Below are 225,018 nucleotides of genomic sequence, written 5' to 3' on the forward strand. Positions count from 1 at the left end.
GCCGGTCACGGTTTCCTTCACGCCGACCCTCGCGCCCATGCCCCGCGGCATCCTCGCCACGTGCAGCGCGAAGGCGAAGCCGGGCGTGACCGCCGAGTCCGTGCGTACCGCCTATGACAAGGCCTTCGCGGACGAGCCGTTCGTCGACCTCCTTCCCGAGGGACAGTGGCCCGCCACCGCGTCCGTGTACGGCTCCAACGCCGTGCAGATCCAGGTCGCGTACGACGAGGCAGCCGGCCGGATCGTCGTCATCAGCGCCATCGACAACCTTGCCAAGGGCACCGCGGGCGGCGCCCTGCAGAGCATGAACATCGCCCTCGGACTTTCCGAGGACACAGGTCTTTCCACGATCGGAGTGGCACCGTGAGCGTCACGGCAGCACAGGGGTTCTCGGCGGCGGGTATCGCCGCGGGAATCAAGGAGAGCGGTAACCCGGACCTGGCCCTCGTGGTCAACAACGGCCCGCGTCGCGCCGCCGCGGGAGTCTTCACCTCCAACCGCGTCAAGGCCGCCCCCGTCCTCTGGTCGGAGCAGGTCCTCAAGGGCGGCGAGGTCACCGCCGTCGTCCTCAACTCCGGTGGCGCCAACGCCTGTACGGGCCCGCAGGGCTTCCAGGACACGCACGCCACCGCCGAGAAGGCCGCCGAGGTCCTCATCGGTCACAGCGCCGGTGAGATCGCCGTCGCCTCGACCGGGCTGATCGGCACGCTGCTCCCGATGGACAAGCTGCTGCCCGGCATCGAGACTGCCGCCGCGGCGCTCAGCGAGCACGGCGGCGAGAAGGCCGCCATCGCGATCAAGACCACGGACACGGTCCACAAGACCGCAGTCGCGGGCGGCGAGGGCTGGACCGTCGGCGGCATGGCCAAGGGCGCGGGCATGCTCGCACCGGGGCTCGCCACGATGCTGGTCGTCCTCACCACGGACGCCGACGTCGACGCCGCCGGTCTCGACTCCGCGCTGCGCGCCGCGACCCGCACCACCTTCGACCGGGTCGACTCCGACGGCTGCATGTCGACGAACGACACCGTGCTGCTGCTGGCCTCCGGGGCCAGCGGGATCACCCCGGAGCAGGGCGAGTTCGCGGAGGCCGTACGGGTCGTCTGCGCCGACCTGGCCCGGCAGCTGATCGGCGACGCCGAGGGTGCCTCCAAGGACATCCGGATCGAGGTCATCAATGCGGCGACCGAGGACGACGCCGTCGAGGTGGGCCGTTCCATCGCGCGCAACAACCTCCTCAAGTGCGCCATCCACGGCGAGGACCCCAACTGGGGCCGGGTCCTCTCGGCGATCGGCACGACGAAGGCCGCCTTCGAGCCCGACCAGCTCAATGTCGCCATCAACGGCGTCTGGGTCTGCAAGAACGGCGGGGTCGGCGAGGACCGCGACCTCGTCGACATGCGGTACCGCGAGGTGAAGATCACCGCCGACCTCGCCGCAGGCACCGAGTCGGCCGTCATCTGGGCCAACGACCTCACCGCGGACTACGTCCACGAGAACAGCGCGTACAGCTCATGAGCGCCGCGAGGAAGCACACCGCACTGCCGAAGGCGCAGATCCTCATCGAGGCGCTGCCCTGGCTGACCCGGCACAACGGCAAGACCGTCGTCATCAAGTTCGGCGGCAACGCCATGATCGACGAGGAGCTGAAGGCGGCCTTCGCGCAGGACGTCGTCTTCCTGCGGCAGGCCGGCCTCAAGCCCGTCGTCGTGCACGGCGGCGGCCCGCAGATCAGCGCCCAGCTCGACAAGCAGGGCCTGGTCAGCGAGTTCAAGGCCGGGCTGCGTGTCACCACACCCGAGGCGATGGACGTCGTACGGATGGTGCTGGCCGGACAGGTCCAGCGCGAGCTCGTCGGCCTGCTCAACCAGCACGGCCCGCTCGCCGTCGGCATGACCGGTGAGGACGCGCACACCATCACCGCCACCCAGCACCGGCCCACCATCGAGGGCGAGCTCGTCGACATCGGCCGGGTCGGCGAGATCACCGCCATCGACACCGGGGCCATCCAGGCGCTGCTGGACGACGGCCGGATCCCGGTCATCTCCTCCATCGCCCGCTCCGCCGACGACAACCACGTCTACAACGTCAACGCCGACACCGCGGCCGCCGCACTCGCCGCCGCGCTGAACGCCGAGACGCTGATGGTCCTCACCGACGTCGAGGGTCTCTACGAGGACTGGCCCAACAGCGACGACGTGATCAGCCGGCTCACCGCCGGCGAGCTGGAGAAGCTGCTGCCGGAGCTGTCCAGCGGCATGGTCCCGAAGATGCAGGGCTGTCTGCACGCCGTGCGCAACGGCGTCGAGACCGCCCGTGTCATCGACGGCCGGGTCCAGCACTCGATCCTGCTGGAGATCTTCACCGACGAAGGAATCGGCACGATGGTCGTGCCCGACGCACAGCCAGGAACAGTCGCACAGCCAGGGACAGAGGGGGAAGCATGACCAACGCCGAGCTTTCACAGCGGTGGCAGGGCTCGCTCATGGACAACTACGGCACCCCGCAGCTCTCCCTGGTCCGCGGCGAAGGCGCCCGCGTGTGGGACGCCGACGGCGCCGAGTACCTCGACTTCGTCGGCGGTATCGCGGTGAACGCGCTGGGCCACGCCCACCCCGCCGTCGTCGGGGCCGTCTCCGCCCAGATCGCCTCCCTCGGCCATGTCTCCAACCTCTTCATCGCCGAACCCCCCGTCGCCCTTGCCGAACGGCTCCTGCACCTTTTCGGACGGACCGGCCGGGTCTACTTCTCCAACTCGGGCGCCGAGGCCAACGAGGCCGCCTTCAAGATCGGCCGGCTGACCGGGCGGACCCATATGGTCGCCACCGACGGCGGCTTCCACGGACGGACCATGGGGGCCCTCGCCCTCACCGGCCAGCCCGGGAAGCGCGAGCCGTTCCTCCCGCTGCCCGGCGACGTCACGCATGTTCCGTACGGGGACGCGGAAGCCCTCCGCGCCGCAGTGACCACCGAGACCGCGCTGGTGATCATCGAACCCGTCCAGGGCGAGAACGGTGTGGTCGTCCCGCCCAAGGGTTACCTGGAGGCCGCCCGGGAGATCACCCGGGCCACCGGCACCCTGCTCGTTCTCGATGAGGTGCAGACCGGTATCGGCCGGTGCGGCCACTGGTTCGAGCACCAGGCCCACCAGAGCATCGAGCCCGACATCGTCACCCTCGCCAAGGGCCTGGGCGGCGGGCTGCCGATCGGCGCCACCGTCGCCTTCGGTGCCACGGCCGACCTGCTGAAGCCCGGTCAGCACGGCACGACGTTCGGCGGCAACCCGATCGCCTGCGCTGCCGGTCTCGCCGTGCTGGACACCCTCGCCGCCGATGGCGCCCTGGATCGGGTGAAGCGGCTCGGCGAGCGGATCCGGGAGGGTGTCGAGGGGCTGGGGCACCCATTGGTCTCCCACGTCCGCGGCTCCGGACTGCTCCTGGGTATCGTGCTCACCGAGCCCCTCGCACCCCAGGTGCAGCAGGCGGCTCAGGGAGCCGGACTTCTGGTGAACGCGCCCGCCCCCGATGTCGTGCGGCTGATGCCGCCGCTGATCATCGGTGACGCAGAGGTGGACGCGTTCCTCGAGGCACTGCCCGGCGCTCTCGACGCGGCACACGGGGACGGACCATCAGGAGAGAAGCGCTCCGGAGAATGAGGCGACGACGATGACCGAGGCGCAGGAATCCGAGTACGGCGGGCAGTCCGTGCCGCAGACCCGCACGGCACGCCACCGCCGGATCGTGGACATCCTGAACCGGCTGCCGGTGCGCTCGCAGAGCCAGCTGGCCAAGCTCCTCGCCGACGACGGGCTGAGCGTCACCCAGGCGACGCTCTCCCGCGACCTGGACGAGCTGGGCGCGGTGAAGATCCGTAACACCGGCGGCGAGCTGATCTACGCGGTGCCGAGCGAGGGCGGTTTCCGCACCCCGCAGGTGCCGCTCGGCGAGTCGGCCAAGGAGGAGCGGATGCGGCGCCTCTCCGCCGAACTGCTCATTTCGGCGGAGGCGTCGGCCAACCTCGTGGTGCTGCGTACGCCTCCGGGCGCGGCCCAGTTCCTGGCCTCGGCCATCGACCAGGCCGAGCTGCAGGACATCCTCGGCACGATCGCGGGCGACGACACGTTGATGCTGATCAGCCGTGACCCGGCGGGCGGTCAGGCACTCGCCGACCATCTGCTGCGGCTGGCGCAGAACGGCCGCTGAGCCCGCGCGGGCTCTTCTTTCCGGACCGGGACGGCCCCTGAGCGTCCGGACCGACCCGGGAGAGGGGTCCTGGGCGCCCGGATCAGTAGCGGGCGATCGCGGTCGGGCCCGAACGGGTCCCGATCGCGATGTGCGGCCGGCGGTCCGGGTCGGCCCAGGCGAGGATCCGGTCCATCGCGGCCGCCGGTACGGAGACGCAGCCGGCGGTCGCCCCGTCCCCGTTCACATGCAGAAATATGCCCGCACCCCGCCCGCGTACCGGCCGGTCGTAGTTGAATCCGACCACCAGTGCGCGGGCGTACTGCGTCCCGTACGCGATCAGGTGCTCGGCCTCGCCCGCCCGGCAGTCAGCGGGCAGCGGCTCCACCCAGCGGTTGTAGCGGGACGCCTCGTTGTCCTGGCACCACCACGACCGGTCGCTGACCCGGCGGTACGGGTAGGCGGTCCCGGCCGGGGCCGCCTTGATCCCGAAGGCGTACGGCAGGTCGTACAGACCCGTGGGCGTGGTGTTCGTGCCCTGGACCCGCTGCTTCCCCTCGGTCAGCCCCTTCGCCCCGAACCGGGCCGACGCCGACCCCATCCGTACCCACTGCCCGGACCGCAGGTTCCACCAGCTCACCGTCCCCGTGGTGGATCCGGTGCCGGGGGCCTCGGCGGTGATCAGCTGCGTGCCGCCGCCCGTGTCGGCCATCCGCTCCGGTAGCGGCGGCGTGGCGGCGGGCCGCGCCGCCACCGAACCCGTGAGGGCGAGCAGAACCGAACCGGTCACCAGTGATATGCGCATGTCCCGGACCGTAGGCGCGACGCCCGCCGGTCCGCCCCCGGGCCTGCTCCGTACGGACCAATGCCCGGCGGCTCATTCCGCGGCGGGCATGCCCGGCAGTGGGAGCGGCAGCCCCGGGAGGCCGTCGATGCTGGTGGCGACGTGCTCCTTCTTCTCGAAGTACTCGCTGAGCGAGGCGTCGTCCTCGCGTGCGAAGCGCTGGGCGTGGAGCGGCCGGTCCTCGTCGTAGGACATGAAAGGCACGGCGTATCCGCAGGTGTCCCGGATCAGCTCGGCCGTCACCACGATGATCGCGCGCAGCCCGTGCGGTGTGGGGTCGACGCCGGGGAAGTGGGCGAGCAGGCCGGTGAATCGCGCGTCGTCGCGGAAGACGGGCTCGCCGCGGCCGTGCACCCGCACGATGTTGGGCGGTCCCTGGAAGGCACACCACATGAGGGTGATGCGGCCGTTCTCGCGGAGATGCGCCACGGTCTCCGCGTTGCTCCCGGCGAAGTCCAGATAGGCCACGGTCCGCTCGTCGACGACCGCGAAGGATCCGCTGACGCCTTTGGGGGAGAGGTTGACCGTGCCGTTCCCGTCGAGGGGCGCGGTCGCCGTGAAGAAGATGTGCTGCTCTTCGATGAAGGTCCTGAGCCGTCCGTCGATACGTTCGTACGTCTTTCCCATGAGGCGATTATCGGCGCCAATGTGGCGCCCGGCAGGGGCATTTCAGCCGGTGGGACGCCGCTGGCGGACCGTCGCGCGGAGGTGGGCTTGCAACAACCGCTCGGCCGCCACGCGCAGCGCACGCGGTCGGTCCGCCCCGGTCCTGACGAGCAGCCACTTGTGCGGTATCCGGTCGGCGTCCGGCAGCAGAGCCCGCGTCACCGCCCGGACGACGGCGGGTGACGGGTCGTCGAGGAGGGGCCGCAGCTGCTCGTACCGCACCGCGTCGAGCGCGCGCAGGCCGGTGACGGCGTGGACGCGGACTGCGGGCGCAGGGTGTGTCACCAGTGACCACAGTGCCGGGGCGTCCTCCTTGGTGCCGCACTCGCCGAGCCCGGCGGGGGCCGCGGGGCGGGCGGCCGGGTCGGCGCACATCGACCGGTAGAGGGGGAGCGGATCGATGCCGCCCTGCCGCAGTACATAGCGGGCACAGGCACGTACGACCCCGGACCGGTCGGCGAGGAACACCGCCGCCTCGCCCTGCCGCCCGGCCCGCCGCAGAGCGGTGACACCGGCGGAACGTACCTGGGGCGACCGCGCGGACAGCAGAGGGCCCAGCACCTCGTCGTACGCCCCGTCCCGCATCCCCGCGATCGCGGCCTCCGCACACAGCGTCTGGATACGTACATCGTCCGAGGCGGCGGCTGCGGTGCGGGCCAGTGCTGCCGGGGCGAGGAGACCACGATCGACCGCGATGCGGTACGCGAACCGGCGTGTGGCCCGGTCCTCGCTCGTGAGCAGCGCCACGACGTCCTCGGCGGGCCCTTCGCGCAATACACGGTCCAGCCGTTCGCGGGCGAACTCGCCCTGATCGCGCCTGGACAGCAGCAGCACCAGCGCGGTCAGCGGCGGCAGTTGCCGGCCGGGAATCTCCGAGAAGAGTGCCCGAGCCCGGTCGCGCACCGGGCCGGCCCAGTCCGCGCAGCGCACGGCCAGGAGCGGCCGCAGAGCCGGGGAGCGGGCGGCCCACTCGAGTGCCGCCTCCCGGATCCGGCCGTCCGGATGGCACATCGCGACAGCGAGCAACGGCTCGTCCGGGGGCGTGCTGGACCAATTCACCGCAGGCGGCGGAGCATCCCGGCTCCAGCGCTGTCTGCGACCGCCGGCCCAGTCGTGCGACGGGAGCAGCCCCGGCGTCGTCCACGCCAGGATCCGTACCCCGAGATCGAGGGCCGTCCAGGCCTCGGCCGACGAGGTGTCCAGCGCCTCCCGGAGCGGTATGCCCCGGGCCAGCAGTTCAGCGGCCTCGTAGTCGCTGCTCATCACGTGCCTCCACCAGGTATGCGGAGGCCGATCGTAGAGGGCCGCACGGTGTCCGGGCCCGGCATTGAGCTCCTCTTAGGGTCCGGGATCGAACGTTCGGGTGAGCCGTTCACCAGCAGCTTTGACAAACCATACAGAGGACTGCATAGTTATACCCATAGAGATTGCGCCGTATCGAAGATCGCCGCGCAGCGCGATCCGCAGGCGTAACCTGACACCGGCCTGGCCCGACGCCCACCCGTTTACGTCACCGCCTCCCCGTTTCCTCCACGGCGGGGAGGCGGTCGCACATCCATCCCCTGGCATTTCCGAGGAGCACGCAGTGAGCAACGGCACCGGCAAGAGCGACGTACGCCTCTGGGGCGGCCGTTTCGCCGACGGCCCGGCCGAGGCGCTGGCCAAGCTGTCCGCCTCCGTCCACTTCGACTGGCGGCTCGCGCCGTACGACATCGCCGGCTCCCGCGCCCACGCGCGTGTCCTCCACAAGGCGGGCCTGCTCACCGCGGACGAACTGACCCGCATGATCGCCGGTCTCGACCAGCTCGAAGCCGATGTCGCCGACGGCTCCTTCACCGGCACCATCGCCGACGAGGACGTCCACTCCGCGCTGGAGCGCGGTCTCATTGAGCGCGTCGGCCCGGACCTCGGCGGCAAGCTGCGCGCCGGCCGGTCCCGCAACGACCAGGTCGCCACGCTCTTCCGGATGTATCTGCGCGACCACGCCCGGATCATCGGCGGTCTGATCGCCGAGTTCCAGGACGCCCTGGTCGGTCTCGCCGAGGCGCATGCAGACGTCGCCATGCCGGGCCGTACGCATCTGCAGCACGCCCAGCCCGTCCTCTTCGCCCACCACGTCCTGGCCCATGTGCAGTCGCTGTCCCGGGACGCCGAGCGGCTGCGGCAGTGGGACGAGCGTACGGCCGTCTCCCCGTACGGCTCCGGCGCGCTCGCCGGTTCGTCGCTCGGTCTCGACCCGGAGGCGGTCGCCGCGGACCTCGGCTTCGAGCACGGTTCCGTCGCCAACTCCATCGACGGCACGGCCTCCCGCGACTTCGTCGCCGAGTTCGTGTTCATCACCGCGATGATCGGCGTGAACCTCTCCCGGATCGCGGAGGAGGTCATCATCTGGAACACGAAGGAGTTCTCCTTCGTCACCCTCCACGACGCCTTCTCCACCGGCTCGTCGATCATGCCGCAGAAGAAGAACCCGGACATCGCCGAGCTGGCCCGCGGCAAGTCCGGGCGTCTGATCGGTAACCTGACCGGCCTGATGGCCACGCTGAAGGCTCTCCCGCTCGCGTACAACCGCGACCTCCAGGAGGACAAGGAGCCCGTCTTCGACTCCTGCGACCAGCTCGAGGTCCTGCTGCCCGCCTTCACCGGCATGATGGCCACGCTCACCGTCAACCGGGAACGGATGGAGGAGCTCGCACCGGCCGGCTTCTCGCTCGCCACCGACATCGCCGAATGGCTGGTCAAGCAGGGCGTCCCGTTCCGTGTCGCGCATGAGGTCGCCGGCGAATGCGTCAAGGAGTGCGAGCAGCAGGGCATCGAGCTCGACGAGCTCACCGACGCCCAGTTCGCGAAGATCTCCGGGCACCTCACCCCCGAGGTCCGCACGGTCCTCAACGTGCCGGGCGCGCTGGCCTCCCGCAACGGACGCGGCGGCACGGCCCCGTCGGCCGTCGCCGTACAGCTCACCGAGGTCAAGGCCGACCTCGCCGTCCAGCACGCATGGGCGACCGCGAAGAGCTGACAGCAGCCCGGACGCAGGCGACGAGGCGGGGAGCGGTCGTGCGCTCCCCGCCTCGTCGCGTCCGTACGGACGGGCGACCGAACGGCGACGAGGGCGTCCGGGGTGCGGCCGACCACCACGTCACCGCTGTGACGGTGAGGACGCCGACACCCGCACTCGCCGGGCCGATGACCATCGGTCTGCTCCCGCCGGTGCTCATCCGCCTGAAACTCCCGGACGGCATGGAAGCCGACCTGCCGGCCGGCCTCGACCAGGTCTGCGCAGGTCCGAGGGGTGAGGTCCTGGCCGGCCCGTCCCACTCCCGGCCGGCGAGGCCCGATCGGCCGAATCCCGCGGCTGGACGCACGGGAATCCGGCTGCGTTACGTTGGCGGGGAGCACCCCATCGACGAGGAGCCCGCGATGCCCTTCGGACGCCTGGCCTCGGCCACGACCCCGACCGCCCATATCGGGCTCGGCCTGGCCGCGGTCGGCCGGCCCGGCTACATCAATCTCCACCGCGACCGGGACCTGCCCGAGGACCGGAGTGTCGACGCCCTGCGCGAGCGCACCCATGAACTGCTCGACGCCGCCTACGCCCAGGGCGTCCGCTACTTCGACGCGGCCCGCTCCTACGGCCGCTCCGAGGAGTTCCTCGGCGCCTGGCTGGCCGCCCGTCCCGAGGTACGTGATGTCGTCATCGGCAGCAAGTGGGGCTACACCTACACCGCAGACTGGAGCGTCGACGCCGAGGCGCACGAGGTCAAGGACCACAGCCTCGCCACGTTCGAGCGGCAGCGCGCCGAGACCGAGGCGCTGCTCGGTGACCGGCTCGACCTCTACCAGATCCACTCCGTGACCGCCGACAGCCCGGCGCTCACCGACAAGGAACTCCATGCGCGGCTCGCCGAACTCGCGGCGGACGGGGTCAGCGTCGGACTCTCCACCAGCGGCCCCGCCCAGGCGGACGCCATCCGTGCCGCGCTCACCGTCCGGGTCGACGGCGAACCCCTCTTCCGTACCGTCCAGGCCACCTTCAACGCCCTGGAGACCTCGGCCGGTTCTGCGCTCGCCGAGGCGCACGAGGCCGGGCTGACCGTGATCGTCAAGGAAGCCATGGCCAACGGACGCCTCGCCGGAACGGATGCCCCGGCGATCGTCCAGGAGATCGCGGCCGAGGCGGGCCTCGGGAGCGACGCGGTCGCGCTCGCGCTGGTACTGCACCAGCCGTGGGCCGGCGTCGTGCTCTCCGGCGCGGCGACGGTCACCCAGCTGGCCGGCAACCTGCACGCCCCGCTTCTCGGCCTCGACGAGGAGCGGCGGTCCCAGCTCGACGCGCTGGTCGAGGAGCCCGAGGCGTACTGGCGCCACCGCGCCGCGCTGCCCTGGAGCTGATCGGCGGCGCACCTGTCGATTCCTTGATCATCGGCCGTTCTGTCACATCGGCGCCGTTCCAAGCGTCAATGCTGTGACGGCACGCGACGGAGGAATGGGTCTGTGGACGAGAACGAGTTTCTGGCAGCACGCTTCGAGGAGAGCCGAACCCATCTGAAGGCCGTGGCCTACCGGATGCTCGGCTCGCTGAGCGAGGCGGAGGACGCCGTCCAGGAAGCATGGATCCGGCTCAGCCGCTCCGACGACCGGCAGATCGACAATCTGGGCGGCTGGCTGACCACGGTCGTCGGCCGGGTCTGCCTGGACATGCTGCGCTCCCGCCGGTCCCGGCGCGAGGAGCCGCTGGAGGCACAGACACCGGACGGACACACGCCCGATCCGGTCCTCGGCCCGCAGCCCGGCAGTGACCCCGAGCAGCAGGCGCTGATCGCCGACTCGGTCGGGCTCGCACTGCTCGTGGTGCTGGAGACGCTGGACCCCGCCGAGCGGCTGGCGTTCGTGCTGCACGACATGTTCGCGGTGCCGTTCGACGAGATCGGGCGCATGGTGGACCGCACCCCGGCCGCGGCCCGCCAGCTCGCCAGCAGGGCGCGGCGCCGGGTCCAGGGCGTGGATCCGGCGCCCGACCCCGATCTCGTCCGCAGGCGCGAGGTCGTCGAGGCGTTCCTTGCCGCCGCCCGGGGCGGCGACTTCGACGCACTCGTCGCCGTGCTCGACCCGGAGGTGGTGGCACGGTCCGACGGCGGCGCGGGTGCCCCGTCGCTGGTGCGCGGAGCCGCGTCGGTGGCCCGCCAGGCGATGATGTTCGCGCCGTTCGCCCGGTCCTCCCAGATGGCGCTCGTCGACGGGGCCCTCGCGGTCATCTCGACCCGCGAGGGACATCGGTTCTCGGTCATGCGGTTCACGATCGAGCGAGGCAGGGTCACCGAGCTGTACGTGATCAACGACCCGGCCCGGCTTCCGGAGCTGGATCTGATCGTGCTCAACGACTGAGCAGGGCCGGGGGCGGGCCGGGGCTCAGTTCTCGTCCCGGTCCGCCGCCCACTCGGCGAGCGCGTCGAAGTCGGCGCGCTCCAGCCCGATCCGCGGATCGATCCGGAGCAGCAGCGACCGGCCCGGTCCCTGTCGGGCGATCCACGCCCGGTCCCGCTCGGTTATCTCGTCGTCGACCCACGCGAACGGCCGCCCGGCCGCGTACTCCACGACGTACTGCGTCTTCCAGAGTGTCCCGTCCGGCGCGCTGCCGTGCATCGCCGGCCAGTCGATGTACGGCAGCGGCGGCAGTCCGAGATGCGGGCCGATCCACTCGTTGGCCTCGTTCTCCCAGGTTGTCGCCCAGACCAGGGCGTACCGGTCCGTGAGCGCCAGCAGCTCCGCCCCGTGCGCCGGGTTGAGCAGGACGGGCAGTGCGGGCCCCTCGGTCCACCCCGTCGGCCGCATCCGGTGTCTCGTATATCCGTCGGGGACGTGACGGCGTGACAGTGCCGCGTACGGATTGAGCGGACCGTCGATGTCGATCAGCAGCAGCGGCTTCATGGCGCCATGGTCCCGCCTCCTGGGAGGGAGGGGCGACGCATTATTCAATGAGACATTCATGTCTCATATGGGTTAGTGTCGTCTCATGACTCTTGACCGTGAGCAGGTGCTGCGCAGCGCCGCCGCTCTGCTGACCCGTAAATCGACCGCCACCATGGACGAGGTCGCCCGGGCGGCGGGCATCGGGCGCGCCACCCTGCATCGGCACTTCGCCGGACGGGACGCCCTGGTCAGAGCATTGGAGAACCTGGGGATCCAGGAGTTCGAAGCGGCCTTGGACGCCGCTGAGCTCGACAAGGGAACCTCGGAGGAGGCGCTGCGGCGGCTGATCGCGGCCGTTGAACCGAGCGCCGGACTGCTGTCCTTCCTCGTCACGGAGAACCAGCTCTTCGAGGGCGAGGAGGTGAACGAGGGCTGGAGCCGGACGGACGCACGGGTCTCCGCCTTCTTCCGGCGCGGCCAGGAGCGCGGCGAGTTCAGGATCGACCTGACCCCGGCATGGCTGACCGAGGCCCTCTACGGACTCGTCTCCACCGGTGCCTGGGCTGTCCAGGTGGGCCGGGTTGCCGGACAGGACTTCCAGTACATGATCGTCGAGTTGCTGCTCGGCGGAGCACGCCGGAGCGTGGAGCAATGACCAGCATCGACCCGCACACGGAGACGTCGGACGAGCTGCGCCGACCCGGGCGGTGGATCGCGCTGGCCGTCCTCGTCCTCGCCGTGCTGCTGGTGGCCGTCGACGCCACGGTCCTCGGTCTGGCGACACCGTTCCTCACCGAGGATCTCCAGCCGACCGGCACCCAGCTCCTCTGGATCGGCGATGTCTACTCGTTCGTCATCGCCGGACTCCTGGTCTCCATGGGCAGCCTCGGTGACCGCATCGGCCGCAAGAAGCTGCTGCTGAGCGGCGCCACCGCGTTCGGTGCGGTCTCCGTGCTGAACGCGTACGCGAGCAGCCCCGAGATGATGATCCTGGCGCGGGCGCTGCTCGGGGTCGCCGGCGCCACCCTGATGCCATCCACCCTCGCCCTGATCCGCAACCTCTTCAACGACCCGCGCGAGCGCAGCTTCGCCATCGGTATCTGGGGGGCCATGGCGTCGGCGGGCGCGGCCGTGGGTCCCGTCGTCGGAGGATTCCTGCTCCAGCACTTCTGGTGGGGTTCGGTCTTCCTGATCAATCTGCCGGTGATGGTGGTCCTCGTGGTCGTCGGCATCCGCATGCTTCCGGAGTCGAAGAACCCGGCGCCCGGCCCCTGGGACCTGGTCAGTGTCGCGCTCTCCCTGATCGGCATGATCGGTGTCGTGTACGCGATCAAGGAGCTGGCCGCGCACGGGGCGAGCTGGGAGGTCGCGGTCTCCGGTATCGGCGGTGCGGGCGCACTGTACTGGTTCGTCCGCAGGCAGCTGAAGCTCCCTGATCCGCTGCTGGACATGCGGCTCTTCCACCACCGGGGCTTCTCGGGCGCGGTCCTCGCCGACCTGCTCACCATCCTCGGCCTGTCCGGGCTCGTCTTCTTCCTCTCCCAGTTCCTGCAACTGGTCCAGGGACGCGGACCGCTGGAGGCCGGGCTCGCCGAACTGCCCGCGGCCGTCGGCGCGGTTGCCTGCGGTCTGGTCGCGGGCATGACCGCCCGCCGCTTCTCGGTCCGGTCCGTGGTCTCCGCCGGACTGGCGGCGGTCGGCGTCGCACTCGCCGCCGTCACCTTCGTCCACCAGGAGACCGGCTATCCGCTGATCGGTCTGCTGCTGCTGGTCGTCGGCATCGGCGCGGGCTTCGCCTTCACCGTGACCTCGGACGTGATCCTCTCCAGCGTCCCGAAGGAGCACGCGGGCTCCGCGTCCGCGGTCTCCGAGACGGCGTACGAGCTCGGCGCGGCCCTGGGTATCGCTCTGCTCGGCTCCATCGTCACCGGCGTCTACCAGGACTTCGTCACCCCGAACGGCGTCCCGGCCGAGACCGCAGCGGCCGCCCACGAGTCACTGGGCGGCGCGGTCGAAGCGGCCCACGGCCTGCCGGAGGCGCAGGGGAACGCCCTGGTCTCCGCGGCGCAGGCCTCGTTCGTCGACGGGCTGCACATCGCCGCGGGCCTCGGTGCTGTGGTCCTGCTGGCGACGGCCGTCGCCTCCTGGTTCCTGCTGCGCGGCCAGGCGCTGGAGGAGGAGATCGAACACCCTTAGCGACATCCTGGCCCCGTCCTTCTGCGGCCATTCGGGTTGTCCCGACATACGGAAGGGCCCGTACCGCCGAACGGGGTACGGGCCCTTCCACAAGTCCGATCAGGCGGCCTTCGCCTTCGTTGCGTACATGTCGACGTACTCCTGGCCCGACAGCCGCATCACCTCGGCCATCACGGAGTCCGTCACCGCCCGCAGGACATAGCGGTCGCGGTCCATGCCCTCGTACCGGGAGAACTCCATCTGCTCGCCGAAGCGGACCGTCACCTTGCCGGGACGGGGGAGACCGGCACCACCGGGCTGCAGCTTGTCCGTTCCGATCATCGCGAACGGCACCACCGGCGCGCCCGTCATCAGCGTCAGCCGGGCGATGCCCGTACGACCGCGGTAGAGGCGGCCGTCGGGGGAGCGGGTGCCCTCCGGGTAGATGGCGAACGCCTTGCCCTCCTCCAGCACCCGACGGCCCGTCATCAGCGCCGCGACACCGCCGCGTCCACCGTCCCGGTCCACCGGGATCATGCCGCAGCCGGTGAAGAACCAGGCCATCAGCCGGCCCTTGAGGCCCTTGCCCGTCACGTACTCGTCCTTGCCGATGTAGAACACCGGCCGGTCGCAGCAGATCGGCATGATCATCGAGTCGATGAACGTCAGATGGTTGCCCGCGAGGATCACCGGACCGTCGCCCGGAATGTTCTCCACGCCCTCCACCTGGGGGCGGAACATCAGGCGCAAGATCGGTCCGAGCACTGCCTTGATGAGTGCGTGTCGGGACAACGGTTCCTCCGGTGTAGTGGCCGGCCGAGGCGCGGGATCGTGACGGTCCATGCAGGTGAGGACGATACTCGCGGGTACTCGCTGATCGCACATCGGGTTCATCGAGTCGACACGCAGTGTTGACGTGTGTTTCCGCCATGTTCGTCCATGAGCTGCCGTCCGGACGGTGTGGCTGCCTACGATCGGGCCTCGCTCGACGGTGCCACACATCACATGCGAGGGAGCATTCATGACAGAGCGTGCGCAGGCGAACCCCGGTCGTCGGACCGTCCTGGGAGCGGGAGCGGCCGTACTCGGCACGGCCGCGCTCGGACTTCCCGGCACGGCGGACGCCGCCGAGCGGACCGGTGGCCACGGCGGCGACCACGGCAGCCGGCTGGACCTTCCCGTGCCGACCGTCATCGGTCACCGCGGCACGAGTGGCTACCGACCGGAGCACACCCTCGGCTCGTACCAGCTGGCCCTCGACATGGGCGCGCACATCATCGAGCAGGACCTGGTCCCCACCAAGGACGGCCATCTCGTCTGCCGTCACGAGAACGACATCACCGCCACGACCGATGTATCGGCCCACCCCGAGTTCGCCGGCCGCAGGACCACCAAGAAGGTCGACGGGGTCTCCCTGACCGGCTGGTTCACCGAGGACTTCACCCTCGCCGAGCTGAAGACGCTGCGCGCCAAGGAGCGCATCCCGGGCAACCGCCAGAAGAACACCCTCTACGACGGCCGCTGGGAGGTCCCCACCTTCGAAGAGGTGCTCCAGTGGGCCGACCGCGAGGGCCGCAGGCGCGGCAAGCAGATCTGGCTGTACGTCGAGACCAAGCACCCCACCTACTTCCGAGGCCTCGGGCTCGGCCTGGAGGAGCCCCTCGCCAAGCTGCTGCGCCGCTACAACCGCCACCGCGCGCAGTCGCCGCTGATTCTCCAGTCCTTCGAACCCAGCAGCATCCAGCGGCTGTCGAAGCTCGTCGCCTCCCCGCGCGTCGTCCTGCTCTCCGGCGCCGGATCGCGGCCCTGGGACTTCGTCGCGACCGGAGACCCACGCACGGTCGACGACCTCGTGACCCCCGCGGGGCTGAAGTGGATGTCGTCCTTCGCACAGGGCATAGGCCCCACGCTGGACCTGATCATTCCCAAGGACGCGTCGGGCCGGCTCACCACGCCGACCTCCCTCGTGCAGGACGCGCACGAGCAGGGCCTGATCCTGCACCCGTACACGATGCGCAACGAGAACTCCTTCCTGCCCGCCGACTTCCGTCGCGGCACCGACCCCAACGCGTACGGCGACGCCTTCGGCGCGTTCCGGACGTACTTCGCGACCGGCATCGACGGGATCTTCTCCGACAACCCGGACACCGCCCTGCTCGCCGCCGAGGACTTCACGAAGAACTGACATATCGCCCCGCGTCAGCGCCCGGCCGGTCATGCCCCGGTCGGGTGATGCGCCCCGCGGACGGCAACCGCCCGTCCGCGGTGGCACGTCGGGTGAGGCATGACGACGCTTCCCGCAGACGCCCCCGCCGCCGTCGTGCGCGCCCTGTACCCCCTCGTCAGCGCCGAGGCGACGGCCGAGGCCGGCTGCGCGGCAGTGGGCGCGGCCGTCGAACCCGCCGATCTCGAACAGACCGTCTGGCTGCGGCTGCTGGAACTGCTCGCGGACCGGACACCGCCGGCCGACCCGGCCCGCTGGGTTCGCGACACCGTACGGGAGGAGGCGCGCCGCGCCCGCCGTACCGCGCGGCGCGAACGTCCGTACGCCGATGGGACCATCCCGGATCCGGCCGACTGCCCCGAGCGGTCCGCGGTCGGCGCCGACGAACGCCGTGCGCTGCACGCCGCGGTGGAGCGGCTGCCCGGACGGTGCGCGAGCCTGCTGGCGGCGATGCTCGCCCCGACCGATTCCACGTATAAGGAAATCGCAGGGAAGTTGGGTATGTCACAAGGTAGTTTGGGGCCGATCCGTTCCCGATGCCTTGGATGTCTGCGCAGAATGCTCGCGGCGGAGGTTGTCGTTCCTGAACTGCGGGGATAGGAGCAGGGGACAACCGGTGGACCAGGTGAGCGGGAGGCATGCACACATGGGCATGAGTGTGATCATCTCGGCGGCGACCGCGGAGGACGCCGAACAGATACTGAAGCTCCAGTACCTCTGTTTTCAGGGCGAGGCGGAGCTCTACGGGAATTACCGCATCGACCCGCTGGTGCAGACCCTCGACTCGGTCCGTGACGAAGTGACCGCGAACCTGGTGTTCGTGGCACGGCTCGGTGACGAAGTCGTCGGTTCGGTACGCGGATCCACCGATCCGGACGGGACCGGAGAGATAGGCAAGCTCTGTGTGCACCCCCGGCTCCAGGGGCACGGGCTCGGCGCCCGGCTGCTGAACGCCGCGGAGTCCGCACTCGCCGACCAGCGGTCGGCCACCCGGTTCCGGCTGCACACCGGGCACCGCAGCGAGACCAATCTGCGGCTCTACCGGCGAGCGGGTTACGCCCCTGTGGGCAGCGCCACCGGTCAGGACGGTGTCCGGCTGATCCTTCTGGAGAAGGACGTCGCCGAGCGGGCCTACGTCGCCAGCGCCTAGTGCCGCGACCGGCATTGCTTGCCCCGTGACGAGCGTCGTCCGGTGCGTGCGATCGCAAGGCGGCCGGACGTCCTGGGATGGGGTCTCCCCTGCTCGAACGGAGTTGAGAGCTTGGGGAAGGAGCCACCAGGGCTTTTGGCCAACGCGGAAGGGGGTCCCCCCTGGCCCTTAAGGCCTTGGGGGAGGGCCTGCCGGTGAGCCAGGACTCACTCCTGCCCACTGCCCAGGAACGGTGCGGGCGTTACGCGTTCTTCGCGCGACGCAGCCAGATCATCCCGGTGACCGGCAGGATCACCGGGATGAACAGGTAGTCCCTGCCGAGGTACGACCAGACGGTGGCGTCCGCGAAGGCGGACGGCTCGACCAGCGTCCACGTACCGACGATCAGCACGCCCGCGAGCTCGGCGGCGCAGCACACCAGCGCCGTCCTGCGCGCCTTTTCGCCGCCGCGCACCAGCGAGTACGTGATGAAGCCGTACACCAGCGCGGCGACGGCCGACAGCACATAGGCGAGCGGAGCCCTGCCGAAGTCCAGGATCATCTGGACGATCGCGCGGGAGGCGGCGGCCACGGTGAACACCCCGTAGAACCAGACCAGTACGCGGCCCGGTCCGGTGCTCAGCTGGAAGCCGGTCTTCTCGCCGGCGGAGCGGCGATCGGTGTCGGTCACGTCAGCTTCCCCAGATGTCGTAGAGCCGTACTTCCAGGACGGCCAGTACGACCGCGCCCGCCGCCACCGTCACCGATCCCCACCGGGTCCGCTCGGTCAGCGACAGGAAACCCGCTGCGGGCACGGCCGCGAAGGCGCCGATCAGATAACAGATGAAGATCGTCATGCCCTGCTCCGGCCGCTCGCCCCGGGCCAGCAGCACGATCCCCACCACCAACTGGGCCAGCGCCAGCAGCGACACCACGGCCATTCCGATGAAGTGCCAGTCCTTGGTCGGCTGGTCCCGGTAGGCGGCGAAACCGCACCAGGCGGCGAGGGCGAGCGCGGCCACGGCGACCGCGACCGTCAGGGCGACAAGCATGAAGCGAGGGTATTACGGACCGGACGGCGTCCCGCGTGCGCCCCCGGGGCCCGGGCCGGCCGGTGAGGACGCGCGTGCAGATCCGCGCCCGGGCGCTGCTTCCGGCGCAGGGATCAGGGCCGTGGCCTTGGCCACAACCCACGACCGGTCCGGGCCGCCCGCAGATGCGGCCGCACCGTTCCGCCGCCGTATCGGTGCAGGTCACGGAGGGTTTCACCGGGATCACGGCTGCCCGGTGCGCAGGTCCACGGACTGACCAGAACTGTCCGCTATTCGGACAGGCGGGCTCGGTGGAACGGGACGTCTGTTTTACTTGCCGCATGACCACGACGAGCAGCCGCATCCTTGCGACCGAGGCGATCACTACGCCCGGTGCCCGTTGTATGTGTCGAATGCGCGCCTTCTGAGGGCCCCCGCCTGAGCCTCGCGCCCCGAAGCGAGACCGAGCCTGCCGTCCGCACCCAGCGGAACGAGCCTGCCCCCGCATGCGCTGCCCCCCGGTCACCCGCCGCCCGCAGCCTGCCGAGACCCACCGGCCCGAACATCCGAGTCCGAACAGTCTCATCAGACGAACGCCCCGTGCCCGGCGGACACCGCGCCGTGCACTCGACAGTGACGGAAACCCTGTGATCACCACTACAGGCCTCACGAAGGTCTACCAGTCGCGCGGCCGTGAGGTCACCGCCCTGGACGGCGTCGACCTGCACGTCCGCGAGGGCGAGGTGTACGGCGTCATCGGACAGAGCGGCGCCGGCAAATCCTCCCTGATCCGCTGCATCAACCTGCTCGAACGCCCCACCTCCGGCACCGTGACCGTGGCCGGCCAGGACCTCACCGCCCTCGCGGGCCGGGGCCGCCGGGCCGGTAAGGAGCTGCGCGAGGCGCGCAGCCGCATCGGCATGGTCTTCCAGCACTTCAACCTGCTGGCCTCGCGCAACGTCCAGGACAACATCGAGCTGCCGCTCGAAATCCTCGGTGTCCAGGGCCGGGAGCGCACCCGCAAGGCCCTCGAACTGCTCGACCTGGTCGGCCTCGCCGACAAGGCGAAGGCGTACCCCGGCCAGCTCTCCGGCGGTCAGAAGCAGCGCGTCGGCATCGCCCGCGCCCTCGCCGGGGATCCCAAGGTGCTGCTCTCCGACGAGGCGACCTCCGCCCTCGACCCCGAGACCACCCGCTCCATCCTGCAGCTGCTGCGCGACCTCAACCAGCAGCTCGGCCTGACCGTCCTGCTGATCACGCACGAGATGGACGTCGTCAAGACGATCTGCGACTCGGCCGCGCTCATGCAGAAGGGACGCATCGTCGAGTCCGGCACCGTCGGTGGACTGCTCGCCACCCCCGGCTCCGAACTGGCCCACGAGCTGTTCCCGGTCGGCGGTACGGCCTCCGGCCCCGACCGCACGGTCGTCGACGTCACCTTCCACGGCGAGGCGGCGTCCCAGCCGGTGATCTCCCAGCTCTCCCGTACGTACAACATCGACATCTCGATCCTGGGCGCCGCGATGGACACCGTCGGCGGGAAGCAGATCGGCCGGATGCGGATCGAGCTGCCCGGTCGCTTCGAGGAGAACGTCGTACCCATCGGCTTCCTGCGCGAGCAGGGCCTGCAGGCCGAGGTCGTGGACACGGCCGCCGCCGGCATCCCCGTACAGACTCCCGCCCCGCTCACCCAGACCCCGCTCGCCAAGGAGGTGGCCAAGTGACCTGGTCCGAAATGCAGCCGCTGCTGTCCCAGGGAACCGTCGACACCCTCTACATGGTGCTGTGGTCCGCGCTCGTCACCGTCCTCGTCGGACTGCCCCTCGGCGTGCTGCTGGTCCTCACCGACAAGGGCGGACTGCTCCGGAGCACCGTGGTGAACAAGGTCATCGGCGTGATCGTGAACATCGGCCGCTCGCTGCCGTTCATCATCCTGCTGATCGCCCTGATCCCCTTCACCACCTGGGTCGTCGGCACCTTCATCGGCCCGACCGCGATGATCGTGCCGCTCGCCGTCGGCGCCATCCCGTTCTTCGCCCGGCTCGTCGAGACATCGATCCGCGAGGTCGACCACGGGCTCGTCGAAGCCGTCCAGTCGATGGGCGGATCCATCCCGACGATCGTCCGCAAGGTCCTGCTGCCGCAGGCCCTGCCGTCGCTCGTCTCCGGGATCACCACCACCGTCATCGTGCTCATCGGGTACTCCGCGATGGCCGGCGCGGTCGGCGGCGAAGGACTCGGCTCCAAGGCCGTCACCTACGGATTCCAGCGCTTCGACAACCGGTTCATGCTCATCACCGTCGCGCTGCTCGTCGTCATCGTGACCGCGGTCCAGCTGATCGGCGACATCGCCGTACGCCTGCTGGCCCGGCGGGGCCGCACCGCCTCCTGAGACTTTCTCTCCGCTCACAAGCCCGAACTCCTTGTCCGGGCGCACCACCCTCACCACCAGAAAGAGGCACTTTTCGTGCGTAAGAACATCAAGATCACCGCAGCTGCCGCCGCCACCGCCGCCCTCGCCTTCGGCCTCACCGCCTGCGGTACGTCGTCCGACCCGGCCTCCAAGAGCGAGACCGGCGCGAAGGCCGATACCTCCAAGGCGCTCGTGGTCGCGGCGTCCCCGACGCCGCACGCCGACATCCTGAACTTCGTCAAGAAGAACCTGGCGGCCAAGGCGGGCCTCAAGCTCGAGGTCAAGGAGTTCACGGACTACGTCCTGCCGAACACCGCCACCGAGAACGGCCAGGTCGACGCCAACTTCTTCCAGCACCAGCCGTACCTCGACGACTTCAACAAGAAGAACAACACCCACATCGTCGCGGTCGCCAACGTGCACCTGGAGCCGCTCGGCCTCTACTCCAACAAGGTCAAGGACCTGAAGGACATCAAGGCCGGCCAGACCATCGCCGTACCGAACGACACCACCAACGAGGGCCGCGCCCTCCAGCTCCTCGCCGCGAACGGCCTGATCACCGTCAAGGACGGCGTCGGCACCAACGCCAAGATCAGCGACATCACGGACAAGAAGGGCCTGGAGTTCAAGGAGCTGGAGGCCGCAACCGTTCCCCGCGCCCTGAACGATGTCGACGCCGCCGTCATCAACGGCAACTACGCCATCGAGGCCAAGCTCAAGCCCGCCAAGGACGCCCTCGTGCTGGAGAAGGCGGACGGCAACCCGTACGCCAACATCCTCGCCGTGAAGCAGGGCAACGAGAAGGACGCCCGCGTCCAGAAGCTCGTGAAGCTCCTCCACTCCGACGAGGTCAAGAAGTTCATCGAGGACACCTACCAGGGCTCGGTCATTCCCGCCTTCGGTGCCCTCGGCAACTCCTGACACCCGTACCGCACCTGCGTGGCCGAGCCCCGCGCACCCCACCGGGGTGCGCGGGGCTCCGCCGTGCGGACCCGGCCATGCGCAAGGTCCGTCCCATGCTGCATGCTGTGCCTTTACACGGTCTTCGGCATGGAGCTGCGCATGACTTCCACCTTTCCGTCCATCTCCATCAGCACGGATCGGTTGGTGCTGCGCCCCTTCGACATGGCCGACGTTCCCGCGTACGTCGAGATGATGAACGACGAACTCGTCACCGCCTGGACCGAGGCGCCCCACCCCTACACCCAGGTCGACGCCGAACGCTGGGTCCGCAGGATCGCTCCTGCACAGCGAACGGGCGGCGACGGCATCGTCTTCGCCGTCACCGAATTCCTCACCCAGCGTCTCGTCGGCTCGGTCCGGCTGCGGAACACCGACTGGCGCACCCTCGCCACCGAGGCCGCCTACATCACGGCCCCCTGGGCCCGCGGCGAGGGATACGCCACCGAGTCGGTCCTCGCCGTCGCCCAGTGGCTCTTCCGCGACCAGGGCTTCGAACGCATCGAACTGCGCACCGCCGCCGACAACACCGCCTCCCAGCAGGTCGCCCAGAAGCTCGGCTGCATCAGCGAGGGCGTCCTGCGCAACGCCCGGATAGCGCGCACTCAGACCGAGGACGGCGGCTGGACCGACATCAGGACCGACCTGATCGTCTGGGGCCTGCTTCCCGAGGACCTCGACGGAGTCGCCGAGCAGCTGGCCGACGCCGGCGGCTACGGCACCTACAGCGACTGGAACTGACGCAGGGGACCGCACCGGTACGGACCGGTCGGGGACCGGATAGTCTCACCCTGCCCGCCCTCTCGCGGGCAGCCCACCTGCGACAACTCCAGGAGACTGACGACAGATGGCCGACCGGGTCACGGTGATCGGCTGGGACGGCTCGCCACTGACCGCAGTGGCCACGGCCGCGCTCTCGGCCGCCACCCTCGTTGCGGGCGCCGCCCACCACCTCGCTCTCCCCGAAGTTCCGGCAGCAGCCGAACGGATCCGCCTCGGCTCCATCGACCTGGCCGCCCGCAGGATCGCCGGCCATCGCGGCACCGCCGTGGTCCTCGCCGACGGCGACCCCGGCTTCTTCGGGGTCGTACGCAACCTCCGCGCACCCGAACACGGCCTGGAAGTCGAAGTCGTGCCTGCCGTGTCGGCCGTGGCCACCGCGTTCGCCCGCGCCGGAATGCCCTGGGAGGACGCCCAGATCGTCGTCGCCCACCCCCGCACCCTGCGCCGCGCCGTCAACGTCTGCCGCGCCCACCACAAGGTCGCCGTCCTCACCTCGCCCGGCGCGGGACCCGCCGAACTCGCCCTGCTCCTCGACGGCGTCCACCGCACCTTCGTCATCTGTGAGGAACTCGGCACCGCACGCGAACAGGTCACGGTCCTGACCTCCGACAAGGCCGCCGACCACGTCTGGCGCGACCCGAACGTGGTGATCGTCATCGGCGGCGGACCCGAACAGCAGGCCACCGGTGCCTGGATCTCGGGCCGCCACCCCCACGGCGTACGGGGCTGGGCGCTGCCCTCCGACGCCTACCCGGACAGCGCCACCGACCCCGAGGGCGAATCCCCGGGGCTGCGCGCCGCCCAACTCGCCCGCCTCGGCCCGCGTACCGGCGACCTCGTCTGGGACATCGGCTCCGGCAGTGGCGCCCTCTCCGTGGAGGCGGCGCGGTTCGGTGCGGCGGTCCTGGCGGTCGACAGCGACCCGGACGCCTGCGCCCGAACGGCCGCCGCTGCCCGCGCCTTCGGTGTACAGCTCCAGGTCGTCCAGGGCCGCGCACCCCATGTGCTGGAGCGGCTGCCCGAGCCGGATGTCGTACGGATCGGGGGCGGCGGCGTCCCCGTCGTCACCGCCGTCGCCGACCGCCGGCCCGAACGGATCGTCACCCACGCCTCGACCCGCGACGAGGCCGAAGCGCTCGGCGCCGCACTCACCGGGAACGGTTACACGGTCGAGTGCGCACTCCTCCAGTCCGTCGAACTCGACACGTCCGCATGGGCGGAGCGCGAACGCTCGGTCGTGTTTCTGCTCTCGGCCGTGCGATCGGACCTCGCCCCGTGACCCGGTCGGCGTACTGCGCGAGGTAGGCTGGCCGATCGTTGCACCGCACCTGGACGTTCGTCGGTTCGTTCGTCAATGTCCGGAAAAGGGGACCGTTTTGGGCCTCGTTGTGGTACGGCAAACCCCGGGGGACGCGCAACGTGGCGCAGCCCACAACGAGCCGTGGCAGAACTGCCTGCCGCGGCGGCGAACGGCCGCGAGAATGATGTACGTCCGCGTCCGATTCGTGCCGCGCGGCGAGCCCGCTCGTTCTTCATGACGAGCACCGGCGTGCCGTGTTCGGGCGTCCCGGGCGAAGGGCCGAAGGAGCACTGACGATGGGCGAGGGGTACGCATGAGTGACACCGGCCAGATCCCGGGCGAGGGACTGCCGGAGAACGCAGGCATGGTGGAGCAACCGGGCATCCCCGCCCCGGGTGCGTACACCTTCCTCGACCCCTCCGAGCATGCGCCCGAGGACGACGACCTTCTGCTGATGCCGAGCCCGCAGGGCGCCTGGAGCGACCAGCAGGTGGCCCCGGCCCCCGGTCAGTCGACGGACGGCGGAGCCGTGCAGGCACCGGCACCCATGGCCGAGCAGGCCGCCTACCAGGCGCAGCCGCAGGGCCGGCCCACCATGCAGGCCGTACAGGCCCAGGGACCCGTGCAGGTCCAGGCGCCGGACCCGGCGGTGTACGCCGTGCAGCAGGCGGTGGCCGGAGCGATGACCGAGACCGGGCAGGGCACGCACGAGTCCGGCGGCCGCGACTCGGGTGCCGTCGACCTCAATGGCGTACGTATGCCGGCCCAGGCCCCCGCTCCCGCACAGGCTGCGGTGGCGCAGGCCGCCGCCCCCGTACGCCGACCGCTGCACCGCGGCCCGGCCTCGGGTGAGTCGACCCCGTCGTACGGCGGGACGCCGACCGGCGGAGTGGTCCGTTCGCTCGCCGACCGAGGGCCCGCGGGCGCGCCGCAGACCCCGATGCCCGCACGGCACTCGGGACCGCCCACCACCGGTCCCGAGTACTTCGACCAGCCGGGCACCGAAGCGGCTGTGCTGCCGGGCCCGCAGCTCGGCGAGATCCCGCCGCAGGGCGGGAGCCCGTGGGCGGCCCATGTACCGGAGCAGGTCGCGGCGCCCGTGGCCGCGGAATTTGTCGCAGAAACGGTCGTTCCGGAGTCCGTCGAGCCCGCCCCGGTGGCCGAACCGGCTGCAGAGCCGGTCGCCGTGCCGGCCGCGGCCGAGGTTCCGTTCGAGCCGTCCGCGGAGGCCCCCGCTCCGGTGGAGACGCCGGTGGAAGCAGCGTCCGCAGGCCGGTTCGTGCCCGTGGAGGGGTCGGTGCCGACCACCCCGCATCTGGCCCCGATGCCGGCGGCGGAGCCGGTCGCGGCATTCGAGCCCGCGCCCGAACCCGAGCGTGTGGCGATCGCCGTCGAGCCCGCACCCGCCCCGGTCATCGAGACCGCCGGGACCGTCCATCCGGTCGAAGCGGTCGAAGCACCGGCCCCCGCGCCGGTCGCCGTCCAGGAGCCGGTCCTGGCCCCCGAGCCGGTCGTGGCCCCCGAGCCGGTCGTCGCCCCCGAGCCGGTCATCGCTCCGGAGGAGCCCGCCCCCGCACCCGTCCTCGTGGCCGAGGCTGCGCCCGAGACGGTGACGGCCCCCGAACCGGAGCCCGAAACCGGCCCCGAGGTCATCGAGACCCCGGACCTCACGGCCCCCGTGGCCGACGCGCCCGCCGCAGTTGCCGCCGAGCCCGCAGAGGTCTCCGGGCACACGGAGCCGGCCGACACGGAGCCCGTTGCGGACCAGCAGCCCGTCGAAGCGGTCCAGGCCGCCGCCGCGGCAGAGCCCGAGGCCGCGGAGGCCGCCGCCCAGACCCCGGCTCCCGCTTCCGCACCCGCCCCCGGCTACGACGACGCCGAGCGCGAAGCCGTGCTCCGGGTGATGCGCGAACGTCGCGACATCCGCAACGGCTTCCGCAGCGACCCCATCCCGCACGAGGTCCTGCTCCGCGTCCTCGAAGCCGCGCACACGGCGCCCAGCGTCGGCCACTCGCAGCCCTGGGACTTCGTCGTCATCCGCTCGGCGGAGACCCGCCGCTCCATGCACGAACTGGCGCAGCGTCAGCGCGACGCCTACGCCAAGTCGCTGCCCAAGGGCCGGGCCAAGCAGTTCAAGGAACTGAAGATCGAGGCGATCCTTGACACCCCGGTCAACATCGTCGTCACCGCCGACCCCACCCGCGGCGGCCGCCACACGCTCGGCCGGCACACCCAGCCGCAGATGGCCCCGTACTCCTCGGCGCTCGCCGTCGAGAACCTGTGGCTCGCCGCTCGCGCGGAGGGCCTCGGCGTCGGCTGGGTCAGCTTCTTCGACGAGCGCGAGATGGTCCGCGCCCTGGGCCTGCCCGAGCACCTCGAAGTCGTCGCGTACCTCTGTGTCGGTTACGTCGACGAGTTCCCCGAGGAGCCCGAACTGATGCAGGCGGGCTGGTCCAAGCGCCGCCCGCTGTCCTGGGTCGTCCACGAGGAGACGTACGGCCGCCGCGCCCTCCCCGGCGAGGAACCGCACGACCTGCTGCAGGAGACCATCTCCAACATCCGCCCGCTGGATGCCAAGGCGCTCGGCGAGGCCTGGGAACGCCAGAAGCGGATGACCAAGCCGGCCGGTGCGCTCGGCATGCTGGAGATCATCTCCGCACAGCTCTCCGGCCTCTCCCGGATGTGCCCGCCGCCCATCCCGGAGCCCGCGGCCGTCGCGATCTTCGCCGGGGACCACGGGGTGCACGCCCAGGGCGTGACCGCGTGGCCGCAGGAGGTCACCGGCCAGATGGTCGCCAACTTCCTCGGCGGCGGCGCGGTCTGCAACGCGTTCGCGTCCCAGGTCGGCGCCGAAGTGTGTGTGGTCGACGTCGGCGTCGCCACGGAGCTGCCCGCGACACCCGGCCTGCTGCCCCGCAAGGTGCGCGCCGGCACGGCCGACTTCACCACCGGCCCCGCCCTCACCCGTGAGGAGGTCCTCTCGGCCATCGAGGTCGGCATCGAGACGGCCCGCGACCTGGTCGCTGCGGGCAACAAGGGCCTGCTCACCGGTGAGATGGGCATCGCCAACACCACCGCGTCCGCCGCACTGATCTGCGTGTACACCGGCATGGACCCGGCCGAGGTGACCGGTCGCGGCACCGGCATCAACGACGAGATGCACGCCCGCAAGGTCGACGTGGTCCGCCGAGCCCTCGAACTGCACCAGCCCGACCCGGCCGACCCGATCGGTGTACTCGCCGCGGTCGGCGGCCTGGAGCACGCCGCGATGGCAGGCTTCCTGCTCGGCGGCGCCTCGCTCCGTACGCCCGTCATCCTGGACGGCGTCAGCGCGGGCGCCGCGGCCCTGGTCGCCCGGGCGATCGCCCCCGAGGCCCTCGCCGCATGCATCGCCGGCCACCGCAGCGCCGAGCCCGGCCACGTAGCCGCGCTCAACAAGCTGGGTCTGCGCCCGCTGGTCGACCTCGACCTCCGCCTCGGCGAAGGAACGGGCGCGCTGCTGGCGCTCCCGATCGTGCAGAGCGCGGCGCGGGCGATGCACGAGGTGGCGACGTTCGACTCGGCAGGCGTCACCGAGAAGTAGCGCCTGCCGTGCTCGGCCCGGCCGGCGCCTGAGGCGCGGGTCCGGGGCGGAGCCACGGTTTCGGACAGGGGCGGGCAGGGGACAGCTCCGCGCAGGGCCCCCACCCGCCCCACCGTCCCTGCCCACGCCCCGGCGCACCCCGTATCGTGGACCCACGCCCCATAAAACCGCATGTCACAGCCGCTCCACCGCCGCAGCGGCCCGCACCCCGCATTGCACGAGGAGCCCGCACCGCCATGGCCGAGCACGCCGATCACCCCGCGTACCCCGTCGGACTGCGCCTGAGCGGGCGCCGCGTCGTCGTCGTCGGCGGCGGCCAGGTCGCGCAGCGCCGCCTCCCCGCGCTCATCGCGGCGGGTGCCGACATCACCCTCGTATCGCCGTCCGCGACTCCGTCCGTCGAGGCGATGGCCGACGCCGGTGAGATCCGCTGGGAGCGCCGCCGGTACGAGGACGGGGACCTGACCGACACCTGGTACGCGCTCATCGCCTCCGACGACGCCGCCGCGAACGATGCCGCGTCCGCCGAGGCCGAGCGCACCCGAACCTGGTGCGTGCGCAGCGACAACGCCGACGTGGCCACCGCCTGGACCCCGGCCACCGGTCGCAGCGAGGGCGTCACCGTCGCTGTCCTCTCCACCGACGCCCAGGGCCGCGACCCGCGCCATTCCGCCGCTGTCCGCGACGCCATCGTCGAGGGCCTGCGCGACGGCACGCTCGCCGCCCCGCACCACCGCACCCGCCCCACCCCCGGTGTCTCCCTGGTCGGCGGCGGCCCCGGCGACCCCGACCTGATCACCGTGCGCGGCCGTCGCCTCCTTGCCGAGGCCGATGTCGTCATCGCCGACCGGCTCGGCCCGCGCGACCTGCTCGACGAACTGCCGCCGCACGTCGAGGTGATCGACGCGGCGAAGATCCCGTACGGCCGTTTCATGGCGCAGGAGGCGATCAACCAGGCGCTCATCGAGCACGCCAAGGCGGGCAAGGCCGTCGTCCGGCTCAAGGGCGGCGACCCGTTCGTCTTCGGCCGGGGCATGGAGGAGGCGCAGGCGCTCGCCGCCGAGGGCATCCCGTGCACCGTCGTCCCCGGCATCTCCAGCTCGATCTCCGTGCCCGGCGCAGCCGGAATCCCCGTCACCCACCGCGGGGTCGCCCACGAGTTCACCGTTGTCAGCGGTCATGTCGCCCCCGACGACGAGCGCTCGCTGGTCGACTGGGCGGCGCTCGCGCAGCTCCGCGGCACCCTCGTGCTGCTGATGGCCGTCGACAAGATCGGCGCCATCGCAAAGGCCCTCATCGCCCATGGCAAGTCCCCGGACACCCTGGTCGCCCTGGTCCAGGAGGGCACGACGGCATCCCAGCGCCGCGTCGACGCGACCCTCGCGACCGTCGGCGAACGGGCCGTCGCCGAAGAGGTGCGGCCCCCGGCCGTGATCGTCATCGGCGATGTCGTCGCGGTCGGTACGGACACCGCCCCGCACCCCGCCGAGTAACCAGCGGTAACGGATCTTTTTCCAAGCCGTTGGCACCACACACCGGACAAGGCAGTATCAACCTGTGGCAGATCTCATCACCGTCGACGACCCCGACGACCCTCGCCTGCGCGACTACACGGGCCTGACCGACGTCGAACTCCGGCGCAGGCGGGAGCCGGCCGAAGGACTCTTCATCGCCGAGGGCGAGAAGGTGATCAGACGCGCCCGGCACGCCGGGTACGAGATGCGGTCCATGCTGCTCTCGGCGAAGTGGGTCGATGTGATGCGCGACGTCATCGACGAGGTCCCGGCCCCGGTGTACGCGGTCAGCCCGGAGCTCGCCGAACGTGTCACCGGCTACCACGTGCATCGCGGCGCGCTGGCCTCCATGCAGCGCAAGCCGCTGCCGACGGCCGAGGAGCTGCTGGCGACGACCCGCCGCGTCGTCGTCATGGAGGCGGTCAACGACCACACCAACATCGGAGCCATCTTCCGCAGCGCCGCCGCCCTCGGGATGGACGCGGTGCTGCTCTCCCCGGACTGTGCGGACCCGCTCTACCGACGCTCCGTCAAGGTCTCCATGGGCGCCGTGTTCTCCGTTCCGTACGCCCGCCTCGACACCTGGCCCAAGGCCCTGGAGACCGTACGGGAAGCGGGGTTCAAGCTTCTCGCCCTCACCCCCGACGACAAGGCCAGCAGCATCGAGGAGGCGGCGCCGCACCGGATGGACAAGGTGGCGCTGATGCTCGGTGCCGAGGGCGACGGACTGTCCACGCAGGCCCTGGTCGCCGCCGACGAATGGGTACGGATCCCGATGGCGCACGGCGTCGACTCGCTGAACGTGGGCGCGGCCGCCGCGGTCGCGTTCTACGCGGTGGCGACGGGCCGCCCGCAGGACTGACCGCCTGCCGTTTCCTGACACGGACCGTCGGGTCGCAGCGACTGGTGCTGCCCGTGCCGACCGGGGGTGTCCATGACGCCCAGCCCGCGGGCCGGCCCCTGGCAGCCCTGCGCCGCCGCGATGCCCAGCGCCACGAGCAGCGTCACCACGACGAAGACGACGAGCCGCTGCCGCAGCAGCCGCGGATTGGCGGGACGCCGGCCCGTCGAGGTCGTGCGGGTGCCGGGCCGCGTGCCCGGCCGGCCGTTCGTCCCGTTCGTGCCCTGCGGGCGCTTGCCGGAGCGTGTCGTATTGCGCGGCACTTGCTGCTGAGGGCGTGAACCACCGGTGCGGGACGACGCACCACGCGGAGGCGCCGACGCCTGCCGGTTCTGCGGACGGGGCGGCGGCGAGCCCGCCGCGCGCCGGGTCTGCTGTTCGGTGTACGGGCCGTCGAGCCGGCCGGTCGGCCGGTCCAGCTCCTGCGCCGAGCGCTGGGCGGGCGGCCGGCTCTCGTGCAGGCCGTGTGCCTCACGGGCTGCGATTTCCTTGAGCCGCATGGAGAGTTGAAGCGTGCTCGGCCGCTCCTCCGGATCCTTCGCGAGACAGGCGCTCACCAGTGGCGCCAGCGCGTCGTGCACGTCGTACAACTGCGGTTCCTCGTGCACCACGCGGTAGAGCATCACCTCGGAACTGCCGTGCCCGAAAGGCGAGTCGGCCATCGCCGCGTACGCCAGCGTGGCACCGAGCGAGAAGACGTCCGTCGCGGGCGTCACCGCCGCGCCCCGCACCTGCTCGGGCGCGAGGAATCCCGGCGAGCCCACCGCCGTACCGACATGCGTGAGTGTGCTCGCCCCGGTCGCCCAGGCGATCCCGAAGTCGATGATCCGAGGGCCCTTGGGGGAGAGGAGGATGTTCGACGGCTTCAGGTCGCGATGGACGACACCCGCCTCGTGCACCGCCACGAGCCCCTCGGAGAGCGCCGCTCCGATCGACGCCACCTCGGCCGCCGACAGCGGACCTTCCTCGGCCACCTTGTCGTGCAGCGAGGGCCCGGGGACGTACTGTGTCGCGAACCACGGGCGGTCCGCCTCCAGATCGGCGGCCACCAGACGTGCCGTACAGCCGCCGCGGATTCGCCGTGCCGCCGACACCTCGCGCGCGAAACGCGAACGGAACTCCTGGTCCTCGGCGAGATCCGGGCGGATCACCTTGAGCGCCACCCGCTGGCCGCGCCGGTCCGAACCGAGATAGACGACACCCATGCCGCCCGCCCCGAGTCGCCGGTGCAGCCTGAACGAGCCGACGACACGCGGGTCCTCGCGCCGGAGCCGCATCATCGCCATCGTCTGCCCATCCCCGCTGCCTGGTCCGCCTGACGTGGCACAGCTTACGTACCCGTGGCCCGGCGCGCTCAGAGGCCGCGCCCTCGCCCGCCGATCGATTGTCAGTGCCGGGTGGGAAACTTGAGGAGTGGTCAGGGAGCCGCGGATCCAGGCTCCCGGGCCCGTGCGAGATCTCAAAGGTCCGTCGCAGAAGGGGGATTGGATCAGTGAAGGGCGATCGTGTGGAGATAGTCGTGGACGCGGGAGACACGACGCGTACGTACGAGGTGGTGGCCACCAGAGCGGGCCGCCGGGTGGAGACAGCTGTCCGCCGAGGGGTGGTCGAAGTGAGTGAAGTCACTCGCAGCGGCACCGTCGTCCGTACCGCCCGTTTCATGGCGACCAGGGTGCTCGCCCTGGTCGAACAACCGGTCCCGAGGCAGGACGCATCCGAGCGTGACCTCCGGGATGACCCCAAGGCGTAGCGCAGGATCTCCACCCAGGGGAGTACACCGACCACCCACGGCTCATCCTCCGGGAGGCCCGGCATTCGGTACGCGGGCATGACGACCCTCCCTCTCCGCGTCCCTATTGTTGAACTCAAGCGGCGGGCGTTGCACTCGTCCCCCGAGGTCACACGCCCGCCGCTCCAACAATCAGGTCGGGAGAGGAACCATGGCGGACACGGCGACGCGGACGATGATCCGCACGCAGGGACGCAGGGCTCATGCCGCGTTCGGCAGCCGCCGGTCGTCCGGTACGCGCCACCCCCTGGTGGCGACGGCCATGGTTCTTCCTCTGGCGGCCCTGCTCGTAGTCGTCTTCGGCGGCTGGGACGCGGTGGTCACACAGGCGTCGTCCGTGGGCGTGATGCTGGGGCGCTGAGCGGCGCCCCGGGTCCGGAAGAGCGGTCCGGACCGGGACATCCGGCCAACAACCCCGTGGGGACGGGGGTGCGGCGGACGGCAGCGTTTGTCCGGTCAGCTGGGGAGCTGACCGGACATCGCGCTGTCCGGGGGGCAATACGCGCCGGACCACACCGTCGTCACGCGGTCGCCACGGCTTGCGCGGCAGCGCGTACGCTCGTCGCGTGCCCGGGGCGGACCGGGCCGTATCTGTTGCCACCGGGGGAGACCGTGACCACCGCAGTTGTCCGCGCGCTGGGCGCCCTCGCCCATGACACGGCCCACCCGCACGGGCGCACCGAGGCCCCCTGTCCTTCCTGCCCGGCACCGGCGGTGCTCGCGGACCGCGCCGACGGTACGGTCGTCCGCTCCGGCCCCGTGGTCGCGAAGGCCCACGCCCCGGACACCGACACCGCCGCCCTGGCCGCCCGCACGGCCCTGGCCTCGGCCCCCGCCCTCAGCGGCATCCTCCTGCCACCCGTACCCCAGCCTGCTGTCCCCGAGGTCGACGGCCGTCCCGTGACCCTCTGGCCCCACGGTGAACCGGTCGACCCCGCGGACCCCGACGCCGCGCCCTGGGAAGAGTCCGCCGTCCTCCTGGCCCGGCTCCACCGCACCGCGCCCCCGCCCGCCCTTCCTCCCATGCGCGGACCCGCAAAAGCCGCTCTCGCCGTGGCCCGGATGTGCGCCGCCCGGCCCGGTGACCCGGCCACCGCCCCCGTACGCGAAGCATGGCGGCGCCTGCCCGCCTGGGCCCGTGACGAAGCCCCCGCACCCCCGCACCGCTCGCACTTCATCTGCCACGGCGATCTCCACCTCGGCCAGCTCGTCCGCCACCCCGCGACACATGGCCGATGGCTGCTGATCGACGTCGACGACGTGGGGCTCGGTGACCCCGCCTGGGACCTCGCCCGCCCGGCCGCCTGGTACGCGGCAGGACTGCTGCCCGCCGAGGTCTGGCTGCGCTTCCTGGACGCCTACCGGGCAGCGGGCGGGCCCGCCGTACGGGCCGACGGCGATCCCTGGCCAGAACTTGACGTCCCGGCCCGCGCCCTGACGGTTCAGGCCGCGGCACTGGCCTTGGCCAAGTCCGCGGCGGAGGGGCGAAATCCGGATGAGGTGGAACAGACGATGATCGACGCCTGTGCCCGAATTGCGTCCCTCCCGGTCGAGTTGACGAGCGAGCACGCGTCGTAGGGTGAACCGATCGTCTCCGGGCATGTATTCCGGCGACGGCGAACCGACGGCGAGGAGCTGAGCCGACCATGCAGTGTCCCAAGTGCCACGCGCAGATGCAGACCTACAACCGCAATGGCATCCAGATCGAGCAGTGCAGCGGCTGCCGGGGGATATTCCTCGACTACGGCGAGCTGGAGAGCCTGACCCGCATCGAGGCGCAGTGGACCCAGCAGGCCCCGCCCGCGCCGCCGGCCCCCCAGGCCTACCCCGCCGCACCGGCCCCCGCCTGGGGCGCCCCGCAGCACCACGGCGGCCACCACGGCGGGCACTACCGGCACAAGAGCTTCGGCCACATGCTCTTCTCGTCCTGACCCGGCCGACACCGCGCCGCGGGCCCGGACGCACTGCGTCCGGGCCCGCGGCGTGTCCGATGCGCGAGCTCTGCACGGTCCGGGACCGCACGATGCACACACCCCCGCGGAATGCATACCGTCGACAACTTCTGTCAGGCATCTAGGCAGCGGCATGGTTGATCCTTAAAGTTCCGGCCCATGACCTTCCTCGACAGGTCCCGGACCGTCGCCCCACCCGGCTGGAGCCGCTGGCTGGTCCCGCCCGCCGCGCTCGCAGTGCATCTCTCGATCGGGCAGGCCTATGCCTGGAGCGTGTTCAAGCCCCCGCTGGAATCGGCTCTCGACCTCTCCGGTACCGCCAGTGCCCTTCCCTTCCAACTCGCCATCGTCATGCTCGGCCTCTCCGCGGCCTTCGGCGGCACCCTCGTCGAACGCAACGGACCGCGCTGGGCGATGTTCGTCTCCCTCGTCTGCTTCTCCTCGGGCTTTCTCGTCGCAGCTCTCGGCGTCGCCACCGGCCACTTCTGGTTGGTCGTCCTCGGCTACGGCTTCATCGGCGGTATCGGACTCGGCATCGGCTACATCTCGCCGGTCTCCACGCTCATCAAGTGGTTTCCCGACCGCCCCGGCATGGCCACCGGCATCGCCATCATGGGCTTCGGCGGCGGCGCGCTGATCGCTTCGCCGTGGTCGACCGGGATGCTCGAGGCCTTCGGCACCGACAGCGCGGGAATCGCGACCGCCTTCCTGGTCCACGGCCTCGCCTACGCCGGTTTCATGGCGCTCGGGGTCCTCCTCGTCCGGGTCCCCCCGGACGGCTGGCTCCCGGCCGGCTTCCAGCCGAAGGCGGAAACCCGCCGGCTCGTGACCACCGCCCAGGTATCCGCCCGCAACGCGCTGCGGACACCGCAGTTCTGGTGTCTGTGGGTGGTGCTCTGCATGAACGTCACGGCAGGCATCGGCATTCTGGAGAAGGCCGCCCCGATGATCACGGACTTCTTCACGGGTACCTCCACTCCGGTCACGGTCCCGGCCGCGGCGGGCTTCGTCGCCCTGCTGTCCCTGGCCAACATGACCGGCCGCCTCCTCTGGTCCTCGACCTCGGACCTGGTCGGCCGCAAGAACATGTACCGCGTCTATCTCGGTGTCGGCGCTCTGATGTATCTCACGATCGTCGAGTTCGGCAGTGCCAAGCCGCTCTTCATCTGCTGCGCACTGGTGATCCTCTCCTTCTACGGAGGCGGATTCGCCACGGCGCCGGCCTATCTGCAGGACCTCTTCGGTACCTACCAGGTGGGCGCCATCCACGGCCGGCTGCTGACCGCCTGGTCCACCGCGGGCATTCTCGGCCCACTGATCGTCAACTGGGTGGCGGACGCGGGGGAGCGGGCGGGCCACAGCGGGTCCGGGCTCTACACGACGTCGCTGACGATCATGATCGGGCTGCTGATCATCGGCTTCGTCGCCAACGAGTTCATACGCCCCGTACACCCTCGCTTCCACGAGGCAGCGGAAAGGAAGGCCCGTGCGCACCAGCAGTCGTAGGACACTCACCGCCGTGGTCTGGCTCTGGGTCGCCGTGCCGTTCGCCTACGGACTGTACGAACTGATCCGCAAGGCCACGCAGCTCTTCACCGGCTGACCCGGGCGGACTCGACCCGCACCGCAGCCACGACAAAGCCCCGGTCGTCGAGACGACCGGGGCTTGCTGGTGCGCGATACTGGGATTGAACCAGTGACCTCTTCCGTGTCAGGGAAGCGCTCTCCCGCTGAGCTAATCGCGCAGGGTGACCCTGCGTGTACTGCGTGCGCGATACTGGGATTGAACCAGTGACCTCTTCCGTGTCAGGGAAGCGCTCTCCCGCTGAGCTAATCGCGCGGGGGATCCTTGCGGACCAGTGGACGATACTGGGATTGAACCAGTGACCTCTTCCGTGTCAGGGAAGCGCTCTCCCGCTGAGCTAATCGTCCTTGGAGGTGGAGACGGGATTTGAACCCGTGTAGACGGCTTTGCAGGCCGTTGCCTCGCCTCTCGGCCACTCCACCAGGAGTGCAGGGGTTCGGGAAAAGATCCCCCACTTCGAGCGGACGACGAGATTCGAACTCGCGACCCTCACCTTGGCAAGGTGATGCTCTACCAACTGAGCCACGTCCGCTTGTCGTTTCCGTTTCACTTGCGTGTCCCGGCGACGTGTTGAACTCTAGCGGATTCCTGGGCCAGTACAAAAACGCGTTTGTGCAGCGTGCTGAGGTGCACTCGCCCCGGCGCAGGTCACCGCGCACCGTCCTAGACTCACCCACGTGCACGACCTTGCTCCAATGGCCCGCTTCGGCGGCCTCGTCGCGTCCGAACTGCGGGACGTGACCAGTGATCCCTCAGCCCTCGACTCGTCCGGCTTCTGGGCGGTATGCGCTGATTTCGAGGGCCGCCTCGTCTGCGCCCGCTTCGGGACCGTACGGACCGAACCGGTGCCCGCACCCGTCCCCGGAGCCTGGCGCGGGCCCGGAGCCGGCGACTGGGTCTCGTCCCTGGACCGTGCCGCGTACACCGCGGGCGTACGCCGGATCCGCGAGCACATCGCGGCGGGCGAGGTCTACCAGGCCAACCTCTGCCGGGTGATGACCGCGGAGCTGCCGGACCCGGCCGCCGCCGACGTCGACGCCCTCACCGCGCTGCTCGCGCGCGGCAACCCCGCCCCGTACGCAGGAACAATCCGCCTGCCCGCGCACGGCGTGGAGATCGCCACCGCGTCCCCCGAACTCTTCCTGAGCCGGGACGGACGGACCGTCGAGTCCGGACCGATCAAGGGCACGGGTCGCACCGAGGCGGATCTGCTCGAGAAGGACCATGCGGAGAACGTGATGATCGTCGACCTGGTCCGCAACGACCTGGGCCGGGTCTGCGCCACCGGATCGGTCACCGTCCCCGACCTCTGCGTGGTGGAGAAGCACCCCGGGCTCGTCCATCTCGTCTCCACCGTGCGCGGCTGCCTCGCCGACGGCGCCGGCTGGCCCGAACTGCTCGCCGCCGCATTCCCGCCCGGCTCCGTCACCGGTGCACCCAAATCCAGCGCGCTCCGCATCATCGAGTCCCTGGAGACCGCACCCCGGGGTCCGTACTGCGGCGGCATCGGCTGGGTCGACGCCGACCGGGCCACCGCCGGTCTCGCCGTCGGCATACGGACCTTCTGGATCGACCGGACCGCAGGGGCCCCGGTCCTCAGGTTCGGCACCGGCGCCGGGATCACCTGGGGCTCCGATCCGGAGCGCGAATGGGACGAGACCGAGCTCAAGGCCGCCCGGCTGCTCGCTGTAGCGTCGGGCGCCCACCAAGAAACAGGAAGGACCGCATGATGTGGATGTGGGTCAACGGCGAACTGCGTGACGCCGCCGACGCCCGGGTGTCCGTGCTCGACCACGGACTGACCGTGGGGGACGGGATCTTCGAGACCGTCAGGACCACCGGGGGCCGCCCCTTCGCCCTCACCCGGCACCTCGACCGGCTGACCCGCTCGGCCCGCGGTCTCGGGTTGCCCGACCCCGACCTCGACGAGGTGCGCCGGGCCTGCGCCGCCGTCATCGAGGCCAACCCGGTGGAACTCGGCCGGCTCCGCATCACGTACACCGGCGGCCTCTCCCCGCTCGGCTCCGACCGTGGCAACGACGGACCGAGCCTGGTCGTCGCACTCGGGGAGGCCACGCGCCGCCCCGACACCACCGCCGTGATCACGGTCCCGTGGACCCGCAACGAACGCGGCGCACTGGCCGGGCTCAAGACCACCTCGTACGCGGAGAACGTCGTCGCCCTCGCCCGCGCCCATGCGCAGGGCGCATCCGAGGCGCTCTTCGCCAACACCGTCGGACAGCTCTGCGAAGGCACCGGGTCGAACGTCTTCGTCGTCCTCGACGGACAGCTCCACACCCCGCCGGTCGCCTCCGGCTGCCTCGCCGGGATCACCCGCGCACTGGCCGTCGAATGGTGCGGGGCGCTGGAGACCGAGCTGCACCTGGACGTCCTGGAGCACGCCGAGGAGATCTTCCTGACCTCCACCCTCCGCGACGTCCAGGCCGTCCACCGGGTCGACGGCCGCGAGCTTCCCGGCGGACCCGGGCCGGTGACGGCCAAGGCCATGCGGGTCTTCGAGGAGCGTGCCGGGAACGACCTCGACCCGTGAGCCGGGCCCATGACCCGGCCCGGGTCGCACCATGGTCCCGAGCCGCGGACACCGTTTCGGGCCGTACAACGGAACCGGTCCGCAAAACCGGGTGACGGGCCGCGGCGCAGCGGATAGAACACCGGTGATGACCACGACCCTCCGGCCGACCGGGCCGATTCAGCAAGGCGCCGACGGCGCGAGGAAGCGCGCGTACGACGTGTGCGACAACGGGCGACCCGTCGGGGCCGTCGAGATCGGCACCGAACCCGGGTCGGGCGGGACGACAGGGACCATCCGCGGCCTGCGGATCGACGAACCGAACCGCAGGCGCGGCCGCGGCACCATCGCCGGGCTCGCTGTCGAGGAAGTGCTGCGCGGCTGGGGCTGCTCCCGGCTGACCGTGGAGGTCGAGCCGGAGAACACAGCCGGACTGCGGCTGGCTGCTGCGCTCGGTTATACCGAGCGCAGCAGGAACATGGTCAAGGACCTGCCGCGGACCCCGCCCGTCCTGCCGGACGGGGTCACGGGGCGTCCGATGACCGAGGACGAGTTCGCGCAGTGGGAGAGCACCGCTGTCGCCGGCTACGCGGAAACCTTTGTCGCGCGAGGCGTCCCGGCGGACGAGGCTCTGCGCAGAGCCGAGACCTCCCACCGGACACATCTGCCGCACGGTCTCGCCACGGAGGGCACGTACATTCATGTCCTCGTCGACGACGGCGGCCGGACCGTGGGGCATGTCTGGGTGGCGCGGTTCGAAATGCACCCGGGGATGGTGGTCGGGTACGTCTTCGACGTCGAGGTGCTCGAAGAGTTCCGCGGCCGGGGGTACGGTCGCGCGCTGATGCTGGAGGCCGAACGCACCGCCCTGGCCGCCGGCGACGAACGGATGGGGCTGCACGTCCTCTCGGACAACACCCCGGCGGTCCGGCTGTACGAGTCGCTCGGCTACGAAACGACGCGTCACAACCTCGTCAAGCCGTTGTGACGGGTGGAAGGACGAGCCGGGTACGTCGCTGTCAGCCCTGCTCGGCGAGGAGCCGGTCGGCAATCTCCTCGATCCGCTCGCGCAGCCCGTCCTGACTCCTGCCGCCGTCCAGCCGCTCGCCGCCGATCACATAGGTGGGGGTGCCGGTCACACCGATGGCCTTCCCCTCCGCCTGGTCGGCGTCGACGATCAGCATGTGCCGGCCGTCGATCAGAGCGGTGTCGAACTCCTCGGCGTCCAGCCCGAGTTCACGCGCCACCTCGATCAGTAGCGGCTCACCGGTACGGCCGAGCTCGGCGGTCCTGGCGAGCACGGCTTCGATGTAAGGCCAGTCCTTGCCCTGCTCCGCAGCCTCCTCGGCGGCCTGGGCCGCTGCGTACGCGTGCTTGTGCTTCTCCAGCGGGAAATGCCGCAGGCGCACGTCGAGCCGGTCGCCGTAACGGGCCCGCAGGGCGTGCACATCGGTGAGGGCTCGGTGGCAGTCGGGGCACTGGAGCTCGCACCAGACGTCGAGGACGACCGGGGCTGCAGGGGTGGATTCGTTCATGGAACCAGTCTCCCAGGGCCCACGCGCGCATCCCAACCGGCACCGGCGCGGGACCCGCTCACCGCAGGCCCGGTTCGGGTCGGCATCTTGCGGATCGGCACCTGGGGAGGACCCCGGCCCTGAAATGTCCCTGATGTGGTCCGGGATCATGGCCGCCGCCCCGGTGGGCGGTGCAGGATGGAAGGGACGTTTCCCCGTTGCGCCTGGAGGCCCCGATGCTTGCCGAGACCATTTGCTCAGCGGTGTCCGCGGCGGGCTTGGGCATTGCCGCCGTGACCGCGTACCGGAAGCGTTTCCTCACTGCGACCCGGATCGCCGCCTACTCGCTGGTCCCCATCGGGCTGGTGCTGACCGGTGTCGTCGAGTGGGTCTCCAATATCGCCTTCAAGCCGAGCGTCTGGCTCGGCTTCGGGGTGCTCGGGGTGGCCTGGCTGCTCTTCATGATCACGCGCGCGGTCGAACGCCGCGGCGTCGGTACCCGCAAGGAACGCAGGGCCGCCGCGCGGGCGGCCCAGTCCGATGCCGTCGCGCCGGCGGCGTCGGCGCCCTCTCTGGGAGCCGGCGCACCGGCGGTTCAGCCACGGGCGAAGGCGAAGCCCAAGCAGCAGACCGCTGCCCCGGGCGAGGACTTCAGTGACATCGAGGCCATCCTGAAGAAGCACGGAATCTGAAACCGGACCGCAGGCAATCATCGTTGGTGAATCGATTCATTACTGATTCTTGACGCTGCACTGGAATGACGGTTAGCGTCAGAGCGGACTGAAACAATTCAGTCCACGGTGGGTGATCCGTGGCGGGCCACCCGCACCGCGGCCCGGCGCACGAGGCTGTCCGGGTCGGGACCACGGAGTGCCTCGCAACGCCGTCCGTACGATGGGGCAACAGCCGCGGACCAGTGCGGCCAAGGGCGCCAGTGGGGCAGACCAAGTGGCACGTGTGGCAGGGATCAAGGATGTGGCCCGGCAGGCCGGAGTCTCCGTGGGCACCGTGTCCAATGTGATCAACCGGCCCGAAGCGGTGCTGCCGGAGACCCGTTCCCGGGTCCTGGCCGCCATCGAGGAGCTCGGGTACGTACGAAGCGAGTCCGCGCGCCAGCTCAGGGCGGGACGCAGCCGGATCATGGCGCTGCTGGTCCTCGACATGGGCAACCCCTTCTTCGTCGACGTGGCCCGTGGTGCCGAGCGCGCCGCCCGTGAGGCGGGCCTCGGGGTGATGGTCTGCAACAGCGGTCAGAGCCCGGCGGAGGAGGCCGAATATCTGGGACTCTTCGCCGAACAGCGGGTGTGCGGCGTACTGGTCACCCCGGCCGACGCGACCGGCCGGAACCTGGAGGCGTTCAGCCGCCACCACATCCCCTTCGTGCTGGTGGACCGGGTGGCGTCCTCGCCGGGGCACTGCGCGGTCTCCGTCGACGACGTCCGCGGTGGCTCCCTTGCCGTCGGCCACCTCCTGACGGCCGGGCACCGCTCGGTCGCCTACGTCAGCGGCACCGGCGACCTCCACCAGATCAGGGACCGCCGTGAAGGCGCCCTGTCGGCACTCGACCGGGCCGGACTGGGACCCGAGGCGCTCGTCGAGATCCCCTCCGACCGGCTGGACGTGGCCGCGGGCCGCGACGCCGGGGCCCGGCTGCTCGGACTCGTGCCGCGGCCGACCGCCGTGTTCTGCGCCAACGATCTGCTCGCCCTCGGCGTGCTGCAGTCGCTGTACGCGGCGGGAGTCCGGGTGCCGCAGGACATCGCCATCGTCGGTTACGACGACATCGAATTCGCCGCCGCCGCTGCCGTACCGCTCACCTCGGTCCGCCAGCCGGCCGTCGTCATGGGCCGGATGGCCGCGGAACTCCTGCTGCAGGAGGCGGACGACGAGGACGGCACGCACGAGCACCGCAGTGTGGTGCTTCAGCCGGAGCTCGTCGTGCGTGCCTCCAGCACGACGCCGCACTGAGCCACCCGGCGCTGCTCCGTCACTCACTTCCTTCCGCCCCCTCCCTGCCGCATGTCCGAAACGGAGACACTGTGACCCTGTTCGATCTGCCGCTGCACCAACTTCGCGACTACCGCCCGGAGTCCGGTGAACCCGACGACTTCGATGCCTTCTGGAAGCGCACCCTCGACGAGTCGGCCGCATACCCGCTCGACCCCGAATTCCAGTCGTACGACGCCGCGTTGAGCGCCGTCGAGGTACACGACGTGACCTTCTCCGGCTGGGGCGGACACCGCATACGTGCCTGGCTGAACGTTCCTTCGGGTGCCGAGGGCCCCCTTCCGTGCGTCGTCCATTACCTCGGTTACGGCGGTGGCCGAGGGCTGCCGCACGACCATCTCGTCTGGCCCGCGGCCGGCTGGGCCACCCTGCTCGTCGACACCCGCGGCCAGGGTGCCGTCAACAGCCACTCGGCGGGTTCCACCCCCGACCCCCACGGTGGCGCCAACCCGCAGTCGCCCGGCTTCATGACCCGCGGCATCCTCGACCCCGACGAGTACTACTACCGCCGGGTCTTCACCGACGCGGTCCGCGCCGTCGATGTGGCCCGCGCCCACCCTTCCGTCGACCCCGACCGGATCGTCGTGCACGGCGGCAGCCAGGGCGGCGGCATCGCGCAGGCGGTGGCGGGGCTCAGTCCGTATGTGAAGGCGGCGCTGATCGACGTACCGTTCCTGACTCACTTCCGGCGGGCCGTCGAGATCACCGACAAGGACCCCTACCAGGAGATCGTCCGCTTCCTCTCCACCCAACACGGCGTCGCCGACCGGGTGTTCCGTACGCTCTCGTACTTCGACGGGATCAGCTTCGCCGCCCGGGCCGCCGTACCGGCGCTCTACTCGGTGGCGCTGATGGACTTGGTCTGCCCGCCGTCCACGGTCTTCGCCGCGTACAACCACTGGGCGGGACCGAAGGAGATCGAGGTCTACCCCTGGAACGGTCACGAGGGCGGCTCTTCGGTCCACCGGGCCGCCCAGCTGAGGATGTTGCGCGATCTCGGCTGATCCGGCCGGGGTGCGGGAGGCGCGGGAGAACCGGCCGTGAACCCGAATATGTGACAGCGGACCGGACGCCGGAGCGAATCCTTCCGGCCCCGACGGGAGTGAACTCCCGTCACAAAGAGGCGTGTTGATCGCCAACGGGGTCCGGTCTGCGTCATGATCGTCCCGAGATGGTGGACACCTCCCCGGGCGATGCCCCCGCACCCCCTGCCGAAGAGCCGCGTGGCTGCCTCTTCGCGCTGTCCCAGCCCCCTTTGATGATCTTCCTCACGGTGGTCGGCGGCCTGCTGCTGATGGCCGCGTTGCACGATCTCTTCCTGTTGTGAGCGGGCTATGAAACGGGCGGCGAGCGGTCAGCCGGCCGCTTCTCTGCGGCGTGCCCGGTACGCGGCGACATGCAGCCGATTACCGCAGGTGCGGCTGGAGCAGTACCTGCGGGAGCGGTTGCGGGACAGGTCCACGAACGCGTCCCGGCAGTCCGGTGCCTCGCAGCGCCGCAGTCGTTCCTGTTCGCCCGCCACCACGATGAAGGCGAGCGCCATGCCGCAGTCGGCCGCGAGGTGATCGGCGATCGATGCGTCCGGCGCGAAGTAGTGCACATGCCACTCGTAGCCGTCGTGGTTGCTCAGCTGCGGCGTGGTGCCCGCTGAGGCCACGAGGCCGTTGACGAGACCGGCGGCGGTCTCGGCGTCCGGCGCCGCGAAGATCTCGGCGAACCGGCTCCGTACGTCGTGTACGGCCCGAAGATCCTTCTCGCCGAGTTCGGCCACGCCGCTGATGCGGTGGCGCCGGGCGAATCGGTAAAGCGCTTCGATGCCGGCGAGACCGTCGCTCGGTCCGCCCTCCGCCTGATCGGTCTCCGGTGCGGTGTTCACCAGCTCGACCACGATGTCGAGCGCGATCCGGGTGTCGTGGGGGATCAGCACGCTTTCGCTCCCTGGCCTCCGGCGGGCGGGCGCCCGCCGATGCCGGCTGACTCTACTGGCTCGGCGAGGACGCACAGCGGCCCGAGAGGGGCTCTGGCGCCGGCGAGGAACTTATCCGGCCGACCCAGGGGCCAGTGGGGGCGCTCGGGGGCGCTGAGGGCGCACAGGGCCCGCCCAGCGCGTACGGGAGGGCCGGGGCGTGCACCCGTCATGCCCCCGGTGGAACGCGCGCCGACGCCGTCACCACAGTGGATTCCGTGATGACGGCGCTGGTGTCTGCCCTATGAGGTTGTCCGCGCGGCACCGTCGCCCCGAGTCGGACGGCGCCGTGCAGCTCTCGACCTGGCTCAGCTCTCGGCCAGGATGTGTGAGAGCTCCGTATCGAGGTCGAAGTGACGATGCTCGGTGCCGGGTGGAACCGCGGCGTCGGTCCGCTTCAGGAACGACTCCAGGGCCCTGGCCGGGGCCTCGAGCAGGGCTTCGCCCTCTGGGGAGCTCAGCGCGATGCAGACGACGCCCTGGCCGTGACTACGGGATGGCCAGACGCGAACGTCTCCGGTGCCGGTGGGCCTGTGCAGCCCCTCGGCAAGGAGGTCGCGGGCGAATACCCATTCGACCGTTTCCTCCGCTCCGGTGTGGAAGGTGGCGTGCACGGCATACGGATCGGCCGTGTCATACCGCAGGCCCGCGGGTACAGGCAGTGAGGACTCGCTCGACACAACGAGGCGCAGGTGCAGCTCGCAGCTGACCGTGGTGTTCATAAGCGCCAGGGCCTTTCGCTCAGTGTGCGCTCGGGGATTCGCACGTCGGCGAAATCGACATGCCACCTACGGTGGCGTTGTAAACCCCTCTGACCCTTTTGTGGTTCTTCGGGTCGCTCGTGCGGCGGTGCGTAACTTTGGGTTATGCGGCCATTCCGGTGACAAAGGCCGTTCCGGTAGGTTGGGGCCATGAATGCGGAGAGTGACGCGCGGGACGGGGTCGCCGGAGCGGCGACCCCGTCGCCCGCCGCGGGGGAAGTGACGGGGGGCGTGGCGCCGGACGTCACCGAGGGTGTGGTCAAGGAGGAGCGGGCGCTCGGCTCCCGGGCGCCGGGGTTCGTCAAGGCGTCCAGGGCCCTGCATCTGAGCTGGCAGGTCGGCGTCTTCGTGGTCGGCCTCGCCGTGGTTGTGGCGGGCATCATCATGCTGCCGCTGCCCGGGCCCGGCTGGCTGGTGATCTTCGGTGGCATGGCGATCTGGGCGACCGAGTTCGTCTGGGCGCAGCTGGTGCTCCGCTGGACGCGCCGAAAGGTCACCGAGGCCGCCCAGAAGGCGCTCGACCCGAAGGTCCGGCGGCGGAACATCATCCTCACCGTGATCGGACTCGTGATCGTCGTCGTGCTGGTCGGGATCTATGTCTGGAAGTTCGGAATCGTGATGCCGTGGAAGATCCACGAGTGACCCGGGGGTGGTCGGGGAGCACCGCTGACATGGGGTAATGTTTGCAGTGCGCCGGGGCGATTAGCTCAGTGGGAGAGCGCTTCGTTCACACCGAAGAGGTCACTGGTTCGAAACCAGTATCGCCCACCCGGACAGAGGGCCCGTGAGACTGCAGAGTCTCACGGGCCCTCTGCGTTTCCCGCGGCGATCGGGCGCCCTCCCGCCTGTTTCCGCGGCGGTACGAGCCCCCGTCGGAACACCCCGCGGACCCCGCGCCGTGCGGCGTGAGGTTGAAGCGCTTCGACCGATTCCGTCTCAACCGTTGACGTTGCCCCTTCGGTGCCCGGCTTGCCCCGGCAAGCGCTTTCTCGGGCGATTCAATCGACCGTGGCAGCGGGTGCTGTCTGCCCGGGAGGGGTGTGTCATGAGGGCTTGGCGGAGTGGCCAGGGCTGCGTGCGGCCGGCGTCGGTGTGGCGGTTTCGGGGCTGATCGCCTCCGGTTGCGGCGGGGGAGCGGGAGCTGACGGAAAGATCGAGATCCGCTACTCGTGGTGGGGTGGTCAGGGGCGGGCCACGCTGATCAACAAGGCGATCGCGCTGTTTGAGAAGAAGCATCCGAACATCAAGGTCAAGACGGACTTTCACGACTACGGGAATATCTGGAAGAAGTTCAATACCCAGGCCTCCGCGGGAAATGCGCCCGATGTCTTCCAGAACTCCGTCGCATTCCTGCGCAAGTACGGCGACAAGCGGGTTCTGCTCGATCTCAATTCCCAGGTGAAGGCCGGAAATCTCGGCATGGAGAACTTCCGGGCCGGACTGGACAAGGCGGGCGGACCCGTCACCACCGTCGCCGGCAGCGAGGCCGACTGGGTCTACACCAGCGACGCCGCGCTGTACGGACTCGCCGCCATCGAGAACCTCGCACTCGTCGGCGACCGGATGCCGGCCTGAGAGCCTGTCGGGTGACCTCTGATCGGGCGGCCACGCCCTGGCACGCACGCTTCAGACCGCGTCCGCTATCCGATCGAAGGTCACCCGACAGGCTCTGAGGCGGTGAAGCAACGGGCCGGCCCACCGATCACGTGTTCCCTCAGCGCATCCGGCCCAGGGCGTCCTTCAGTCGTCGCGCATCCCGCAGCCGCTGCTCGTACGTCGCCCCGACGACCAGCAGCAGCACACCCGCGAGCGCAGGCGGCAGCCAGCGCGGCAGCGCACCGACCACCTGAACCACATAGGGCGCCAGTTCGTGCAGGGCGTCCAACGCCAGCACCGCGCCGCCGAGCAGCAGCAGCGCCTGCAGCCGCAGCCGGGCCCCGGCGAGCGTGAGCACCAGCGCCACCACGCCGAGCAGCAGCGGCCGTACCCACGACGGGTCGGTCCAGGCCGCGACGAGACTCGGCACCAGCGTCGCCGCAAGACCCGCCCCGTACGCCGTCCACGAGGATGCCGCCGGATCGCGGCGCCGCCGCACCACACCGACCACCAGCGCGGGCACCGTCACCGGCAGCGTGTACGCCTCCGGAGTCGACACCCCGGAAGCCGACAACCGCACCCACGTCGCCAGGACGAAGAGGACCACCGCCACATACCCGGCCGCCGGCCGCCGTTCCGCACGCACCGCCGTACCCGCGGCCAGCACCCCGCACAGCGCGAGCATCAGCGCCAGGTACGGCCTGTCCGGCGCGGCCATCCCGACCGCCACCGCACCCGCCACGGCGCCGGTCAGCTCGACCGGCAGCGCCGACGGGCCGCCCCGCAGCCGCGCCCCGAGCAGCACCGTCAGCGCGGGGACGACCAGCATGATCGGTGCGGCCCGGTACGTCTCGAGCTCCAGCGACACTCCGACGGCCCCGGCGAGCACCATCGCGCCCACCACAGACGCACACGCCAGAGCACCCTGCACCACCCGGGCCGTCGGTGACCCCTCGGCACGCGTCCCCGCCGCGGCCGCTGCGAACAGCACCAGCAGGACCCCGAACACCGCATAGGTCGCCGGCTCCGCAGCCAGTGACAGCGCCCCCGCGCTCACCGCCCCGACCGCACCGCACACCAGCGCCGCCGGCGCCACCGGGCCCGCCCCACGACGCAACACCCGTACCGCCCCGGCGAGTAGCGCCGCGATCAGCAGCAACTGCACCACCACCGCGGCCGCGTACGGAGCGTCCAGTGCAACCGGCACCACCAGCAGCCCCGCCCACCCGATCACCAGCGCACCGGCCCCCGCCGCACCCCGCCACGATTCGCCCGGGGAGATCACCGCACCGGCCACCCGCACCCACTGGGGCCACCAGTGGTGCGCCGCCCCCAGCAGACCGGCCACCACCAGCAGAATCACCGGCGCCGTGTACAACTGCGACCACTGCGTACCCTCCAGCCCCAGCGCACCGCGCGCACTGCCGTCCGGAGCACCCGACCACACCGGGGCCCGCCGCGACACCGGACCCGCCAGCGTCATGGCGGCCGCCGGCGCAGCCGCCAGCACCGCGCCCGAGACCACCGCAGCCGACGCCCACAGCACGCCCTGCCCGGCCGGACGCGGCAGCGGAGCCCGTACCGCCGCACACAGCATCAGACCGCACAGCAGATACACCGGAACCGACCAGTCCTCGGCGACCCCCGCGCGCAGCACACCGCCCACAGCCGCGACCACCGCCAGCCCGGCCACCACTCCGCCGGCCACCGCGATCTCCTTCGGCGCCCGCCACACCGCGAACAGCGCGACCGCCGCTCCCACCAGCAACAGTGCCCCCGGGGCAACGGCGGAGAGGGGCGAACCAGCCGTCACCGACTGCACCAACGCCACCAGCGCCCCGGAGAGCCCCGTCACGCATCCGCAGACGGACGCGGTCACCCGGACCCCAACGCCCTTGCCCCACCGGGCGATCGCAGAGTCCAGCAGCGCCGTCAGCACCAGCGCCCAACCGAAGACCGAGGCCGACGCACCCGCCGACCACGCCCACAGCACCAACGTGAACTGCACACCCACCACGGCCACCGGCAGCGGCAGACGAAGCTTGCCGAGTGCCAGGCCGTACGCCGTCCACAGCACGGCGAGCACCGCCGACGCGGCCGCGGTGAACCCGAGACCGTCCGTGTCCGGCGCCGCCACCGCGTGCAGCGCGTACGCGTCCAGCACCATCAGCACCAGAGCCAGTGCGCCGAGCGACTCGGCCGTCGACGACAGACCGCGGCGCAGCAGCAGCGCGGGCGCGGCCGACGCCGCGACCGTCACCAGGGCGAGCACTGCCGAGCGGCCGCCTATCCCCAGATGACCCCAGCTGACCAGGGTGAACGCGATCGCCGCGATCGTCAGCAGCAGTCCGCCGAGACTCAGCAGCACATTCTGGGCGTTGCGCGGCGCGACCGGCGCACCGGGAGAGCCGAAGGGGGCCGCAGGCCACTGTGGATACGGCTGCGCCGGTCCGGAAGGCGCGGCGGACGCCGGTCCCGCAGACGCGGCCGGCGGCTGCAGCACACTCACCAGCCAGGCACGACGGGTCAGCAGCTGCATCCGGCGGGCGTCCAGCCGGACCAGTTCGCGGTCGAGGAGAGCCAATTCCTCGGCGGGCGGCGGCACATGTTCCATATCCGGGAGTGTGGCGCGGCCCACAGATGCGGACATGCGCTCGGATACTCAGGTACGGGACTGAGTACGCGCAGACTGGGACCCATGGACTGGAGCCACTACCGCTTTGTGAGCATCTGGGACGTAACCGCCCCGCCCGATGCCGTGTACGGAATCCTGGAACGCGCCGCGGAGTACCCGCAGTGGTGGCCGCAGGTTCGCGAGGTCACCTCGGTCGACGACACCACCGGAACGATACGCATCCGCTCCGCCCTCCCGTACGACCTGGTCATGACCATTCGCGCGAGCCGCCGCGACCCGGCTGCCGGGATCCTCGAAGTGACCCTCGGCGGCGACCTCGACGGCTGGGCCCGCTGGACCGTCACCGCGCACGGCACCGGCAGCCGTGCCACGTACGAGCAGGAGGTCGAGGTGCGGCGGCGGATCATGCGGCTGCTCGCCGTGCCCGGACGGGCGGTGTTCCGGGTGAACCACGCGCTCATGATGCGGGCGGGACGCCGCGGACTGGCAGCCCGACTCGAAGGAGTTTGAACCACACCCACCGAGACCTGTATGGTTCAGTCCGTTCCCGGGCGATTAGCTCAGTGGGAGAGCGCTTCGTTCACACCGAAGAGGTCACTGGTTCGAAACCAGTATCGCCCACCCCGGAAGAGGCCGGTCCGTCAGCAGCACCGACGGACCGGCCTCTGCATGTCCGGAACCACCCCCGGGCGTCCGGGATCACGCAGCGGCGGGCAGCTCAGGACGCAGCGGCCAGGCCGGATCCACTGCCTCCGGCGTCCCGCTCTTCGCGAACCACGCCTGCAGACCGCGCGCCTGCGCCGCATGCCACACCGCCTGCAGCGCGTGCAGCTCCGCCGGGGACAGCCGCTCCAGCCGCGACGAGAAGCGCCGCCCCACCGCCCGTACCAGCTCCAGCGACGCCGCCGCGTCGGCCGCCGCGTCATGAGCGCCGTCCAGCACCACCTCGTACAGCGCACAGAGATCCGTGAGCGTGCGCCGCCCCTTGCGATAGCGGTCCAGGTGCTTGTCCAGAACCCGGGGATCCAGCACGCACAGCGGTGTGTTCCCCAGATAGCCGGCCAGTGACGACGCCCGGTGCCGCTTCAGCTCCCGGTCGAGGAGCGTCAGATCGAACGGCGCGTTCATCACGACGAGCGGGCGTCCCGCCGCGCACTGCTCGGCCAGTGCCCGGGCTATCTCCTCCACCACGGGCGCGGGCCACCGGCCGTTGCGCTGCAGATGGTCATCGGTCAGACCGTGGATCTCGGTCGCCCCCACGGGCACCGGAACCCCCGGATTCACCAGCCAGCGGGTGACGCGCATGCGCCCGCCCGCCGCGTCCTGGACGACCAGGGCGGCCGAAACGATCCGGTCCTCCTCGACGTCCACTCCCGTTGTCTCGGTGTCAAAAGCGGCCAGCGGCCCCTCGTACCAGTGACTCATCCCCGAACTCCTCGTGCCTGACCGGCAGATGGCGTGATTCCCCTGCCCGATTCGGTGATACCCGCGCCCTTTGCCTGATACGCCGTTTGCGGACCGCTCGCTGCGGTGACAACACAGAGGACAGGCAAGGAAGTTGCCTGAGGACGCACCGACCGAACCAACCGATCGGCACAGCCCGGAAGGCATACGGAGCCATGGCGCTCGCGCAGCCCGACCCGAGCGGGCTGTTGCCCCAGCGGATCGCTCCGCTGCGCGGCACACTCGCCACCACCGCCTGCATGGAGACCCTTCAGGTGGGCTACCTGCACGCGGTCGCGGCCGCGGCGGGATGCTCCCTGTCGCAGCCCTTTCCCGACAACGGCATCGACTGGCATGTCAGCCACGGCGCCCCCGGCCACACCGTCGACGACGAGGTGACCATCAAGGTGCAGCTCAAATGCACCTACCAGATACCGCCGCACCCACCCGGACCGACGTTCGCCTTCACGCTGGACAACGCCCACCTCGTGAAGCTCGCCCGGACGCCCGTGTCGGTGCACAAGATCCTGGTCGTGATGCTCGTACCGCGCAGCCAGGACGACTGGCTGCGCGCCGGGCACGAACGGCTCGACCTGCGGCACTGCTGCTACTGGACCAATCTGGCCGGCCACGCGGTGACAGGCCGGCACAGGACCACTGTGCGGATCCCGACCACGCGCATATTCGACGACCGCGCGCTCTGCGAGATCATGACGCGGGTCGGGGCGGGAGGGAGACCCTGATGCACCGGCCGATGGACGAGCCCGCCGACAGCACGATCCCGTCGGGCACGCGACCACACCCCAGCGAGACCGTGACCCACTGGCCCACCGCCCTGCCACCCCTCGGGGACATCCCGGACCCCGCCCGCGTCGACCCCGCGGTCCTCGGTGCCCTGCTCGACCGGCACGGCTGGCACCGCCGCGGCGGTGCGGCCGGACGCTACAGCCGATGGACCCCACCGGGGGCCGCGGCACCCTCCGGCGGCACGAGCCTCCTCGTACCCGACACCACCGCCTTCCCCGACAGCGAGGACCTGCTCGGCGAAGCACTCACGGCGCTCGCCCGCAGCGCCGCCCCCTCCGCCCGCGACGTGCTGGTCTCCCTCGCTGTGCCCAGCGACGAGATCCGCTGGTGGCGCGATGTCCCCGACGGCGCCGCCGGTCCCGCGGGCGCCGCCGGAGCGGCCGGCTGGACCGCCGCGGAGCAGTTGCGCGCCGCGGCCCGGCAGATCCTGCTCGCCGGAGCGCTCGCCGTACGGGCCCGTACCGGGTTCCACGGCGCGCGCCACCGCCGAAGGGCCCTCGCCGCTCTCGAAGGCATCCTCGTCGGACCCGCACCTGGCGGCCGCGACCTCACTGCCTGTCTCCCCGTCGAAACCGGCCGGGCCGTCGCCGTACGGCTCTGCCACGCCCTGCACGCCACCCGCGAAGCCATCGACTTCCAGCGCGCCACCGGAGGAATGGAAGCCTTCGACAGCGCCGTCGAGGCAGGCGTCAGCCGTGAGCTGACCGAGGCCGTCATCGCGCTGGTCCGCGGCTCGGAGGGAACCAGGATCTCTCTCGCCTGGGCACCGGCCGCAGGAACCCCCGAAGGCTGCCCCGCCCGGCCCGAACCGGTGGAGTTCTCGCCGGGCGACCTGCCCGCCCTGCGCCGGGCGGGAGCCCGCTACCAGCAGGACGAACCCGCCGTCGCGGTCCGGATCACCGGTGCGGTCGTCCGGCTGCGCCGCTCGGGACCGCGCGGCGCAGGAATCGTGCGGCTGAGGGTGCTGGCGGGGGCCGAGGTGCCACACGTACGGTTGGAGCTGGACGAGGAGGCGTACCGGATCGCGGGCCACGCCCACCTCGTCGGACTGCCGATCCGGGTGGAGGGGCGACTGGAGAGCCGGGGCGGCTTCCGGCGGCTGACCCGGGCCTCGCAGGTGGTGCCCGTACAGGTCGACGAGGCGGAACGGGACCGGCTGATGAAATCGCTCCAGGAGAACGTCGACTACTTCGAGGAGGCCTGCACGGGCGAATAGCCGGAATGAGGGGTCCGGCACGGTGCCCGCCGACTGCCGGAACGAACCCTTTCGCGAAGGGGGGCGTCGGCTCGGTACGATTCCTCTTGCGTGCGCAGTGGAATATGGCGCGCACCCCCCTTCAGTCAGGAGAGACCGGTGTCAGACGTCCGTGTGATCATCCAACGCGATTCCGAGCGGGAAGAGCGCGTGGTGACGACGGGCACTACGGCTGCCGAGCTCTTCCCCGGCGAGCGCACCGTCGTCGCCGCCCGGGTCGCCGGTGAGCTGAAGGACCTCGCATACGTCGTCGCCGACGGCGAGGTCGTCGAGCCCGTCGAGATCTCCTCCGAGGACGGCCTGAACATCCTCCGGCACTCCACCGCGCACGTCATGGCGCAGGCCGTGCAGGAGCTCTTCCCCGAGGCCAAGCTCGGCATCGGCCCGCCGGTCAAGGACGGCTTCTACTACGACTTCGACGTCGAGAAGCCGTTCACGCCCGAGGACCTCAAGGCCATCGAGAAGAAGATGCAGGAGATCCAGAAGCGGGGACAGCGGTTCTCCCGCCGGGTCGTCACCGACGAGGCCGCCCGTGAGGAGCTGGCCGACGAGCCGTACAAGCTGGAGCTCATCGGCATCAAGGGTGCCGCCTCCACCGACGACGGCGCGGATGTCGAGGTGGGCGGCGGCGAGCTGACCATCTACGACAACCTGGACGCCAAGACCGGTGACCTGTGCTGGAAGGACCTCTGCCGCGGTCCGCACCTGCCGACCACCCGGAACATCCCGGCGTTCAAGCTGATGCGGAACGCCGCGGCGTACTGGCGGGGCAGCGAGAAGAACCCGATGCTCCAGCGCATCTACGGCACCGCCTGGCCCACGAAGGACGAGCTCAAGGCGCACCTGGAGTTCCTGGAGGAGGCCGCCAAGCGCGATCACCGCAAGCTCGGCAACGAGCTGGACCTCTTCTCCTTCCCCGACGAGATCGGCCCCGGCCTCGCCGTCTTCCACCCCAAGGGCGGCATCATCCGCCGGGCCATGGAGGACTACTCGCGCAAGCGGCACGAGGAGGAGGGCTACGAGTTCGTCTACTCGCCGCACGCCACCAAGGGCAAGCTCTTCGAGAAGTCCGGCCACCTGGACTGGTACGCCGAAGGCATGTACCCGCCCATGCAGCTCGACGACGGGGTGGACTACTACCTCAAGCCGATGAACTGCCCCATGCACAACCTGATCTTCGACGCGCGCGGCCGTTCCTACCGTGAACTGCCGCTGCGGCTCTTCGAGTTCGGCACGGTGTACCGCTACGAGAAGTCGGGCGTGGTGCACGGCCTGACCCGTTCGCGCGGCTTCACGCAGGACGACGCGCACATCTACTGCACCAAGGAGCAGATGGCGGAGGAGCTCGACAAGACGCTCACCTTCGTCCTGAACCTGCTGCGCGACTACGGTCTGACCGACTTCTACCTGGAGCTGTCCACCAAGGACCCGGAGAAGTTCGTCGGCTCGGACGAGGTCTGGGAAGAGGCCACCGAGACGCTGCGCCAGGTTGCCGAGAAGCAGGGCCTGCCCCTGGTTCCGGACCCGGGCGGCGCCGCGTTCTACGGCCCGAAGATCTCGGTCCAGTGCAAGGACGCCATCGGCCGCACCTGGCAGATGTCGACCGTGCAGCTCGACTTCAACCTGCCGGAGCGCTTCGACCTGGAGTACACCGGCCCCGACGGGACCAAGCAGCGCCCGGTCATGATCCACCGCGCCCTGTTCGGCTCCATCGAGCGGTTCTTCGCCGTGCTGCTGGAGCACTACGCGGGTGCGTTCCCGGTCTGGCTGGCCCCGGTCCAGGCGGTCGGCATCCCGATCGGCGACGCGCACATCCCGTACCTCCAGGAGTTCGCTGCGCAGGCCAGGAAGAAGGGCCTGCGGGTCGAGGTGGACGCCTCCTCGGACCGGATGCAGAAGAAGATCCGCAACCAGCAGAAGGCCAAGGTGCCCTTCATGATCATCGCGGGTGATGAGGACATGGCCAACGGCGCCGTCTCCTTCCGCTACCGCGACGGATCGCAGGAGAACGGCATCCCGGTCGAGGACGCCATCGCCAAGATCCAGAAGGCCGTCGAGGACCGCGTCCAGGTCTGACCCGACGGACAGGGAGGCCCCCGGAGCGCTAACCGCGCTCCGGGGGCCTCTTCTCGTCCTCCCGGGTGAACACCTGCACCAGCCACGACGAGAACGAACCCGTCACTGCCCCCAGCAGCGCCAGACCACCGATCATCAGCCCCACCGCGATGGTCCTGCCGCTCGGCGTGACCGGCGCGACGTCCCCGTATCCGACCGTGGTGAGCGTCGCGCACGCCCACCACACCGCGTCGCCGAACGTCCGGATCGTGGCGCCCGGAGCCATGTGTTCCTGGTTGTACACGGCGAGCGCGCCCGAGAATCCGAGCAGCAGGGCGGTCATACCGGCGTAGCTGATCACGCGGGCGTACAGGCTCAGCCGCGGCCGCTCCCGCTGCCGCTGGATCGCTGTGTAGACCTGGATCAGACGCAACGGCCTCAGCAGCGGGAGCACCAGCACGACCGTGTCCAGCCAGTGGGTTCGCAGGAAGCGGAGACCCTGGCCGCTGAGCCGGATCCGTACGACATAGTCCGCCGCGAAGAGGAGCCAGGTGGTGACGACCAGGGTCAGGGCGAGGTCACGCCACGGCTGGGTGTGCTCGGGAACAAGGACACGGACCGCGTACCCGAGGAGGAAGAACAGCGACGCGGCGAAGAGCGGCACCTCCGTGCGCTGCTCCCAGCGCCTGAACCGGAGAGGGGTGGAGGAGTCCGCGGGCTGGTCGCTCATGGCCTCAGGATCGTCGTCCGGCGACGGGGGCGGGCCCCGGCGACACGCTCTGCAGGAGTGAAGCAATATGCTGATCTGCATGACGACTGAGCCGGAGCAGCAGATCGGAGTGGGAACGCCCGACGCGTTCCAGCGCCTGTGGACGCCTCACCGGATGGCGTACATCCAGGGTGAGAACAAGCCGACCGGCCCGGAGGCCGGCGACGGCTGTCCGTTCTGTGCGATCCCGGCGAAGTCGGACGAGGACGGACTCATCGTGGCGCGCGGCGAGAAGGTCTATGCCGTGCTGAACCTGTATCCGTACAACGGCGGACATCTGATGGTGGTGCCGTACCGGCATGTCGCCGACTACACGGAGCTGGACGGTCCGGAGACGCTGGAGCTGGCCGACTTCACCAAGCGGGCGATGACGGCGCTGCGGGCGGCCTCGGGGGCGCACGGTTTCAATATCGGGATGAATCAGGGAACGGTGGCGGGCGCCGGCATTGCCGCGCATCTCCATCAGCACCTGGTGCCGCGCTGGGGCGGTGACACCAACTTCATGCCGGTCGTCGGTCACACGAAGGTGCTGCCGCAGCTGCTCGCCGATACCCGGAAGATGCTGGCCGACGCCTGGCCCGCGGTCTGAGAGCCTGTCGGCACCCGACAGGCTCTGAGCCGAGCGGTACGAGCACGAGGCGCCCGGGAGGTCCCGGGCGCCTCTTCCGTCTGCCCTACGCGTCGTACAGGTCGGCCTTCTTGGGGATCGGGTCCTGCACCAGTCCGCTGAGGATCATGGACCGGTTGTCGAAGCGCTCCGTGTCGACGCCGTTCTCGTCCAGGACGCGCATGGCCGCGTTGTGCACGGCACGCAGGACGGGGGTGGCGGCGCGCATCGCGTCGTCCGCCATGAAGCGGTGACGCCACGGCTTCTCGGCCCAGGCGTGGCGCAGGCCGAAGGGCTCCGGGAGGGTGATCTTGCCGCCCAGGTAGTCGAGGAGCGGCGGGTACCAGGTGAAGGGGGCGCGCAGGGCGAGACGGACGACCTCCTTGGATTCCACCAGCGGGAGAGTGATCTTGCGGGTCTCCCAGAATCTGACGGTCTTGTTGACCGTCTTCGTCTTGGCCTCGGGCTTGCTCGTGAAGAGCGAGTGGACGGGGCCGAGGGCGTGCCCGGTGACCTCGATCCGGAGCGTCTCGTGGAGCACCGTGACGGTGATCATCATGGTGATGACCAGCTGACCGTCCCAGAGGGTGAACTGGACTCCCAGATAGTGGCGGTCGCCGCTGCCGAACTGCTGGTGGTTGCAGATGCGCTGTATCTCGTGCGGCTTGACCTGGAAGGTGGCGACGTCCTCGCCCTCCGGACGGGAGACCGAGTCGGCGTTCTCACCGACGGGCGAGACGATCCAGTGGGTGACCGAGGGCGTGGTGAATCCGCCGGTGTGAAGCGGTCCGCGTTCCAACTGCTTGAGCTGGTCGTGGATGACGCGAATCAGGTCCCAGCTGCGGAACTGGTGGAACTCCTTGCCGGGTTCCTTGGAGACGAGTTCCTCGGCGAGCTGCCAGCTGCCCCAGCGGGTGCCCATGCCGAGGATGCCCTTGGGGCCGGCATAGAAGACGCAGTTGGACTGCTGTTCGGCCGACAGCTTCTCCAGGCCCTGGCGCAGCGCCTCGCGGGCGGTCTCGCTGGGATTCTTCGGAACGGCCTCGGGGATCCTGGCGATGACCCCTCCGCCGGAGAGCAGCCCCTCCCAACGGGCGCGCATGTCCTTGGCGGAGGTCTCGGCGATTCGCTTGGCGATCAGCCAGCCGATGACGGGGGCGACGATCATCGCGCGCAGGTACAGCGCGAGGAGACCGTCGACCGGCAGTTTGATCAGGAAGATCAGGGCCACGATGCCGATGACGGGGAGCAGGGCCATGCCGAGGGCGCTGAGGGCCTTGTCCTTGGTGGAGCCCAGGCCGTCGCGGAGGCGGAACGCGAGGACCCACAGGAGCAGTCCGGGCAGGAAGAGGAAGCCGAAGAGAACGGTGACCAGGGTCAGTTTGGTGTCCCGGGCCTTGCGGAGGCGGGTCGCGGACAGGCAGTGCTCGACGACGGTCTGCGGGTCGGTGCCGAAGGACTGGATGAGGGCCTTGCGGGCGCCGCCCAGCATCCGTTCCTGGACGGCGCGGGAGAAGGCCTCGCCGAGGTTGGGGGTGAAGTATTTGCTCTTGAAGAGCTTGGACCGGCCCTCCTCGATCTTGGACTTGTGCCACTCGCTGTCGGCCTTGAGGATGTCTGCCACTGGGCTGTCACGGTACGCGGCGGAGGCGAGGGCGTTCGTCGCCACCGCCTGTCCGGCCGCCCCCTGGAGCGGGATCTGCGCTCCGGGAGAGAAATCGAATCCGTCGTTGGCCACTGTCGCCCCCACTTGCCGCCAAGGAACCGCTCCTGCGGCTGTTTCCCAACTGCCGTGCCCGGCACACCTTCTGAGCTGGGACCACAGCGTATCGTCCGGAGCGGAGCCCCGCCCGACCCTGTGGACAAGGGCGGGCAGGGCCGCCGACTAGGCGCCGTTTGTGGTGTTTTGCTGCTGTTCGCGGAGGCGATCGGCGAGCTGTGGTGGCATCGGTTCGTGCCGGGCGTACGACCGGTCGAATCGGCCGGTGCCGTGCGACAGGGAGCGCAGGTCGATCGCGTACCGGCCGATCTCCAGCTCGGGCACCTCGGCCCGCACGAGCGTGCGCCCCGCCCCTGACTGCTCGGTGCCGACCACCCGGCCGCGGCGCCCCGACAGATCGCTCATGACCGGCCCCACGTAGTCGTCGGGGACGAGAACCTGGACCTCGGAGACGGGTTCGAGGAGCTGGATCCGGGTCTCCGCAGCCGCTTCACGAAGGGCCAGTGCGCCCGCCGCCTGGAACGCCGCGTCGGACGAGTCCACGGAGTGGGCCTTTCCGTCCCGCAGGGTGATCCTCACGTCGACGAGGGGGTGGCCGGCCGCCACTCCGCGGGCGGCCTGGGCGCGTATCCCCTTCTCCACGGACGGGATGAACTGGCGGGGTACGGCTCCGCCGACCACCTTGTCGACGAATTCGATGCCCGAACCGGGTGGCAGCGGCTCCACCTCGATCTCGCAGATGGCGTACTGGCCATGGCCGCCGGACTGTTTGACGTGCCGTCCGCGGCCGCTCGACGGGCCGGCGAACGTCTCGCGCAGGGACACCTTGTGGGAGACGGCGTCGACCTGTACCCCGTACCGGGTACGCAGCCGGTCCAGTGCCACGTCCTGATGGGCCTCGCCGAGGCACCACAGAACCACCTGATGGGTGTCCTGGTTCTGTTCGAGGCGCATGGTCGGGTCCTCGGCGACGAGCCGTGCGAGCCCCTGGGAGAGCTTGTCCTCGTCCGCCTTGCTGTGGGCCTCGATGGCCAGTGGCAGCAGCGGGTCGGGCATGGACCAGGGCTCCATCAGCAGCGGATCCTCCGGAGCCGAGAGGGTGTCCCCGGTCTCGGCGCCGCCCAGTTTGGCGACGCAGGCCAGGTCCCCGGCGATGCAGCTGGTCAGGGCGCGCTGCTGCTTGCCGAACGGGGCGGACAGCGCGCCGACGCGGACCTCTGCCTCGTGGACGGGACGGGGTTCGCGGCCGGGGTCGGTGAGTCCGTGGCCGAGGACGTGGATCGTTTCGTCGGGGCGCAGCGTGCCGGAGAAGACGCGGACCAGGGAGACGCGGCCGACGTACGGGTCGGAGGCCGTCTTGACGACTTCGGCGACCAGAGGTCCGTCGGGGTCGCAGGACGGGGCGGGGCGGAGGGCGCCGCTCGGCGTGGTGACAGCGGGCAGCGGGCGCTCCAGCGGGGTCGGGAAGCCCCCGGTGATCAGATCCAGGAGTTCGACCGTGCCGATGCCCTGCACCCCGTCCTCGCCGGCGGGCGCCGCCGTGAGGACGGGGTGGAAGGCGTCGCGCGCGACGGCGCGCTCCAGATCGTCGATCAGAGTCTTGATGTCGATGTCCTCGCCGCCGAGGTACCGGTCCATCAGGGTCTCGTCCTCGCTCTCGGCGATGATCCCTTCGATCAGCCGGTTGCGGGCGTCCTGGAGCGGTGCGTGCTGGTCGTCGGCGGGCGGGGTCTCTTTCCGTTCGCCGGAGGAGTAGTCGAAGATACGCTGCGTGAGCAGTCCGGTGAGTCCGGTCAGCGGGGCGTGCCCGTCCGGGCCCTCGCGGCCGAGCACGGGCAGATAGAGCGGCAGTACGGCGTCGGGGTCGTCGCCCCCGAAGATCTCGCCGCAGACGCGGGTCATCTCGTCGAAGGACGTGCGGGCGGTGTCGAGGTGGGTGACGACGATGGCGCGCGGCATGCCGACGGCGGCGCACTCCTCCCACACGGCGCGGGTGGTGCCCGCCACGGCGTCGGCCTCCTGGGCCGCCGAGACAACGAAAAGGGCCGCGTCCGCTGCCCGCAGACCGGCCCTGAGTTCCCCGACGAAGTCGGCGTATCCGGGGGTGTCCAGCAGATTGATCTTGTACCCGCCCCATTCCACGGGGACCAGGGAGAGTTGTACGGAGCGTTGCTGGCGGTGTTCGATCTCGTCGTAGTCGGAGACCGTGCCGCCGTCCTCGACCCGGCCGGCCCGGTTGACCGCTCCAGCGGTCTGCGCGAGGGCTTCGACGAGGGTGGTCTTGCCCGATCCGCTGTGGCCGACCAGCACCACGTTCCGTATGGAGGAGGGCCGATCGGCCGTTGCTGCTCTGCCGGCGGCCCCGGTGTGTGCATGTGCCTTGTCGCCCATGATGTGCCTCCCGGTGGGGTGCGCTGTGCGGGGAGATTGCCTGGCGCGGTGAGGGGAGAAGGAGGGCGCGGGCACGAGGAGCCGCCGCGGCGGCTACGACGACGCCCGCGGTAATTCGAGCTTTCCACTCCGGTCAGGTTGCGTCCATACGTCGGACGCCGACGCACGAGGACGGATGCCCGGACAGTGGACCCGTCCTACTGGTGACTACGATGGGCCAGCCGGTGGCCGAAGGGGCCGCACGGCCCACCGACCCCTCGGGAAGGCCATGCTGAACAAGTACGCGCGTGCATTTTTTACGCGTGTCCTCACACCGTTCGCCGCGCTGCTGCTCCGTCTCGGCGTGAGCCCTGACGCGGTCACGCTCATCGGTACGGCCGGAGTGATGGCAGGTGCGCTGGTCTTCTTTCCCATGGGGGAGTTCTTCTGGGGCACGATCGTCATCACGATCTTCGTCTTCTCCGACCTCGTCGACGGCAACATGGCCCGACAGGCCGGCATCTCCAGCCGCTGGGGCGCCTTCCTGGACTCGACCCTGGACCGGGTCGCCGACGGCGCGATCTTCGGCGGGTTCGCACTCTGGTACGCGGGCAACGGCGACGACAACGTGATGTGTGCGGTGGCGATCTTCTGCCTGGCCAGCGGCCAGGTGGTCTCCTACACGAAGGCGCGGGGCGAGTCGATCGGTCTTCCGGTCGCGGTCAACGGTCTGGTGGAGCGGGCCGAGCGGCTGGTCATCTCGCTGGTGGCGGCCGGGCTCGCCGGGCTCCACACGTTCGGTGTGCCGGGGATCGACATCCTGCTGCCGATCGCGCTGTGGATCGTCGCCGTGGGCAGCCTGGTGACGCTCGTGCAGCGTGTCGTGACCGTGCGCCGCGAGTCCGCGGAGGCCGACGCGGCAGCCGCGGCGGACCGGGGGAGCGAGGCGGCGAAGTGAGCGGCGCCGAGGGGGATCCGAGGACCAGGCTGAAGGACCGGCTGACCGACGGGCTGTACGGGCTCGGCTGGGGCGCGGTCAAGAAGCTGCCGGAGCCGGCCGCCCGGGCGCTCTTCCGTACCCTCGCCGACCAGGTCTGGAAGCGGCGCGGCAAGAGCGTGCTGCGGCTGGAGTCGAACCTGGCCAGGGTGGTGCCGGACGCGAGCCCGGCCCGGCTCGCCGCACTCTCCAAGGCCGGGATGCGCTCGTACATGCGCTACTGGATGGAGTCGTTCCGGCTGCCGACCTGGAGCCCGGAGCGGATCAGGGCCGGCATAGACGTGGCGGACGTCCACCGGCTGACCGAGGGCCTGGAGGCCGGACGCGGTGTGATCCTCGCGCTGCCGCACCTCGGGAACTGGGACCTGGCGGGAGCCTGGGTCACCACCGATCTGAAGGTGCCGTTCACCACGGTCGCCGAGCGGCTGAAGCCCGAGTCGCTGTACGACCGGTTCGTCGCCTACCGTGAGGGGCTCGGCATGGAGGTCCTGCCGCACACCGGCGGGTCGGCCTTCGGCACCCTGGCGCGGCGGCTGCGCGACGGCGGACTGGTCTGCCTGGTCGCCGACCGCGACCTCTCCGCCTCCGGCGTCGAGGTGCAGTTCTTCGGTGACACGGCACGGATGCCCGCCGGACCCGCGCTGCTGGCCCAGCAGACCGGCGCGCTGCTGCTGCCCGTGACGCTCCGGTACGACGCGACCCCCGTGATGAAGGCCCGGATCCACCCGGCCATCGAGGTGCCCGAGTCAGGTACGCGCACCGAGAAGACGTCTGTGATGACACAGGCGCTGGCCGATGCCTTCGCCACCGGAATCGCCGAGCACCCGGAGGACTGGCACATGCTGCAGCGGCTCTGGCTCGCCGACCTCGAACCCCGTGGAGAGCAGTCGTGAAGATCGGCATCGTCTGCCCGTACTCCTGGGACGTACCGGGCGGCGTCCAGTTCCACATCCGCGACCTGGCCGAACACCTGATCGGCCTGGGCCACCAGGTATCGGTGCTGGCCCCCGCCGACGACGAGACGCCGCTGCCCCCGTACGTGGTGTCGGCGGGCCGTGCCGTGCCCGTCCCGTACAACGGCTCCGTCGCCCGGCTGAATTTCGGTTTCCTGTCCGCGGCGCGGGTGCGCCGCTGGCTGCACGACGGCACCTTCGACGTGATCCACATCCATGAGCCGACCTCGCCGTCTCTCGGCCTGCTCACCTGCTGGGCCGCGCAGGGACCGATCGTCGCCACGTTCCACACCTCGAATCCGCGGTCCCGCGCGATGATCGCCGCGTACCCGATCCTGCAGCCCGCGCTGGAGAAGATCAGTGCGCGTATCGCGGTGAGCGAGTATGCGCGCCGGACCCTGGTCGAGCACCTCGGCGGTGACGCGGTCGTCATCCCGAACGGGGTCGATGTCGGCTTCTTCGACAAGGCCGAGCCCAAGGTCGAGTGGCAGGGCGGGACGATCGGCTTCATCGGTCGTATCGACGAGCCCCGCAAGGGCCTGCCCGTCCTGATGCGGGCGCTGCCCGCCATCCTCGCCGCCCGCCCGGAGACCAGGCTGCTGGTGGCAGGGCGCGGCGACGAGGAGGAGGCGGTCGCCTCACTGCCCGAGGCGATGCGCGAGCGCGTCGAATTCCTCGGCATGGTGAGCGACGAGGACAAGGCGCGGTTGCTGCGCAGTGTCGATGTGTACGTCGCGCCGAATACGGGCGGCGAGAGCTTCGGGATCATCCTGGTCGAGGCGATGTCGGCGGGTGCGCCGGTCCTCGCCAGCGATCTGGACGCGTTCGCGCAGGTACTGGACCTGGGTGCGGCGGGCGAACTGTTCGCCAACGAGGACGCGGAGGCGCTGGCGTCGGCGGCGATCCGGTTGCTCGGCGACCCGGAGCGGCGCGCGGAGCTCAGCGACCGTGGCCGCGCTCATGTGCGACGGTTCGACTGGTCGACGGTGGGGGCGGACATCCTCGCGGTCTACGAGACGGTGACGGACGGGGCCGCGTCGGTGGCGACGGACGAACGTACGGGGCTGCGCGCCCGGTTCGGGCTGGCCAGGGACTGAGTCGGGCCTCGGCGGTCCTCCCCCGGGGGGACGCGATGGCCGGGTCGGAACCCCGCCGTCCCCGGTCCCGGACCGAGCGGAAGAACGCTGTTGCGCGGCGCCGGTGCGCCCGGCCGTCGGCGGTGGCCCGTCCGGCCGCCGGGACCACGCCCGCGGTGTCTTCGGCCCGTTCGCGGATTCCTGATCACCGGTACCAGGCAGGACCGTCCCGATGACGGGCCGCTCGGCGGGATCGGAGGGGGACGCGCGTCGGCACCCCGCTCCCCGAGGCGGGCGGCACCATCGGCAACGCCGGGCCCCGGCTCCCGGCCCGGTGCCCGCGCTGCGGCGGGCCGGAGGGCAGGGCGGGTTGCCCTCGACGGTAGCCTTGCGGCCCGTGACCGAAACCCTCATCTGGATCGCCGTCGCGCTCGTCGCGATCGGCCTGTACCTCAGCTGGACCGCCGGGCGGCTGGACCGGCTGCACACGCGGATCGACGCTGCCCGCGCCGCCCTCGACGCCCAACTGCTGCGCCGCGCCTCGGTCACCCAGGAACTGGCCACATCCGGTGTCCTCGACCCGGCCGCGTCCATCGTGCTGTACGAGGCCGCGCACGCCGCCCGGCAGTCCGAGGAGGAACACCGTGAGGTGGCGGAGAGCGAGCTCAGCACCGCGCTGCGGGCGGTGTTCGGTGAGACGGCGCAGGTGGAGGCAGTGAAGGAGATTCCCGGCGGTGAGGAGGCGGCGTCCGAACTGGCCGCGGCCGTGCGCCGGGTGCCGATGGCGCGGCGGTTCCACAACGACGCGGTGCGCGCGGCGCGGGCGCTGCGCCGCCACCGCACGGTGCGCTGGTTCCGGCTGGCCGGGCACGCACCGTTCCCGCTGGCCTTCGAGATGGACGACGAGCCGCCGGTGGCCCTGGCCGACCGCCCGGTCAGCTGACCCGGACGCGGCCGCCCCCCGCCCCGTACGGGGTCGTACGAGGCGGTACGCGTCCGTACACAGCCAAAACGATCCACCGGCCTCTTATTGGCCCTTGTCGTGGACTGGTCCCGGAGAGTTTGCTCTGCAGTGCATCACCCAGCACTTTCAGCATCTTTTTCTCCGAGTGAGGTCGATCCGTGTCCACGCTTCCCAGCACCCCGCAGTCCGCCGACTCCCCGGCCACCGGCACCGCCCGCGTGAAGCGCGGCATGGCCGAGCAGCTCAAGGGCGGCGTGATCATGGACGTCGTCAACGCCGAGCAGGCGAAGATCGCCGAGGACGCGGGCGCCGTGGCCGTCATGGCCCTGGAGCGGGTGCCCGCCGACATTCGCAAGGACGGCGGCGTGGCCCGGATGTCCGACCCGAACATGATCGAAGAGATCATCGAGGCCGTCTCCATCCCGGTGATGGCGAAGTCCCGCATCGGCCACTTCGTCGAGGCGCAGGTCCTGCAGTCCCTCGGTGTCGACTACATCGACGAGTCCGAGGTCCTGACCCCGGCCGACGAGGTCAACCACAGCGACAAGTTCGCCTTCACCACGCCGTTCGTCTGTGGCGCCACCAACCTGGGCGAGGCGCTGCGCCGCATCGCCGAAGGCGCGGCCATGATCCGCTCCAAGGGCGAGGCCGGCACCGGCAACGTCGTCGAGGCGGTCCGCCACCTGCGCCAGATCAAGAACGAGATCGCCCGGCTGCGCGGCTACGACAACAACGAGCTGTACGCCGCCGCCAAGGAGCTCCGCGCCCCGTACGAGCTGGTCAAGGAGGTCGCCGAGCTCGGCAAGCTGCCCGTCGTGCTGTTCTCCGCCGGTGGCGTCGCCACCCCGGCCGACGCCGCGCTGATGCGCCAGCTCGGCGCCGAGGGCGTCTTCGTCGGCTCCGGCATCTTCAAGTCCGGCGACCCGGCCAAGCGCGCCGCCGCCATCGTGAAGGCCACCACCTTCTACGACGACCCGAAGATCATCGCGGACGCCTCCCGCAACCTGGGCGAGGCCATGGTCGGCATCAACTGCGACACCCTGCCCGAGGCCGAGCGCTACGCCAACCGCGGCTGGTAGTCACAGATGAGCGACACCCCTGTGATCGGAGTCCTGGCTCTCCAGGGCGACGTACGGGAGCACCTGATCGCCCTGGCCTCGGCAGACGCCCTGGCCAGGCCGGTCCGGCGCCCCGAAGAGCTCGCCGAGGTCGACGGTCTCGTCATACCCGGCGGTGAATCCACCACGATGTCCAAGCTCGCCACCCTGTTCGGCATGCTGGAACCACTGCGCGAGCGGGTCCGCGCCGGCATGCCGGTCTACGGCACCTGCGCCGGAATGATCCTGCTGGCCGACAAGATCCTCGACCCGCGTTCGGGCCAGGAGACCATCGGCGGCATCGACATGATCGTGCGTCGTAACGCCTTCGGGCGGCAGAACGAGTCCTTCGAGGCCGCCGTCGAGGTGGCCGGGATCGAGGGCGGCCCGGTCGAGGGCGTCTTCATCCGCGCCCCCTGGGTGGAGTCGGTCGGCGCCCGGGCCGAGGTGATCGCCGAGCACGGCGGCCATATTGTCGCCGTACGTCAGGGAAACGCCCTGGCGACGTCATTCCACCCGGAACTGACCGGTGACCACCGGGTTCACGCACTCTTCGTCGACATGGTGCGCGCCAAGGGGTGAACGGATCCCGGTAGGATCTCCGTTGTTCATTTCTACTGGCGACGCGTTGTAAGGAGCTGGCGATGTCCGGCCACTCTAAGTGGGCTACCACCAAGCACAAGAAGGCCGTGATTGATGCCAAGCGCGGCAAGCTCTTCGCCAAGCTGATCAAGAACATCGAGGTCGCGGCCCGCACCGGCGGTGTGGACCCCGAGGGCAACCCGACCCTCGTCGATGCGATCCAGAAGGCGAAGAAGAGCTCCGTCCCGAACAAGAACATCGACTCCGCGGTCAAGCGCGGTGGCGGTCTCGAAGCGGGCGGCGTCGACTACCAGACGATCATGTACGAGGGTTACGGCCCGAACGGTGTCGCGGTGCTCATCGAGTGCCTCACCGACAACCGCAACCGTGCCGCCTCCGACGTGCGTGTGGCGATGACCCGCAACGGCGGTTCGATGGCCGACCCGGGTTCGGTCTCGTACCTCTTCAACCGCAAGGGCGTCGTCATCGTCCCCAAGGGCGAGCTCACCGAGGACGACGTCCTCGGTGCGGTGCTCGACGCGGGCGCCGAGGAGGTCAATGACCTCGGTGAGTCCTACGAGGTCGTCAGCGAGGCCACCGACATGGTCGCGGTCCGTACCGCGCTCCAGCAGGCGGGCATCGACTACGACTCGGCCGAGGCCAACTTCCTGCCCACCATGCAGGTCGAGCTGGACGAGGAAGGCGCGCGCAAGATCTTCAAGCTGATCGACGCGCTGGAGGACAGCGACGACGTGCAGAACGTCTTCGCCAACTTCGACGTCTCGGACGAGGTCATGGAGAAGGTCGACGCCTGAGACGGCGGACGACGCCTCCCCGCGTGAGCGGGGACGACCCGGAGACGGGCAGCGTCCGGCCGCTGTACAGGGGCACTCTCCGCGCGGGCGGAGCCGACGGGCCGACGGGGACACACCCCGTCGGCCCGTCGCATTGTCAGTGCGAGCCGATAGCCTGCGGGAACAGTTGACCGATCGGCAGAGGGGGCGCTTCATGCGGGTACTGGGCGTGGACCCGGGACTGACCCGGTGCGGCGTCGGCGTCGTCGAAGGAGTGGCGGGCCGCCCCCTGACGATGCTCGGGGTCGGCGTCGTCCGCACCCCCGCCGATGCCGAGCTCGGCCATCGGCTGGTCGCGATCGAGCGCGGCATCGAGGAGTGGCTCGACGAGCACCGCCCCGAATTCGTCGCCGTGGAGCGGGTGTTCAGCCAGCACAATGTCCGTACGGTGATGGGCACTGCCCAGGCCAGTGCGGTCGCCATGCTCTGCGCGTCCCGCCGCGGCATCCCCGTCGCCCTGCACACCCCCAGCGAGGTCAAGGCCGCCGTCACCGGCAGCGGCCGCGCCGAAAAGGCACAGGTCGGAGCGATGGTCACCCGGCTGCTTCGGCTCGACGCACCGCCGAAACCCGCCGACGCCGCCGACGCCCTGGCCCTCGCCATCTGCCACATCTGGCGGGCCCCGGCCGTCAACCGCCTCCAGCAGGCGCACGCGGCGGCCGCCGCCCGTGGCCACCGCGTTTCCCGTACACCCGCAGTTCCCGTCCGGAAGGTCCCCCGATGATCGCCTTCGTCAGCGGCCCCGTCGCCGCACTCGCCCCGACCACGGCCGTGATCGAGGTCGGCGGCATCGGCATGGCCGTCCAGTGCAGCCCCCACACCCTCGCCGACCTGCGGATCGGCCAGGAGGCCCGGCTGGCCACCTCCCTCGTCGTACGGGAGGACTCGCTCACCCTCTACGGCTTCGCCGACGACGACCAGCGGCAGGTCTTCGAGCTGCTCCAGACCGCCAGCGGCGTCGGCCCCCGGCTCGCCCAGGCGATGCTCGCCGTGCACAGCCCGGACGCCCTGCGCCTCGCCGTCTCCACCGGCGACGAGAAGGCCCTCACCGCCGTCCCCGGCATCGGCAAGAAGGGCGCGCAGAAACTCCTCCTCGAACTCAAGGACAGACTGGGCGAGCCCGTCGGGGCCCACATCGGCCACCAGGGCATCGGCACCGCCGTCACCTCCTCGTGGCGCGACCAGCTGCAGGCCGCCCTGATCGGCCTCGGATACGCGACCCGTGAGGCCGACGAGGCGGTCACCGCTGTCGCCCCGCAGGCCGAGGCCGCGCTCGCGAAGGGCGCCCAGCCGCCCGTACCGCAGCTGCTGCGGGCCGCTCTGCAGACCCTCAACCGCGCACGCTGACCGCACGCCGGACCGACGCGACACCCCCGACGCCCGGGCACCGCACGGCCCGGCACCGAAACACCCGAGGCGGGACTGACCGAATGAACTGGGACGACACCGGACCCGACACCGACGAGCGGCTCGACGAGCGCCTCGTCGACGCCGGCGCGGACGGCGAGGACACGGCGGTCGAAGCTGCCCTGCGGCCGAAGGACCTCGACGAATTCGTCGGCCAGGAGAAGGTGCGCGAACAGCTCGACCTGGTCCTGAAGGCCGCCCTCGCCCGCGGCGCCACCGCCGACCACGTCCTGCTCTCCGGCGCCCCCGGCCTCGGCAAGACCACCCTCTCCATGATCATCGCTGCCGAGATGGGCGCCCCGATCCGGATCACCTCGGGCCCCGCCATCCAGCACGCGGGCGACCTCGCCGCGATCCTCTCCTCCCTCCAGGAGGGCGAGGTCCTCTTCCTCGACGAGATCCACCGCATGTCACGGCCCGCCGAAGAGATGCTCTACATGGCGATGGAGGACTTCCGCGTCGACGTCATCGTCGGCAAGGGCCCCGGCGCCACCGCCATTCCGTTGGAACTTCCACCCTTCACCCTCGTCGGCGCCACCACCCGGGCCGGACTCCTGCCGCCTCCGCTGCGCGACCGCTTCGGCTTCACCGGCCACATGGAGTTCTACGCCCCCGCCGAACTGGAACGCGTCATCCACCGCTCGGCCCGCCTCCTCGACGTCGCGATAGACGCCGAAGGGGCGGCCGAGATCGCCGGGCGCTCCCGCGGCACACCCCGTATCGCCAACCGGCTGCTGCGCCGCGTCCGCGACTACGCCCAGGTCAAGGCGGACGGCCGGATCGACCGGGGTGTCGCCTCCGCCGCCCTCGGGGTGTACGAGGTCGACGGCCGGGGTCTCGACCGGCTGGACCGGGCGGTGCTCGGTGCGCTCCTGAAGCTCTTCGGCGGCGGACCGGTCGGTCTGTCCACCCTCGCGGTCGCCGTGGGGGAGGAGCGCGAGACGGTCGAGGAGGTCGCGGAGCCCTTCCTGGTACGGGAAGGACTGCTGGCCAGGACGCCGCGGGGGCGGGTCGCCACCCCTGCGGCCTGGGCTCATCTGGGTCTCGTCCCCCCTCAGCACGGCGGAAAGGGACAACAGGGTCTGTTCGGGGCGTGATGCGTCACAGGTTCGCCCGGACAGGAACCCGGGTGCGATGCTGGGCGTTGTTCCATCGATGCGGACTCGCTTAGACTCCGCCGATGCCGCCCGCACAGGGCGGCGTACCCACCCCCGTAGATCAGGCCGCATTCCAGCGCGGTCGTGCGAAGGAAAATCGTCCCGTGAATCCCGTGACTCTCCTCCCCTTCATCGTGCTCATCGGGGCCATGTTCCTGATGACCCGGTCCGCCAAGAAGAAGCAGGCTGCCGCCGCGCAGATGCGCAACGAGATGCAGCCCGGCACCGGCGTTCGGACGATCGGGGGCATGTACGCCACCGTCAAGGAGCTTCACGACGACACGGTTCTCCTCGAGGTCGCGCCCGGCGTCCACGCCATCTACGCCAAGAACGCCATCGGTGCCGTCCTCGACGACGCGGAGTACAACCGCATCGTCCACGGTGACGACGACGGGATCGACGGCGCGGTCGTGCCGGACGACGCGTCCTCGCTGACCGAGCACGTCGAGGCCGACACGGACGTCGACACCGACGTGGACGACGCGGACGATGCCAAAATCGACCTGGGCAAGAAGGCCGAGGCCGGCGACGTCGAGCCGAAGGACGCCAAGGCCGACGAGAAGTCCGAGGGCAAGGCCGACGGCGAGGCCGACTCGAAGTAATTCACGACCCGGGGATGCCGTGAGCCCACCGGCGTCCGGCATCCCCGGGACCGTGCGATCTTCTGCGGGGGCAGGTCCCCACAACACTTCGTGGCCGCTCGGGCGCACACCCGGCGCGGGGCGGTTGGACAGGGAGAAACGAGAAGGTGGCAGCACCGAAGAAGGGCCGAGGGCCGTCCGGCGGTCAGGGCAGGCCGGGGCGCGCCCTGGCTCTGATCCTGATCGCCATGGTCGCGCTCACCGGCGGGATGTTCTTGTCCGGTCACACCACGCCACGGCTGGGTATCGACCTGGCGGGCGGCACGTCGATCACGCTCAAGGCGAAGAGTCAGCCCGGTAAGCCGGACGCGATCAACCAGACCAACATGGACACCGCGGTCAGCATCATCGAACGCCGTGTCAATGGTCTGGGTGTCTCCGAGGCCGAGGTCCAGACCCAGGGCCGGGACAACATCATCGTCAACATCCCCAAGGGAACGAACTCGAAGCAGGCCCGGGAACAGGTCGGTACCACCGCCCAGCTCTACTTCCGGCCCGTGCTCGCCGTCACCGAGGGCAAGGCGACGCCCACCGGCACCGCCAGCCCCTCGGCCTCCGGCTCGCCGAAGCCGAGCGCGTCGCCCAGCAGCAAGGAGACGGCCTCCGGATCCAAGGCCACTCCCTCGGCGAGCGCGACCACCCAGGGCCGTGCGGTCACCGGCGCGCTGACGAAGGACACGTCGCCCAGCCCCAGCGCCTCCGGCACGCCGAAGGCGTCCGCGAGCCCGTCGGCCTCGGTCGACCCGGCCACCGCCGAGCTGCAGAAGAAGTTCGCGGAGCTGGACTGCTCCACCAAGGCCGGCCGCGCGAAGGCCGGTGCCAACGTGAAGCCCACCGACACCACGGTCGCGTGCAGCTCCGAGGGCGACGCCAAGTACGTCCTCGGCCCGGCCGAGGTCTCCGGTACGGACGTGGGCAGCGCCAAGGCCGCGGTCGACCAGCAGCGCGGCATGTGGATCGTGCAGATGGACTTCACCGACAAGGGCTCGAAGAAGTTCCAGAAGATCACCTCGAAGCTGTCCACGCAGCAGTCGCCGATGAACCAGTTCGCCATCGCGCTCGACGGCGAGGTCGTCTCCGCGCCCCAGGTGAACGAGACGCTCAGCGGCAGCGCCGAGATCTCCGGCAGCTTCACCCAGCAGTCCGCCCAGGACCTGGCGAACGTGCTGTCCTACGGTGCGCTCCCGCTGTCCTTCCGCGAGGACACGGTCACCACCGTCACCGCGGCGCTCGGCGGTGAGCAGCTCCAGGCGGGTCTGATCGCCGGTGCGATCGGTCTGGCCCTGGTCGTCATCTACCTGGTGGCCTACTACCGCGGTCTGGCGCTCATCGCGCTCCTGAGCCTCGCTGCCTCCGGCATACTGACCTACACACTCATGTCGCTGCTCGGCCCGGCCATCGGCTTCGCGCTGAACCTCCCCGCGGTCTGTGGCGCCATCGTGGCGATCGGTATCACCGCGGACTCGTTCATCGTGTACTTCGAACGCATCCGGGACGAGATCCGCGAGGGCCGCACCCTGCGTCCGGCCGTCGAGCGTGCCTGGCCGCGTGCCCGTCGCACCATCCTGGTCTCCGACTTCGTGTCGTTCCTCGCCGCGGCGGTGCTCTTCATCGTCACCGTCGGCAAGGTCCAGGGCTTCGCCTTCACGCTGGGTCTCACCACCCTGCTCGACGTGGTCGTGGTGTTCCTCTTCACCAAGCCCGTCATGACGCTGATGGCCCGTACGAAGTTCTTCTCCAGCGGTCACCCGTGGTCCGGCCTGGACCCGAAGCGGCTCGGCGCCAAGCCGCCGCTGCGCCGCTCGCGCCGTGTCAACGCCCCCACCGACCCGAAGGAGGCGTGAGATGTCGCGACTCGGCAGCCTCGGCGCCCGGCTCTACCGCGGCGAGGTCGGTTACGACTTCATCGGAAGCCGCAAGATCTGGTACGGCATCTCGATCCTGATCACCATCACGGCTGTCGTCGCCCTGGCGGTCGGCGGACTCAACATGGGGATCGAGTTCAAGGGCGGCGCGGTCTTCACCACGCCGTCGACCAGTGCCACGGTCGCCCAGGCGGAGGAATCCGCGACCTCCGCCTCCGGCCACCAGGCGATCGTCCAGAAGCTCGGCAACGGCACGCTGCGTATTCAGATCACCGAAGTCGACCTGTCGAAGTCCGACGCGATCAAGGCGGAGCTCTCCAAGGACCTCAAGGTCCCCGAGGAGAAGATCAACGCCGACCTGGTCGGCCCCAGCTGGGGTGAGCAGATCGCCAACAAGGCCTGGACCGGCCTCGGCGTCTTCATGATCCTCGTGGTGATCTACCTGGCCATCGCGTTCGAGTGGCGCATGGCCATCGCGGCCCTGGTCGCACTGATCCACGACATCACGATCACGGTCGGGATCTATGCCCTGGTCGGCTTCGAGGTCACCCCGGGCACCGTGATCGGTCTGCTGACCATCCTCGGTTACTCCCTGTACGACACGGTCGTCGTCTTCGACAGCCTCAAGGAGGGCACGAAGGGGATCACCAAGCAGACCCGCTGGACGTACAGCGAGATCGCCAACCGCTCGATCAACGGCACGCTGGTCCGCTCCATCAACACCACCGTCGTGGCGCTGCTGCCGGTCGCCGGCCTGCTGTTCATCGGCGGCGGTGTCCTCGGCGCCGGCATGCTGAACGACATCTCGCTGTCGCTGTTCGTCGGCCTCGCCGCCGGCGCGTACTCCTCGATCTTCATCGCCACCCCGCTGGTCGCCGACCTCAAGGAACGCGAGCCGCAGATGAAGGCCCTGAAGAAGCGGATCCTCGCCAAGCGTGCGGCAGCAGCCGCCAAGGGCGAGTCGGCCGAGGACGAGCAGTCGTACGAGGACGACGTCATCGAGGAACCCGCGCCCGCCGCTGCGGTCGTCGGTCAGCGCCAGCAGCCCCCCAGGGGCCACGGCCGGACCCCGGGGAAGCGTCGATGACCAGCACCACCGAGAGCACCAGGGAACTGCTGCTCAGCCGTATCCGTGACGTGGCGGACTATCCGAAGCCGGGCGTGATGTTCAAGGACATCACCCCGCTGCTCGCGGACCCGGTCGCGTTCACGGCCCTCACCGACGCCCTCGCGGAGCTGTGCGTACGGCACGGCGCCACGAAGGTCGTCGGTCTGGAGGCGCGCGGCTTCATCCTGGCGGCGCCGGTTGCGGTCCGGGCCGGGCTCGGCTTCGTACCCGTCCGCAAGGCGGGGAAGCTGCCCGGCGCCACGCTCAGCCAGGCGTACGAGCTGGAGTACGGCACCGCGGAGATCGAGATACACGCGGAGGACCTCACGGCCGAGGACCAGATCATGGTCATCGACGACGTCCTTGCCACCGGCGGCACCGCTGAGGCATCGCTGCAGCTGATCCGCCGGGCCGGTGCCCGGGTCGCGGGCGTCGCGGTCCTCATGGAGCTCGGCTTCCTCGACGGCAGGGCGCGTCTGGAGTCCGGTCTGGCCGGTGCTCCGCTGGAGGCGCTCATCCGCGTCTGAGACTGTCACGCATGCATCGGGTGCCCGGAACAATTTTCGGGCACCCGATGGTGCGTCTGCGGTATTCGCACCCACGTTCGGAGGGGTCGGGTCGGGCCCCACCTCATGCATCACGCCGCCGCTCAGCCCCTGCCGCACTTGGGGCAGCGGCACACCGGCACACACAGGACGGGCACCGGGAACACCCTGGGGCCCGTCCCGCGTTGTGAGGGTCCCACGGTCCCCGGGGGAGGTCCGGCCGCAGGGTCGATACGATGGCCTTTCCGGGAGTCCGGATCCGCATGAGGAGCGCTCTTGCCAGACGAGGCCCAGCCAGTCGCCGCCCCGCAGCCCGACAAGCCCGCGGCGGTCCCAGCCACGCCCGGGAAGAAGCAGCCCGCGGCGAAGGAGAAGCCGAAGCCCCCGGCTCCCGAACCGGCGAGCAGCGCCACGCAGACTCCCCCCAGGGCGAACGGGGCCGCGCCGGCGTCCCCTGCCCAGCCGGCCCCCGTCTCCCCGCCTCCGGCCGCCCCGAACCCCCCGGCCAAGCCCGCCGCCAAGCCCGTGGCCCCGGTCGGTCCGGCCCGCTCCAGCGGCTCCTCCAACCGGGTACGGGCCAGGCTCGCCCGGCTCGGCGTGCAGCGCTCCAGCCCGTACAACCCGGTCCTCGAACCGCTCCTGCGCGCGGTCCGCAGCAACGACCCCAAGATCGAGACGTCCACGCTGCGCCAGATCGAGCGCGCCTACCAGGTCGCCGAGCGCTGGCACCGCGGTCAGAAGCGCAAGAGCGGCGACCCGTACATCACGCATCCGCTCGCCGTCACGACGATCCTCGCCGAGCTCGGCATGGATCCGGCGACGCTGATGGCCGGTCTGCTCCACGACACGGTCGAGGACACCGAGTACGGCCTGGACACCCTGCGCCGGGACTTCGGCGACCAGGTCGCGCTGCTGGTCGACGGCGTGACCAAGCTGGACAAGGTGAAGTTCGGCGAGGCGGCGCAGGCCGAGACCGTACGCAAGATGGTCGTCGCCATGGCCAAGGACCCCAGGGTCCTCGTCATCAAGCTCGCCGACCGGCTGCACAACATGCGCACCATGCGCTACCTCAAGCGGGAGAAGCAGGAGAAGAAGGCCCGCGAGACGCTTGAGATCTACGCGCCCCTGGCCCACCGCCTGGGCATGAACACCATCAAGTGGGAGCTCGAGGACCTCGCGTTCGCGATCCTCTACCCCAAGATGTACGACGAGATCGTCCGTCTCGTCGCCGAGCGGGCACCCAAGCGCGACGAATACCTCGCCATAGTGACCGACGAGGTCCAGGCCGACCTGCGCGCCGCCCGGATCAAGGCCACCGTCACCGGACGGCCGAAGCACTACTACAGCGTCTACCAGAAGATGATCGTGCGAGGCCGGGACTTCGCCGAGATCTACGACCTGGTGGGCATCCGCGTCCTCGTCGACACCGTCCGTGACTGTTACGCGGCGCTCGGCACCGTGCACGCGCGATGGAATCCGGTCCCCGGCCGGTTCAAGGACTACATCGCGATGCCCAAGTTCAACATGTACCAGTCACTGCACACCACGGTGATCGGTCCCAGCGGCAAGCCCGTCGAGCTGCAGATCCGTACGTTCGACATGCACCGCCGCGCCGAGTACGGCATCGCCGCGCACTGGAAGTACAAGCAGGAGGCCGTCGCCGGCGCCTCCAAGGTCCGCACCGACGTACCCAAGCACACCGGCCGCGGCCAGGACACCGTCAATGACATGGCGTGGCTGCGCCAGCTCCTCGACTGGCAGAAGGAGACCGAGGACCCCAGCGAGTTCCTGGAGTCCCTGCGCTTCGACCTCTCCCGCAACGAGGTCTTCGTCTTCACGCCCAAGGGCGACGTCATAGCGCTGCCCGCGGGCGCGACCCCGGTCGACTTCGCGTACGCCGTGCATACGGAGGTCGGCCACCGGACCATAGGGGCACGGGTCAACGGGCGGCTCGTGCCGCTCGAATCCACCCTCGACAACGGCGACCTCGTGGAGGTCTTCACCTCCAAGGCGGCCGGCGCCGGACCGTCCCGGGACTGGCTGGGCTTCGTCAAGTCGCCGCGCGCCCGGAACAAGATCCGCGCCTGGTTCTCCAAGGAACGCCGCGACGAGGCGATCGAGCAGGGCAAGGACGCCATCGCGCGCGCCATGCGCAAGCAGAACCTGCCGATCCAGCGGATCCTGACCGGCGACTCGCTCGTCACCCTGGCCCACGAGATGCGCTACCCGGACATCTCGTCCCTGTACGCGGCGATCGGCGAGGGCCATGTCGCGGCCGCGGGTGTCGTGCAGAAGCTGGTCCAGGCGCTCGGCGGCGAGGACGCGGCCAATGAGGACCTGGCGGAGAGCGCGCCGCCCTCGCGCAGCCGCGGCAAGCGCCGCTCCAACGCCGACCCGGGTGTGGTCGTCAAGGGCGTCGAGGACGTCTGGGTCAAACTGGCCCGCTGCTGCACGCCCGTCCCCGGCGACCCGATCATCGGCTTCGTCACCCGTGGCAGCGGCGTCTCCGTGCACCGGGCCGACTGCGTCAACGTGGACTCGCTGTCGCAGCAGCCCGAGCGGATCCTGGAGGTCGAATGGGCGCCGACCCAGTCCTCGGTCTTCCTCGTCGCCATCCAGGTCGAGGCCCTCGACCGGTCGCGGCTGCTCTCGGACGTCACTCGCGTCCTGTCCGACCAGCACGTGAACATCCTGTCGGCGGCCGTACAGACCTCACGGGACCGGGTGGCCACCTCGCGGTTCACTTTCGAGATGGGTGACCCGAAGCACCTCGGACACGTGCTGAAGGCCGTACGGGGCGTGGAGGGCGTTTACGACGTCTACCGCGTGACCTCGGCCCGCAGGCCCTGACCCCGACCGCCCCCGATGCCGGCAGGCCCTCCACCGAAACGCCGAAGGGCCCTCCGTCACCGACGGAGGGCCCTTCGGGCTGTCTGAACAGCTGTCAGCCGCCGAACTCCTCCAGGCCCTTCAGCGCCTGGTCCAGCAGGGCCTGACGGCCCTCCAGCTCACGGGCCAGCTTGTCGGCGCGGGCGTTGTTGCCCGCGGCGCGCGCCGTGTCGATCTGCGAACGCAGCTTGTCGACGGCCGCCTGAAGCTGCCCGGTCAGACCCGCGGCGCGCGCACGCGCCTCCGGGTTCGTCCGGCGCCACTCCGACTCCTCGGCCTCCTGGAGCGCCCGCTCCACCGCCTGCATCCGCCCCTCGACCTTCGGACGCGCGTCGCGCGGCACGTGGCCGATGGCCTCCCAGCGCTCGTTGAGGGCACGGAACGCGGCCCTGGCCGCCTTCAGGTCCTTCACCGGCACCAGCTTTTCGGCCTCGACCGCGAGCTCCTCCTTCAGCTTGAGGTTCTCGCCCTGCTCCGCGTCCCGCTCGGCGAAGACCTCGCCACGGGCGGCGAAGAAGACGTCCTGCGCACCGCGGAAACGGTTCCACAGATCGTCTTCGGCCTCGCGCTGGGCGCGGCCCGCCGCCTTCCACTCCGTCATCAGATCGCGGTAACGCGCGGCCGTCGTTCCCCAGTCCGTGGAACCGGAGAGGGCCTCGGCCTCGACGACCAGCTTCTCCTTGGCCTTGCGGGCCTCCTCGCGCTGGGCGTCCAGCGACGCGAAGTGCGCCTTGCGGCGCTTGGAGAACGCCGAGCGCGCGTGCGAGAAGCGGTGCCACAGCTCGTCGTCCGACTTGCGGTCGAGCCGCGGCAGGCCCTTCCACGTGTCGACGAGTGCCCGCAGCCGCTCGCCCGCGGAGCGCCACTGCTCGCTCTGCGCCAGCTCCTCGGCCTCGGCGACCAGCGCCTCCTTGGCGTGCTTCGCCTCGTCGGTCTGCTTCGCCTTCTGGGCCTTGCGCTCCTCGCGACGGGAGTCGACCGTCGCGACCAGCGCGTCGAGCCGCCTCCGGAGCGCGTCGAGGTCGCCGACGGCGTGATGCTCGTCGACCTGCTGACGCAGATGCTCGATGGCGGTCGTCGCGTCCTTCGCCGACAGGTCGGTGGTCTTCACCCGCCGTTCGAGGAGGCCGATCTCGACCACGATGCCCTCGTACTTGCGCTCGAAGTAAGCCAGAGCCTCCTCGGGAGAACCGGCCTGCCACGATCCGACAACCTGCTCGCCATCGGCTGTACGCACGTACACGGTGCCCGTCTCGTCGACACGGCCCCACGGGTCGCTGCTCACAGCGCCTCCTCCACCTGATGCCTGTGAGAGGGTTCACCCCCCTGGCATCGTCCACAGTTTCCTGGGGCGGGCCGCGCCCGCCCTGCACAACGCCAATCTAGGCGACCGGCCGCCCGGCTGTCCGCACTCAGCGCGGCCGAAATTCTTCGGCCCGCACGCCGAGGGCCGGGCCGGCACCGCCGGTCGGGCCCTCGGCGTCGGATCAGACCTTGTCGACGGCCGCCTTGGAGATGGTGACGGCCTTCTTCGGAGCACCGTCGGCAGCACCGCCCGTGACACCTGCGGTCCCGACCTTCTGCACGGCCTTCAGCGAGGCGGCGTCCATCGTGCCGAACGGCGTGTAGGTCGGAGGCAGCTTGCTGTCCTTGTACACCAGGAAGAACTGGCTGCCGCCGGTGTGTGCCTGTCCGGTGTTGGCCATCGCCACCGTGCCCGCCGGGAACGTCACCGTGCCGTCCTTGCCGGCCTTGCCCAGCGCGGTCAGGTTCTCGTCCGGGATCGTGTAGCCGGGGCCGCCCGTGCCGTCGCCCTTCGGGTCACCGCACTGCAGGACGAAGATGCCCTGCGTGGTCAGCCGGTGACACTTCGTACCGTCGAAGAAGCCCTTGTCGGCGAGGGACTTGAACGAGTTCGTCGTGTGCGGGGTCTTCGCCGCGTCCATCGTGAACGCGATGTCGCCCTGACTCGTCTTCAGCGAGAACGTGTACTTCGCCTTCTTGTCGATCTTCATCGCAGGCTCGGGCGCACTGCTCTCGCTCGCCGAGGGCGACGCGGACGGGCTCGCGCTCGCGGCCGCGTCGCTCTTCTTGTCCTTGTCGTCGCCGCCGACGGAGACGTACGCGGCAACCCCGACGACCGCCACCACGGCCAGCGCCGATGAGATGACGGCAGTGAGTCGCCTCGTCCTCCGGCGGGCCTCCTCCCGGCGCTGCTGCTGCCGCTCGAACTTCTCCCTGGCGAGCTGCCGCCGCCGCTGATCGCTGCTGACCACCGGGTGATCTCCTTGTACGTCGTCTGATCGGGCCTGGGTTGCCCCGTACCGTATATGGGTTAGCTGTGGAATGAGGAGCGCCGGTAGGCTCTGAACTGCCGCGACCTCCTCGGTCGCGGTCACCGCAGCCCTCCGTCGGACGACCATTAAGGACGATCGTGCTCATTGCCGGGTTCCCCGCCGGGGCCTGGGGGACCAATTGCTACCTGGTCGCCCCCGCCGCAGGCGAGGAGTGCGTGATCATCGACCCGGGCCACCAGGCCACGCAAGGAGTCGAGGAGACGCTGAAGAAGCATCGGCTGAAGCCCGTCGCCGTCGTGCTCACCCATGGCCACATCGACCATGTCGCCTCCGTCGTCCCGGTGTGCGGCGCGCATGACGTCCCTGCCTGGATCCACCCCCAGGACCGGTACATGATGAGCGACCCGGAGAAGGCCCTCGGCCGTTCCATCGGGATGCCGCTCATGGGCGAGCTGACGGTGGGGGAGCCGGACGACGTCAAGGAGCTGAGCGACGGCGCCCTCCTGAAGCTGGCCGGTCTGGAGTTCGGTGTCGCGCATGCGCCCGGCCATACCAAGGGGTCGGTGACGTTCAGGATGCCCGAGGCCGCGGATGTTCCGCAGGTGCTCTTCTCGGGCGACCTGCTCTTCGCCGGCTCCGTCGGACGCACCGACCTGCCCGGCGGCGACCACGCCGAGCTGCTCGAGTCGCTGGCCCGTGTGTGCCTGCCGCTCGACGACTCGACCGTGGTGCTGTCCGGCCACGGCCCCCAGACGACCATCGGCCGCGAGCGCGCAACGAACCCGTATCTGCACGGTATGGACGCGCCCCGACGAGGAATGTGACGAGAGACAGACTGTGAGCACGTTCAAAGCCCCCAAGGGCACGTACGACCTGACCCCGCCCGACTCCGCGAAGTACCTCGCGGTGCGCGAGGCGATCTCCGCACCCCTGAAGAACTCCGGCTACGGCTACATCGAGACGCCCGGCTTCGAGGACGTCGCGCTCTTCTCGCGCGGTGTCGGTGAGTCCACCGACATCGTGTCCAAGGAGATGTATACCCTCACCACCAAGGGCGGCTCCGAGCTCGCGCTGCGCCCCGAGGGCACCGCGTCCGTGCTGCGCGCCGCGCTGGAGGCCAACCTCCACAAGCTCGGCAACCTGCCGGTCAAGCTCTGGTACTCCGGCTCGTACTACCGCTACGAGCGCCCGCAGAAGGGCCGCTACAGGCACTTTTCGCAGGTCGGCGCCGAGGCGATCGGTGCGGAGGACCCGGCACTGGACGCCGAACTGATCATCCTGGCCGACCAGGCCTACCGCTCCCTGGGCCTGCAGAACTTCCGGATCCTGCTGAACTCGCTGGGCGACAAGGAATGTCGCCCCGTCTACCGGGACGCCCTTCAGGGCTTCCTGCGCGAGCTCGAGCTGGACGACGATACCCGCCGTCGCATCGAACTCAACCCGCTGCGGGTCCTCGACGACAAGCGCCCCGAGGTGCAGAAGCAGCTGGTCGGCGCCCCGGTGCTGCGCGACTACCTGTGCGACGCGTGCAAGGCGTACCACGAGGAGGTCCGCGACCTGCTGACCGCCGCCGGTGTCGCGTACGAGGACGACGAGAAGCTCGTCCGTGGCCTCGACTACTACACCCGCACCACCTTCGAGTTCGTCCACGACGGACTCGGCTCGCAGTCCGCGGTGGGCGGCGGCGGCCGCTACGACGGTCTGTCCGAGATGATCGGCGGCCCGGCGCTCCCGTCGGTCGGCTGGGCGCTCGGGGTGGACCGCACGGTGCTCGCACTGGAGGCGGAGGGCATCGAGCTCGAACTGCCCGCGTCCACCAGCGTCTTCGCGGTGCCGCTCGGTGAGGAGGCCCGCAGGGTGCTGTTCGCCAAGGTGACGGAGCTTCGCAAGCTGGGCGTGGCCGCCGACTTCGCGTTCGGCAGCCGCGGTCTCAAGGGGGCGATGAAGAGCGCCAACCGGTCCGGTGCGCGCCTGACCGTCGTCGCCGGTGAGCGCGATCTCGCCGACGGCGTGGTTCAGCTCAAGGACATGGAGTCGGGCGAGCAGCAGCCGGTCGCGGTGGACGTGCTGGTCGCCGAGATCCAGCAGAAGCTGGCCTGATCCACGCTTTCCCTGTGCCCGCCCGGTCCGCCGGGCGGGCACAGTGCGTTGGTGCCGGATCAGCTCCCGGAACCGTCGGCGGGCCGGCGGATCGAAACCGGTGGTGGGCTCGTCGACCACCACGAGTTCGGGGGAACCGGTCACACCGGGTGCCACGTCGAGGCGGCGCCGCCGACCGCAGGAGAACGCTGTGATCCGGGTGTCCGCGTACTGCTCCGGACCCACCATCGCGATGACGTCCGTGGTGTCGCGCGGCCGCGGGCAGGAGCGGACGAAGTGCGCCACTGTCTCCCGTACCGTCAATGCGGCGGGTGCCGATTCATCCTGCCGGACGACTTCGGCCCGGGAACGCCGACGACGGTCGGCGGACGCGGGGGCGCGCCGAGCGCCGAGACCGTTCCCGCGTCACGGCTGCGATGCCCCTGGAGGATCTCCACCGCAGTGCTCCCCCCCGGCCCCGTTCGACCGGGGGCGCCCGCTCCTCGCCGGGACGGATCCCCAGGTCGAGCCCGTCCGGCGCGGTCACTACGCCGGAGCGCTTGCGCAGGCCGTGCACGTCCTCAGTGACTTCGGTCATGGCGCGGAGCGGCTCGCGGAACCCTTGGTCCCGTGCCGCCATGTGCACATGTTTATGTCCACCGAACGGTTGACCCGAGTGGTGGTGCGGCACAATGACCATGCCCAGCAGGCCACTCACTGACGGAACGGCGATATGACGACTGCAGCGGTTGACCATCCCTCCTCCGACCAGGACGAGGACGGCAGGAAGAGGACCATCGGCGGCAGTCGCGCGTTCGCACTGCTGCTGGTGATCACAGGCGCTGCCGGGCTCCTCGCCGCCTGGGTCATCACGATCGACAAGTTCAAGCTGCTCGAGGATCCCTCCTTCACCCCGGGCTGCAGCCTCAACCCCGTGGTCTCGTGCGGCAACATCATGAAGAGCGAGCAGGCGTCCGTCTTCGGGTTCCCGAATCCGATGCTCGGACTCGCCACGTACTCGGTGGTCATCGGGATCGGCATGGCGCTGCTCGCCGGGGCCCGGTTCCGCAGCTGGTACTGGCTCGGACTCAACGCGGGCACCCTGTTCGGAGTCGGCTTCTGCACCTGGCTGCAGTACCAGTCGCTCTACAACATCAACTCGCTCTGCCTGTGGTGCTGCCTGGCGTGGGTCGCCACGATCTTCATGTTCTGCTACGTCACCACGCACAACATCAAGAACCAGATCCTTCCCGCGCCGAACTGGCTGCGCAACGGACTGACGGAGTTCCACTGGGTTCCGCCGGTCCTCTGGGTCGGCATCATCGGCATGCTGATCCTGACCCGCTGGTGGGACTTCTGGACCAGCTGAACCGGCAGGTCCCGGGCGGGGACCGGCCCGGCGGCGTTGTCAGTGCCGTGACATAGGCTTTTACGTCGTGGAGCCCGACCTCTTTACCGCAGCCGCCGAAGACCGCCAGGAGAAGGACCCGTCCAGCAGCCCACTCGCTGTCCGGATGCGTCCCCGCACGCTCGATGAGGTCGTCGGCCAGCAGCATCTGCTGAAGCCGGGCTCGCCGCTGCGCCGCCTTGTCGGCGAGGGGAGCGGCGGACCCGCCGGCCCGTCGTCGGTGATCCTCTGGGGGCCGCCCGGCATCGGCAAGACGACCTTGGCTTACGTGGTCAGCAAGGCCACCAACAAGCGTTTCGTCGAGCTCTCCGCGATCACCGCGGGCGTCAAGGAGGTGCGGGCCGTCATCGAGGGCGCCCGCCGGGCCACCGGCGGCTACGGCAAGGAGACCGTCCTCTTTCTCGACGAGATCCACCGCTTCTCCAAGGCCCAACAGGACTCCTTGCTGCCAGCCGTGGAGAACCGCTGGGTGACGCTCATCGCCGCGACGACCGAGAACCCGTACTTCTCGATCATCTCGCCGCTGCTGTCACGCTCGCTGCTCCTCACCCTCGAATCGCTCACGGACGAGGACCTGCGCGCTCTCATGCACCGCGCCCTGACCGACGAGCGCGGACTCGGCGGCGCGGTCACCCTGCCCGAGGACGCGGAGGCGCATCTGCTGCGGATCGCCGGGGGAGACGCGCGGCGCGCGCTGACGGCGCTGGAGGCAGCGGCCGGCGCGGCGCTCGCCATGCAGGAGAAGGAGATCACTCTCCAGACCGTCGAGGCGACCGTCGACCGGGCAGCGGTGAAGTACGACCGGGACGGCGACCAGCACTACGACGTGGCGAGCGCCCTCATCAAGTCGATCCGTGGCTCCGACGTGGATGCCGCGCTGCACTATCTGGCCCGGATGATCGAGGCGGGGGAGGACCCCCGCTTCATCGCCCGGCGGCTGATGATCTCCGCCAGCGAGGACATCGGCCTCGCCGACCCGACGGCCCTTCCCACAGCGGTCGCTGCCGCCCAGGCCGTGGCCATGATCGGTTTTCCGGAGGCGGCGCTCACCCTCAGCCATGCCACTATCGCGCTGGCGCTCGCCCCCAAGTCCAACGCAGCGACGCTCGCGATCTTCGCGGCCCAGGAGGACGTACGGAAGGGGCTGGCCGGTCCGGTTCCGGCCCATCTGCGCGACGGCCACTACAAGGGCGCCGCCGCACTGGGGCACGCACAGGGCTACGTCTATCCGCATGACGTCCCCGGCGGGATCGCCGCCCAGCAGTACGCCCCCGATGCCGTCCGCGACAGGCACTACTACCGGCCCACGCGGTACGGCGCGGAGGCGCGGTACGCGGACGTGGTGGACCGGGTCCGCGAGCGGCTCGGCCGCGGCGGCTCCGACGGCGCGGCCGACAGGCTCTGAGGCGCACGCTCAGGGGGCCGCCGCCTCGAACAACGTGTGCATGGCCCGGTGCAGCCCGACCATGTCGCGCACCGGTTCGGGGAAGTCGAAGCGGGCGTCGAAGCACCGCCCGTCCGCCTCGCGGAACCGCACCCGCAGCCCGAAGCGGTCGAGTGCGACCGGGACGACGGCGGGCGTGTGCGTCGCGCAGCGTCCTTCCGTCCGCTCGCCCAGCAGCCCGCACAGCATGTTCAGCTGTTCGCGGTGCGCCGCGTGCAGATGCTGCAGCAGCTCCGCCTCGTGGGCGACGAGCGGGTCGGCGGTGGCGTCACGGAACTCCTCCGGCTCGACGCCCTGCGCGCCCCACAGATCGTCGACGAATGCCTCACCCGTCTCCAGCCGCAGCATCATCCGGCCCGGCCCGGCCATCCCGGGTACGGGCGTGAGCCAGCCCTTGATCCGGCCGCGGCCGCGGATGCGGTGCGGCACCGATACCGGCGCGACGTCCGTGATCTCCAGCACAGCGGTCAACTCGTCGTCCTGGGCCTGTGTCGCGGCCCGTACGGCCGGGGAATCGGCAGGGAATTCGAGGAACAGGTCCCCTTCGGGGCCCACGCTCCGGTCCAGTGGAATCAGCTGGTCGAAGCCCGCAGTGGTCAACCCGGGGATGAGCAGTACCGCCGAACAGGTACTCTGTACGAGAGTTCGTGTGCGTTCGGCTGCTGACGGCATCCGAGTGTTTTCAAGCCCGCTGGGACGCGGCTGACCACGATCTGATCGGTCCTCCGTCGTATCGAAGCCCTCGGTGGCGTCGACGCTGTCAGTGCTGTCCGTGACGTGTGTGGTGTTCCCAGGGCGAGACATGCGATCTCCTTGAGTAAGGTGAGCCTAACCTAACCCACAACGGAGGTCTGGAGAACGTGCCTAACCAGTCGCGTCCCAAGGTCAAGAAGTCCCGTGCGCTCGGCATTGCCCTGACGCCGAAGGCCGTCAAGTACTTCGAGGCCCGCCCCTACCCGCCGGGCGAGCACGGCCGTGGCCGCAAGCAGAACTCGGACTACAAGGTCCGTCTGCTCGAGAAGCAGCGTCTGCGCGCCCAGTACGACATCAGCGAGCGCCAGATGGCGCGCGCGTACGACCGCGCCAAGAAGGCCGAGGGCAAGACGGGCGAGGCGCTCGTCGTCGAGCTCGAGCGCCGTCTCGACGCGCTGGTCCTGCGTTCGGGCATCGCCCGCACGATCTACCAGGCCCGTCAGATGGTCGTGCACGGCCACATCGAGGTCGACGGCCGCAAGGTCGACAAGCCGTCGTTCCGCGTCCGTCCCGACAACATCGTGATGGTCCGCGAGCGCAGCCGCGACAAGCACCCCTTCCAGGTGGCCCGCGAGGGTGGTTACGCCCTCGACGGCGAGACCCCGCGCTACCTGCAGGTGAACCTGAAGGCCCTGGCCTTCCGCCTGGACCGGGACCCGAACCGCAAGGAGATCCCGGTGATCTGCGACGAGCAGCTCGTCGTCGAGTACTACGCCCGCTGATCCAGGCGTAGCCGCTCTCACCAGCGCTCAGGCCCGCCCCTTCCCGATGTCGGGGAGGCGGCGGGCTTCCGCGTTCTGCCGTCCGGTGCGGGCACGGGTCCCGGCCGCTGCCCCTCCGGGCCGGGCCGGTCCAGGGCCCGGCCCGCCAGCGCCCTCGCCACCGCCGTGTCCGGATCCAGTCGGCCGCCCGCCCGCCGCCCCGACTCGTACGGCGCGTCGCCGAGCTCCTGCCGCGCCAGCTCCTCGCACCGGGCCCGGGGTCTCCCGTAGTGCGCCGAACCGAACAGCGGCAGCCCCACCGACAGCCAGATCCGCTCGGCGGCCCCCTGCAGCACCGCCGCCTCCGCCGCGTCCCCCTCGACCGCAGTGACCAGGGCCAGCAGCTCCATGGCGAGTACGGAAGCCAGCAGGTCATGGAAGGCGTGACCGATCGCCAGGGACTCCCTGAGCAGCTCCCGGGCGCGGTCCGGCCGGCCCCGCTGCAGCGCCGCATAGGCCAGCACGTAGAGCGCGTACGAGAGGGCCCACCGCTCACCGCGGTCCTCGCAGACCTCCCTTACCTCCTCGCAGATCGCAGCAGCGGCCTCCAGATCCCCGCGGAACCCGACCGCCATCGCCAGCTCGACCTGCGCCATCAGCACATTGCTGTTCAGCTCGCCGAGTTCCCGGTAGCGGTCCAGCGCGTCCTGCAGCAGCTCCTCCGCGCGGACCATGTCGTCCGTGACGAGGGCCAGACAGCCCGTGCGGTGCACCGCGTACGCCAGAGCCGTCGCGTCACCGGTCCGGTCCGCCTCCTCCCTGCACTCCTGCAGTGCGGAGATCGCGCCGACCGGGTCGCCCTGCAGCACCGCCACGTACCCGAGCACCCACAGCGCCTTGAGTCGCGAGGCGTCGTACGGCGTCTCCTCCTCCAGTACGTGGGCCAGCCAGTGCCGCCCCTCCGAGAGGCGCCCGCAGCCGACCCAGAGGAACCAGAGCGTGCCTGCCAGGTACTGTGCGAGATGGATCTCGTTCGGGCTCTCCAACGAGTACTCCATCGCCCGGCGCAGATTGGGCAGTTCGCTCTCGGCCCGGGCCGCCACCTCGCCCTGACGCGGGCTGAACCAGTCGAGCTCGCACCAGGTGGCCAGCCCCAGGAACCAGTTCCGGTGGCGACGCCGTAACCGGTCCGTTTCGCCGGTCGCGGCCAGCCACTCGGCGCCGTACTCGCGCACCGTGTCCAGCATCCGGTAGCGGGTGCCCGCCGCCGAGTCCTCACGCAGGACGACGGACTGCGCCAGGAGCGCCGTGAGCACGTCCAGCACCGACTCGGCCGGCAGGTCGGGGCCGCTGCAGATGTATTCGACGGCTTCCAGATCGAACTGCCCGGCGAAGACGGACAGCCGCGCCCACAGCAGCCGTTGCTCCGGCGCGCACAGTTCATGGCTCCAGCCGATGGCTGTACGGAGCGTGTGGTGGCGGGCCGGCGCGCTGCGGCTGCCGCCGGTCAGCAGCCGGAAGCGGTCGTCCAGCCGTTGCAGCACCTGCTCCGCGGACAGGGCGCGCAGCCGTCCGGCGGCCAGTTCCAGCGCGAGCGGGATCCCGTCCAGCCGACGGCACAGCTCGCGCGCCGATCCGCGGGTGTCCTCGGTCAGCCGGAAGTTCGGCTGCACCGCGGCCGCCCGGTCGGCGAACAGCTCCATCGCGTCCTTGTCGCCCATCGGCGCGAGCGGATAGCCGATCTCCCCGTCCAGCTCCAGAGGCAGCCGCCCGGTGGCCAGCACCCGCAACCGCGGCGCCCGGCGCAGCAACTCCTGTACGAGTACGGCACAGGTGTCGACGAGATGCTCGAAACCGTCGAACACCAGGAGGAGTTGGCGTTCGGCGAGATGTTCGAGGAGTGTCGTGCGGGGCGACCGACTGGTGTGATCGGTGAGTCCCAGCGCGTCGACCACCGCATGTTCCAGCAGCTCCGGATCGTGGACGGTGGACAGCTCCACCAGCCAGACCCCGTCGCAGTACCGTTTCTCCAGTAGGGCGGCAACCCTGGTGGCACAACGCGTCTTTCCCACGCCGCCGACCCCGACCACGGTGACCAGCCTCGACTCCCGCAGCAGCCTGCCGAGATCGGCCAGCTCCGCCTCGCGTCCCACGAAACTGTTCAGTTCCGCCGGAAGATTGCCGCGCGCCGCGGTGCCCGGGCCCGGATCGTCGGGGGCGGGAGAGGGGCGCCGAGAGCGTCGCATGAAACACGCAGAGTACTGGCGCGAAAGCTCTCCGTACAATCTCCTTTGTGCAACTACCGCCCTGCCCACCAGTAATGCGGTAGGGGGCGTGGCCCCCGGCGCGATAGGGTCGGGAGACGACGATTCGACAAGCCAGAGAGCGGTGCACTGTGTCCGGTGGAGAGGTGGCCGGGATCCTGGTGGCCGTCTTCTGGGCGATCCTGGTCTCGTTCCTCGCTGTCGTCCTGGTGAGGCTGGCCCAGACGCTCAGGGCGACCACCAAACTCGTGGCGGACGTGACCGAGCAGGCCGTTCCGCTGCTCGCCGACGCGTCCGCGACCGTGCGCTCCGCGCAGACGCAGCTCGACAAGGTCGACGCGATCGCGACGGATGTCCAGGAGGTCACCTCCAACGCCTCGGCGCTCTCCACGACTGTCGCATCGACCTTCGGCGGACCGCTGGTCAAGGTCGCCGCCTTCGGTTACGGAGTACGGCAGGCCATCGGCCGCCGGACCGCTCCGGAAGCCGAGCCGGCCCGCCGGGCATCCCGACGCACGGTGATCGTCGGCCGCACGGTGCCGTCCGCGCGGGCCAAGAAGCAGGGCGGCAGAAGCTCCCGCGGATCGAAGGACTGACGCAGCGATGTTCCGCCGTACGTTCTGGTTCACCGCCGGCGCAGCCGCCGGCGTCTGGGCCACCACCAAGGTCAACCGGAAGCTCAAGCAGCTGACCCCCGAGAGCCTCGCGGCGCGCGCCGCCGACAAGGCGATCGAGAGCGGTCACAAGCTCAAGGACTTCGCCCTCGACGTCCGCGACGGCATGGTCCGGCGCGAGGCCGAACTGGGCGAGGCGCTGGGCCTCGAGGCGCCGGTCGACCCCGAACTCCCCCTGCAGCGTCACTTCGCGGTCGAGGCGGCCGAGCCCGCCCGGGCCGCCGACGCCACCGCCTACCGCAAGCTCCCCTACAACTCGTACAACCGGAATGAGGACCACTGATGGAGTCGGCTGAAATTCGTCGCCGCTGGCTGAGCTTCTTCGAGGAGCGCGGGCACACCGTCGTGCCTTCGGCGTCGCTCATCGCGGACGACCCGACTCTGCTGCTGGTCCCCGCGGGCATGGTCCCCTTCAAGCCGTACTTCCTCGGCGAGGTCAAGCCGCCTGCCCCGCGCGTCACCAGCGTGCAGAAGTGTGTGCGTACGCCGGACATCGAAGAGGTCGGCAAGACCACCCGGCACGGCACCTTCTTCCAGATGTGCGGCAACTTCTCCTTCGGCGACTACTTCAAGGAAGGAGCCATCAGCTACGCCTGGGAGGCTCTCACCAGCTCCGTGGCGGACGGTGGCTTCGGTCTCGACCCCGAGCGGCTGTGGATCACGGTCTATCTCGACGACGACGAGGCCGAGCAGATCTGGCGCGACAAGATCGGCGTCCCGGCCGAGCGCATCCAGCGCCTGGGCAAGAAGGACAACTTCTGGTCCATGGGCGTCCCCGGCCCGTGCGGCCCCTGCTCCGAGATCAACTACGACCGCGGCCCCGAGTTCGGCGTCGAGGGCGGCCCGGCCGTCAACGACGAGCGGTACGTGGAGATCTGGAACCTGGTCTTCATGCAGTACGAGCGGGGCGCGGGCGACGGCAAGGAGGACTTCCCGATCCTCGGCGACCTGCCGTCCAAGAACATCGACACCGGCCTCGGCCTCGAACGCCTCGCGATGATCCTGCAGGACGTGCAGAACCTGTACGAGATCGACACCTCGATGGCCGTCATCGAGAAGGCCACCGAGCTGACCGGGGTGCGCTACGGCGACAACCACACCTCGGACGTCTCCCTCCGGGTCGTCACCGACCACATGCGTACGTCCGTCATGCTCATCGGCGACGGCGTCACCCCCGGCAACGAGGGCCGCGGCTACGTGCTGCGCCGCATCATGCGCCGCGCCGTCCGCAACATGCGCCTCCTCGGCGCGACCGGCCCGGTCGTCGCCGAGCTCGTCGACACGGTCATCGCGTCGATGGGGCAGCAGTACCCGGAGCTGATCACCGACCGCAAGCGCATCGAGACCGTCGCCCTCGCCGAAGAGGCCGCCTTCCTGAAGGCCCTCAAGGGCGGCACCAACATCCTCGACACCGCCGTCACCGAGACCAAGGCCGCCGGCGGCAAGGTGCTCGCCGGCGACAAGGCCTTCCTGCTCCACGACACCTGGGGCTTCCCGATCGACCTCACCCTGGAGATGGCCGCCGAGCAGGGCCTCGCCGTGGACGAGGACGGCTTCCGCCGCCTGATGAAGGAACAGCGGGACCGGGCCAAGGCCGACGCCAAGGCCAAGAAGACCGGCCACGCCGACCTGTCCGCCTACCGCGAGGTGGCCGACCACTCCGGCACCACCGAGTTCACCGGGTACACCTCCACCGAGGGCGAGTCGACCATCGTCGGCCTCCTGGTCGACGGTGTTCCCTCGCCCGCCGCCACGGAGGGCGACGACGTCGAGGTCGTCCTCGACCGCACCCCGTTCTATGCCGAGGGCGGTGGCCAGCTCGCCGACCAGGGCCGGATCCGGCTCGACACCGGTGCCGTCATCCAGGTGCGCGACGTCCAGCAGCCCGTCCCGGGCGTCTCCGTCCACAAGGGGACGGTCCAGGTCGGCGAGGTCACGGTCGGCGCCTCCGCCTACGCCGCCATCGACAACACCCGTCGCCGCGCCATCGCCCGCGCCCACAGCGCCACGCACCTCACGCACCAGGCGCTGCGCGACGCGCTGGGCCCGACGGCCGCCCAGGCCGGTTCGGAGAACTCCCCGGGCCGCTTCCGCTTCGACTTCGGTTCGCCCGCCGCCGTCCCCGGCACGGTCCTCACCGACGTCGAGCAGAAGATCAACGAGGTCCTCTCCCGGGAGCTCGACGTCCAGGCCGAGGTGATGTCCATCGACGAGGCCAAGAAGCAGGGCGCCATCGCCGAGTTCGGTGAGAAGTACGGCGAGCGGGTCCGAGTCGTCACCATCGGCGACTTCTCGAAGGAGCTGTGCGGCGGTACGCACGTCCACAACACAGCCCAGCTGGGCCTGGTGAAGCTGCTCGGCGAATCGTCCATCGGTTCCGGTGTGCGCCGTATCGAGGCCCTCGTGGGTGTCGACGCGTACAACTTCCTCGCCAAGGAGCACACGGTCGTCGCCCAGCTCCAGGAGCTGGTCAAGGGCCGCCCCGAGGAGCTCCCGGAGAAGGTCTCCGCCATGCTCGGCAAGCTGAAGGACGCCGAGAAGGAGATCGAGAAGTTCCGCGCGGAGAAGGTCCTGCAGGCCGCCGCCGGGCTCGTCGAGTCCGCCAAGGACGTCCGCGGTGTCGCCGTCGTCACCGGTCAGGTGCCGGACGGCACCTCGGCCGACGACCTGCGCAAGCTGGTCCTCGACGTCCGCGGGCGCATCCAGGGCGGCCGTGCTGCCGTCGTGGCCCTGTTCACCACGGCCAATGGCCGCCCGCTGACCGTCATCGCCACCAACGAGGCCGCCCGCGAGCGCGGACTCAAGGCCGGCGAGCTGGTCCGCACGGCCGCCAAGACCCTTGGCGGCGGAGGCGGCGGCAAGCCGGACGTCGCCCAGGGCGGCGGCCAGAACCCGGCCGCCATCGGCGAGGCCATCGCCGCGGTCGAACGCCTCGTCGCCGAGACGGCGTGACGGCGGGAGTGACGCAGATGCGCCGCGGACGTCGTCTCGCGATCGACGTCGGGGACGCCCGGATCGGGGTCGCCTCGTGCGACCCCGACGGGATCCTTGCCACGCCGGTGGAGACCGTGCCGGGACGTGACGTCCCGGCCGCCCACCGGCGGCTGGGGCAGATCGTCGAGGAGTACGAGCCGATCGAGATCATCATCGGCCTGCCGAGGTCTCTGGGCGGCGGTGAAGGGCCCGCAGCGGCCAAGGTCCGGCTCTTCGCCCAGGAGGTCGCCCGCTCGGTCGCACCCATTCCGGTGCGGTTGGTGGACGAGAGGATGACCACAGTGACGGCGAGTCAAGGACTGCGCGCCTCGGGTGTGAAGTCCAAGAAGGGCCGGTCTGTCATCGACCAGGCTGCCGCTGTGGTGATCCTCCAGAACGCTCTGGAGTCGGAGCGGGCGTCGGGTAAAGCTCCGGGCGAGGGCGTCGAAGTGGTTGTCTGATCGCGATACGGTAACGTTCCGCGCGATGCGGCGGTGTTCGAACAAACACCGCACAGCAAAGAGGCGGACGTTCGTCTCGCGGCTCTAGGGGATCGATGACTGAGTATGGCCGGGGCCCCGGCTCCGAACCGTGGCATCCCGAGGATCCCTTGTACGGGGACCAGGGATGGGGAGGCCAGCAGGCTGCCCACGGCCAGAGCCAGTACGGCGACCCGCAGCAGCCCTACCCGCAGGACCCCTATGCCCAGCAGCCGCAGCAGGCGTACCAGCAGCACCCGCAGCACCAGCAGTACCAGCAGCACCAGCAGTACGGCGCCCCGCAGGACCCGTACGCGCAGGACCCCTACGCGCAGCCGCAGCAGCCGCAGCAGCACGACCCGTACGCCCAGCAGGCCCCTCAGCCGCAGTACAACGGCGGCTGGGACACCGGCCAGCAGGCCGCGATGCCGTACGGCGCCCCTCCGAACGATCCGTACGGGAACGGAACGAACGGCTACGGCGAATCGCGCGACTACTACGGCACTCCCGATGCGTACCCGCCGCCGCAGCCCCCGGGCCGACGCGAGGCCGCGCCGGAACAGGCCCCGCCGCGGAACCCCGACTGGGACCCGGACGTACCGCAGGAGGAGACACACCCCTTCTTCACGGGCGCCGACGACGACCGGGACCCCCGGGACGACGATGACGAGTACGACGACGATCCGCGCGGGGGCGGTGGCCGCGGCGGAAGCGAACGCCGCGGCAAGGGCAAGAAGAAGAGCCGCAACGGTTGTGCCTGCCTCGTCGTCGCCGTGGTCATCGCCGGCGGTCTCGGCGGGGTCGGCTACCTCGGCTACACGTACTGGCAGAAACAGTTCGGCGCCGCACCCGATTACTCGGGCCAGGGCTCCGGCACGGTCGAGGTCGAGATCCCGAAGGGCGCCCTCGGCAACGAGATCGGGGGCATCCTGAAGGCGAAGGGCGTCGTCAAGAGCGTTGACGCGTTCATCGCCGCGCAGGCCGAGAACCCCAAGGGGAAGTCGATCCAGGCGGGTGTCTATCTCCTGCACAAGGAGATGTCCGCGGCCGCGGCCGTGAAGCTGATGCTCGACCCGAAGAGCCAGAACCTGCTGGTCGTCCCAGAGGGCTGGCGCAACGCGGCCGTCTACACGCTGATCGACAAGAAGCTCGGTCTCAAGGCAGGCACCACCGGCGATGTCGCCAAGAAACAAGCGGGCAGCCTCGGGCTCCCGCAATGGGCCAAGAACCACCCGGAACTCAAGGACCCGCTGGAGGGCTTCCTCTACCCCGCGGCCTATCCGGCTGCCAAGGGGATGAAGCCGGAGGCCGTCCTCAAGCAGATGGTCACCCGGGCCAATGAGGAGTACGACAAGGTCGACCTCGAAGGGGCAGCCAAGAAGTACAAGCTGGACAACCCCTGGCAGGTGCTCACGGTCGCCAGCCTGGTCCAGGCGGAGGGCCTCACACACGATGACTTCCGCAAGATGGCCGAAGTCGTCTACAACCGCTTGAAGCCGGATAACACCGTCACCAATCGCAAGCTTGAGTTCGACTCCGCCTTCAACTACCTCAAGAAGCAGAGCAAGATCAAGATCGGATCGAGCGAGATCCGGAGCAACAACGACCCGTACAACACCTATTACCATCAGGGTCTGCCGCCCGGCCCGATCAGTAATCCCGGTGACGAGGCACTGCGGGCGACGCTCAACCCGACCGGTGATGGCTGGATGTTCTTCATCTCGCTCGACGGCAAAAAGACCGAGTTCACCAAGACGGCCGCCGACCACGAGAAGCTCAACCAGAAGTTCAAGGAACAGCATGGTCTCAACTGACGGGCGCCGCCGGGCAGCCGTCCTCGGCTCGCCCATCGCCCACTCGCTCTCCCCGGTCCTGCACCGCGCCGCGTACGCCGAACTCGGCCTCACCGACTGGTCCTACGACCGGTTCGAGATCGACGAGCAGGCGCTGCCCGGCTTCATCGAGGGCCTGGACTCTTCCTGGGCCGGGCTCTCGCTGACCATGCCGCTGAAGCGCGCGATCATCCCGCTGCTGGACTCCATCAGCGAGACCGCGTCCTCGGTGGAGGCGGTCAACACCGTGGTCCTCACCCCGGACGGCCGTCGCGTCGGCGACAACACCGACATCCCCGGCATGATCGCCGCCCTGCGCGAACGCGGCGTGGAGAAGACCGACTCCGCCGCTGTCCTCGGCGCCGGAGCCACCGCATCCTCCGCGCTCGCCGCGCTGGCGGAGATCTGCGCGGGACCGGTCACCGCCTACGTACGGAGCCGGGAACGCGGCGACGAGATGCGCGGATGGGGCGAACGCCTCGGCGTCGACGTCCGGATCGCCGACTGGGCGGATGCGGGGCAGGCCCTGCGCGCACCCCTGGTGATCGCGACCACGCCCGCCGGAACCACGGACGCGCTGGCCGGTGCGGTACCGGACGCTCCCGGCACGCTCTTCGATGTGCTGTACGAGCCCTGGCCGACCGGACTCGCGGCCGCCTGGTCGTCCCGGAGCGGCGCAGTCGTCGGAGGTCTCGACCTTCTGGTGCATCAGGCGGTTCTCCAGGTCGAGCAGATGACGGGCCGCTCGCCCGCCCCGCTCGCAGCCATGCGGAAGGCCGGCGAAGAGGCGCTCGCCGCCCGCTGACCACACCGATCGCGCGCCCCGATCCGTCCGTCTGCTGGACCGGCGGCCGGTTCGGGGGCCCGGGCGTGGGAGGATCGAAGGCGGCGGGCCAGGGTCGCGCACCCGGTCGCGCCGTTGCAGTTCCAGGCGCGAGCATGAGGAGCACCGTTGAGCAGGTTGCGCTGGCTGACCGCGGGGGAGTCGCACGGCCCCGCACTCGTGGCGACGCTGGAGGGTCTTCCCGCCGGCGTCCCGATCACCACGGAGATGGTGGCGGACGCACTCGCCCGGCGGCGGCTCGGCTATGGCCGCGGCGCACGGATGAAGTTCGAGAAGGACGAGGTCACCTTCCTGGGTGGAGTACGCCACGGTCTGACCATGGGGTCCCCGGTCGCCGTGATGGTGGGCAACACCGAATGGCCCAAGTGGGAGCAGGTCATGTCGGCCGACCCGGTCGACCCCGACGAGCTCGCCACCCTGGCCCGTAACGCTCCGCTGACCCGTCCCCGGCCGGGCCACGCCGACCTCGCGGGCATGCAGAAGTACGGCTTCGACGAGGCCCGGCCGATCCTGGAGCGCGCCAGCGCCCGGGAGACCGCGGCCCGGGTGGCGCTCGGCGCCGTCGCGCGGTCGTACCTCAAGGAGACCGCGGGCATCGAGATCGTCAGCCACGTCGTCGAGCTGGCCGCGGCCAAGGCGCCGTACGGCGTCTACCCCACGCCCGCCGACGTCGAGAAGCTCGACGCCGACCCGGTGCGCTGCCTCGACGCCGCCGCGAGCAAGGAAATGGTCGCCGAGATCGACCAGGCCCACAAGGACGGCGACACCCTGGGCGGTGTCGTCGAGGTGCTCGCGTACGGAGTGCCGGTCGGCCTCGGCTCGCACGTGCACTGGGACCGCCGTCTCGACGCGCGCCTCGCCGCAGCGCTGATGGGCATTCAGGCGATCAAGGGTGTCGAGGTCGGCGACGGCTTCGACCTGGCCCGGGTTCCCGGCTCGAAGGCGCACGACGAGATCCTGGTCACCGAGGACGGCATCAAGCGCGCCTCCGGCCGCTCCGGTGGTACCGAGGGCGGTCTGACCACCGGCGAGCTGTTGCGGGTCCGCGCCGCGATGAAGCCCATCGCGACCGTGCCCCGCGCGCTTGCCACCGTCGACGTCGTCACCGGTGAGCCGGCCAAGGCGCACCACCAGCGCTCCGATGTCTGCGCGGTGCCGGCCGCCGGCATTGTCGCCGAGGCGATGGTCGCGCTGGTTCTGGCCGACGCCGTGGCGGAGAAGTTCGGCGGGGACAGCGTCCCCGAGACCCACCGCAACGTGCAGTCGTACCTCGACCACCTCCAGATCCGATGAGCGGCCCGCTGATCGTCCTCGTCGGCCCGATGGGCGTCGGCAAGTCCACGGTCGGTGAGCTGCTCGCCGACCGGCTCGGCACCACCTACCGGGACACCGACGCGGATGTCGTGGCCACGGCGGGCAAGCCGATCTCGGAGATCTTCTACGACGAGGGCGAGGAGCACTTCCGCAAGTTGGAACGGCAGGCGGTACGCACCGCCGTCGCCGAGCACACCGGCGTCCTCGCGCTCGGCGGCGGCGCCGTGCTCGACGGGACGACCCGCGCCCTGCTTGCCGGCCACGCCGTCGTCTATCTCTCGATGGACGTGGAGGAGGCCGTCAAGCGGGTCGGGCTGAACACCGCACGCCCACTGCTCGCCGTCAACCCGCGCCGCCAGTGGCGCGAGCTGATGGACGCCCGCCGCCACCTCTACGACGAGGTGGCCCGGGCGACCGTCGCCACCGACGAGCGCACACCCGAAGAGGTCGCCCAGGCGGTCCTCGACGCACTGGAACTGCCGGAGAGCGCGGGCGACCCCGCGGCACCCGGCCGGGAGAACACACGCATGACGGACCAGGGACCCACACGCATCCAGATCGCCGGGAGCGCGGGCACCGACCCGTACGAGGTGCTGGTCGGCCGACAGCTGCTCGGTGAGCTGCCCTCGCTGATCGGCGACCGCGCCCGGCGGGTCGCGGTCCTGCACCCCGAGGCGCTCGCCGAGACCGGTGAGGCGGTCCGCCAGGACCTCGCCGACCAGGGGTACGAGGCCATTGCCGTTCAGCTGCCGAACGCCGAGGAGGCCAAGACCGTCGAGGTCGCGGCGTACTGCTGGAAGGCGCTCGGCCAGACCGGCTTCACCCGCACCGATGTCATCGTCGGTGTCGGCGGCGGCGCCACCACCGATGTGGCCGGGTTCGTCGCGGCCACCTGGCTGCGCGGAGTGCGCTGGATCGCCGTGCCGACGACGGTGCTCGCCATGGTCGACGCGGCCGTCGGCGGGAAGACGGGCATCAACACCGCCGAGGGCAAGAACCTCGTCGGCGCCTTCCACCCGCCGGCCGGGGTGCTCTGCGACCTCGCAGCCCTCGACTCGCTGCCCGTGAACGACTACGTCAGCGGCATGGCCGAGATCATCAAGGCCGGCTTCATCGCCGACCCCGCGATCCTCGACCTGATCGAGGCCGACCCGGAGGGCGCCCGTACGCCCGCCGGACCGCACACCGCGGAGCTGATCGAGCGTTCCATCCGGGTCAAGGCCGAGGTCGTCTCCAGCGACCTCAAGGAGTCCGGGCTCCGCGAGATCCTCAACTACGGTCACACCCTCGGTCACGCCATCGAGAAGAACGAGCGATACAAGTGGCGCCACGGCGCGGCCGTCTCCATCGGGATGGTCTTCGCCGCCGAGCTGGGCCGACTGGCCGGCCGCCTCGACGATGCCACCGCCGACCGGCACCGCGCGGTCCTGGAGTCCGTCGGACTGCCGCTCACCTACCGCGGCGACCAGTGGCCCAAGCTGCTGGAGAACATGAAGGTCGACAAGAAGTCCCGCGGCGACCTGCTCCGCTTCATCGTCCTCGACGGACTGGGCAAGCCCACCGTCCTGGAGGGCCCGGACCCGGCCGTGCTGCTCGCCGCGTACGGGGAGGTGTCGGCGTGACCCGCAGGGTCTTCGTGCTCAACGGGCCGAACCTCGGCCGACTCGGCTCCCGTGAGCCCGATGTGTACGGCGCGACGTCGTACGCCGGACTCGTCGAAACCTGTCGGACGCTCGGCAAGGAGCTCGGCTTCGACGTCGACGTCCGGGAGACCAACGACGAGGGCGAGCTGATCCGCTGGCTGCACGAGGCCGCGGACGGGTCAATTCCGGTCGTTCTCAACCCGGGGGCTTTCACCCATTACTCGTACGGAATGCGGGACGCGGCCGCTCAGCGCACCGCCCCGCTCATCGAGGTACACATCTCGAACCCGTACGCACGGGAGGAATTCCGCCACACCTCCGTCGTCGCGCCGGTCGCCACGGGGACCGTGGCCGGATTCGGCATCGGCTCCTACCGGCTCGCCCTGCGCGCCCTCGCCGACGAACTGACGGACTGACACGGGGCCCCGTCGGCCGGAACCCCGGCCGCCGGGGCACTCCGGACCGTCCCCGGCCGTTCCCTGTGTGACGGCCGGGAGGGGGCACCTCCCAGCGGTAGCCGGGGGAGGTACGGTTGCCGTTCCACCAGCGCCAGTTGCCTGTACGAGACGGAGTGGCACCGGATGCAGCATGCAGTGGGGGCCCCGCTGCCGCCGCCCCAAGGACCCGGAAACGGACCTGCCGGCTGGACGCACCAGGCCCAGCACCCCGGCCACCCCGGTCCGCCGGGGCCGCCGCCCCCGCCCCCTCCCGCGCCCCAGGGCCCCGGCTGGACGGGCCCCGCCCCGCACCACGCCCCGGCGCCCGTGTCCCGGGAGACCACCGGGCACATCCAGCTGCCGCCCGGCGGCCCCGTGCCGCTGCCCGCACCACCCGCCGAGCCCGGCACGGGCACGGCGACGCTCGCCGTCCTCCTGATCGGCCCCGCGGGCGCGGGCAAGACGACCGTGGCCAAACTGTGGGCCAGCCGTCGCCGCGTTCCCACCGCCCACGTCAGCCTCGACGACGTCCGCGAATGGGTCCGCTCCGGCTTCGCCGACCCGCAGACCGGGTGGAACGACCACTCGGAGGCCCAGTACCGCCTGGCCCGCCGCACCTGCGGCTTCGCCGCCCGTAATTTCCTGGCCAACGGGATCTCCTGCATCCTCGACGACGCGGTCTTCCCGGACCGCCCCGTCGTGGGCCTGGGCGGCTGGAAGCGTCATGTGGGCCCGGGGCTTCTGCCCGTGGTGCTCCTGCCCGGCCTGGAGATCGTGCTGGAGCGCAACGCCGCCCGCAGTGGCAACCGCCGCCTCTCGGACGAGGAGGTCGCCCGGATCCACGGACGGATGGCGGGCTGGTACGGCTCGGGGCTGCCGATCATCGACAACTCGACGTACGACGTGGAGACCACGGCCCGCGTCCTCGACGACGTACTCGCCCGCTCGATAGCCAGCCCGCCGGCCTGGTGACGGCAGGCCGGCCCCGGTCTCCGGTCCGGTGGCGGCCGGCCCCCCCGGTCGGATGCGCTGACCGGGCGGCCCGGCGCCCCCGCTCGTAGGCTCGTGGCATGTCAGAGGTGTACGCCGTCCGCCGCGGGCTGCTCCGCGACCGGTGCGCCGCCGTCGGATCCGCGGCCGCCCTGGTCTCCCGCCCCGCCAACGTCCGCTATCTCGCGGGCGGAGCGCCCCCGGGTGCCGTGCTGCTGCTCGGCCCCGACGAGGACGTTCTGCTCTGCCCCCGCGCGCCGACCGGCGAACCCGACCACGGCCACACCGACGACCAGCTGCGGCTGGCCCTGTTGCCCCCCTCCGGCGGCGAAGACCCGGCGGTCGCCGCAGCCGACCTGGCCACCACCTCCGGCGCGGAATCGCTGGCCGTCGAGGAACACGATCTGACGGTCTCTCGCCACCGGGCCATGGGCTCGGTCGCCCCGCGGCTCCGGCTGACCGATCTCGGCGCCACGGTCGAGCAGCTGCGCATCGTCAAGGACGAGGAGGAGATCGCCTGTCTGCGGATCGCCGCCGAGATCACCGACCAGGCTCTCGGCGAACTCCTCGAATCGATTCTGGTCGGCCGCACCGAACGGCACCTCGCCCTGGAACTGGAACGGCGCCTGGTGGACCACGGCGCCGACGGCCCCGCCTTCGCCACTTCGGTCGCCACCGGACCCAACTCGGGTCAGGGCCGCCACCGGCCCTCGGACCGGCGCGTGGAGGAGGGAGATTTCCTCTCCGTCTGTCTCGGCGCGAACTATCGTGGCTACCGGTGCGAGATCGGCCGTACGTTTGTCATCGGGACCGCGCCGGCCGCCTGGCAGATCGATCTGTACGACCTGGTTTTCGCCGCTCAGCGGGCCGGACGCGAGGCTCTCGTGCCGGGCGCGGCATACCGCGATGTGGACCGCGCGGCCCGGCATCTCCTGGACTCCGCAGGCCACGGAGAGTGCCTCGCACCCTGGACCGGGCACGGTGTGGGACTCGAAATCGACGAGGACCCGCAGCTGGCACCGGCAGCCATGGGTAAACTGGACGCTTGTGTGCCGGTCACCGTCGAACCGGGGGTCCACCTCCCGGGCCGGGGCGGGGTCCGGATCGATGACACGCTCGTCGTGCGCCCCGAGGCGGACGGCGGACCCGAGCTACTCACCATTACGACCAAGGAGCTGCTCGCGCTCTAGCGCGCATCCTTGGCCGTCCACCAGCTTCAGTCCAGGAGATTCCGCAACCGTGGCTTCCACGAACGACCTCAAGAACGGCCTGGTGCTCAAGCTCGACGGAGGCCAGCTCTGGTCCGTCGTCGAGTTCCAGCACGTCAAGCCCGGCAAGGGCCCGGCTTTCGTGCGCACCAAGCTCAAGAACGTGCTCTCCGGCAAGGTCGTCGACAAGACGTTCAACGCCGGCGTGAAGGTCGAGACGGCCACCATTGACCGCCGCGACATGCAGTTCTCGTACATGGACGGCGAGTACTTCGTCTTCATGGACATGGACACGTACGACCAGCTGATGGTCGACCGCAAGGCTGTCGGCGACGCCGCCAACTTCCTCATCGAGGGCTTCACGGCCTCCGTGGCCCAGCACGAGGGCGAGGTGCTCTACGTCGAGCTGCCGGCCGCCGTCGAGCTGACCATCCAGCACACCGACCCGGGCGTGCAGGGTGACCGCTCCACCGGTGGCACCAAGCCCGCCACGCTGGAGACCGGTTACGAGATCGGCGTCCCGCTCTTCATCACCACCGGTGAGAAGATCAAGGTCGACACCCGCACGGGCGACTACCTCGGCCGGGTGAACAGCTAACCGTGGCTGCCCGGAACACGGCCCGCAAGCGCGCCTTCCAGATTCTCTTCGAGGCCGACCAGCGCGGTGAGTCCGTGCAGACGGTCCTCGCGGACTGGGTTCGGCACTCGCGGTCCGACACCCGTCAGCCGCCGGTCACCGAGTACACGATGGAGCTCGTCGAGGGGTACGCGCAGTACGCCGACCGGATCGACGACCTCATCATCACCTACGCCGTGGACTGGGAGATCGACCGTATGCCGGTCGTCGACCGGAACATCCTGCGGCTCGGTGCGTACGAGCTGATCTGGGTGGACGGGACGCCGGACGCGGTGGTCATCGACGAGGCGGTGCAGCTTGCCAAGGAGTTCTCCACGGATGACTCCCCAGCCTTTGTGAACGGGCTGCTCGCCCGGTTCAAGGACCTCAAGCCGAACCTTCGCCGCGAGGCGTAGGCTGCGGCGGCGTTCAGCCCACGAAGGGCCCACGGTCGGGTGACCGTGGGCCCTTCGGCGTGCGGGGCCCCTGGGCGGGGCGGGTCTGCTGCGTGGTGCGGTGCCCCGGACCCGGGTGCGAGAACCGCACCGCCCCCCGCGGTGGCCCCGCACCCCGGACCGGGGCAGAAGAAACGCCGGGCTGCCGGGGCCCGAAAAGGCGCCTGGCAACCCGGCGGTACGTTTCTGCTGGCCGGGGCTTCAGCCCCGGACGTCAGCCTTCCTCGTGGGCAACCGCGCGACGCGCGTCCGCGTCCAGCACGCCCCAGCTGATCAGCTGTTCCGTGAGCACGGACGGCGACTGGTCGTAGATCACGGCCAGCGTGCGCAGGTCGTCCTGGCGGATCGAGAGCACCTTGCCGTTGTAGTCACCGCGCTGGCTCTGGATCGTCGCGGCGTAGCGCTGCAGCGGTCCGGCCTTCTCCGGCGGGACGTGGGCAAGCCGCTCCAGGTCCAGGACGAGCTTCGGCGGCGGCTCTGCGGCCCCGCCCGGCGTCGTACCGGGCAGAAGCTCCTGCACCGGGACCCCGTAGAAGTCCGCCAGCTCGGCGAGGCGCTGTACGGTGACGGCGCGGTCGCCACGCTCGTACGAGCCGACCACGACGGCCTTCCAGCGGCCCTGGGACTTCTCCTCCACGCCATGGAGGGAGAGGCCCTGCTGGGTGCGGATGGCACGGAGCTTGGCCCCGAGCTGTTTTGCGTATTCGCTGGACATAAGGCTCCCCGGACGAAGTCTGGTAACTCACTGTGAGGTTACGCAGCGTTACTTGGATGCGTCAAGCCGAATGGTCCGGACCGGCACCTCCCGGGGGTGCGACCAGGGGCTGGTACAAGCCCTGGTAACGTTGATGACGCAATTTCGACGTCCTTTAAGGTCCGTCCAGTGAGGCGGAGAAGGAGGTCCGTTTCTTATGGACGCACAGCACGAAGCCACCGGCAATGCGGCACGCCCCGTTCTGGAGGCTCCCGACATCGCCCGAGTACTGACCCGCATCGCCCACGAAATCGTCGAACGCGCCAAGGGCGCCGACGACGTGGTCCTGCTCGGCATCCCGACCCGAGGTGTCTTTCTCGCCCGTCGGCTCGCCGACAAGCTCCAGGAGATCACCGGCCGGAAGATGCCGGTCGGCTCCCTCGACATCACCATGTACCGCGACGACCTGCGGCTGCGCCCGGCGCGCGCCCTGGCCCGCACCGAGATCCCCGGCGAGGGCATCGAGGGCCGCCTGGTCGTTCTGGTGGACGATGTTCTCTTCTCCGGCCGCACGATCCGCGCCGCGCTCGACGCGCTCGGCGACATCGGCCGGCCCCGCGCGGTGCAGCTTGGGGTCCTCGTCGACCGAGGCCACCGCGAGCTCCCGATCCGTGCCGACTACGTCGGCAAGAACCTCCCCACGTCGCTGCGGGAGACGGTCAAGGTCCAGCTCGCCGAGGAGGACGGCCGTGACGCCGTACTGCTCGGCGTCCAGCAGACCGCCCCGGCAGGCGAGCAGTAGCTGCACACATTCCGTACGACGCACCGGTCGTACGACAGCTTCCGCGCGCCCGCATGCCTGAACTCTCCAGGAGAACACCCAGATGAAGCGTCACCTCATCTCGGCCGCCGACCTCACCCGCGACGACGCCGTCCTGATCCTCGACACCGCCGAGGAGATGGCCCGGGTAGCGGACCGGCCGATCAAGAAACTCCCGACCCTGCGCGGCCGTACCGTCGTCAACCTCTTCTTCGAGGACTCGACGCGCACCCGCATCTCCTTCGAGGCCGCTGCCAAGCGCCTCTCCGCCGATGTCATCAACTTCTCCGCGAAGGGCTCGTCGGTCTCCAAGGGCGAGTCGCTCAAGGACACCGCGCTGACCCTGGAGGCGATGGGCGCCGACGCCGTCGTCATCCGGCACGGTGCCTCCGGCGCCCCGTACCGCCTCGCGACGTCCGGCTGGATCGACGGAGCCGTCGTCAACGCCGGTGACGGCACCCATGAGCACCCCACCCAGGCGTTGCTCGACGCGTTCACCATGCGTCGCCGGCTGGTCGGCGCCGACGCCGGCCTGGGCCGGGACCTGGACGGACGGCGGATCACCATCGTCGGCGACATCCTGCACAGCCGGGTCGCCCGCTCCAATGTCCACCTGCTGCACACGCTCGGCGCCCATGTCACCCTGGTGGCCCCGCCGACCCTCGTGCCGGTGGGCGTGGAGCAGTGGCCCTGCGAGGTCAGCTACAGCCTCGACGAGGTGCTGCCGAAGTCCGACGCGGTGATGATGCTGCGTGTGCAGCGCGAACGGATGAACGCCGCGTACTTCCCGACCGAGCGCGAGTACTCGCGCCGCTACGGCCTGGACGGCGAGCGCATGGCCAGGATGCCGGAGCACGCCATCGTCATGCACCCCGGCCCGATGGTCCGCGGCATGGAGATCACCGCCGAGGTCGCCGACTCCGACCGCTGCACGGCCGTCGAGCAGGTCGCCAACGGTGTCTCCATCCGGATGGCGGTGCTCTATCTGCTGCTGGGTGGGTCCGAGCCCGCCACCACCCTTGATCGAAACGCTGCGCGCCCCGCTGATTCCGAGGAGAACAAGTAATCATGAGCAAGATCCTTATCCGCGGCGCGAAGGTCCTCGGTGGCGAGCCCCAGGACGTCCTGATCGACGGCGAGACCATTGCAGAGGTCGGTGCCGGTATCGATGCCGGCGACGCGACCGTCGTCGAAGCCGAGGGGCAGGTTCTGCTGCCCGGTCTGGTCGACCTGCACACCCATCTGCGTGAGCCCGGGCGCGAGGACTCCGAGACCGTTCTCACCGGCACCAAGGCGGCGGCGGTCGGTGGCTTCACCGCCGTGCACGCCATGGCCAACACCTTCCCGGTCGCCGACACCGCCGGTGTCGTGGAGCAGGTCTGGCGGCTCGGCAAGGAGTCCGGCTACTGCGACGTGCAGCCGATCGGCGCCGTCACCGTCGGGCTGGAGGGCAAGCAGCTCGCCGAGCTCGGCGCCATGAACGATTCGGCCGCTGGAGTGAAAGTCTTCTCCGACGACGGCAAGTGTGTCGACGACGCGGTGATCATGCGGCGGGCGCTGGAGTACGTGAAGGCGTTCGACGGTGTCGTCGCCCAGCACGCCCAGGAGCCCCGCCTGACCGAGGGCGCCCAGATGAACGAGGGCATCGTCTCGGCCGAGCTCGGTCTCGGTGGATGGCCGGCCGTCGCCGAGGAGTCGATCATCGCCCGCGATGTTCTCCTCGCCGCCCACGTCAGCTCGCGGGTGCACATCTGCCACCTGTCGACCGCCGGCTCGGTGGAGATCGTCCGCTGGGCCAAGTCCAAGGGCTGGAACGTGACCGCCGAGGTCACCCCGCACCACCTGCTCCTCACCGACGAGCTCGTACGGTCGTACAACCCGGTCTACAAGGTGAACCCGCCGCTGCGCACCGAGGCCGACGTGCTGGCCCTGCGCGAGGCGCTCGCCGACGGCACGATCGACTGTGTCGCCACCGACCACGCCCCGCACCCGCACGAGGACAAGGACTGCGAGTGGGCCGCGGCGGCCATGGGCATGGTGGGTCTGGAGACCGCGCTCTCCGTCGTCCAGCAGACGATGGTCGAGACGGGGCTCCTCGACTGGGCGGGCGTCGCCGACCGGATGTCGTTCCGCCCGGCCGCCATCGGCCGGCTCGACGGACACGGCCGCCCCGTCTCGGCCGGTGAGCCTGCCAACCTCACGCTGGTCGATCCGGCATACCGTGGAGTCGTGGACCCCGCGGGCTTCGCCTCCCGCAGCCGCAATACCCCGTACGAGGGGCGCGAGCTGCCGGGGCGCGTCACCCATACGTTCCTGCGGGGCCGTGCCACGGTCGTCGACGGGAAGCTCGCGTGACATCACTGACCCCCCTGTACCAGCTGGCCGCCGAGCAGAAGTCGGCGGACGTGACCGACTGGTCCGCCCGCATCAGCTGGGTGATCGGACTGATCGTCTTCATCGCCTTCATCTACTGGCTGATGCGCCAGGGGTGGAAGTGGCGGGGGAGCCTGCAGTCCGATCTGCCGGAGCTGCCCGCCACGCCGGAGGGGTACGCCGACGGCGAGCCACTGCTGACGATGACCGGCCGCTACCACGCCTCGACGACCGCCGGGCAGTGGCTCGACCGGATCGTCGCCCACGGCCTCGGTACCCGCAGCCGCGTGGAGCTCACGCTGACCGAGCAGGGACTCGACGTCGTACGCCCCGGAGCAGCCGACTTCTTCGTCCCGGCCGCGCAGCTGCGTGACGCCCGGCTCGACAAGGGCATCGCGGGCAAGGTCCTCCCGGAGGGCGGACTGCTGATCATCACCTGGGCGCTCGGCGACAAGCTGATCGACTCCGGCTTCCGCTCCGACCGCTCGGCCGAACACCCGGCCTGGGTCGACGCCATTCACCACCTCACCAGCACTACGGAAGGCACCGCACGATGACCATCTCCACCCGGGGAGCCGCCAAAGCTCCCGCCGTACTCGTCCTGGAGGACGGCCGCGCCTTCCGCGGCCGCGCCTACGGGGCCGTGGGGGAGACCTTCGGCGAGGCGGTGTTCTCCACCGGCATGACCGGCTACCAGGAGACCCTGACCGACCCCTCGTACCACCGCCAGGTCGTCGTGATGACCGCCCCGCACGTCGGCAACACCGGGGTGAACGACGAGGACCCCGAGTCCCAGCAGATCTGGGTCTCCGGCTACGTGGTGCGCGACCCCGCCCGGGTGCCGTCCAACTGGCGCTCGCAGCGTTCGCTCGACGAGGAGCTGGAGCGCCAGGGCGTCGTCGGCATCAGCGGCATCGACACCCGCGCCCTCACCCGCCACCTGCGCGAGCGCGGCGCCATGCGCGTCGGCATCTTCTCCGGCGACGCGGTCGCCGACGAGGCCACGCTGCTGGCCCGGGTGCTGGAAGCCCCCGAGATGGTGGGCGCCGACCTCTCCGCCGAGGTCGCGACCAAGGAGACGTACGTCGTCCCCGCGATCGGCACCAAGAAGTTCACCGTCGCCGCGATCGACCTCGGCATCAAGGGCATGACCCCGCACCGGATGGCCGAGCGCGGCATCGAGGTGCACGTCCTGCCCGCCACCGCCACCCTCGACGAGGTGTACGCGGTCCGGCCCGACGGAGTCTTCTTCTCCAACGGCCCCGGCGACCCGGCCACCGCCGACCACCCGGTCTCCGTCATGCAGGGCGTCCTGGAGCGGAAGACGCCGCTCTTCGGCATCTGCTTCGGCAACCAGATCCTGGGCCGCGCCCTCGGCTTCGGCACGTACAAGCTCAAGTACGGCCACCGCGGCATCAACCAGCCGGTGCAGGACCGCACGACCGGCAAGGTCGAGGTCACCGCGCACAACCACGGCTTCGCCGTCGACGCCCCGCTGGACAAGGTGTCGGACACGAAGTTCGGCCGCGCCGAGGTCTCCCACGTCTGCCTGAACGACCAGGTCGTCGAGGGGCTGCAACTCCTCGACCAGCCGGCCTTCAGCGTCCAGTACCACCCCGAAGCAGCCGCGGGCCCGCACGACGCCGCGTACCTCTTCGACCGCTTCGTATCCCTGATGGAGGGCCAGCGTGCCTAAGCGCTCCGATATCCAGTCCGTCCTGGTCATCGGCTCCGGCCCGATCGTCATCGGTCAGGCCGCCGAGTTCGACTACTCCGGCACCCAGGCCTGCCGCGTTCTCAAGGCCGAGGGCCTGCGCGTCATCCTGGTGAACTCCAACCCGGCGACGATCATGACCGATCCGGAGATCGCCGACGCCACGTACGTCGAGCCGATCACCCCCGAGTTCGTCGAGAAGATCATCGCCAAGGAGCGCCCCGACGCGCTGCTCCCGACGCTGGGCGGCCAGACCGCGCTCAACACCGCGATCTCCATGCACGAGAACGGTGTCCTGGAGAAGTACGGCGTCGAGCTCGTCGGCGCCAATGTCGAAGCCATCAACAAGGGCGAGGACCGCGACCTCTTCAAGGGCGTCGTCGAGGCCGTCAACGAGAAGATCGGCCACGGCGAGTCCGCCCGCTCGGTCATCTGCCACACGATGGACGACGTGATCCAGGGCGTCGACACGCTCGGCGGCTACCCCGTCGTCGTCCGCCCCTCCTTCACGATGGGCGGCGCCGGTTCCGGCTTCGCGCACGACGAGGAGGAGCTGCGCCGGATCGCCGGTCAGGGCCTCACGCTCTCCCCGACCACCGAGGTGCTCCTGGAGGAGTCCATCCTCGGCTGGAAGGAGTACGAGCTGGAGCTGATGCGCGACAAGCACGACAACGTCGTGGTCGTCTGCTCCATCGAGAACTTCGACCCGATGGGCGTCCACACGGGTGACTCGATCACTGTCGCCCCGGCGATGACGCTCACCGACCGCGAGTACCAGCGGCTGCGCGACATCGGCATCGCGATCATCCGCGAGGTCGGCGTCGACACCGGCGGCTGCAACATCCAGTTCGCCATCGACCCGACCGACGGCCGGGTCATCGTGATCGAGATGAACCCGCGCGTCTCCCGCTCCTCGGCACTGGCGTCGAAGGCCACCGGCTTCCCGATCGCGAAGATCGCCGCCAAGCTGGCCGTCGGCTACACGCTCGACGAGATCCCCAACGACATCACCGAGAAGACCCCGGCCTCCTTCGAGCCGACGCTCGACTATGTCGTCGTCAAGGCCCCGCGGTTCGCCTTCGAGAAGTTCCCGTCCGCCGACTCGACCCTCACCACCACCATGAAGTCGGTGGGCGAGGCCATGGCGATCGGCCGCAACTTCACCGAGGCGCTCCAGAAGGCGCTGCGCTCCCTGGAGAAGAAGGGCTCGCAGTTCGCCTTCACCGGTGAGCCCGGCGACAAGGCCGAGCTGCTGGCCGAGGCGGTCCGCCCGACCGACGGCCGGATCAACACGGTGATGCAGGCGATCCGGGCCGGCGCCACCCAGGAAGAAGTCTTCGACGCCACGAGGATCGACCCCTGGTTCGTCGACCAGCTCTTCCTGATCAAGGAGATCGCCGACGAGCTGGCCGCCGCCGACAAGCTCGGTCCCGAGCTGCTCGCCGAGGCCAAGCGGCACGGATTCTCCGATGTCCAGATCGCCGAGATCCGCGGTCTGCGCGAGGACGTCGTCCGTGAGGTGCGGCACGCGCTCGGTATCCGCCCGGTCTACAAGACGGTCGACACCTGCGCCGCCGAGTTCGCCGCGAAGACGCCGTACTTCTACTCCTCGTACGACGAGGAGAGCGAGGTAGCGACCCGCACCAAGCCCGCGGTGATCATCCTCGGCTCGGGCCCCAACCGCATCGGCCAGGGCATCGAGTTCGACTACTCCTGCGTCCACGCCTCCTTCGCGCTGAGCGACGCGGGCTACGAGACGGTGATGGTCAACTGCAACCCGGAGACCGTCTCCACCGACTACGACACCTCCGACCGCCTGTACTTCGAGCCGCTGACGCTCGAGGACGTGCTGGAGATCGTGCACGCCGAGTCCCTCGCGGGCCCGATCGCCGGTGTCATCGTCCAGCTCGGCGGCCAGACCCCGCTGGGCCTGTCGCAGGCGCTCAAGGACAACGGGGTGCCGGTCGTCGGCACCTCCCCGGAGGCGATCCACGCCGCCGAGGACCGCGGTGCGTTCGGCCGCGTCCTGGCCGAGGCCGGACTCCCGGCCCCGAAGCACGGCACCGCCACCACGTTCGCCGAGGCCAAGGCCATCGCCGACGAGATCGGTTACCCCGTCCTCGTACGCCCGTCGTACGTGCTCGGCGGCCGCGGCATGGAGATCGTGTACGACGAGACGCGGCTCTCCTCGTACATCGCCGAGTCCACCGAGATCAGCCCCACCCGCCCGGTCCTGGTCGACCGCTTCCTCGACGACGCCATCGAGATCGACGTCGACGCGCTCTACGACGGCACCGAGCTCTACCTCGGCGGTGTCATGGAGCACATCGAGGAGGCCGGCATCCACTCCGGCGACTCCGCCTGTGCGCTGCCCCCGATCACCCTCGGCGGCTACGACATCAAGCGGCTGCGCGCCTCCACCGAGGGCATCGCCAAGGGCGTCGGAGTCCGTGGGCTGATCAACATTCAGTTCGCGCTCTCCGGCGACATCCTGTACGTCCTGGAGGCCAACCCGCGCGCCTCCCGCACCGTCCCCTTCACGTCGAAGGCGACCGCGGTGCCGCTCGCCAAGGCCGCCGCGCGCATCTCGCTGGGTGCGACCATCGCCGAGCTCCGCGAGGAGGGCCTGCTGCCGAGGAACGGCGACGGAGGCACCCTGCCGCTCGACGCGCCGATCTCCGTCAAGGAGGCCGTCATGCCGTGGTCGCGGTTCCGCGACATCCACGGCCGCGGCGTCGACACGGTCCTGGGCCCGGAGATGCGCTCCACGGGTGAGGTCATGGGCATCGACTCGGTCTTCGGCACGGCGTACGCCAAGTCGCAGGCCGGCGCCTACGGCCCGCTGCCCACCAAGGGCCGTGCCTTCATCTCCGTCGCCAACCGCGACAAGCGCTCGATGATCTTCCCGGCCCGCGAGCTGGTCGCCCACGGCTTCGAGCTGATGGCCACCTCCGGCACCGCCGAGGTCCTCAAGCGCAACGGCATCAACGCCACCGTCGTGCGCAAGCAGTCCGAGGGCGAGGGCCCGAACGGCGAGAAGACCATCGTCCAGCTCATCCACGACGGTGAGGTCGACCTGATCGTCAACACGCCGTACGGGACGGGCGGCCGCCTCGACGGCTACGAGATCCGTACCGCAGCCGTGGCCCGCGCGGTGCCGTGCCTGACCACGGTCCAGGCGCTCGCCGCAGCTGTCCAGGGCATCGACGCGCTCACCCACGGAGACGTCGGCGTACGTTCCCTCCAGGAACACGCGGAACATCTGACCGCGGCCCGCGACTAGGCAGCCCAGCAGGGGGACACCGGAAACGGTGTCCCCCTCTCTGTGAGGACACTCCCATGTACAAGTTCTTCTTCCGGCTGGTCTTCAAGCGGATGGACCCGGAGCAGGCCCACTACCTGGCCTTCCGGTGGATCCGCATCGCGGCCCGCATCCCCGTCCTGCGCACCTTCGCCGCCGCGGCGCTCGCCCCCCGCCACAAGGAGCTGCGCACCGAGGCCCTCGGCCTGCGCATGCACGGCCCGTTCGGCCTCGCCGCGGGCTTCGACAAGAACGCCGTCGCGATCGACGGCATGTCGATGCTCGGTTTCGACCACATCGAGATCGGTACGGTCACCGGCGAGCCGCAGCCCGGCAACCCCAAGAAGCGCCTCTTCCGCCTTGTGGCGGACCGGGCGCTGATCAACCGCATGGGGTTCAACAACGAGGGCTCCGCGGCCGTGGCCGAGCGCCTGGCCGCCCGTAACCCCGTCTTCCGGACGACGGTCGGCGTCAACATCGGCAAGACCAAGGTCGTGCCGGAGGCCGAGGCCGTCGGCGACTACGTGAAGTCCACCGAGCGGCTCGCCCGCCACGCCGACTACCTCGTCGTCAACGTCTCCTCGCCCAACACGCCCGGTCTGCGCAACCTCCAGGCCACCGAGGCGCTGCGCCCGCTGCTCACCGCCGTGCGCGAGGCGGCCGACCGGACCGTCACCGACCGCCGGGTGCCGCTCCTCGTCAAGATCGCCCCCGACCTCGCCGACGAGGACGTCGACGCGGTCGCCGACCTCGCGGTCGAGCTCGGCCTGGACGGCATCATCGCCACCAACACCACCATCGCCCGCGACGGCCTCGGGCTGAAGTCCTCGCCGTCGCTCGTCAAGGAGATCGGCGGGCTCTCCGGCGCGCCCCTCAAGGCGCGCTCCCTGGAGGTCCTGCGGCGCCTGTACACGCGGGTCGGCGACGAGATCACCCTGGTGGGCGTCGGCGGCATCGAGACCGCCGAGGACGCCTGGCAGCGCATCCTCGCCGGCGCCACCCTCGTCCAGGGCTACAGCGCCTTCATCTACGAGGGCCCGTTCTACGCCCGCGCGATCCACAAGGGCCTGGCGGCACGCCTCGCCGCCTCCCCGTACGCCACCCTCGCCGAGGCCGTCGGCGCCGAGACCCGGAAGGCCACGAAGTGACTTGTGAACCCTTCGGCGCACGACTGCGCCGCGCCATGGACACCCGCGGGCCGCTCTGCGTCGGCATCGACCCGCACGCCTCGCTGCTCACCTCCTGGGGTCTGAACGACGACATCGCGGGTCTGGAGCGCTTCACGCGCACCGTCGTCGAGGCGTTGGCCGACCGGGTGGCCGTCCTCAAGCCGCAGTCCGCGTTCTTCGAGCGGTTCGGGTCGCGCGGCATCGCCGTCCTGGAGAAGGGCGTCGAGGAGGCGCGGGCGGCCGGCGCGCTCGTCCTGATGGACGCCAAGCGCGGTGACATCGGCTCCACCATGGGCGCCTACGCGGCGACCTATCTGGACAAGGACTCGCCGCTGTTCTCCGACGCGCTCACCGTTTCGCCGTACCTCGGCTTCGGCTCGCTGCGTCCGGCGCTCGACGCGGCCGTCCTCTCCGGTGCGGGCGTCTTCGTCCTCGGACTCACCTCCAACCCCGAGGGCGCCGAGGTGCAGCGCGCCACCGCCGCGGACGGCCGGTCGCTGGCCCAGGTGATGCTCGACCACGTGGCCGCCGAGAACGAGGGCGCCGAGCCGCTCGGCTCGGTCGGCGTCGTGATCGGCGCCACGCTCGGCGACGCGGGCGTGGATCTGGCGGTCAACGGGCCGCTGCTGGCCCCCGGGATCGGCGCCCAGGGCGCCACCCCCGCCGATCTGCCGGGCGTCTTCGGTGCCGCGGTGGGCAACGTGCTGCCGAGCGTGAGCCGGGGCGTGCTGCGCCACGGACCGGACGCGTCGGGGCTGCGCGAAGCCGCCGAACGGCTCACGGATGAGGTCCGTGCAGCCGTTCAGGAAAGCTGACCATGCCATGTAACAGCGTGTTGACGGAATCATGACCTGAAAACGCGGTTGTTATGTCTGAAAAGTCCTGGTCGGCTCAGGCTGACCAGGACTTTTCGTCTGTTCTCGCTGACTCCGGCGGCCTTGGCCGCTAGTCTCCGTCGAGAGCCAACGTGCACAGGTTGTTCGTTGCTCACCAGGTGTGGGGCGACTAGGTTCCTCACCGGTCCGTATCCGACAGATCGACATCCGAGGTGACGTAGGCGTGGCTCTTCCGCCCCTTACCCCTGAACAGCGCGCAGCCGCGCTCGAAAAGGCCGCCGCGGCTCGCCGGGAGCGGGCCGAGGTCAAGAATCGACTCAAGCACTCCGGCGCCTCGCTCCACGAGGTCATCAAGCAGGGCCAGGAGAACGACGTCATCGGCAAGATGAAGGTCTCCGCCCTTCTGGAGTCCCTGCCCGGCGTGGGCAAGGTCCGCGCCAAGCAGATCATGGAGCGGCTCGGGATCTCCGAGAGCCGCCGCGTGCGGGGTCTCGGCTCCAACCAGATCGCTTCCTTGGAGCGAGAGTTCGGCGGCTCCGCCGCCTGACGTGCTCAGGCACCCCTGAGAACGGGGATAATCGCTCCATGGCTGCAACATCCCGGGGGACGTCCCCCGTACCCCCGGACGTACGTCCGCGGCTGACCGTGCTCTCCGGCCCCTCCGGAGTCGGCAAGAGCACGGTCGTCGCTCACATGCGCAAGGTGCACCCCGAGGTCTGGCTCTCGGTGTCGGCGACGACCCGCAAGCCTCGCCCCGGAGAGCGCAACGGTGTCCACTACTTCTTCGTGGACAACGACGAGTTCGACAAGCTGATCGCCAACGGCGAACTGCTGGAGTGGGCCGAATTCGCCGGCAACCGGTACGGCACACCGCGCCGAGCCGTGCTCGAACGTCTCGACGCGGGCGAGCCGGTCCTCCTGGAGATCGATCTTCAGGGGGCCCGGCTGGTCCGCCAGTCGATGTCCGACGCACAGCTGGTCTTCCTCGCCCCGCCGAGCTGGGACGAGCTGGTGCGCCGGCTCACCGGCCGCGGGACCGAGGCGCCCGAGGTGATCGAGCGTCGGCTTTCCGCCGCCAAGGTCGAGCTCGCCGCCGAATCCGAGTTCGATACGACGCTGGTCAACACCTCCGTCGAGGACGTATCACGTGAGCTGCTAGCCTTGATGCTTCAGGCTTCCGCCCGCCGTGACAGCAGCACCTGAACCAGCCGAACCGGAGCACCACCCCGGCGGAATCCGCAGAATCAAAGTTTTCTTTGATCTTTACCCCCTTCGGAAGGCAGAGAGTGTCCTCTTCCATCACCACGCCCGAGGGCATCATCAACCCGCCGATTGATGAGCTCCTTGAGGCCACCGACTCGAAGTACAGCCTTGTGATCTACGCCGCCAAGCGCGCGCGTCAGATCAACGCGTACTACTCGCAGCTCGGCGAGGGCCTTCTCGAGTACGTCGGTCCGCTCGTCGACACCCACGTGCACGAGAAGCCGCTCTCGATCGCGCTCCGCGAGATCAACGCGGGCCTGCTGACCTCCGAGGCCATCGAGGGCCCCGCTCAGTAAGCAGGAACAGAGCACCTTCACCACAGGCCCGGCGGCCACCACCGCCGGGCCTGTGGTGTGTCCGGGGTCGTGGGGGCGCCTCCGGTGCCGTGAGGCAGCATGGGGGTTGTACGTGTCCGAGTACGTACCCGAGTGCGGGGAGACGCAGTGGAGAAGCCGAAGGTCGTTCTGGGGGTCAGCGGGGGTATCGCCGCCTACAAGGCGTGCGAGCTGCTGCGACGGCTGACCGAGTCCGGTCACGACGTACGGGTCGTCCCGACCGGGTCCGCGCTCCAGTTCGTGGGCGCCGCCACCTGGTCGGCGCTCTCCGGGCACCCGGTGTCGACCGAGGTGTGGAACGACGTCCACGAGGTGCCGCACGTCCGCATCGGGCAGGGAGCCGACCTCGTCGTGGTCGCCCCCGCCACCGCCGACATGCTCGCCAAGGCCGCCCACGGTCTCGCCGACGACCTGCTCACCAACACGCTCCTCACCGCTCGCTGTCCGGTGGTCTTCGCGCCCGCCATGCACACCGAGATGTGGGAGCATCCGGCCACCCAGGAGAACGTCGCCACGCTGCGCCGGCGTGGCGCCGTCGTCATCGAGCCCGCCGTCGGCCGGCTCACCGGCGTCGACACCGGCAAGGGCCGGCTGCCCGATCCCGGCGAGATCTTCGAGGTCTGCCGCCGGGTGCTGGCCCGCGGGCCCGTCGCGCCGGACCTGGTGGGCCGCCATGTGGTGATCAGCGCGGGCGGTACGCGGGAGCCGCTCGACCCGGTCCGCTATCTCGGCAACCGCTCCTCCGGGAAGCAGGGGTACGCGCTGGCCCGTACCGCGGTCGCCCGCGGGGCCAGGGTCACGCTCATCGAGGCGAACACCGGACTGCCCGATCCGTCGGGCGCCGACGTCGTACGGGTCGGCACCGCGGTGCAGCTGCGAGAAGCGGTGCTGAAGGCCGCGTCCGACGCCGATGTCGTGGTGATGGCGGCCGCGGTCGCCGATTTCCGCCCGGCCGAGTACGCCGAGGGGAAGATCAAGAAGAAGGACGGCCAGGAGCCCGCGCCGATCGTGCTCGTTCGCAATCCGGACATCCTCGCCGAGGTCTCCGCCGAGCGGGCGACGCCGGACCAGATCGTCGTCGGCTTCGCCGCCGAGACCGACAACGTGCTCGCCAACGGCCGCGAGAAGCTCCTGCGCAAGGGTTGTGACCTGCTCGTCGTCAATGAGGTGGGGGAGCGCAAGACCTTCGGCTCCGAGGAGAACGAGGCGGTGGTCCTGGCGGCCGACGGCGGTGAGACCCCGGTGCCGTACGGTCCCAAGGAGGGGCTCGCCGACACGGTCTGGGATCTCGTGTCGGCACGCTTCTCGTCCCAGGCGTGATTAAGCTCTCACACCGGTGAAAAACCTTCCATATCCGGGCGTGAGTGGCTTCTCCGGAGGTTGATTCTCGTACCGCGGACATCAGTGCCGCAGGTCACAGAACTCCCAAAGGGCGAGACACGTGGTCCGGCAGCCGACAGCGACCGATAAACTGATGCCGGACCGTGCCGGGCGCAGCTCCCGGCGGTCCACCAATGATCAGCCAGCAGCCGCTGCAACCCCAGGGAGCGATGTGTCCCGCCGTCTCTTCACCTCGGAATCCGTTACCGAGGGTCACCCCGACAAGATCGCTGACCAGATCAGCGACACCATTCTCGACGCCCTCCTGCGCGAGGACCCGACTTCGCGCGTCGCCGTCGAGACCTTGATCACCACCGGTCTGGTGCACGTCGCGGGTGAGGTCACGACCAAGGCCTACGCCGACATCCCGACTCTGGTGCGCAACAAGATCCTGGAGATCGGCTACGACTCCTCGAAGAAGGGCTTCGACGGCGCCTCCTGCGGTGTCTCGGTGTCCATCGGCGCGCAGTCGCCCGACATCGCTCAGGGCGTCGACACCGCCTACGAGAAGCGGGTCGAGGGTGCTTCCCGCAGGGATGAGGAGGACGAGCTCGACAAGCAGGGCGCGGGCGACCAGGGCCTGATGTTCGGCTACGCCTGCGACGAGACGCCCGAGCTCATGCCGCTCCCGATCTACATCGCGCACCGGCTCTCCCGTCGGCTGTCCGAGGTCCGCAAGAACGGGACCATCCCCTACCTGCGCCCCGACGGCAAGACCCAGGTCACCATCGAGTACGACGGCGACAAGGCTGTCCGCCTCGACACCGTCGTCGTCTCCTCGCAGCACGCCAGCGACATCGACCTGGACTCGCTGCTCGCCCCCGACATCCGCGAGTTCGTCGTCGAGCACGTCCTCTCGCAGCTGATCGAGGACGGCATCAAGCTGGACACCGACGGCTACCGGCTGCTGGTCAACCCGACCGGCCGCTTCGAGATCGGCGGCCCGATGGGCGACGCCGGACTGACCGGCCGCAAGATCATCATCGACACGTACGGCGGCATGGCCCGCCACGGCGGCGGCGCCTTCTCGGGCAAGGACCCGTCGAAGGTCGACCGCTCGGCGGCGTACGCGATGCGCTGGGTCGCCAAGAACGTCGTCGCGGCGGGCCTCGCGGCCCGTTGCGAGGTGCAGGTCGCGTACGCGATCGGCAAGGCCGAGCCGGTGGGCCTGTTCGTCGAGACGTTCGGCACCGCCGCGGTCGAGACCGAGAAGATCGAGCACGCCATCGGCGAGGTCTTCGACCTCCGCCCGGCCGCGATCATCCGCGACCTCGACCTGCTGCGTCCGATCTACGCCCAGACCGCGGCGTACGGCCACTTCGGCCGTGAGCTCCCCGACTTCACCTGGGAGCGCACGGACCGCGTGGAAGCACTGCGCAAGGCGGCCGGGCTGTAGGCCTGCCGCACTCGCTCTGTACGCCGGGGCCCGGGCACCGCACGCGGTGTCCGGGCCCCGGCGCGTGCGGCCGGGGCCGCTGTCAGTGGCGTCTGGTAGGAATTTGGCTGTGAGCAGCAACAACGAGCAGTCCTCGGAGCCCGACGGCGGGGCGCCGGAGCAGCTTGCGCTCATTCGGGAGACCGTGCGGCAGGCGAAGGTGCCGCGGGCCAAACCGCGGACCTGGCGGGGCGCCGCGCTCGCGAAGGAGCTGCCCGTCGCCCGGGTGCTGGTCAACAAGGGCGTGCTCCACCTCGACCAGTACTTCGACTACGCCGTGCCGGAGGAGCTCGACGCCGAGGCACAGCCCGGGGTGCGGGTGCGGGTGCGGTTCGGCGCCGGGGGGCGCAATGTCCGCGGTGGGCGCCGTGAGGGCGGCGGCCTCATCGATGGGTTCCTCATCGAGCGGCGTGCCGAGTCGGACTACCCGGGGGCGCTCGCCGCACTGGCCTACGTCGTGTCGCCCGAGCCGGTGCTCGGACCCGAGCTGCTCGCCCTGTCGCGTGCGGTGGCCGACCGGTATGCCGGCAGCCTCGCCGATGTGCTGCAGCTCGCCGTGCCGCCCAGGAACGGACGGGCCGAGTCCAGGCCCTCGCCGGAGCCGCTGCCACCGCCCCCGGCGCCGTCGCCCGAAAGCTGGGAGCGGTACGAGCAGGGGCCCGCGTTCCTGCGGTCACTGGCCGAGGGCGGTGCCCCCCGGGCGGTATGGACCGCACTGCCCGGGCCGCACTGGCCCCAGGAGATCGCCAAGGCCGTGGCCGCCACCCTCGCCTCGGGGCGGGGCGCGCTCGTGGTCGTACCGGACGGGCGCACGGCGGGGCGCGTGGACTCCGCGCTCACCGAACTGCTCGGGGTGGGCCGCCATGCCCTGCTGACCGCCGACTCCGGGCCCGAGAAGCGGTACCGGGAGTGGCTTGCCGTGCGGCGCGGATCGGTGCGTGCGGTGGTCGGGACGCGGGCCGCGATGTTCGCTCCGGTCGCGGACCTGGGCCTGGTCGCCGTCTGGGACGACGGGGATTCGAGCCACAGCGACGACAACGCCCCCTTCCCGCATGTCCGGGAGGTCCTGGAGCTGCGGGCCGCGCACGGCCGGTGCGCGTTCCTGCTCGGCGGCACGAGCTGCACCGTGGAGGCCGCCCAGCTGGTGGAGACCGGCTGGGCGCTGCCGCTGCGTGCGGACCGGGAGCAGTTGCGGATCGCGGCGCCGCTGGTGCGTACCGTCGGCGACGGCGAGCTGGCCCGGGACGGGGCGGCCAGGGCCGCGCGGCTGCCCAGTCTCGCCTGGCAGACCGTACGGGACGGGCTGCGCCGCGGACCGGTGCTGGTCCAGGTGCCGCGGCGCGGATACGCGCCGCGGTTGGCCTGCGAGCGCTGTCGTGAGCCCGCCCGGTGCCGCCACTGCGCCGGGCCGCTGGAGGCGCCGGACCAGCGGGATCTCAACTGTGCGTGGTGCGGGCGGGCCGAGACCGCCTGGCACTGCGTGGCCTGTGGCTCCCAGCGGCTGCGGGCCCAGATCGTCGGTGCCCGCCGGACGGCCGAGGAGCTCGGCCGGGCCTTTCCCGCCGTGCCGGTGCGGACGTCCGGCCGCGACCACATCCTGGACTCCGTGCCGGACGCGCCCGCGCTGGTCGTGAGCACCCCGGGCGCCGAACCCGTCGCCGAGGGCGGTTATGCGGCTGCGCTGCTGCTCGACGGCTGGGCGATGGTCGGCCGCCCCGATCTGCGGGCCGGCGAGGAGGCGCTGCGCCGCTGGACTGCCGCGGCCTCGCTGGTACGGGGACAGCCGGACGGCGGCACGGTGGTGATCGTCGCCGAACCGACCCTGCGACCGGTCCAGGCGCTGGTGCGCTGGGACCCGGTCGGCCACGCCCGCCGCGAGTTGGCGGAACGCGCCGAGCTGGGTTTCCCGCCGGTGTCCCGGATGGCATCGGTGACCGGCCTGCCGGAGGCGCTCTCGGCGTTCCTTGCCGCCGCCGAACTGCCGCCGGAGGCGGAGGTGCTCGGCCCGGTCCCGGTTCCGGGTGCCGAACCCGGCAGACCCAGAAGACCGTGGGACGCGCCGCTGGGGGAGAGCTGGGAGCGGGCGCTGCTCAGGGTTCCGCCGGGCAGCGGCGCCGCGCTGGCCGCCGCGCTGAAGACGGCACAGGCCGCGCGGACGGCCCGGGGCAGCGGTGATCCGGTCCGGATCAGGATCGATCCCCCGGACATCGGCTGACCCGGCCCGCCGCCCACCGGCCCGGTGGACGGCGCACATGCGACTGCCCCGCCGTGCGCCAGGCACGGTGGGGCAGAGGGGGACTCGGTCAGCCGTTGCGCGGGCCGGGGAAGACGCCGGGGCGCAGCTCCTCGCGCAGGGGCGGCCGGTCCGAGGAGGGCTGCGGGGGCATGGAGCGGGCGGCGGGTACTACGGGCAGCACCGGAGCCGTGCCGGACCCGGGCGTCACGGGGAGCGGACGCGGCGCGGCGGTCTCGGCTGCCACCTCGGTGGTTCCCGGCTGCGGGGTGTTCCGGCGGGCGCCGTAGCGCCGGTGGACCGCCTGCTTGGTGACTCCGAGCGCGGAGCCCACCGCGTCCCAGGAGAAGCCCAGTGAGCGGTCGAAGTCCACTGCCGCCGTCACCAGGGTCTCGACGCTGTCGCGCAGTTCCTGGGCCAGCCTGACGGTGGGGGCCGGGGCCCTGCCGTAGACGACGAAGCCCGTGGACGGGCCGGAGCGGCGCGGACGGTAGACGTTGCCCAGTTGGGCCGTGAGCGTGCGCAGTGCGTCCACCTGCCGCCGGACCCGCTCGATGTCCCGCACCAACAGATGCAGGCTGGCCCGCGCTTGGGCGTCGTGGGTTGCGTGGTCGGCCATGAAGAAGCCTCTCGAACCGGCGTTGAAGGGGGCCGGGCCGCACCGTGGCGGCCCGCTTCGGTCAATCTCTCTTGACCAACGCGTCACCCGGCGATGTGGTCACGCTCCAGGTGCGTATGCGTAGATGCGCGGGGCGCACGGCCGTGAGTACGCCCCCCTGGCGGATGGCCCATAGACTTGTGCGTTGCTCGTCACCGTACGTCTCGGCCCGAGAGGCAGTCAGCCACCCATGAAGCTCGTCTTCGCAGGCACCCCCGAGGTTGCCGTCCCCGCCCTGGACGCCCTGATCGCTTCCGACCGGCATGAGGTGGCCGCCGTCGTCACTCGGCCCGACGCCCCTGCGGGGCGCGGCCGCCGACTGGTCGCCAGCCCCGTCGCCGAGCGCGCCGAGGAAGCCGGGATCGAGGTGCTCAAGCCCGCCCGCCCGCGTGACGAGGACTTCCTCGCGCGGCTGCGGGAGATCGCCCCGGACTGCTGTCCGGTCGTCGCGTACGGGGCGCTGCTGCCCAAGATCGCCCTCGACGTACCCGCCCGCGGCTGGGTCAACCTCCACTTCTCGCTGCTGCCCGCCTGGCGCGGCGCGGCCCCCGTCCAGCAGGCGGTGATGGCCGGCGACGAGGTCACCGGCGCCTCGACCTTCCTGATCGAGGAGGGGCTCGACTCGGGCCCGGTGTACGGCGTCCTCACCGAGGAGGTGCGGCCCACGGACACCAGCGGTGATCTGCTGACCCGGCTCGCCTTCGCCGGTGCCGGGCTGCTCGCCGCGACCATGGACGGCATCGAGGACGGCACGCTGCACGCCGTGCCGCAGCCCGTGGACGGCGTCACCCTCGCACCGAAGATCGCCGTCGAGGACGCCGAGGTGCAGTGGTCCGCACCGGCGCTGAGGGTCGACCGGGTGGTGCGTGGCTGCACACCCGCCCCCGGGGCATGGACGCTCTTCCGCGGGGAACGCCTCAAGCTCATCCAGGCCGTGCCCGTCCTGGACCGCGCCGATCTGGCGCCCGGTGAGCTGTCCGCGTCCAAGAACCATGTGTACGTCGGCACCGGATCGCACGCGGTCGAGCTGCTCTGGGTCCAGCCGCAGGGCAAGAAGCCGATGAGGGCCGCGGACTGGGCGCGCGGGGTGCGGATCGTCCCGGGGGAGCTGGTGGGGATCTAGGGGCTTCCGTTCGGATCGGGCCGGATCGGGGAACGGCCCGCCGCGGAGCGGTTGGTGTCGCCGTGGTGCGTGCAGCCGCAAGGCGGCGGAAGGAGCCCACGCGGAGGGGTATGCCGCCGCCGCCCTGGGCAAGGCGTCCCGACAGCTCACTCAGCCACTGTCCCGGTACGGAGGGATTACGCTGGGAGGATTCGCCCCTCACCATCAGCGGAGCACCTTTCACGTGAACGACCAGCAGCGTCGCCGTCCCGCCAAGCCGCATCGCCGGCCCCAGAAGGACCCGGTCCGGTTCCTCGCCTTCGAGGCGCTCAGGGCCGTCGACGAACGCGACGCGTACGCCAACCTCGTCCTGCCCCCGCTGCTGAAGAAGGCACGGGCCAAGGGCGACTTCGACGCCAGGGACGCGGCGCTGGCGACCGAACTGGTCTATGGGACGCTGCGCCGCCAGGGCACGTACGACGCGATCGTCGCGGCCTGCATCGACCGGCCGCTGCGCGAGGTCGACCCGCCCGTCCTCGACGTGCTCAACATGGGCGTGCACCAGCTGCTCGGCACCCGTATCCCCACCCACGCCGCGGTCTCCGCCAGCGTGGAACTGGCCCGGGTGGTGCTCGGTGAAGGGCGCGCCAAGTTCGTCAACGCCGTGTTGCGGAAGGTCGCCGCGGACGACCTCGACGGCTGGGTGGCGCGCGTCGCCCCGTCGTACGACGAGGACGCCGAGGACCACCTGGCGGTCGTGTACTCGCATCCGCGCTGGATCGTCTCCGCGCTCTGGGATGCGCTGGGTGGCGGCCGCGCCGGGATCGAGGACCTCCTCGAAGCCGACAACGAGCGGCCCGAGGTCACCCTCGTCGCCCGCCCCGGCCGCTCCACCACCGAGGAGCTGCTCACGGCCCTCGGCGACGAGAACGGCCTCCCCGGCCGCTGGTCCCCCTATGCCGTGCGGATGGCGGAAGGCGGCGAGCCCGGCGCCCTGGGCGCCGTGCAGGAGGGCCGCGCAGGGGTCCAGGACGAGGGCAGCCAGCTGGTGGCCGCCGCCCTCGCCAATGCGCCGGTGGAGGGCAGCGACAGCCGCTGGCTCGACGGGTGCGCCGGACCGGGTGGCAAGGCCGCCCTGCTCGCTGCCCTCGCCGCCGAACGCGGAGCCGCCCTGCTGGCCGCCGAGAAGCAGCCGCACCGGGCCCGTCTCGTGGAGCGGGCGCTGGCCGGCAACCCCGGCCCGTACCAGGTGATCACCGCCGACGGCACTCGCCCGCCGTGGCAGCCCGGCGTCTTCGACCGGGTCCTGATGGACGTACCGTGCTCCGGCCTCGGCGCGCTGCGCCGCCGCCCGGAGTCCCGCTGGCGCCGCCGCGCCGAGGACCTGGAGAACTTCGCGCCGCTGCAACGTGGTCTGCTGCGGGAGGCGTTGAAGGCCGTGCGGATCGGCGGGATCGTCGGTTACGCGACCTGCTCGCCGCATCTCGCGGAGACCCGGGTGGTGGTCGAGGACGTACTCAAGGGACGGGGCGGTGAGCCGGTCGAGGCGGAGTGGGTGGACGCGCGTCCGCTGATGCCGGGTGTGCCCGCGCTGGGCGACGGCCCCGACGTCCAGCTGTGGCCGCATCTGCACGGCACGGACGCGATGTATCTCGCGCTGCTGCGTCGTACGGCCTGACGGGACCCTTCCGGGGCCTCGGTGCGGGCCGATTCGCCGGGATTGCGCGAACTGTAATGATCCCGTGAGGCTTTGGGGCGCACCGAGGCAGGGAAGTGCCGCGGAACGTGGCAGGCTTGGCACATGGCCCAGATCAACCCGAGCATCCTGTCCGCCGACTTCGCCCGTCTCGCCGAGGAGGCGACGGCCGTCGAAGGCGCCGACTGGCTCCACGTCGACGTGATGGACAACCACTTCGTGCCCAACCTGACCCTCGGCGTGCCGATCGTGGAATCGCTGAGCCGGGCCACGGACACGCCGCTGGACTGCCATCTGATGATCGAGGACCCGGACCGCTGGGCGCCGCAGTACGTCGAGGCGGGTGCCGGTTCCGTCACCTTCCACGTGGAGGCCGCGGCAGCGCCCGTACGGCTGGCGCGGGAGATCCGGGCCAAGGGCGCCCGCGCCTCGATGGCGCTCAGGCCGGCGACGCCCATCGAGCCGTACGAGGACCTGCTGCCCGAGCTCGACATGCTGCTGATCATGACGGTGGAGCCGGGCTTCGGCGGCCAGGCCTTCCTCGACATCATGCTGCCGAAGATCCGCCGCACCCGTGAGCTGATCTCCAAGCACGGTCTGGAGCTGTGGCTGCAGGTCGACGGTGGTGTCTCGGAGTCCACCATCGAGCGGTGCGCCGAGGCCGGTGCGGATGTCTTCGTCGCCGGCTCGGCGGTGTACGGGGCCAATGACCCGGCCGAGGCGGTACGCGCTCTGCGTACCAAGGCGGACGGGACCATCGCTTCGGCGGCCTGGGCGTGCAACCACTGAAGCCGGCGGGGACGTCGGCAGTGACGACGGGACCGACTCCGGCCCCCGATTGCCGGTCGGCCCGGCCACGTGCAGATGAACGCGGTCCGACGGGACTGATCAAGGATTGCCGTATCTGACAGGATGAACGGCGTATCGAGCGTGTGAACAGCAGTGAGGAGATCGCGGTGTCTGCAATGTCGGCGGGCAGGTCCGCCCTGCGGATGGGGCCCGCGGAGCTGGTGCAGGCGGCGGCCATGGCCCGTCGCTTCTACCTTGAGGGGAAGTCGAAGATCCAGATCGCCGAGGAGTTCGGCGTCAGCCGCTTCAAGGTGGCCCGGGTCCTGGAGACAGCCCTTGAGCGTGACCTCGTACGGATCGAGATCCGGGTCCCCGCAGAACTGGACGCGGAGCGCTCCGACGCGCTGCGGGCCCGCTACGGGCTGCGGCACGCGGTCGTCGTCGAATCTCCGGCAGAGGAGGAGGACGACGCCCCGGACCCGGAGAACCTGGGCGAGGTCGCGGCCGACCTCCTGGGCGAACTGGTGAACGAGGGCGATGTGCTCGGCCTGGCCTGGGGCCGGTCCACCATTCACATGGCGGCGGCCCTCGACCGGCTGCCGCCGTGCACGGTCGTCCAGCTGACCGGGGTGTACGACGCGGGAACGGCCGAGCGCGGCTCGGTCGAGGCGGTCCGCAGGGCCGCCCAGGTGTCCGGCGGCGAGGCCCACCCGATCTATGCGCCGATGCTGCTGCCCGACCCGGCCACGGCCGCCGCGCTGCGTCACCAGACCGGCATCGCCCGTGCCTTCGAATACTTCGACAAGGTGACGGTCGCCGCGGTCTCCATCGGCTCGTGGGAGCCGGGTATCTCCACCGTCCACGACATGCTCACGGACGAGGAACGGGCGCACTACGCGTCGCTGGGCGTCGCCGCCGAGATGTCCGCCCACCTCTTCGACACGGAGGGGCGCCGGGTCGGCCGCGACCTGGGGGAGCGGTGCATCACGGTCGAGGCGGACCGGCTGCGCCGGATCCCCGAGGTGGTGGCGATCGCGGGCGGCCAGCGCAAGGCGGCGGCGATCGGGGCGGTCCTGCGGTCCGGTCTGGTCACCAGCCTGGTGACGGACACGGCCGCTGCCGACTATCTGCTGACGGAGTCGGCGGCGCCGCAGCGGCCCGCGCTGGAGCGCGCCGACCCGGACGGCGATTAGGGCATCTCGTTCGGATCAGGCCGGCTCGCGGGGTCCGGCACGCACCTCTGCGGCGTCGTCGTGAGGACGAAGGACCAGGAGGAAAGCCGGGTGCGGCACGCGCACCCGGCTTTCTCCGTACTGTCCTGACTGTCCTGTCCCTTTTCTGTGTGATCCTCAGTCGACACGTCCCTCGGCCCCGCAGTCGGCGGGTTCCGGTCCGATGCCCAGGACCGTCGCCTCCAGGTACTGCTCCGGCGCCTTGTACTGGCTGACGTCGGCCGGGTTGTAGCGCGGGGTCTGCCGCGACCAGTCCAGATTGCCCCGCATCCAGCTTCGCATCCCGTCCAGGTACGGGAGAAGCATCCCGGACAGCTGGGGGTAGGCCATGAGCAGTTCGGCCTCGGCCGCCAGGAAGCGGTCGGTCTCGGTGGCGATCTCCGCGCAGACGTGTTCGAGCGCCTGCTGCTTTCCGTAACCGCGGTGGTGCCGGACCAGATGGACGAGGTTGTGGATCTCGCCGAGCACCTGTTCCTTCTCGTACGAGTACACGTCGTTGGCCCAGCACACGACGTTGCACGAGGTTTCCACGGCGACGATGAACCGGGGATCGTTGTGGATCGACTCGGGCGCCTCGATGGCGGCCACGATCTCGATCAGGTCCATGCAGACATGTATCGCGCCGGTGTGCCGCCGCTTGGCGATGTAGGTCTCCTCGGACGGCACGACACCGTTCGCCCGGTTCCCCGCCTCCCAGGTGGTGGCCGTGGTGAGGTAGGTGACCAGGTGCCAGGCGAAGCGCCGGAGCCAGTGCGCCGCCGCGTTCGGCGTCGTACGTTCCCACAGGTCGGCCAGGGCGACCACGGCGGCCGGCAGGTCCTCGTCCGGCAGCGGACCGGTTCGGGTGCCCTCGACCACGCTGCGCATCAGGGTGACCACGTCCCGCACCCGCTCCGGGCTGCGGCCGAGATAGCCGTCGTCGAGCTGGTCGTCGACGAGAAACAGCCACACGAACCAGTCAGCGACGAGGTCGAGATTGTGCTCATTTGCGGTCGGGTACACCATGCCGACGAAGGCGCCGAAGTCGGCTTGCTCGAAGCGCTCCCTGGCTGAATCGCGGTGCACCAGGCCGGTGTTGCGCGTCCAGTTGTCGAGGTGTTCACGGGTGTGCGCGACGTGCGGATTCGTCCGCTGGGGGAACGGGCAGTAAATGTCCGGCAGTTCGTTCTCCACGGGCGGGTCTGGATCCTCTCCGGTCGTACGTATGACGGAAGTTGGGGCCATTCCGCCTGTTCCTCGGGACGTAGTCGTGACCCGCGGGACCTGCGCGTTTGAAGCTACCTGACCCCTTGTCACCAGGTCCAGGGAAGATGATCGCGAATGGTTCGCATGCCATTCGGGTAGGGTCCCCGGGCAAGGCAGGTTCCACTTGCCCGGGGCTCCCGCACTCGCTCCCTGGAGGAACGTACGAACGCGGGGGTCATTTGCTGTGTCTTCGTGGCAGCGACCTGCGCCGTTTCGCGTGAAAATATGAGTGTTATGCGTTTTCTTGAACCCGGCACCGGTCGTTATACACAGTCCCCCGCGGTCCCGTACGACCTCACGTACGACGATGTCTTCATGGTTCCGGGCCGCTCAGCGGTCGGTTCCCGCCAGGGGGTCGACCTCTCCTCGCCGGACGGATCCGGCACGACCATCCCGCTCGTCGTCGCCAACATGACGGCGATCGCGGGCCGCCGGATGGCCGAAACGATCGCCCGCCGCGGCGGTCTGGTCGTCATTCCGCAGGACATCCCGATCGATGTCGTCACCGACGTCATCTCCTGGGTGAAGACGCGCCACCTCGTGCTCGACACGCCGATCGTGCTCGCCCCGGGCCAGACGGTCGCCGACGCCCTGTCCCTGCTCCCGAAGCGTGCCCACGGCGCGGGCGTCGTCGTCGACGAGGAGCAGCGGCCCGTCGGCGTCGTCACCGACCACGACCTGACCGGTGTCGACCGCTTCACTCAGCTCTCCGTGGTCATGTCCAAGGACCTCGTGCTGCTCGACGCGGACATCGACCCGCGCGACGCGTTCAACAAGCTCGACGGCGCCCACCGCAAGCTCGCCCCGGCGGTCGACGCGGACGGCAGGCTCGTCGGCATCCTCACCCGCAAGGCGGCGCTCCGCGCCACGCTCTACACCCCGGCCACCGACGCCGACGGCAGGCTGCGGATAGCCGCCGCCGTCGGGATCAACGGCGATGTCGCGGGCAAGGCCAAGCAGCTCCTCGACGCGGGCGTCGACACGCTCGTCGTCGACACCGCGCACGGCCACCAGGAGTCCATGATCAGCGCGGTCCGCGCGGTCCGGGCGCTCGACCCGCAGGTGCCGATCGTCGCGGGCAACGTCGTCGCCGCCGAGGGCGTGCGCGACCTCATCGAGGCCGGCGCGGACATCATCAAGGTCGGGGTCGGCCCCGGTGCCATGTGCACCACGCGGATGATGACCGGTGTCGGACGGCCGCAGTTCTCCGCGGTGCTGGAGTGCGCCGCCGAGGCGAAGAAGCATGGCAAGCACGTCTGGGCCGACGGCGGCGTCCGCCACCCGCGCGATGTCGCCATGGCGCTCGCCGCGGGCGCGTCCAACGTGATGATCGGCTCCTGGTTCGCCGGTACGTACGAGTCGCCCGGCGACCTCCAGCAGTCCGCCGACGGCCGGTACTACAAGGAGTCCTTCGGCATGGCGTCCGCGCGCGCCGTGAAGAACCGTACGTCGGACGAGTCCGCGTACGACCGCGCCCGCAAGGCGCTCTTCGAAGAGGGCATCTCCACCTCGCGGATGTTCCTGGACCCGGTCCGTCCCGGCGTCGAGGACCTGATCGACTCGATCATCGCGGGCGTCCGCTCCTCCTGCACCTACGCCGGTGCGGCGTCCCTGGAGGAGTTTGCCGAGAAGGCGGTCGTCGGTGTGCAGAGCGCCGCCGGTTACGCCGAGGGCAAGCCGCTGCACGCCAGTTGGAGCTAGGGTCTTCCGTTCGGTTCGGTCCGGTCCGGACCGGACCGGACCGCGGAGCGGCCGGCGGCGCAGTGGTGCGTGCAACCGCAAGGCGGAGGCGGGAGCCCACGCGAAGGGTGTTCCCCATGACTTGAGGGCTTGAGGGCCATGGGGGAGTCGGCGACCGACGACAACGCCGCAGATGTGCGCGCCGGACCCCGCGGGCCCAGCATGATCCACACGAGGGGCCCTGGCTGTGCTGACCCGCGGGGTCGTTCACGAGGGCTGCGCCCGGGCCGCTGTTGCGGCCCGGGCGTTCTCCGTTGTCAGGGGACGTACGGGGTGAGGGCATCTGCGACCGCCGCCGCCAGCAGGGCGTGGCCGCTGTCGTCCGGGTGGAGGCCGTCCACCAGGTGTTCCGGGCCCAGGACATCCCTGCCCGGCAGCACCGACAGCCGGGCGTCCCCCGCCCGGACGAGGCTCGCGCCGGCCCGCTCCAGCGCCGTCCGCAGCTCGGACAGCGTGGTTCCGAGGGCGTTCGGGGTGTCCTCCGCGTCCGGGCGCAGGAGCGGGGAGACCAGCAGGATCGGCGTCCCCGGGTGGCCCGCGCGCACCAGGGCGACGAAGGCGCGCACCGTCTCGTACAGCAGCGGCGCCGAGAAGGGTACCGACGACCAGCAGTTCGTACCGAAGGCCAGCGTCAGCAGATCGGCCGGGAGCCCGGCGATCTGCTCGGCGACGCACAACTCCCCGCGCGCCGAACCCGCGTACCCCAGATTGACCGGGTCGAGGCCCAGCGCGCGGCCCGCCACCGCGGGCCAGGCGTGGGCGGGGCGCGTCGACCACCAGCCCTCGGTGATCGAGTCCCCGTGGACCACCCACCGCGGCCGCGCCGGGGCGGGCAGCAGGGCCCCGCCCACCGCCCGCAGCCCCAGGATCGCCGGGCCCAGCGTCTCCGGCGGATGGACGGTGAACGGGCCTTCCCCCGGCGGGAGTCCGATCACGGTGACGGCCTCCTCGGCGGGCCCGGCGAGGACCTCCGCCACACACTGCCCGCCCTGCCACAGTGCGAAGAGCCCGGCCCGGCCGTCCGCCGCGCCCCGGGCCGCGGCGCGGTAGCGGATCTCCACCGCACGCGCTCCCGGTGCCAGGAACTCCAGTCGGACCCCGGTCGGCAGCAGCGCCCGCTCCGCGGTGTCCCACGGCAGCCGGGCCAGATCGGCGGGGTCGGCCCGGACCGGGCGCACGCCGTCCCGCCAGGCGACACCTCGCAGGAAGGGATCGGGGTCGAGCCAGGTCATCGGAGCTCCATTCGACGGGTACGCACTCCACCCCTACCCCGTTGCACCGCGCCGACGTCCGTACGGCCCGGCCCACCACCACGTGTTCTACTTCGGTTGCGGCACCGTGCTGCCGACGCCCCGACCGGCCATCGCAGAGAAGTGATCCACCTGAAGTGCGACTGAACGATCTCGACGAACGCATCGTCCACGCCCTTGCCGAGGACGCCCGCCGCTCCTACGCCGACATCGGCGCGATCATCGGCCTGTCCGCGCCCGCGGTGAAACGCCGGGTCGACCGGTTGCGTGCGGAGGGGGCCATCACCGGATTCACCGTGCGGGTGGACCCGGCGGCGCTCGGCTGGGAGACCGAGGGTTTCATCGAGATCTACTGCAGCCGCAACACCTCCCCGGAAGCGATCAAGAGCGGTCTGGCGCGCTACCCCGAGATCGCCTCGGCCTCCACGGTCACCGGGGAGGCCGACGCGATCGTCCAGGTCTTCGCCGCCGACATGCGCCACTTCGAGCAGGTGCTGGAGCGGATCGCGGGCGAGCCCTATGTGGAGCGAACCAAGTCCGTGCTGGTGCTGTCGCCGCTGCTGCGGCGGTACTCCTCGGGGACGCCGGGCTGATCCGGCGGGCGGGCGTCAGCTCTTCTGCTCGTACTGCGGGTGCCAGGGCAGCACCGTGAAGTCGCCGGTGCCCGCCTCGACCTTCTCGAACGGGGCCGAGGACATGCACGGGGGCAGGTGGTCCTCCGCCTCCTGGTTCAGTCAGCTGTACCCCAGCCGGTCGTGGTTGCCCAGGTCGTGGACCGACATGCCGACCCGCCTGCCCTCGATGCCGATGTCGGTCGCCGTGATGACGCCGGTGACCACGGCCACCTTGCCGCCGGTCACCGGACAGTCCACCGAGCCCTCGGCCCAGCCGGACGTGCCGTTCGGGAAGACGTGGCGGAAGCGGAAGGTGCCGTACGCCTGCTCCGGGTCCATGGTGTCCTTCGCGGCGAGGTGGGCGTCGAAGGTGAAGGTGATGTCGTCCCCGACCGGGCGGTACAGCTTCGCCGTACCGGTCAGGGCTGCCGCTTCCCGTTGCCCCCTCGCAGTTCCGGGGGCCCAGTCGCCGAGCGCCGCTGCCGAGCCGGTGGCGCCCGCGGTGATCAGCAGCGCCGCTGCGATCGCGGCGAGCCGGGTGCGGATGTGCGCGATGCGGGTCATGACAGGCCTTCCGCAGGGCGGAGCGGGAGTCGCTCGGACGACTCCGACTCTTCCGGCGGGACCGCCGCCGCACATCGCGCCGGGGTCCCCGTCCGCTCTCCGCCGCGCGGCGGGAACCCACTCCGACCCGAGACCGATATCACCCCTGTGACCTGCGGAGACGCTCCGCGCAACGAATCACCGCCGGACCGGCGAATTGCGCAATGGATCGACGGTCGGCGCGCAACGCTCGCGCCTTGTCCGGCCGGATTACCGGCCCGTACCGTCTATACGTCCCCGCCCCGCCCGCACTGCCCGAGGTCAGCCATGCCGCCGTTGCGCACCGCCCTGCTCCAGAGCTCCGGACGTCCGGGCTCGGTGGCCGAGAACATCAAGGCCCTCGACGAGGCGGCAGAGCGCGCGGCAGCCGCCGGGGCGCGGCTGCTTGTCTGCCCCGAGCTGTTCCTGACCGGGTATGCCATCGGCGACGACGTACCCCTGCTGGCCGAGCCCGCCGACGGCGCCTCCGCGCAGACCGTCGCCTCCATCGCCGTACGGCACGGGCTCGCGGTTCTCTACGGGTACCCGGAGCGCGCGGACGAGCTGATCTTCAACTCCGCGCAACTGATCGGCCCCGACGGCACCCGGCTCGCCAACTACCGCAAGACCCACCTCTTCGGCTGCTTCGAGCAGCAGTGGTTCACCCCCGGCGAGCAGACCGTCGTCCAGACCGAACTGGACGGCGTACGCATCGGGATCATGATCTGTTACGACGTCGAGTTCCCCGAGAACGTACGGGCGCACGCCCTCGCCGCCACCGATCTGCTGCTGGTGCCGACGGCGCAGATGCATCCCTTCCAGTTCGTCCCCGAGTCCGTCGTGCCGGTCCGCGCCTTCGAGAACCAGATGTATGTCGCGTACGTCAACAGGACCGGCCCGGAAGGCGAGTTCGAGTTCGTCGGGCTGAGCTGTCTGGCGGGGCCCGACGGCACGGTCCGCACCCGCGCCGGACGTGGCGAGGAGCTCGTGATCGGCGAGGTCGACCCGGAGTTCCTGAGCGCGTCCCGCGCCGCCAACCCGTATCTGCGCGACCGCCGCCCCGGTCTGTACGGCTCCCTCGTCTGAGTCCGCCGCGCCCCTCTCTTCCACTGCCCCCGCAAGGAGTCCCCACCCCATGACGTCCACGGTGCCCAACGCCGTCCAGCACACCGACGCGCAGCCGCCGATCACCATGTTCGGTCCGGACTTCCCCTACGCGTACGACGACTTCCTGGCGCACCCCGCGGGGCTGGGGCAGATACCGGCGACCGAGCACGGTGCCGAGGTGGCGGTCATCGGTGGCGGGCTCTCCGGCATCGTGGCGGCGTACGAACTGATGAAGATGGGCCTCAAGCCCGTCGTCTACGAGGCGGACCGGATAGGCGGCCGGCTGCGTACGGTCGGCTTCGATGGGTGCGACCCCTCGCTGACCGCCGAGATGGGTGCGATGCGCTTCCCGCCGTCGTCCACCGCGCTGCAGCACTACATCGACCTGGTGGGCCTGGAGACCAGCCCGTTCCCCAACCCACTCGCGCCGACCACCCCGTCGACCGTCGTCGACCTCAAGGGCGAGTCGCACTACGCGGAGACGATCGACGACCTGCCGCAGGTCTACCGTGACGTGATGGACGCCTGGAACGCCTGCCTGGAGGAGGGCGCCGACTTCTCCGACATGAACCGGGCGATGCGCGAGCGCGACGTCCCGCGGATCCGGGAGATCTGGGCGAAGCTCGTCGAGAAGCTCGACAACCAGACCTTCTACGGCTTCCTCTGCGCCTCCGACGCCTTCAAGTCGTTCCGGCACCGCGAGATCTTCGGCCAGGTCGGGTTCGGCACCGGCGGCTGGGACACCGACTTCCCCAACTCCATCCTGGAGATCCTGCGGGTCGTCTACACCGAGGCCGACGACCACCACCGCGGCATCGTCGGCGGCAGCCAGCAGCTCCCGCTGCGGCTCTGGGACCGCGAGCCGCAGAAGATCGTGCACTGGCCGCTCGGTACCTCGCTGTCCTCGCTGCACGACGGGGAGCCCCGTCCCGCCGTGACCCGACTGCACCGCACCGCCGGGAACCGGATCACCGTCACCGACGCGACCGGCGACATCCGCACCTTCCGGGCGGCGATCTTCACGGGGCAGTCCTGGCTGCTGCTCTCCAAGATCGCCTGCGACGACGAGCTGTTCCCCATCGACCACTGGACGGCGATGGAGCGGACCCACTACATGGAGTCGTCGAAGCTGTTCGTGCCCGTCGACCGGCCGTTCTGGCTGGACAAGGCCGTCGACGGCAGGGGGGTTCCCACCGGGCGCGACACCATGTCGATGACGCTCACCGACCGGATGACGCGGGGCACGTACCTTCTCGACGACGGGCCGGACAAGCCGGCCGTCATCTGCCTCTCGTACACCTGGTGCGACGACAGCCTGAAGTGGCTGCCGCTCTCCCCGAACGAGCGCATGGAAGTGATGCTGAAGTCGCTCGGCGAGATCTACCCGAACGTCGACATCAGGAAGCACATCATCGGCAACCCGGTGACCGTCTCCTGGGAGAACGAGCCCTATTTCATGGGCGCGTTCAAGGCCAACCTGCCGGGCCACTACCGCTACCAGCGGCGGCTGTTCACCCACTTCATGCAGGACCGGCTGCCCGCCGACAAGCGGGGCCTCTTCCTCGCGGGCGACGACATCTCCTGGACGGCCGGGTGGGCCGAGGGCGCCGTGCAGACCGCGCTCAACGCCGTATGGGGTGTGATGAACCACTTCGGCGGTGCCACGGACACGACGAACCCCGGCCCCGGCGATGTCTTCGACGACATCGCCCCGGTCGAACTCCCGGAGGACTGAGCGGCGTTACGCGGGCCGGCAGACGCTGCGCTGCCGGCCCAGGCCGGAGACCTCGACCTCCATCACATCGTCCGGTCCCAGGTACGGGAAGAGGCCGGACAGCGCCACGCCCTGCGGCGTACCGGTGTTGATGATGTCGCCGGGCTCCAGCACCAGATACTGCGACAGATGGTGCACCAGATGCGCCACGCTGAAGATCATGTCCGCGGTGCTGGAGTCCTGTCGCGGCTCCCCGTTGACGTAACTGCGCAGCCGCAGCTGCTGCGGGTCACCGACCTCGTCGGCCGTCACCAGTACCGGGCCCAGCGGGTTGAACGTGGCGCAGCTCTTGCCCTTGGACCACTGGCCACCCGACTCCTCCAGCTGAAAGGCGCGCTCCGAGACGTCGTTGCTGACGGCGTAACCGGCGATGTACGAGGCGGCGTCGTCAGGCGAGTCGAGGTAGGCGGCGCGGCGGCCGATGACGACGGCCAGCTCCACCTCCCAGTCGGTCTTCTTCGAACCGCGCGGGATGAGGACGTCGTCGTACGGGCCGACGATCGTGTTCGGCGACTTGTAGAAGAGGATCGGCTGCTCGGGCGGCTCGGACCCGGACTCCGCGGCATGGGCCGCGTAGTTCTGGCCGATGCAGAGCAGCGCGTGCGGGCGGGCGACGGGCGCGCCGATCCGCTGCCCGGTGATGTCGGTCTCCGGGAGCTTCGGCTCGGCGGGAATCAGGTGCGGCTTCTCGGTGAGCGCGGCGAGGAACACGCCGTCGATGTCGTCGGTGACGCCCGACAGGTCGTAGTGGCGGCCTTCGGGGCAGGCGAGGACCGGACGCTCATGGCCCGGCTCGCCGATGCGCATCAGTCGCATGGGGTGAACTCTCCTGAGAGGTAAGGGGAATGACGCGGTGGATCAGTGCAGGCGGGTCAGGGCGTCGACGGTGACCGCATGGGCCGGGGGCTGCCCCGCCAGCAGCCGCAGCACCTCGCCGACCGCACTGGCGCCGAGCCGCTGCCGGCACTCGACACTGCCCGCTGCCTGATGCGGGGTCAGCAGCACATTCGGCAGGGCGCGGAACGGGTGGTCCGACGGCAGCGGCTCGGCGTCGAACACATCGATCGCCGCATCGAGCCGGCCCGACTGCAACTCGGCGAGCAGCGCCTCCTCGTCGACCAGCCATGACCTGGCCGTGTTCACCAGGCCCGCCCCGTCCGGCATCAGCGCCAGCTGTCCGGCGCCGATCATCCGATGGGTCTCCTCCGTCACCGGCGCGTGCACGGCCACGATCCGGCTGCGCGACAGCAGTGTGTCCAGGGGGACGGACTCCACGCCGAGCGCCCTGGCGTCCGCCCCGGACAGGAACGGGTCGGTGACGGAGACCCGCGCGCCCATCGCCTGCACCATCGCGATGTACGCCCGCCCGGTACGGGACGCGCCGATCACCCCGATGTCGCTGCCGTGGATCTCGTGGCGCGGCGGGGCCTCGCTCGCCGCCGCCCACTCGGCGCCGCCCCGCAGCGCGTGGTCGAAGCGCTGGATGCGGTGGAGCAGCGACAGGGTGAAGGCGAGTGCGACCTCGGCGACCGGCCGGGCCATCTCGTCCCCGGCCTGGGTGACACGGATCCCGCGCCGGAACACCTCTTCGGTGACGTACGGGGCGACGGCCGAGCCGGTGTGCGCCACCAACTCCAACCGGTCGGCCGCCGCCAGGAGTTCGGCGTCGACCTTGGGGGCGCGCCAGGAGAGGATCAGTGCGCGGGCGCCGGGCAGCGCCGCTGCCAACGCCGCCCGGTCGGAGTGCTCGTCGAGGACGGTCAGCTCCGCCGCCCGTACCAGCTCCCGCCAGACCGCGCCGGTGAAGAACTGGGCGCGCAGCTGGGGCGGTACGGCGACGACGACCCGGGGGCGGTCAGGAGAGCCAGGCATCGAGGTGCTCCGCAATGAAGGCGTCATCGGTCAGCCAGGGGTAGGCCGCGGCCACCCGAGTGATCTCGTCCGCCTGCCCCGGCGAGAGCGTCTCGGCCGGGTCCAGGCACCGGATGTTCGCCAACAGGCCCTGTCGGCGCAGCACTTCGTGCACGCCTGCGATGCAGCCGCGGAACGCGCCGCGGACATCGAACACCGCGCTGTTGGCGTCCGTCAGCTCGGAGCGGCGGGCCAGGCAGCGCACCGTCGCCGCGTGGTCGCCGGCGCGGGCCGCGCGGACGTCGTCGAGGAGGGTGGCGGCGGAGCTGGTCCATACGGCCCACTGGCCGAGGAGCCCGCCCGCGAACCAGCGCCGCGTGCCGTTCGCCGTCTCGTACGGGGTGAGCAGGTCACCGATGATGTCGTCGTCATTGCCGGTGTAGAGCGCCACCTCGTCGGCGCGGTCGGCGGCGGCCACCGCCCGCACGACATCCGCGGTGCGGTACCGGTCGAACGGAGCGACCTTCACGGCGACCGTGGACGGCAGATCGGTGAAGGCCGACCAGAACGCCGGGGAGAGATAGCGCCCGCCGACGGCCTCCTGGAGGTAGAAGCCGATCACGGGCAGCACCTCGCCGACCGCGCGGGCCCGCTCCAGCAGGCCCTTCTCGTCGGCGCCCGGCACGGCCGGGCTGAGCAGCACGGCGTCATAGCCGAGCGCGGCGGCGGTCTCGGCCTCGGCGACGGCCTGCGCGGTGTAGCCGCAGGCGCCTGCGACCTTGATGAACGGGCGGCCCGCCTCGGCGTCGATGGTCTCGGCGGCGAGTTCGAGTACCGGCCCCAGGAGACCGACCTCGGGCTCCCGGATCTCGAACTGGGTGGTGTGCACGGCGACGGCGACACCGCCGGCCCCGGACGCCAGGTAGTAGCGGGTCAGCGCACGCTGACGCCGCTCGTCGAACGTACCGTCGGCGTGCAGCGCGAGCGGGTGGGCGGGGATCACCGCCCCCCGGGCGAGCGCGTCGAGGGAGGGCGTGGCCGTGGCCGCGGTGGAGGGAGTGGACATGGAGTGGATCAGAACCTTCCGTCACGGACCTGGAACTTGGTGGGCTTGCCGGACAGCGGCAGCCCGCGGCGCAGCCAGTCGGCCTGCCACTCGACGAGCGTGCGCAGGGTGACGTCCGGGTAGCCGAAGAGAGCATGACAGCGGCTGGCGTCGGAGAGCAGCGCCGTCGATGCTTCCTCGCCCTCGAACACCGGCTCCCGGCCGAACTCGGTGCCGAACCACTCGGCGATCCGGCGCACCGAGGCGGTCTCGGGGCCGGTGAGGTTGAGGGTGAACGCCTGGCCGTCGGTGGCATGCAGCAGCGAGCGCAGCGCGACCTCGTTGGCGTACCCCTGCCACACCACGTTCGCATGACCGGTCGTCACATCCACGGGCTCACCCGCCTGCACGCGGTACGCGATGTCGGCGAGAACGCCGTAGCGCAGGTCCACCGCGTAGTTGAGGCGGATGATGGCGACCGACGTGCCGCGGGTCAGCGCGGCGTGGTCGAAGATCCGCTCACGGCCCAGGCAGGACATGGCGTACTCGCCGACCGGCCCGACCGGGTCGGTCTCGGTGCAGCCGCCGGAGGAGACGGGCACCAGCGGGTACACATTGCCGGTGGAGAAAGCCGCGATCCGCGACCCGGACCAGCGGCGCGCCACCCGGTCCGGCATGGCGGCGTTCACTGCCCAGGCGTGCGAAGGCGCCCCGGCCGAGCCGAACTTGGCGCCGACCATGAAGACGACGTTCCCGGCGTCGGGCAGCTCCGCCAGATCGGCGGCCGGGTCCATCAGATCGAAGGCGACGGTACGAACCCCTGCTCCCTCGAGTTCCTCGGCGGCGGACGTGTCCGACCAGCGGGACACGGCGTACACCGTGGTGTCCGTACGTCCGGCGGCGTCCAGCGCACGCCGGGCCAGCCGGCACAGGCTGGGGCCCATCTTGCCGCCCGCGCCGAGGACCAGCAGATCGCCTTCGAGGCGGCCGAGGTCGGCGACGAGCGCGGGGGAGGGGGTGGCGAGCCGCTCTTCGAGAGCGGCCTCATCGGTGAACATGCCTGGCTATCCCTTGATTCCGGACGCGGTGACGCCCTCGGTGAAGTAGCGCTGGCCCACCATGTACGCGGCGAAGATGGGCACGAACGCGATGACGGAGCCGGAGAGCACCACATTGAGCGGCACGTTCTGCTGCTGGAGCGAGGCGATGCCGACGGTGAGGGTGCGCATATCGGTGGACTGGCCGATGACGAGCGGCCAGAGGAAGTCGTTCCAGTGCCACAGGAAGACGAACACGCCGAGCGTGGCGAGGATCGGCTTCAGCAGCGGCAGCACGATCCGGTGGAAGATCTGCCACTCGTTGCAGCCGTCGAGGCGGGCCGCCTCGAAGAGTTCGTCGGGCAGTCCCTGGATGAACTGCCGCATGAGGAAGACCGCCTGGGCGTTGGCCAGGGTCGGCACGATCAGACCCCAGTACGTGTCGACTCCGCCGAGCTTCGCGATCATCGCGAAGGTCGGGATCATCGTGACGTGGTAGGGGACCATCACCATCGACAGGAACGACCAGAACATGGTCTCCCGGCCGGGGAACCGCTTCTTGGCGAAGGCGTACCCGGCGAGCGAGGCGAGCAGCAGCACGCCGACGACCGAGACGACGGAGTAGACCAGGGTGTTGACCAGCCAGCGCGGCACGTCCTGGGCGTTCATGACGGTGTCGTACGCCTCGCCGGTCAGCGGCCAGGGCAGCAGGCTGCCGGGGAACTCGACCGCCGCGGACGGCTTCAGGGAGAGCACGACCATCGCGTAGAAGGGGAAGATCGTCACGATCGCGGCCGCCGTCAGCAGCACGCCGCGGGCGATCCGGCCTGCCGGGGTGGCGCGCATGCCGTGCGGGACGGTGTCCTGCTCGGACAGTTTGCGCAGCTTGCGTTCGGCCCGGCGGGCGGCCCGGTCGGTTCCGGCGGGCGCCTGGGGTGCGGGCGCCTTCTTCTCGGTCTCCACGGGTGTTGCGGTCATGGTCACTGGTCCTTCCCGATCACGAGCCGCTGGATCACGGCGACCACCACCGTCAGCACGAACAGTGCGACGCCGATGGCGGAGGCGTAACCCAGGTCGAAGTACTTGAAGCCCGCGTCGTAGAGCTGGAAGACGAGCGTGTAGCTGGCGTTGGCGGGCCCGCCGCCCGTCATGGTGTAGACGGCGTCGAAGACCTGGAACGAGGCCGTCGTCTCGATCACGGCGAGGAAGAACAGAGCGGGCTTGAGCTGCGGCAGCACGATGTACCGGAAGCGCTGCCAGGGGCCCGCGCCGTCGGTGAGCGCGGCTTCCTCCAGTTCCCGGGGGATGTCCTGCATCCGGGCGAGGAGGATCAGCATCCCGTAACCGAAGCGGGACCAGACGCCGACGATCGCGAGCGCGGGCAGGACGAGGACGTCGTCGGAGAGCCAGGAGCCCTCGGACATCCCGAACCAGCCCATCAGGGTCGACCACGGGCCGCCGGTCGAGAAGATCCAGACGAAGACGGTCGCGGCCAGCACCAGCGAGGTGACGACCGGCAGGAAGAACACCGAACGGAAGAACCTGGCGCCGCGGAACGCACGGCGGGTGATCAGCGCCAGGGACACGGACGCGATGAGCGTGCCGGGCACGGCGAGGACGGTGTAGAGGACGGTGACCTTCAGCGCCTGCCAGAACAGCGGGTCGTCCCAGAGGCGGGTGAAGTTGTCGAGGCCGATGAAGCTGCCGCCGCCGGTCAGGGAGTAGTCGGTGAAGCTCATCAGCACACCGGCCACGCCGGGACCGAACCGGAAGGCGAGGAACAGCAGGAAACACGGAAGGACGAAGAGCAGGCCGATCCGGGCCTCGCGGCGCGCCTGCGGCCCGCTGCGACGGCCCCGGCGGGTGGGTTCCGCGACGACTGCCACGGGGATCTCCTTGCGGGACGAGGGAATTGCGGTGGGTGCGAGGCCCCTGCGGGGGCTGCGCGGGTGTTCCGCGCGGGGTGGCGCGGAACCGTACCGGTGGTGCGGGGTGTACGCCCGGGTCCCGGGCGGGGGTCCGGCTGAGTGTGGTGCCGGGTGCTGTACGGGGTGCCGGGTGAGCTCTGCGGGCCCGCGCCGGCGGCGCGGGGGTGTCCGCCGGGGGTCCGGGTTCGTGACTCCGGACTCCCGGCGGGGCTTCGGTGCGGAGCGCGCCGCGCCCCGTGGTGACGGGCGGGCGCCGGTCGGCCCCTGCCCGTCACGGCTCAGCGGCCGAGCATTCCCTGCGCCGCCTTCTGCGCCGCGTTCAGCGCCTCCTGCGGGCTCTTCTTGCCCAGCAGCGCCGCCTGGATCTCCGGCGCGAGCACGCCCTGGACCTCGCGGGCCTTGTCGTGCAGCGGACCCACGGTCATGCTCGGCAGAGTCGCGCCGACCGCCGTCTGGAGCGCGTCGTCCGGGTACAGGTCGCCGCCGGACTTACGGGCCGGGAAGTAGCCCGCGGTCTTCTGCAGACCGGCCGCGTTCTGCGACTCGGCGACGAAGTTCAGCCAGTCGCCGGTGTTCTTCTTGTCGGCGCCCTTCAGCATGGACAGTGCGCCCACGGTGCCGTAACCGATCGACTCGGCCTCCTTCAGCGGCGGCTGGACGACGATGTTCTCCTTGCCCCAGAACGGCTCTACGTCCGCCGGGGTGTTCTGCCAGGTGCACGCCACCTTGCCCTTGGCGACCGGTGTCTGCTCCAGCTTCGGCGTGGTCGTGACCAGGTCCTTGTCGGTGTAGCCGCCGTCGACGAGCTTCTTCAGGTACGTCAGGGCCTTGACCCCGGCGGCGTCGTTGAAGGTGACCGTCCCGCCGTCCTCGGAGAAGACGTCGCCGCCCGCCTGCCACAGCAGCGGGTAGAACGTCATGTTCAGCGTCTGCTGGGTGTCGCCGCTGTAGCTGGTGGCGTAGTAGCCCTTCTTCTTGAGCTTCGGCGCCAGCGCCTCCAGCTCCGCCCAGCTCGTCGGGTAGGTCTTCTCGCCGATCGCGGCGAACACCCGCTTGTCGCAGATCAGCGGGTTGGCGCTGGTCAGGATCGGGCTGGCGAGCGCCTTGCCGTCGACCGTGACGGACTTCAGCGCGAAGTCCGTGTAGTCCGACTTGGCGTCGGCCGGCATGTAGTCGTCGGCCGGGACGATGCTCTTGGCGTACTTCGGCAGCTGGTCCGGGATCAGGTAGACCGCGTCCGGGCCCTTGCCGGAGGCGATCGCCGTGGCCAGCGCGGTGTCGCGGTTGGCCCACGGGAAGGTCTCCACCTTCACCGTGACGCCGGAGTGCTTCTTCTCGAACGCCTTGACCAGGCCGTCCCAGTACGCCTTGTTCTTGGCCTCGTCGAAGATGACCGGGTAGGTCCACATGGTGACGGTGTTGTCGTCGCTGCCGCTGCCGGAACAGCCGGCCAGCACACCGGCGGCGAGCGCGGTGGCCAGGACGGGGGCGGCCACGGCACGGACTCTGGAACGGCGGGTGAGGAGACGGGACATGAGGTGGTCCTCCGAGGACGTGAGGGTGGGGCGGGGGTGAGGGGGTGTCACTTGACCGGCACCGACTGGACGGTGCCGGTGTGCCGGGCGCGCTCGGCGGCGAACGCCGCGAGATGGCTGCCGAGCGACGTGGCGGGACCGGAGCGGACGGCCCCGGCATCACCGGTGGCCACGGCGGTGACGAACGCCTCGACCAGCGCGGCGTCTCCACCCCCGTGCCCATCGGCGGCGTTCGAACCGGATACGCCGAGTTCGTGGACAGTCGTTTCGCCGGTACGGAAGTCCTGCACGGTGACGCGTTCGCCATCACCGCGCAGCCAGCCGTGCGAGCCGAAGATGCGGGTCTGCCGATGGGTCTGCTCGGTGAACGCCACCATCTGGAAGGTGGCGGTCACCCCGCCCGACAGCTGCATGGCGAGCACCTGGTGGTCGACCACGTCGTTGTCGCTGCGGTACGCGCAGACGCCGTACGGACCCTCGCGCAGCGCCTGCACCAGCCCGGCCTCGTCGGTCGCCTCGGTGACATGGGTGACCGGCCAGACCGCGCCCTTCTCGCGCAGCGTCGGCATGTACAGCTTCAGCGCGCTGTACGGGCAGGCGGACTCCACCGCGCAGTCGAGACAGCGGTCGGCGGACCCGGCCGGGGCGTTCTCCGGCCGGAAGTGCTTCAGTCCACCGAAGCCGGTGACCTGCTCGATCCGGCCGCCCATGATGTACGTGATCCAGTCCAGGTCGTGGCACGACTTGGCGAGCAGCATCGGCGACGAGTCCTTCTCGCTGCGCCAGGGACCGCGTACGTAACTGTGGGCGTAGTGCCACCAGCCGACCGGTTCCAGATGGTCGAGGGAGACCAGCTGCCCGAGCACGCCGGAGTCCACGACCTCCTTCACCAGGTCGGTGTAGGGCGTGTAGCGCATGACGTGGCAGACCGCGAAGAGCACCCCGGCCCGCTCGACGCCCTCGACGATCTTCCGGGTCTCGTCCTCGGTCGGGGCGAGCGGCTTCTCGGCGAGGATCGCGTAACCGGCCTCGGCGAGGGCCAGCACCGGCTCCACATGGAAGCGGTCCTGGGTGGCGACGATGACGGCGTCCGCGATGCGGTTCTCGACGAGCGGCCGCCAGTCGTCGAACTCCACGGGCGCGCCCGCCGCGGCACGTGCCGTGGGGCGCGGGTCGGCGACTGCGACGAGTTCGGCGCGGTCGGGGTGCGCCTTGATCCACTCGGCGTACGTCAGACCGCGGTTGCCGGCGCCGACGAGCGCGACCCGGACGGGCCGGCCGGTGATCGGGGGATGCGTGGACACGGGGGTTCCCTGGGACTCAGTGGGTGGGTTCGGTGGTGCGGTCAGAACCGCAGCGTGGCCGCGGCGTGGGCGACGCGGCCGCCCTCGTCCGGCAGCGCGGTGCGCTCGGTGCCGTCCTCGACGCAGCCGGTGTGCAGCAGATGGCTTCCGGAGCCGACGAAGGCCGCGGGCCGCAGTTCGAGCCGGCCGCCCGTGAAGGTGGAGCCGGTCGCCCGGTAGCGGTTGGGGCCCTCGGTGACCAGCACATGGGCGGTGTCCCTGGGTGCCGTCGAGTCGAGACCGGACAGCTGCCAGTCGACGGTGCGGCCGCTGCCGGTACGGGACAGCAGCGCGCCGTCCTTGTTGGTTCCGTTGATCCGGGCGCCGTCGATCCGCAGCCGCTGGTCCTTGGCCGAGGTCAACTTCAGCCCGGTGTTGCGGAGTTCGCCGCCGGTCACGGTGATGTCGGTGTGCGCGAGCGAGACGGGCGCGGTGTCCTTGGAGCCGGTGAGGGTGCACTGGTCGAGGACGAGCGGCCCGGCGCCGTTGAACACCGCACCGTCGACGCCGTTCAGCGTCGTCCGTGCGAGGGTGACCGGGGCGGCCACATTGGCCTGGGTGACCTCGGCGCCCGCCGCGAACGTGAACGCCGAGTCGGCGATCACATTGGGCCGGGCGGAGAGCGTGGACGCCTGGGAGATGATCAGCGGCCCGCTCGCCGTGCACCCGCGCAGCTGCACACCGTCGGCGTTGACCCAGAGCATTCCGGAGCCGGAGAGCGACTTCTTGCCGATGACCAGAACGTCTTCGAGCGTCAGATCGGTGATCTTCACCCGGGCGACGAACCAGGAACAGGCATGGCGGCGTACGGTGATCCGCTTGGCCCGGCCGCCCCAGGCGGCGCCCGAGTTGGCGAACGTCATCAGACCGGAATTACCCGTGTAGACGAGGTCGTGCTCGAACTGGCCGTGCGTCACGAACGGTCCCTCGTCGTCGCCGTCGCCGTGGCAGTTGGTGACGTAGCAGTAGGCGGAGGCCGTGAAGTCGTTCAGGTGGCGGGCGTTGGAGGTGTGACAGTCCTCGACATGCCCGTACAGGCAGTAGATCTGCTGGGTCAGATAGCCCGCGCCGCCGTAGGTGACGGACTTCGGGTTGGTCAGCGAGCACTGCTCGGTGCGGTAGTACGTGCACCAGCGGCGCATCACCACCGGCCAGAACGTGCCGACGGCCTCGATTCCGGAAACGTCGCACCGCACCGCGTACTCGTAGGCGACCGGGTGCGAGCCGGTCATCTCGTCCTCGCCCCAGCCCTCGAAGACGAGGTTGCGGACATGGGCGCGGTCGACAGGCTCGATCCGGGTCCAGGTGAGCGTCCGGCCGGCTGCCAGGTCCCAGCCGATCTGGTAGTTGACCCGGATGTGCGTCGCGTCGACGACATCGGTGACCTGGACGAGGCGCTGGATCTCCTTCTCGTACTTCCCCGACAGGGCGTTGATCTCCACGGCCCACCACTGGCCGACGGAGAACTTCCCGGAGTCGCCGACCTCGAAGAGATCGGAGAGGTCCGGCATCGCCGCACCCAGGGTGTGGGTGTGCACGGTGTCGGTGACGGTGCCGCGGAAGGAGAGGACGGCTCCGAAGGGGTTGTCGTGGGTGTTCTTCTCGATGCCGTCGGTGACCATGCGGTGGCCGCCGAAGTCGAGTTCTATGTGGGAACGGTTCCAGAGGTGGCGCTCGGTGAAGTGCAGGTCGGTGTGGGCCTCGATGCGGTGGACCGAGGTGTCGGCGATCATCGCGTCGAGGGCGGCGTCGGCCGGTTCCTCGGTGTCGAAGTGTCCGAAGGTACGGAAGTCGACGGTCCCGTTGTGGAGCTGGACCCAGCGGCCGGGTCTACCGTCGGCGGGTGCGATCACGGTGCCGCCGTTGTGGGCCGTGTCGGACTTCTTGTCCCAGCGCACGGCCATCGCGCCGCCGTCGCCCGGGGCGTGGTAGCCGGCGACCAGGACCTGGGCGCCGTCGTCGAGCGGTGTTGTGTTCAGCGCGCGCAGCTCGTCGACCGTGTCGACACGCTGCACATCGCCGACGTGCGCCGGTGCGGCCTGCGCCGAGCCGGTGGCCACGGCCGAACCGGCCATGACCAGACCGGCAAGCCCCGATGCCCGCAGCAGCGTGCGGCGGGACTGGGCAGGGGTGTGGTGGTGCGGAACGCTCATGCGGACTTCGCCTTCCGAGAAGTGCCGAAAATGAGGGAGCGTTCCTGCGGTGGACTGCCATGAGGCGGATGGCTGAAAAAGGTCCGGCCATCAGCTGTTCACAACGCGATGGGCAGGCGTCGGAAGCGGACCGGAGGGGGTAAATCGCCGATGTCGTCTGAATGTCATCGGGGTTGGCAGGGAACCTACGGCCGATGGAGCCGATCGGTCAAGACCTGATTCCGTCGGAATGCTCGGGGTCCGTCGAGCTGTCCGCGTCGGCGACCCAGCCCAGCGAGACGCTGATCCGCCGCGCCGCGTCCCGGACCTGACCGCCCAGTTCCTGGTAGCGCCAGGCCGGCAGGCCGAGCTTGAGCCCGGTGATGCTGATGGCCCCCGCGCAGACCGAACGGTCGTCGAAGACCGGCGCGCCGATGCAGATGATGCCCTCGGCGTCCTCCTCGTCGTCCAGGGCGTAGCCGACCCGGGCGATGTCGCGCAGATGTGACAGGAAGGTGGCCGGGTCGGTGATGGTGCGGGAGGTGCGCCGGGGCAGTCCGAACCGCTCGATCACCGCGGCGGCCTCGCCCTCCGGCACCGCCGAGAGCAGCGCCTTGCCCAGGCCCGTGCAGTGCGGCAGCTCGCGCTGCCCCATCCGCAGATCGAGCCGGACACGCTGATCGAGCTCGACCTGGTCCACGACGACCGCATGTCCGTCCTCGGGCACGGCGAGCCGGGAGGCCATGCCGGTGGTCCTGGTCAGTTCCGTGAGTACGGGGTGGGCGACCCCGCGCAGGGACACCTGGGACCGTGCGCGGTCGCCGAGCCTGGCCAGGCTCATGCCGAGCCGGTAGCGGCGGTTCATGCCTTCGCCGTCGTCCGAGACGAGGCCGTACGCACGCAGGGTCTGGAGCATGCCGAAGGCGGCGCTCTTGGAGATGGAGCAGGCCTGGCCGACCTCCGTGACGCTCAGGCCGTTCCCCTGCGCGGGGGCGGCCAGCGCTTCGAGGATGTCCGCTGCCCTGGCCACGCTCTTGACCCAGTACTTCGGTTCTTCTGGGGCGGCACTGTTCGTCATAGCAGAACAGCCTAGTCCCTCACGCGGGTTGAGTGGACCCTTCTGTGAGGTGAACCCGCCTGGAATGGGCCTTTCCGAGCCGGAAAGGGGTTGACCGGCATCGGGGCCGGACGTAATATCCAGGCACTGTTCTGCTCTACAGAACAGTGTTCGGAAAAATCGAAACACCCAAGAAACACGCACCACGGACCACCACTTCCTGCGGCGACTGCCGGGCGGATGGCGCCAGGGAATCGCAGGCCGGGCAGGGCCTGCGAAAACCGACGACTCTCGACGCAAGGAGCAAGCGATATGAGTTCAGGCCCGGTAGGCAATGAATCCGGAGCCCGACTCGCCGAGCGCGCCCGCCAGGTCGTACCCGGTGGCGTGAACAGCGGTCAGCGCAGTGTTCCCGGACTGACCGACCTGGTCGTCACCGGGACCGACGGCGCACGGTTCCGTACCGCCGACGGACGCGAGTACACCGACTTCCACTCGGCGTTCGGCCCGCCGCTGCTCGGCCACAACGATCCCGACGTGGCCCGCGCCACCGCAGAGGCCGGCGCCACGCTCGGCCACATGGGTGTCGGCGTCACCGAAGGCGAGATCCTCCTCGCCGAACAGCTCACCGAGCTGATCCCGTCGATCGAGAAGGTCCTCCTCACCAGCACCGGCAGCGAGGCCACGTTCCACGCGCTGCGCGTCTCCCGCGCCGCCACCGGCCGCCGCCTCGTCGTCAAGTTCCAGGGCTGCTACCACGGCTGGCACGACTCGGTCAGCCTCAACGTCATCTCCGCCCCTTCGATGGTCGGCGGCCACGACCCGATCTCCACCGGCATCCTCCCCGAGGTCCTCGAGGCCACCCTCGTCCTGCCGTTCAACGACAGCGACGCCGTCCGCCGCACCTTCGCCGAGCACGGCTCCGACATCGCCGCCGTCATCGTCGAACCCGTCCCGCACAACGTCGGCGCGCTCCTGCCGTTCCAGGAATTCCTCACCACCCTGCGCGAGGAGACCACGAAAGCCGGCAGCGTCCTGATCTTCGACGAGGTCATCACCGGCTTCCGCCACGACCTCGGCGGCTGGCAGAAGATCTCCGGCATCACCCCGGACCTCACCACGCTCGGCAAGGCCATCGCCAACGGCGCCCCCGTCGGCGCGATCGGCGGCCGCGCCGACCTGATGGACCTCTTCTCCACCCGCCCCGGCGCCCCCGCCTTCTTCGCCGGCACGTACAACGGACACCCGTCCGTCGTCGCCGCCGCCCTCGCCACCCTGCGCAAACTCCGCGAGGAGCCGGTCCACGAGCACGTCTTCCGGCTCGGTGACCGCGTCCGCACCGAGCTGACCGGACTGTACGAGCGCCTCGGGGTCCCGGCCGTCGTCACCGGCTACGGCTCCGTCTTCGTCAGCTACTTCATGCCGGGCGAGACCCCCCGTACCTACGCCGACCTGCTCGACAACGACGCCTCACTGTTCGTCGGCTACCGCCGGAGGCTCCTCGACCACGGCCTGTTCGAGCTGCCGCTCAACCTCAAGCGCAGCCACATCAGCTACGCCCACACCGACGCAGACGTCGACCGCCTCATCGAGGGCACCGAGGCCGCCGTCAAGGCCGTCCTCGCCGAGGGCGGCGCCCGCGACCTCGAGAACACCTCCACCATGGGCGGAGCCCGCTGATGCTTACCGTGAACCGCACCCGCCCGGCCGGCCCCGCCGGACGGATCACCCGGGTCGAGACCCTGATGCTGGGCACCTCCTGGCGCGACTTCGGCTACGTCCGGGTCCACACCGACGAGGGCCTCTCCGGCATCGGCGAGATCACCCACCCCTACCGGGTCGGTGAGGTCTGCGCCCTCACCGAGGCCCTCGCCCGGCGGCACCTCATCGGCGCCGACCCGTTCGACATCGAGGAGCTGTGGCTCCGCGTCTACCAGGGCGACTTCCTGCGCGGCGGCGACATGGGCGGCATCGCCCTGTCCGGCCTCGACCAGGCGATGTACGACCTGATGGGCAAGGCGCTCGGCGTGCCCGCGTACCGCCTGACCGGAGGCGCCTGCCGCGACACCGTACGCGTCTACGCCAACGGTTGGTACACCGGCGAGCGCGAGCCCGAGACCTTCGCGGCCAAGGCGAAGGAGACCGTGGCGAAGGGCTTCACCGCCCTGAAGTTCGATCCGTTCGGTCCCGGACTCCATGAGCTGGAGCGTGCCGAGCTGCGCCGCTCCATCGACCTCGTCGCCGCGGTCCGCGAGGCCGTCGGACCGGATGTCGACCTGTTCATCGAGGGCCATGCCCGGTTCGCCATGCCGACCGCCGCCCGGCTGGTCCGCGAGCTGGAGCCGTTCGACATCGGCTGGTTCGAGGAGCCGATGCCCTGGACCCACATCGAGCGGTACGCGGAACTGCGGCAGCGCGCCGCCTTCCCGATCTCCGGCGGCGAGCACTTCCACAACCGCTACGAGTACAAGCAGCTCTTCGCGACGAACGCCGTCGACATCATTCAGCCCGACCTCTCCATGGCCGGCGGCTTCACCGAGGTACGGAAGCTCGCCGCGATCGCCGATACCCACGGCATGCTCGTCGCCCCGCACAACTCCAACTCGCCGCTCTGCACCACGGTCTCGGTGCACGCGACTCTCGGAATCCCCAACCTCAAGATCCTCGAAACCTTCGACGGGCTCCTGGAGCCGTACGTCTTCGACGCACTCAAGGGCACGCTCCCGATCGTCGACGGCCGCATCGGCCTGCCGACCGCTCCCGGGATCGGCGTCGAACTCGTCGACGAGGTCTTCGAGGAACACCCACCCAGCCACCGCTTCTGGAACATGTTCGCGGACGGCTGGGAGAAGCGGAACCGGACATGATCGTCGACGTCCACTCCCATCTCTTCCGGCACAGCCACGACTTCACCGACCCTTTCAAGTCCGACTCGGCCCGCGCCCACGCGGGGGAGGTCGACCTGACGGTGAAGTGGGAGGAGTACGCCGCCACCGCACCGGAGGGCACCCGTACGATCGTCGTCGGCGGCAAGGCCCGCCGCAGCGGACTCTGGGTCGACGACGCCGCCGTGGCCTCGTACGCGGGAGCACACCCCGACCGGCTGATCGGCTACCTCTCGCTCGACCCCACCCAGCCCGGCTGGCAGGACGAACTCCGCTACGGCCATCAGGAGCTCGGCCTGCGCGGCATCAAACTGATGCCGATGTACGCGGGCTTCGACCCTGCGGCAGAGGAGTACGACGAGCTGTACGGGTACGCCGAACGGCACGGCCTGCCGCTCCTCGTCCACACCGGCACCACGTTCGTCTCGAACGCCCCGCTGGAATGGGCGATGCCCCGCCACCTGGACGCGGTCGCCATCCGCCACCCGGAACTACGGATGGTCCTCGCCCACCTCGGCCACCCGTTCGAGGGCGAGTGCATCGCCGTCATCCGCAAGCACCCCCATGTGTACGCGGACATCAGCGCCCTGCACTACCGGCCCTTCCAGCTCTGGCACAGCCTCCGGCTGGTCCAGGACTACGGGGTCTTCGACAAGCTGATGTTCGGCAGCGACTACCCGTTCACGACGGTCGACGACTCGGTGAAGGGGCTGCGGGAGATCGCCCGCATCCCCGGCATCCCCGGACTGCCGCCGCTCGACGCGGACGCGGTGGAAGAGATCATTCACCGGCCGTCGCTGGACCTGCTGGGACTGAACGGCTGATCCCGCAGCCCCCACGATCCACCGGGACCGAACGGCACCACCCGCCGTTCCCATGATCCTGCCGGTACGACACCGGGGTCTTCCCCCATTCCCCGGCCGTCGTCCGGCAGCCGGGCCGCCGCGCAATTCACCCCCTGGTGCGGTGCGGCGGCCCACCTCCCCGTACCACCCCGCCAGGAGGAATCCCGCCATGACCGCAGCCGTCCCGCCCAGCGGTACCGACCGCTTCGACCTCACCGGCCGCACCGCGGTCGTCACCGGAGCCGCCCGCGGCCTGGGCCGGTCCTTCGCCGTCGGGCTCGCCGAGGCGGGCGCCGATGTGGTCCTCGTCGACCTGCCCGGCGCCGACGGTGTCGCGGAGACGGCCGCGGCCGTCGAAGCGCTCGGGCGGAGGTCCTGGACCTATGGGCAGGACCTTGCCGACATCGAGGCCCTGGCCGGCTTCGTCGATGCCGTACGTGCCGAGACCGGACCGCTGCACATCCTGGTCAACAACGCGGGCACGGCGGCGCTGGAGCGCTTCAACGAGATCACCCCCGCGAGCTGGTCGCACATCATGCGGGTCAACGTCGACGCGGTCTTCTTCCTCAGCCAGCGCATCGCCGAACACATGACGGCTGACGGTGTCGCGGGCCGCATCATCACCATCACGTCGAAGAACGCCCTGGTGGCGGAGGCGGGCCTGGCCCACTACAACGCCTCCAAGGCCGCCGCCCAACTGCTCACCGAGACCCTGGCGGTCGAGCTCGCCCCGCACGGCATCACCGCCAACACCCTGGCCCCCGGCATGGTCGAGACGCCCATCGACGGGGAGTTCCCGTTCGACCGGGAGGCGTTCGAGTCCGCGTACCGCGAGCGGATCCCGCTCGGCCGCTATGCGCAGCCCGACGAGTGCGTGGGCGCGCTGCTGCTCCTCGCGTCGGATGCCGGGGCGTACCTGACCGGTGCGCGCCTGGTCGTCGACGGGGGAGTGCTGGCCGACCAGATGCCGCGCATGCGGTTCATGCCGCCGTACCGCAACACCATCTGACGCCGTCGCGCACGTGTCACGTACCCAACCGATCACGCATCACGCACGCATCGACAACGCGAGGAGCACCTCCGCCATGTCCGTCAATGCATCGTCACGCCGTAATCTGCTGAGGGCTTCGGGCCTGGCCGGTCTGGTGGTGGCCGGTTCGGCCGTGGCCACCGGTGCCGCGCAGGCGGCCCCTTCCCCCGCGTCGACCGTGTCGACGGTCGACACGGTCGACGAGCTGCGCGCGCTGAACACGACACCGCTCGACGACGGCGCCCAGGTCCTGGTCGCCGGCTACCACGCCCCGGGCGACGGCGGCGCGATGGCCGTGCGCTGGGACAAGAAGTCCGACACGGCCCACAACGGCGGCACCGTGATCGCACCCGCCGACGGTAGACCCGGCCGCTGGGTCCAGCTCCACAACGGGACCGTCGACTTCCGTACCTTCGGACACTTCGACACCGAGGAACCGGCCGACGCCGCCCTCGACGCGATGATCGCCGACACCTCGGTCCACCGCATCGAGGCCCACACCGACCTGCACTTCACCGAGCGCCACCTCTGGAACCGTTCCCACATAGAACTCGACTTCGGCGGCCACCGCATGGTCACCGACGGCATCGAGAAGAACACCCACGACAACCCCTTCGGAGCCGTCCTCTCCTTCCGCGGCACCGTCACCGACACCACGGTCAAGCACGCACTGTCCGGCAAGGTCATCGAGCTCACGGACACCTTTCCGGTCCCGGACGCCACGGCGTTCGAGGTCGGCCAGTGGTGGTCCGTGCAGGTCGACCCGGTCGCGGGCGGCGGCGGTGACGAACGCGAGCTGCAGAAGCTGGTCGAGATCACCGAGATCGTCGACGGGGGACACATCCGGATCGGCTACCTCAACGGCTGGGAACTCGCCGAGGGACGCAGGCTCACCTGGACCCGCATCGAGCCGGTCCTGAACACGCACATCCGCAATCTCGTCTTCGAGGGCGCGGGGCCCGACGAGTACACCGGCTCGCACCCGGTCAGCTTCGAGTACGCCGTCGGCTGCGACGTCTCCGGCATTCACGCCACCGGCAGCTTCTGGCCGGTCGTCATGCGCCGGTGGTGCACCCGGTTCCGTACCGAGGAGTGCTCCCTGAAGAACCCGCCCACCGTCGACTACGGTGGCGCGGGCTATCTCACCCAGCAGATCTACTGCCTCTACGGCCGGGTCGCCGACTGCACGACCAGCAATGTCCGGCATCTCAACGACCTGACCGCCTCCGCCTACTGCACCGTCGTGAACTGCCACGGTGACGGCGACGACGCGGGCGGCAACCCCTTCACCACCCACGGGCAGTACGAGCACGATCTGCTCTTCGACGGCAACTCCGGGCTGATGGACATAGCCAACTCCGGTGCTCAATGGGGTATTTCCGCCAAGCGGATCACCGTGCGCAGACACGTCTGCTCCTGGTTCACCGCCAATACCAAGATCACCGATCTGACGCTCGAAGACATCACGGTGATCGCCCGTCCGACCTTCGACCAGGCGGGCACTCTCACGGTCAACGCCGACGGTGCCCAGGTGCGTGGCTGCACCGCCAGGACCTTCGCCGTGGCCCAGCGCTCCGCCCGCTCCAGCCGGCCGACCGTCATCAGCGACTGCTCGTTCGAGCTGCCCGCGGGCGCCGTCCTCGTCCAGACCCCGGTCACTGCGCAGGTCCACTTCGTGCGCTGCACGTTCAAGGGCGTCGACGGGGCGATCCTGCGGGGCGCCGGCCCTGTCCACTTCACCGACTGCACCGTCATCGGTGCCGAGAACGCGGCCCCGCTCTCCATCGGATCGGCGGACCTCCGGATCGACGGCGGCACATACGACAACACGGGCGTCGAGCTCAGCGCCGTACGCGACCAGCGGATCACCGTCACCGGCGGGACCCGCCTCACCGGCAGCAACAAGGCGAAGGCACTCCTCGGCCGCGCCGCCGGCAACGCCACCCTGACCTGGGACATCTCCTCCCTCACCAGCGTCACCACCGACTCCGGCACCGCCCACATCCGGATCGCGGACGGCACCAACCACTACGCGGCGACCGGCAGCCGATTCACCGGCGGAACGCTCCATCTCGCCCCGGGCGCACTGGAGTCCCTGCTCCACACATCATGCGTGGAGCAGGGCACGAAGCGCACGGCCATGCCGGAGGACAGCAACTCCGTCCGCACGGAAGGCAATCTGACGCTGTGAGCGCCACTCTCCGGACCGCGACCCCGGCCGACGAGCCCGCCCTGGCCGCACTCTGGGGCGAGTGCTTCGTCGCCCCGCACCTCCCCGCTCTGTACGCCCTCGATCCGGACCGGCACCACCGCACCTTCGTGGCGGAGCAGGACGGACGGATCGACGCCGTCGTCGTCTACGTACCGAGGCAGCTCCGCGACGCGCACGGTGTACCGCAGCGGGTCGGAGGCCTCGGCAGCGTCGCCACCCGGCCCGAGGCGCGCGGCCAGGGGCTCATCCGTCGGCTGCTCGTCGAGGCGGAACGGACCATGACGGCGGAGCTGTGTGCCTGGTCGCTCCTCTTCACCGGAACGCCCGGCGTCTACCGCGGCTCGGGCTGGCAGGAGTTCCCCAGCCCCGTCACCGAGGGCACGATCACCCGGGGCGGCCCCCCGGCCGGCGGCCGGTTCCGTATCCGCACCGCCACACCCGCTGACGGCCCGGCCCTGGCCGCACTCCGGGCGGCATACGACGAGCACCGGCCGCTCAGCTCGGTGCGGACCGACGAGGAATGGGCCGTACGCATCCCCGCCTGGTACGGGCCGCTCGACCGCACCCTGGTCGCCGAGGACCCCGACTCCCACAGGATCGTCTCCATGCTCGTCACCCACCACGGCGAACAGGTCCTGGAGGTACGGGAATGCGCGGTCGACCCGCGGGCACCCCAGGCCCTGGGCGACCTGCTGGCGGCGGCCGCCGCGCGCAGCCGTGACACCGGACCGACCCGCGCGCGCGTCCGGCTCCCCGACACCGCCGAGGTCCGGGCAGCCCTGCCTCGACTGCTCACCGACGCGGTGGCCGGGGAGGAGCACGTGGGCATGGCCCGACCGTTGCTGGCAGACCCGGCGGCGGTACGGGCGACGGTCACCGCGCCCGGAGCCGTCCACTGGTACGGCGACAGTTTCTGAGGACCCGGTGGGGCGCGGTCAGCGGCAAGGAGTGAGCAGACAGCGCCCCACCAGACCGGCCCCGGCGTCCAGACGCTGCCGGAACTCCTCGGCGAGGAGCGGGAGATCACGCAGCCGCCACAGCACCCGGGCCGCAGACCACGCTGCCTCACGGGCCCGCTCCAGGCTCCACGACCCCAGCAGATGGGTGAGCGGATCCGCGACCTCCAGCAGATCGGGCCCCGGCATCAGATCCTCCCGGATCTGCTCCTCCAGCATCACGAGGAGATCGCCCACCTGGTCGAACTCGTCCTCCAGCTCCGGCGGAGTGCAGCGCAGCGCCTGGCAGGTGTCCACGACCGCGAGTGCCAGGTCGTGGCCGATGTGTGCGTTGATGCCCGCCAGTGCGAACTGCAGCGGCCGTACGCCGGGATGGCGCCGGTACTGGAACAGCGGGCGCCAGCAGTCGGGCGGCCGCCGCCAGGCCGTCGCCGCGTCGACCGCCGTCAGATAGCGCTCCGCGAACCGCACATCCAGGGCGGCGGCGGCCGCCCGGTCCGGGAACGCGCCACCGGCGATCCGCCGGTCGACGGTCTCGGTGACCGTCAGATAGACCCGGTTGAAGACCGCCACCCCGTCCACCGGCGGCCAGGAGGACTGAAAGTCACGCATCCGCCTGATCACCGAGGTGACATCGGGCGGCGCGGTGACGGGACCGGCCCGGTCCGTGAACTGCTCCATCTGCTTGAACTGCGCCATGGGGGCAGCGTCCCAGCCGCGGGCCCGTCCTGGCGCCGACCGGCCGCGGGTTCATCGGAACGGGGGAACGACGGCAGAGCCATCGGTGACCCGGAGGCAGGCCCGGCGACGCTCCGGACGGGTCGGCGCGGCGGTTCGTGGTCAGGCGGAGGGCACGGGGTCGCCGAGTCCCTGCGCGAGCCTGCGCAGATGGGGGCCGTACTCCGGGTCGGCGAGCGCCGCGGCGAACTGGGCGGTGAGATAGGCCAGCGGATTGCCGGTGTCGTACCACTGGCCCTCGATGACCTGCCCGTACACGGCGCGGCTGCCTGCGTAGACGTTGATGGCGTCGGTCAGGTAGACCTCACCCGTGCGGTGCTGGTACCAGCGTTCCGTCTGCCGGCGCAGCTCGTCGATGATGCCGGGAGTCACCACGTATCCACCGATGGCCGCGTACGCCGACGGGGCGTCCTGCGGCTGAGGCTTCTCGACGAGGCCGGTGATGCGCAGGAGCCCGTCGTTCAGGTCCTCCTTGACGACGGGCACGCCGTAACGGTGCGAGTCGGCGGGGCTCATCGGCATGAGGGCGAGTACGGGGCAACTCGTCGCCTCGTACGCCCTGATCAGCTGCTGCGCACGCGGAGTCCCGGCGACGAAGACGTCATCGGGCCACAGGACCAGCATCGGCTCGTCGCCGAAGTTCCGCGCCGCGTTGAGGACAGGGGTTCCGTTGCCGTACGGGCCGTGCTGGTCGAGGTAGGTGATGTGCCCGAGCCTGGACAGTTCACCGACTTCCTCCACGGCATCCGCGTATGCGGTCTTGCCGTCCGCGCGGAGCTGGGCGACGAGAGCCGGGTTGGGCCGGAAATGGTCCTGGATCAGCCCTTTGCCGCCCGAGATGACGATGGTGATGTCCGTGATGCCCGAGGCCACGAGTTCTCGCACGGTGTGCTCGATCACCGGCTTGTCACCGACCGGGAGCATCTCCTTCGGCGTCGCCTTGGTGAGCGGGAGGAGACGTGAGCCGAGGCCCGCGGCGGGGATGACTGCCCTCCGGATCGTGGCGGACATGAGTTCCTTTCGGCAGCCCGGTGCGGCACCCCACTCGGTACCACGGCCGACGACGCTATCAGCTGGTCCGAGCGACCTGTGCGTCCACGATGTGCCGTGGACCTGCGTTTCCCTGATGGCCGGCCGGCCCATGCCCCGGCGCGGCCGCCCCGGTGGCGCAGCGTCGACTCGGGGTCCGTTCGCCCCGTTCGGGCCGGCGGCGCCATATCGGGGGCCGACCGCGGCCCGACCGGACAGGGCCTAAGAGCCTGTCGGGTGACCTCTGATCGGGCGGCCACGCCCTGGCACGCGCGCTTCCCGCGTTGCCGAAATATCCTCGTAGCTCCTTCCCCAAGCTCTCAGCTTCGTTCGAGCAGGGGAGACCCCATCCGAGGACATCCCGCCGCCTTGGAATCGCACGCACCAGACCGCGTCCGCTATCCGATTGAAGGTCACCCGACAGGCTCTAAGCTTGATCTTTAACCTCGCTGCTGTTTCAGGCGGACGTGTTCGGTGAGGGTTTCGGCTCGTTTCACGGTCTTCCCGGGTTCGTGCCGTGGGGCTGGCCTGCGGTTCTTGGAGCCGGGTGGGCGTCCGGGGCCGGGCCGGGAGGGTTTGGGCACTCCTGCGGGACGGGCGGTCTTCGCGCGGAGGTGGCGGAACCCCCGGCGGACGCGGGCGGGGGTGAGACGGCGGGGTTCGGCTGGCCGTTCCCAGGGGCGGCGGAGGTCCTCGGCGAGCGGTCGGGCGAGGCGGAGTTGGGTGTGGGCGGCGATGATCAGCCAGGTCCACAGGTCGGCGGTGTGTGGGTCGCGGACCTTGGGGACGGTCCAGCCGAGGGTCTGCTTGAACAGCCGGAAGGTGTGCTCCAGGTCGAAGCGCCGCAGGAATGCCTGCCAGCGCAGGTCGACGTCCGTGCTGGTCATCGCGGTGCGTGAGGACCACAGCCAGACCGGTTTCGGGTCGCGGTCGCCGGGCAGGTGCTCGACCTTCAGCCGGATCAACGTGCCGTGGATCAGGGGGAGTTCACCGCAGTGGTCGAGCCAGGGGCCGCGGGTGGTCAGGCGGGGATGCATCCGGTCCCAGGCGAGGGTTTCGGCCGTGCCGTAGCGGGTGGTGGTGCAGGTGGTGGCCTGGTCGGGGGTGTGCCAGGAGTCCGGCTTGGAGAAGGTGAGGACACCGCCGTGCTTGCGGGGCTGCCCGCCGCGCGGAGTGGAACGGCGCGGTCCGGCGTCACGGAGCATCACCCGGTCCGAGCGCAGCCGGCCGACCAGCTCGACGGGCAGGTCCGCCAGGACGTAGGCGAGGCGGGTGACGTCGTAGCCGGAGTCCATGACGATGAGAATGTCCTGGTCACCGGGCTTCCACTGGCCGGCTCGCAGGAGCCGGGTGAAGACGTCGCGGAGTTGGGCGGCAGTCACCGCCGTGGCGTCGTCGGCAGGGCCCAGGCGGATCGCGTCCAGCACAGCGGTCCACGATGTGCGTCCTGTTTCCAGGGCGGCGACGAAGGAGTAGGGCCAGCCGGGGATGAACTGGTCGGCGCTGCGGCCTCGCCCGTAGACATGGCAGAACAGCAGGTCCGGGCTGGTCGGGGCGTCGGGACGCAGCCAGTTGCTCACATCGACCGCGAGGACGATCCGCCCGTCGGCGGCACGCGGCAGCGGTGTGGAGGCGAGGAGCCTGCGCAGGCGGCGTGGTTCCAGCCAGCCGTGGTTGACCGCGTCGTACATCGCCCCGTGCCCGCGCCGGTGCTCGGCCGTCAGCGTCAGCTCGGCCAGCGACGTCACCGGACCGTCCGCGCACAGCACTGCGTCGGTCAGCTCGAAGAGCGCATCCGCACGGGAGTAGAGGCAGTCGTAGAACTCGACACGAAAGTGGGACAGCACGCTCAGTGCTGCGTCAGCGGGACCTGCAGGGGCCAGACTCTTCACAGCGGCCGTTCCTTCACGCGACGTTGCTCGACACCTCGAAGCGTGAAGAACGGCCGTCCTGCTGTCTCAGAAACAAGGCAAGATCAGCAGGTCAGGTGACCCGGCGAGGTTAAACAAAAAGCTAAGCAGCCGGCTCATCCGGATGACCCGCGGAACCTCTGCCGGGGGTGGCTACTGCGTGGGCGGCCTGGTGTCGTCGTACGACGACGTACCGGCGTCCAGCAGGGGCTCCTGGGTCTTCAGATGGGCCGGGGCGAAGGCCCGAAGGACGTGGTAGCCGGTGATCACGACGATGGTGCCGAGGGCGATTCCGCTCAGCTCGAAGTTGTCGGTGATCTTCAGGCTGACCCCGCCGACGCCGATGATGATGCCCGCGGCGGCCGGAACCAGATTCAGCGGGTTGCGGAGGTCGACGTTGCCGCTCATCCAGATCTGGGCGCCCAGCAGGCCGATCATTCCGTACAGGATGACGGTGATGCCGCCGAGTACCCCGCCCGGGATCGCGGCGACGACCGCGCCGAACTTGGGACAGAGGCCGAAGAGCAGGGCGAAGCAGGCGGCGGCCCAGTACGCGGCGGTGGAGTAGACACGGGTCGCGGCCATGACGCCGATGTTCTCGGAGTACGTGGTGTTGGGCGGGCCGCCCACGGCGGTGGAGAGCATGGAGGCTGCGCCGTCCGCCGCGATGGCGGTGCCGAGCTTGTCGTCGAGCGAGTCACCGGTCATCTCGCCGACGGCCTTGACGTGCCCCGCGTTCTCCGCGATCAGCGCGATCACGACCGGCAGCGCGACCAGGATCGCGGACCACTCGAAGCTCGGGGCATGGAAGGACGGCAGTCCGATCCAGTCGGCCTTGGAGACACCCGACAGGTTGAGCCGCCAGTGGTCGATCGCCTCGGAGCCGCCCGCCGGTGAATGGATCTTGCCGAAGACCCGGTCGAGGACCCAGGAGAGCGCATAGCCGAAGACCAGGCCGAGGAAGATCGCGATACGCGAGAAGAATCCGCGCAGGCACACGACGGCCATTCCGGTGAACAGCATCACCATCAGTGCGGTCCACTGGTCCTGCGGCCAGTAGGTCGACGCGGTGACCGGCGCCAGGTTGAAGCCGATGAGCATGACGACGGCGCCGGTGACCACGGGCGGCATCGCCGCATGGATGATCCGCGCGCCGAACCGCTGCACCGCGAGACCCGCGAGGAAGAGCGCCACGCCGACGACGAAGACCGCCCCGGTGACGACGGCGCTGTCCCCGCCACTGGCCCGGATGGTCGCGGCCACGCCGACGAAGGAGAGCGAGCAGCCCAGATAGCTGGGCACCCGGCCGCGGGTGGCCAGCAGGAAGATGGCCGTCGCGACACCCGACATCATGATCGCGAGGTTCGGATCCAGGCCCATGAGCACGGGAGCGACGAATGACGCGCCGAACATGGCCACTACGTGCTGGGCGCCGAGCCCGAACGTACGGGGCCAGGAGAGCCGCTCGTCGGGACGGACCACGGCCCCCGGTGCGGGGGTCTTTCCGTCGCCGTGCAAGGTCCAGCGCACGCCGAGGCCGCCCATGGTCGCTCCCTGTGTGTCCGTGTGTGGGTCCGTGCGGTGCCCGGTGCAGTTCGTCCGGCCCGGCGCGGTCCGCGGAAAAGATCAGCGCCATGGTAATGCCGGAGCGCCCATTGACTCGTGTCGGGGTTCCCTTACGTCGACTCCTAGGTCGGGTCCCATCCATGAATCGTGCGCGAAGCATTGTCGGTCCGAACAGGCGGCTCTACGCTCACACGGTCTTTCTCGTGAACATCATTCACATGTCTGATTTTGTGAGGGGGGTGCTCGATGAGTGGAGGGCCCCGTCGGCGTCTCGGCGCCCTGCTCACCGCCGCGGCCGCTCTGACCGCCGTTCTGGTCCCGGCCGCCTCTTCGGCGGCCGCCACCGCGCACGGACACCGCCCGCCGCCGCGCGCGCCGAGGACGGTGGTCATCGACGGACACCGCATCCAGCAGGCGAAGCTCCGGCTCGACCGCGGCGACCCCGCCCTGCGTACGGCGGTCAAGGCGCTGACGGCGAAGGCCGACAGCTGGCTCGGTCAGGGCCCCTGGACGGTCGTCGACAAGCCCAAGCCCGCCCGACGCCGGTGACCCGCAGGCCAAGGCGGCTGTCCCGCAGCTGGAGACACCGCCCGACGGCGACCTCCGGGCGCTGCGGCCGGCCGCGGAACAGCTCGACTCGATCGCCGGCTGAACGCGCGAGGTGGACAGGCCCCCGGTCCTGTAGACCTGGTCCCGCCTGGTCGAACGGTTCAGGCGCGGGGTTCGGCCGCCGCCGTGCCGGGCACGTCGACCCCCTTCGCCGCGACCCGGCGGTCGCCCGCCCGCAACACGCCGGCGCCCAGCACCAGTCCGAATGCCAGCACCGTCACCAGGCCGAACGAGACGATCAGCGAGGTCGCCTCGGCCAGCGAACCGATGGCCGACGGGGCGATGAGCCCCGAGGTGTACGTGATGGTGGCAACGCCCGCGATCGCCTGACTCGGGTTCGGTCCACTGCGCCCGGCCGCCGCGAAGGCGAGCGGGACGACGACGGCGACACCGAGGCCGAGCAGCCCGAAGCCGCACATCGCGAGCGCCGAGTTCGGTGACGTGACCACGAGCAGCCCGCCGGCCGTCGCCAGCACGCCGCCGACCCGCACGGTCCTGACCGCGCCGAACCGGTCGACGACCTTGTCCCCGGCGATCCGGGCCACCGCCATCGTGAGCGCGAACGCCGTCGTCGACGCGGCCGCGAGTCCCGCGGAACTGTCCATGATGTCCCGGAGGTAGACCGCCGACCAGTCGAGGCTGGCCCCCTCGGCGAACACCGCGCAGAAGCCCACCGCGCCGATGACCAGCGCCGACCTGGGCGGCAGCGTGAACCGCGGCGGCGGCTCCTCGTCCGGCTCGCTGCGCAGATCCAGCACGCCCTGACAGGCGATCAGGCCGAGCGCGGTGAGCGCGAGGGCGGCGATGCTGTGGTGCAGCCGGGCGTCGGCGCCCAGATGCGCGGCCACTGTGCCCGCCGCCGAACCGATCAGGGCGCCCACGCTCCACATCCCGTGCAGCCCGGACATGATCGACCTGTCGAGACGGTTCTCCACCTCGACACCGAGGGCGTTCATCGCCACGTCCGACATGCCGGCCGATGCCCCGTACACGAAGAGCGCCGCGCACAGCGTCAGCAGGTTCGGCGCCAGTGCGGGCAGGACCAGCGCCAGCGTCCACAGTGCCAGCAGCCCGCGCAGCGCCGTCCTGGCGCCGAAGCGATGACTGATCGCACCGGCCATCGGCATGGCGAGCGAGGCGCCGACCGCCGGGAACGCCAGGGCGAGACCGAGCTGACCCGCGCTGACCCCGGCGTGGTCCTGGATCCAGGGCACGCGGGTGGCGAAGCTGCCGGTCACGGCGCCGTGCACGGTGAAGACCGCGGCGACGGCGAACCTGGCCCGCCGCACCTGCTCCGTCCCGAAGACCGTCTCTGTGGAATCCGTCGTCATGCTGCCGTTCCCTCCCCTGGGAATTCTCTGCCACCGGTGGCCCCGGCGCCCCTCTCCACGGTGCGGCCAGTAAACTATCAGGAACCCTGCCTGATAAATAGGCCATGACGTTCGTTCCCGTGCGGCAGTGATCTGGAAGGATCTCGGCATGCCCGCATCACCGAGCACCGCCCGGGCCATCAACGACCGGCTCGCCCTGCGACTGCTCCAGCAGGACGGCCCGCTGACGGCCACCCAGCTCAAGACCCTGACCGGACTCTCCCGCCCCACTGTCGCCGATCTGGTGGAGCGGCTGCAGGGCGCCGGGCTGGTCAGGGTCGTCGGCGAGAGCGGCGCCGCACGCCGCGGCCCCAATGCCCGGCTGTACGGAATCGTCGCCGACCGGGCCCACCTCGCCGCTCTCGACGTACGGACCGACAGCGTCGCCGTCGTCGTCGCCGATCTCCTCGGCGTCACGCTCGCCGAGGCCACCCTGCCGATCGGCAGCGACACCGGAACCCATGCCGCCGCCGAGCAGGCCGCGGCGCTGCTGGAACGCACCGCGCGCGAGGCGGGCGCCGCACCGCTGCACAGCGTCGGCATCGGGGCCCCCGGCCTGATCGACCCGGTCACCGGCGAGCTCCGCGACACCACCGGCCTGCCCGCCTGGCACCGCCGCCTGGTCCGGGTGCTGCAGCAGCGGCTGCCGGCGACCGTGCTCGTCGAGAACGAGACCAACCTCGCCGCCGTCGCCGAGCACCGCGCCGGAGCGGCCCGCGACCGTGACACCTTCGTCCTGCTCTGGCTCGGCCACGGCATCGGCGCCGCCGTCATGCTGGACGGCAAGCTGCGCCGCGGGGCCTCCGGCGGCGCGGGCGAGATCGGCTTCCTGCCCGTGCCGGGCGCGACGGGGGTGCCCTCCGCGGCCAACTGCGACGGAGGGTTCCACTCCCTGGTCGGCTCCGCGCCGGTCTGTGAACTGGCGCGGGGGCACGGCATCGATGCATATACGCGGCCGGGCTCCGGGGAACAGGAACCCGCCGCCGCGTCCGCCGTACGGGCAGCTCTGGCGGGGGAGGGGGAGAGCGAGGCGTTCCTCGGCGCGCTCGCGGACCGTCTCGCGGTGGGTGCTGCCGCCGTCGCCTCGGTCATCGACCCGGGCTGTGTGGTCCTCGCGGGCGAGGTCGGCCATGCGGGCGGCGACGCGCTGGCGTCCCGGGTCGAGGAACGGCTGGCCGCGATGTCCCCGCTGCGCACAGAGGTCAGGGCAGGCGCGCTCGGCGGCTCCGCGGTACTGCGCGGCGCGCTGCTCGCCGCCCGCGAGGCAGCTCAGGACGAGCTGTTCACCGCGGGCGGCTGACGCGGGCCACGAGGCCGTACGCGACGGGGCTTCCCTCCGGGCGGCCGGGGCGCTCGGCACGCGTGCCCCGAGGTCTCCTCAGCCCGGGCGGCCGGAGCGACCCGCGCACATGTCGCGACGTGGGCTCACTCGGATCGCTCCGGGCGGCCGAAACGCTGTGCCAGAAAGTCCTCGAACGTCGCCTTCCCCACGGCCCGTTCGGGTGTCGGATGCTCGCCCCGCCGGTATCCGGCGTACGCCTTGCCCGCCAGCCGTACGGGGAGGATCCGCCGCTTCCTCCCGGTCGCCCGGAGACAGGCCCGGGCCGACTCCGTCAGCTCCCGCACCTCCGGCCCTCCAAGCTCCGGCACCCGACCTGCCGGACCGGCCACCGCCAACTCGGCGGGCCGGTCCGCGACTTCGCCGGTGTCGATGGACTGCATCCGCACCCCGGCGGGCAGCGGCATCACAGGCAGCCGGGCGGCTCCGTCGGGGATGCGCAGCACCAGGTCGTGGAACTGGGTGGTCCGCAGGATCGTCCAGCCGAGCCCCGAATCCTCGATCATCCGCTCCACGCGCCGTTCGACCGTGTAGTAGCCGAGCGGCAGCCGGTCCACACCGACGATCGAGATATAGGCCAGACGGGGGACACCGGCGCGCTTCGCCGCCTCGATGAGGTGTCCGGCCGCCGTGTCGTCGCCGCCGCGCGGCGTGGAGGCGCAGTGCACGATCGTGTCCACGCCGGCGACCGCCGCGTCGAGCGCCGTACCGTCGCGCAGATCGACGGCGTACGGCTGTGAGTGGCGGCTCGGCACGCGGACGTCGTTCCCCTCGGCGCGCAGCCGGTCCGCCGGCTGTCGTCCGAGTGTTCCGGTTCCGCCGGTCACCGGAATCGTCGTCATGGTCCCAGCCTGTCAGAGACCGGGGAATGGGTGGAGCCCGGCGGTGATCGGGGGCGAACCGATCACCGCCGGGCGGTCATGGGAGCCGGGTCAGCAGGCGCCGAGGTCCTGGCAGACACCCCAGTCGCCGGTGGTGCCGGGCGTCTCGCCCTTCGTCCACCACTTGGCCTTCCACCGGTGCGAGCCGTAGCCGACGGTCGCGCCCGCGCCGTACTCCGCGGTCGCACTCCAGGCGGCCGCCGAGCAGCTGCCACCGGTCGGATCCGGGCCCGGGCTCGTCGACGGGGCGGGGCTGGTCGACGGGTGGGCGACGGGCTGGTCCCCGTGCCCGGCTCGACCACCGTGGTGCCGCGCGCCAGATCGGCGGCCAGGGCGTACGACTTCCCGCCGAAGGTCACCGTCCAGTTCGACGGCGTGGAGGTCGGCAGGTAGTAGACGAAGTTCACCTGTACCGAGACGCCGGGCGCCAGCGTCTGCCAGGCGGGCAGCTTCAGCGAGACGCGGTTGCAGTCGCCCTTCAGTGGAATCCCGGGAGGAACCCCGGGGCTTCGACCCCGGGAGGAACCGCGTCCTTGGTGGGTGGCGCGGAGCGCCGCAGCGTCGCGCTTTCAGGCACGGAGCGCCCGCACAGCCGCCTGGCGGAGCCGGACAGGCGAACGCGTGGGCGATAGATCGCCGGTTCGGGCAGAAGATGTACGAACCTGGGCGGTTTGTGCGACTGGCGCATTAAGGTCCGTGGTTGTGAAGCTGGTTGTGCGGGTCAAGCTGCTGCCGACGCCCGTGCAGGCGTCGGTGCTTGAGGCGACCCTGACCGCCTGCAACGAAGGTGCGACCTGGGCCGCACAGGTCGCCTTCGACAAGCGCGTCCGCAAGAACCTGCCCCTGCGCGCGCTGACCTACCGGGAGATCAAGTCCAGGTGGGGGCTCGGGGCACAGGCCGCCCAGCACGCGATCAAGAAGACCTGCGACGCATACACCACCCTGGCCGCGAACCTCCGTAACGGCCGTTACGGCAAGCCCGGCTCGAAGCGTCACACCCGGGCTTCGGGCAAGCCGTTAGCCTTCCGGCCCCAGGCGGCCCAGCCGTACGACGACCGGATGCTGTCCTGGCAGCACGAGCGGCGCACCGTTTCGATCTGGACCACCGGCGGGCGCATGAAGAACGTGGCCTTCACCGGACAGGCAGAACAGTTGGAGGTCCTGGCCCGGCACCGGCAGGGTGAGTCCGACTTGCTGTGCCAGGACGGGAAGTGGTATCTGATCGCGACCTGCGAGATTCCCGAGGCCGAACCGAACGCGCACCCGGCCGCCTTTATCGGCGTGGATCTCGGGATCGTGAACATCGCCGCCACGAGCGACGGCGCCAAGTACTCCGGGCGCCGGATCAACCGCAAACGGGCCAAGGACCGGGCTCTGCGCTCCAAGCTGCAGAAGAAGGGCACGAAGTCCGCGAAACGGCGTGCGAAGAAGTACGTGGGCCGCGAGGCCCGCCGTAACAAGGACATCAACCACAAGACCAGTAAGCAGATCGTGGCGGAGGCTGCACGCACCGGTCGCGGGATCGCCCTGGAAGAACTCACAGGGATCCGCGAGCGGGCCCGGCTAAGGAAGCCCCAACGCACCACGCTCCACTCCTGGCCATTCCACCAGCTTGGCGCCCTCATCGGCTACAAGGCGAAGAAGGCCGGGGTGGCGGTGGTGTATGTCGATCCGGCGTACACCAGCCAGGAATGCTCGCACTGTCATCACGTCGAACGCGGCAACCGGCCCTCCCAGGCTGTGTTCGCCTGCCGGTCCTGCGGCTTCGTTGAGCACGCGGACCACAACTCGTCCCACAACATCGCCCACAGAGGGTGGTACGTGTGGGTCTGCGGGGTCGAGTCAACGGCCCCTGCTCTTACGCTGATCGCGTGAGAGCTGGACGCAGCCGGACTCATCGAAGCCATCGATGACCCGAGCAGCAAGCCCGGGACCTCAGTCCCGTGCCGTTGACATGGGTGACTTTGTCCCAGGGGATGCCGGACGCGAGATAGGCGGGCTTGCCGTCCTTCCCGGTCCGCCAGTTGGTGAAGTATCCGATGACCCGCCGCTGGTGGTCGGCGCCCATCTTCTCGCGCCCGTCGCTGTCGTAGACAGAGCAGTAGGGGACCGGGACGCCAGGGGTTTCGTAGAGCCCGTCGGGGCGACAGGACTCCTGGTCGGCGGCGGCCGACGGGGTGGCGGCGAGCGAGCCCATGAGCAGTCCGGCGACGGCTACGTCGGCTGCGAGCAGGGTGGCTCTCGCACGAGTGGGGGACAGCACGTGTCGTTCCTCCTGGGGAGGTCGGCAGAACACAACTGGCAAGGGGGTGGGTCGTGTTGGGCCACGGGCGTGCGCACACCGCGGGGCCGTTCCTCGGAGGTGACGCAGAGATTAAGAGGACTAGACCATTGAGTCAATAGGTCTGGACCATTACTCATGGGATGTCCGGATACGACCCCGCCCGGAGGGCCCCCCGGGACCGTCTGTGAGCGACTCCACAGGCACTCACCCGCATGGCCCATGAGCAGGCGTGGCACACTGATCGTGTACCAGCAGCAGCGCACTCCGGGGTCGGTGCAATTCCGAACCGGCGGTTATAGTCCGCGACCCGTCCGCATCCAGCGGCCGGTTGACCAGGTGGGATTCCTGGACCGACGGTTAAAGTCCGGATGGGAGGCAGTGCGCGGCGGGCCGTCACAGGTACGCCGCCGTCGGCGGACGCGTTTCCGGGATCCCCGGAACACCTGCGTCCGTGTCTTCGGTTTCGGCGTCCCCTGTTGCGTTCCGCTTCATCTGTCGTCATCGACAGGCCCCGGAGTCCGTGCCCGAAGAGGCAGGAGGACCCGGTGGACACCGCAGCCGACACCACCGCCATGCGCCGAGCGATCGCGCTCGCCGCCCGCGGACTCGGCTCCACCAGCCCCAATCCGGTCGTCGGATGCGTGATCCTCGACGCCGAAGGACAGCCGGCCGGTGAAGGCTTCCACCAGCGCGCCGGCGGGCCGCACGCCGAGATCCACGCCCTGCGCGAAGCAGGCGAGAAGGCCCGTGGCGGCACCGCCTACGTCACCCTCGAACCGTGTAACCACACCGGTCGCACCGGCCCCTGCGCCCAGGCGCTGATCGAGGCCGGTGTCAGCCGTGTCGTGTACGCGGTCGCCGACCCGAATTCGCAGGCCACCGGGGGTGCGGACACCCTCCGTGCCGCCGGGGTCACCGTGGAGCAGGGACTCCTTGGTGAACTCGCCGAGGCGGGCAACACCGCCTGGCTGACCTCGGTGCGGCTCGGGCGACCGTACGTGCTGTGGAAGTACGCGGCGACCCTCGACGGCCGGATCGCGGCCGCCGACGCCACCAGCCGCTGGATCACCTCCGCGGAGTCCCGCGCCGACGTCCACCGGCTGCGCGCCGAGGCCGACGCCGTCGTGGTCGGCTCCGGCACCGCCCGCACGGACGACCCCCAGCTCGGTGTACGTGGCATCGAAGGTGCCGTGCAGCCGCTCCGGGTCGTCGTCGACACCGACGCCACCGCGGTACGGCCCGGCGCCCGCGTCCTCGACACCACGGCGCCCACCCTGATCGCGGTCGCCGACGACGCCGACACCGGCCGTCTTCCCGAGGGAACCGTCCTGCGGCTGCCGCGCGCCGCCACCGGCCGCGGCCTGGACATCCCCGCCCTGCTCGCCGCCCTGCACGGGCGCGGCGTCCGCTCCGTACTCCTCGAAGGCGGCCCGACCCTGGCCGGGGCCTTCGTCGCGGCGGGAACGGTCGACAAGGTCGTCGGCTACCTCGCCCCCGTGCTCCTCGGCGCGGGCCCCGCAGCCCTCGCCGACGCCGGAATCTCCACCATCGCCCAGGCGTTGCGTCTCGATGTGACCGAGACCGTACGCATCGGCCCCGATCTGCGCATCACCGCCGTCCCCGGCCCTGCCCGGAAGGGAAACTGAGTGTTCACCGGAATTGTCGAAGAACTGGGTGAGGTCACCGCCGTCGAGAAGCTCGACGACGCCTCCCGATTCCGCCTGCGCGGTCCCGTCGTCACCGAAGGCGCGAAGCACGGCGACTCCATCGCCGTCAACGGCGTCTGCCTCACCGTCGTCGACCTCGGCAACGGTGAATTCACCGCCGATGTGATGGCGGAGACCCTGAACCGGTCCAGCCTCGGCGCTCTGGAGACCGGCTCCCGGGTCAACCTGGAGCGCCCCATGGCGCTCGGCGGCAGGCTCGGCGGACACATCGTCCAGGGACACGTCGACGGCACGGGCCGGATCGTGGAGCGCAAGCTCTCCGAGAACTGGGAGATCGTGAAGATCTCCCTCCCGGCGGAGCTGACCCGCTACGTGGTGGAGAAGGGATCGATCACCGTTGACGGCGTGAGCCTGACCGTCGTCGACGCCGGACCCGACTACTTCACCATCAGCCTCATCCCCACCACCCTCGCCCTGACCACGCTCGGCATCAAGGAGCCCGGCGACCCGGTCAACCTCGAGGTGGACGTCATCGCGAAGTACGTCGAGCGGCTGCTCGGCGACCGGGACCGGGAGGACACGAAGTGAGCGCGGTCGACTGGCTCAACTCGGAGGCCTTCGCCCTGTTCGGTCAGCACATCAAGTGGTCCGACATGATCGGCAACACGGTTGGTCTGGTCGCCCTCGCGCTCGGCTGGCGGCGTTCCATATGGACCTGGCCCGCCCAGCTGCTCTCCGGTGTGATCCTCCTGGCCGCCTTCGCCTCCGCGCACCTTTCGGGCAGCGCCGGCAAGCAGCTGGTGGTCATCGTCGTGGCCGGGTGGGGCTGGTGGTCGTGGAACCGCGGCAGGCAGCAGGCCCAGGACGGCTCCATCGCCGTACGGTTCGCCACCTGGCGCGAGCGGGCCTATCTGGTCGGCGGCGCGTCCCTCGGCACGCTCGCCGTCGGCGGCCTGTTCACCGCGTTCCCGACACTGTCGTGGGACCCGTGGCCCGACGCGTACATCTTCGTCGGCACGGTCGTCGCGATGTACGCCCAGGCGCGCGGCATGGTCGAGTTCTGGTTCGCCTGGCTCCTGGTCGACCTGGTCGGCGTGCCACTGAACTTCGCCAACGGCTTCGCCTTCTCCGGTTTCGTCTACGTCATTTACGGCGCCCTCGTCCTGTGGGGCATGCGCGACTGGTGGCTGCGTACGCGGACACCCGCTCTGGAAGGAGCCACGGCATGACTGCCCAGCCCACCTGGTTGCACCGGGAAGACCCCAGCATGGCCGAGGACCTGTCCCTCGACCCCGTCGAGCAGGCGATCCGCGACATCGCCGCCGGCCGCCCCGTCGTCGTCGTCGACGACGAGGACCGGGAGAACGAGGGCGACCTCGTCATCGCCGCAGAGAAGGCCACCCCCGAGATCGTCGCCTTCATGATGAGCGAGTGCCGCGGCCTGATCTGCGCACCCATGGAGAACGACGAGCTGGAACGGCTCGACCTGCCGCAGATGGTCGCCCACAACACCGAGTCGATGCGCACGGCGTTCACCGTCTCGGTCGACGCCTCCGCGGCGCACGGTGTCACCACCGGCATCTCCGCCGCCGACCGGGCCACCACGCTCCGGATGCTGGCGGGCGGCCGGGCCGGCCCCGGCGACTTCGTGCGCCCCGGCCACATCTTCCCGCTCCGGGCAAGGACCGGCGGTGTCCTGGTCCGCAACGGCCACACCGAGGCCGCCGTCGACCTGGCCCGGCTCGCAGGGCTCCGCCCCGCCGGAGCGATCGTCGAGATCGCGGGCGAGGACGGAGTCATGCTGCGGCTGCCGGAGCTGGTCCCGTTCGCCCGCAAACACGGCCTCACGATCATCTCGATCGAGGACCTGATCGCGTACCGCCGCTCCGCCGAGCCGACCGTCCGCCGCGAGGCCGAGGTCCGGCTGCCGACGTCGTTCGGCGAGTTCACCGCGTACGGATACCGCTCCACCGTCGACGGCGTCGAGCACGTGGCGCTCGTCCACGGCGACCTCGGTGACGGCGACGACATCCTCGTCCGGGTCCACTCCGAGTGCCTGACCGGCGACATCTTCCAGTCCCAGCGCTGCGACTGCGGCCCCCAGCTGCACGCCTCCATGCAGCGCATCACCGAAGAGGGCCGCGGCGTCGTCGTCTATCTGCGCGGCCACGAGGGCCGGGGGATCGGCCTGCTCTCCAAGCTGCGCGCGTACGAACTCCAGGAGCGCGGCGTCGACACCCTCGACGCCAACCTGGAGCTCGGGCTGCCCGCCGACGCCCGGGACTACGCGGCAGGCGCCCAGATCCTCAAGGACCTCGGCGTCCACGGCGTCCGGCTGATGACGAACAACCCCGACAAGACCGCCGCGCTCCTGCGGCACGGCCTCGCGATCACCGGACGCGAGCCGATGCCCGTCCAGGCCGGCGAGCACAACCTGCGGTACCTGCGCACCAAGCGGGACCGCATGGGACACGACCTGCCCTGGCTCGACACCGCCTCGGTGTCGACCTGCGGCAACCAGTAACGAGCACGGAAACGAGCGGTAGGAGAGACATGAGCGGCAAGGGCGCACCCGAACTGTCCGTACGCAACTGCGGTGACCTGCGAGTGGCGGTGATCGCCGCCCAGTGGCACGAGAAGGTCATGGGCGGCCTCGTCGACGGCGCGCTGCGCGCCCTGCACGAGCTCGGCATCGACGAGCCGACTCTGCTCCGGGTCCCCGGCAGCTTCGAACTCCCGGTCGTGGCCAAGGTCCTCGCCGGCCGCGGCTACGACGCGATCGTCGCCCTCGGCGTGATCATCCGCGGCGGCACCCCCCACTTCGAGTACGTGTCCCACGGCGTCACCAACGGGCTCACCCAGGTCGCCGTCGACACGGGTGTCCCGGTCGGCTTCGGCGTACTGACCTGTGACACCGAGGAGCAGGCGCTCGACCGGGCCGGACTCGAAGGCTCCAACGAGGACAAGGGGCACGAAGCGGTCACTGCGGCCGTCGCCACCGCGGCCACGCTTCGGACCGTCAGCGAGCCCTGGCGCTGAACGGGGGTCCGGGACCCCGTACGCTAAGGACCATCATGGCGAACAAAACCTTCGAAGAGCTCTTCGCCGAGCTGCAGCTCAAGGCCGCCAACGGCGACCCGTCCACCTCCCGCACCGCCGAGCTGGTGGACAAGGGCGTCCATGCCATCGGCAAGAAGGTTGTCGAGGAGGCCGCCGAAGTCTGGATGGCCGCCGAGCACGAGAGCAAGGACGCCGCCGCCGAGGAGATCTCCCAGCTGCTGTACCACGTCCAGGTGATGATGGTCGCCCGCGGAATCTCTCTCGACGACGTCTACGCCCACCTCTGAGCACACTTCCGCACTCCGCACGTCACGTCCGTAGAAATCCCCTTCGCACAAAGGAAACCTGACCTCATGCTGCGCATCGCCGTCCCCAACAAGGGTTCACTCTCCGGGCCTGCGATGGCGATGCTCCATGAGGCCGGCTACCAGCAGCGCAAGGAGTCCAAGGAACTCGTCCTCGTCGACCCCGAGAACGAGGTCGAGTTCTTCTACCTGCGCCCGCGTGACATCGCGATCTACGTCAGCTCCGGCCGTCTCGACATCGGCATCACCGGCCGCGACCTGCTGCTGGACTCCGGCGCGCAGTCCGAGGAGATCCTGCAGCTCGGCTTCGCCCGCTCCACCTTCCGCTACGCCACCAAGCCCGGCACGGCCGCAGGGCCGCAGGACTTCGACGGCATGACGATCGCCACCTCCTACGAGGGCATCGTGGCCAAGCACCTCGCCGACGTCGGCGTCACCGCCTCCGTCGTCCACCTCGACGGCGCGGTCGAGACCGCCATCGAGCTCGGTGTTGCTCAGGTCATCGCCGATGTGGTGGAGACCGGCACCAGCCTGCGCAACGCGGGACTCGAAGTGATCGGCGAGCCGATCATGACGTCGGAAGCCGTCGTCATCCGCCGGACGGGTGCCCCCGAGGACGACCCCAAGGTCCAGCAGTTCCTCCGCCGCCTCCAGGGCGTCCTGGTCGCCCGCAGCTACGTGATGATGGACTACGACTGCCGCGTCGAGCACCTGGAGCGCGCCGTCGCCCTCACCCCGGGTCTCGAGTCGCCGACCATCTCCCCGCTGCACCACGAAGGCTGGGTCGCCGTGCGCTCCATGGTCGCCGCCAAGGAGGCCCAGCGGATCATGGACGACCTGTACGAACTCGGTGCCCGCGCCATCCTCACCACGGCCATCCACGCCTGCCGCCTCTGACGGCCGGACCGCCAGCGATCACCCCCGGAAGACAGAAGAACACCATGTCCGCCCCCGCGCCCCGGCCCGAACTTCCCACCCTCCCGGTCACCTTCCGGCCGACCCGTACCCGGGTGGTCCTGCTGACCGTGGGAGCGGCGATGTTCGTCGTCATCACCGTCATCGCGATGAGCCTGGAGCAGCTCAGCCCGGGGGAGCGGGTCAGCTTCATCTTCACCGCGCTGCTCTTCTTCGCCGTCCTGGCTCTGCTCAGTCGCCCCAAGGTCGTCGCCGACGACCACGGGGTGACCGTGGTCAATCTCACCCGCACCCGACGGCTGTCCTGGGCGGAGATCCTCCGTGTCAACCTGCGCGTCGGCGACCCGTGGGTCTTTCTCGACCTCAGCGACGGGACCAGCATGCCCGCCCTCGGTATCCAGCCCGGAATCGCCAAGGAACAGGCCATTCGCGACGCCCGTACGCTGCGCGCACTCGCCGAGAACCACGGCACCTGTACGGAGAACGGCTGAGTCCCCTGCCCCGCACGGCCACTTCTTGATTACTCTGGAGGGCGGTGGCGCCCTGTGCGCCCCGCCCCGCACCAGAGGCCCCAAGGCCGGCGGGGCTTTCCTGCGACCCAAGGAGTGACTCCCTCCAGCAATGGACGGATCGTCCGGTAGTACCTGCGCCGCCCCTTCCCAGGAGGCGGCGGTATGACCATCCCCCTGCTGCTTCTGAGTGCGGCATTCCTTCTCATCCTCGCCAACGGATTCTTCGTGGCGGCCGAATTCGGGCTCGTCACGGTGGAGCGGCCGGACGCCGAGCGCGCCGCCGCCGAGGGCGACCGGCGGGCCCGTACCGTCGTCGACGCCCTGCGCGAGCTCTCCTTCCAGCTCTCCGGCACCCAGCTGGGCATCACCATCACCTCACTGGTCGTCGGCATGCTCGCCGAACCGGCCCTCGCCCAGCTGCTCGCCGGACCCCTCACCGCGACCGGCCTCCCCGACGGGGCGGTACCCGGCGTCAGCGTGGTGATCGGGATGCTCGTCGCCTCCGCCGTCCAGATGGTGATCGGCGAGCTCGTACCGAAGAACTGGGCGGTCTCCAGGCCGCTCCAGGTCGCCCGGTTCGTGGCCGGCCCCCAGCACCGCTTCGCCGGTGCTCTGCGGCCGGTGATCACGCTGCTGAACACCGTCGCCAACCGGTTGGTCCGCCTGCTGGGTGTCGAACCCACCGATGAGCTGGCCTCCGCCCGCACCCCCGGTGAACTGGTCTCCCTGGCCCGGCACTCCGCCGAGGCCGGCACCCTCGAACAGGACACCGCCGATCTCTTCGTACGGACCCTGTCGCTCGCCGGACTCACCGCGCAGCACGTCATGACCCCGCGCGTGAAGGTCAGCGCCCTGCAGTCGACCGCCACCGCGGCGGACGTCCTCAACCTCACCCGCGCCACCGGCCTCTCCCGTTTCCCGGTCTACCGGGACCGGATCGACGAGGTCGTCGGCATGATCCACCTCAAGGACGCGCTCGCGGTGCCCGCCCAGGAACGCCTGCGCACCACCGCGGGGCGGATCGCCGTACCGCCCCTCCTCGTGCCCGAGACACTCCCGGTCGAACAGCTGCTTCAGCGCCTGCGCAAGGAGCAGCCGATCGCCGTCGTGGTCGACGAGTACGGTGGCACCGCCGGGGTCGTCACCCTGGAGGACATCATCGAGGAGCTGGTCGGCGAGGTCAGGGACGAGCACGACGCGGAAGGCGCCGACCGGCCCGAACTGGTCGCCGCCGCCCCCGAGGACGGCCGTCCCGCCTGGGACGCCGAAGGCAGCTGCCGGGTCCTCACCCTGCGCCGGATAGGCCTCGACGTACCGGAAGGACCGTACGAGACGGTGGCCGGACTGGTCGCCGATCTGCTCGGGCGGATCCCCGCCCCCGGCGACCGGGTCGAGCTGCCGGGCTGGCGGATCTCGGTCCGCCAGGTCGGTCACTACCGCGCGGAGCAGGTCCGCTTCGTACGCATCGCCGATGTGGCCGAACCGGTCGACGAGCCCTCGGCCGCCCGTGGTGTCCTGGAGGCCGCACGATGAGCGTCGTCCAGTTGCTCTTCGCCGGGCTCCTCGTCCTGGCGAACGGCTTCTTCGTCGGTGCCGAGTTCGCACTCGTCTCCGTACGCCGCAGTCAGATCGAACCTCTCGCGGCAGCTGGGTCCGGCAGGGCCCGCCAAGTGCTGTACGGCCTGGAGAACCTGCCGCAGATGATGGCCGCCGCGCAGTTCGGCATCACCATCTGCTCCCTGACCCTCGGAGCCGTCGCCGAACCGACCGTCGCCCACCTGCTGGAGCCGGTCTTCCACGCGGTTCACATCCCCGAGGGGCTCATTCACCCGCTCGGCTACGTGCTGGCGCTCGTCCTCGTGGTCTTCCTCCACCTCGTCATCGGCGAAATGGTCCCGAAGAACCTGGCGATGGCAGCCCCGGAGAAGACCTCACTGTGGCTCAGCCCGGCCCTGGTGGGCTTCGCCCGGCTGTGCCGCCCCGTCACCACGGCGCTGGGCGCGTGCGCCCGGCTGGTGCTGCGGCTCTTTCGCGTCGAACCCAAGGACGAGGTCGAGGCCGTCTTCACCAGCGAGCAGCTCAACCGGCTCGTCGAGGACTCCGGACAGGCCGGGCTGCTGGAACCGGAGGCGCAGGAGCGGCTGGAGGACGCCCTGGAGTTGGGCAGCAGGCCGGTCACTGATGTGCTGCTCGCCAGGGCAGCTCTGGTGACGGTGGACCCGTCGGTCACCCCGCGCAGGATCGAGGAGCTGACCGTACGGACCGGCTACTCACGTTTCCCCGTCTGCGCGGAGGGCGGCGGCCCGTTCATGGGCTATCTGCACGTCAAGGACGTCCTCGACCTGGAGGACGGCGAACGGGCGGTCCCGCAGCACATCTGGCGCCCGATGGCGACACTGCGCGCGGAGCTGCCCTTGGACGACGCCCTGACGGTGATGCGCCGCGCCGCGACCCATCTGGCCCAGGTCGCCGACGCATCGGGCCGGATCCTCGGCCTGGTCGCGATGGAGGACGTCCTGGAAATGCTGGTGGGCGAGGTGCGCGACCCGGCGCACCGGGTCTCGATACCCCGCCGGACGGTGGACGTGGCGCCGACAGGCCCGGTCCCGGACGAACTGCAACCGCTGGCAACCGCATCGGGCCCGTCCCCACACGCGAGCGTGTCCGGCGGTTGAGGACGCTCGTGGGCCGGGCGGTCTGATCCGGATCGGTCGTCGGACGGGCTTCATGTCAGGGCCCGTCCGCCCGCGAGCCCGTCCGGCGGTTGAGGGCGGTCGTGTGCCGCGCGGCCCGACCCGGGCTCCTCGTCGGACGGGCGCCCATGGACGCCCGTCCGACGGTTGAGGACGGACCGCCCCACCGGGCGGCCCCGGTCCCGCCACCCGCCGCACCCGACCGGCAAGGTCACAGCGGCGGAGGCTCCTGCTGCCCCCGGTCAACGGGCCCTCGGCCGGACAGCACTTCGCCGTACGCCTGCATCAGATCCGGCAGTCGCAGCGTCGCCAGATCGTCGCGGGTGGGCACCGTCGCGTACCCGGAGAGCCGCAAGTCCCGGTACGCGCAGCTCTTCTCGTACAGCGTGCGCAGGAACCGTCCGTTGCCCAGCTCGTCGATCCAGCCCTGGTCGACGACGTGGCCGCTGATCGAGCGCAGTTCCTCCAGGGACTCCTCGTCCCACACGTCGTCGTTGTCGGCGGCCAGTACCTCGCCGATCGAGGTGAGTTCCAGCGGCCGGTAGCTGGGGAAGTCCACCCGGGTGGTGAACCGGGAGGAGAGCCCGGGGTTGGTGGCCAGCAGCCGGTCCATGCCTTCGGGGTAGCCCGCGAGGATGACGACGAGATGGTCCCGGTTGTCCTCGGCCCGCTTGAGGAGGACCTGCAGCGCCTCGTCCCCGTACGCGTCGCCCTTGCTGTAGCCGGAGTTGGAGAGGCTGTACGCCTCGTCGACGAACAGCACCCCGCCCAGCGCCGAGTCGATCAGCTCATTGGCCTTGACCGCTGTCTGTCCGAGGAACTCGCCGACCAGATCGGAGCGTTGGGCCTCGACGAGATGGTCCCCGCCGAGCAGCCCCAGCGCGTAGAAGACCCGGCCCAGGATGCGGGCCACTGTGGTCTTCCCGGTGCCCGAGGGGCCGGAGAAGACGAAGTGGCGTTTCGGCGGTTGGACCGGAAGTCCCTGGCCGGCCCGCAGCCGCGCCATGTTCAGCTGCGCGGACAATGCTTTGACCTGGCGCTTGACCGGTTCGAGGCCGACCATCCGCTCCAGCTCCGCCAGCGCCGCGGCGAGCAGCACCGGATCGCTGGGCCCCGCCGGGAATGCCTGCGACGACTGGCCGGGCACGGCGGTCTTCTCCCGTGCTCCGTCTGTCCGCGGAGGCACCCCGACGTCCGGCAGGTTCTGCGGATCGCCGCCGGGCCGCAGTTCCCGCCCGCCCACCAGATCGGTGCCGAGCAGTGAGTCCCCGTCCGGCAACGTCTCCGCGGATGTGGAGTCGGCGCCGAATCCGGTCAGCGACACGGACGCGAGACCGGCCGCCTCGTCGGAGCCTTCGAGCCCGTCGTAGTCCGCGATCGCGGCGAGCCGCGCCGAGGTGTCCATGAACGCCGGATCGATCCGGTGCACTGCTCTGTAGAGCGGCAGGGCGGCAGCGCTGCGCCCGGTTCCCTCGTGTGCGCGGGCCAGCCAGTAGCGCAGTTCCTTGCGCTGCGGCTGTTCGCTGCGGCAGCGCATCAGCGCGGTGGAGAGCAGCGGCTCGGCCTGCCCGTACATCTCCAGCCGCACCCGCGCCATCCCGCCGAAGAGCCCCGCCTCGATGCCGAGCAGCGGATCGTCGACGAGCTGTTCGGTGTGGCGGACGAGCTGTTCCCAGTCCTTGACCAGATACGAGCGGCAGGCGTGCAGGAACCGCACCTGCGGGTCCGCGTCCACGGGTGGCAGTCCGGCCAGTGCCCGGTCCAGCTCCGGGACATGGCGTCCGTCCAGCCAGTGCGAGGCGTGCGCGAGCAGCAGATCACGCGGGCTCTCCAGTACGGGCTGTACCCACCAGCCCAGCCAGTACCAGGAGTTGAGCGTGCGTCGGTGACGGGTGCGCTGTTCGCCGAAGCGCTCGCGGTGGCGGTACATCCGCAGCAGCGCGGTCGTCGTGTCGATCCGCAGGGCGTGGAGGCCGAGCCAGCCGTCCGCCATGCCGGGATCCAGCCGCACCGCCGTTCTGAACTCCTCCTCGGCCTGCGGATAGGCGCCCATCGTGTAGGCGTCCACGCCGCGCAGCCAGGCGAGGTCGGCCGGGGCCTGTGCGCCCTGCGTGCCGATGTCCATCAGGTCCCCCACAAGCCGTGCCCCCAGGTTGTCCCGCCGCACGACCCGCCCGTCCAGGCGCGCTGAACCGCACTGCCGTGGACGGGAATTGACCGCACCGAGAGGCATCGTACCTGCGCAGGTAGTGCGCGGCTAAGAGCACCGCAAGCAGAACGAGGACCGTGACCGAGGGTAAGCGGAATCCGGTGAACAACCATGTGGAAGGGGGTGCGGGGACAGAACGAAGCCCCCGATCACGGGGGAACAACCGGGGGCTTCGCGTCAGTGAGGGCTCCGAAAAGCCGCACATTGAGAACGTAAGACCTGTACCGTCTCCGGGTCAAGCGGAGTTGAGGCACTTCCGGGCCGTTCTCCGACTGGTCAGTACGTCGCACACGGAGGCTCACGGTGGGTGACGGAACGGTTCGCTCCTGCTGTCGTACGAGGCCCCTCCAACCACTCGTACCCCACAGGCAACTGGCGTACCAGAGCATCCGCGTACGGGCGCGACGGATCGGCGGCGAAATGTTGTTCCTCGGCCACGGTCCACCCGTCCCAGAAGGCCGAAAGTGCCGGCCCGTCCCGTCGTCGGCCCCGCTGCCAGGACGCCAGGGGGTCGAGCTCCATCCACCACAGCCGTGCGAGATGCGGGCGCAGGGCCCGGCGGCCGGCGCCCACTCCCTCGATCAGTACCACCGGTGCCGGTTCCAGTGTCCGCGGTGGGCCGAGGCGCCGGGCTGTCCAGTCGTACGGCGCGTAGTGTGCGGTCTCCCCGCGCGACAGCGGGCCGATCACCTGGTCCCGGAGCCGGTCCGCCCAGCCGAACAGCTCCTCGTGGGTGGCCAGGTCGTCCAGACGCAGCACGGGCGCGTCCCCGAGTGCCGCCGAGAGGCGGGAGGCGAGAGTGCTCTTGCCCGATCCCGCATGACCGTCGACGGCGATCAGCCGCACGGGTCCGCAGGACGGCGGCAGGGCGATCAGTCCTGAGGCGAGGCGGGCGAGGTCGTTCATGCGGACCAGCGTACGAGGCGATGCGAAGCAACCGCAGGTCACGCCAGTGGACCAGACCAATATTTGTTCCGCGACGCGAGGCGAATCGCTGGCCCAATCCGGCTGCGAACCGCAATAGTTGGCGCACTGTCGTGCACCCGCAGCCCCATTCCGCTTACGACCGGGGGTCTCGCCCATGAACAGACCGACTTCACGCAGAACCGTGCTGACCGCCGCGCTCGCCGTGGCCGCCGGCGGCGGCGCGGCGGCGTCCGCAGGCTCCGCAGCCGCCGCGCCCTCGCTCGCCCCGCCCCGCGCGCCCTCGGCTGCCGCAGCCCTGGTGGACAACCATTCCTGGAGTACGTACACCGACTGGCGCAGCGGTTCCGGCGCCGGGACGCGCGCCGTCGCGGGCCGACGGCCCGGACTGGTGATCGGCACCCCGCAGGGGCGTACCGACTACACCGACCCGCACACCGGGAAGACGGCGGCCTGGGAGTACGCGACGTGGACCTCGCCGCGCCACTGCTCGTCGGTCCCGGCGACCGAGGTGATCGCGTCCTGGAACGCGGACGCCCCGGCCGGCACCTGGATCCAGATCGAACTGCGCGGCAGCTACTCGGACGACACCGAGACCCCCTGGTACGTGATGGGCCGCTGGGCGGCGGGCGACGGCGACATCCGCCGTACCTCCGTCGACGACCAGACCGACGGCAAGAGCTCGATCTGGACGGACACCTTCTCGGTGGACGACGCGGCGAGCGGGCTGCGGCTGGTCTCCTACCGGCTGCGGCTCACCCTCTACCGGACTCCGGGCAGTCGCCTCACGCCGACCGTGTGGCGGCTCGGCGCGATGGCCTCGGACATCCCCGACCGGTTCACCGTGGAGCCCAGCACGCCCGGCCTCGCCCGGGAACTGCCGGTGCCGCGCTACTCGCAGAATGTGCACGCCGGCCAGTACCCGGAGTACGACAACGGCGGTGAGGCGTGGTGCAGCCCCACCTCCTCACAGATGATCATCGAGTACTGGGGGCGCAGGCCCACCACCGAGGATCTCGCCTGGGTGAAGCCAGGCCTCGCGGACCCACAGGTCTGCCACGCGGCCCGCTTCACGTACGACTACCAGTACGAGGGCTGCGGCAACTGGCCGTTCAACGCCGCCTATGCCGCCACGTACGACGACATGAGCGCGGTGGTGACCCGGCTGAGTTCGCTGACGGACCTGGAGACGCTGATCCGGGCGGGCATCCCGGCCATAACGTCGCAGTCGTTCCTCAAGGCGGAGCTGACCGGGGCCGGGTACGGGACCTCCGGTCATCTCATGACCGTGATCGGGTTCACGGCGGAGGGCGACGTGATCGCCAACGACCCCGCCTCGCCGAACAACGAGGCCGTCCGCCGGATCTACAAGCGCCACGAGTGGGAGACGATCTGGCTCCGCACCAAGCGCTACAACGCGAGCGGCAAAGTGGTGTCGGGCACAGGCGGCGTCTGCTACCTGTACTTCCCGGCGCACCCGACCCCAGCCCAGAAGCGGGCTCTGGCCGCTGTCGGGGTCGCCTGAAACGCCCGGCGCACGTCGGGGAAGTGACCGATGTCTCTACCCCGGGGGCCCGTTCCGCTGGCACTGTGGTCGGGTCATCGGGGGACGTTCACTGCCAGCCGACCGAGTGGGATGCCATGACCACGACCGCCGCCGCAACCACCGCCACTGCCCGCCGCCGTGCACGGACCGGAGGTCCCGAGGACCGGTCCGGGCTGGTGGAGAACCTCCTGGGCTGGACGCTCGTCGTCGTCATCGCCATGTTCGTCACTCAGCTCGGCCTCATGTGACCGTGGTGCGCCCGGCGCGCACGGAAGGGGCGGGGAGCCTGCCCGGCTCCCCGCCCCTTCCCGCGTCGGCCCGCAGTCGTCAGTCGATCGCCTTGATCAGCTCACCGTCGGCGGTGTCACCGCTGAGCTCCCAGAAGAAGGTGCCGCCCAGGCCCTGTTGGTTCTTGTACTGCATCTTCGTGGCGATGGTGGCCGGGGTGTCGTAGCTCCACCAGTCGGTGCCGCAGTGCGCGTACGCCGTGCCCGCCACGGTGCCCGTGGCCGGGCAGCTGTTCCTGAGGACCTTGTAGTCCTCGATGCCCGCCTCGTACGTGCCCGGGGCGGCGCCGGTCGCCGTGCCGCCCGGAACCGTAGGTGGACTAGACCAATTGGGTCAATGGTTCGGACCATCCCCTTGGTCGTCCGGCCCCGCCCGGGTCGTCCGGGCGCCCTCTCTGTCACCCCGTGACGGATACCGTCCGATCGGGCATACTCGACCCGCCACGGCCGCTGGCCAGCAACTCTCGTAATCCGGGAGGGCAGCAGCGGTTTGGGTACTAGTGCTTTTCCGGGCCCCGGTCCGGAGATCCCCCGGCGGAGCCGCTCACACCCCGCGCGCGCACCGCCGCAACGCCCGACAGGGAGGAGAGCGCCGTCATGTCCGACCGTGCCCCGCAGTTGGTGGAGCGTCGTCTGCCCACCGAGGAGTCCAGGCAGCTCGTCGCGCTCGTCCGCGACATCGTCCAGCGGGAGATCGCGCCGAACGCGGCGGAGGAGGAGGACGCGGGCCGGTTCCCGCGCGAGGTCTTCACCCTGCTCTCCGAATCCGGACTGCTCGGTCTGCCGTACGACTCCGCCCACGGCGGCGGAGACCAGCCCTACGAGGTCTACCTCCAGGTGCTCGAAGAGCTCGCGGCCGCCCGGCTCACCGTCGGCCTCGGCGTCAGCGTCCACTCGCTCGCCTGCCACGCGCTCGCCGGATACGGCACCAAGGAGCAGCAGGCGGAACACCTGCCGGCGATGCTGGGAGGCGGCCTGCTGGGCGCCTACTGCCTCTCCGAGCCCGCCTCGGGCTCCGATGCGGCCTCGCTCCGCACGAAGGCCGTACGCGACGGCGACGACTGGGTCATCACCGGCACCAAGGCGTGGATCACCCACGGCGGTATCGCCGACTTCTACACGGTTCTGGCGAGGACCGGCGTCGAGGGTGCCCGCGGCATCACCGCCTTCCTCGTCCCCGGCGACGCCGAGGGGCTGAACGCGGCCCTCCCCGAGAAGAAGATGGGCATGAAGGGCTCGCCCACCGCCCAGCTGCACTTCGACGGCGTACGGGTGCCGGATGCCCGCCGGATCGGTGAGGAAGGGCAGGGTTTCGCCATCGCCCTGTCCGCACTCGACTCCGGGCGGCTCGGCATCGCAGCCTGCGCCATCGGCGTCGCGCAGGCGGCCCTGGACGAGGCCGTCGGATATGCCACCGGGCGGCAGCAGTTCGGCCGCCCCATCGCCGACTTCCAGGGGCTGAGGTTCATGCTCGCCGACATGGCCACCCAGATCGAGGCGGGCCGTGCGCTCTATCTGGAGGCGGCGAGGCTGCGCGACGCGGGCAGGCCGTTCTCCCGGCAGGCGGCCATGGCCAAGCTGTTCTGTACGGACACGGCCATGCGGGTCACCGTCGACGCCGTCCAGGTGCTCGGCGGCTACGGCTACACCCTCGACTTCCCCGTCGAGCGGCTGATGCGCGAGGCCAAGGTGCTGCAGATCGTCGAGGGGACCAATCAGATTCAGCGCATGGTCATCGCGCGCCACCTCGCGGGTCCCGAGACTCGCTGAGGCGCAACGGCCGGTCCGACCACAGGGGCGTCGTCATGATCCGGTTCCACTCCTGGTCATGACGGCCCGGCAGGGTCCTGCCGGCGGACTCCCAATGGCTCAGCATCGCCCGGTAGATGGGCGGATCCGTCGTATGCGGCACCGCGCGCGGCGCTGACGGGGTGGACGCCGAGGGGGGCACCGGCTGCGAACCGGGCTGCGGAACCGATTCTTCGGGGGGCGGAGCGGCGAGACGGCGACGACCGGGGCCGGCCGTGGATTGCAGCAGGGTCATGCCGGGCCAACGCCGTGGGGCGGGGCCGGGTCACTGCTGCGAGGATTCGAGCGCCCGTTCGCCAGGGTCCCCTGCCGTGCGGGCGTGGCTCGATCGCGCGCACCACGTCGGCCCGGCCGTCGTGGTGCAGTACGTGTGTGCAGGGCGTCTGCCGGAGGAATCCGGCAGACGGAGAGTCGCCGCCCGTCACTGCCTTCGATACGCGTCAGGCGGCGTCAGGGCGTCTCAGGCGGCGTTGCGGCGGATCTGGTGCGGTACCCGCAGCGGGCGCGAACCCGCACCACCGGCGTGCGAGAACGGTTGCATCCTCCAGTCGAGCCCCTGCGGGAGCGTCAGCAGCAGTCCCATCTCCTGTTCCTGGAGCTCGAGCGACTCGTCGGCCGGACGTGCCTGCGCGGCGTCGCGACCGGTTCCGGCGCACACCGTGAGGACGAACGGGTTCCACGGCGTCGGGCACAGCGCGTGTTCCGGCAGCACATCCTCGTCGGCCAGCAGCGCGATCGGCTGCGCACAGTCCGGGCAGATCACCCGGTACATCTCAAAAGTGTCGTACGCGTCGGGAGCGGAGTCCTCGACGGGTTCAACAGGCTCCGGTTCGGTACGTCCGGTGAGCTTCAGGCTCTGCATGGAGATTCTCCCCCTCGGGTGGGCCGGCAAGGCGCCACGGCCTCGACCACAGCAAGCACTTCCCGTCGCGCATCCGCCGTAACCGCGAGGTCGTCGACTACCCATCCGTAAACCTGTGGCATTCGTCACATGCCCCCTGCAGGTGCCCTGTTCGGGGCCCCTACGACTGTGCCTGGAGGGACCTGGGGCCATAGGTTGATCCGCATGGAGGAGCTGGACCGTCAGATTGTGGAGTTGCTCGTCAAGGACGGGCGGATGAGCTACACCGACCTGGGCAAGGCCACGGGCCTGTCCACCTCGGCCGTTCATCAGCGAGTCCGTCGGCTGGAGCAGCGCGGGGTGATCCGGGGCTATGCCGCGGTCGTCGACCCCGAAGCCGTCGGGCTGCCCCTCACCGCGTTCATCTCGGTGAAACCGTTCGACCCGAGCGCGCCGGACGACATCGCCGAGCGGCTCGCCGGTGTACCGGAACTTGAGGCGTGCCACAGCGTCGCGGGCGACGAGAACTACATCCTCAAGGTGCGCGTCGCGACCCCGCTCGAGCTCGAGCATCTGCTGACCCGGATCCGCTCGCTGGCCGGGGTCTCCACCCGCACCACCGTCGTCCTCTCCACCCCGTACGAGGCACGCCCCCCGCAGATCTGAGGGGGGCGCGGACGGCACCGCTCCGTACAAGGGCGAGACTGGTGCCATGACCGAGAGCACCGCCCCCCAGAGCGAACACCGCACCGTGCTGCTGCGCGGTGGAGACGTCCACAGCCCCGCCGATCCCTTCGCCACCGCCATGGTCGTCGAACGCGGCCATGTCGCCTGGGTGGGGTCGGAAGGGGCCGCCGACGCCTTCGCGAGCGGCGTCGACGAAGTGATCGACCTCGAAGGGGCCCTGGTCACTCCCGCGTTCACCGACGCCCACGTCCACACCACCTCGACCGGCCTCGCCCTCACCGGACTGGACCTCGCGGGCGCCCGCACCCTCGCCGAGGCCCTCGGCCTCGTACGCGCGTACACGGCCGCGCACCCCACGGACCGGGTCGTCCTCGGACATGGCTGGGACGCCACGCGCTGGCCGGAGCAGCGGCCTCCGTCGCGTGCCGAGCTCGACGCCGCGGCCGGCGGCCGGCCGCTCTATCTGCCCCGGATCGATGTGCACTCCGCCGTCGTCACGACCGCCCTCCTCGATCTGGTTCCCGGCGTCACCGCACTGGCCGGCTACCGCCCCGACGCCCCGCTGACCGGCGCCGCCCACCACGCCGTGCGCTCCGCCGCCCATGGCGCGATCTCGCCGCAGCAACGTGCCGAGGCGCAGCGTGCCGCCCTGGACCACGCCGCCTCGCTCGGCATCGGCACCCTTCACGAGTGCGGCGGACCCGACATCTCCGACGAGGAGGACTTCACCGCCCTGCTGAAGCTCGCCGCCGGGCGGCTGGGACCGCGGGTCTTCGGCTACTGGGCCGAGCAGGTCGCGGACGAGAAGGATGCCCTCAGGATCCGTGAACTCGGCGCGATCGGCGCGGCCGGTGACCTGTTCGTCGACGGTTCCCTCGGCTCGCACACCGCGTGCCTGCACGAGCCCTACGCCGACGGACCGGCCGGCGGCAGGGGCGCCGCCCACCTGGACACCGCGCAGATCGCCGCCCATGTCACCGCCTGCACAGAGGCCGGTCTGCAGGCCGGTTTCCACGCCATCGGCGACGCGGCGGTCTCCGCCGTCGTGGCAGGGGTCCGGGCCGCATCCGAGACGCTCGGGCTGTCCCGGATCCGGGCCGCACGCCATCGCGTCGAGCACGCGGAGATGCTCACCCCCGAGACGATCGCCGGTTTCGCGGAGCTGGGTCTGACCGCCTCGGTCCAGCCCGCCTTCGACGCCGCCTGGGGCGGCGAGGACGGCATGTACACCCAGCGGCTCGGCGCCGACCGGGCCCGCACCCTGAACCCGTACGCGGGCCTCCTGCGGGCCGGTGTGCCCCTTGCCTTCGGCTCGGACAGCCCGGTGACCCCGCTGGACCCGTGGGGGACCGTACGGGCCGCTGCGTTCCACCGGACGCCGGAGCACCGGATCTCCGTGCGGGCCGGCTTCACCGCGCACACCAGGGGCGGCTGGCGGGCCGTCGGCCGCGACGACGCGGGCACCCTCGTTCCCGGCGCCCCCGCCGACTACGCGGTCTGGCGCACCGAGGAGCTCGTGGTCCAGGCCCCGGACGACCGGGTCGCCCGCTGGTCGACCGACCCGAGGTCCGGGACGCCCGGCCTGCCGGATCTCACCCCGGGCGGCGACCTCCCGGTCTGTCTGCGGACCGTGATCTTCGGACAAACTGTCTACGTGCGGCCGAACGAGTGACGTCCCGACATTTCGTACCGCCGATCGAAGGCGCCCCCGCTTCCCCGCGACCTGCGTATCTCCGGTACTGACCAGGCAACTTCGGTAAACATCGCAGGTCAGACGGGTATTGACAGGAGGCGCCCACGGGCCGGTAGGTTCGGCCGAGTCCACCACAGGACGTCCGACCGGTTAAACCTCCACGCAGTCGTCGAACGCCGCTGGGTCATGGGGTGGTGTGCCGCACCGGCGCACCACCACTGACAGCCAGGTTCAGCGCCCGCGCCTCGGGGGCGAGGGAAGGTGTGAACCGGACGGCGGGTGTGACCCGGGTGGGGCCCGGACGTTCAGTAGACAACGGCTCTCGGTCGACCCGCAGCCAGCGGGCCCCAGGTCGGCCCGAAGGGCGCCGGGCCCCGATCCGCAGTTCTGTCCGTACTTTCCTCCTTCTGTCCGGGCGCTTGCCCGACAGGTGCCTACCGCGTCGGCCTCCGGCCCTGATGCGATCGATATGGTGTGCATCTGTGTACGGACGTGAGGGGCAGTAAGTGAACGACGGCGGTCAGAGGCGATACGGCCCGCTCGGCAGAGCCTTGGTGATCATCCCGACCTACAACGAGGCCGAGAACATCAAGCCGATCGTCACCCGGGTGCGCGCCGCGGTACCGGACGCGGACATCCTGGTCGCCGACGACAACAGTCCCGACGGCACGGGGAAGATCGCCGACGAGCTCGCCGCCGCCGACAGTCACGTCCAGGTCCTGCACCGCAAGGGCAAGGAAGGGCTCGGCGCCGCCTACCTCGCCGGGTTCCGCTGGGGCATCGACCACGGTTACGGCGTCCTCGTGGAGATGGACGCCGACGGCTCCCACCAGCCCGAGGAACTGCCCCGGCTGCTCACCGCCCTCAAGGGTGCCGACCTGGTGCTCGGCTCCCGCTGGGTGCCGGGCGGGCGCGTGGTCAACTGGCCCAAGTCCCGCGAGATGATCTCCCGTGGCGGCAGCACCTACTCCCGGCTGCTCCTCGGACTGCAGACCAGGGACGTCACCGGCGGCTACCGGGCCTTCCGGGCGGAGACCCTGAAGGGGATCGGCCTCGACGAGGTCGCCTCCCAGGGGTACTGCTTCCAGGTCGACCTGGCCCGTCGCACCATCGACGCGGGATACCACGTCGTCGAGGTCCCGATCACCTTCGTCGACCGCGAGATCGGTGACTCCAAGATGAGCCGCGACATCCTCGTCGAGGCACTGTGGCGGGTCACGGCCTGGGGCGTCACCGCCCGTACGAACCGGGTCCTGGGCCGCAAGTCCTCCTGATCACCCCCTTATCCCGCTTGGACGTCCGTCCAGGCACACTGGGGACCATGACGACCGGCACCCCGCCCCCGACCGCACCGAGGCGCTCGCGCGCCCGTACCTTCGTCCCCCTCGCCATCGCCGCCTGGGCAGTGCTGGAGATCTGGCTGCTGACCCTGGTGGCGGACGTGGCGGGCGGGTTCACCGTGCTGCTGCTCCTGATCGGGGGCGTCGTGCTCGGGGCCGTGGTGATGAAGGCAGCCGGCCGCCGGGCCTTTCGCAACCTCACCGAGACGCTCCAGCAGATGCCGGGCCGGCCCGGCGAGGCCGCGGCGCCGTCCACCGCCCCGTCGGGCAGCAAGGGCAATGGCTTCCTGATGCTCGGTGGGCTGCTGCTCATCATCCCGGGGATGATCTCCGACATGGCGGGACTCCTGCTGCTGGTGCCGCCGGTCCGCGCGACGCTCGGCCGGTACGCGGAGCGGTCCCTGGATCGCCGTATGCGCACCGCGTCCCCCGGCAGCCTCTCCGATGCGTTCCAGCAGGTCCGGATCCACCGTCCGGACGGAAAGGTCGTCCAGGGCGAGGTCATCCGCGACACGGAGACTCGGCCGGGCCCGCGCCCCGACAGCGGCCCGCGTCCCCCGCTCACCCCCTGAGAGCCTGTCGGGTGACCTCTGATCGGGCGGCCACGCCCTGGCACGCACGCTTCCCGCGTTGCCGAAATGTCCTCGTAGCGGAGCTACGAGGACATCCCGCCGCCTTGGAATCGCACGCACCAGACCGCGTCCGCTATCCGATCGAAGGTCACCCGACAGGCTCTGAGCGGGTCCTCGTCCGAAACCGCACCTGAACGGGCCCCCGTCCGAACGGCTGTCCTCGGTCGCCGGACGGGCTCGAGTTCCCCCTGTCCGGCATGCACGCCCGGGACGGAGAAATCAAACCCGAACGCCGCTCGGCGACGGAAGAGCAGGCCGCGGGACGCCCCCCGGCACCCAGCAGGACGCGACGGAGCCGCGGGCCGTGACACACACCGGTGTGTCACGGCCCGCGGCTCCGTCTCTCTGCGGTGTCGCGCGGTCAGGCAGACTTCCTGCTGTCCCGCGGGTGCACGGCAATGTTCATGGCTCCGGAGCGCAGAACCGCCAGCCTTTCGGCCAGCACCTCCTCAAGCTCCTCGCGTGTGCGCCGCTCCATGAGCATGTCCCAGTGCGTACGCGCAGGCTTGCCCTTCTTCTCCTCGGGGCCATCCCCGTCCACCAGGAGTGCCATGGCGCCGCACGCCTTGCACTCCCACTCCGGCGGAATTTCCGCCTCTACCGAGAACGGCATCTCAAATCGATGTCCGTTCTGGCATGCGTACTCCACCGCCTGGCGCGGGGCCAGATCGATGCCGCGGTCCGTCTCGTAGCTGGTAACCACGAGTCGCGTGCCGCGGAGAGCTCGCTCACTCATGAATCGTGCCTCCCGGGCTTGTCGCCCACAGGACAGGTGTCGCTGTCGTCGTCATCCGGTCAACGTCCGGTCGGCGGTAAAGATTCCCGTTGCCGGTCATGCGTCGCCCGTCGTGCCGCTGCTTTTTCAGGGTTGGGTACCCAACATTGCCCGGTTTGTCACATTCGGCAGAAGTTGTCACCCAACGGTTTGGCTTCTTCCACTCGCAGTAACGGTCCTCCGGGCAGGCCAAAGGCGTACACTACCGGCCTTTCACTTCAACGTCTAAATCCGTTCAGGAACGGGATTCCCCGCAGCCGCAACGGCCTGCCGTACGGGCACCCTCGCGAGCAGCACGGAACCGACCGCGAAGAAGATCACCAAAGAGATGATCGCATCCCGGTAGCTGCCGGTCAGCTGATACGCGAGACCGAACACCAGTGGCCCCAGCCAGCTCAGTCCGCGGTCGCTCATCTCGTACGCGGAGAAGTACTCCGCCTCCTTGCCGCGGGGCACCAGATGCGAGAACAGCGAGCGGGACAGTGCCTGGCTGCCGCCGAGGACCAGGCCGATCGCCGAGGCCAGCAGATAGAAGAAGACCGGGGCGTCCGAGGGCAGGAAGTATCCGGCGACGAGGATCAGGGTCCAGACGACGAGCGAGGCCAGGATCGTGCGCTTCGCGCCGTACACCCGTGCCAGCCGGCCCATGCCCAGGGCCCCGGCCACCGCCAGCACCTGCACCAGCAGCACGGCCGTGATCAAGGATGTCTGGTCGAGGCCCAGCTCCTCGGAGCCGTACACCGACGCCTGAGAGATCACCGTCTGGATGCCGTCGTTGTAGACCAGATAGGCGAGCAGGAACGAGAGCGTGAGCGGATGGCGGCGCATGTCGCGCAGGGTCGCGAGCAGTTGCCGCCAGCCGGAGCCGACCGCGCCCTCACCGCCCGGTGCCACCTGCCGGTCACGCAGCCGTCGCAGCGGTACGACCGTGAAGGCTCCCCACCAGACCCCCGCCGACGCGAGGCAGATCCGTACCGCGTCGGACTCGGAGAGACCGAATGAATCGTGGCCCGTGTAGAGGACCAGATTGAGGACGAGGACGAGCGCCCCCGACGTGTAGCCGAAGGCCCAGCCCCGGGACGAGACGGCGTCGCGTTCTTCGGGCTCGGCGATCTGCGGGAGATACGCGTTGTAGAGCACCATCGACACCGAGATCGACGCGTTCGCCACGATCAGCAGGAACGCACCCAGCAGGTAGCGGTGACCGTCCAGGAAGAACATCCCGGTCGTCGCGGCCGCCCCCACGTACGCGGCGGCCGCCAGCAGGGGCTTCTTGCGGCCCGTTCGGTCGGCGGCGGCGCCCGCGATCGGCATCACCACCACCGCCACCACGACGGACATCGAGACCGCGTAGGCGAAGAGCGAACCCGCGCGCACCGGGATGCCGAGCGGGTGCACGAAACCGTCGGCGTCGGCGGCGGCCTTGGCGATCGACGTCAGATAGGGGCCGAGAAACACGGTGAGAACGCTGGTCGAGTAGACCGAACACGCGAAGTCGTAGAAGTACCAGCCGCGTTGTTCGCGTCTGCGGTCCGCGGCGTCGGCACCGTCGTTGGTGCGTTCCGGCGTCGGTTCAGCGGTGTCGGCGGTCTCGGCGCTCAACCCGCACCCCCCTCGTATCTCCCCGTGGGGACGCCGCCGGGCCCGGCGTCAGGCCCAGGCCCCCCGCTCGCTCAGCACCGTGCGCAGCGTCTCGATGTGATCGGTCATGATGCCATCCACACCGAGATCGAGGAGAGCTGCCATCCGCTCCGGTTCGTTCACCGTCCAGACATGGACCTGGAGCCCGCGCGCATGGGCCTCCCGGACGAAGCGCCGGTCGACCACCCGGACTCCGTTCTGGCTCTCCGGGACCTGCGCGCACACCGCTCCGGCGCGCAGCGCGGCCGGTATGCCGTACGAGCGCAGTCGCAGACCCAGGACGCCGCGGACGCCGTACGAGGTGGCCAGCCGGGGGCCCGCGAGGCGGTGCGCCCTGGCCACCCGGGTCTCCGAGAACGAGCCGACGCACACCCGGTCCCAGGCGTCGGTCCGGCGGATCAGGTCGATCAGCGGGACAAGGGCAGGCTCGGCCTTGATGTCCACGTTCCAGCGGGCGTCGGGAAACGCCTCCAGCAACTCCTCGAACAGCGGAAGCGGTTCACGGCCTGCCACCCGGGCTTGCCGCACCTCGCTCCACGGCAGGTCGGCTATCCGGCCACGAGCGTCCGTCACCCGGTCCAGGGTGGCGTCGTGGAAGGCGACCAGACGTCCGTCCGACGTCGTGTGCACATCGGTCTCGAAGTAGCGGTACCCGGCATCGGCGGCCCGCCGGAACGCGGCCGTGGTGTTCTCGATCCCGTCCGCGGCTCCGCCTCGGTGGGCGAACGGGATCGTCGCGGGATGGTCCAGATAAGGGTGGCGTGCAGAGGTCACTGCGGCAGTATGGCCTCCTCCGATGGCCGGACGGTGACGGCGGTGGTGCCGGACCCCGGCGCGGGAGCGACGGTCTCGTCGGCCGGCTTCGCCTCGGGGACCGCGAAGAAGCGCAGGAACAGCTGGGCGAGCGGGCCGATGGACAGCGCGTACAGGACCGTGCCCACGCCCAGGGAGCCGCCGAGCAGGAAGCCGGTCGCCACCACGGCCACCTCGATCGCCGTACGGACCAGGCGGACGGAGCGGCCGGTGCGCCGGTGCAGTCCGGTCATCAGACCGTCGCGCGGCCCGGGGCCGAACCGTGCCGCGATGTACAGCCCCGTCGCGACACCGTTGAGCGCGATCCCCGCAACCATGATGACGATCCGGGCCGCCAGGCCGTGCAACTCCGGGACGAGGGCGAGCGTGCCGTCCATGGCGAGGCCGATGGCGAAGACATTGGAGACCGTGCCGAGCCCGGGACGCTGCCTCATCGGTATCCACAGGAGGAGGACCGCCGCGCCGACGATGATCGCGACGACGCCGATGGACAGCCCGGTGCGCTCCGCGAGGCCCTGGTGCAGCACCCCCCAGGGTTCGAGTCCGAGCCCGGCGCGGACCATGAGCGCCGAGCTCGCCCCGTACAGGGCCAGCCCGACGTACAGCTGCATCAGCCGCCGTGTGAGGTGCGCCCGGCGGGGGACGGCGGTGACGGACAAGATGTGCTCCCTCGTGTGGTGGTGGTGGACTGCCGCATGACACTCTGTGGCAGGGGATTGGCTGCCAACTATGGCCAATCCGAGGAAGGTGGACTGATTTACATGGCGCAGTGGACTTCGGCCGTCGGTGCCGCGCAGCTCGCCCGGCAGCTCCAGGCCCAGCAGCAGAAGCCGATGGGCCCCGGCGCCCGCAGGCCCCCCGCCTATCGCGCGCTCGCCGACGGAGTCCGGCTGCTCGTCCTCGAAGGCCGGGTGCCGGTCGCCGCCCGGCTCCCCGCCGAACGCGAGCTGGCGCTCGCCCTGTCCGTCAGCCGCACCACCGTTGCCGCCGCCTACGAGGCGCTGCGGGCCGAGGGATTCCTGGAGTCCCGGCGCGGCGCGGGCAGCTGGACCGCGGTCCCGGCAGGCAACCCCCTGCCCGCGCGCGGCCTGGAACCGCTGCCCCCGGAGTCGCTCGGTTCGATGATCGACCTGGGCTGTGCCTCGCTGCCCGCGCCCGAACCCTGGCTGACCCGCGCCGTCCAGGGCGCCCTGGAGGAGCTGCCGCCGTACGCGCACACCCACGGCGACTATCCGGCCGGGCTGCCGGCGCTGCGGCAGATGATCGCCGACCGCTACACCGAGCGCGGCATCCCGACGATGCCCGAACAGATCATGGTCACCACCGGTGCGATGGGCGCGATCGACGCCATCTGCCACCTCTTCGCCGGGCGCGGCGAGCGGATCGCGGTGGAGTCCCCCTCGTACGCCAACATCCTTCAGCTGATGCGGGAGGCGGGCGCCCGGCTGGTGCCGGTGGCGATGGAGGAGGGGATCGGCGGCTGGGACATGAACCGCTGGCGGCAGGTGCTGCGCGACGCGGCGCCCCGGCTCGCGTACGTCGTGGCGGACTTCCACAATCCCACCGGCGCGCTCGCCGACGAGAGCCAGCGGCGGGCCCTGGTGGACGCGGCCCGCTCCGCCGGGACGGTCCTGGTCGTCGACGAGACCATGAACGAGCTGTACCTCGACGCCGATGTCGAGATGCCGCGCCGGGTCTGTGCCTTCGACCCCGCGGGCAGCACCGTGCTCACCGTCGGCTCGGCCAGCAAGGCGTTCTGGGCAGGCATGCGGATCGGCTGGGTGCGGGCCGCGCCGGACGTGATCCGCAGTCTGGTCTCCGCCCGCGCCTACGCCGACATGGGCACACCCGTGCTGGAACAGCTCGCCATCAACTGGCTGATGCGCACGGGGGGCTGGGAGGAGGCCGTGGAGCTCCGCCGCGGTCAGGCGCGGGAGAACCGGGACGCGCTGGTCGCGGCGGTGCGGCGGGAGCTGCCGGAGTGGGAGTTCCAGGTGCCGCGCGGCGGGCTGACGCTCTGGGTGCGCACCGGCGGACTCTCGGGGTCACGGCTGGCCGTGGCGGGCGAGCGGGTGGGGGTGCGGGTGCCGTCCGGTCCGCGATTCGGCGTCGACGGAGCCTTCGAGGGGTACGTACGGCTGCCGTTCACGGTCGGCGGTCCGGTGGCGGACGAGGCGGCGGTACGGCTCGCGGCGGCGGCGGAGCTGGTGAGGTCGGGGGCGAGCGCGGGAGCGGAGGCGCCTCGCACGTTCGTCGCCTGACGGCCGAGGCGCAGCGGAAGGGGCGGGGAAGGGGCGCGTGATCCTTCCCCGCCCCTTCCGCGCTCCTACTCGCTGAGCGACATCTGCTCGGGGGTCAGGGCGATCTCCGCGGTCAGTGCGTTCTGCGGGGTCAAGGGCGGCGCAGTCGCCGGAGTCGCCGGATCCGGAACGGTCGCCTCGATCGGCGTCTGCCCCGTGGGCAGGAGATCGAGCACCGCCTGGCGGTGCGCCTCGCTCGTCGCGTCGTCGTACGGATCAGGCGTGGCCGGAACCTGGAGCCGCAGCACCGGACCGGTACCGAGCCGCACGTACCCCCGGCCGGGCGGGACGTCCGGGGTCGGTGTGGTGTGCGGCTCCAGGCCGAGCGCCGTCTCGATCTGGTCGCGGGAGTTGTGGCCGAGCACGACGCGGGCCCTGGTGTGGGTCCGTACCGTCTCGCTGAGCGTGTCCAGGCTGTCGAACTGATCGGCCAGTACCACGGTGACATTGGCTGCGCGGCCGTGCCGCAGCGGCACCTGCAGCAGCTCCTGCGGGTCGGGTCTGCCGTCGGCGGCCGCCAGATGACCGAGGACGCTGGGCCGGTCCAGCAGGATCCAGAGCGGGCGCCTGGTGTCCTCGGGCGCGGAGTGCCCCGCCTGTCGGGCCCGGTTGGCGGCGATCAGCCGCCGCTCCGTCTCATGGGCCGCCCACTCCAGGCTGGCCAGTGCGCCGGCCAGCCCGCACTCGACGGCCAGCACACCGGCGCGCCCGGTCAGGCAGGCGTACTCACCGGTTCCGCTGCCTTCGATGATGAGGATGTCGCCGTGCTGGAGCGCCTGGATGGCGATGGAGCGCATCAGCGTGGTGGTGCCGCCGCCGGGCTGTCCGACGATCAGCAGATGCGGCTCGGTGGAGCGGGCGCCGGTCCGCCAGACGACCGGGGGCGCGTCCCGGGTCGTGTTCCCGTCGGTCACCGGCACGGTGCGCTGCACCGCGTCGTTGTCGGTGAACCCCAGCACCGTCTCGCCCGGCGCGGTGACGAAGCGCTGTGCGGCGATCGAGGTGGGCAGTGCGTCGAGCACGCTCATGACGAGCTGGTTGCCCTCCTCGTTCCAGGCGAAGTGGTACTCGCGGCCACGGCCCGACTTGGCGTGCAGCAGCTGTTCGATCCGGGTACGGGAGGCGGTCTCGCTGTCGGTGAAGTATGCGGGGTACGAGACCTGGAGGCGGGTGACGCGACCGTCGCCGTCGAACGCGTAGCCGCTGAGCGCCTTGGCCCAGTCGCCACCGTGGGCGAACAGCGGACTGGGGTCCTCGGCGACGGAGAAGTGCGGCACGAGCGCCTCGTACAGCGCCTGCAGTCGCGCCGTCTCGGCCTTGCCGGGACCGGTCTTCGCGGGCGTGCGTTCCCGCCCTTTCCACGCGGCGGCGCCCATCACCGTGACCAGGGCGAGCAGCGGCCCGTACGGGATGAGCACCACCACGAGTACGCAGGCCGCGACGAGGAACAGAATGGGATTACGCCGCTCCTTGGGCGTCGCCGCCCACTTCTGCCGTCCTGCACCCGCCAGCAGCCGCAGACCACGAACGACCCTGATCAGCGGATGGAGGACGTCGGTGGCGTTGGCGGCGGCCGTGCGCGCGAACTCGCGACTGCGAGTGATCGAAGCGCTGCCGCTGCTCAGAATGCGGGGAAGGGGTCGCCGGGCCACGTCGGTTCTCCTGAGGGGTGGGAGCGGTCGCGGCGGGTCAGAACTTGATCCCGCCCAGGAGGCTGGCCAGGCTCGCGCCGCCCGCCGTGATGCTCGGTGCGATGGCGGTGCCTGCCAGATAGAAGCCGAACAGGGCGGTGACGAAGGCGTGCGAGCCCTTCAGACCGTCCTTCCTGAAGAACAGGAAGACGATGATGCCGAGGATGACGACGCCAGACATGGAAAGGTTCATGAGTGGTTCTCCTGTTTGGGGGACAGTCACCATGAGTCCTTCCAGGCTCACAAAAAGTATCTATAGGATAAAAGCTGTAATTGGGTGAAAACCCGATTTTTTCACTGGACTGGCCGACAGGGGAACGCGGTGCGGACGGACCTTCCGGTGCCGCGCACCGTTGCGGCCTCACGCGACGTGATGCTTTGCCGCGGCCGGGGCGCGGCATGTGCGCTGCGGAGCAGTACCCTGTCGATTCACTCGTACGGCCCCCACGGCGTACCACCCCCCTGGCAGGCAGCAGCGAAACCCGTTGATGGAAGGCGGTCCGTCCGATGAGCGAAGCCCCCGAACCCGAGGTCGTCGAGCTGGCGACCAAGGTCTTCGACCTGGCGCGCCGCGGGGAGACCGAGGCGCTCGCCGCGTACCTGGATGCCGGTGTGCCCGCAAACCTCACCAACGACCGGGGCGACACGCTGCTCATGCTCGCCGCGTATCACGGGCACGCCCCCGCGGTCGCGGCCCTCGTGAGCCGGGGAGCCGACCCGGACCGGGCCAACGACCGCGGGCAGACGCCGCTCGCCGGAGCCGTCTTCAAGGGCGAGGCTGCGGTGATCGAGGCGCTCCTCGCCGCGGGCGCCGACCCGGACGCCGGTACACCGTCCGCAACGGATACCGCACGCATGTTCGGCAAGGCCGACCTGCTGGAACTCTTCGGCTCCCGCTGAACGGGTTCGCCGTAAATGTGGTCGCGGTGGCGAAATGGGTGGGTCATCATGACGTCGCGGGCCCGATTCGGGCCACCGACGAGAGGCAGAGGAAGATGGTCTACAGCAAGCAGAAGACGGCGGTCGGCCGATCATGTTGCTGCGCGGCGTAGTGCCCACCCGGCACTTGGAACTGCACAGTCCCGGTTGCGTCGACAGCTTGATGTGAGGCTTCTCCCATGTTCGATCCGTTCATAGCGCCGAGCGGCACCCTGCTCGGCCTGCTGCAGAGGGGCCGCGGCGACGGCACGCTCCACGCGCTCGCCGCACCGCGCCCCGAGGCCCTCGCGGCGCTCAACCACTGTGTCCTGAGCGACCCGCGTCACGACTGGCAGGTCGAGAACCGCTCCCTCTACTACGCACGCCTGTATCTCGACCTCGACGGCGGCATCGAAGAGATCGAGCGGCACCTCTGCGATCCCGACGACCACATCGACACCGACGACTCGCGGACCGGCCTGGCCCTCGCGGTCCTCGGCCACCTCGCCTCGTACGGACGCGGCGACGCCCTGGCCCTGCTGAGGCGGTACGCGGCGACGGGCGCCAACTGGGCGTGGGCCCTCGACGAGCTGGCCCTGCGTGACGACGACGCCGGGCTCCGTTCCCTCGCCGTGCCCGTCCTCGGCCGGTTCCCCGCCACCGAGGAGGGCGCCGCCGAACTCGCGGCCGCCGTGCGGGACGCCTTCGAACCCCGGCCCTGGCGGCTGTGGGCCGACGACCCGCGTGAAGCGGTCGGCGCCCGGGTCAGGGCCGCCTCCGAACAGGGCTCGTTCGACCGCTGGCAGCGGCAGATGCGGCCCGGCGGCCCACGCCCCGGCTGGAGCGTCCAGGCCGTGTTCGACTGGGCCCAGCAAGGACTGGACCGCGGCAGCGTCCTCCACGTACCGGCCGCCCGCTGCCTGACTGCCGTCGCCGGTCCCGAGGACCGGCCGTTGATCGTCGAGACCGCCCGCAGCGGTCCGGACGGCGCCCGTTGCGCTGCCCTGCACTACCTCTCCGAGGCCAGGGACCCCGCTGTCCTCGACCTCATTGAGGCCGCGGCGGTCAGCCCGTCGAGCACCGTCGCCGACGCGGCCGTCGCCGCCTTCGAGCGGATGTGCGGCGACGCGGCGGTGGACCGGGCCAGGAACTGGGCCCGACGGCCCGACGCGCTCGGCGCCTCCGCCGCCGGTGTGCTCGCCTGCCGGGGTGGAGCCGAGGACTCCTCCCTCGTCCTCGCCGCCCTGCGCGACGCCGTACGCGGTGAAGGACCGGACGCACCGCGCCTGTGGACCCTGGTCGACGGCACGGGCCGGCTGGGCATCGCCTGCGCCGCACCCGTCCTGCGCCATGTCTACCGGGAGACGTCCTCCTCCCATCTGCGCGGCCGGGCGGCCCGCGCGCTCGCCGCCACCGACCCCTCCTTCGCCACCGGCTTCGCCGTCGAATGCCTGTGGGACTGCGAGGAGTCCACCCGCGAGGTCGCCGCACTCCATGCGGAGACCGGCGACATCAGGGTCGCCGAACGGCTGCGCCGACTGGCCGCCGACCCGGCCGAGGAGGCCGAGGTGCAGACCGCGGTACGCAGCAGGATCGGGCCCGACGCCCCCGCTGCCTGACCCGCTCCACGCACAGCAGGACGCAGCGCTTCGGGGGAGCGCGGCGTACCCGCCCACGGACGTCCAACGCTCATGGGACGTTCCCCGGGGGGAAAGATCCAAGTCGGCCCAGTCACGTCCGGTGCGACGACAACACGGGTATGCGTGTCGTCATCGTCACCGAATCCTTCCCGCCCGATGTCAACGGCGTGGCCCACTGCACCCTGCAGACCGCTCGGCATCTCGCCGCGCGCGGCCATGAACCGCTCGTCATCGCTCCGGCCACCGCCGGCGCGACGACCACGTCCCGCTCCTCCTCACCCCCGTACCCGGGCACCCCGGGCGGCACCGACCTCTTCGCGTCGGCCGCGCCCTGCCCCGTGGTGCGCGTCCCGTCCCTGCCACTGCCCGGCTACTCCCAGGTCCGGGTGGCGCTTCCCAGCCGTCGGCTGACCGCGGCCCTCATCGCCCACCGGGCCGAACTCGTCCATCTCGCCGGACCGTTCGTGCTCGGCGTCCGCGGCATGGCGGCCGCCGCCCGGCTGGGGCTGCCGACCGTGGCCGTCTACCAGACCGATCTGGCCGGCTACGCCCGTACGTACCTCGGCGCCGGCGAGAGCACCGCCTGGCGCCGGATGCGCGCCGTGCACAGCGCCGCCGACCGCACGCTCGCTCCGTCGACCGCCGCCGTCCGCGACCTCACCGACCACGGGGTGGAGCGGGTGCGGCTGTGGCCGCGTGGCGTCGACACCGTACGGTTCCGGCCCGCGCTGCGCGACGAGGCGCTGCGTCGGCACCTCGCCCCCGGCGGGGAGAAGCTCGTCGGATACGTCGGCCGGCTCGCCCCGGAGAAGCACGTGGAACTTCTCGCCGGGGCCTGCGGACTGCCCGGGGTGCGGGTCGTGGTCGTCGGTGACGGCCCGAGCGGCCCCTCTCTGCGCGCGGCTCTGCCCGGCGCCGTCTTCCTCGGCCGCAGGACCGGGGACGACCTCGCCCGGATCGTCGCGTCGCTGGACATGTTCGTGCACACCGGCCCGTACGAGACGTTCTGCCAGACCGTGCAGGAGGCGATGGCCTCCGGTGTGCCCGTAGTCGCCCCGGCGGCGGGCGGACCGCTCGATCTCGTCGACCACGGGCGGACCGGGCTGCTGGTCCCGCCGCACGACACCGACGCGGTACGGGCGGCCGTCGGCGCACTCGTTGCGGACCCGGCCCTCGCGGCGGCGTACGGGCGGACCGGGCGGGCCATGGTCGAGGGCCGCACCTGGGAAGCCGTCGGTGATCAGCTGCTCGGCCACTACGACGAGGTGCTGCGCGACCGGCCGGCGGTGGCCGCATGACCGGGCGCGAGCGGGGAACGACCATCGTCCGTCTGGCGAACTTCGTCACCCCGTCCTCCGGCGGACTGCGCACCGCCCTGGACGAACTCGGCCGCGGCTACCTCGCGGCCGGGCACGAACCGGTGCTCGTCGTCCCCGGCGACAGCGCCGGCGATGTGTACACCGAGCAGGGCAGGGTGATCACCCTGCCCGGTCCGGTGCTGCCGGGCAGCGGCGGCTACCGCGTGCTGGCCGGCCGCCGCAGGCTCCGCGACCTCCTCGGAACGCTGCGTCCCGACCGTCTGGAGGTCTCCGATCGCACCACCCTGCGCTGGACGGGCGAGTGGGCGCGCCGCGCCAGGGTGCCCGCCGTGATGGTCTCCCACGAGACGGCGGACGGGGTGCTGCGCACCTGGGGCGTACCGCCGGCCGCGGCCGGACGCGCCGCCGACCGCCTCAACATCCTCAGCGCTCACGCCTACACGAGGATCGTCTGCACCACGGAGTGGGCGGAGCGCGAGTTCATACGGATCGGCGCCCGCAACGTGGTCCGCGCCCCGCTCGGCGTGGACCTGCGGCGCTGCCGCCCCGGCCGCCGCAGCACGGTCCTGCGCGCCCGCCATGCGCACGGCCGGTCCGTACTGATTCTGCTCTGCTCCCGCCTCTCGGTGGAGAAACGTCCCGGCCGCGCCCTGGACGCCCTCGCCGTCCTGAACGGCCTGGGCGTGCCTGCGACGCTGCTCGTCGCGGGGGACGGGCCGCTGCGCGCGGGGCTGGAGAGCCGGGTACGGGCGGAGCGGCTGCCGGTCGAGTTCCTGGGCCATGTGCGCGACCGGGAGCGGATGGCGGATCTGCAGGCTGCGGCCGACATCTGCCTGGCGCCGGGCCCCGCCGAGACGTTCGGCCTCTCGGCCCTGGAGGCACTGGCCTGCGGCACCCCGGTGGTGGCGAGCGCGAGTTCAGCGCTGCCGGAGGTGATCGGCGGTGCGGGAGCGGCTGCGGCGGACACCGGCGACGCATTCGCCGCGGCGGTACGGGAACTGCTGGCGCGCCCGGAGAGGGAGCGGCGCACGGCGGCGCGACAACGTGCCGAACTCTTCGGCTGGGACCGCTCGGTGGCCGCGTTCCTGGCGGCGCACGAGGTGCCGGAGCGGGGCGGGATCCGGGGGGCGCGGACATGACGGGGGTGCGGGCGAGGGCGGGCGGCGCAGAGGATGCCGTGGCGGTGCCGGTCGTGCCAGGGGTGCCCGTGGCCGCGCCGGTCTGCGGGCCGGCTCCGGCGCCGGTGACGGAGGCTCTGCCGGAACCGTCTGCCCCGCCCCAGAGCCCCCACTCCCCGATCCGGTTCGCCGCGCTCGGGGACTCGTTCACCGAAGGAGTCGGTGATCCTGTCCCCGGTGGCCGGCGCGGCTGGGCCGCGTTGCTTGCCGAGGGCATCGGCGACAGCCACCGGGGCGTCGAGTTCCGTAACTTCGCCGTCAGCGGTTCGCTCTCCGGCGATGTCCGTGACCGGCAGGCTCCGGCCGCCGCCGCCTTCCGGCCCGACCTCGCCTCCGTGGTCGTCGGCGTCAACGACACCCTCCGCCGCTCCTTCGACATCCGGCTCATCGCCCGGCGGCTGGACGAGGTCTGTGCGCTCCTGACCGGCGGCGGAGCCGTACTCCTGACGGCGTGTCTGCCCGATCCCGGTTCCGTCCTCGGGCTGCCCGCACCCCTGGGGCGCCCGTTGGCACGGCGCCAGGGTGCGGTGAATGCCGTGGTGCATGCCCTGTCCGCCCGCTACGACGCCGTCCACCTGCACGTCTCGGACAGGGCATGGGTCTCCGACCGCTCGCAGTGGAGCGTCGACCGGCTCCATCCGGCCGAGCGCGGCCATCGATCGGTCGCGGCCGGATTCCACGCCCTGCTCGCCGCCCGCGGTCTTGTCCTCGGCGCCCCGCCCGGACGCGAGCCGGAGCAGCCGCCGCCCAGCCGTGCCGACTCGTTGTTCTGGCTGGCCACGGCGGGCACCGGGTGGCTGGTGCGGCGGAGCACCGATCTGCTGCCTCAGCTGCTGTGCCTGGCGGGAGCGGAGGTGCGGCACTGGGCGCGCGGCACGAGCGGGCAGCTGGACCGGCGGGCCGACCAGGCGTTGCAGGGCGCGCTTGCCGCCGTCACGCCCGAGGGGCGGCACGTCGCGTCCGTGTTGTCCGCGCCGCGCGTCAGTATGGAGAGATGACGGGACGCTGGGAGTTCTGGATCGACCGTGGCGGCACGTTCACCGACGTGGTGGGCCGCGATCCCGACGGGCACCTGGTCACCCGCAAGCTCCTCTCGGACGACCCGGACCGCTACCGTGACGCCGCCGTCGCCGGGATCCGCCTCATGCTCGGCCTCGGTCCCACCGACCCGGTCCCCGCCGACCGGGTCGGCAGTGTGAAGATGGGCACGACCGTCGCCACCAACGCCCTGCTCGAGCGGCGTGGGGAGCCGACCGTCCTGGTCACCACCGAAGGGTTCCGGGACGCCCTGCGCATCGCGTACCAGAACCGTCCGCGCCTCTTCGACCGCCGCATCCTGCTGCCGGAGGCCGTGTACGACCGGGTGATCGAGGTCCCGGAGCGGATCGATGCGCACGGCCGGACTCTCACCCCCCTCGATCTGCCTGCGACGGCGGCGCAGTTGAGAGCCGCGAGGGCGGCCGGCTTCCGCAGCGCGGCGGTCGTCCTGATGCACGGCTACCGTCACCCCGCCCACGAGGCCGCCGTCGCCGCCGCGGCCCGTGAGGCAGGCTTCACCCAGGTCAGCTGCTCGCACGAGGTCAGCCCGCTGATCAAGCTGGTACCGCGCGGCGACACCACCGTCGTCGACGCGTACCTCTCGCCGATCCTGCGCCGGTACGTCGAGGAGGTCGCGGGCGAACTGGAGTCCGTCCGGCTGATGTTCATGCAGTCCAACGGCGGACTGCGGGAAGCCGCGCACTTCCGTGGCAAGGACGCGGTGCTGTCCGGTCCCGCCGGTGGGGTCGTCGGCATGGCCCGTACGTCCGGACAGGCCGGATTCGACCGGGTCATCGGCTTCGACATGGGCGGCACCTCCACCGATGTCTCGCACTACGCGGGCGAGTTCGAGCGCGAGCTCGGCACCCAGGTGGCCGGGGTCCGGATGCGCGCCCCGATGATGAACATCCATACCGTTGCGGCCGGTGGCGGCTCCGTCCTGCACTTCGACGGCCGGCGCTACCGGGTCGGACCCGACTCCGCGGGCGCGGACCCCGGCCCGGCCTGCTACCGCAGGGGCGGGCCGCTCACCGTCACCGACGCCAATGTGATGCTCGGCCGGGTACAGCCCGCGCACTTCCCGGCGGTCTTCGGGCCGGAGGGAAACCTGCCGCTCGACGCCGACGTCGTGCACCGGCGGTTCGGGGCACTCGCCGACAAGGTGGCACAGGCCACCGGCACGCGACGTACCGCAGCCGAGGCCGCGGCCGGATTCCTGGAGATCGCCGTGCTCAACATGGCGAACGCGGTCAAGAAGATCTCCGTGGAGCGCGGCCATGACATCACCCGCTACGCCCTCACCTGCTTCGGCGGCGCCGGCGGTCAGCACGCCTGCGCCGTCGCCGACGCACTCGGCGTCGACACCGTCCTCGTGCCACCGCTGGCCGGGGTGCTGTCCGCGTACGGCATCGGACTCGCCGACGCCACCGCCATGCGCGAACAGTCCGTCGAAGCGGAGCTGGACGCCGAAGGCACCGGGACCACGGTCGACGCGCTCTGCGCGGAACTGGCCGCCCGCACCCGCGCCGAACTGCGCGCCGACGGCCTCGAGGACAGCGCCATCAGCACCCACGCCCGGGTTCTCCTGCGCTACGCAGGCACGGACGCGAGCCTGCCCGTCGACCTGGACACCGCGCCTGCGATGACAGGGGCGTTCACGGACGAGCACCGCGCCCGCTACGGCTTCATCATGGACAGACCACTGCTCGTCGAGGCGGTGTCGGTCGAGGCGACCGGCGCGGCGGGCCGGCACGTACCGCACCCGGTGGACCGGACGGTCCGCCAGGGCACACCACAACCCCACGACACGGTACGGATGTTCGCCGAGGGCCGATGGCAGGACACCCCGCTCCACCGGCGCGAGGCCCTGCAGCCGTCGGACACCGTGACCGGTCCCGCCGTGATCGCCGAGGCCGACGCCACCACCGTCGTCGACCCCGGCTGGCAGGTCACCATCGGCTACACCGGCCATCTGCTGCTCACCCGGGTCCGCCCGCGCCCCGCCCGGACCGCCGTCGGCACACGGGTGGACCCGGTCATGCTGGAGGTGTTCAACAATCTCTTCATGTCGATCGCCGAGCAGATGGGCGTGCGCCTGGAGAACACCGCCCACTCCGTCAACATCAAGGAGCGGCTCGACTTCTCCTGCGCGCTCTTCGACGCGGACGGCAACCTGATCGCCAACGCCCCGCACATCCCGGTGCACCTCGGCTCGATGGGGGAGTCCATCAAGGAAGTGCTGCGGCGCAACGGCTCCACGATGCGCCCCGGCGATGTGTACGCCATCAACGACCCGTACCACGGGGGCACCCATCTGCCCGATGTGACGGTGGTGACCCCGGTGTTCGACGAACGCGGCGAGAGCGGCTCGGGGCTGAGATTCCTGGTGGCGTCACGTGGCCACCACGCCGAGATCGGCGGCATCACCCCCGGCTCCATGCCCGCCTTCAGCCGCACCATCGACGAGGAAGGGGTCCTGTTCGACAACTGGCTGCTGGTGAGGGACGGCAGGTTCCGCGAGGCCGAGACCCGCGAGCTGCTCACCACCGCCGCGTACCCGTCCCGCGACCCCGACACCAATCTCGCCGATCTGCGGGCCCAGATCGCCGCCAACGAGAAGGGCATCGCGGAACTGCGCCGCACGGTGGACCAGTTCGGCGCGGAGGCCGTCGACGCGTACATGGGCCACGTGCAGGACAACGCCGAGGAGTCCGTACGCCGGATCATCGGGCGCCTGCACGACGGTTCGTACCGCTACGAGACCGACAACGGCGCCGTGATCGAGGTCGCGCTGACCGTGGACCGTACCGCCCGCAGCGCGATCATCGACTTCACCGGCACCTCACCGCAGCAGCCGGGGAACTTCAACGCCCCGAAGTCCGTCGTCATGGCCGCGGTTCTGTACGTCTTCCGGACCCTGGTCGCCGACGACATCCCGCTCAACAGCGGCTGCCTCAAACCCGTGGAGGTCAGAGTCCCGGCCGGTTCGATGCTGGCGCCCGTCCATCCCGCGGCCACCGTCGCGGGCAATGTGGAGACCTCCCAGGCCGTCACGGGCGCGCTGTACGGGGCGCTCGGCATCCAGGCCGAGGGCTCCGGCACCATGAACAACCTGACGTTCGGCAATGACCGCGTCCAGTACTACGAGACGGTGGCCAGCGGCTCGGGCGCCGGCGACGGCTTCGACGGCACCGACGCCGTGCAGACCCATATGACCAATTCCCGGCTCACCGACCCCGAAGTGCTCGAATGGCGCTACCCGGTCCTGGTCGAGAGCTTCCGGGTACGGGACGGCAGCGGGGGAGCAGGCCGGTGGCACGGCGGCTGCGGGGTCGAGCGCAGACTCCGGTTCCTCGAACCCGTCACGGTGGCGCTGCTCACAGGACATCGCCGCGTCCCTCCGTACGGCATGGCGGGCGGCGAACCGGGCGCGCTGGGCAGCCAGCACATCGAGCGAGCCGACGGGAAGAACACGGTCACCTCGCTGGAGGGGTGCGACACGGCCGAACTGGCGCCCGGCGACGTCCTGGTCGTGTGCACACCCGGCGGCGGAGGATACGGAGTGCGGCAACCGGTCGCTTCTGCGCCGTTTCGACCGTTGTCGGTGTGAGGACCTAATCTGTGCAGCGTGACTTCGCCTGCCTACACGGACAACGCTGCGCCCCAGCTCAGCGCGGGGCCGCGGCCCGCCCCGGGCCCGGCCGCCGACGAGGGGCTCTCCCGGCGGCTGCGCGCGCTCGCCTGCACGGCGCCGCTGCACGACCTCGACGTGCGCAAGGCTAATCTGGCCGGCGAGTACACGGTCTACGCGATGGCGGAGGTCGCGCTCGCCGCGATCGACCAGGTCACACTGCACATGGACTTCGACACGGGCGCCGATCACGAGCAGATAGTGGCCAAGCTGCTCCCGCGCGTCGCTGCCCAGGCCCCGCGTCGTCCCGCCGCGGAGCACGAGCGGGTCGCCCGCTGGGTGCTCGAGAATCTGATCAACGTCGGAAGCGTGGACCGCGGCTTCCGCGCGGTGTACGGCACGTTCGGCACCGACGGGGTGTATGTCCGCAGGGACTATGATTTCAAGCTGATCGAAGAGGTCCCCGGCTACGGCGGCAGCGTCTATCTGAGGGCCACCGACGAAGCGGTCAACGTCCTGGTCGGCGCCCTCGACACGGACGTCACCAGCGCCCAGATCGCCGCCGAGGTGAAACTGGAGGTCCTGATCAGCCGGGGCCGCCTCGCCGATGCGCAGCTCGCCGCAGAACAGGCCCGATACCGCACCGTGCAGTACGCGGAGACGCTCCGCAAGACACTGGAGGCGACCCGGCGCAACGTCAGAGCCGTCGACTGGCTCAACGCCGTGCCCGACATGATCGCCGAGGCACTGGACCACGTGGCCGACCGCTACCGCCACGAGAACGCGATCCTCACCAACATCCGCAAGGCCCGGGACGAGGCGGAGGGCCCCGAGCACAAGCGCCGCGCCGCCGAGCTCGTCGACATAGTGAAGGACTGCATCCGCCGCCACACCCAGCTGCAGTCCCGCCTGCTGGAGGCAGGACCGCTGTTCCGTGCCGAGCAGGACCGGCAGGCGTTCGCCACTCCCACGGCCAGGACCGGCCTCGACCTGTACGGCCAGCTGGTCGCCCCCCTGCTGCCGCTCCCGGTCGAACAGGCCATCCGCGTCACCGACGCGTTCTTCGCCCACGGCACGGGGCTGCGCACGCCCACCTCGGTGCGGGTGGGTGACCTGGTCGACATGCTGCTCACCCCGCCCCTGGAGCGGGAGCATCTGGGGGCCGAGATGCCCGAGCCGGATCTGATCGCCACCCCGGACGACAGCAGGTTCAGCGAGGAGCAGCTGGCGAGCGCCATGAACCTCCTCGATCTGGAGCACGACGCACCGCGCCGGCTCTCCGGGCTCCTCGCCGAGGCCCGGCGGAGTGATCCGGACCTGCCCTATCTGGTCGCCCTGCTTGCGGTGCACGCCGCATCCCCGCCGGTCGGCACCGCGTACCGGCAGGGCGAGCGGCGCCTGCTGTTCGCCGTCGACGACGGGACCCGGCTGGACGACCCGGAGTTCGGCGGGGCGGACCTGATCGTGGGCATGGCCCTGCTGGACGCGGCGGGCATGGCCGCGGACCGCTCGGAGGCCTCATGAGCGGGCAGGGGCGCCGGACCCGACGGGGCCCTGATCACCGCCGGCCCCGGGCCACCCCCGGATGCGCGGTTCCGCCCGCACCCTTCCGTACGGACGCCGTGAGAGCCGGCGCCGCCCACCCCGTACCACCGAGATCCCGCACCGAGGAGCGACCGTCGTGAGCGACCACCGCGCAGAGCACACCGACGCGTGGAGCGAGCCGACCGCCGGGTACGCGACCGCCCGGCCCGCGACCGAGGGCGACGCCGCCCACGAGACTGCGGCACCCCCCGCCGTCACCCCGGCCGACGCGGCCGACGCCGCCCGGCTCGTCGCCTTCGGGCTGCAGCCCAAGCTGATGCCCGCCCGCGACGCCGAATACGCCGAGCTTCTCCGGCGCTACCGGGAGGAGACCCCCTTCGCCCGGCTCGCCGATGCCGTGGCCACCGGACTCGGTCTCGTCGTCCTGGAGGTCTCCACCCGGGCCGGCATGGCCGTGACGGCGGGCGAGGACTCCGTCTTCGCCGTCCGCATGGGCGACTACGCCCGCCGCGCCTCCTCCGACTCCGCCGACCGCTTCCTGCACGGGCTGGCCCATCTCGCCGTCGCCGCCATGGCCTTCCCGCGCCCCGAGGACCTCGCCGACGACGCGTACATCGGCCGGATCACGGTCAACGGCATCGACGCGTTCGTACGCCAGGCCTGCCACCGCCTGGAGGAGCGGGCCGCGGAACACGGCGACAACACCGACCCGGCCACCGACGCCCCAGGGCTGGAAGCCGCCTGGCGGATCTATGCCCGGCGCAGCGCCACCGGCGCGACGAAGGACGCCCGGCGGCTGGCCGGATCCACTACCGGCATCGTCGGCAAGGCCGTCGCCTTCCTCACCGACTCCGGCTTCCTCCAGCGCACCGGGGACGACGCCGGAGGAGCCTTCCGTACCACTGCCCGCTATCAGCTGCAGGTACGCGACATGGCGGGTACCGCCGCCATGGCCGAACTCCTGGAACTCGGCGTCGTGCCCGTCACCGACGGAACGGCGACACTGCTGCCGCCGCCCGACGGCGACGACCTGGAGCTGGCGGCCGACGCCGGTCTGCCCTTCCACGCCTGAGCACCCCCACCGCCGCCCCACTCCTGCTTTCCGAACGACGAGAGTCCGCCGCCATGTACGAGCTGTCCCGGGTCCGCCTCTACTCCATCGGGCCTGCCGGTGCGCGCTACGCCGACACCGTGCTTGACCTGCGCGGAGTGGGCGAACCCGTGCCCAACCCCGCGCCGGCCCAGGCGGAGTTCTTCGAGGAGGAGCCGGTCGGCCCGCCGCGCCGCCCGGCCCCCGCCGGTGTGCTCTTCCTGGAGAACGGCGGCGGCAAGTCCGTCCTGCTGAAGCTGATCTTCTCCGTGATGCTGCCCGGCCACCGCAACACCCTCGGCGGCGCCAGCTCCGGCGTACTGCGCAAGTTCCTGCTCGCCGACGACTGCGGTCATGTCGCCCTGGAGTGGCAGCACACCCTCACGGGCGAGTGCGTCGTCGTCGGCAAGGTCAGCGAGTGGCGCGGACGGCAGGTCTCCAACGACCCGCGGAAGTTCGCCGAGGCCTGGTACTCCTTCCGCCCCGGACCCGGTCTCAGCCTCGACTCGCTGCCGGTCGCCGAGGCCACCGCTGTCGGCCGCCCCGTCGAAGGCGCATCCGGCGCCCAGGGCAGGCGCCGCACCATGAAGGGCTTCCGGGACGCACTCACGGACGCGGGCAAGTTCTACCAGCACCTCGATGTGCACTGGGAAGAGATCCACGACCGGTGGAACGAGCACCTCGGCGACCTGGGCCTCGACCCGGAACTCTTCCGCTACCAGCGCGAGATGAACGCCGACGAGGGCGAGGCGGCCGGGCTCTTCGCGGTCAAGAAGGACTCCGACTTCACCGACCTGCTGCTCCGCGCCGTCACGGACACCCGCGACACGGACGGTCTCGCCGACCTGGTCAGCGGCTTCGGGAACAAGCTGGGCCGCCGGGCCGAACTCACCGCGGAACGCGACTTCACCGCAGGCTCCGTCGACCTGCTCGGCCGGATCGTCGAGGCCACGGGTACCCGCTCCCGTACCCGCGACATCCACGCGGGGGCCGAACGCCGCACCCGCACCCTCGCCCGCAGGCTCTCCGCCCGGGCCGCCCAGGAGCGCGGCCGTACCGCCGACCTCGCCCAGCAGGTGACGGGCGCCGCCCACACGGTCACCGCTGCCGAGGAGGCCCGCAGCCGCAGCGCCCTCATCGCCGCCGAACTGGCCTACCGGCACGCCTCCCTGGCCCTGGCCGGAGCCGAGAAGGGCGCGGCCGCCCAGCGTCGCGAGCTGGTCGACGCCCGCACCCTGCACTCCGCCTGGCAGGCCGCCGAAGCCGTGCTGCGCCACCGCGCCGCCGCCGACCGGTCCGCGCGCGTCGCCGTCGCCATCCGCGAGGCCGAACGCGACGCCGCACCCGCGCTCGCCGCCCGCGCCACCGCCGCCGCCGACCTCGTACGCGCTCTGCACACCGCCGCGGAAGCCGGAGAGCAGCTGGCCAACGAGGAGGAGGAGCGCTCCGACACGCTCCAGGCCGCGGGCGAGACCGCCCACCGGGATGCCACCACCGCCGCCACCGAGGCCCAGCGCGCCCGCAGCGAGGCCGGACATCTGCGCCAGCGCCTCGCCGAGGTCGAGCAGGAGACCGCCGAGGCCGTACGGGCGGGCTGGCTCGACAACACCGCGCCGGACGCCGACCCGGCGCGGGCCGCCCTTGCCGCGAGCGACGCCGAGCAGTCCACCGTCGCAGCCTGGAACGCCGCACGGGAAGCGGCCGGAGCCGCGGCCGACCGGGCCAGGGAAGCGGCGGCCGCCGAGAGCCGCGCCGAGCTCGCCGCGGCGCGCGCCGCTGACGGTGCGCAGGCGGCGGAACAGTCGTACGAGGCCGAGTTCAGGGCCGCCGAGTCGATCGCCGCCGACCACCGACTCGCCGACCTGCTGGGCCTCCCCTCGGTGCACGGGGCGGGCGTGCCCCGGCCCCGTCGCGGAGCCACTGGTGGCGAACCGGGCACCGCGCCGGGCACCGCGGCACCGCACGGCGTGGCGCCCCAGGGCGGGCGCGAGGACGGGGCAGGAGCAGGGGCAGGCACTGGCTCCGGTACCGCCGTGGCCGGTTCCGACCGGCAGGCCGTCGCCGGCCAGGCACTCGTCACCGACCGCACCGGCGCGGCCGAGCACTCCCCGACCGCCGAAGAACCGCTCACCGCGGAGGAGTTCGACCGGAGCGCCGACGAGCTGAGGGGGCTGCTCGACGAGGGCATCGCCGCCGCCGAACGCCGCCTCTTCGAACTGCGCACCGCCGCGGCCGACGACTCCCGCATCCTCGGCGCACTCGGCGACGGCGGACTGCTGCCGCCCGGACCCGACGTGCTCGCCACCGTCGAATACCTCGGTGAGCACGGCATCCCGGCCCTGCCGGGCTGGCGCTACCTCGCCCAGGCCGTCGACCCCGCCGACCACGCGGCGGTGCTCGCCGCTCGCCCCGAGCTCGTCGACGGCGTGATCATCACCGACGCCGACTCGCACGCCCGCGCCCGCGAAGTTCTGGGCGGCGCCGCCCTGCTGCCGCGCTCCGCCGTGGCCGTCGGCACGACCGCCGCACTGCTCGCCCCCGTGCCCGCCCCCGGCACCGGCTCCGCCCGGAGCACCGACGGGGTGTTCCTCGTCCCGCCGAACCCGGCGATGCACGACGAGCACGCCGCCGACGAGGAACGCCAGGCGCTGCGGAGCCGGGCCGCCGACCGCGACGAGGACATCCGCACGCTCGCGGCCCGTCTTTCCGGGGACCGGTCCCTTGCCGCCCGCATCGGCTCCTGGCGCGCCGACTGCCCGCCCGGCATGCTCGCCGAGCTCGCCGAGGCCGCCCGTACCGCCCGCACGGCCGCCGAGACGGCCCGGGCCGTGCTCGCCGAGGCCCGTTCGGCGCGCGCCGAGGCCGACGAAGCCGCCGCGGACACCGCCCGCGTCCGCGACGAGCGCCAGGAGGCCGCCCAGCGTGCCCGCCGCGTCGCCGACGCCCTTGCGGGCCTGGCCCACCGGCTCCGCGAACGCTCGCGCTGGCAGGCACGGCTACGTGAACTGGTCGAGGAGGCGGCCGAGTCCGAGGCCCGCGCCACCGTCTGCCTGGAGCGTGCCCGCGCCGCCGACGAGGACCGCAGGGCCGCCCAGCGTGCGGCCGACGACGCCCGCCGCACCGCCCGAGCCCTGCGCGCCGAACGTGCGGAGATCGCAGGCGCCCCGGAGAACCTCCCTGAGCCCGAGGGCGACGCCCCGCGCCCCGCCCTCCCCGCCCTGCGCGAGGCCTACCGGGCCGCATCCCAGCTGTACGAGAAGGTGGGTGTCGGCGCCGACCTGCGCGCCGAACAGGCCCGGGCCGAGAGCGACGAGAGCGCCGCCCTCGCCGAACTGGACCGGCTCACCAACAAGGTCCGCAGCCGCGCAGCCCAGCTCCTCGAGGGCACCGACGGAGCCGACGGCCCGTCGCGCCAGGCGGCCGCCGCCCGCGCCGAATCCCTGGTCCAGCTCCTGGAGACCCGTGCCTCCGCCGCGAGCGAGCAGCTCGGCCGGCTGCGCGGCGAGGCCGAGCGCCTCGCCCCGGTCGACGGCGAGACCCACCACACCGAGCTCCCCGACGAGCTGGTCCCCGCCGATGCCGAGCAGGCCCAGACCCTCCTGCGTACCGCCACGGCCGAACTCGGCACCGCCACCGGCGCCCTGGACACCGCCCGTGCCGCCCACGCCGAACTGCTCCACGCCCACCGCAGCGCCGAGGCATCCGCCGGAGGCTTCGACGAGACCGCCGCCCTGCTGCGCGACCTTCTCAGGGACCACGGCGCCGACGACGACCCGGAGGCCCCCGAGCCGTACCCCGGCAGCCTCGACGAGGCCCGGCAGTCCGCAGCCGAGGCCCATCGCTCGCTGCGCGCCTGCACCGCCGACCTCTCCGCCGCCGAAAGCGCCGTACGCGAGGCGAGCGACGTCCTCGTACGGCACGCCAACTCCACCCGCTACGAGCAGGTCCGCACCCCCGCCCGGCAGCAGATCCGGGAACTCCCGGCCGCGGCACTGCCGGAGCACGCCGAGAAGTGGGCCGCCGCCTTCGCACCCCGGCTCCGCGTCCTCACCGACGAGCTGGCCCAGCTGGAGCGCAACCGCGACTCCATCGTCGACCGGCTCCGCGGACTCGTGGAGTCCGCACTCACCACCCTCCGTTCCGCCCAGCGGCTCTCCCAGCTCCCCGAGGGCCTGGGGGAGTGGTCCGGACAGGAGTTCCTGCGAATCCGATTCGAGGAGCCCGACCAGGCGACGCTCACCGAGCGGCTCGGCGACGTCATCGACGAGGCCACTCGCGCCGCCCTCAAGAAGAACTCCGACCTGCGGCGGGACGGCATGTCCCTCCTGCTGCGCGGCGTACAGGCGGCGCTGGAGCCCAAGGGCATCGCCGTGGAGATCCTCAAGCCGGACGCGGTGCTCCGCGCGGAACGTGTCCCGGTCGGACAGATGGGCGATGTCTTCTCCGGCGGCCAGCTGCTGACCGCCGCCATCGCCCTGTACTGCACGATGGCCGCCCTGCGCAGCAATGACCGGGGCCGCGACCGGCACCAGCACCGCCACGCGGGCACGCTCTTCCTCGACAATCCCATCGGCCGTGCCAACGCCACGTATCTGCTGGAGCTCCAGCGCGCGGTGTCGGACGCCCTCGGCGTGCAACTGCTCTACACCACGGGACTGTTCGACACCACGGCGCTCGCCGAATTCCCGCTGGTCATCCGGTTGCGCAACGATGCGGACCTGAGGGCGGGCCTGAAGTACATCAGCGTGGAGGAGCACCTGCGCCCCGGCCTGCCCCAGCAGGATCCGAACGGCGAGACGGTGCACGGAGAGATCACCGCGACCCGCATGTTCAAGCGCACACCGGCGACGCCCGACGCATCAGTGGCAGCCGAAGCCTCCGACGCACCCCGGGCCCCCGAGGCACCCAGGAGTGCCGGGACGCCGGCCGGCTAGCGCGACTTCGGCGTCCCGCCGGGGCACGCGCGGTCAAGCCCGCGACAGGCTGCCCGCGCCCCGGCGGCGTATCCGAGCCGCCTCCCGGTCCTCGGCCCTCGCCGCCCGACGGGCCGCACGCCGCTCCCGGCGCAGCTTCCGTGCCGAGCTGCTGGGCATGGACACCACGCCATGGCGCTGATTCCAGACCTGGCGGGTCACCCACACGTCCAGCACCGACCAGGTGGCGACCACCGTGCTGCCCACGCTGCTCAGCACCATCGGGAAGGCCAGCCACGAGCCCGTCAGGGTGGCCAGGAACGCCACCATCGCCTGGATGATCGTCAGCGACATGATGAGCACGGCGCGCACGGCCGACGTACGCACCGGATCCGGCATGCGTCGCCGTACCGCAGGCTCCTCCACCCACAGCGGCTGCCGCGGGATCCGTGTCCCGCCCTCCGCCGGCGCTCCGGTGCTCCGACGCTCTTCCGTGTCCAAGGACTTTCAACTCCCCACCCATGTCCGACTTCAGGGTTGTTGCCCGGCATGCGACGTTTCTACGCAGGCGGACCGGATCGCCCTGCCGTACGCCCTCTCCGTCATCCCTTACCCCGTGCCGACGCTCGTACAGACAGACGAGTGAATCGTCATGAAGATTCCCTCGATCCATCACGGAACGAAGACTTCCAGCCAACTGCCATGTGGGGGAATGTGGCGCTCTGGCGGGGCTCTTCTGCCGCTTTCGCGAACTTCATCGCACGGGATACCAGGACAACTCACGCCCAGAGCGTGCCAGTCCGGCTGAAAATCGTCCGGACATGCCTTCGAGTTGTCTGTGAGGCAGTAGTAGGCTCGCGCCGTTTATTGACGGAACACCGCCCCCGCACGAGGGGCTGAGCTGGGGGAGGCCATGCGCTTTCGCGGAAAGTCCATCCGCAGGAAGATCGTGGCGTTGCTGCTGGTGCCGCTCATCTCCCTCACCGCCCTCTGGGGCTTCGCCACCTACCTGACCGGCCGCGAGGCCAACCAGTTGATGGGTGCGAGCACGATCGTGGAGAAGGTCGGCCACCCGCTGGAGGACACCGTCCGGGTGGTCCAGAAAGAGCGCCGGCAGACCCTCGTCTTCCTCGCGGACCCCCGCGCCTCCGACGCCCTTCCCCTGCTGCGCCGCGAACGTGCCGCCACCGACCGCGTCGTGGCGGACGTCAAGAAGAGCGCACAGCAGAAGAGTGTTCGCGACGCCCTGAGCACCGACGCCGAAGCGCAGCTCAATTCGATCCTCAGCGCCGTCGAAGGTCTCGGTGCGCTCCGCGACTCGGTCGAGAAGCGCACCATCGACCGTAATCAGGCACTCGATTTCTACAACGGTCTCATCGACCCCTGCTACCGCTTCCTGACCGGTCTCCACACCATGGAAGACGTGGTGCTGGACAAGCAGCTACGTGCTCTGGTCGGCGTTTCACGGGCCCGCGAATTGCTGTCCCGGGAGGACGCGCTGGTCGCCTCGGCGCTCGTCGCGGGCCGGCTCGACGCCCCTGAACTCCGACAGATCTCCGACCTCGTCGCCAACCGCAAGCTGCTCGTCGAGATCAACAGCGAGGCCCTCCCGGCGGCGGAGCGGCGGCGGGTGGAGCAGTACTGGGCGAGCCCGGAGAGCGAGCCGCTGCGCACCGCGGAGAACAAGATTGTCGCCGCGGGCCCCACCGACGACCCCCGCGCGGTCGACGCCGAACGCTGGCAGGAAGTGGCCCCGCCGGTCCTGGACCGGCTGGCCAACGACTCGACCGAGATGAACAACCGCTTCCAGGACCGCGGCAGGCCCGCTGGATACAGCGTTCTGATCAAGGCCGGTGTCGCGGGCGTTCTCGGTTTCCTCGCCCTGCTCGTATCCGTCTTCGTCTCCGTACGCATCGGCCGTGAGCTCGTCCGGGACCTCTCCCGGCTCCGCAAGGACGCCCACGAGGTCTCCGGCGTACGGCTGCCGAGCGTGATGCGCCGCCTCGCCGCGGGCGAGCACGTCGACGTCGAGACCGAGGCCCCGCATCTGAGGTACGAGAAGGACGAGATCGGCCAGGTCGGCCAGGCACTCAACACCCTGCAACGCGCTGCCGTCGAGGCCGCGGTCAAGCAGGCCGACATGCGCCGCGGTGTCTCCGAGGTCTTCGTCAACCTCGCCCGCCGCAACCAGGTGCTGCTGCACCGCCAGTTGACGCTGCTGGACGCCATGGAGCGCCGCACCGAGAACACCGACGAACTCGCGGATCTCTTCCGCCTGGACCACCTCACCACCCGCATGAGACGGCACGCCGAGGGCCTCGTGATCCTCTCCGGCGCCGCGCCGTCCCGGCAGTGGCGCAAGCCGATCCAGCTGATGGACGTGGTGCGCGCGGCCGTCGCCGAGGTCGAGGACTACGAGCGCATCGAGGTCCGCCGGCTGCCGCGCCTCGGCGTGGGCGGGCCCGCCGTCGCCGACCTCACCCACCTGATCGCCGAACTCCTGGAGAACGCCACCGTGTTCTCGCCCCCGCACACCGCGGTCCAGGTGCACGGCGAACGCGTCGCCAACGGCTTCACCCTCGAGATCCACGACCGTGGCCTCGGCATGCCGCCCGAGGCCCTTCTGGACGCCAATCTGCGGCTCGCCGAGACACCCGAGTTCGAGCTCTCCGACACCGACCGGCTCGGCCTCTTCGTGGTGAGCCGACTGGCCCAGCGACAGAACGTCCGGGTCTCCCTGCAGACCTCTCCGTACGGAGGCACGACCGCCGTCGTCTTCATTCCGGCGGCCCTGCTCACCGACGCCGTCGATACGCACGGCTCGGGATTCCGCCTCGACCGGCGGGCCGAGAAGGCGATCGGCAGTGGCAGGACCGGCAAGGAAGGACCGCGCAGCGACAAGAACCGCAGGGACGGCGCAGCGGACCGGCGGACAGCCGATCGCCCGGGCGAGTCCAGGCCCGGTGTACTCGCTCCGGTCCCCAGCGGGCTCGCGGAACCGACCGTCCTGGACGGACCGGTCGAACTCGAAGGGCCGGTCGACGCACTCGGCTTCATGTCGGATCCCGTACTCGATTCCGTACTCGGCCCGGTTCTCGACGGAGTGTCCGACATCGAAGACACCGAGAGCGAACGCGGTGGCATCTTCCGCGCCCGCGACCTCCGGCGTGACGCCGACCGCGAACAGCACCAGCAGGCGTCCGACCAGATCTCCGGATCCACGGCCGATGTCCGGGCGATGCGCTCCGGCGGCCCGGTGCCGCTGCCCCGCCGCAAGTCGCCGACGCTGGTCACCGACCGGGGGCGCCACATCGACGATGCCGGCCGCGCGCACCCGACGACCACCGGCCAGGAGCCCGCGGACACCGGAAGGGACAGCGGCGCGCCCTCGTACGACAACGACCGCTCCTCCTCCGCCCCCGGGCAGTCCACCAGCGACGCCTGGGCCTCCGCCGCCGTCACCGGGCGGCCCACCGAACCCCGGCAGCCCACCGGCTTCCGGACATCCACCGAGCCCGCCGCACCCACGTCGGCACCCCCTGAAGCGACACCACCGCCCGCACCCTCATCGCACCCGGGAACCGTGGGCGGACTGCCCCGCCGGATCCGGCAGGCCAACCTCGCCCCGCAGCTCCGCGAAACATCCGGCGGACGTGCTTCCGAGCCGGCCCGCGGGGAACCGGCCGAGGACATCGAGCGGGACGCGGACGAGGTACGCAGCCGAATGGCATCGCTGCAGCGAGGCTGGCAGCGCGGCCGTCGGCAGAACGCCGAGGAAGCGACCGGGCCCGGTGAGACAGCACAAGGAACCACTCCGGGAGGGGACGGTCGATGACCGCACCGAACGCCGCAGCATCCAACGCCACACGCCAGGGATCCGGCGAACTCAACTGGCTGCTCGACGAACTCGTCGACCGGGTCGGCAGTATCCGCAAGGCGCTGGTGCTCTCCAGCGACGGCCTCCCCACCGGCACGTCCAAGGACCTGACCCGGGAGGACAGTGAGCACCTGGCGGCCGTCGCCTCCGGATTCCACAGCCTCGCCAAGGGCGTCGGGCGCCATTTCGACGCGGGCCGTGTCCGTCAGACCGTCGTCGAACTCGACGAGGCGTTCCTCTTCGTCACGGCCGCCGGTGACGGCAGCTGTCTCGCCGTGCTGGCCGACTCGGACTCCGACGTGGGGCAGGTGGCGTACGAGATGACACTGATGGTCAAGCGTGTGGGGGCACACCTGGCCAACGCCCCACGGACGCCCGGTCTGCCCGCCGGAGGGTGAGGGGCGGGCATGAGCGCTGACTCGTCCAGGGGCACACCCCCCGGATCCCCGGCCGCTCCCACCGACCCGCAGTCGTCACGGTGGTACGACGCCGATGCGGGGCCGGTGGTCCGTCCGTACGCGATGACCCGGGGCCGTACCAGCAGCGCGTCCCGCCACCGCCTCGACCTGATCGCGATCGTCGTCCCCGAACCGGCGGCCGACGACCCCGGCCGGGACCAGACGCTCTCCCCGGAACACGTGGAGATCGTCGAACTCTGCAGCAACATGCCCCAGTCGATCGCCGAGCTGGCGTCCGGTCTGGATCTCCCCGTCGGGGTGGTCCGGGTGCTGGTCGGCGATCTCGTCGAGGACGAGCTGGTGCATGTGACCCGTCCCGTTCCGCCGGCCGAGCTGCCGGACGTGAACATTCTTCGCGAGGTGATCAATGGCCTTCGGGCGCTCTAGCCGCAGCAGGCGGCCCGTGGAGCCGGTTACCTTGAAAATTCTGGTGGCGGGCGGCTTCGGCGTGGGCAAGACGACGCTGGTGGGCGCGGTCAGCGAGATCAGACCGCTGCGTACAGAGGAGCGGCTGAGCGAGGCCGGCCGCCCGGTGGACGACACGGCCGGAGTCGAGTCCAAGACCACCACCACGGTGGCCATGGACTTCGGACGGATCACGCTCCGCGAGGACCTGGTGCTGTATCTCTTCGGCACACCGGGGCAGGACCGGTTCTGGTTCCTCTGGGACGAACTGGCCCAGGGAGCCCTGGGCGCGGTCGTTCTCGCCGACACCCGGCGTCTGGAGGACTGCTTCGCGGCCGTCGACTACTTCGAGCAGCGCGCGATCCCGTTCACCGTCGCCGTCAACTGCTTCGAGGGAGCCGACCGGTTCCCGACGGAAACGGTGCAGGCGGCGCTGGACCTCGACCCCGAGGTACCGGTGCTCATATGCGATGCGCGCGACCGGTCCTCGGTACGGGACGTGCTGGTGGCGGTCGTCGAGCACGCACTCGCCCGCGCGGACCGGTTCCGCGAGCCGGCCACCACCTGAGCACAGCGGCGGAACGCGGCCCGTACCCTCGCCGACCGGGGTACGGGCCGCGCGTCGTGGGGCCACCGGATGCGGGATCGCGGAGGGAACCGCGTACCCCGTAACCGGGCACGGGACCGTGTCCGCAACCGCCTCCGGGACCGGAACGGAGCCTCTACCTGCTGCCGGCGCCCTCCTCCTCCCAGCCCAGGCTCCGCTCCACCGCCTTGCGCCAGTTGTCGTACTCGCGCTCACGGATCTCCGGCTCCAGACGCGGTTCCCACTCCACATCGCGTTGCCAGTGCGTCTTGAGCTCGTCGAGCCCCGACCACACCCCGGTCGCAAGCCCCGCCGCGTACGCCGCGCCCAGACACGTCGTCTCGGAGATCTTCGGTCGGATCACCGGAACCCCCAGAACATCCGCCTGGTGCTGCATGAGCAGCCGGTTCGCCGTCATCCCGCCGTCCACCTTGAGCGTCGTGATCGGCACCCCCGAGTCCTGGTACATCGCGTCGACGACCTCACGCGTCTGCCAGCTGGTCGCCTCCAGAACGGCGCGGGCCAGATGCGCCTTGGTGACGTAACCCGTGAGTCCGGTGATGACCCCCCGGGCGTCCGAACGCCAATAGGGGGCGAAGAGCCCGGAGAAGGCAGGAACGATGTACGCCCCGCCGTTGTCGTCGACGCTCGCCGCCAGCGTCTCGATCTCCTCGGCGCTCCGGATGATCCCGAGCTGGTCGCGGAACCACTGGACCAGCGCCCCGGTGATCGCGATCGAGCCCTCCAGGCAGTAGACGGGGGCCTGGTCGCCGATCTTGTAGCCGAGCGTGGTGATCAGCCCGCTCTTCGACGGCACGGGCCTGTTCCCGGTGTTGAGGAGCAGGAAACTCCCGGTGCCGTACGTGTTCTTGGCGGTACCCGGCTCGTAACAGGCCTGCCCGAAGACCGCCGCCTGCTGGTCGCCGAGCGCGGAGGCCACCGGCACCCCGGCGAGTGCGCCGACCGCGGTCCCGTACACCTCCGCCGACGACCGGATCTCCGGAAGCACCGCCGCCGGGACGTTCATCGCCGTGAGGATCGACGGATCCCACTCCAGCGTCTCCAGATTCATCAGCATCGTGCGCGACGCATTGGTCACGTCCGTGACATGGACTCCGCCGTCCGTGCCGCCGGTGAGATTCCAGATCAGCCAGGAGTCCATGGTGCCGAAGGCGATCTCGCCCCGCTCGGCTCGGCTCCGCAGCCCCGGTACGTGGTCCAGCAGCCAGGCGGCCTTGGGACCGGAGAAGTAACTGGCCAGTGGAAGCCCGGTGATGTCCCGGAAGCGGTCCTGACCGTCCGCGCCGCCGAGCTCGTGGCAGAGTGCGGCCGTACGGGTGTCCTGCCAGACGATGGCGTTGTGGACGGGCTGACCGGTCGCCCGGTCCCAGAGCACGGTCGTCTCGCGCTGGTTGGTGATGCCGAGCGCGCTGAGCTGCTGCGCCCGCAGCCCGGCATGGGCGAGCGCACCTGCCACCACGGCCTGGACCGTGGTCCAGATCTCGGTGGCATCGTGCTCCACCCAGCCGGGTTTCGGAAAGATCTGGCGGTGCTCGCGCTGGTCGACGGCGACAATCGCGCCGTCCTGGTCGAAGATGATGCAGCGGCTTGATGTGGTGCCCTGATCGATGGCGGCGACAAAACTGCCCGTCATGACGTCCCCTTGTCGCAAGGTCGAGAATCCGAAGTGGCAGAACCTGGATGACCGGAACCCGGATGGCTGGTGCCGTGACCGGCAATGTTTGCCCCATGGCGAGCGTGCGTGCTGGGCGGCGCGACGGGGCAAAGCTTGCCGGGAGGGGCACTACTAGAAGGCGGCATGGAAGACGACACCCGCCAGGAGCCCGCCCACCAGCGGTCCCACCACCGGGATCCAGGAGTAACTCCAGTCGGAGGTTCCCTTGTTCGGTATCGGCAGCAGTGCGTGTACCAGCCGCGGACCGAGGTCACGGGCCGGATTGATCGCGTACCCGGTGGGTCCGCCGAGCGACAGTCCGATGCCCACCACCAGCAGGGACACCAAAAGTACGGAGATTCCGGAGCCGTAGACCCCAGCCCCTGCCCCCGCCACCGGCCCGATCCCGATCCCGGCGTTCTTCCCGAAGGCCAGGATCGGCAGCACCAGACCGGTTGTGGCGATGATCTCGGTGCCGAGGTTGGCAACGGGACTGCGGATCTCCGGAGCGGTCGAGAAGATCCCCAGTGTCGGCACGGCCGTCTTCTCGGCCGCGTTGGCGCGGAACTGCGCGTAGTACGTGAGCCAGGCCAGCAGCGCGCCGATGATCGCGCCCACCATCTGTCCCAGGATGTAGAGCGGGACCTTGTCCCACTTCCCGGTGTCGACGGCGATGCCGACCGTGACCGCCGGATTGAGATGCCCGCCGGACAGCGGGGCCGCGGTGTACGCACCGGCCAGCACACCGAAGCCCCAGCCGAAGGCGATCACCACCCATCCCGCGGCTCTCGCCTTGGAGTGGTGGAGGGTGACGGCGGCGCACACACCCGCGCCGAACAGGATGAGGATCGCCGTACCGATGACTTCCCCGACTAAAATGTCTCCATTGCTCATGGCGCTCCTGGGGGTTGTCCGGCAGGTCTCGCCGGTCGCTTCCATGGCTACGGAGGCCGAGGGCAGGGAGGCTCGCTGCCCCGCCCGGCTGTCCGTGACGAGCGTGGTGACCATGTCGGACTGCCGCAGAGCGGGAGTGGCGGCAGCGACTGAGCAAGGAGTGTTCACCGGTGCTGATTGTCCGTCAAGAACGCTGACAACAAACCCAGTTCACGATGCACGGACCGGATGCTTCCGCGCGTTGCGGATGGACGCGGGAGATCTCGGCGGACCGCGACGATCGCCGATCCGTGCCCGAACAGCCCCTGATTGGCGGCGATTCCGGCGCGCACCCCCGGAATCTGCCGCTCCGCCGTGCAGCTGCCACGTCAGCTCGCAGGCCTGGGCAATGGCCTGCGCCGGTACCGCTTCGCCGAACGAAGCGAGCCCGCCGCTCGGATTGGCTGACGGAACGTCAGAAGTGTTCCACGGTCAGCGGTTCTCGGCGAGCCACTTGGCAGCGATCTCCGCCAGCTCCCCGTCGCGCCCCGCCAGCATCATCCGGATCATCTGCACATCGCCGCGCAGCGACCACGCGGGGTGCCCGAAGGTGGCCGGATTGTTCTTCTCGATCAGGAAGTGCGCGGGCCAGGCCGTGCCGTACCCGATCAGGGGCAGCGCCGCGGCATACCGCTTCCGGCCACGGGCCAAGCCGTAGGCGGTGACCGCGAGCCCGGTCAGGGTCCCCGTCAGATGGACCCACCGGGTCGCCGCCCTGGAGTGCATCGCCACGTAGTAGGGCCAGAACTCTTCGTACGAAAGGAACGCCTGCTGTGACATACGGGCACCGTAATGGCTGGGAGCGCAACCGGATACGGCCGGACCGCGTCCGAGAGGAGGGACGAGTGGCCGGAACCCACGGGGGTGGTCCCGGCCACTCGCTGTCCTACCGCGCGCTTCAGTGCCCTGCGACGGACCGCCGCGCCACCGGGAAGTCGAAGTAGGTGTCCGGGAACAGCTCAGGCTTGAAGGTGTAGTGCCACCACTCCTCGGCCAGATTCACGAAGCCGGCATCCGTGAGCGTCGTCTTCAGGAACTGCCGGTTGGCTCGCTGCACACCCTGGATCCGCGGGTCGTCGGTGTGCGACAGCGTGTCGAAGCAGTCGAATCCCGTGCCCATGTCGACCGAGTTGTCCGGGAACCGCTCGGCCTGCGGCGCGTAACAGGGCACCAGTTGTTCGCCCGGCCGGTACGGCCTGGTCGGCGCAGCGGGTAGCCTCACCAGCGTCAGGTCCACCGTGCTGCCGCGGCTGTGTCCGGACTTCTCGGCGATGTAACCGTCCGTGAACAGTCGCGTCTTGTCGACCCGGGGGTAGAACTCGCCCTTCATCGCCTCGTCGTCGAGATCCTCGGCCCAGCGTACGAAGTGATCGACGGCCCGTTGCGGCCGGTAGCAGTCGTACACCTTCAGCGAGTAACCCCGGCGCAGCAGCTGCGTCTGTGCCCGGTGCAGGGCCTGGGCCGCGGGCCGGGTCAGGATGCAGAGCGGCTGCCGATACCCGTCGACCGGCTCGCCCAGGAAGTTGTGGCCGGTGGGATAGCGCATCTCCTGGATGATCGTGGGGTCCACCGAACGCAGTGCGACGAACTCCTCGGGCGCCTTCGGCTCGGCCTTCGCCTGTGCCGCGGGGGTGGCGGCGGTGACGGCGAGCAGGGCGGCGGCAGTGGCTGCCAGGACACGGAAAGCGGAAGCGATACCTGTCATGAGCGCATCATCCATGACTCGCAGGGGTCCCGGAAGCACGATCGGATACAGTCCGCGCGTGTCCGCGCCAGAAAAGAAGACCGAGCGGAGGAAACAGGTGGAGCAACCGACGAAGGGCTCCCACTGCAGCAGCTGCGGAGCGCCGTACCCCTCGCCGGCATCCGCGATGTGGCCCCGCACCTGTACCGCCTGCGGCGACATCGCCTACCGCAACCCCCTCCCGGTCGCCGTCGCCCTGCTCCCCGTCACCGACCGGCAGGGCACCGCGCTCGTCGTCATCACCCGCACCATCGAGCCCCGGCTCGGCGGCCTCGCCCTGCCCGGCGGCTTCATCGACCACGCCGAGGACTGGCAACACGCGGTCGTCCGTGAACTCCGCGAGGAGACCGGCATCGAGGCCGACCAGCAGGACGTCCGCCTCGCCGACGCCCTCAGCGCGCCGGACGGTCACCTGCTCCTCTTCGGCCTCCTCCCGCAACGCCCGGCCGCCGAGCTCCCGCCGTCCGTACCCACCGACGAGACAGCCGGCCACAGCCTGCTCAGGGCCCCCGCCGAACTGGCCTTCCCCCTGCACACCCGGGCCGCCCGCGCCTGGTTCGAAGGGCGCTACCGCTACCGCTGACGGCATCACACCCCGCGCACCCGCACCGGGCAGGTCACCTCACCGTCCCCACCGTCCCGTTCCACCACGACCTGGCCGCCCGACAGCCGTGACGTGTACCGCTCGACCTCCGCCTGCTCCCATCCGTCACCCGCGTCCCGGACCACCAGTCCGCCCCCGGTACGCCCAGGAGCCGGAGCCCACACCTCCAGTTCCAGCCCGCCGTCCGCGCCCCGCACCGGAATCACCGCACCCGCCCGGGCCAGCACCGGCACCCGGGACAACGGCGCATCGACCAGGACCTGCCCCGGCCCCTCGTGCACCTCGCCGGTCGCCGTGTCGTACCACCGCCCCCGCGGCAGCCGCACCGCCCGCCGGTCCGTGCCCCGCTGCAGCACCGGCGCCACCAGCAGTGCGTCGCCGAGCAGAAACGCGTCCTCGCAGTCCCGCAGCGCCCGGTCCCCGGGCGCCCCCCACCACAGCGGCCGCACATACGGCGCACCCGTCAGCCGGGCCAGCTGCGCCAGCGTCACAAAGTACGGACGCAGCCGCTCCCGCTCCTCCAGCGCCGCCCTCGCGTGCTGCAGCACCTCCGGCCCGAACTCCCACGGCTCCCGCCGCCCCGCGTCCATCGCCGAGTGCGTACGGAACAACGGCAGAAAGGCACCCAGCTGGAACCACCGCAGATACAGCTCGGGGGACGGCGACCCGTCGAAGCCCCCCACATCAGGGCCCGAATACGGCACCCCGCACAGGCCGAGCCCCAGCACCAGCGCCAGCGAGGCGCGCAAGCCCGGCCAGCCCGACTCCACATCGCCGGACCAGGTACCCCCGTACCGCTGCATCCCCGCCCAGCCGGAACGCGAGAACAGGAACGGCCGCTCGTCCGGACGCAGCCGGCGGAGCCCCTCGTACCCGGCCCGCGCCATCGCCAGCCCGTACACATTGTGGGCCTCCCGGTGATCGCCCCCGAGGCCCTCCAGACAGTGCCGCGCCGACCGCGGCAGCGTCGGCTCACCGAACGCCGTGAACGACACCGGCTCGTTCATGTCGTGCCACACCCCGGAGAACCCCTGCGCCAGCCGCTCCTCGTACAGACCGCCCCACCACTCCCGCACCTGCGGATCGGTGAAGTCCGGGTACACGCACTCCCCGGGCCACACCTCCCCACGCACCGCCCGCCCCCGCGCGTCCCGCACGAACGCCCCGGCACTGCCGACCGCCGAACCGGCATCGAACACCGCGTTCCCCGGCTCCGCCTTCACCGCCGGATCGACGATCGACACCAGCCGCACCCCGTCCTCCTCCCGCAGTTCCTCCGCCAGCCCCGCCAGATCGGGGAACCGCTCACGGTCGACGGTGAACACCCGATGGCCGTCGTAATGGTCGATGTCCAGATGCAGCACGGACAGCGGCAGCCCCCGCTCCCGGTAGCCGGCGACCACCCGCCGCACCTCCCGCTCGCTCCCGAACCCCCAGCGGGCGTGCTGCGGACCGAGCGCCCAGGACGGCGGCAGCGCCGGCGCACCTGTCAGAGCCGTCCAGCCCTGAAGCACCCGGGCAGGCGTCCCCGCCAACGTCCAGCAGCGCAGCGGCCCCCCGTCCATCCGCACCTCGCACATCCCCGGACGGTCATGCCCGGACCCCGCGCCCTCCTCGCCCTCGCTGAGCGTCACCCGCCCCGCCCAGGTGTTGTCGTGGAACACCAGATGCGTCCCCGCGTCCGAGACCACCACCTGCACCGGCATCGTCAGATACAGCGGATCGTCACCGGGTCCGAAGCGCCCGCCCGGGTCGGTGTTCCACAGCGCGTACGAACCGTCCCGCAGCCGAGGCCCAGCCCCCCGCCCGCCCAGCCCGAAGAACCGGGCGTCCGCCGGCAGCTCGGACCGCTGCACCCACCGGGCGGAACCCCCCGCCACCGGCTCCCACCATCGCGGCGGCAGCTCCCGCCGGAGCACCACACCGCCGGGCGTGCGCAGTTCCACCGCCCCGTGCCGCGACACCACCACGGTCAGCCGCTCCGACACCACCTGCCAGCCGCCGTCCTTGTCCGGCTCCAGCACGGCACGCGGATCCGGCTCCGGAGCCGGACCGGGCAGCGCGTACGACGGCAGCGGCTCCGCCCCGTCCCACGCCCAGAACACCGCACCACCCGCCGAAACGCGGATGCACAACTCCGAACGGGCGAACCTGACCACACCACCACCGGGCCCGGGCTCAGCCCCCGCCAGCAGACCGGGCACCCTGGCCCGCTCCGGGCCTCGGGGCGACAGCGCCCGCGCATCCGCACGTTGCCGCCGCCAGGCCGAGCGCACCGTGCGCATCCCCCGCACCGAACCCACCATTTTCACCGAGCGCACCAGGTCACGACCGTTCATGCAGCTCACCCTGCCACCCGTCGAGGCGTCAGCGGGCTCCGTTCAACTTCCGTTCACCCGTGGCCTGACCACATAGCCGGACAAGTAACCATGGGCGGGGAACCCTGGTGCGGAAGACGATCACGTGGCATCGTCCGTGACACGCCCACCCCGCGTACCCGTACAGCCAGGGAGCCGCCCCATGACCTCAGCAGCGAACGAAGCCCCCCTCTGGCAGCCCGACCCCGAGCGCATCGCCGCCGCGGCGGTCACTCGCTTCCAGAGCTGGGCGGCCGAGCGGTACGGAGCACCGGCCGAAGGCGGCTACCCGGAGCTGCACCGCTGGTCCGTCGACGAACTGGACACCTTCTGGCAGGCCGTCGCCGACTGGTTCGACATCCGGTTCTCCACCCCGTACGAGACCGTCATCGGCGACCGCACCATGCCCGGCGCCCAGTGGTTCCCCGGCGCCACCCTCAACTACGCGGAACACGCCCTGCGCACCGCCGAGGACCCCCTCCGCGCCGGCGCACCGGCCCTCCTCCATGTCGACGAGACCCACACCCAGGTCCCGGTCAGCTGGTCCGAACTCCGCCGTCAGGTCGGCTCCCTCGCCGCCGAACTCCGTGCCCTGGGGGTTCGCCCCGGCGACCGCGTCAGCGGCTACCTCCCCAACATTCCGCAGTCGGTCGTCGCGCTTCTCGCCACCGCGGCCGTCGGCGGCGTCTGGACCTCGTGCGCCCCGGATTTCGGTGCCCGCAGCGTCCTCGACCGGTTCCAGCAGGTCGAACCCGTCGTCCTCTTCACCGTCGACGGCTACCGCTACGGCGGCAAGGAACACGACCGCTCCGAGACGGTCGCCGAACTGCGCCGCGAACTCCCCACCCTGCGCGCCGTCGTCCACATCCCGCTGCTGGGCACCCCCGCCCCCGAAGGCGCCCTCGAATGGTCCGCACTCACCTCCGCGGACACCGAACCCGTCTTCGAGCAGGTCCCCTTCGACCACCCGTTGTGGGTGCTGTACTCCTCCGGCACCACCGGGCTCCCCAAGGCGATCGTCCAGTCCCAGGGCGGCATCCTCATCGAGCACTTCAAGCAGCTCGGACTGCACTGCGACCTCGGGCCCGACGACCGCTTCTTCTGGTACACCTCCACCGGCTGGATGATGTGGAACTTCCTCGTCTCCGGCCTGCTCACCGGCACCACCGTCGTGCTGTACGACGGAAGCCCCGGCTACCCGGACGTCAGCGCCCAGTGGCGCGTCGCCGAACAGACCGGCGCCACCCTCTTCGGCACCTCCGCCGCCTACGTCATGGCATGCCGCAAGGCCGACATCCACCCGGGCCGCGACTTCGACCTCTCGCGCATCCAGTGCGTGGCCACCACCGGCTCCCCGCTCCCGCCCGACGGCTTCCGCTGGCTCCACGACGAGGTCGCGGACAACCTCTGGATCGCCTCCGTCAGCGGCGGCACGGACGTCTGCAGCTGTTTCGCCGGCGCGGTCCCCACCCTGCCCGTACACATCGGCGAGCTCCAGGCGCCCTGCCTCGGTACGGACCTCCAGTCCTGGGACCCGGCAGGCAAGCCGCTCTCCGGCGAGGTCGGCGAACTGGTCGTCACCAACCCGCTGCCCTCGATGCCCATCCACTTCTGGAACGACCCGGACGGCAGCCGCTACCGCGACAGCTACTTCGAGATGTACCCCGGCGTCTGGCGCCACGGCGACTGGATCACCCTCACCGACCATGGCTCGGTCATCATCCACGGACGCTCCGACTCCACCCTCAACCGGCAGGGGGTACGGATGGGCTCCGCCGACATCTACGAAGCGGTCGAACGCCTCCCCGAGATCCGCGAATCCCTGGTCATCGGCCTCGAGGAGCCCGACGGGGGGTACTGGATGCCGCTCTTCGTCCACCTCGCCGACGGTTCCGCCCTCGACGACGGCCTGCGCGACCGGATCAAACAGACCATCCGTGACAACCTCTCGCCGCGCCACGTCCCGGACGAGGTCATCGAGGTACCCGGCATTCCGCACACCCTCACCGGCAAGCGCATCGAGGTTCCGGTCAAGCGCCTCCTCCAGGGAACGGAGCTGGCCAAGGCCGTCAACCCCGGCTCGATCGACAACCTCGAACTGCTCCACTTCTACGAGGACCTGGCCCGCAAGCGCCGCTGACAGTCCGCACTGTCAGTGCCCGCGATTACTCTGAGTGAGCAATGTTCGACAGCGCACCGGGGGAGTCATGGCGCACACCGGGAACACCAGGAACACCACGTCCATGCGACGCACGCTGCGCCGCGAAGCACCGAGCACCATCGGCCTCCTGGCCGACGAGCGGGACTTCGCGGCCATGCGGCGCTACCGCACCTTCACCTTCGACGACCACACCGTCTATCTGCAGCAGGTCGAGGGCCTGCTGAAGATCCTCGCGGCCCAGGGCATGCACACCACGGTCGCCCTCTTCGACCCCGAGGAATACGCGGAATACTGCGCCGAATCCGGGCTCGCGCCCGACGCCCCGGCCAGCCGCAGCCGTTTCACCGCCGAAGTCGCGGCTGCCGGAGCCACCGTCGCCTACACCGGACAACCCATCGACACCCTGATCCCGCTCCTCGTCTCCCGAGCGGTCCGCCAGGCCACCTGGGAGTACGCCACGGTGCTCCTGGCCGACCTCGGTGAATGCGCCGACTGCGGCCAGGACATCGGCCGCGCCGCCTTCGACCGGGCCTCCCACCTGCTGATGCGCACCCTGGAAACGGCGGGTCCGGGCACCCACCACCTCGTCTGCAGCACCCCCACGGAGAACGAGCAACTGCTCGCCGTCCTTCACACCGAGCGCGGCGCGACGGGGCCGGCCCGACTCGAATCCGGAGAGGGAGCAGAGTTCGTCACCGTCCTCGCCGTCGGCGTCGCCCTCGAAAGCCATGGCGGACTCGTTCTCCGTACGAGTAACCCCGGGACCCCGGACCGGGTTCACGGCTGGCGACTGACCCGCGGCAGCCTCGTACCGCTCACCGCCGGCGAGGTCTTCAGCGCCTACTGCACCGACGCGGACACCGGCGACCCGGTCTCGCCGGAGTCGGGAGTGGAGTACTGCGCGGGCTTCGACATCGGCGCCGACGAACCGGAGGCCCACCACTGAGGAACCGGAGGCCCACCACTGAGAGAAGAAAGGGGCTCCCCGCCACCTGCGGCGGGGAGCCCCTCCGCGACCGGCTGCGCGGACCTACTCGCCCGACAGCACCGCCTGAGCCGCGAGCCGCGCCTCATCGGCGGAATCCGCGGCGCGCGCGGCAGCAGCGGCACGCTCGCACTGCGCGAGCGTGTGCTTTGCCAGGGTGGCCCGGACATAAGGAATGGACGCGGCGCCCATCGACAGGGAGGTGACACCCAGACCGGTCAGCACGCAGGCGAGCAGCGGATCGGCGGCGGCCTCACCACAGACACCGCAGCTCTTGCCCTCGGCCTTGGCCGCATCGGCCGACAGTGCCACGAGGTCCAGCAGCGCGGGCTGCCACGGATCCTGCAGCCGGGACACCGCACCCACCTGACGGTCGGCGGCAAAGGTGTACTGCGCCAGGTCATTGGTGCCCAGCGACAGGAACTCCACCTCCCGCAGGATCGAGCGGGCCCGAAGAGCTGCGGACGGAATCTCCACCATCGCGCCGAACTTCGCCTGCAGCCCGGCCGCCCGGCACGCGTCGGCGAACGCCTTCGCATCCGTACGGTCCGCCACCATGGGCGCCATGACCTCCAGATGGACGGGAAGCCCCTCGGCAGCCTTCGCCAGCGAGGTCAGCTGGCTCCGCAGCACCTCCGGGTGGTCCAGCAGAGTGCGGAGCCCCCGCACACCCAGCGCCGGGTTCGGCTCGTCCGCGGGCGTCAGGAAGTCGAGCGGCTTGTCCGCGCCGGCATCCAGCACCCGCACCACGACACGCCCCTCGGGGAACGCCTCCAGCACCGCCCGGTACGCCGCGACCTGCTTCTCCTCGGAAGGCGCCTGCTTGCTGTCGTCCAGGAACAGGAACTCCGTACGGAACAGCCCCACACCCTCGGCACCGGCCTCGACCGCCGCCGGCACGTCGCCGGGCCCGCCCACATTGGCGAGCAGTGGCACCTTGTGACCGTCGGACGTCGCACCCGGACCGGTCGACGCGGACAGCGCAGCCTTGCGCGCAGCCGCAGCGCTCTCCATCTCGGCACGCTTCTCGTCGCTCGGCTCGACGAAGATCTCGCCGGTGCTGCCGTCCACCGCGATCACGGTTCCCTCGGCCAGCTCACCGGCCCCGGGGAGAGCCACTACGGCCGGCACACCGAGCGCCCGCGCGAGAATCGCACTGTGACTGGTCGGTCCGCC

193 protein-coding genes, 7 tRNA genes, 7 pseudogenes and 1 riboswitch (2 of these 208 cut by a window edge) are annotated in these 225,018 nt (G+C 70.7%); of the genes and pseudogenes, 140 read left to right on the plus strand and 67 right to left on the minus strand.

Features of this window, described 5'->3' with window-relative positions; all coding sequences use genetic code 11:
* The 5 genes in view from argC to OG972_RS33065 are tightly spaced (at most 10 nt apart) and all read left to right on the plus strand, a layout consistent with a single transcriptional unit that may run on beyond the window.
* Positions 1-367 carry the end of an N-acetyl-gamma-glutamyl-phosphate reductase gene (argC, locus tag OG972_RS33045; RefSeq protein ID WP_266987790.1) on the plus strand. It extends 662 nt beyond the left edge of the window, so 367 of the gene's 1,029 nt are visible here — the last part of the coding sequence; its start codon lies beyond the left edge, outside the window; its stop codon occupies positions 365-367.
* Positions 364-1,518 (plus strand): bifunctional glutamate N-acetyltransferase/amino-acid acetyltransferase ArgJ, encoded by a 1,155-nt coding sequence (gene argJ / locus OG972_RS33050; RefSeq protein ID WP_266987792.1) that lies wholly within the window; start codon positions 364-366, stop codon positions 1,516-1,518. Before argC ends, argJ begins: the two co-directional genes overlap by 4 nt.
* Positions 1,515-2,447 (plus strand): acetylglutamate kinase, encoded by a 933-nt coding sequence (gene argB / locus OG972_RS33055; protein ID WP_266987794.1) that lies wholly within the window; start codon positions 1,515-1,517, stop codon positions 2,445-2,447. Before argJ ends, argB begins: the two co-directional genes overlap by 4 nt.
* Positions 2,444-3,655 carry an acetylornithine transaminase gene (locus tag OG972_RS33060; RefSeq protein WP_266987796.1) on the plus strand — a complete coding sequence of 404 codons (1,212 nt, stop codon included), beginning with the start codon at positions 2,444-2,446 and terminating at the stop codon, positions 3,653-3,655. Before argB ends, OG972_RS33060 begins: the two co-directional genes overlap by 4 nt.
* 10 nt (positions 3,656-3,665) lie before the next feature.
* Entirely contained in the window at positions 3,666-4,202 is a 537-nt protein-coding gene (locus tag OG972_RS33065; RefSeq protein ID WP_266987798.1) for an arginine repressor, read from the plus strand.
* A gap of 82 nt (positions 4,203-4,284) precedes the next feature.
* Here OG972_RS33065 and OG972_RS33070 read toward each other — a convergent pair whose 3' ends face one another.
* The 3 genes from OG972_RS33070 to OG972_RS33080 form a co-directional block, all read right to left on the minus strand.
* Complete coding sequence (locus OG972_RS33070) at positions 4,285-4,986, minus strand: L,D-transpeptidase (RefSeq protein WP_266987800.1); 702 nt, start codon at positions 4,984-4,986, stop codon at positions 4,285-4,287.
* A gap of 72 nt (positions 4,987-5,058) precedes the next feature.
* A complete protein-coding gene (locus tag OG972_RS33075) occupies positions 5,059-5,652 on the minus strand; it encodes a pyridoxamine 5'-phosphate oxidase family protein (protein WP_266987802.1) in 594 nt (197 codons plus the stop codon).
* A 42-nt stretch (positions 5,653-5,694) separates the two neighbouring features.
* A complete protein-coding gene (locus tag OG972_RS33080; RefSeq protein WP_266987804.1) occupies positions 5,695-6,954 on the minus strand; it encodes a HEAT repeat domain-containing protein in 1,260 nt (419 codons plus the stop codon).
* Positions 6,955-7,276: 322 nt separating this feature from the next.
* Here OG972_RS33080 and argH point away from each other — a divergent pair, with 322 nt between their 5' ends.
* The 3 genes from argH (at position 7,277) to OG972_RS33095 (ending at position 11,076) form a co-directional block, all read left to right on the plus strand.
* Positions 7,277-8,710 carry an argininosuccinate lyase gene (gene argH, locus OG972_RS33085; protein WP_266987806.1) on the plus strand — a complete coding sequence of 478 codons (1,434 nt, stop codon included), beginning with the start codon at positions 7,277-7,279 and terminating at the stop codon, positions 8,708-8,710.
* 401 nt (positions 8,711-9,111) lie between these two features.
* Positions 9,112-10,083, plus strand: a complete 972-nt coding sequence (locus OG972_RS33090; protein WP_266990871.1) for an aldo/keto reductase — start codon at positions 9,112-9,114, stop codon at positions 10,081-10,083.
* A gap of 102 nt (positions 10,084-10,185) precedes the next feature.
* Positions 10,186-11,076 carry a sigma-70 family RNA polymerase sigma factor gene (locus OG972_RS33095; RefSeq protein WP_266987808.1) on the plus strand — a complete coding sequence of 297 codons (891 nt, stop codon included), beginning with the start codon at positions 10,186-10,188 and terminating at the stop codon, positions 11,074-11,076.
* Positions 11,077-11,100: 24 nt separating this feature from the next.
* On the opposite strand, the gene OG972_RS33100 is transcribed toward OG972_RS33095, so the two are convergent.
* On the minus strand, positions 11,101-11,619 hold the full coding sequence (locus OG972_RS33100; RefSeq protein ID WP_266987810.1) for an HAD domain-containing protein: 519 nt from the start codon (positions 11,617-11,619) through the stop codon (positions 11,101-11,103).
* Between the two features lie 85 nt (positions 11,620-11,704).
* Here OG972_RS33100 and OG972_RS33105 point away from each other — a divergent pair, with 85 nt between their 5' ends.
* Positions 11,705-12,256, plus strand: coding sequence for a TetR/AcrR family transcriptional regulator (locus OG972_RS33105; protein ID WP_266987812.1), 552 nt, complete (start codon positions 11,705-11,707; stop codon positions 12,254-12,256).
* Entirely contained in the window at positions 12,253-13,797 is a 1,545-nt protein-coding gene (locus tag OG972_RS33110) for an MFS transporter (RefSeq protein WP_266987814.1), read from the plus strand. Before OG972_RS33105 ends, OG972_RS33110 begins: the two co-directional genes overlap by 4 nt.
* A 99-nt stretch (positions 13,798-13,896) precedes the next feature.
* Here OG972_RS33110 and OG972_RS33115 read toward each other — a convergent pair whose 3' ends face one another.
* A complete protein-coding gene (locus tag OG972_RS33115; protein WP_266987816.1) occupies positions 13,897-14,568 on the minus strand; it encodes a 1-acyl-sn-glycerol-3-phosphate acyltransferase in 672 nt (223 codons plus the stop codon).
* Positions 14,569-14,797: 229 nt separating this feature from the next.
* Between OG972_RS33115 and OG972_RS33120 the strand changes: the two genes are divergently transcribed.
* The 3 genes from OG972_RS33120 (at position 14,798) to OG972_RS33130 (ending at position 17,150) form a co-directional block, all read left to right on the plus strand.
* The gene (locus tag OG972_RS33120) at positions 14,798-15,961 is read left to right on the plus strand and encodes a glycerophosphodiester phosphodiesterase (RefSeq protein WP_266987818.1); all 1,164 of its coding nucleotides are present in this window, start codon (positions 14,798-14,800) and stop codon (positions 15,959-15,961) included.
* 99 nt (positions 15,962-16,060) lie between these two features.
* On the plus strand, positions 16,061-16,600 hold the full coding sequence (locus tag OG972_RS33125) for a sigma-70 family RNA polymerase sigma factor (protein WP_266987820.1): 540 nt from the start codon (positions 16,061-16,063) through the stop codon (positions 16,598-16,600).
* 46 nt (positions 16,601-16,646) lie between these two features.
* Positions 16,647-17,150, plus strand: coding sequence for a GNAT family N-acetyltransferase (locus OG972_RS33130; protein ID WP_266987822.1), 504 nt, complete (start codon positions 16,647-16,649; stop codon positions 17,148-17,150).
* A gap of 241 nt (positions 17,151-17,391) precedes the next feature.
* On the opposite strand, the gene OG972_RS33135 is transcribed toward OG972_RS33130, so the two are convergent.
* Positions 17,392-17,820: a hypothetical protein gene (locus tag OG972_RS33135; protein WP_266987824.1), complete on the minus strand. Its 429-nt coding sequence runs from the start codon at positions 17,818-17,820 to the stop codon at positions 17,392-17,394.
* Between the two features lies 1 nt (position 17,821).
* Positions 17,822-18,181 carry a hypothetical protein gene (locus tag OG972_RS33140; protein ID WP_266987826.1) on the minus strand — a complete coding sequence of 120 codons (360 nt, stop codon included), beginning with the start codon at positions 18,179-18,181 and terminating at the stop codon, positions 17,822-17,824.
* 626 nt (positions 18,182-18,807) lie between these two features.
* Between OG972_RS33140 and OG972_RS33145 the strand changes: the two genes are divergently transcribed.
* The 8 genes from OG972_RS33145 (at position 18,808) to OG972_RS33180 (ending at position 29,575) form a co-directional block, all read left to right on the plus strand.
* On the plus strand, positions 18,808-19,884 hold the full coding sequence (locus OG972_RS33145; protein ID WP_266987828.1) for a methionine ABC transporter ATP-binding protein: 1,077 nt from the start codon (positions 18,808-18,810) through the stop codon (positions 19,882-19,884).
* On the plus strand, positions 19,881-20,552 hold the full coding sequence (locus OG972_RS33150; RefSeq protein ID WP_266987830.1) for a methionine ABC transporter permease: 672 nt from the start codon (positions 19,881-19,883) through the stop codon (positions 20,550-20,552). Before OG972_RS33145 ends, OG972_RS33150 begins: the two co-directional genes overlap by 4 nt.
* A 75-nt stretch (positions 20,553-20,627) precedes the next feature.
* On the plus strand, positions 20,628-21,494 hold the full coding sequence (locus OG972_RS33155) for a MetQ/NlpA family ABC transporter substrate-binding protein (protein ID WP_266987832.1): 867 nt from the start codon (positions 20,628-20,630) through the stop codon (positions 21,492-21,494).
* Positions 21,495-21,596: 102 nt separating this feature from the next.
* The gene (locus OG972_RS33160) at positions 21,597-22,274 is read left to right on the plus strand and encodes a GNAT family N-acetyltransferase (protein ID WP_266987834.1); all 678 of its coding nucleotides are present in this window, start codon (positions 21,597-21,599) and stop codon (positions 22,272-22,274) included.
* Positions 22,275-22,380: 106 nt separating this feature from the next.
* Positions 22,381-23,595, plus strand: a complete 1,215-nt coding sequence (gene cbiE / locus OG972_RS33165; protein ID WP_266987836.1) for a precorrin-6y C5,15-methyltransferase (decarboxylating) subunit CbiE — start codon at positions 22,381-22,383, stop codon at positions 23,593-23,595.
* Between the two features lie 334 nt (positions 23,596-23,929).
* Complete coding sequence (gene cobT / locus OG972_RS33170) at positions 23,930-27,199, plus strand: nicotinate-nucleotide--dimethylbenzimidazole phosphoribosyltransferase (protein ID WP_266987838.1); 3,270 nt, start codon at positions 23,930-23,932, stop codon at positions 27,197-27,199.
* Between the two features lie 236 nt (positions 27,200-27,435).
* Positions 27,436-28,692, plus strand: a complete 1,257-nt coding sequence (gene cobA / locus OG972_RS33175; protein ID WP_266987840.1) for a uroporphyrinogen-III C-methyltransferase — start codon at positions 27,436-27,438, stop codon at positions 28,690-28,692.
* A 64-nt stretch (positions 28,693-28,756) separates the two neighbouring features.
* On the plus strand, positions 28,757-29,575 hold the full coding sequence (locus tag OG972_RS33180) for an RNA methyltransferase (RefSeq protein WP_266987842.1): 819 nt from the start codon (positions 28,757-28,759) through the stop codon (positions 29,573-29,575).
* Here OG972_RS33180 and OG972_RS33185 read toward each other — a convergent pair.
* Positions 29,542-30,900, minus strand: coding sequence for a serine/threonine-protein kinase (locus OG972_RS33185; protein ID WP_266987844.1), 1,359 nt, complete (start codon positions 30,898-30,900; stop codon positions 29,542-29,544). The two genes, OG972_RS33180 and OG972_RS33185, sit on opposite strands and share 34 nt — an antisense overlap.
* A 206-nt stretch (positions 30,901-31,106) precedes the next feature.
* Between OG972_RS33185 and OG972_RS33190 the strand changes: the two genes are divergently transcribed.
* From OG972_RS33190 to OG972_RS33210, 5 genes are all read left to right on the plus strand, one after another.
* Positions 31,107-31,364: a hypothetical protein gene (locus tag OG972_RS33190; protein WP_266987846.1), complete on the plus strand. Its 258-nt coding sequence runs from the start codon at positions 31,107-31,109 to the stop codon at positions 31,362-31,364.
* A 190-nt stretch (positions 31,365-31,554) separates the two neighbouring features.
* Positions 31,555-31,764, plus strand: coding sequence for a hypothetical protein (locus OG972_RS33195; RefSeq protein ID WP_266987848.1), 210 nt, complete (start codon positions 31,555-31,557; stop codon positions 31,762-31,764).
* Positions 31,765-32,015: 251 nt separating this feature from the next.
* Positions 32,016-32,981 carry a phosphotransferase family protein gene (locus OG972_RS33200; RefSeq protein ID WP_266987850.1) on the plus strand — a complete coding sequence of 322 codons (966 nt, stop codon included), beginning with the start codon at positions 32,016-32,018 and terminating at the stop codon, positions 32,979-32,981.
* A gap of 68 nt (positions 32,982-33,049) precedes the next feature.
* A complete protein-coding gene (locus tag OG972_RS33205; RefSeq protein WP_093898382.1) occupies positions 33,050-33,334 on the plus strand; it encodes a zf-TFIIB domain-containing protein in 285 nt (94 codons plus the stop codon).
* Positions 33,335-33,514: 180 nt separating this feature from the next.
* Complete coding sequence (locus tag OG972_RS33210; RefSeq protein ID WP_266987853.1) at positions 33,515-34,861, plus strand: OFA family MFS transporter; 1,347 nt, start codon at positions 33,515-33,517, stop codon at positions 34,859-34,861.
* Positions 34,862-35,025: 164 nt separating this feature from the next.
* Here the strand turns inward: OG972_RS33210 and OG972_RS33215 are convergent.
* The 5 genes from OG972_RS33215 to OG972_RS33235 all read right to left on the minus strand — a co-directional run bounded on the left by OG972_RS33215 (position 35,026) and on the right by OG972_RS33235 (position 35,472).
* Positions 35,026-35,100, minus strand: a tRNA-Val gene (locus tag OG972_RS33215).
* Between the two features lie 23 nt (positions 35,101-35,123).
* Positions 35,124-35,195: transfer RNA gene (locus tag OG972_RS33220), tRNA-Val, on the minus strand.
* Between the two features lie 20 nt (positions 35,196-35,215).
* Positions 35,216-35,287 (minus strand) — tRNA-Val (locus OG972_RS33225).
* 1 nt (position 35,288) lies between these two features.
* A tRNA-Cys gene (locus OG972_RS33230) sits at positions 35,289-35,362 on the minus strand.
* 37 nt (positions 35,363-35,399) lie between these two features.
* Positions 35,400-35,472, minus strand: a tRNA-Gly gene (locus OG972_RS33235).
* A 163-nt stretch (positions 35,473-35,635) separates the two neighbouring features.
* Between OG972_RS33235 and OG972_RS33240 the strand changes: the two genes are divergently transcribed.
* From OG972_RS33240 to OG972_RS33250, 3 genes are all read left to right on the plus strand, one after another.
* Positions 35,636-36,670: a chorismate-binding protein gene (locus OG972_RS33240; protein WP_266990873.1), complete on the plus strand. Its 1,035-nt coding sequence runs from the start codon at positions 35,636-35,638 to the stop codon at positions 36,668-36,670.
* Positions 36,670-37,491, plus strand: coding sequence for an aminotransferase class IV (locus OG972_RS33245; protein ID WP_266990875.1), 822 nt, complete (start codon positions 36,670-36,672; stop codon positions 37,489-37,491). Before OG972_RS33240 ends, OG972_RS33245 begins: the two co-directional genes overlap by 1 nt.
* A gap of 127 nt (positions 37,492-37,618) precedes the next feature.
* A complete protein-coding gene (locus OG972_RS33250) occupies positions 37,619-38,458 on the plus strand; it encodes a GNAT family N-acetyltransferase (protein WP_266987855.1) in 840 nt (279 codons plus the stop codon).
* Between the two features lie 31 nt (positions 38,459-38,489).
* On the opposite strand, the gene OG972_RS33255 is transcribed toward OG972_RS33250, so the two are convergent.
* On the minus strand, positions 38,490-39,005 hold the full coding sequence (locus OG972_RS33255) for a DsbA family protein (protein WP_266987857.1): 516 nt from the start codon (positions 39,003-39,005) through the stop codon (positions 38,490-38,492).
* A 215-nt stretch (positions 39,006-39,220) separates the two neighbouring features.
* Between OG972_RS33255 and OG972_RS33260 the strand changes: the two genes are divergently transcribed.
* The 4 genes from OG972_RS33260 (at position 39,221) to OG972_RS33275 (ending at position 42,318) form a co-directional block, all read left to right on the plus strand.
* Positions 39,221-39,676, plus strand: coding sequence for a hypothetical protein (locus OG972_RS33260; RefSeq protein WP_266987859.1), 456 nt, complete (start codon positions 39,221-39,223; stop codon positions 39,674-39,676).
* 256 nt (positions 39,677-39,932) lie between these two features.
* A complete protein-coding gene (locus OG972_RS33265; RefSeq protein WP_266987861.1) occupies positions 39,933-40,952 on the plus strand; it encodes a LacI family DNA-binding transcriptional regulator in 1,020 nt (339 codons plus the stop codon).
* A gap of 71 nt (positions 40,953-41,023) precedes the next feature.
* Entirely contained in the window at positions 41,024-41,995 is a 972-nt protein-coding gene (locus OG972_RS33270; RefSeq protein ID WP_266987863.1) for an acetylxylan esterase, read from the plus strand.
* A gap of 167 nt (positions 41,996-42,162) precedes the next feature.
* Positions 42,163-42,318 carry a hypothetical protein gene (locus tag OG972_RS33275; RefSeq protein ID WP_266987865.1) on the plus strand — a complete coding sequence of 52 codons (156 nt, stop codon included), beginning with the start codon at positions 42,163-42,165 and terminating at the stop codon, positions 42,316-42,318.
* Between the two features lie 27 nt (positions 42,319-42,345).
* Here the strand turns inward: OG972_RS33275 and OG972_RS33280 are convergent, their stop codons facing one another.
* Both OG972_RS33280 and OG972_RS33285 read right to left on the minus strand, forming a co-directional pair.
* Positions 42,346-42,918 carry a CGNR zinc finger domain-containing protein gene (locus OG972_RS33280; RefSeq protein ID WP_266987867.1) on the minus strand — a complete coding sequence of 191 codons (573 nt, stop codon included), beginning with the start codon at positions 42,916-42,918 and terminating at the stop codon, positions 42,346-42,348.
* 347 nt (positions 42,919-43,265) lie between these two features.
* Entirely contained in the window at positions 43,266-43,679 is a 414-nt protein-coding gene (locus OG972_RS33285) for an SsgA family sporulation/cell division regulator (protein WP_003959770.1), read from the minus strand.
* Between the two features lie 189 nt (positions 43,680-43,868).
* Here OG972_RS33285 and OG972_RS33290 point away from each other — a divergent pair, with 189 nt between their 5' ends.
* The 3 genes and pseudogenes from OG972_RS33290 to OG972_RS33300 all read left to right on the plus strand — a co-directional run.
* Entirely contained in the window at positions 43,869-44,360 is a 492-nt protein-coding gene (locus OG972_RS33290) for a TIGR02611 family protein (RefSeq protein WP_266987869.1), read from the plus strand.
* Between the two features lie 54 nt (positions 44,361-44,414).
* Positions 44,415-44,486 (plus strand) — tRNA-Val (locus OG972_RS33295).
* 270 nt (positions 44,487-44,756) lie between these two features.
* Positions 44,757-45,173 (plus strand): annotated as a pseudogene (locus OG972_RS33300) (ABC transporter substrate-binding protein); the annotation flags it as partial.
* Between the two features lie 259 nt (positions 45,174-45,432).
* Here the strand turns inward: OG972_RS33300 and OG972_RS33305 are convergent.
* Positions 45,433-47,928, minus strand: a complete 2,496-nt coding sequence (locus OG972_RS33305; RefSeq protein ID WP_266987871.1) for an SCO7613 C-terminal domain-containing membrane protein — start codon at positions 47,926-47,928, stop codon at positions 45,433-45,435.
* Between the two features lie 84 nt (positions 47,929-48,012).
* Here OG972_RS33305 and OG972_RS33310 point away from each other — a divergent pair, with 84 nt between their 5' ends.
* Entirely contained in the window at positions 48,013-48,459 is a 447-nt protein-coding gene (locus OG972_RS33310; RefSeq protein WP_266987873.1) for an SRPBCC family protein, read from the plus strand.
* Positions 48,460-48,498: 39 nt separating this feature from the next.
* Positions 48,499-48,570: transfer RNA gene (locus OG972_RS33315), tRNA-Val, on the plus strand.
* A gap of 78 nt (positions 48,571-48,648) precedes the next feature.
* On the opposite strand, the gene OG972_RS33320 is transcribed toward OG972_RS33315, so the two are convergent.
* Complete coding sequence (locus tag OG972_RS33320) at positions 48,649-49,374, minus strand: 3'-5' exonuclease (protein WP_266987875.1); 726 nt, start codon at positions 49,372-49,374, stop codon at positions 48,649-48,651.
* A gap of 194 nt (positions 49,375-49,568) precedes the next feature.
* Here OG972_RS33320 and OG972_RS33325 point away from each other — a divergent pair, with 194 nt between their 5' ends.
* The 3 genes from OG972_RS33325 (at position 49,569) to thrS (ending at position 53,530) form a co-directional block, all read left to right on the plus strand.
* The gene (locus OG972_RS33325) at positions 49,569-50,135 is read left to right on the plus strand and encodes a DUF4365 domain-containing protein (protein WP_266987877.1); all 567 of its coding nucleotides are present in this window, start codon (positions 49,569-49,571) and stop codon (positions 50,133-50,135) included.
* Positions 50,135-51,415: a hypothetical protein gene (locus OG972_RS33330; RefSeq protein WP_266987879.1), complete on the plus strand. Its 1,281-nt coding sequence runs from the start codon at positions 50,135-50,137 to the stop codon at positions 51,413-51,415. Before OG972_RS33325 ends, OG972_RS33330 begins: the two co-directional genes overlap by 1 nt.
* A 138-nt stretch (positions 51,416-51,553) precedes the next feature.
* A complete protein-coding gene (gene thrS / locus OG972_RS33335) occupies positions 51,554-53,530 on the plus strand; it encodes a threonine--tRNA ligase (RefSeq protein WP_266987881.1) in 1,977 nt (658 codons plus the stop codon).
* 28 nt (positions 53,531-53,558) lie between these two features.
* Here thrS and OG972_RS33340 read toward each other — a convergent pair whose 3' ends face one another.
* Positions 53,559-54,239, minus strand: a complete 681-nt coding sequence (locus tag OG972_RS33340; protein ID WP_266987883.1) for a potassium channel family protein — start codon at positions 54,237-54,239, stop codon at positions 53,559-53,561.
* A gap of 67 nt (positions 54,240-54,306) precedes the next feature.
* Here OG972_RS33340 and OG972_RS33345 point away from each other — a divergent pair, with 67 nt between their 5' ends.
* The gene (locus OG972_RS33345; RefSeq protein ID WP_266987885.1) at positions 54,307-54,867 is read left to right on the plus strand and encodes an HIT domain-containing protein; all 561 of its coding nucleotides are present in this window, start codon (positions 54,307-54,309) and stop codon (positions 54,865-54,867) included.
* 85 nt (positions 54,868-54,952) lie between these two features.
* Here OG972_RS33345 and OG972_RS33350 read toward each other — a convergent pair whose 3' ends face one another.
* Together OG972_RS33350 and OG972_RS33355 are read right to left on the minus strand one after the other, a co-directional pair.
* Entirely contained in the window at positions 54,953-56,623 is a 1,671-nt protein-coding gene (locus tag OG972_RS33350) for a hypothetical protein (protein WP_266987887.1), read from the minus strand.
* A gap of 147 nt (positions 56,624-56,770) precedes the next feature.
* Positions 56,771-58,996: an elongation factor G-like protein EF-G2 gene (locus OG972_RS33355; RefSeq protein ID WP_266987889.1), complete on the minus strand. Its 2,226-nt coding sequence runs from the start codon at positions 58,994-58,996 to the stop codon at positions 56,771-56,773.
* A gap of 268 nt (positions 58,997-59,264) precedes the next feature.
* Between OG972_RS33355 and pgsA the strand changes: the two genes are divergently transcribed.
* The 15 genes from pgsA to OG972_RS33430 all read left to right on the plus strand — a co-directional run bounded on the left by pgsA (position 59,265) and on the right by OG972_RS33430 (position 75,071).
* Complete coding sequence (pgsA, locus tag OG972_RS33360; protein ID WP_266987891.1) at positions 59,265-59,933, plus strand: phosphatidylinositol phosphate synthase; 669 nt, start codon at positions 59,265-59,267, stop codon at positions 59,931-59,933.
* Complete coding sequence (locus OG972_RS33365; protein ID WP_266987893.1) at positions 59,930-60,865, plus strand: phosphatidylinositol mannoside acyltransferase; 936 nt, start codon at positions 59,930-59,932, stop codon at positions 60,863-60,865. The genes pgsA and OG972_RS33365 overlap by 4 nt, the downstream gene beginning before the upstream one ends.
* Complete coding sequence (locus tag OG972_RS33370) at positions 60,862-62,022, plus strand: glycosyltransferase family 4 protein (protein WP_266987895.1); 1,161 nt, start codon at positions 60,862-60,864, stop codon at positions 62,020-62,022. The genes OG972_RS33365 and OG972_RS33370 overlap by 4 nt, the downstream gene beginning before the upstream one ends.
* Before the next feature lie 376 nt (positions 62,023-62,398).
* Entirely contained in the window at positions 62,399-62,944 is a 546-nt protein-coding gene (locus OG972_RS33375; RefSeq protein ID WP_266987897.1) for a hypothetical protein, read from the plus strand.
* Positions 62,945-63,123: 179 nt separating this feature from the next.
* Positions 63,124-64,044, plus strand: coding sequence for a pyridoxal 5'-phosphate synthase lyase subunit PdxS (pdxS, locus tag OG972_RS33380; protein ID WP_266987900.1), 921 nt, complete (start codon positions 63,124-63,126; stop codon positions 64,042-64,044).
* A 6-nt stretch (positions 64,045-64,050) separates the two neighbouring features.
* Positions 64,051-64,644: a pyridoxal 5'-phosphate synthase glutaminase subunit PdxT gene (pdxT, locus tag OG972_RS33385; RefSeq protein WP_266987901.1), complete on the plus strand. Its 594-nt coding sequence runs from the start codon at positions 64,051-64,053 to the stop codon at positions 64,642-64,644.
* Positions 64,645-64,706: 62 nt separating this feature from the next.
* Positions 64,707-65,459: a YebC/PmpR family DNA-binding transcriptional regulator gene (locus OG972_RS33390; RefSeq protein WP_030918812.1), complete on the plus strand. Its 753-nt coding sequence runs from the start codon at positions 64,707-64,709 to the stop codon at positions 65,457-65,459.
* Between the two features lie 193 nt (positions 65,460-65,652).
* Positions 65,653-66,222 (plus strand): crossover junction endodeoxyribonuclease RuvC, encoded by a 570-nt coding sequence (ruvC, locus tag OG972_RS33395; protein WP_266987902.1) that lies wholly within the window; start codon positions 65,653-65,655, stop codon positions 66,220-66,222.
* Positions 66,219-66,845: a Holliday junction branch migration protein RuvA gene (ruvA, locus tag OG972_RS33400; RefSeq protein WP_266987904.1), complete on the plus strand. Its 627-nt coding sequence runs from the start codon at positions 66,219-66,221 to the stop codon at positions 66,843-66,845. The genes ruvC and ruvA overlap by 4 nt, the downstream gene beginning before the upstream one ends.
* Positions 66,846-66,928: 83 nt before the next feature.
* On the plus strand, positions 66,929-68,002 hold the full coding sequence (gene ruvB / locus OG972_RS33405) for a Holliday junction branch migration DNA helicase RuvB (RefSeq protein ID WP_266987906.1): 1,074 nt from the start codon (positions 66,929-66,931) through the stop codon (positions 68,000-68,002).
* 164 nt (positions 68,003-68,166) lie between these two features.
* Complete coding sequence (yajC, locus tag OG972_RS33410; protein ID WP_266987908.1) at positions 68,167-68,664, plus strand: preprotein translocase subunit YajC; 498 nt, start codon at positions 68,167-68,169, stop codon at positions 68,662-68,664.
* Positions 68,665-68,810: 146 nt separating this feature from the next.
* Positions 68,811-70,547, plus strand: coding sequence for a protein translocase subunit SecD (gene secD / locus OG972_RS33415; RefSeq protein WP_266987910.1), 1,737 nt, complete (start codon positions 68,811-68,813; stop codon positions 70,545-70,547).
* A 1-nt stretch (position 70,548) separates the two neighbouring features.
* Positions 70,549-71,655, plus strand: a complete 1,107-nt coding sequence (gene secF, locus OG972_RS33420; RefSeq protein WP_266987912.1) for a protein translocase subunit SecF — start codon at positions 70,549-70,551, stop codon at positions 71,653-71,655.
* Entirely contained in the window at positions 71,652-72,203 is a 552-nt protein-coding gene (locus tag OG972_RS33425) for an adenine phosphoribosyltransferase (RefSeq protein ID WP_266987914.1), read from the plus strand. Before secF ends, OG972_RS33425 begins: the two co-directional genes overlap by 4 nt.
* 294 nt (positions 72,204-72,497) lie before the next feature.
* Positions 72,498-75,071, plus strand: coding sequence for a bifunctional (p)ppGpp synthetase/guanosine-3',5'-bis(diphosphate) 3'-pyrophosphohydrolase (locus OG972_RS33430; protein WP_266987916.1), 2,574 nt, complete (start codon positions 72,498-72,500; stop codon positions 75,069-75,071).
* 94 nt (positions 75,072-75,165) lie between these two features.
* On the opposite strand, the gene OG972_RS33435 is transcribed toward OG972_RS33430, so the two are convergent.
* Positions 75,166-76,395 carry a DUF349 domain-containing protein gene (locus OG972_RS33435; RefSeq protein ID WP_266987918.1) on the minus strand — a complete coding sequence of 410 codons (1,230 nt, stop codon included), beginning with the start codon at positions 76,393-76,395 and terminating at the stop codon, positions 75,166-75,168.
* Between the two features lie 202 nt (positions 76,396-76,597).
* On the minus strand, positions 76,598-77,386 hold the full coding sequence (locus tag OG972_RS33440) for a peptidylprolyl isomerase (protein ID WP_266987920.1): 789 nt from the start codon (positions 77,384-77,386) through the stop codon (positions 76,598-76,600).
* 158 nt (positions 77,387-77,544) lie between these two features.
* On the opposite strand from OG972_RS33440, the gene OG972_RS33445 reads away from it, so the two are divergent.
* Complete coding sequence (locus OG972_RS33445) at positions 77,545-78,231, plus strand: MBL fold metallo-hydrolase (protein ID WP_266987922.1); 687 nt, start codon at positions 77,545-77,547, stop codon at positions 78,229-78,231.
* A gap of 13 nt (positions 78,232-78,244) precedes the next feature.
* Positions 78,245-79,507: a histidine--tRNA ligase gene (gene hisS / locus OG972_RS33450; protein WP_266987924.1), complete on the plus strand. Its 1,263-nt coding sequence runs from the start codon at positions 78,245-78,247 to the stop codon at positions 79,505-79,507.
* Positions 79,508-79,561: 54 nt separating this feature from the next.
* Here the strand turns inward: hisS and OG972_RS33455 are convergent.
* Positions 79,562-80,084, minus strand: a pseudogene (locus OG972_RS33455) (ATP-binding cassette domain-containing protein); the annotation flags it as partial.
* A gap of 135 nt (positions 80,085-80,219) precedes the next feature.
* Here OG972_RS33455 and OG972_RS33460 point away from each other — a divergent pair.
* Together OG972_RS33460 and OG972_RS33465 are read left to right on the plus strand one after the other, a co-directional pair.
* On the plus strand, positions 80,220-80,855 hold the full coding sequence (locus OG972_RS33460) for a vitamin K epoxide reductase family protein (protein WP_266987926.1): 636 nt from the start codon (positions 80,220-80,222) through the stop codon (positions 80,853-80,855).
* Between the two features lie 67 nt (positions 80,856-80,922).
* Positions 80,923-82,299 (plus strand): replication-associated recombination protein A, encoded by a 1,377-nt coding sequence (locus OG972_RS33465; RefSeq protein ID WP_266987928.1) that lies wholly within the window; start codon positions 80,923-80,925, stop codon positions 82,297-82,299.
* A gap of 9 nt (positions 82,300-82,308) precedes the next feature.
* Here the strand turns inward: OG972_RS33465 and OG972_RS33470 are convergent, their stop codons facing one another.
* Positions 82,309-83,010, minus strand: coding sequence for a DUF2470 domain-containing protein (locus OG972_RS33470; RefSeq protein WP_266987930.1), 702 nt, complete (start codon positions 83,008-83,010; stop codon positions 82,309-82,311).
* Between the two features lie 188 nt (positions 83,011-83,198).
* On the opposite strand from OG972_RS33470, the gene rpsD reads away from it, so the two are divergent.
* A complete protein-coding gene (gene rpsD, locus OG972_RS33475) occupies positions 83,199-83,813 on the plus strand; it encodes a 30S ribosomal protein S4 (RefSeq protein WP_266987932.1) in 615 nt (204 codons plus the stop codon).
* 17 nt (positions 83,814-83,830) lie between these two features.
* Here rpsD and OG972_RS33480 read toward each other — a convergent pair whose 3' ends face one another.
* A complete protein-coding gene (locus OG972_RS33480; protein ID WP_266987934.1) occupies positions 83,831-86,038 on the minus strand; it encodes an AAA family ATPase in 2,208 nt (735 codons plus the stop codon).
* Positions 86,039-86,202: 164 nt separating this feature from the next.
* On the opposite strand from OG972_RS33480, the gene OG972_RS33485 reads away from it, so the two are divergent.
* The 13 genes from OG972_RS33485 to nusB all read left to right on the plus strand — a co-directional run bounded on the left by OG972_RS33485 (position 86,203) and on the right by nusB (position 99,482).
* Positions 86,203-86,652, plus strand: coding sequence for a DUF948 domain-containing protein (locus OG972_RS33485; RefSeq protein WP_037695363.1), 450 nt, complete (start codon positions 86,203-86,205; stop codon positions 86,650-86,652).
* A 7-nt stretch (positions 86,653-86,659) separates the two neighbouring features.
* Positions 86,660-87,013 carry a DUF6167 family protein gene (locus tag OG972_RS33490; RefSeq protein ID WP_266987936.1) on the plus strand — a complete coding sequence of 118 codons (354 nt, stop codon included), beginning with the start codon at positions 86,660-86,662 and terminating at the stop codon, positions 87,011-87,013.
* Entirely contained in the window at positions 87,013-89,682 is a 2,670-nt protein-coding gene (gene alaS, locus OG972_RS33495) for an alanine--tRNA ligase (protein WP_266987938.1), read from the plus strand. The genes OG972_RS33490 and alaS overlap by 1 nt, the downstream gene beginning before the upstream one ends.
* The gene (ruvX, locus tag OG972_RS33500) at positions 89,679-90,164 is read left to right on the plus strand and encodes a Holliday junction resolvase RuvX (protein ID WP_064744960.1); all 486 of its coding nucleotides are present in this window, start codon (positions 89,679-89,681) and stop codon (positions 90,162-90,164) included. The genes alaS and ruvX overlap by 4 nt, the downstream gene beginning before the upstream one ends.
* Positions 90,165-90,259: 95 nt before the next feature.
* A complete protein-coding gene (gene mltG / locus OG972_RS33505) occupies positions 90,260-91,996 on the plus strand; it encodes an endolytic transglycosylase MltG (protein ID WP_266987945.1) in 1,737 nt (578 codons plus the stop codon).
* Complete coding sequence (locus OG972_RS33510) at positions 91,983-92,819, plus strand: shikimate dehydrogenase (protein ID WP_266987947.1); 837 nt, start codon at positions 91,983-91,985, stop codon at positions 92,817-92,819. Before mltG ends, OG972_RS33510 begins: the two co-directional genes overlap by 14 nt.
* Before the next feature lie 147 nt (positions 92,820-92,966).
* Positions 92,967-94,151, plus strand: a complete 1,185-nt coding sequence (gene aroC, locus OG972_RS33515; RefSeq protein WP_037695345.1) for a chorismate synthase — start codon at positions 92,967-92,969, stop codon at positions 94,149-94,151.
* Positions 94,148-95,794, plus strand: a complete 1,647-nt coding sequence (gene aroB / locus OG972_RS33520) for a 3-dehydroquinate synthase (RefSeq protein ID WP_266987950.1) — start codon at positions 94,148-94,150, stop codon at positions 95,792-95,794. The genes aroC and aroB overlap by 4 nt, the downstream gene beginning before the upstream one ends.
* On the plus strand, positions 95,791-96,231 hold the full coding sequence (gene aroQ, locus OG972_RS33525) for a type II 3-dehydroquinate dehydratase (protein WP_266987952.1): 441 nt from the start codon (positions 95,791-95,793) through the stop codon (positions 96,229-96,231). Before aroB ends, aroQ begins: the two co-directional genes overlap by 4 nt.
* Positions 96,232-96,396: 165 nt before the next feature.
* Positions 96,397-97,224, plus strand: a complete 828-nt coding sequence (locus OG972_RS33530) for a Pro-rich N-terminal domain-containing protein (protein ID WP_266987954.1) — start codon at positions 96,397-96,399, stop codon at positions 97,222-97,224.
* A gap of 98 nt (positions 97,225-97,322) precedes the next feature.
* Positions 97,323-98,432, plus strand: coding sequence for an aminopeptidase P family protein (locus OG972_RS33535; RefSeq protein ID WP_266987956.1), 1,110 nt, complete (start codon positions 97,323-97,325; stop codon positions 98,430-98,432).
* A 49-nt stretch (positions 98,433-98,481) separates the two neighbouring features.
* On the plus strand, positions 98,482-99,048 hold the full coding sequence (gene efp / locus OG972_RS33540; RefSeq protein WP_030918902.1) for an elongation factor P: 567 nt from the start codon (positions 98,482-98,484) through the stop codon (positions 99,046-99,048).
* Positions 99,049-99,050: 2 nt separating this feature from the next.
* Entirely contained in the window at positions 99,051-99,482 is a 432-nt protein-coding gene (gene nusB / locus OG972_RS33545) for a transcription antitermination factor NusB (RefSeq protein WP_266987959.1), read from the plus strand.
* A gap of 253 nt (positions 99,483-99,735) precedes the next feature.
* On the opposite strand, the gene bldD is transcribed toward nusB, so the two are convergent.
* The gene (gene bldD / locus OG972_RS33550; protein WP_014044812.1) at positions 99,736-100,236 is read right to left on the minus strand and encodes a transcriptional regulator BldD; all 501 of its coding nucleotides are present in this window, start codon (positions 100,234-100,236) and stop codon (positions 99,736-99,738) included.
* Between the two features lie 196 nt (positions 100,237-100,432).
* On the opposite strand from bldD, the gene pyrR reads away from it, so the two are divergent.
* The 14 genes from pyrR (at position 100,433) to OG972_RS33620 (ending at position 117,056) form a co-directional block, all read left to right on the plus strand.
* A complete protein-coding gene (gene pyrR, locus OG972_RS33555; RefSeq protein ID WP_266987961.1) occupies positions 100,433-101,017 on the plus strand; it encodes a bifunctional pyr operon transcriptional regulator/uracil phosphoribosyltransferase PyrR in 585 nt (194 codons plus the stop codon).
* An 82-nt stretch (positions 101,018-101,099) separates the two neighbouring features.
* A complete protein-coding gene (locus tag OG972_RS33560) occupies positions 101,100-102,101 on the plus strand; it encodes an aspartate carbamoyltransferase catalytic subunit (protein ID WP_266987963.1) in 1,002 nt (333 codons plus the stop codon).
* Between the two features lie 2 nt (positions 102,102-102,103).
* Positions 102,104-103,390 (plus strand): dihydroorotase, encoded by a 1,287-nt coding sequence (locus OG972_RS33565; RefSeq protein WP_266987965.1) that lies wholly within the window; start codon positions 102,104-102,106, stop codon positions 103,388-103,390.
* The gene (locus OG972_RS33570; RefSeq protein ID WP_266987967.1) at positions 103,387-103,965 is read left to right on the plus strand and encodes a hypothetical protein; all 579 of its coding nucleotides are present in this window, start codon (positions 103,387-103,389) and stop codon (positions 103,963-103,965) included. Before OG972_RS33565 ends, OG972_RS33570 begins: the two co-directional genes overlap by 4 nt.
* Positions 103,962-105,104 carry a glutamine-hydrolyzing carbamoyl-phosphate synthase small subunit gene (carA, locus tag OG972_RS33575; protein ID WP_266987969.1) on the plus strand — a complete coding sequence of 381 codons (1,143 nt, stop codon included), beginning with the start codon at positions 103,962-103,964 and terminating at the stop codon, positions 105,102-105,104. The genes OG972_RS33570 and carA overlap by 4 nt, the downstream gene beginning before the upstream one ends.
* A complete protein-coding gene (gene carB, locus OG972_RS33580; protein ID WP_266987971.1) occupies positions 105,097-108,405 on the plus strand; it encodes a carbamoyl-phosphate synthase large subunit in 3,309 nt (1,102 codons plus the stop codon). The genes carA and carB overlap by 8 nt, the downstream gene beginning before the upstream one ends.
* A 56-nt stretch (positions 108,406-108,461) precedes the next feature.
* Positions 108,462-109,571, plus strand: coding sequence for a quinone-dependent dihydroorotate dehydrogenase (locus OG972_RS33585; RefSeq protein WP_266987973.1), 1,110 nt, complete (start codon positions 108,462-108,464; stop codon positions 109,569-109,571).
* Positions 109,568-110,407: an orotidine-5'-phosphate decarboxylase gene (gene pyrF, locus OG972_RS33590; RefSeq protein ID WP_266987975.1), complete on the plus strand. Its 840-nt coding sequence runs from the start codon at positions 109,568-109,570 to the stop codon at positions 110,405-110,407. Before OG972_RS33585 ends, pyrF begins: the two co-directional genes overlap by 4 nt.
* 244 nt (positions 110,408-110,651) lie before the next feature.
* On the plus strand, positions 110,652-110,975 hold the full coding sequence (locus tag OG972_RS33595; protein WP_014157387.1) for an integration host factor: 324 nt from the start codon (positions 110,652-110,654) through the stop codon (positions 110,973-110,975).
* Positions 110,976-111,013: 38 nt separating this feature from the next.
* Positions 111,014-111,631, plus strand: a complete 618-nt coding sequence (gene gmk, locus OG972_RS33600) for a guanylate kinase (protein WP_266987977.1) — start codon at positions 111,014-111,016, stop codon at positions 111,629-111,631.
* Between the two features lie 83 nt (positions 111,632-111,714).
* Positions 111,715-111,987 (plus strand): DNA-directed RNA polymerase subunit omega, encoded by a 273-nt coding sequence (rpoZ, locus tag OG972_RS33605; RefSeq protein ID WP_003970369.1) that lies wholly within the window; start codon positions 111,715-111,717, stop codon positions 111,985-111,987.
* A gap of 147 nt (positions 111,988-112,134) precedes the next feature.
* Positions 112,135-113,346 (plus strand): bifunctional phosphopantothenoylcysteine decarboxylase/phosphopantothenate--cysteine ligase CoaBC, encoded by a 1,212-nt coding sequence (gene coaBC / locus OG972_RS33610; RefSeq protein WP_266987979.1) that lies wholly within the window; start codon positions 112,135-112,137, stop codon positions 113,344-113,346.
* 232 nt (positions 113,347-113,578) lie between these two features.
* Entirely contained in the window at positions 113,579-114,802 is a 1,224-nt protein-coding gene (metK, locus tag OG972_RS33615) for a methionine adenosyltransferase (protein WP_266987981.1), read from the plus strand.
* A gap of 109 nt (positions 114,803-114,911) precedes the next feature.
* Entirely contained in the window at positions 114,912-117,056 is a 2,145-nt protein-coding gene (locus OG972_RS33620; RefSeq protein ID WP_266987983.1) for a primosomal protein N', read from the plus strand.
* Positions 117,057-117,144: 88 nt separating this feature from the next.
* Here OG972_RS33620 and OG972_RS33625 read toward each other — a convergent pair whose 3' ends face one another.
* Complete coding sequence (locus OG972_RS33625) at positions 117,145-117,693, minus strand: hypothetical protein (protein ID WP_266987985.1); 549 nt, start codon at positions 117,691-117,693, stop codon at positions 117,145-117,147.
* 229 nt (positions 117,694-117,922) lie between these two features.
* On the opposite strand from OG972_RS33625, the gene fmt reads away from it, so the two are divergent.
* The 4 genes from fmt to OG972_RS33645 all read left to right on the plus strand — a co-directional run bounded on the left by fmt (position 117,923) and on the right by OG972_RS33645 (position 122,512).
* Complete coding sequence (gene fmt, locus OG972_RS33630) at positions 117,923-118,855, plus strand: methionyl-tRNA formyltransferase (protein ID WP_266987987.1); 933 nt, start codon at positions 117,923-117,925, stop codon at positions 118,853-118,855.
* Between the two features lie 223 nt (positions 118,856-119,078).
* Entirely contained in the window at positions 119,079-120,512 is a 1,434-nt protein-coding gene (locus OG972_RS33635) for an RsmB/NOP family class I SAM-dependent RNA methyltransferase (protein WP_266987989.1), read from the plus strand.
* A gap of 123 nt (positions 120,513-120,635) precedes the next feature.
* Positions 120,636-121,319, plus strand: coding sequence for a ribulose-phosphate 3-epimerase (rpe, locus tag OG972_RS33640; protein WP_266987991.1), 684 nt, complete (start codon positions 120,636-120,638; stop codon positions 121,317-121,319).
* A 176-nt stretch (positions 121,320-121,495) separates the two neighbouring features.
* On the plus strand, positions 121,496-122,512 hold the full coding sequence (locus tag OG972_RS33645; RefSeq protein WP_037695464.1) for a sugar-binding transcriptional regulator: 1,017 nt from the start codon (positions 121,496-121,498) through the stop codon (positions 122,510-122,512).
* A 156-nt stretch (positions 122,513-122,668) separates the two neighbouring features.
* Here the strand turns inward: OG972_RS33645 and OG972_RS33650 are convergent, their stop codons facing one another.
* Entirely contained in the window at positions 122,669-123,724 is a 1,056-nt protein-coding gene (locus OG972_RS33650) for a terpene cyclase (protein WP_266987993.1), read from the minus strand.
* Positions 123,725-124,030: 306 nt separating this feature from the next.
* Between OG972_RS33650 and OG972_RS33655 the strand changes: the two genes are divergently transcribed.
* The gene (locus tag OG972_RS33655; protein ID WP_266987995.1) at positions 124,031-125,497 is read left to right on the plus strand and encodes a GuaB1 family IMP dehydrogenase-related protein; all 1,467 of its coding nucleotides are present in this window, start codon (positions 124,031-124,033) and stop codon (positions 125,495-125,497) included.
* Between the two features lie 296 nt (positions 125,498-125,793).
* Here OG972_RS33655 and OG972_RS33660 read toward each other — a convergent pair whose 3' ends face one another.
* Positions 125,794-126,768 (minus strand): GDSL-type esterase/lipase family protein, encoded by a 975-nt coding sequence (locus tag OG972_RS33660; RefSeq protein ID WP_266987997.1) that lies wholly within the window; start codon positions 126,766-126,768, stop codon positions 125,794-125,796.
* A gap of 155 nt (positions 126,769-126,923) precedes the next feature.
* Here OG972_RS33660 and OG972_RS33665 point away from each other — a divergent pair, with 155 nt between their 5' ends.
* The gene (locus OG972_RS33665) at positions 126,924-127,379 is read left to right on the plus strand and encodes an Lrp/AsnC family transcriptional regulator (RefSeq protein WP_266987999.1); all 456 of its coding nucleotides are present in this window, start codon (positions 126,924-126,926) and stop codon (positions 127,377-127,379) included.
* A 15-nt stretch (positions 127,380-127,394) separates the two neighbouring features.
* Here the strand turns inward: OG972_RS33665 and OG972_RS33670 are convergent.
* Positions 127,395-127,964, minus strand: a pseudogene (locus OG972_RS33670) (Repetin).
* Between the two features lie 306 nt (positions 127,965-128,270).
* Between OG972_RS33670 and OG972_RS33675 the strand changes: the two are divergent.
* Both OG972_RS33675 and OG972_RS33680 read left to right on the plus strand, forming a co-directional pair.
* Positions 128,271-129,068, plus strand: coding sequence for a carbon-nitrogen hydrolase family protein (locus OG972_RS33675; protein WP_266988001.1), 798 nt, complete (start codon positions 128,271-128,273; stop codon positions 129,066-129,068).
* Between the two features lie 49 nt (positions 129,069-129,117).
* Positions 129,118-130,824 (plus strand): NAD(P)/FAD-dependent oxidoreductase, encoded by a 1,707-nt coding sequence (locus OG972_RS33680; protein ID WP_266988003.1) that lies wholly within the window; start codon positions 129,118-129,120, stop codon positions 130,822-130,824.
* A 6-nt stretch (positions 130,825-130,830) separates the two neighbouring features.
* Here the strand turns inward: OG972_RS33680 and OG972_RS33685 are convergent, their stop codons facing one another.
* The 10 genes from OG972_RS33685 to OG972_RS33730 all read right to left on the minus strand — a co-directional run bounded on the left by OG972_RS33685 (position 130,831) and on the right by OG972_RS33730 (position 142,812).
* Complete coding sequence (locus OG972_RS33685) at positions 130,831-131,679, minus strand: fumarylacetoacetate hydrolase family protein (RefSeq protein ID WP_266988005.1); 849 nt, start codon at positions 131,677-131,679, stop codon at positions 130,831-130,833.
* A gap of 42 nt (positions 131,680-131,721) precedes the next feature.
* Positions 131,722-132,735 carry a hydroxyacid dehydrogenase gene (locus OG972_RS33690; RefSeq protein ID WP_266988007.1) on the minus strand — a complete coding sequence of 338 codons (1,014 nt, stop codon included), beginning with the start codon at positions 132,733-132,735 and terminating at the stop codon, positions 131,722-131,724.
* Positions 132,719-133,780 carry a dihydrodipicolinate synthase family protein gene (locus OG972_RS33695; RefSeq protein ID WP_266988009.1) on the minus strand — a complete coding sequence of 354 codons (1,062 nt, stop codon included), beginning with the start codon at positions 133,778-133,780 and terminating at the stop codon, positions 132,719-132,721. Before OG972_RS33695 ends, OG972_RS33690 begins: the two co-directional genes overlap by 17 nt.
* Before the next feature lie 8 nt (positions 133,781-133,788).
* Positions 133,789-134,817, minus strand: coding sequence for an NAD(P)-dependent oxidoreductase (locus tag OG972_RS33700; RefSeq protein ID WP_266988011.1), 1,029 nt, complete (start codon positions 134,815-134,817; stop codon positions 133,789-133,791).
* A gap of 6 nt (positions 134,818-134,823) precedes the next feature.
* Entirely contained in the window at positions 134,824-135,774 is a 951-nt protein-coding gene (locus OG972_RS33705) for a carbohydrate ABC transporter permease (RefSeq protein ID WP_266988013.1), read from the minus strand.
* 2 nt (positions 135,775-135,776) lie between these two features.
* Entirely contained in the window at positions 135,777-136,682 is a 906-nt protein-coding gene (locus OG972_RS33710) for a carbohydrate ABC transporter permease (RefSeq protein ID WP_266988015.1), read from the minus strand.
* 320 nt (positions 136,683-137,002) lie between these two features.
* Complete coding sequence (locus tag OG972_RS33715; protein ID WP_266988017.1) at positions 137,003-138,259, minus strand: extracellular solute-binding protein; 1,257 nt, start codon at positions 138,257-138,259, stop codon at positions 137,003-137,005.
* 47 nt (positions 138,260-138,306) lie between these two features.
* Entirely contained in the window at positions 138,307-139,563 is a 1,257-nt protein-coding gene (locus OG972_RS33720) for a Gfo/Idh/MocA family protein (RefSeq protein WP_266988019.1), read from the minus strand.
* Between the two features lie 41 nt (positions 139,564-139,604).
* Positions 139,605-141,755, minus strand: a complete 2,151-nt coding sequence (locus OG972_RS33725) for a peptidase C14 (protein WP_266988021.1) — start codon at positions 141,753-141,755, stop codon at positions 139,605-139,607.
* Positions 141,756-141,963: 208 nt separating this feature from the next.
* Positions 141,964-142,812: an IclR family transcriptional regulator gene (locus OG972_RS33730; protein ID WP_266988023.1), complete on the minus strand. Its 849-nt coding sequence runs from the start codon at positions 142,810-142,812 to the stop codon at positions 141,964-141,966.
* A 291-nt stretch (positions 142,813-143,103) separates the two neighbouring features.
* Here OG972_RS33730 and OG972_RS33735 point away from each other — a divergent pair, with 291 nt between their 5' ends.
* From OG972_RS33735 to OG972_RS33760, 6 genes are all read left to right on the plus strand, one after another.
* Positions 143,104-144,471, plus strand: coding sequence for an aspartate aminotransferase family protein (locus OG972_RS33735; protein WP_266988025.1), 1,368 nt, complete (start codon positions 143,104-143,106; stop codon positions 144,469-144,471).
* Positions 144,471-145,658 (plus strand): mandelate racemase/muconate lactonizing enzyme family protein, encoded by a 1,188-nt coding sequence (locus OG972_RS33740; RefSeq protein ID WP_266988026.1) that lies wholly within the window; start codon positions 144,471-144,473, stop codon positions 145,656-145,658. The genes OG972_RS33735 and OG972_RS33740 overlap by 1 nt, the downstream gene beginning before the upstream one ends.
* Positions 145,655-146,500 (plus strand): amidohydrolase family protein, encoded by an 846-nt coding sequence (locus OG972_RS33745; protein WP_266988028.1) that lies wholly within the window; start codon positions 145,655-145,657, stop codon positions 146,498-146,500. The genes OG972_RS33740 and OG972_RS33745 overlap by 4 nt, the downstream gene beginning before the upstream one ends.
* A 190-nt stretch (positions 146,501-146,690) precedes the next feature.
* Positions 146,691-147,530 carry an SDR family NAD(P)-dependent oxidoreductase gene (locus OG972_RS33750; protein WP_266988030.1) on the plus strand — a complete coding sequence of 280 codons (840 nt, stop codon included), beginning with the start codon at positions 146,691-146,693 and terminating at the stop codon, positions 147,528-147,530.
* Between the two features lie 76 nt (positions 147,531-147,606).
* Positions 147,607-149,742, plus strand: coding sequence for a peptidase C14 (locus OG972_RS33755; protein ID WP_266988032.1), 2,136 nt, complete (start codon positions 147,607-147,609; stop codon positions 149,740-149,742).
* A complete protein-coding gene (locus OG972_RS33760) occupies positions 149,739-150,680 on the plus strand; it encodes a GNAT family N-acetyltransferase (protein ID WP_266988034.1) in 942 nt (313 codons plus the stop codon). The genes OG972_RS33755 and OG972_RS33760 overlap by 4 nt, the downstream gene beginning before the upstream one ends.
* Before the next feature lie 18 nt (positions 150,681-150,698).
* Here the strand turns inward: OG972_RS33760 and OG972_RS33765 are convergent, their stop codons facing one another.
* From OG972_RS33765 to OG972_RS33780, 4 genes are all read right to left on the minus strand, one after another.
* Positions 150,699-151,400, minus strand: a complete 702-nt coding sequence (locus tag OG972_RS33765) for a DUF5995 family protein (protein ID WP_266990877.1) — start codon at positions 151,398-151,400, stop codon at positions 150,699-150,701.
* Between the two features lie 159 nt (positions 151,401-151,559).
* Complete coding sequence (locus tag OG972_RS33770) at positions 151,560-152,468, minus strand: UTP--glucose-1-phosphate uridylyltransferase (protein ID WP_266988036.1); 909 nt, start codon at positions 152,466-152,468, stop codon at positions 151,560-151,562.
* Between the two features lie 458 nt (positions 152,469-152,926).
* Positions 152,927-154,339: an NF041680 family putative transposase gene (locus OG972_RS33775; protein WP_323135952.1), complete on the minus strand. Its 1,413-nt coding sequence runs from the start codon at positions 154,337-154,339 to the stop codon at positions 152,927-152,929.
* A 210-nt stretch (positions 154,340-154,549) separates the two neighbouring features.
* A complete protein-coding gene (locus OG972_RS33780) occupies positions 154,550-155,941 on the minus strand; it encodes a uracil-xanthine permease family protein (protein ID WP_266988038.1) in 1,392 nt (463 codons plus the stop codon).
* Between the two features lie 267 nt (positions 155,942-156,208).
* Here OG972_RS33780 and OG972_RS33785 point away from each other — a divergent pair, with 267 nt between their 5' ends.
* Positions 156,209-156,511, plus strand: a complete 303-nt coding sequence (locus OG972_RS33785) for a hypothetical protein (RefSeq protein WP_266988040.1) — start codon at positions 156,209-156,211, stop codon at positions 156,509-156,511.
* A gap of 161 nt (positions 156,512-156,672) precedes the next feature.
* Here OG972_RS33785 and OG972_RS33790 read toward each other — a convergent pair whose 3' ends face one another.
* Positions 156,673-157,902, minus strand: coding sequence for an MFS transporter (locus tag OG972_RS33790; RefSeq protein ID WP_266988042.1), 1,230 nt, complete (start codon positions 157,900-157,902; stop codon positions 156,673-156,675).
* Between the two features lie 148 nt (positions 157,903-158,050).
* On the opposite strand from OG972_RS33790, the gene OG972_RS33795 reads away from it, so the two are divergent.
* Positions 158,051-159,241 (plus strand): ROK family transcriptional regulator, encoded by a 1,191-nt coding sequence (locus OG972_RS33795; protein ID WP_266988044.1) that lies wholly within the window; start codon positions 158,051-158,053, stop codon positions 159,239-159,241.
* A gap of 125 nt (positions 159,242-159,366) precedes the next feature.
* On the opposite strand, the gene OG972_RS33800 is transcribed toward OG972_RS33795, so the two are convergent.
* Together OG972_RS33800 and OG972_RS33805 are read right to left on the minus strand one after the other, a co-directional pair.
* On the minus strand, positions 159,367-160,122 hold the full coding sequence (locus tag OG972_RS33800; protein ID WP_266988046.1) for an SDR family oxidoreductase: 756 nt from the start codon (positions 160,120-160,122) through the stop codon (positions 159,367-159,369).
* A gap of 90 nt (positions 160,123-160,212) precedes the next feature.
* Positions 160,213-160,643, minus strand: a pseudogene (locus OG972_RS33805) (chitinase C-terminal domain-containing protein); the annotation flags it as partial.
* Between the two features lie 220 nt (positions 160,644-160,863).
* Between OG972_RS33805 and OG972_RS33810 the strand changes: the two are divergent.
* Positions 160,864-162,036 (plus strand): transposase, encoded by a 1,173-nt coding sequence (locus tag OG972_RS33810; RefSeq protein WP_266988048.1) that lies wholly within the window; start codon positions 160,864-160,866, stop codon positions 162,034-162,036.
* Positions 162,037-162,109: 73 nt separating this feature from the next.
* Here OG972_RS33810 and OG972_RS33815 read toward each other — a convergent pair.
* Positions 162,110-162,424 (minus strand): annotated as a pseudogene (locus tag OG972_RS33815) (chitinase); the annotation flags it as partial.
* 276 nt (positions 162,425-162,700) lie between these two features.
* Positions 162,701-162,831: riboswitch (FMN riboswitch) on the plus strand.
* A gap of 159 nt (positions 162,832-162,990) precedes the next feature.
* Here OG972_RS33815 and ribD point away from each other — a divergent pair.
* The 10 genes from ribD to OG972_RS33865 all read left to right on the plus strand — a co-directional run bounded on the left by ribD (position 162,991) and on the right by OG972_RS33865 (position 171,579).
* On the plus strand, positions 162,991-164,091 hold the full coding sequence (gene ribD / locus OG972_RS33820; protein WP_266988050.1) for a bifunctional diaminohydroxyphosphoribosylaminopyrimidine deaminase/5-amino-6-(5-phosphoribosylamino)uracil reductase RibD: 1,101 nt from the start codon (positions 162,991-162,993) through the stop codon (positions 164,089-164,091).
* Positions 164,092-164,700 carry a riboflavin synthase gene (locus tag OG972_RS33825; protein ID WP_266988052.1) on the plus strand — a complete coding sequence of 203 codons (609 nt, stop codon included), beginning with the start codon at positions 164,092-164,094 and terminating at the stop codon, positions 164,698-164,700.
* Positions 164,697-165,341: a nicotinamide mononucleotide transporter family protein gene (locus OG972_RS33830; protein ID WP_266988054.1), complete on the plus strand. Its 645-nt coding sequence runs from the start codon at positions 164,697-164,699 to the stop codon at positions 165,339-165,341. Before OG972_RS33825 ends, OG972_RS33830 begins: the two co-directional genes overlap by 4 nt.
* The gene (locus tag OG972_RS33835; protein WP_266988056.1) at positions 165,338-166,636 is read left to right on the plus strand and encodes a bifunctional 3,4-dihydroxy-2-butanone-4-phosphate synthase/GTP cyclohydrolase II; all 1,299 of its coding nucleotides are present in this window, start codon (positions 165,338-165,340) and stop codon (positions 166,634-166,636) included. Before OG972_RS33830 ends, OG972_RS33835 begins: the two co-directional genes overlap by 4 nt.
* A gap of 29 nt (positions 166,637-166,665) precedes the next feature.
* Positions 166,666-167,151, plus strand: a complete 486-nt coding sequence (gene ribH / locus OG972_RS33840; protein WP_266988058.1) for a 6,7-dimethyl-8-ribityllumazine synthase — start codon at positions 166,666-166,668, stop codon at positions 167,149-167,151.
* A gap of 35 nt (positions 167,152-167,186) precedes the next feature.
* Positions 167,187-167,459: a phosphoribosyl-ATP diphosphatase gene (locus tag OG972_RS33845; protein ID WP_018524273.1), complete on the plus strand. Its 273-nt coding sequence runs from the start codon at positions 167,187-167,189 to the stop codon at positions 167,457-167,459.
* A gap of 66 nt (positions 167,460-167,525) precedes the next feature.
* Positions 167,526-168,374, plus strand: coding sequence for an ATP phosphoribosyltransferase (gene hisG, locus OG972_RS33850; RefSeq protein ID WP_266988060.1), 849 nt, complete (start codon positions 167,526-167,528; stop codon positions 168,372-168,374).
* A gap of 44 nt (positions 168,375-168,418) precedes the next feature.
* The gene (locus OG972_RS33855) at positions 168,419-168,883 is read left to right on the plus strand and encodes a PH domain-containing protein (RefSeq protein WP_266988062.1); all 465 of its coding nucleotides are present in this window, start codon (positions 168,419-168,421) and stop codon (positions 168,881-168,883) included.
* 183 nt (positions 168,884-169,066) lie between these two features.
* The gene (locus OG972_RS33860; RefSeq protein ID WP_266988064.1) at positions 169,067-170,437 is read left to right on the plus strand and encodes a hemolysin family protein; all 1,371 of its coding nucleotides are present in this window, start codon (positions 169,067-169,069) and stop codon (positions 170,435-170,437) included.
* Positions 170,434-171,579 (plus strand): hemolysin family protein, encoded by a 1,146-nt coding sequence (locus tag OG972_RS33865; RefSeq protein WP_266988066.1) that lies wholly within the window; start codon positions 170,434-170,436, stop codon positions 171,577-171,579. Before OG972_RS33860 ends, OG972_RS33865 begins: the two co-directional genes overlap by 4 nt.
* A 229-nt stretch (positions 171,580-171,808) precedes the next feature.
* Here OG972_RS33865 and OG972_RS33870 read toward each other — a convergent pair whose 3' ends face one another.
* Both OG972_RS33870 and OG972_RS33875 read right to left on the minus strand, forming a co-directional pair.
* Positions 171,809-173,722 carry an AAA family ATPase gene (locus OG972_RS33870; protein ID WP_266988067.1) on the minus strand — a complete coding sequence of 638 codons (1,914 nt, stop codon included), beginning with the start codon at positions 173,720-173,722 and terminating at the stop codon, positions 171,809-171,811.
* Between the two features lie 360 nt (positions 173,723-174,082).
* Positions 174,083-174,712, minus strand: coding sequence for a uridine kinase (locus OG972_RS33875; protein ID WP_266988069.1), 630 nt, complete (start codon positions 174,710-174,712; stop codon positions 174,083-174,085).
* 175 nt (positions 174,713-174,887) lie between these two features.
* On the opposite strand from OG972_RS33875, the gene OG972_RS33880 reads away from it, so the two are divergent.
* Together OG972_RS33880 and OG972_RS33885 are read left to right on the plus strand one after the other, a co-directional pair.
* Complete coding sequence (locus OG972_RS33880; RefSeq protein ID WP_266988070.1) at positions 174,888-176,255, plus strand: peptidase C39 family protein; 1,368 nt, start codon at positions 174,888-174,890, stop codon at positions 176,253-176,255.
* A gap of 116 nt (positions 176,256-176,371) precedes the next feature.
* Complete coding sequence (locus OG972_RS33885; RefSeq protein ID WP_266988072.1) at positions 176,372-176,524, plus strand: SCO1431 family membrane protein; 153 nt, start codon at positions 176,372-176,374, stop codon at positions 176,522-176,524.
* Between the two features lie 79 nt (positions 176,525-176,603).
* Here the strand turns inward: OG972_RS33885 and OG972_RS33890 are convergent.
* A pseudogene (locus tag OG972_RS33890) lies at positions 176,604-176,870 on the minus strand (glycosyl hydrolase family 18 protein); the annotation flags it as partial.
* A gap of 290 nt (positions 176,871-177,160) precedes the next feature.
* On the opposite strand from OG972_RS33890, the gene OG972_RS33895 reads away from it, so the two are divergent.
* The gene (locus tag OG972_RS33895; RefSeq protein WP_266988074.1) at positions 177,161-178,333 is read left to right on the plus strand and encodes an acyl-CoA dehydrogenase family protein; all 1,173 of its coding nucleotides are present in this window, start codon (positions 177,161-177,163) and stop codon (positions 178,331-178,333) included.
* Between the two features lie 499 nt (positions 178,334-178,832).
* Here OG972_RS33895 and OG972_RS33900 read toward each other — a convergent pair whose 3' ends face one another.
* A complete protein-coding gene (locus tag OG972_RS33900) occupies positions 178,833-179,234 on the minus strand; it encodes a hypothetical protein (protein WP_266988076.1) in 402 nt (133 codons plus the stop codon).
* Between the two features lie 204 nt (positions 179,235-179,438).
* Between OG972_RS33900 and OG972_RS33905 the strand changes: the two genes are divergently transcribed.
* From OG972_RS33905 to fxsA, 4 genes are all read left to right on the plus strand, one after another.
* Complete coding sequence (locus OG972_RS33905) at positions 179,439-179,879, plus strand: Lrp/AsnC family transcriptional regulator (RefSeq protein WP_024493538.1); 441 nt, start codon at positions 179,439-179,441, stop codon at positions 179,877-179,879.
* A 46-nt stretch (positions 179,880-179,925) separates the two neighbouring features.
* Complete coding sequence (locus OG972_RS33910) at positions 179,926-181,572, plus strand: amidohydrolase (protein WP_266988078.1); 1,647 nt, start codon at positions 179,926-179,928, stop codon at positions 181,570-181,572.
* A gap of 527 nt (positions 181,573-182,099) precedes the next feature.
* Positions 182,100-182,867 (plus strand): polyprenol monophosphomannose synthase, encoded by a 768-nt coding sequence (locus OG972_RS33915; RefSeq protein WP_266988080.1) that lies wholly within the window; start codon positions 182,100-182,102, stop codon positions 182,865-182,867.
* Between the two features lie 47 nt (positions 182,868-182,914).
* The gene (gene fxsA, locus OG972_RS33920; RefSeq protein WP_266988082.1) at positions 182,915-183,505 is read left to right on the plus strand and encodes an FxsA family membrane protein; all 591 of its coding nucleotides are present in this window, start codon (positions 182,915-182,917) and stop codon (positions 183,503-183,505) included.
* Positions 183,506-183,926: 421 nt separating this feature from the next.
* On the opposite strand, the gene OG972_RS33925 is transcribed toward fxsA, so the two are convergent.
* The 4 genes from OG972_RS33925 to OG972_RS33940 all read right to left on the minus strand — a co-directional run bounded on the left by OG972_RS33925 (position 183,927) and on the right by OG972_RS33940 (position 187,405).
* Positions 183,927-184,301: an RNA polymerase-binding protein RbpA gene (locus OG972_RS33925; protein WP_007262928.1), complete on the minus strand. Its 375-nt coding sequence runs from the start codon at positions 184,299-184,301 to the stop codon at positions 183,927-183,929.
* Positions 184,302-184,565: 264 nt separating this feature from the next.
* Positions 184,566-185,942 (minus strand): MFS transporter, encoded by a 1,377-nt coding sequence (locus OG972_RS33930; RefSeq protein WP_266988084.1) that lies wholly within the window; start codon positions 185,940-185,942, stop codon positions 184,566-184,568.
* 48 nt (positions 185,943-185,990) lie between these two features.
* Complete coding sequence (locus tag OG972_RS33935) at positions 185,991-186,755, minus strand: glycerophosphodiester phosphodiesterase (protein WP_266988086.1); 765 nt, start codon at positions 186,753-186,755, stop codon at positions 185,991-185,993.
* Positions 186,752-187,405, minus strand: a complete 654-nt coding sequence (locus OG972_RS33940; RefSeq protein ID WP_266990879.1) for a YitT family protein — start codon at positions 187,403-187,405, stop codon at positions 186,752-186,754. Before OG972_RS33940 ends, OG972_RS33935 begins: the two co-directional genes overlap by 4 nt.
* A gap of 150 nt (positions 187,406-187,555) precedes the next feature.
* On the opposite strand from OG972_RS33940, the gene OG972_RS33945 reads away from it, so the two are divergent.
* Positions 187,556-189,055: a PLP-dependent aminotransferase family protein gene (locus tag OG972_RS33945; RefSeq protein ID WP_266988088.1), complete on the plus strand. Its 1,500-nt coding sequence runs from the start codon at positions 187,556-187,558 to the stop codon at positions 189,053-189,055.
* A 65-nt stretch (positions 189,056-189,120) separates the two neighbouring features.
* Here OG972_RS33945 and OG972_RS33950 read toward each other — a convergent pair whose 3' ends face one another.
* Positions 189,121-190,746, minus strand: a complete 1,626-nt coding sequence (locus OG972_RS33950; RefSeq protein WP_266988090.1) for a hypothetical protein — start codon at positions 190,744-190,746, stop codon at positions 189,121-189,123.
* 37 nt (positions 190,747-190,783) lie between these two features.
* Positions 190,784-190,978, minus strand: coding sequence for a hypothetical protein (locus OG972_RS33955; RefSeq protein WP_266988092.1), 195 nt, complete (start codon positions 190,976-190,978; stop codon positions 190,784-190,786).
* A 314-nt stretch (positions 190,979-191,292) separates the two neighbouring features.
* Between OG972_RS33955 and OG972_RS33960 the strand changes: the two genes are divergently transcribed.
* From OG972_RS33960 to OG972_RS34000, 9 genes are all read left to right on the plus strand, one after another.
* Entirely contained in the window at positions 191,293-191,685 is a 393-nt protein-coding gene (locus tag OG972_RS33960; protein WP_266988094.1) for an ankyrin repeat domain-containing protein, read from the plus strand.
* Between the two features lie 218 nt (positions 191,686-191,903).
* A complete protein-coding gene (locus OG972_RS33965; protein ID WP_266988096.1) occupies positions 191,904-193,322 on the plus strand; it encodes a HEAT repeat domain-containing protein in 1,419 nt (472 codons plus the stop codon).
* Positions 193,323-193,462: 140 nt separating this feature from the next.
* The gene (locus OG972_RS33970) at positions 193,463-194,641 is read left to right on the plus strand and encodes a glycosyltransferase family 1 protein (RefSeq protein WP_266988098.1); all 1,179 of its coding nucleotides are present in this window, start codon (positions 193,463-193,465) and stop codon (positions 194,639-194,641) included.
* The gene (locus tag OG972_RS33975; RefSeq protein WP_266988100.1) at positions 194,638-195,801 is read left to right on the plus strand and encodes a glycosyltransferase; all 1,164 of its coding nucleotides are present in this window, start codon (positions 194,638-194,640) and stop codon (positions 195,799-195,801) included. The genes OG972_RS33970 and OG972_RS33975 overlap by 4 nt, the downstream gene beginning before the upstream one ends.
* A 44-nt stretch (positions 195,802-195,845) precedes the next feature.
* Positions 195,846-196,838, plus strand: coding sequence for an SGNH/GDSL hydrolase family protein (locus OG972_RS33980; protein ID WP_266988102.1), 993 nt, complete (start codon positions 195,846-195,848; stop codon positions 196,836-196,838).
* On the plus strand, positions 196,835-200,488 hold the full coding sequence (locus OG972_RS33985) for a hydantoinase B/oxoprolinase family protein (RefSeq protein WP_266988104.1): 3,654 nt from the start codon (positions 196,835-196,837) through the stop codon (positions 200,486-200,488). Before OG972_RS33980 ends, OG972_RS33985 begins: the two co-directional genes overlap by 4 nt.
* A gap of 18 nt (positions 200,489-200,506) precedes the next feature.
* The gene (locus tag OG972_RS33990; protein WP_266988106.1) at positions 200,507-202,033 is read left to right on the plus strand and encodes a hypothetical protein; all 1,527 of its coding nucleotides are present in this window, start codon (positions 200,507-200,509) and stop codon (positions 202,031-202,033) included.
* 157 nt (positions 202,034-202,190) lie between these two features.
* Positions 202,191-203,126, plus strand: coding sequence for a hypothetical protein (locus OG972_RS33995; protein WP_266988107.1), 936 nt, complete (start codon positions 202,191-202,193; stop codon positions 203,124-203,126).
* A gap of 53 nt (positions 203,127-203,179) precedes the next feature.
* The gene (locus OG972_RS34000; protein ID WP_266988108.1) at positions 203,180-208,078 is read left to right on the plus strand and encodes a hypothetical protein; all 4,899 of its coding nucleotides are present in this window, start codon (positions 203,180-203,182) and stop codon (positions 208,076-208,078) included.
* Positions 208,079-208,111: 33 nt separating this feature from the next.
* Here the strand turns inward: OG972_RS34000 and OG972_RS34005 are convergent, their stop codons facing one another.
* Positions 208,112-208,558: a hypothetical protein gene (locus tag OG972_RS34005; RefSeq protein WP_266988110.1), complete on the minus strand. Its 447-nt coding sequence runs from the start codon at positions 208,556-208,558 to the stop codon at positions 208,112-208,114.
* 412 nt (positions 208,559-208,970) lie between these two features.
* On the opposite strand from OG972_RS34005, the gene OG972_RS34010 reads away from it, so the two are divergent.
* Genes OG972_RS34010 through OG972_RS34025 form a run of 4 tightly spaced genes read left to right on the plus strand, consistent with a single transcriptional unit; the run spans position 208,971 to position 213,365 of the window.
* Positions 208,971-211,892 (plus strand): nitrate- and nitrite sensing domain-containing protein, encoded by a 2,922-nt coding sequence (locus tag OG972_RS34010; protein ID WP_266988112.1) that lies wholly within the window; start codon positions 208,971-208,973, stop codon positions 211,890-211,892.
* Positions 211,889-212,332, plus strand: coding sequence for a roadblock/LC7 domain-containing protein (locus OG972_RS34015; RefSeq protein WP_266988114.1), 444 nt, complete (start codon positions 211,889-211,891; stop codon positions 212,330-212,332). The genes OG972_RS34010 and OG972_RS34015 overlap by 4 nt, the downstream gene beginning before the upstream one ends.
* A gap of 9 nt (positions 212,333-212,341) precedes the next feature.
* A complete protein-coding gene (locus tag OG972_RS34020; RefSeq protein WP_266988116.1) occupies positions 212,342-212,779 on the plus strand; it encodes a DUF742 domain-containing protein in 438 nt (145 codons plus the stop codon).
* Complete coding sequence (locus OG972_RS34025; RefSeq protein WP_266988118.1) at positions 212,760-213,365, plus strand: ATP/GTP-binding protein; 606 nt, start codon at positions 212,760-212,762, stop codon at positions 213,363-213,365. The genes OG972_RS34020 and OG972_RS34025 overlap by 20 nt, the downstream gene beginning before the upstream one ends.
* A gap of 154 nt (positions 213,366-213,519) precedes the next feature.
* Here the strand turns inward: OG972_RS34025 and glpK are convergent, their stop codons facing one another.
* The 5 genes and pseudogenes from glpK to OG972_RS34050 all read right to left on the minus strand — a co-directional run bounded on the left by glpK (position 213,520) and on the right by OG972_RS34050 (position 217,696).
* A complete protein-coding gene (gene glpK / locus OG972_RS34030; RefSeq protein WP_266988120.1) occupies positions 213,520-215,037 on the minus strand; it encodes a glycerol kinase GlpK in 1,518 nt (505 codons plus the stop codon).
* A gap of 153 nt (positions 215,038-215,190) precedes the next feature.
* Positions 215,191-215,952, minus strand: a complete 762-nt coding sequence (locus OG972_RS34035; protein WP_266988122.1) for an MIP/aquaporin family protein — start codon at positions 215,950-215,952, stop codon at positions 215,191-215,193.
* Positions 215,953-216,218: 266 nt separating this feature from the next.
* Positions 216,219-216,405, minus strand: a pseudogene (locus OG972_RS34040) (lipid-transfer protein); the annotation flags it as partial.
* 18 nt (positions 216,406-216,423) lie between these two features.
* Positions 216,424-216,771, minus strand: a complete 348-nt coding sequence (locus OG972_RS34045) for a DUF962 domain-containing protein (protein ID WP_266988124.1) — start codon at positions 216,769-216,771, stop codon at positions 216,424-216,426.
* Between the two features lie 118 nt (positions 216,772-216,889).
* Entirely contained in the window at positions 216,890-217,696 is an 807-nt protein-coding gene (locus OG972_RS34050) for a M15 family metallopeptidase (protein ID WP_266988126.1), read from the minus strand.
* A gap of 166 nt (positions 217,697-217,862) precedes the next feature.
* Between OG972_RS34050 and OG972_RS34055 the strand changes: the two genes are divergently transcribed.
* A complete protein-coding gene (locus OG972_RS34055; protein WP_266990881.1) occupies positions 217,863-218,318 on the plus strand; it encodes an NUDIX domain-containing protein in 456 nt (151 codons plus the stop codon).
* Positions 218,319-218,323: 5 nt separating this feature from the next.
* On the opposite strand, the gene OG972_RS34060 is transcribed toward OG972_RS34055, so the two are convergent.
* Positions 218,324-220,678 carry a glycoside hydrolase family 31 protein gene (locus tag OG972_RS34060; RefSeq protein ID WP_266988128.1) on the minus strand — a complete coding sequence of 785 codons (2,355 nt, stop codon included), beginning with the start codon at positions 220,676-220,678 and terminating at the stop codon, positions 218,324-218,326.
* Between the two features lie 181 nt (positions 220,679-220,859).
* Here OG972_RS34060 and OG972_RS34065 point away from each other — a divergent pair, with 181 nt between their 5' ends.
* A complete protein-coding gene (locus OG972_RS34065) occupies positions 220,860-222,836 on the plus strand; it encodes an acetoacetate--CoA ligase (protein WP_266988130.1) in 1,977 nt (658 codons plus the stop codon).
* Between the two features lie 67 nt (positions 222,837-222,903).
* Entirely contained in the window at positions 222,904-223,803 is a 900-nt protein-coding gene (locus tag OG972_RS34070) for a hypothetical protein (RefSeq protein WP_266988132.1), read from the plus strand.
* Between the two features lie 84 nt (positions 223,804-223,887).
* Here the strand turns inward: OG972_RS34070 and ptsP are convergent, their stop codons facing one another.
* Positions 223,888-225,018 carry the 3' portion of a phosphoenolpyruvate--protein phosphotransferase gene (gene ptsP / locus OG972_RS34075; RefSeq protein ID WP_266988134.1) on the minus strand. Its footprint extends 540 nt past the window's final position, so 1,131 of the gene's 1,671 nt are visible here — the last part of the coding sequence; its start codon lies off the right edge, out of view; it ends in the stop codon at positions 223,888-223,890.

The organism is Streptomyces sp. NBC_01669 (assembly GCF_026339735.1).
Lineage (GTDB): Bacteria > Actinomycetota > Actinomycetes > Streptomycetales > Streptomycetaceae > Streptomyces > Streptomyces yanii.

What these genes read in the sequence shown, in the direction of transcription:
- OG972_RS33290 (WP_266987869.1), top strand. Translation starts at nt 43,869, where the DNA reads ATGAATGCGGAGAGTGACGCGCGGGACGGGGTCGCCGGAGCGGCGACC.
- OG972_RS33120 (WP_266987818.1), top strand. Translation starts at nt 14,798, where the DNA reads ATGACAGAGCGTGCGCAGGCGAACCCCGGTCGTCGGACCGTCCTGGGA.
- OG972_RS33205 (WP_093898382.1), top strand. Translation starts at nt 33,050, where the DNA reads ATGCAGTGTCCCAAGTGCCACGCGCAGATGCAGACCTACAACCGCAAT.
- OG972_RS33105 (WP_266987812.1), top strand. Translation starts at nt 11,705, where the DNA reads ATGACTCTTGACCGTGAGCAGGTGCTGCGCAGCGCCGCCGCTCTGCTG.
- OG972_RS34050 (WP_266988126.1), bottom strand. Translation starts at nt 217,696, where the DNA reads ATGACAGGTATCGCTTCCGCTTTCCGTGTCCTGGCAGCCACTGCCGCC.
- gmk (WP_266987977.1), top strand. Translation starts at nt 111,014, where the DNA reads ATGGCTGCAACATCCCGGGGGACGTCCCCCGTACCCCCGGACGTACGT.
- OG972_RS33425 (WP_266987914.1), top strand. Translation starts at nt 71,652, where the DNA reads ATGACCAGCACCACCGAGAGCACCAGGGAACTGCTGCTCAGCCGTATC.
- OG972_RS33160 (WP_266987834.1), top strand. Translation starts at nt 21,597, where the DNA reads ATGCTGTGCCTTTACACGGTCTTCGGCATGGAGCTGCGCATGACTTCC.
- OG972_RS33905 (WP_024493538.1), top strand. Translation starts at nt 179,439, where the DNA reads ATGGAGGAGCTGGACCGTCAGATTGTGGAGTTGCTCGTCAAGGACGGG.
- rpe (WP_266987991.1), top strand. Translation starts at nt 120,636, where the DNA reads ATGGCCCAGATCAACCCGAGCATCCTGTCCGCCGACTTCGCCCGTCTC.
- OG972_RS34070 (WP_266988132.1), top strand. Translation starts at nt 222,904, where the DNA reads ATGGCGCACACCGGGAACACCAGGAACACCACGTCCATGCGACGCACG.
- bldD (WP_014044812.1), bottom strand. Translation starts at nt 100,236, where the DNA reads ATGTCCAGCGAATACGCAAAACAGCTCGGGGCCAAGCTCCGTGCCATC.
- OG972_RS33680 (WP_266988003.1), top strand. Translation starts at nt 129,118, where the DNA reads ATGACGTCCACGGTGCCCAACGCCGTCCAGCACACCGACGCGCAGCCG.
- OG972_RS33970 (WP_266988098.1), top strand. Translation starts at nt 193,463, where the DNA reads ATGCGTGTCGTCATCGTCACCGAATCCTTCCCGCCCGATGTCAACGGC.
- OG972_RS33480 (WP_266987934.1), bottom strand. Translation starts at nt 86,038, where the DNA reads ATGCGACGCTCTCGGCGCCCCTCTCCCGCCCCCGACGATCCGGGCCCG.
- OG972_RS33530 (WP_266987954.1), top strand. Translation starts at nt 96,397, where the DNA reads ATGCAGCATGCAGTGGGGGCCCCGCTGCCGCCGCCCCAAGGACCCGGA.
- OG972_RS34045 (WP_266988124.1), bottom strand. Translation starts at nt 216,771, where the DNA reads ATGTCACAGCAGGCGTTCCTTTCGTACGAAGAGTTCTGGCCCTACTAC.
- OG972_RS33750 (WP_266988030.1), top strand. Translation starts at nt 146,691, where the DNA reads ATGACCGCAGCCGTCCCGCCCAGCGGTACCGACCGCTTCGACCTCACC.
- OG972_RS34055 (WP_266990881.1), top strand. Translation starts at nt 217,863, where the DNA reads ATGTGGCCCCGCACCTGTACCGCCTGCGGCGACATCGCCTACCGCAAC.
- OG972_RS33880 (WP_266988070.1), top strand. Translation starts at nt 174,888, where the DNA reads ATGAACAGACCGACTTCACGCAGAACCGTGCTGACCGCCGCGCTCGCC.
- OG972_RS33490 (WP_266987936.1), top strand. Translation starts at nt 86,660, where the DNA reads ATGTTCCGCCGTACGTTCTGGTTCACCGCCGGCGCAGCCGCCGGCGTC.
- OG972_RS33325 (WP_266987877.1), top strand. Translation starts at nt 49,569, where the DNA reads ATGGCGCTCGCGCAGCCCGACCCGAGCGGGCTGTTGCCCCAGCGGATC.
- OG972_RS34020 (WP_266988116.1), top strand. Translation starts at nt 212,342, where the DNA reads ATGAGCGCTGACTCGTCCAGGGGCACACCCCCCGGATCCCCGGCCGCT.
- ruvA (WP_266987904.1), top strand. Translation starts at nt 66,219, where the DNA reads ATGATCGCCTTCGTCAGCGGCCCCGTCGCCGCACTCGCCCCGACCACG.
- ruvB (WP_266987906.1), top strand. Translation starts at nt 66,929, where the DNA reads ATGAACTGGGACGACACCGGACCCGACACCGACGAGCGGCTCGACGAG.
- OG972_RS33195 (WP_266987848.1), top strand. Translation starts at nt 31,555, where the DNA reads ATGGCGGACACGGCGACGCGGACGATGATCCGCACGCAGGGACGCAGG.
- OG972_RS33240 (WP_266990873.1), top strand. Translation starts at nt 35,636, where the DNA reads ATGGCCCGCTTCGGCGGCCTCGTCGCGTCCGAACTGCGGGACGTGACC.
- pgsA (WP_266987891.1), top strand. Translation starts at nt 59,265, where the DNA reads ATGCTGAACAAGTACGCGCGTGCATTTTTTACGCGTGTCCTCACACCG.
- OG972_RS33130 (WP_266987822.1), top strand. Translation starts at nt 16,647, where the DNA reads ATGGGCATGAGTGTGATCATCTCGGCGGCGACCGCGGAGGACGCCGAA.
- OG972_RS34010 (WP_266988112.1), top strand. Translation starts at nt 208,971, where the DNA reads ATGCGCTTTCGCGGAAAGTCCATCCGCAGGAAGATCGTGGCGTTGCTG.
- cobA (WP_266987840.1), top strand. Translation starts at nt 27,436, where the DNA reads ATGGCCGAGCACGCCGATCACCCCGCGTACCCCGTCGGACTGCGCCTG.
- OG972_RS33340 (WP_266987883.1), bottom strand. Translation starts at nt 54,239, where the DNA reads ATGAGCGACCAGCCCGCGGACTCCTCCACCCCTCTCCGGTTCAGGCGC.
- OG972_RS33870 (WP_266988067.1), bottom strand. Translation starts at nt 173,722, where the DNA reads ATGGACATCGGCACGCAGGGCGCACAGGCCCCGGCCGACCTCGCCTGG.
- OG972_RS33275 (WP_266987865.1), top strand. Translation starts at nt 42,163, where the DNA reads ATGGTGGACACCTCCCCGGGCGATGCCCCCGCACCCCCTGCCGAAGAG.
- OG972_RS33960 (WP_266988094.1), top strand. Translation starts at nt 191,293, where the DNA reads ATGAGCGAAGCCCCCGAACCCGAGGTCGTCGAGCTGGCGACCAAGGTC.
- fxsA (WP_266988082.1), top strand. Translation starts at nt 182,915, where the DNA reads ATGACGACCGGCACCCCGCCCCCGACCGCACCGAGGCGCTCGCGCGCC.
- OG972_RS33185 (WP_266987844.1), bottom strand. Translation starts at nt 30,900, where the DNA reads ATGGCGATGATGCGGCTCCGGCGCGAGGACCCGCGTGTCGTCGGCTCG.
- secF (WP_266987912.1), top strand. Translation starts at nt 70,549, where the DNA reads ATGTCGCGACTCGGCAGCCTCGGCGCCCGGCTCTACCGCGGCGAGGTC.
- OG972_RS33945 (WP_266988088.1), top strand. Translation starts at nt 187,556, where the DNA reads ATGGCGCAGTGGACTTCGGCCGTCGGTGCCGCGCAGCTCGCCCGGCAG.
- OG972_RS33765 (WP_266990877.1), bottom strand. Translation starts at nt 151,400, where the DNA reads ATGGAGCAGTTCACGGACCGGGCCGGTCCCGTCACCGCGCCGCCCGAT.
- OG972_RS33955 (WP_266988092.1), bottom strand. Translation starts at nt 190,978, where the DNA reads ATGAACCTTTCCATGTCTGGCGTCGTCATCCTCGGCATCATCGTCTTC.
- OG972_RS33100 (WP_266987810.1), bottom strand. Translation starts at nt 11,619, where the DNA reads ATGAAGCCGCTGCTGCTGATCGACATCGACGGTCCGCTCAATCCGTAC.
- OG972_RS34015 (WP_266988114.1), top strand. Translation starts at nt 211,889, where the DNA reads ATGACCGCACCGAACGCCGCAGCATCCAACGCCACACGCCAGGGATCC.
- OG972_RS33140 (WP_266987826.1), bottom strand. Translation starts at nt 18,181, where the DNA reads ATGCTTGTCGCCCTGACGGTCGCGGTCGCCGTGGCCGCGCTCGCCCTC.
- carA (WP_266987969.1), top strand. Translation starts at nt 103,962, where the DNA reads ATGACCATCTCCACCCGGGGAGCCGCCAAAGCTCCCGCCGTACTCGTC.
- OG972_RS33460 (WP_266987926.1), top strand. Translation starts at nt 80,220, where the DNA reads ATGACGACTGCAGCGGTTGACCATCCCTCCTCCGACCAGGACGAGGAC.
- alaS (WP_266987938.1), top strand. Translation starts at nt 87,013, where the DNA reads ATGGAGTCGGCTGAAATTCGTCGCCGCTGGCTGAGCTTCTTCGAGGAG.
- OG972_RS33795 (WP_266988044.1), top strand. Translation starts at nt 158,051, where the DNA reads ATGCCCGCATCACCGAGCACCGCCCGGGCCATCAACGACCGGCTCGCC.
- OG972_RS33910 (WP_266988078.1), top strand. Translation starts at nt 179,926, where the DNA reads ATGACCGAGAGCACCGCCCCCCAGAGCGAACACCGCACCGTGCTGCTG.
- OG972_RS33535 (WP_266987956.1), top strand. Translation starts at nt 97,323, where the DNA reads ATGTCAGAGGTGTACGCCGTCCGCCGCGGGCTGCTCCGCGACCGGTGC.
- OG972_RS33560 (WP_266987963.1), top strand. Translation starts at nt 101,100, where the DNA reads ATGAAGCGTCACCTCATCTCGGCCGCCGACCTCACCCGCGACGACGCC.
- pyrR (WP_266987961.1), top strand. Translation starts at nt 100,433, where the DNA reads ATGGACGCACAGCACGAAGCCACCGGCAATGCGGCACGCCCCGTTCTG.
- ruvC (WP_266987902.1), top strand. Translation starts at nt 65,653, where the DNA reads ATGCGGGTACTGGGCGTGGACCCGGGACTGACCCGGTGCGGCGTCGGC.
- OG972_RS33060 (WP_266987796.1), top strand. Translation starts at nt 2,444, where the DNA reads ATGACCAACGCCGAGCTTTCACAGCGGTGGCAGGGCTCGCTCATGGAC.
- OG972_RS33700 (WP_266988011.1), bottom strand. Translation starts at nt 134,817, where the DNA reads ATGTTCACCGATGAGGCCGCTCTCGAAGAGCGGCTCGCCACCCCCTCC.
- OG972_RS33715 (WP_266988017.1), bottom strand. Translation starts at nt 138,259, where the DNA reads ATGTCCCGTCTCCTCACCCGCCGTTCCAGAGTCCGTGCCGTGGCCGCC.
- cobT (WP_266987838.1), top strand. Translation starts at nt 23,930, where the DNA reads ATGAGTGACACCGGCCAGATCCCGGGCGAGGGACTGCCGGAGAACGCA.
- OG972_RS33735 (WP_266988025.1), top strand. Translation starts at nt 143,104, where the DNA reads ATGAGTTCAGGCCCGGTAGGCAATGAATCCGGAGCCCGACTCGCCGAG.
- OG972_RS33330 (WP_266987879.1), top strand. Translation starts at nt 50,135, where the DNA reads ATGCACCGGCCGATGGACGAGCCCGCCGACAGCACGATCCCGTCGGGC.
- OG972_RS33755 (WP_266988032.1), top strand. Translation starts at nt 147,607, where the DNA reads ATGTCCGTCAATGCATCGTCACGCCGTAATCTGCTGAGGGCTTCGGGC.
- OG972_RS33090 (WP_266990871.1), top strand. Translation starts at nt 9,112, where the DNA reads ATGCCCTTCGGACGCCTGGCCTCGGCCACGACCCCGACCGCCCATATC.
- OG972_RS33875 (WP_266988069.1), bottom strand. Translation starts at nt 174,712, where the DNA reads ATGAACGACCTCGCCCGCCTCGCCTCAGGACTGATCGCCCTGCCGCCG.
- OG972_RS33885 (WP_266988072.1), top strand. Translation starts at nt 176,372, where the DNA reads ATGACCACGACCGCCGCCGCAACCACCGCCACTGCCCGCCGCCGTGCA.
- OG972_RS33660 (WP_266987997.1), bottom strand. Translation starts at nt 126,768, where the DNA reads ATGACCTGGCTCGACCCCGATCCCTTCCTGCGAGGTGTCGCCTGGCGG.
- OG972_RS33865 (WP_266988066.1), top strand. Translation starts at nt 170,434, where the DNA reads ATGAGCGTCGTCCAGTTGCTCTTCGCCGGGCTCCTCGTCCTGGCGAAC.
- OG972_RS33470 (WP_266987930.1), bottom strand. Translation starts at nt 83,010, where the DNA reads ATGCCGTCAGCAGCCGAACGCACACGAACTCTCGTACAGAGTACCTGT.
- OG972_RS33860 (WP_266988064.1), top strand. Translation starts at nt 169,067, where the DNA reads ATGACCATCCCCCTGCTGCTTCTGAGTGCGGCATTCCTTCTCATCCTC.
- OG972_RS33310 (WP_266987873.1), top strand. Translation starts at nt 48,013, where the DNA reads ATGGACTGGAGCCACTACCGCTTTGTGAGCATCTGGGACGTAACCGCC.
- OG972_RS33895 (WP_266988074.1), top strand. Translation starts at nt 177,161, where the DNA reads ATGTCCGACCGTGCCCCGCAGTTGGTGGAGCGTCGTCTGCCCACCGAG.
- OG972_RS33260 (WP_266987859.1), top strand. Translation starts at nt 39,221, where the DNA reads ATGCTTGCCGAGACCATTTGCTCAGCGGTGTCCGCGGCGGGCTTGGGC.
- OG972_RS33210 (WP_266987853.1), top strand. Translation starts at nt 33,515, where the DNA reads ATGACCTTCCTCGACAGGTCCCGGACCGTCGCCCCACCCGGCTGGAGC.
- OG972_RS33305 (WP_266987871.1), bottom strand. Translation starts at nt 47,928, where the DNA reads ATGGAACATGTGCCGCCGCCCGCCGAGGAATTGGCTCTCCTCGACCGC.
- OG972_RS33510 (WP_266987947.1), top strand. Translation starts at nt 91,983, where the DNA reads ATGGTCTCAACTGACGGGCGCCGCCGGGCAGCCGTCCTCGGCTCGCCC.
- fmt (WP_266987987.1), top strand. Translation starts at nt 117,923, where the DNA reads ATGAAGCTCGTCTTCGCAGGCACCCCCGAGGTTGCCGTCCCCGCCCTG.
- OG972_RS33645 (WP_037695464.1), top strand. Translation starts at nt 121,496, where the DNA reads ATGTCGGCGGGCAGGTCCGCCCTGCGGATGGGGCCCGCGGAGCTGGTG.
- cbiE (WP_266987836.1), top strand. Translation starts at nt 22,381, where the DNA reads ATGGCCGACCGGGTCACGGTGATCGGCTGGGACGGCTCGCCACTGACC.
- OG972_RS33285 (WP_003959770.1), bottom strand. Translation starts at nt 43,679, where the DNA reads ATGAACACCACGGTCAGCTGCGAGCTGCACCTGCGCCTCGTTGTGTCG.
- OG972_RS33585 (WP_266987973.1), top strand. Translation starts at nt 108,462, where the DNA reads ATGTACAAGTTCTTCTTCCGGCTGGTCTTCAAGCGGATGGACCCGGAG.
- OG972_RS33745 (WP_266988028.1), top strand. Translation starts at nt 145,655, where the DNA reads ATGATCGTCGACGTCCACTCCCATCTCTTCCGGCACAGCCACGACTTC.
- OG972_RS34000 (WP_266988108.1), top strand. Translation starts at nt 203,180, where the DNA reads ATGTACGAGCTGTCCCGGGTCCGCCTCTACTCCATCGGGCCTGCCGGT.
- OG972_RS33390 (WP_030918812.1), top strand. Translation starts at nt 64,707, where the DNA reads ATGTCCGGCCACTCTAAGTGGGCTACCACCAAGCACAAGAAGGCCGTG.
- OG972_RS33255 (WP_266987857.1), bottom strand. Translation starts at nt 39,005, where the DNA reads ATGAACGAATCCACCCCTGCAGCCCCGGTCGTCCTCGACGTCTGGTGC.
- hisG (WP_266988060.1), top strand. Translation starts at nt 167,526, where the DNA reads ATGCTGCGCATCGCCGTCCCCAACAAGGGTTCACTCTCCGGGCCTGCG.
- OG972_RS33835 (WP_266988056.1), top strand. Translation starts at nt 165,338, where the DNA reads ATGACTGCCCAGCCCACCTGGTTGCACCGGGAAGACCCCAGCATGGCC.
- OG972_RS33685 (WP_266988005.1), bottom strand. Translation starts at nt 131,679, where the DNA reads ATGCGACTGATGCGCATCGGCGAGCCGGGCCATGAGCGTCCGGTCCTC.
- OG972_RS33785 (WP_266988040.1), top strand. Translation starts at nt 156,209, where the DNA reads ATGAGTGGAGGGCCCCGTCGGCGTCTCGGCGCCCTGCTCACCGCCGCG.
- OG972_RS33075 (WP_266987802.1), bottom strand. Translation starts at nt 5,652, where the DNA reads ATGGGAAAGACGTACGAACGTATCGACGGACGGCTCAGGACCTTCATC.
- OG972_RS33250 (WP_266987855.1), top strand. Translation starts at nt 37,619, where the DNA reads ATGACCACGACCCTCCGGCCGACCGGGCCGATTCAGCAAGGCGCCGAC.
- pdxT (WP_266987901.1), top strand. Translation starts at nt 64,051, where the DNA reads ATGAGCGACACCCCTGTGATCGGAGTCCTGGCTCTCCAGGGCGACGTA.
- OG972_RS33845 (WP_018524273.1), top strand. Translation starts at nt 167,187, where the DNA reads ATGGCGAACAAAACCTTCGAAGAGCTCTTCGCCGAGCTGCAGCTCAAG.
- OG972_RS33070 (WP_266987800.1), bottom strand. Translation starts at nt 4,986, where the DNA reads ATGCGCATATCACTGGTGACCGGTTCGGTTCTGCTCGCCCTCACGGGT.
- OG972_RS33565 (WP_266987965.1), top strand. Translation starts at nt 102,104, where the DNA reads ATGAGCAAGATCCTTATCCGCGGCGCGAAGGTCCTCGGTGGCGAGCCC.
- OG972_RS33975 (WP_266988100.1), top strand. Translation starts at nt 194,638, where the DNA reads ATGACCGGGCGCGAGCGGGGAACGACCATCGTCCGTCTGGCGAACTTC.
- OG972_RS33780 (WP_266988038.1), bottom strand. Translation starts at nt 155,941, where the DNA reads ATGGGCGGCCTCGGCGTGCGCTGGACCTTGCACGGCGACGGAAAGACC.
- OG972_RS33925 (WP_007262928.1), bottom strand. Translation starts at nt 184,301, where the DNA reads ATGAGTGAGCGAGCTCTCCGCGGCACGCGACTCGTGGTTACCAGCTAC.
- OG972_RS33790 (WP_266988042.1), bottom strand. Translation starts at nt 157,902, where the DNA reads ATGACGACGGATTCCACAGAGACGGTCTTCGGGACGGAGCAGGTGCGG.
- OG972_RS33655 (WP_266987995.1), top strand. Translation starts at nt 124,031, where the DNA reads ATGCGTTTTCTTGAACCCGGCACCGGTCGTTATACACAGTCCCCCGCG.
- OG972_RS33740 (WP_266988026.1), top strand. Translation starts at nt 144,471, where the DNA reads ATGCTTACCGTGAACCGCACCCGCCCGGCCGGCCCCGCCGGACGGATC.
- OG972_RS33625 (WP_266987985.1), bottom strand. Translation starts at nt 117,693, where the DNA reads ATGGCCGACCACGCAACCCACGACGCCCAAGCGCGGGCCAGCCTGCAT.
- OG972_RS33965 (WP_266988096.1), top strand. Translation starts at nt 191,904, where the DNA reads ATGTTCGATCCGTTCATAGCGCCGAGCGGCACCCTGCTCGGCCTGCTG.
- OG972_RS33110 (WP_266987814.1), top strand. Translation starts at nt 12,253, where the DNA reads ATGACCAGCATCGACCCGCACACGGAGACGTCGGACGAGCTGCGCCGA.
- OG972_RS33065 (WP_266987798.1), top strand. Translation starts at nt 3,666, where the DNA reads ATGACCGAGGCGCAGGAATCCGAGTACGGCGGGCAGTCCGTGCCGCAG.
- OG972_RS33855 (WP_266988062.1), top strand. Translation starts at nt 168,419, where the DNA reads ATGTCCGCCCCCGCGCCCCGGCCCGAACTTCCCACCCTCCCGGTCACC.
- OG972_RS33125 (WP_266987820.1), top strand. Translation starts at nt 16,061, where the DNA reads ATGACGACGCTTCCCGCAGACGCCCCCGCCGCCGTCGTGCGCGCCCTG.
- OG972_RS33900 (WP_266988076.1), bottom strand. Translation starts at nt 179,234, where the DNA reads ATGCAGAGCCTGAAGCTCACCGGACGTACCGAACCGGAGCCTGTTGAA.
- aroB (WP_266987950.1), top strand. Translation starts at nt 94,148, where the DNA reads ATGAGCGGCCCGCTGATCGTCCTCGTCGGCCCGATGGGCGTCGGCAAG.
- OG972_RS33725 (WP_266988021.1), bottom strand. Translation starts at nt 141,755, where the DNA reads ATGAGCGTTCCGCACCACCACACCCCTGCCCAGTCCCGCCGCACGCTG.
- OG972_RS33245 (WP_266990875.1), top strand. Translation starts at nt 36,670, where the DNA reads ATGTGGATGTGGGTCAACGGCGAACTGCGTGACGCCGCCGACGCCCGG.
- ribH (WP_266988058.1), top strand. Translation starts at nt 166,666, where the DNA reads ATGAGCGGCAAGGGCGCACCCGAACTGTCCGTACGCAACTGCGGTGAC.
- OG972_RS34035 (WP_266988122.1), bottom strand. Translation starts at nt 215,952, where the DNA reads ATGAGCAATGGAGACATTTTAGTCGGGGAAGTCATCGGTACGGCGATC.
- argB (WP_266987794.1), top strand. Translation starts at nt 1,515, where the DNA reads ATGAGCGCCGCGAGGAAGCACACCGCACTGCCGAAGGCGCAGATCCTC.
- OG972_RS33985 (WP_266988104.1), top strand. Translation starts at nt 196,835, where the DNA reads ATGACGGGACGCTGGGAGTTCTGGATCGACCGTGGCGGCACGTTCACC.
- OG972_RS33080 (WP_266987804.1), bottom strand. Translation starts at nt 6,954, where the DNA reads ATGAGCAGCGACTACGAGGCCGCTGAACTGCTGGCCCGGGGCATACCG.
- mltG (WP_266987945.1), top strand. Translation starts at nt 90,260, where the DNA reads ATGACTGAGTATGGCCGGGGCCCCGGCTCCGAACCGTGGCATCCCGAG.
- OG972_RS33730 (WP_266988023.1), bottom strand. Translation starts at nt 142,812, where the DNA reads ATGACGAACAGTGCCGCCCCAGAAGAACCGAAGTACTGGGTCAAGAGC.
- OG972_RS33705 (WP_266988013.1), bottom strand. Translation starts at nt 135,774, where the DNA reads ATGACCGCAACACCCGTGGAGACCGAGAAGAAGGCGCCCGCACCCCAG.
- OG972_RS34025 (WP_266988118.1), top strand. Translation starts at nt 212,760, where the DNA reads ATGGCCTTCGGGCGCTCTAGCCGCAGCAGGCGGCCCGTGGAGCCGGTT.
- OG972_RS33940 (WP_266990879.1), bottom strand. Translation starts at nt 187,405, where the DNA reads ATGCAGCTGTACGTCGGGCTGGCCCTGTACGGGGCGAGCTCGGCGCTC.
- OG972_RS33800 (WP_266988046.1), bottom strand. Translation starts at nt 160,122, where the DNA reads ATGACGACGATTCCGGTGACCGGCGGAACCGGAACACTCGGACGACAG.
- glpK (WP_266988120.1), bottom strand. Translation starts at nt 215,037, where the DNA reads ATGACGGGCAGTTTTGTCGCCGCCATCGATCAGGGCACCACATCAAGC.
- OG972_RS33695 (WP_266988009.1), bottom strand. Translation starts at nt 133,780, where the DNA reads ATGTCCACTCCCTCCACCGCGGCCACGGCCACGCCCTCCCTCGACGCG.
- OG972_RS33675 (WP_266988001.1), top strand. Translation starts at nt 128,271, where the DNA reads ATGCCGCCGTTGCGCACCGCCCTGCTCCAGAGCTCCGGACGTCCGGGC.
- OG972_RS34065 (WP_266988130.1), top strand. Translation starts at nt 220,860, where the DNA reads ATGACCTCAGCAGCGAACGAAGCCCCCCTCTGGCAGCCCGACCCCGAG.
- OG972_RS33770 (WP_266988036.1), bottom strand. Translation starts at nt 152,468, where the DNA reads ATGTCCGCCACGATCCGGAGGGCAGTCATCCCCGCCGCGGGCCTCGGC.
- OG972_RS34060 (WP_266988128.1), bottom strand. Translation starts at nt 220,678, where the DNA reads ATGAACGGTCGTGACCTGGTGCGCTCGGTGAAAATGGTGGGTTCGGTG.
- OG972_RS33345 (WP_266987885.1), top strand. Translation starts at nt 54,307, where the DNA reads ATGCTGATCTGCATGACGACTGAGCCGGAGCAGCAGATCGGAGTGGGA.
- OG972_RS33355 (WP_266987889.1), bottom strand. Translation starts at nt 58,996, where the DNA reads ATGGGCGACAAGGCACATGCACACACCGGGGCCGCCGGCAGAGCAGCA.
- OG972_RS33320 (WP_266987875.1), bottom strand. Translation starts at nt 49,374, where the DNA reads ATGAGTCACTGGTACGAGGGGCCGCTGGCCGCTTTTGACACCGAGACA.
- OG972_RS33690 (WP_266988007.1), bottom strand. Translation starts at nt 132,735, where the DNA reads ATGCCTGGCTCTCCTGACCGCCCCCGGGTCGTCGTCGCCGTACCGCCC.